The 230,686-nt window shown below is 31.9% G+C and carries 211 protein-coding genes and 1 other annotated feature (2 of these 212 cut by a window edge); of the genes, 27 read left to right on the top strand and 184 right to left on the bottom strand.

From position 1 onward, the window contains the following. The 34 genes from HYG85_RS20060 to spoIIIAA form a co-directional block, all read right to left on the bottom strand. On the bottom strand, positions 1–156 hold the 5' portion of the coding sequence (locus HYG85_RS20060) for an NUDIX hydrolase (protein WP_212691150.1). Its footprint begins 261 nt before the window's first position; only the first 156 of its 417 coding nucleotides appear in the window; it begins with the start codon at positions 154–156; its stop codon lies beyond the left edge, outside the window. Positions 157–188: 32 nt separating this feature from the next. Then, positions 189–707 carry a dCTP deaminase gene (gene dcd, locus HYG85_RS20055; RefSeq protein ID WP_212691149.1) on the bottom strand — a complete coding sequence of 173 codons (519 nt, stop codon included), beginning with the start codon at positions 705–707 and terminating at the stop codon, positions 189–191. Positions 708–777: 70 nt separating this feature from the next. Next, positions 778–1,068, bottom strand: a complete 291-nt coding sequence (locus HYG85_RS20050; RefSeq protein ID WP_212691148.1) for a hypothetical protein — start codon at positions 1,066–1,068, stop codon at positions 778–780. An 88-nt stretch (positions 1,069–1,156) separates the two neighbouring features. Next, the gene (locus HYG85_RS20045; protein WP_212691147.1) at positions 1,157–2,806 is read right to left on the bottom strand and encodes an amidase family protein; all 1,650 of its coding nucleotides are present in this window, start codon (positions 2,804–2,806) and stop codon (positions 1,157–1,159) included. 123 nt (positions 2,807–2,929) lie between these two features. Next, on the bottom strand, positions 2,930–3,550 hold the full coding sequence (locus HYG85_RS20040; protein WP_212691146.1) for a histidine phosphatase family protein: 621 nt from the start codon (positions 3,548–3,550) through the stop codon (positions 2,930–2,932). Positions 3,551–3,628: 78 nt separating this feature from the next. Continuing rightward, complete coding sequence (locus HYG85_RS20035; RefSeq protein WP_212691145.1) at positions 3,629–4,591, bottom strand: hypothetical protein; 963 nt, start codon at positions 4,589–4,591, stop codon at positions 3,629–3,631. 30 nt (positions 4,592–4,621) lie between these two features. Further along, positions 4,622–5,065: a hypothetical protein gene (locus HYG85_RS20030; RefSeq protein ID WP_212691144.1), complete on the bottom strand. Its 444-nt coding sequence runs from the start codon at positions 5,063–5,065 to the stop codon at positions 4,622–4,624. A gap of 206 nt (positions 5,066–5,271) precedes the next feature. Next, a complete protein-coding gene (locus HYG85_RS20025; RefSeq protein WP_113675625.1) occupies positions 5,272–6,363 on the bottom strand; it encodes a GGDEF domain-containing protein in 1,092 nt (363 codons plus the stop codon). Between the two features lie 207 nt (positions 6,364–6,570). After that, complete coding sequence (locus HYG85_RS20020; RefSeq protein WP_212691143.1) at positions 6,571–7,272, bottom strand: TVP38/TMEM64 family protein; 702 nt, start codon at positions 7,270–7,272, stop codon at positions 6,571–6,573. Between the two features lie 47 nt (positions 7,273–7,319). Beyond that, positions 7,320–8,690 (bottom strand): radical SAM protein, encoded by a 1,371-nt coding sequence (locus tag HYG85_RS20015; RefSeq protein ID WP_212691142.1) that lies wholly within the window; start codon positions 8,688–8,690, stop codon positions 7,320–7,322. A gap of 278 nt (positions 8,691–8,968) precedes the next feature. Further along, positions 8,969–9,535, bottom strand: a complete 567-nt coding sequence (locus HYG85_RS20010) for a TetR/AcrR family transcriptional regulator (protein WP_212691141.1) — start codon at positions 9,533–9,535, stop codon at positions 8,969–8,971. Positions 9,536–9,658: 123 nt separating this feature from the next. Next, positions 9,659–9,805: a hypothetical protein gene (locus HYG85_RS20005; protein ID WP_193774759.1), complete on the bottom strand. Its 147-nt coding sequence runs from the start codon at positions 9,803–9,805 to the stop codon at positions 9,659–9,661. 265 nt (positions 9,806–10,070) lie between these two features. After that, positions 10,071–10,826, bottom strand: a complete 756-nt coding sequence (gene spo0A / locus HYG85_RS20000) for a sporulation transcription factor Spo0A (protein WP_242986550.1) — start codon at positions 10,824–10,826, stop codon at positions 10,071–10,073. Positions 10,827–11,063: 237 nt separating this feature from the next. Further along, positions 11,064–12,347, bottom strand: a complete 1,284-nt coding sequence (spoIVB, locus tag HYG85_RS19995) for a SpoIVB peptidase (RefSeq protein ID WP_212691140.1) — start codon at positions 12,345–12,347, stop codon at positions 11,064–11,066. 291 nt (positions 12,348–12,638) lie between these two features. Then, on the bottom strand, positions 12,639–14,336 hold the full coding sequence (recN, locus tag HYG85_RS19990) for a DNA repair protein RecN (protein WP_113675631.1): 1,698 nt from the start codon (positions 14,334–14,336) through the stop codon (positions 12,639–12,641). Between the two features lie 53 nt (positions 14,337–14,389). After that, on the bottom strand, positions 14,390–14,848 hold the full coding sequence (gene argR / locus HYG85_RS19985; protein ID WP_212691139.1) for an arginine repressor: 459 nt from the start codon (positions 14,846–14,848) through the stop codon (positions 14,390–14,392). 79 nt (positions 14,849–14,927) lie between these two features. Next, positions 14,928–15,791, bottom strand: coding sequence for an NAD(+)/NADH kinase (locus HYG85_RS19980; RefSeq protein ID WP_113675633.1), 864 nt, complete (start codon positions 15,789–15,791; stop codon positions 14,928–14,930). Positions 15,792–15,883: 92 nt separating this feature from the next. After that, positions 15,884–16,696 carry a TlyA family RNA methyltransferase gene (locus HYG85_RS19975; RefSeq protein ID WP_212691138.1) on the bottom strand — a complete coding sequence of 271 codons (813 nt, stop codon included), beginning with the start codon at positions 16,694–16,696 and terminating at the stop codon, positions 15,884–15,886. Between the two features lie 47 nt (positions 16,697–16,743). Further along, positions 16,744–18,615, bottom strand: coding sequence for a 1-deoxy-D-xylulose-5-phosphate synthase (gene dxs, locus HYG85_RS19970; protein ID WP_212691137.1), 1,872 nt, complete (start codon positions 18,613–18,615; stop codon positions 16,744–16,746). A gap of 29 nt (positions 18,616–18,644) precedes the next feature. Next, complete coding sequence (locus tag HYG85_RS19965) at positions 18,645–19,226, bottom strand: hypothetical protein (protein WP_113675636.1); 582 nt, start codon at positions 19,224–19,226, stop codon at positions 18,645–18,647. A gap of 763 nt (positions 19,227–19,989) precedes the next feature. After that, entirely contained in the window at positions 19,990–20,433 is a 444-nt protein-coding gene (locus tag HYG85_RS19960) for a divergent PAP2 family protein (RefSeq protein WP_212691136.1), read from the bottom strand. A 10-nt stretch (positions 20,434–20,443) separates the two neighbouring features. Next, complete coding sequence (locus tag HYG85_RS19955) at positions 20,444–21,352, bottom strand: polyprenyl synthetase family protein (RefSeq protein ID WP_244971230.1); 909 nt, start codon at positions 21,350–21,352, stop codon at positions 20,444–20,446. 29 nt (positions 21,353–21,381) lie between these two features. Continuing rightward, positions 21,382–21,573 carry an exodeoxyribonuclease VII small subunit gene (xseB, locus tag HYG85_RS19950; RefSeq protein WP_113675639.1) on the bottom strand — a complete coding sequence of 64 codons (192 nt, stop codon included), beginning with the start codon at positions 21,571–21,573 and terminating at the stop codon, positions 21,382–21,384. Beyond that, positions 21,566–22,786, bottom strand: a complete 1,221-nt coding sequence (gene xseA / locus HYG85_RS19945; protein WP_212691135.1) for an exodeoxyribonuclease VII large subunit — start codon at positions 22,784–22,786, stop codon at positions 21,566–21,568. Before xseA ends, xseB begins: the two co-directional genes overlap by 8 nt. A 14-nt stretch (positions 22,787–22,800) precedes the next feature. Beyond that, entirely contained in the window at positions 22,801–23,196 is a 396-nt protein-coding gene (gene nusB, locus HYG85_RS19940) for a transcription antitermination factor NusB (protein ID WP_113675641.1), read from the bottom strand. Positions 23,197–23,366: 170 nt separating this feature from the next. Beyond that, positions 23,367–23,741: an Asp23/Gls24 family envelope stress response protein gene (locus HYG85_RS19935; protein WP_113675642.1), complete on the bottom strand. Its 375-nt coding sequence runs from the start codon at positions 23,739–23,741 to the stop codon at positions 23,367–23,369. Positions 23,742–23,926: 185 nt separating this feature from the next. Then, the gene (locus HYG85_RS19930) at positions 23,927–24,742 is read right to left on the bottom strand and encodes a SpoIIIAH-like family protein (protein WP_212691134.1); all 816 of its coding nucleotides are present in this window, start codon (positions 24,740–24,742) and stop codon (positions 23,927–23,929) included. A gap of 2 nt (positions 24,743–24,744) precedes the next feature. Continuing rightward, a complete protein-coding gene (locus HYG85_RS19925; RefSeq protein WP_212691133.1) occupies positions 24,745–25,347 on the bottom strand; it encodes a stage III sporulation protein AG in 603 nt (200 codons plus the stop codon). A 46-nt stretch (positions 25,348–25,393) separates the two neighbouring features. Continuing rightward, on the bottom strand, positions 25,394–26,011 hold the full coding sequence (locus tag HYG85_RS19920; protein WP_212691132.1) for a stage III sporulation protein AF: 618 nt from the start codon (positions 26,009–26,011) through the stop codon (positions 25,394–25,396). A 27-nt stretch (positions 26,012–26,038) separates the two neighbouring features. Then, entirely contained in the window at positions 26,039–27,199 is a 1,161-nt protein-coding gene (locus HYG85_RS19915) for a stage III sporulation protein AE (RefSeq protein ID WP_212691131.1), read from the bottom strand. A 48-nt stretch (positions 27,200–27,247) separates the two neighbouring features. After that, positions 27,248–27,634 (bottom strand): stage III sporulation protein AD, encoded by a 387-nt coding sequence (spoIIIAD, locus tag HYG85_RS19910; protein WP_113675647.1) that lies wholly within the window; start codon positions 27,632–27,634, stop codon positions 27,248–27,250. 75 nt (positions 27,635–27,709) lie between these two features. After that, positions 27,710–27,904, bottom strand: coding sequence for a stage III sporulation protein AC (spoIIIAC, locus tag HYG85_RS19905; protein ID WP_113675648.1), 195 nt, complete (start codon positions 27,902–27,904; stop codon positions 27,710–27,712). Between the two features lie 43 nt (positions 27,905–27,947). Further along, entirely contained in the window at positions 27,948–28,469 is a 522-nt protein-coding gene (locus HYG85_RS19900) for a stage III sporulation protein AB (RefSeq protein WP_113675649.1), read from the bottom strand. A 17-nt stretch (positions 28,470–28,486) separates the two neighbouring features. Further along, complete coding sequence (gene spoIIIAA, locus HYG85_RS19895; protein WP_244971229.1) at positions 28,487–29,443, bottom strand: stage III sporulation protein AA; 957 nt, start codon at positions 29,441–29,443, stop codon at positions 28,487–28,489. Between the two features lie 152 nt (positions 29,444–29,595). Here spoIIIAA and HYG85_RS19890 point away from each other — a divergent pair, with 152 nt between their 5' ends. After that, positions 29,596–30,717: a YibE/F family protein gene (locus tag HYG85_RS19890; protein ID WP_212691129.1), complete on the top strand. Its 1,122-nt coding sequence runs from the start codon at positions 29,596–29,598 to the stop codon at positions 30,715–30,717. Positions 30,718–30,805: 88 nt separating this feature from the next. Here HYG85_RS19890 and HYG85_RS19885 read toward each other — a convergent pair whose 3' ends face one another. From HYG85_RS19885 to HYG85_RS19780, 22 genes are all read right to left on the bottom strand, one after another. Beyond that, entirely contained in the window at positions 30,806–31,414 is a 609-nt protein-coding gene (locus tag HYG85_RS19885; protein ID WP_330619154.1) for an HD-GYP domain-containing protein, read from the bottom strand. A gap of 480 nt (positions 31,415–31,894) precedes the next feature. Further along, positions 31,895–32,452 (bottom strand): elongation factor P, encoded by a 558-nt coding sequence (gene efp, locus HYG85_RS19880; RefSeq protein WP_113671231.1) that lies wholly within the window; start codon positions 32,450–32,452, stop codon positions 31,895–31,897. 150 nt (positions 32,453–32,602) lie between these two features. After that, the gene (locus HYG85_RS19875) at positions 32,603–33,670 is read right to left on the bottom strand and encodes a M24 family metallopeptidase (protein ID WP_212691128.1); all 1,068 of its coding nucleotides are present in this window, start codon (positions 33,668–33,670) and stop codon (positions 32,603–32,605) included. Between the two features lie 44 nt (positions 33,671–33,714). Further along, a complete protein-coding gene (aroQ, locus tag HYG85_RS19870; RefSeq protein WP_212691127.1) occupies positions 33,715–34,146 on the bottom strand; it encodes a type II 3-dehydroquinate dehydratase in 432 nt (143 codons plus the stop codon). 17 nt (positions 34,147–34,163) lie between these two features. Beyond that, the gene (locus tag HYG85_RS19865; protein ID WP_193774327.1) at positions 34,164–34,667 is read right to left on the bottom strand and encodes a shikimate kinase; all 504 of its coding nucleotides are present in this window, start codon (positions 34,665–34,667) and stop codon (positions 34,164–34,166) included. Between the two features lie 13 nt (positions 34,668–34,680). After that, positions 34,681–35,544, bottom strand: a complete 864-nt coding sequence (gene aroE / locus HYG85_RS19860) for a shikimate dehydrogenase (RefSeq protein ID WP_212691126.1) — start codon at positions 35,542–35,544, stop codon at positions 34,681–34,683. Next, entirely contained in the window at positions 35,528–36,046 is a 519-nt protein-coding gene (locus HYG85_RS19855; RefSeq protein ID WP_113671236.1) for a YqeG family HAD IIIA-type phosphatase, read from the bottom strand. The genes aroE and HYG85_RS19855 overlap by 17 nt, the downstream gene beginning before the upstream one ends. Positions 36,047–36,223: 177 nt before the next feature. Further along, positions 36,224–36,691 (bottom strand): type II secretion system protein, encoded by a 468-nt coding sequence (locus tag HYG85_RS19850; RefSeq protein ID WP_212691125.1) that lies wholly within the window; start codon positions 36,689–36,691, stop codon positions 36,224–36,226. A gap of 27 nt (positions 36,692–36,718) precedes the next feature. Next, positions 36,719–37,282, bottom strand: coding sequence for a cysteine hydrolase family protein (locus HYG85_RS19845; protein WP_212691124.1), 564 nt, complete (start codon positions 37,280–37,282; stop codon positions 36,719–36,721). An 18-nt stretch (positions 37,283–37,300) separates the two neighbouring features. Further along, positions 37,301–37,753, bottom strand: a complete 453-nt coding sequence (locus tag HYG85_RS19840; protein ID WP_212691123.1) for a hypothetical protein — start codon at positions 37,751–37,753, stop codon at positions 37,301–37,303. A gap of 543 nt (positions 37,754–38,296) precedes the next feature. Next, positions 38,297–38,503, bottom strand: coding sequence for a hypothetical protein (locus HYG85_RS19835; protein WP_212691122.1), 207 nt, complete (start codon positions 38,501–38,503; stop codon positions 38,297–38,299). Between the two features lie 345 nt (positions 38,504–38,848). Next, entirely contained in the window at positions 38,849–43,768 is a 4,920-nt protein-coding gene (locus HYG85_RS19830) for a DNA repair ATPase (protein ID WP_244971228.1), read from the bottom strand. Positions 43,769–43,779: 11 nt separating this feature from the next. Next, positions 43,780–45,798: a flotillin family protein gene (locus HYG85_RS19825; RefSeq protein ID WP_212691120.1), complete on the bottom strand. Its 2,019-nt coding sequence runs from the start codon at positions 45,796–45,798 to the stop codon at positions 43,780–43,782. An 80-nt stretch (positions 45,799–45,878) separates the two neighbouring features. Next, entirely contained in the window at positions 45,879–46,484 is a 606-nt protein-coding gene (locus HYG85_RS19820) for an OB-fold-containig protein (RefSeq protein WP_212691119.1), read from the bottom strand. Positions 46,485–46,868: 384 nt separating this feature from the next. Continuing rightward, complete coding sequence (locus tag HYG85_RS19815) at positions 46,869–47,309, bottom strand: hypothetical protein (protein WP_212691118.1); 441 nt, start codon at positions 47,307–47,309, stop codon at positions 46,869–46,871. 162 nt (positions 47,310–47,471) lie between these two features. Next, positions 47,472–48,263 carry a class I SAM-dependent methyltransferase gene (locus HYG85_RS19810; RefSeq protein ID WP_212691117.1) on the bottom strand — a complete coding sequence of 264 codons (792 nt, stop codon included), beginning with the start codon at positions 48,261–48,263 and terminating at the stop codon, positions 47,472–47,474. Positions 48,264–48,479: 216 nt separating this feature from the next. After that, positions 48,480–48,992: a hypothetical protein gene (locus tag HYG85_RS19805; protein WP_212691116.1), complete on the bottom strand. Its 513-nt coding sequence runs from the start codon at positions 48,990–48,992 to the stop codon at positions 48,480–48,482. Continuing rightward, a complete protein-coding gene (locus HYG85_RS19800; protein ID WP_212691115.1) occupies positions 48,985–49,782 on the bottom strand; it encodes a hypothetical protein in 798 nt (265 codons plus the stop codon). Before HYG85_RS19800 ends, HYG85_RS19805 begins: the two co-directional genes overlap by 8 nt. A gap of 350 nt (positions 49,783–50,132) precedes the next feature. Next, positions 50,133–51,101 carry a GNAT family N-acetyltransferase gene (locus HYG85_RS19795; protein ID WP_212691114.1) on the bottom strand — a complete coding sequence of 323 codons (969 nt, stop codon included), beginning with the start codon at positions 51,099–51,101 and terminating at the stop codon, positions 50,133–50,135. Positions 51,102–51,365: 264 nt separating this feature from the next. Next, the gene (locus HYG85_RS19790) at positions 51,366–54,734 is read right to left on the bottom strand and encodes a leucine-rich repeat protein (protein ID WP_212691113.1); all 3,369 of its coding nucleotides are present in this window, start codon (positions 54,732–54,734) and stop codon (positions 51,366–51,368) included. Positions 54,735–54,987: 253 nt separating this feature from the next. Beyond that, positions 54,988–55,662 carry a class I SAM-dependent methyltransferase gene (locus HYG85_RS19785; RefSeq protein WP_212691112.1) on the bottom strand — a complete coding sequence of 225 codons (675 nt, stop codon included), beginning with the start codon at positions 55,660–55,662 and terminating at the stop codon, positions 54,988–54,990. Positions 55,663–55,728: 66 nt separating this feature from the next. Next, positions 55,729–56,355 carry a DUF6273 domain-containing protein gene (locus tag HYG85_RS19780; protein ID WP_212691111.1) on the bottom strand — a complete coding sequence of 209 codons (627 nt, stop codon included), beginning with the start codon at positions 56,353–56,355 and terminating at the stop codon, positions 55,729–55,731. Positions 56,356–56,671: 316 nt separating this feature from the next. Between HYG85_RS19780 and HYG85_RS19775 the strand changes: the two genes are divergently transcribed. Further along, positions 56,672–57,604 (top strand): hypothetical protein, encoded by a 933-nt coding sequence (locus tag HYG85_RS19775; RefSeq protein ID WP_212691110.1) that lies wholly within the window; start codon positions 56,672–56,674, stop codon positions 57,602–57,604. 182 nt (positions 57,605–57,786) lie between these two features. Here HYG85_RS19775 and HYG85_RS19770 read toward each other — a convergent pair whose 3' ends face one another. Beyond that, entirely contained in the window at positions 57,787–58,188 is a 402-nt protein-coding gene (locus HYG85_RS19770) for a VOC family protein (RefSeq protein WP_212691109.1), read from the bottom strand. Between the two features lie 251 nt (positions 58,189–58,439). On the opposite strand from HYG85_RS19770, the gene HYG85_RS19765 reads away from it, so the two are divergent. Both HYG85_RS19765 and HYG85_RS19760 read left to right on the top strand, forming a co-directional pair. After that, on the top strand, positions 58,440–58,616 hold the full coding sequence (locus HYG85_RS19765) for a hypothetical protein (protein ID WP_113671270.1): 177 nt from the start codon (positions 58,440–58,442) through the stop codon (positions 58,614–58,616). 284 nt (positions 58,617–58,900) lie between these two features. Further along, a complete protein-coding gene (locus HYG85_RS19760) occupies positions 58,901–59,158 on the top strand; it encodes a hypothetical protein (RefSeq protein ID WP_212691108.1) in 258 nt (85 codons plus the stop codon). 128 nt (positions 59,159–59,286) lie between these two features. Here the strand turns inward: HYG85_RS19760 and sigK are convergent, their stop codons facing one another. From sigK to mtaB, 11 genes are all read right to left on the bottom strand, one after another. Further along, a complete protein-coding gene (sigK, locus tag HYG85_RS19755) occupies positions 59,287–59,967 on the bottom strand; it encodes an RNA polymerase sporulation sigma factor SigK (RefSeq protein ID WP_242986367.1) in 681 nt (226 codons plus the stop codon). A gap of 69 nt (positions 59,968–60,036) precedes the next feature. Continuing rightward, on the bottom strand, positions 60,037–61,272 hold the full coding sequence (locus HYG85_RS19750) for a peptidase U32 family protein (RefSeq protein WP_212691107.1): 1,236 nt from the start codon (positions 61,270–61,272) through the stop codon (positions 60,037–60,039). Positions 61,273–61,307: 35 nt separating this feature from the next. Further along, a complete protein-coding gene (locus HYG85_RS19745) occupies positions 61,308–61,958 on the bottom strand; it encodes an O-methyltransferase (RefSeq protein ID WP_212691106.1) in 651 nt (216 codons plus the stop codon). 187 nt (positions 61,959–62,145) lie between these two features. Continuing rightward, entirely contained in the window at positions 62,146–63,216 is a 1,071-nt protein-coding gene (gene mltG / locus HYG85_RS19740) for an endolytic transglycosylase MltG (RefSeq protein ID WP_212691105.1), read from the bottom strand. A gap of 78 nt (positions 63,217–63,294) precedes the next feature. Next, positions 63,295–63,639, bottom strand: coding sequence for a YlbF family regulator (locus HYG85_RS19735; RefSeq protein ID WP_212691104.1), 345 nt, complete (start codon positions 63,637–63,639; stop codon positions 63,295–63,297). Between the two features lie 57 nt (positions 63,640–63,696). Further along, positions 63,697–65,358: a ribonuclease J gene (locus HYG85_RS19730; RefSeq protein WP_273319481.1), complete on the bottom strand. Its 1,662-nt coding sequence runs from the start codon at positions 65,356–65,358 to the stop codon at positions 63,697–63,699. A gap of 272 nt (positions 65,359–65,630) precedes the next feature. Next, the gene (locus HYG85_RS19725) at positions 65,631–66,074 is read right to left on the bottom strand and encodes a Fur family transcriptional regulator (protein WP_330407986.1); all 444 of its coding nucleotides are present in this window, start codon (positions 66,072–66,074) and stop codon (positions 65,631–65,633) included. A gap of 170 nt (positions 66,075–66,244) precedes the next feature. Further along, on the bottom strand, positions 66,245–66,511 hold the full coding sequence (locus tag HYG85_RS19720; RefSeq protein WP_212691103.1) for a DUF1292 domain-containing protein: 267 nt from the start codon (positions 66,509–66,511) through the stop codon (positions 66,245–66,247). Positions 66,512–66,629: 118 nt separating this feature from the next. Then, positions 66,630–67,055 carry a Holliday junction resolvase RuvX gene (gene ruvX, locus HYG85_RS19715; protein WP_113671277.1) on the bottom strand — a complete coding sequence of 142 codons (426 nt, stop codon included), beginning with the start codon at positions 67,053–67,055 and terminating at the stop codon, positions 66,630–66,632. Between the two features lie 127 nt (positions 67,056–67,182). Further along, positions 67,183–67,443 carry an IreB family regulatory phosphoprotein gene (locus HYG85_RS19710; protein WP_113671278.1) on the bottom strand — a complete coding sequence of 87 codons (261 nt, stop codon included), beginning with the start codon at positions 67,441–67,443 and terminating at the stop codon, positions 67,183–67,185. Positions 67,444–67,581: 138 nt separating this feature from the next. Beyond that, entirely contained in the window at positions 67,582–68,883 is a 1,302-nt protein-coding gene (mtaB, locus tag HYG85_RS19705; protein ID WP_212691102.1) for a tRNA (N(6)-L-threonylcarbamoyladenosine(37)-C(2))-methylthiotransferase MtaB, read from the bottom strand. Between the two features lie 176 nt (positions 68,884–69,059). Between mtaB and HYG85_RS19700 the strand changes: the two genes are divergently transcribed. After that, the gene (locus HYG85_RS19700) at positions 69,060–69,293 is read left to right on the top strand and encodes an HPr family phosphocarrier protein (protein WP_113671280.1); all 234 of its coding nucleotides are present in this window, start codon (positions 69,060–69,062) and stop codon (positions 69,291–69,293) included. 107 nt (positions 69,294–69,400) lie between these two features. On the opposite strand, the gene thiI is transcribed toward HYG85_RS19700, so the two are convergent. The 13 genes from thiI to gpr all read right to left on the bottom strand — a co-directional run bounded on the left by thiI (position 69,401) and on the right by gpr (position 85,075). Next, positions 69,401–70,597, bottom strand: a complete 1,197-nt coding sequence (gene thiI, locus HYG85_RS19695) for a tRNA uracil 4-sulfurtransferase ThiI (RefSeq protein ID WP_212693801.1) — start codon at positions 70,595–70,597, stop codon at positions 69,401–69,403. A 47-nt stretch (positions 70,598–70,644) separates the two neighbouring features. Further along, on the bottom strand, positions 70,645–71,802 hold the full coding sequence (locus tag HYG85_RS19690) for a cysteine desulfurase family protein (protein ID WP_212691101.1): 1,158 nt from the start codon (positions 71,800–71,802) through the stop codon (positions 70,645–70,647). 143 nt (positions 71,803–71,945) lie between these two features. Continuing rightward, positions 71,946–72,311, bottom strand: a complete 366-nt coding sequence (locus HYG85_RS19685) for a response regulator (protein ID WP_113671282.1) — start codon at positions 72,309–72,311, stop codon at positions 71,946–71,948. Between the two features lies 1 nt (position 72,312). Further along, positions 72,313–73,050, bottom strand: coding sequence for a 16S rRNA (uracil(1498)-N(3))-methyltransferase (locus tag HYG85_RS19680; RefSeq protein WP_212691100.1), 738 nt, complete (start codon positions 73,048–73,050; stop codon positions 72,313–72,315). A gap of 29 nt (positions 73,051–73,079) precedes the next feature. Beyond that, the gene (gene prmA / locus HYG85_RS19675) at positions 73,080–74,015 is read right to left on the bottom strand and encodes a 50S ribosomal protein L11 methyltransferase (RefSeq protein WP_244971227.1); all 936 of its coding nucleotides are present in this window, start codon (positions 74,013–74,015) and stop codon (positions 73,080–73,082) included. A gap of 55 nt (positions 74,016–74,070) precedes the next feature. Continuing rightward, entirely contained in the window at positions 74,071–75,219 is a 1,149-nt protein-coding gene (dnaJ, locus tag HYG85_RS19670; RefSeq protein ID WP_113671285.1) for a molecular chaperone DnaJ, read from the bottom strand. A gap of 324 nt (positions 75,220–75,543) precedes the next feature. Further along, on the bottom strand, positions 75,544–77,421 hold the full coding sequence (dnaK, locus tag HYG85_RS19665) for a molecular chaperone DnaK (RefSeq protein ID WP_212691098.1): 1,878 nt from the start codon (positions 77,419–77,421) through the stop codon (positions 75,544–75,546). A 155-nt stretch (positions 77,422–77,576) separates the two neighbouring features. After that, positions 77,577–78,182, bottom strand: a complete 606-nt coding sequence (gene grpE, locus HYG85_RS19660; RefSeq protein WP_330407988.1) for a nucleotide exchange factor GrpE — start codon at positions 78,180–78,182, stop codon at positions 77,577–77,579. Between the two features lie 15 nt (positions 78,183–78,197). After that, positions 78,198–79,232, bottom strand: a complete 1,035-nt coding sequence (gene hrcA / locus HYG85_RS19655) for a heat-inducible transcriptional repressor HrcA (RefSeq protein WP_113671288.1) — start codon at positions 79,230–79,232, stop codon at positions 78,198–78,200. A gap of 185 nt (positions 79,233–79,417) precedes the next feature. Further along, positions 79,418–80,557, bottom strand: coding sequence for a radical SAM family heme chaperone HemW (hemW, locus tag HYG85_RS19650; RefSeq protein ID WP_212691097.1), 1,140 nt, complete (start codon positions 80,555–80,557; stop codon positions 79,418–79,420). Between the two features lie 9 nt (positions 80,558–80,566). Further along, the gene (lepA, locus tag HYG85_RS19645) at positions 80,567–82,378 is read right to left on the bottom strand and encodes a translation elongation factor 4 (protein ID WP_113671290.1); all 1,812 of its coding nucleotides are present in this window, start codon (positions 82,376–82,378) and stop codon (positions 80,567–80,569) included. 110 nt (positions 82,379–82,488) lie between these two features. Then, positions 82,489–83,703 (bottom strand): stage II sporulation protein P, encoded by a 1,215-nt coding sequence (gene spoIIP, locus HYG85_RS19640; RefSeq protein WP_212691096.1) that lies wholly within the window; start codon positions 83,701–83,703, stop codon positions 82,489–82,491. Between the two features lie 349 nt (positions 83,704–84,052). Then, complete coding sequence (gene gpr, locus HYG85_RS19635; RefSeq protein WP_212691095.1) at positions 84,053–85,075, bottom strand: GPR endopeptidase; 1,023 nt, start codon at positions 85,073–85,075, stop codon at positions 84,053–84,055. Positions 85,076–85,323: 248 nt separating this feature from the next. Between gpr and rpsT the strand changes: the two genes are divergently transcribed. Then, on the top strand, positions 85,324–85,584 hold the full coding sequence (rpsT, locus tag HYG85_RS19630) for a 30S ribosomal protein S20 (protein ID WP_113671292.1): 261 nt from the start codon (positions 85,324–85,326) through the stop codon (positions 85,582–85,584). Positions 85,585–86,181: 597 nt separating this feature from the next. Here the strand turns inward: rpsT and holA are convergent. From holA to HYG85_RS19595, 7 genes are all read right to left on the bottom strand, one after another. Next, on the bottom strand, positions 86,182–87,168 hold the full coding sequence (gene holA, locus HYG85_RS19625; protein ID WP_212691094.1) for a DNA polymerase III subunit delta: 987 nt from the start codon (positions 87,166–87,168) through the stop codon (positions 86,182–86,184). A gap of 15 nt (positions 87,169–87,183) precedes the next feature. Beyond that, on the bottom strand, positions 87,184–89,574 hold the full coding sequence (locus tag HYG85_RS19620) for a DNA internalization-related competence protein ComEC/Rec2 (RefSeq protein WP_212691093.1): 2,391 nt from the start codon (positions 89,572–89,574) through the stop codon (positions 87,184–87,186). 94 nt (positions 89,575–89,668) lie between these two features. Beyond that, positions 89,669–90,622 carry a GerMN domain-containing protein gene (locus HYG85_RS19615; protein WP_212691092.1) on the bottom strand — a complete coding sequence of 318 codons (954 nt, stop codon included), beginning with the start codon at positions 90,620–90,622 and terminating at the stop codon, positions 89,669–89,671. Positions 90,623–90,656: 34 nt separating this feature from the next. After that, complete coding sequence (locus HYG85_RS19610; protein WP_212691091.1) at positions 90,657–92,093, bottom strand: sensor histidine kinase; 1,437 nt, start codon at positions 92,091–92,093, stop codon at positions 90,657–90,659. Next, positions 92,059–92,757 (bottom strand): response regulator transcription factor, encoded by a 699-nt coding sequence (locus HYG85_RS19605; RefSeq protein WP_113671297.1) that lies wholly within the window; start codon positions 92,755–92,757, stop codon positions 92,059–92,061. Before HYG85_RS19605 ends, HYG85_RS19610 begins: the two co-directional genes overlap by 35 nt. A 10-nt stretch (positions 92,758–92,767) precedes the next feature. Next, positions 92,768–93,400, bottom strand: a complete 633-nt coding sequence (locus HYG85_RS19600; RefSeq protein WP_212691090.1) for a helix-hairpin-helix domain-containing protein — start codon at positions 93,398–93,400, stop codon at positions 92,768–92,770. Between the two features lie 92 nt (positions 93,401–93,492). Continuing rightward, a complete protein-coding gene (locus HYG85_RS19595; RefSeq protein WP_113671299.1) occupies positions 93,493–93,942 on the bottom strand; it encodes a methylglyoxal synthase in 450 nt (149 codons plus the stop codon). 294 nt (positions 93,943–94,236) lie between these two features. On the opposite strand from HYG85_RS19595, the gene HYG85_RS19590 reads away from it, so the two are divergent. Beyond that, entirely contained in the window at positions 94,237–96,177 is a 1,941-nt protein-coding gene (locus HYG85_RS19590) for an NAD(+) synthase (protein WP_334300192.1), read from the top strand. A 44-nt stretch (positions 96,178–96,221) separates the two neighbouring features. Here HYG85_RS19590 and HYG85_RS19585 read toward each other — a convergent pair whose 3' ends face one another. From HYG85_RS19585 to argC, 12 genes are all read right to left on the bottom strand, one after another. Further along, entirely contained in the window at positions 96,222–96,635 is a 414-nt protein-coding gene (locus tag HYG85_RS19585; protein ID WP_212691088.1) for a LiaF domain-containing protein, read from the bottom strand. A gap of 78 nt (positions 96,636–96,713) precedes the next feature. Then, positions 96,714–97,670: a hypothetical protein gene (locus HYG85_RS19580; RefSeq protein WP_212691087.1), complete on the bottom strand. Its 957-nt coding sequence runs from the start codon at positions 97,668–97,670 to the stop codon at positions 96,714–96,716. 181 nt (positions 97,671–97,851) lie between these two features. After that, a complete protein-coding gene (locus HYG85_RS19575; RefSeq protein WP_212691086.1) occupies positions 97,852–98,280 on the bottom strand; it encodes a DMT family transporter in 429 nt (142 codons plus the stop codon). Between the two features lie 205 nt (positions 98,281–98,485). Beyond that, positions 98,486–99,874: an NADPH-dependent glutamate synthase gene (gltA, locus tag HYG85_RS19570; protein ID WP_212691085.1), complete on the bottom strand. Its 1,389-nt coding sequence runs from the start codon at positions 99,872–99,874 to the stop codon at positions 98,486–98,488. A 12-nt stretch (positions 99,875–99,886) separates the two neighbouring features. Then, positions 99,887–100,720: a sulfide/dihydroorotate dehydrogenase-like FAD/NAD-binding protein gene (locus HYG85_RS19565; protein WP_212691084.1), complete on the bottom strand. Its 834-nt coding sequence runs from the start codon at positions 100,718–100,720 to the stop codon at positions 99,887–99,889. Positions 100,721–100,831: 111 nt separating this feature from the next. Then, complete coding sequence (locus tag HYG85_RS19560; protein ID WP_212691083.1) at positions 100,832–102,139, bottom strand: glycoside hydrolase family 3 protein; 1,308 nt, start codon at positions 102,137–102,139, stop codon at positions 100,832–100,834. Positions 102,140–102,345: 206 nt separating this feature from the next. Next, on the bottom strand, positions 102,346–105,543 hold the full coding sequence (gene carB / locus HYG85_RS19555; RefSeq protein WP_212691082.1) for a carbamoyl-phosphate synthase large subunit: 3,198 nt from the start codon (positions 105,541–105,543) through the stop codon (positions 102,346–102,348). A gap of 27 nt (positions 105,544–105,570) precedes the next feature. Continuing rightward, positions 105,571–106,623: a glutamine-hydrolyzing carbamoyl-phosphate synthase small subunit gene (gene carA / locus HYG85_RS19550; protein WP_212691081.1), complete on the bottom strand. Its 1,053-nt coding sequence runs from the start codon at positions 106,621–106,623 to the stop codon at positions 105,571–105,573. Beyond that, positions 106,623–107,810 carry an aspartate aminotransferase family protein gene (locus HYG85_RS19545; RefSeq protein WP_212691080.1) on the bottom strand — a complete coding sequence of 396 codons (1,188 nt, stop codon included), beginning with the start codon at positions 107,808–107,810 and terminating at the stop codon, positions 106,623–106,625. The genes carA and HYG85_RS19545 overlap by 1 nt, the downstream gene beginning before the upstream one ends. A gap of 66 nt (positions 107,811–107,876) precedes the next feature. Further along, on the bottom strand, positions 107,877–108,740 hold the full coding sequence (gene argB / locus HYG85_RS19540; protein ID WP_212691079.1) for an acetylglutamate kinase: 864 nt from the start codon (positions 108,738–108,740) through the stop codon (positions 107,877–107,879). A 17-nt stretch (positions 108,741–108,757) separates the two neighbouring features. After that, on the bottom strand, positions 108,758–109,978 hold the full coding sequence (gene argJ / locus HYG85_RS19535; protein ID WP_212691078.1) for a bifunctional ornithine acetyltransferase/N-acetylglutamate synthase: 1,221 nt from the start codon (positions 109,976–109,978) through the stop codon (positions 108,758–108,760). Positions 109,979–110,016: 38 nt separating this feature from the next. Beyond that, positions 110,017–111,060 (bottom strand): N-acetyl-gamma-glutamyl-phosphate reductase, encoded by a 1,044-nt coding sequence (gene argC / locus HYG85_RS19530; protein WP_212691077.1) that lies wholly within the window; start codon positions 111,058–111,060, stop codon positions 110,017–110,019. Positions 111,061–111,226: 166 nt separating this feature from the next. On the opposite strand from argC, the gene cls reads away from it, so the two are divergent. The 3 genes from cls (at position 111,227) to argH (ending at position 115,629) form a co-directional block, all read left to right on the top strand. After that, a complete protein-coding gene (cls, locus tag HYG85_RS19525; RefSeq protein WP_113671313.1) occupies positions 111,227–112,690 on the top strand; it encodes a cardiolipin synthase in 1,464 nt (487 codons plus the stop codon). Positions 112,691–112,960: 270 nt separating this feature from the next. Next, entirely contained in the window at positions 112,961–114,196 is a 1,236-nt protein-coding gene (locus HYG85_RS19520; protein WP_212691076.1) for an argininosuccinate synthase, read from the top strand. Positions 114,197–114,234: 38 nt separating this feature from the next. Continuing rightward, positions 114,235–115,629 carry an argininosuccinate lyase gene (argH, locus tag HYG85_RS19515; protein WP_334300191.1) on the top strand — a complete coding sequence of 465 codons (1,395 nt, stop codon included), beginning with the start codon at positions 114,235–114,237 and terminating at the stop codon, positions 115,627–115,629. Between the two features lie 97 nt (positions 115,630–115,726). Here argH and HYG85_RS19510 read toward each other — a convergent pair whose 3' ends face one another. The 3 genes from HYG85_RS19510 to HYG85_RS19500 all read right to left on the bottom strand — a co-directional run bounded on the left by HYG85_RS19510 (position 115,727) and on the right by HYG85_RS19500 (position 117,785). Next, a complete protein-coding gene (locus HYG85_RS19510; RefSeq protein ID WP_212691074.1) occupies positions 115,727–116,497 on the bottom strand; it encodes a zinc dependent phospholipase C family protein in 771 nt (256 codons plus the stop codon). Between the two features lie 33 nt (positions 116,498–116,530). After that, complete coding sequence (locus HYG85_RS19505; protein ID WP_212691073.1) at positions 116,531–117,262, bottom strand: ZIP family metal transporter; 732 nt, start codon at positions 117,260–117,262, stop codon at positions 116,531–116,533. Between the two features lie 301 nt (positions 117,263–117,563). After that, a complete protein-coding gene (locus HYG85_RS19500) occupies positions 117,564–117,785 on the bottom strand; it encodes a hypothetical protein (protein WP_113671317.1) in 222 nt (73 codons plus the stop codon). Between the two features lie 368 nt (positions 117,786–118,153). Between HYG85_RS19500 and HYG85_RS19495 the strand changes: the two genes are divergently transcribed. After that, a complete protein-coding gene (locus HYG85_RS19495) occupies positions 118,154–118,513 on the top strand; it encodes a helix-turn-helix domain-containing protein (protein WP_212691072.1) in 360 nt (119 codons plus the stop codon). A 36-nt stretch (positions 118,514–118,549) separates the two neighbouring features. On the opposite strand, the gene HYG85_RS19490 is transcribed toward HYG85_RS19495, so the two are convergent. Together HYG85_RS19490 and HYG85_RS19485 are read right to left on the bottom strand one after the other, a co-directional pair. Beyond that, the gene (locus HYG85_RS19490) at positions 118,550–119,140 is read right to left on the bottom strand and encodes a GNAT family N-acetyltransferase (protein ID WP_212691071.1); all 591 of its coding nucleotides are present in this window, start codon (positions 119,138–119,140) and stop codon (positions 118,550–118,552) included. Positions 119,141–119,350: 210 nt separating this feature from the next. Next, positions 119,351–119,581: a DUF2164 domain-containing protein gene (locus HYG85_RS19485; protein ID WP_113671320.1), complete on the bottom strand. Its 231-nt coding sequence runs from the start codon at positions 119,579–119,581 to the stop codon at positions 119,351–119,353. Positions 119,582–119,801: 220 nt separating this feature from the next. Here HYG85_RS19485 and HYG85_RS19480 point away from each other — a divergent pair, with 220 nt between their 5' ends. Then, complete coding sequence (locus HYG85_RS19480; RefSeq protein ID WP_212691070.1) at positions 119,802–120,077, top strand: hypothetical protein; 276 nt, start codon at positions 119,802–119,804, stop codon at positions 120,075–120,077. A 54-nt stretch (positions 120,078–120,131) separates the two neighbouring features. On the opposite strand, the gene glgB is transcribed toward HYG85_RS19480, so the two are convergent. The 35 genes from glgB to HYG85_RS19305 form a co-directional block, all read right to left on the bottom strand. Further along, complete coding sequence (glgB, locus tag HYG85_RS19475; RefSeq protein ID WP_212691069.1) at positions 120,132–122,321, bottom strand: 1,4-alpha-glucan branching protein GlgB; 2,190 nt, start codon at positions 122,319–122,321, stop codon at positions 120,132–120,134. Between the two features lie 363 nt (positions 122,322–122,684). Further along, on the bottom strand, positions 122,685–123,614 hold the full coding sequence (locus tag HYG85_RS19470) for an SPFH domain-containing protein (RefSeq protein WP_212691068.1): 930 nt from the start codon (positions 123,612–123,614) through the stop codon (positions 122,685–122,687). Between the two features lie 13 nt (positions 123,615–123,627). Continuing rightward, positions 123,628–124,662 carry a protease modulator HflK gene (gene hflK / locus HYG85_RS19465; RefSeq protein ID WP_212691067.1) on the bottom strand — a complete coding sequence of 345 codons (1,035 nt, stop codon included), beginning with the start codon at positions 124,660–124,662 and terminating at the stop codon, positions 123,628–123,630. A gap of 224 nt (positions 124,663–124,886) precedes the next feature. Beyond that, positions 124,887–126,131 carry a DUF1015 domain-containing protein gene (locus HYG85_RS19460; protein WP_212691066.1) on the bottom strand — a complete coding sequence of 415 codons (1,245 nt, stop codon included), beginning with the start codon at positions 126,129–126,131 and terminating at the stop codon, positions 124,887–124,889. A gap of 51 nt (positions 126,132–126,182) precedes the next feature. Beyond that, a complete protein-coding gene (locus tag HYG85_RS19455; protein WP_212691065.1) occupies positions 126,183–127,346 on the bottom strand; it encodes a phosphoglycerate dehydrogenase in 1,164 nt (387 codons plus the stop codon). 42 nt (positions 127,347–127,388) lie between these two features. Further along, positions 127,389–128,471, bottom strand: a complete 1,083-nt coding sequence (serC, locus tag HYG85_RS19450; RefSeq protein ID WP_212691064.1) for a 3-phosphoserine/phosphohydroxythreonine transaminase — start codon at positions 128,469–128,471, stop codon at positions 127,389–127,391. A gap of 441 nt (positions 128,472–128,912) precedes the next feature. After that, positions 128,913–129,461 (bottom strand): GNAT family N-acetyltransferase, encoded by a 549-nt coding sequence (locus HYG85_RS19445; RefSeq protein ID WP_212691063.1) that lies wholly within the window; start codon positions 129,459–129,461, stop codon positions 128,913–128,915. 24 nt (positions 129,462–129,485) lie between these two features. Continuing rightward, positions 129,486–131,147, bottom strand: a complete 1,662-nt coding sequence (gene ilvB, locus HYG85_RS19440; RefSeq protein ID WP_212691062.1) for a biosynthetic-type acetolactate synthase large subunit — start codon at positions 131,145–131,147, stop codon at positions 129,486–129,488. A 46-nt stretch (positions 131,148–131,193) separates the two neighbouring features. Next, complete coding sequence (gene ilvD, locus HYG85_RS19435; RefSeq protein ID WP_212691061.1) at positions 131,194–132,852, bottom strand: dihydroxy-acid dehydratase; 1,659 nt, start codon at positions 132,850–132,852, stop codon at positions 131,194–131,196. 19 nt (positions 132,853–132,871) lie between these two features. Continuing rightward, positions 132,872–133,927, bottom strand: coding sequence for a 3-isopropylmalate dehydrogenase (leuB, locus tag HYG85_RS19430; RefSeq protein ID WP_212691060.1), 1,056 nt, complete (start codon positions 133,925–133,927; stop codon positions 132,872–132,874). Between the two features lie 170 nt (positions 133,928–134,097). Further along, on the bottom strand, positions 134,098–134,586 hold the full coding sequence (gene leuD / locus HYG85_RS19425; protein ID WP_113671332.1) for a 3-isopropylmalate dehydratase small subunit: 489 nt from the start codon (positions 134,584–134,586) through the stop codon (positions 134,098–134,100). A gap of 96 nt (positions 134,587–134,682) precedes the next feature. Beyond that, on the bottom strand, positions 134,683–135,942 hold the full coding sequence (leuC, locus tag HYG85_RS19420; protein WP_212691059.1) for a 3-isopropylmalate dehydratase large subunit: 1,260 nt from the start codon (positions 135,940–135,942) through the stop codon (positions 134,683–134,685). 109 nt (positions 135,943–136,051) lie between these two features. Continuing rightward, positions 136,052–137,644, bottom strand: a complete 1,593-nt coding sequence (gene cimA / locus HYG85_RS19415; RefSeq protein WP_242986370.1) for a citramalate synthase — start codon at positions 137,642–137,644, stop codon at positions 136,052–136,054. 182 nt (positions 137,645–137,826) lie between these two features. Next, the gene (gene ilvC / locus HYG85_RS19410) at positions 137,827–138,813 is read right to left on the bottom strand and encodes a ketol-acid reductoisomerase (RefSeq protein WP_113671335.1); all 987 of its coding nucleotides are present in this window, start codon (positions 138,811–138,813) and stop codon (positions 137,827–137,829) included. A 128-nt stretch (positions 138,814–138,941) separates the two neighbouring features. Next, the gene (gene ilvN / locus HYG85_RS19405) at positions 138,942–139,445 is read right to left on the bottom strand and encodes an acetolactate synthase small subunit (RefSeq protein WP_212691058.1); all 504 of its coding nucleotides are present in this window, start codon (positions 139,443–139,445) and stop codon (positions 138,942–138,944) included. A gap of 184 nt (positions 139,446–139,629) precedes the next feature. Then, positions 139,630–139,864 (bottom strand) — a binding site (T-box leader). A gap of 205 nt (positions 139,865–140,069) precedes the next feature. Continuing rightward, a complete protein-coding gene (locus HYG85_RS19400) occupies positions 140,070–140,750 on the bottom strand; it encodes an ABC transporter ATP-binding protein (protein ID WP_212691057.1) in 681 nt (226 codons plus the stop codon). A 16-nt stretch (positions 140,751–140,766) separates the two neighbouring features. Further along, positions 140,767–143,241: an ABC transporter permease gene (locus tag HYG85_RS19395; protein WP_212691056.1), complete on the bottom strand. Its 2,475-nt coding sequence runs from the start codon at positions 143,239–143,241 to the stop codon at positions 140,767–140,769. Positions 143,242–143,274: 33 nt separating this feature from the next. Then, complete coding sequence (locus HYG85_RS19390) at positions 143,275–144,369, bottom strand: hypothetical protein (protein ID WP_212691055.1); 1,095 nt, start codon at positions 144,367–144,369, stop codon at positions 143,275–143,277. Positions 144,370–144,407: 38 nt separating this feature from the next. Then, the gene (locus tag HYG85_RS19385; RefSeq protein WP_212691054.1) at positions 144,408–145,718 is read right to left on the bottom strand and encodes a radical SAM/SPASM domain-containing protein; all 1,311 of its coding nucleotides are present in this window, start codon (positions 145,716–145,718) and stop codon (positions 144,408–144,410) included. Between the two features lie 271 nt (positions 145,719–145,989). Continuing rightward, a complete protein-coding gene (locus HYG85_RS19380) occupies positions 145,990–146,133 on the bottom strand; it encodes a hypothetical protein (protein ID WP_193774335.1) in 144 nt (47 codons plus the stop codon). Between the two features lie 50 nt (positions 146,134–146,183). Beyond that, positions 146,184–147,308 (bottom strand): hypothetical protein, encoded by a 1,125-nt coding sequence (locus tag HYG85_RS19375; protein WP_212691053.1) that lies wholly within the window; start codon positions 147,306–147,308, stop codon positions 146,184–146,186. A 31-nt stretch (positions 147,309–147,339) separates the two neighbouring features. Then, on the bottom strand, positions 147,340–148,035 hold the full coding sequence (locus HYG85_RS19370) for a flavodoxin family protein (protein ID WP_212691052.1): 696 nt from the start codon (positions 148,033–148,035) through the stop codon (positions 147,340–147,342). Further along, positions 148,004–151,243, bottom strand: a complete 3,240-nt coding sequence (locus HYG85_RS19365) for a non-ribosomal peptide synthetase (RefSeq protein ID WP_212691051.1) — start codon at positions 151,241–151,243, stop codon at positions 148,004–148,006. Before HYG85_RS19365 ends, HYG85_RS19370 begins: the two co-directional genes overlap by 32 nt. Before the next feature lie 35 nt (positions 151,244–151,278). Next, positions 151,279–152,022, bottom strand: a complete 744-nt coding sequence (locus HYG85_RS19360) for a 3-oxoacyl-ACP reductase family protein (protein ID WP_212691050.1) — start codon at positions 152,020–152,022, stop codon at positions 151,279–151,281. 17 nt (positions 152,023–152,039) lie between these two features. After that, positions 152,040–153,203 carry a beta-ketoacyl synthase N-terminal-like domain-containing protein gene (locus HYG85_RS19355; protein WP_212691049.1) on the bottom strand — a complete coding sequence of 388 codons (1,164 nt, stop codon included), beginning with the start codon at positions 153,201–153,203 and terminating at the stop codon, positions 152,040–152,042. Then, entirely contained in the window at positions 153,196–153,636 is a 441-nt protein-coding gene (gene fabZ, locus HYG85_RS19350; RefSeq protein ID WP_212691048.1) for a 3-hydroxyacyl-ACP dehydratase FabZ, read from the bottom strand. Before fabZ ends, HYG85_RS19355 begins: the two co-directional genes overlap by 8 nt. 11 nt (positions 153,637–153,647) lie before the next feature. After that, a complete protein-coding gene (locus tag HYG85_RS19345; RefSeq protein WP_212691047.1) occupies positions 153,648–154,838 on the bottom strand; it encodes a beta-ketoacyl-[acyl-carrier-protein] synthase family protein in 1,191 nt (396 codons plus the stop codon). A gap of 8 nt (positions 154,839–154,846) precedes the next feature. After that, on the bottom strand, positions 154,847–155,134 hold the full coding sequence (locus tag HYG85_RS19340) for an acyl carrier protein (protein ID WP_212691046.1): 288 nt from the start codon (positions 155,132–155,134) through the stop codon (positions 154,847–154,849). A gap of 650 nt (positions 155,135–155,784) precedes the next feature. Beyond that, entirely contained in the window at positions 155,785–158,208 is a 2,424-nt protein-coding gene (locus HYG85_RS19335; RefSeq protein ID WP_212691045.1) for a homocysteine S-methyltransferase family protein, read from the bottom strand. Between the two features lie 84 nt (positions 158,209–158,292). Next, entirely contained in the window at positions 158,293–160,071 is a 1,779-nt protein-coding gene (locus HYG85_RS19330; protein ID WP_212691044.1) for a bifunctional homocysteine S-methyltransferase/methylenetetrahydrofolate reductase, read from the bottom strand. A gap of 9 nt (positions 160,072–160,080) precedes the next feature. Further along, the gene (locus HYG85_RS19325; protein WP_212691043.1) at positions 160,081–162,219 is read right to left on the bottom strand and encodes a DNA topoisomerase III; all 2,139 of its coding nucleotides are present in this window, start codon (positions 162,217–162,219) and stop codon (positions 160,081–160,083) included. A 178-nt stretch (positions 162,220–162,397) separates the two neighbouring features. After that, entirely contained in the window at positions 162,398–162,943 is a 546-nt protein-coding gene (locus tag HYG85_RS19320; RefSeq protein ID WP_212691042.1) for a DUF2812 domain-containing protein, read from the bottom strand. Next, a complete protein-coding gene (locus HYG85_RS19315) occupies positions 162,940–163,272 on the bottom strand; it encodes a PadR family transcriptional regulator (protein WP_212691041.1) in 333 nt (110 codons plus the stop codon). The genes HYG85_RS19320 and HYG85_RS19315 overlap by 4 nt, the downstream gene beginning before the upstream one ends. Before the next feature lie 216 nt (positions 163,273–163,488). Then, positions 163,489–164,991, bottom strand: coding sequence for a SulP family inorganic anion transporter (locus HYG85_RS19310; protein WP_244971225.1), 1,503 nt, complete (start codon positions 164,989–164,991; stop codon positions 163,489–163,491). A 92-nt stretch (positions 164,992–165,083) separates the two neighbouring features. Then, positions 165,084–165,974, bottom strand: a complete 891-nt coding sequence (locus HYG85_RS19305; protein ID WP_212691040.1) for an AraC family transcriptional regulator — start codon at positions 165,972–165,974, stop codon at positions 165,084–165,086. A gap of 159 nt (positions 165,975–166,133) precedes the next feature. Here HYG85_RS19305 and HYG85_RS19300 point away from each other — a divergent pair, with 159 nt between their 5' ends. Next, entirely contained in the window at positions 166,134–167,651 is a 1,518-nt protein-coding gene (locus HYG85_RS19300) for a sulfatase family protein (protein ID WP_212691039.1), read from the top strand. Positions 167,652–167,720: 69 nt separating this feature from the next. On the opposite strand, the gene HYG85_RS19295 is transcribed toward HYG85_RS19300, so the two are convergent. Genes HYG85_RS19295 through HYG85_RS19270 form a run of 6 tightly spaced genes read right to left on the bottom strand, consistent with a single transcriptional unit; the run spans position 167,721 to position 175,602 of the window. Further along, entirely contained in the window at positions 167,721–170,666 is a 2,946-nt protein-coding gene (locus HYG85_RS19295) for a glycoside hydrolase family 2 protein (RefSeq protein WP_212691038.1), read from the bottom strand. Then, positions 170,659–171,537 (bottom strand): AraC family transcriptional regulator, encoded by an 879-nt coding sequence (locus HYG85_RS19290; protein ID WP_212691037.1) that lies wholly within the window; start codon positions 171,535–171,537, stop codon positions 170,659–170,661. The genes HYG85_RS19295 and HYG85_RS19290 overlap by 8 nt, the downstream gene beginning before the upstream one ends. A 50-nt stretch (positions 171,538–171,587) precedes the next feature. Beyond that, positions 171,588–172,283, bottom strand: a complete 696-nt coding sequence (locus HYG85_RS19285; RefSeq protein ID WP_212691036.1) for an RraA family protein — start codon at positions 172,281–172,283, stop codon at positions 171,588–171,590. Positions 172,284–172,292: 9 nt separating this feature from the next. Further along, complete coding sequence (gene ilvD / locus HYG85_RS19280) at positions 172,293–173,957, bottom strand: dihydroxy-acid dehydratase (RefSeq protein ID WP_212691035.1); 1,665 nt, start codon at positions 173,955–173,957, stop codon at positions 172,293–172,295. A 24-nt stretch (positions 173,958–173,981) separates the two neighbouring features. Further along, the gene (locus HYG85_RS19275; protein WP_212691034.1) at positions 173,982–174,740 is read right to left on the bottom strand and encodes an SDR family NAD(P)-dependent oxidoreductase; all 759 of its coding nucleotides are present in this window, start codon (positions 174,738–174,740) and stop codon (positions 173,982–173,984) included. Then, positions 174,730–175,602 carry an SMP-30/gluconolactonase/LRE family protein gene (locus HYG85_RS19270; protein WP_212691033.1) on the bottom strand — a complete coding sequence of 291 codons (873 nt, stop codon included), beginning with the start codon at positions 175,600–175,602 and terminating at the stop codon, positions 174,730–174,732. Before HYG85_RS19270 ends, HYG85_RS19275 begins: the two co-directional genes overlap by 11 nt. A 226-nt stretch (positions 175,603–175,828) precedes the next feature. Between HYG85_RS19270 and HYG85_RS19265 the strand changes: the two genes are divergently transcribed. Next, the gene (locus HYG85_RS19265; protein ID WP_113671360.1) at positions 175,829–176,008 is read left to right on the top strand and encodes a ribbon-helix-helix protein, CopG family; all 180 of its coding nucleotides are present in this window, start codon (positions 175,829–175,831) and stop codon (positions 176,006–176,008) included. A 116-nt stretch (positions 176,009–176,124) separates the two neighbouring features. Then, positions 176,125–176,496, top strand: a complete 372-nt coding sequence (locus HYG85_RS19260; protein ID WP_212691032.1) for a hypothetical protein — start codon at positions 176,125–176,127, stop codon at positions 176,494–176,496. Positions 176,497–177,138: 642 nt separating this feature from the next. Here the strand turns inward: HYG85_RS19260 and HYG85_RS19255 are convergent. Together HYG85_RS19255 and HYG85_RS19250 are read right to left on the bottom strand one after the other, a co-directional pair. Then, the gene (locus HYG85_RS19255) at positions 177,139–177,636 is read right to left on the bottom strand and encodes a hypothetical protein (protein ID WP_212691031.1); all 498 of its coding nucleotides are present in this window, start codon (positions 177,634–177,636) and stop codon (positions 177,139–177,141) included. Between the two features lie 128 nt (positions 177,637–177,764). After that, positions 177,765–178,748: a hypothetical protein gene (locus HYG85_RS19250; protein WP_212691030.1), complete on the bottom strand. Its 984-nt coding sequence runs from the start codon at positions 178,746–178,748 to the stop codon at positions 177,765–177,767. Positions 178,749–179,237: 489 nt separating this feature from the next. Between HYG85_RS19250 and HYG85_RS19245 the strand changes: the two genes are divergently transcribed. Beyond that, positions 179,238–179,417, top strand: a complete 180-nt coding sequence (locus HYG85_RS19245) for a ribbon-helix-helix domain-containing protein (RefSeq protein ID WP_212691029.1) — start codon at positions 179,238–179,240, stop codon at positions 179,415–179,417. A 465-nt stretch (positions 179,418–179,882) separates the two neighbouring features. Here HYG85_RS19245 and HYG85_RS19240 read toward each other — a convergent pair whose 3' ends face one another. Next, complete coding sequence (locus HYG85_RS19240) at positions 179,883–180,653, bottom strand: carbohydrate-binding protein (protein WP_212691028.1); 771 nt, start codon at positions 180,651–180,653, stop codon at positions 179,883–179,885. A 380-nt stretch (positions 180,654–181,033) separates the two neighbouring features. Between HYG85_RS19240 and HYG85_RS19235 the strand changes: the two genes are divergently transcribed. Beyond that, positions 181,034–181,912 (top strand): DegV family protein, encoded by an 879-nt coding sequence (locus tag HYG85_RS19235; protein ID WP_212691027.1) that lies wholly within the window; start codon positions 181,034–181,036, stop codon positions 181,910–181,912. A 265-nt stretch (positions 181,913–182,177) separates the two neighbouring features. Then, complete coding sequence (locus HYG85_RS19230) at positions 182,178–183,131, top strand: calcium/sodium antiporter (protein ID WP_212691026.1); 954 nt, start codon at positions 182,178–182,180, stop codon at positions 183,129–183,131. Between the two features lie 122 nt (positions 183,132–183,253). On the opposite strand, the gene HYG85_RS19225 is transcribed toward HYG85_RS19230, so the two are convergent. Beyond that, positions 183,254–183,709, bottom strand: a complete 456-nt coding sequence (locus HYG85_RS19225; protein WP_212691025.1) for a DMT family transporter — start codon at positions 183,707–183,709, stop codon at positions 183,254–183,256. Positions 183,710–183,729: 20 nt separating this feature from the next. Then, positions 183,730–184,152 carry a DMT family transporter gene (locus tag HYG85_RS19220; RefSeq protein ID WP_212691024.1) on the bottom strand — a complete coding sequence of 141 codons (423 nt, stop codon included), beginning with the start codon at positions 184,150–184,152 and terminating at the stop codon, positions 183,730–183,732. A 139-nt stretch (positions 184,153–184,291) separates the two neighbouring features. Between HYG85_RS19220 and HYG85_RS19215 the strand changes: the two genes are divergently transcribed. Beyond that, a complete protein-coding gene (locus HYG85_RS19215; protein WP_212691023.1) occupies positions 184,292–184,972 on the top strand; it encodes a cyclic nucleotide-binding domain-containing protein in 681 nt (226 codons plus the stop codon). A 365-nt stretch (positions 184,973–185,337) separates the two neighbouring features. On the opposite strand, the gene HYG85_RS19210 is transcribed toward HYG85_RS19215, so the two are convergent. After that, positions 185,338–187,992 carry a calcium-translocating P-type ATPase, PMCA-type gene (locus HYG85_RS19210; RefSeq protein ID WP_244971224.1) on the bottom strand — a complete coding sequence of 885 codons (2,655 nt, stop codon included), beginning with the start codon at positions 187,990–187,992 and terminating at the stop codon, positions 185,338–185,340. Positions 187,993–188,395: 403 nt separating this feature from the next. Here HYG85_RS19210 and HYG85_RS19205 point away from each other — a divergent pair, with 403 nt between their 5' ends. The 7 genes from HYG85_RS19205 to HYG85_RS19175 are packed head-to-tail and all read left to right on the top strand — an operon-like array spanning position 188,396 to position 194,401. Next, positions 188,396–189,154 carry a hypothetical protein gene (locus HYG85_RS19205; RefSeq protein WP_212691022.1) on the top strand — a complete coding sequence of 253 codons (759 nt, stop codon included), beginning with the start codon at positions 188,396–188,398 and terminating at the stop codon, positions 189,152–189,154. Positions 189,155–189,192: 38 nt separating this feature from the next. Further along, complete coding sequence (locus HYG85_RS19200) at positions 189,193–190,446, top strand: aminotransferase class III-fold pyridoxal phosphate-dependent enzyme (RefSeq protein ID WP_212691021.1); 1,254 nt, start codon at positions 189,193–189,195, stop codon at positions 190,444–190,446. A gap of 24 nt (positions 190,447–190,470) precedes the next feature. Next, positions 190,471–191,325 (top strand): transketolase, encoded by an 855-nt coding sequence (locus HYG85_RS19195; protein WP_212691020.1) that lies wholly within the window; start codon positions 190,471–190,473, stop codon positions 191,323–191,325. Between the two features lie 3 nt (positions 191,326–191,328). Next, complete coding sequence (locus HYG85_RS19190; RefSeq protein ID WP_212691019.1) at positions 191,329–192,336, top strand: transketolase family protein; 1,008 nt, start codon at positions 191,329–191,331, stop codon at positions 192,334–192,336. A gap of 3 nt (positions 192,337–192,339) precedes the next feature. Next, positions 192,340–193,131: a hypothetical protein gene (locus tag HYG85_RS19185; protein WP_212691018.1), complete on the top strand. Its 792-nt coding sequence runs from the start codon at positions 192,340–192,342 to the stop codon at positions 193,129–193,131. Between the two features lie 36 nt (positions 193,132–193,167). Beyond that, positions 193,168–193,677: a VOC family protein gene (locus HYG85_RS19180; RefSeq protein ID WP_212691017.1), complete on the top strand. Its 510-nt coding sequence runs from the start codon at positions 193,168–193,170 to the stop codon at positions 193,675–193,677. A 43-nt stretch (positions 193,678–193,720) separates the two neighbouring features. Continuing rightward, positions 193,721–194,401 carry a TetR/AcrR family transcriptional regulator gene (locus tag HYG85_RS19175; RefSeq protein WP_212691016.1) on the top strand — a complete coding sequence of 227 codons (681 nt, stop codon included), beginning with the start codon at positions 193,721–193,723 and terminating at the stop codon, positions 194,399–194,401. Between the two features lie 70 nt (positions 194,402–194,471). Here HYG85_RS19175 and HYG85_RS19170 read toward each other — a convergent pair whose 3' ends face one another. From HYG85_RS19170 to HYG85_RS19095, 16 genes are all read right to left on the bottom strand, one after another. Then, positions 194,472–194,699 (bottom strand): DUF3892 domain-containing protein, encoded by a 228-nt coding sequence (locus tag HYG85_RS19170; RefSeq protein ID WP_113671376.1) that lies wholly within the window; start codon positions 194,697–194,699, stop codon positions 194,472–194,474. 152 nt (positions 194,700–194,851) lie between these two features. After that, a complete protein-coding gene (orr, locus tag HYG85_RS19165) occupies positions 194,852–195,916 on the bottom strand; it encodes an ornithine racemase Orr (protein ID WP_212691015.1) in 1,065 nt (354 codons plus the stop codon). A 47-nt stretch (positions 195,917–195,963) separates the two neighbouring features. Continuing rightward, on the bottom strand, positions 195,964–197,337 hold the full coding sequence (locus tag HYG85_RS19160; RefSeq protein ID WP_212693798.1) for a GlmL-related ornithine degradation protein: 1,374 nt from the start codon (positions 197,335–197,337) through the stop codon (positions 195,964–195,966). A gap of 39 nt (positions 197,338–197,376) precedes the next feature. Further along, positions 197,377–199,593, bottom strand: a complete 2,217-nt coding sequence (gene oraE / locus HYG85_RS19155) for a D-ornithine 4,5-aminomutase subunit OraE (protein WP_212691014.1) — start codon at positions 199,591–199,593, stop codon at positions 197,377–197,379. Between the two features lie 3 nt (positions 199,594–199,596). Beyond that, the gene (locus HYG85_RS19150) at positions 199,597–199,977 is read right to left on the bottom strand and encodes an ornithine aminomutase subunit alpha (RefSeq protein ID WP_212691013.1); all 381 of its coding nucleotides are present in this window, start codon (positions 199,975–199,977) and stop codon (positions 199,597–199,599) included. A gap of 81 nt (positions 199,978–200,058) precedes the next feature. Further along, entirely contained in the window at positions 200,059–201,456 is a 1,398-nt protein-coding gene (gene ortB / locus HYG85_RS19145; RefSeq protein WP_276515013.1) for a 2-amino-4-oxopentanoate thiolase subunit OrtB, read from the bottom strand. Beyond that, a complete protein-coding gene (gene ortA, locus HYG85_RS19140; RefSeq protein ID WP_276515012.1) occupies positions 201,449–201,757 on the bottom strand; it encodes a 2-amino-4-oxopentanoate thiolase subunit OrtA in 309 nt (102 codons plus the stop codon). Before ortA ends, ortB begins: the two co-directional genes overlap by 8 nt. A 26-nt stretch (positions 201,758–201,783) precedes the next feature. After that, on the bottom strand, positions 201,784–202,833 hold the full coding sequence (ord, locus tag HYG85_RS19135; RefSeq protein ID WP_212691012.1) for a 2,4-diaminopentanoate dehydrogenase: 1,050 nt from the start codon (positions 202,831–202,833) through the stop codon (positions 201,784–201,786). Positions 202,834–202,857: 24 nt separating this feature from the next. Then, entirely contained in the window at positions 202,858–203,844 is a 987-nt protein-coding gene (gene argF, locus HYG85_RS19130; RefSeq protein WP_212691011.1) for an ornithine carbamoyltransferase, read from the bottom strand. 99 nt (positions 203,845–203,943) lie between these two features. Beyond that, positions 203,944–205,170: an arginine deiminase gene (gene arcA / locus HYG85_RS19125; RefSeq protein WP_113671384.1), complete on the bottom strand. Its 1,227-nt coding sequence runs from the start codon at positions 205,168–205,170 to the stop codon at positions 203,944–203,946. 602 nt (positions 205,171–205,772) lie between these two features. Then, complete coding sequence (locus HYG85_RS19120) at positions 205,773–206,435, bottom strand: class I SAM-dependent methyltransferase (RefSeq protein WP_212691010.1); 663 nt, start codon at positions 206,433–206,435, stop codon at positions 205,773–205,775. A 151-nt stretch (positions 206,436–206,586) separates the two neighbouring features. Beyond that, a complete protein-coding gene (locus HYG85_RS19115; protein ID WP_212691009.1) occupies positions 206,587–208,572 on the bottom strand; it encodes an alpha-amylase family protein in 1,986 nt (661 codons plus the stop codon). A 100-nt stretch (positions 208,573–208,672) separates the two neighbouring features. Then, positions 208,673–209,128 (bottom strand): GNAT family N-acetyltransferase, encoded by a 456-nt coding sequence (locus tag HYG85_RS19110; protein WP_212691008.1) that lies wholly within the window; start codon positions 209,126–209,128, stop codon positions 208,673–208,675. Between the two features lie 44 nt (positions 209,129–209,172). Next, the gene (locus HYG85_RS19105; RefSeq protein WP_212691007.1) at positions 209,173–209,997 is read right to left on the bottom strand and encodes an AraC family transcriptional regulator; all 825 of its coding nucleotides are present in this window, start codon (positions 209,995–209,997) and stop codon (positions 209,173–209,175) included. 37 nt (positions 209,998–210,034) lie between these two features. Beyond that, the gene (locus tag HYG85_RS19100) at positions 210,035–210,547 is read right to left on the bottom strand and encodes a GNAT family N-acetyltransferase (protein WP_212691006.1); all 513 of its coding nucleotides are present in this window, start codon (positions 210,545–210,547) and stop codon (positions 210,035–210,037) included. A gap of 62 nt (positions 210,548–210,609) precedes the next feature. Next, positions 210,610–211,545, bottom strand: coding sequence for an AEC family transporter (locus HYG85_RS19095; protein WP_212691005.1), 936 nt, complete (start codon positions 211,543–211,545; stop codon positions 210,610–210,612). A 201-nt stretch (positions 211,546–211,746) separates the two neighbouring features. Between HYG85_RS19095 and HYG85_RS19090 the strand changes: the two genes are divergently transcribed. Then, entirely contained in the window at positions 211,747–212,529 is a 783-nt protein-coding gene (locus tag HYG85_RS19090; protein ID WP_212691004.1) for an SDR family NAD(P)-dependent oxidoreductase, read from the top strand. A gap of 61 nt (positions 212,530–212,590) precedes the next feature. Here the strand turns inward: HYG85_RS19090 and iolG are convergent, their stop codons facing one another. The 16 genes from iolG to HYG85_RS19010 form a co-directional block, all read right to left on the bottom strand. Beyond that, on the bottom strand, positions 212,591–213,604 hold the full coding sequence (gene iolG / locus HYG85_RS19085; RefSeq protein ID WP_212691003.1) for an inositol 2-dehydrogenase: 1,014 nt from the start codon (positions 213,602–213,604) through the stop codon (positions 212,591–212,593). A gap of 14 nt (positions 213,605–213,618) precedes the next feature. Next, a complete protein-coding gene (locus HYG85_RS19080) occupies positions 213,619–214,455 on the bottom strand; it encodes a sugar phosphate isomerase/epimerase family protein (RefSeq protein WP_212691002.1) in 837 nt (278 codons plus the stop codon). Positions 214,456–214,493: 38 nt separating this feature from the next. Continuing rightward, positions 214,494–215,486, bottom strand: coding sequence for an ABC transporter permease subunit (locus tag HYG85_RS19075; RefSeq protein ID WP_212691001.1), 993 nt, complete (start codon positions 215,484–215,486; stop codon positions 214,494–214,496). Then, positions 215,479–216,996 (bottom strand): sugar ABC transporter ATP-binding protein, encoded by a 1,518-nt coding sequence (locus HYG85_RS19070; protein WP_212691000.1) that lies wholly within the window; start codon positions 216,994–216,996, stop codon positions 215,479–215,481. The genes HYG85_RS19075 and HYG85_RS19070 overlap by 8 nt, the downstream gene beginning before the upstream one ends. Before the next feature lie 22 nt (positions 216,997–217,018). Next, positions 217,019–217,999, bottom strand: coding sequence for a substrate-binding domain-containing protein (locus tag HYG85_RS19065; protein WP_212690999.1), 981 nt, complete (start codon positions 217,997–217,999; stop codon positions 217,019–217,021). 204 nt (positions 218,000–218,203) lie between these two features. Then, positions 218,204–219,751 (bottom strand): response regulator transcription factor, encoded by a 1,548-nt coding sequence (locus HYG85_RS19060; protein WP_212690998.1) that lies wholly within the window; start codon positions 219,749–219,751, stop codon positions 218,204–218,206. 15 nt (positions 219,752–219,766) lie between these two features. Continuing rightward, positions 219,767–220,687 carry a substrate-binding domain-containing protein gene (locus HYG85_RS19055; protein WP_212690997.1) on the bottom strand — a complete coding sequence of 307 codons (921 nt, stop codon included), beginning with the start codon at positions 220,685–220,687 and terminating at the stop codon, positions 219,767–219,769. Between the two features lie 20 nt (positions 220,688–220,707). Continuing rightward, on the bottom strand, positions 220,708–222,426 hold the full coding sequence (locus HYG85_RS19050; RefSeq protein WP_212690996.1) for a sensor histidine kinase: 1,719 nt from the start codon (positions 222,424–222,426) through the stop codon (positions 220,708–220,710). A gap of 262 nt (positions 222,427–222,688) precedes the next feature. Then, positions 222,689–223,936, bottom strand: a complete 1,248-nt coding sequence (locus HYG85_RS19045) for a uroporphyrinogen decarboxylase family protein (protein ID WP_212690995.1) — start codon at positions 223,934–223,936, stop codon at positions 222,689–222,691. Positions 223,937–223,953: 17 nt separating this feature from the next. Beyond that, positions 223,954–224,277 carry an L-rhamnose mutarotase gene (locus HYG85_RS19040; protein ID WP_212690994.1) on the bottom strand — a complete coding sequence of 108 codons (324 nt, stop codon included), beginning with the start codon at positions 224,275–224,277 and terminating at the stop codon, positions 223,954–223,956. An 18-nt stretch (positions 224,278–224,295) separates the two neighbouring features. Then, complete coding sequence (locus tag HYG85_RS19035) at positions 224,296–225,483, bottom strand: uroporphyrinogen decarboxylase family protein (RefSeq protein WP_212690993.1); 1,188 nt, start codon at positions 225,481–225,483, stop codon at positions 224,296–224,298. Between the two features lie 82 nt (positions 225,484–225,565). After that, positions 225,566–226,795 (bottom strand): sugar ABC transporter substrate-binding protein, encoded by a 1,230-nt coding sequence (locus tag HYG85_RS19030; RefSeq protein WP_212690992.1) that lies wholly within the window; start codon positions 226,793–226,795, stop codon positions 225,566–225,568. A 42-nt stretch (positions 226,796–226,837) separates the two neighbouring features. Continuing rightward, positions 226,838–227,977 carry an ABC transporter permease gene (locus HYG85_RS19025; protein ID WP_212690991.1) on the bottom strand — a complete coding sequence of 380 codons (1,140 nt, stop codon included), beginning with the start codon at positions 227,975–227,977 and terminating at the stop codon, positions 226,838–226,840. Beyond that, a complete protein-coding gene (locus HYG85_RS19020; protein ID WP_193774344.1) occupies positions 227,970–228,995 on the bottom strand; it encodes an ABC transporter permease in 1,026 nt (341 codons plus the stop codon). Before HYG85_RS19020 ends, HYG85_RS19025 begins: the two co-directional genes overlap by 8 nt. Beyond that, entirely contained in the window at positions 228,985–230,499 is a 1,515-nt protein-coding gene (locus HYG85_RS19015) for a sugar ABC transporter ATP-binding protein (RefSeq protein WP_244971223.1), read from the bottom strand. Before HYG85_RS19015 ends, HYG85_RS19020 begins: the two co-directional genes overlap by 11 nt. A gap of 27 nt (positions 230,500–230,526) precedes the next feature. Next, positions 230,527–230,686: the end of a uroporphyrinogen decarboxylase family protein gene (locus HYG85_RS19010; RefSeq protein WP_212690990.1), read on the bottom strand. The gene runs 905 nt beyond the window's last position; 160 of the gene's 1,065 nt are visible here — the last part of the coding sequence; the start codon falls outside the window, past its right edge — the gene reads right to left on this strand; its stop codon occupies positions 230,527–230,529.

Below are 230,686 nucleotides of genomic sequence, written 5' to 3'. Positions count from 1 at the left end.
TGGCATTTCCCCTTTTTCGATATGTCCACCTGGTATCTCCCATGTGTTTCTATCTTTATGTCTTACAAATATCCATTCATCTTTATATCTAGCTTGTATAACAACAAATTTCAAAGAGTTATTAAAATCATCCAAATTATAAAATTCTACTTTCATATAATTCTCCTAAATTCTAGTGTCAGTCATAATCATTCAAAATCCCTATATAATAAACTTGGCTGTATACCCTTGTTATTTTGGTATTTTCCACTTGTATATTTATCATAATCACCATCAATAGTGTGATAATATATCTGACAAACTTCTACTTCTGGATAAACTTTTATAGGTTGAACACAGAATATTTCCAAAGTCCAATATCCACTGAATCCTACATCTCCAAAACCAGCTGTCACATGTATGAATAATCCTAATCTTCCTATAGAAGATCGTCCTTCTAACATTGGAACATAATTGTCGGTCTTGGTATATTCAACAGTTCTTCCCAAGTATAATTTACCTGGCTCCAGTAATAATCCTTCTTCTGGTATAATAAGCTTTTTAGTGTCATTACTCTTTTTCATATCCAATGAATTATTCTCATATACTAATAATTCATTATGTAATCTTAGATTATAACTATTGGGATTCAATTGTTCTTCATTATACGGTTCTATAAAAATATCTTTTCCTAATCTGCTTCTTATTTTCTGTCCAGATAATATCATACTATTCTTCTCCTTTATACTAATATTATTTTACATAGTATATCATAAAAAAACATCTCATATATAGGCATTATTTAATATCATTATTTCGATATAATATAACTTGAAATCCAATAAAAGACAAGAATACACATGGATATTTGACTAACCATATATATAATTGATTATCTGATATATCATTAAGATGATATACCCCACTTAGAATCGTCACTGGTAATAAAATCGCAAAAGCTATACTAATAATTAATTTAAACCCTCTTAAGTCATTACTTATAAAAGAAGTTATATTAGTTGTATCAATAATGAAAAAGATGATACTAATTATTATAAGTATTACTGTACATATATAAATATAATTCATATATAATCCTTTCTTTATTCCCGATTAACTCAAATACAATATCAATCAGTTGTAGGCTGATTGATATTATATAACATTCATCATATTTCTATATCATATTAGGCTGTATTCTATGCTTAGTACCTTGTTCATAAGCATATGCCGCTTTTATTAATAGACCTTCACTAAATTTAGTACTGGTTATTGTTAAACCTACAGGCTCACCAGAATCTCTATATCCTGCTGGTACTGTGATTGCAGGATAACCTGCTATAGGGTAAATCCCTGATAGATAATTATTAAGAGAGATTAAAACGTCAACTTTGTCATTTTCTAGTGCTTCATCTATTGCAGAACCAGTATTTGATCTATTATGGGACAAAATTTTTGTATTTTCTTCCTCTGTAATATTGATATCCCTTGCTTTCTCAATGAAGTATTGTCCATAATATGCTCTGCTGTCTAAATCTCTTTTGTTAAAACCTGTTATTTCTTTTATTGTCTTGACTGGAGCATTGTCACCTATGGCATTCAGATATTCTTCTACTCCTGTTTTATATTCATAAGCCATCATATCTACATGTCCATCTATCCTGAAAGCTTTATCGTCCAATTCAACATTTTTTACATCAGCACCTAGATTAATTAATTCTTCCTTAATTCTATTGATAATATCACTATCATCATTACGATAACTAGAAGTCACTTCTTTGTTAGTTACTATTCCAATACTCATACCTTGTAAACCATTTTTATCTAAGTATGTTGTATAATCTTCTTTTTCAGGTGCATCAGAAGTAGCAATGTCATTCTCATCTTCACCAACTAATTCGCCTAGTAACATAGCAGCATCTTCAACAGTTCTTGCAATAGGTCCTGCAGTATCCAAGTCAATAGCAAGAGGGATAATTCTATCTCTACTCCAAAGACCTACTGTAGGCTTGATTCCTACTACACTGTTTTGACTAGAAGGAGATATAATTGATCCAGCTGTCTCTGTACCAATAGCTAATGGAGCAAAATTAGCAGAAACTCCTGCTCCTGAACCAGAACTAGACCCTCCAACATCATAATTACCATAAGGATTATGGGTTTGTCCTCCAAGTGCAGAATAACCATTAGATGAATCAATACTCATAAAATTAGCCCATTCACTTAGATTAGTCTTTCCTAATATTATAACTCCTGCTTCTCTTAGTTTCTTAACAATATAAGCATCTCTATCACATGAAGAATCTTCTAATACTTTTGCACCAGCAGTATTAGTAAGTTTATCACCTGTTCCAATATTATCTTTTAGAAGGACTGGAATACCATGCAGATCACTAAGTTTTTCACCATTATTTTTCTTTTCATCCATTTCTCTGGCTACTACTACAGCATCTGGATTTAGTTGTATAACTGTATTTAATCTGTTATTATCAATTTCCTTAATTCTTTTTATATAAAATAATACAAGTTCTTCATAAGTTAGATTTCCTGATTCAATATTTTTTTGTATAGATCTAATATCTGATTCAATCAATGATTTTTCAATCTCTTTGTATCTTTGGTCTCCTAATTTATTAAGATCCGATTCAAATGCTGAAAAATCAAGAGGTCTTTTTGCTGTTGTCTTTATATCTTTTTCTTGTTTATCTACTTGTTTTTTTGATTGATTATTTGAGCTAGCTATTTTCTTGATTTGTGTATATAGAATAACAGCTGCAACTACAGCGAAACTAAATACTACTGTCAAAATTGTTCTTAACGATTTCATAGTAACCTCCTTGGTATAAGCTATCAGTTGAATAGCTGAATAATCGCTGTCTCTATGGCAATTATTTATTCAACATATATACTTATTATTATCTCCAAAATGCTTTTTATAATTATAACTTACTTAACCAACTTCAATATCATAATGATCTGTTTGATTATATTTTACTATTTTATAATCACCATCTAATATCTCAACTTCATTAAGACAAGTTGAATACATGAAATGATCTTCAAACAATTTTTCCAATGGTCTATTCTCAAAAAAGCTCATAACAACTTTTAGTACTAGAGCATGAGCAACTATTAAAATATCTTTCCCTTTATTGCTCTCAGCGATATCCAATACTGTTCCTACAACCCTTTTTTCAAACTCACTGAAGCTTTCTCCTGGAAACTCTTTTACTAAGTGAGGCTTGTTCCAAAAAGTATCATACATCTCTTCATTGTCTTCTTTTATCACTTCAAAAGTTTTACCTTCCCAAATACCCAGGTTCATTTCCTTCAAGTCATCCATCTTAATTACTTCTATATTCCTATTACCAGCTATTATTTTTGCAGTATTATAGGCTCTACCACTGGAACTTGAATAAATCACGTCAATATTAGTATTCTCTAGATATTTACCTAGTTTTGTTGCTTGTATAATGCCTTTCTGTGTTAAATTGGAATCTCTACTGCCTTGAACTTTTTTAATTAGATTCCATTCAGTTTCTCCATGTCTTGTTAAGTATAATCTTGTCATTTTTTCCTCCAAATATTATTACATGCTAATTTATAAATAGATACTAAGAACAATTTTTCATAAGATAATATATTTGATTTATTTACATACACTAAATTTGTAGCTTAAGTAACCAATATTATCTTGATATTCAAATAGATTAAAACTGTCTTTTATAATTTGATATATTTTCTTGAGAGTTTCATATGACTTAGTTTTTTGATAAGAATCAACTATATTTCCTATATTCTCATTATTCAACACATCACGTCGAAAATCTCCTAATCTGGGTTTCATTACTTCTTTCCTTGTCAGCATAATTAATTCCTTAATTTTTTTAGCTTTTATATCATTAACATCTTCCTTAATGAATTCTAAGTCCACATAATTACCAGAATAAGGATTAGGAAACATTAAGTACGCATAAGTAATGATTTTCAGATAATCATTTGGATAGTATAAAAGGCTAAAATTTTTATCACTCTTAATAGAATCCTCAGGCTTAATCTTCAATCCTGTATTAACTGCAAACGTTGGTAATCCAACTTCACCTGCCCATCTAAGAGCTATATCTTCGGTATCCGGATAATCAACAGAACCTTTGAAGGGTATTTTATCCTTATAAATACGATAAAGTATTGAAGCTATCACTGTTCTATCTATTTCTATAGTAAGCTCATCTTCCATTATATAACCATCTTTAACTAACCTATCAATTCTAAGCATTCTCTCCTGATGTGGATCCCAAAATGGAATCTGTTCACCTTCACTACTAACAACTTTGCCTTCATTTAAGTATTTATCCGAATCTTCATAAAGAGTTTCATATAAACACAGCATAAATCCCTCATTAGAATAAGCAAATACCTGGTCGAAATGAGCATTCATAAGTCCGTCTACATATTGTCGAGCTTTTAAAAGAATAGGTTCACTTAGTTCAATATATATATCCTCACTCTCTTCAAAATTATTTTGTAGTGTATCAGTATTCCCAGCAAAAACATTTGATGTCATCAGCATGATAGCAAATAATAAACTAACTATAGTAGTTGTCTTTTTCATTTACACTTTCCCTCCATAACAAAAACCAACTTACTCATTACTATTTTCTTGAATTATTGTTTCTATAATTTGTTCCAACTTTTTATCAACGACTATTTCTCCCTCAACCCCTTCAACACTTAGATTATATTTTTCATTCTGCCAATAATCTGCTTTGATACTTTTACCATCCTTATAAAATCTTAATTCATAATTTGCCCCACCCCTGTCTGGAGTAGCTTCTGTATCGATTTTACCGTTATTGATGGTATTGATGATATTAAATAATTTCTGCTTATCTGTAACAAAAATCTCTTCACCATATTCATTTTTTTGTTGTTCAGTATTATAGTTTATATTAATTATACCTATTTTTTCTGCACCTGAAATTCCATTCAGCATATTAATTCTTGACGGAACATTCAATAAGCAAAGTACTGCAATGACTATCATTAAAACAATTGGTATATTCAATAATTTTTTGTTAAACTTCATTTTTATCTCCTATTTTTATCTTATCATTTTAGTATATTATCAATAATCTTACTATCTAAGCAGACAAATAAGACCTATAACATTATACCATTAATTACTAAAGTTAACAATTTATAAAACCACTTTTTATATATAAAAAAACACTAATGAATTACCATAACACCAGTGTTTTACATTATATAATATTCACTTAAGCTTATAGAAGTCTATGCTATTATTATATTTCTTCCATTGTTCTTGGCATCATACATTTTCTCATCCATGCTCCTAATATAATCTTTTATGTTTTCTCCATTATATTCAGCCACACCACCACTTATTGAAATATATGTATCAAGATTTTCTATCTTTAATCTAGATATTGCTTGTCTACATTTTTCAGCTATCATATATGCTTCATTAACTGTAGTGTCAGATAGGATAACCATGAATTCTTCTCCACCGTATCTACCTATTACATCATTTTCCCTTACCATATTCTGCAAACATTTAACTATCGCCTGCAATGCACAATCACCTTCAACATGACCATATGTATCATTGATGCTTTTAAAATGGTCCACATCAAAAAGAACAGCTGCAAATGGAATATTCTCCTTATGAAACAGTTCCTGATTTTTTTCTAATTCACTCATCAAATATCTATAATTATATATTCCTGTCATTGAATCAGTTATTGAAAGAATTTCGAATTCCTTCTTTTTTATAGCATCCTGTAATAGCTCATTGGTTTTCTTAGTCAGTAAATATATTATGACATATGATATCATGACTAGCATCGCATAAGTTATATAGCTTATAATAAAATCTTTGAACAATCCTCCGATACGCTGAGAGATCAAATTGTTTTGTAATCTTTGATAGGATCTATAATAACTTGTAAAACCTAACACAACTACATCAAAAATTACCGTAATGGTATTAAGCCTGTTAGAAAAATACATACAGCTTATCAATAATGGAAATATCCATAAAATCAATACCATATAATCATATTCTAAATAAATCAATGGCAACATCATTATAACTAAAAATAACAGTATATACTTGAACCACTTCTTTTTATGTACATGTACTATTGTTAGTATTCTAGGCATGATTAAGAGAATAAAAGCAGTTACTATTGCCATTATTGCATCAACCATGTAATATATGAACACTCCAAGTAATTGTAGAACTATCACTAATGGAATAACTGTCACAGCAATGTAGAATAGAACTTTTGCTATACGATAGTTTACTTTTACTTCGTTATCAAATAATAGTTTTTCCTCACTATAATAAAAATTATCTTGCATCTATATTCCCCCAATACTCGTTACTTGCCAAAAGATGTTTGGAATATATTATTTTTTTAATACTCATTACTCTTAATATTAACACAATTATTAATTATCATAAAGAGAATTTTTATACTTAATTTAGTTATTTTGTTATAATTAGGTAATACAAAAAGGAGCAAACTTAATTATCTTATCAAGTTAAACTCCTTTTTTGTTAAATTATTATCTAGTCATTACTTCAACATTATTTCTTTCATCTTCTTTTTTCATATATCTCTGATGCAAGAACATTGAGCCTACAGTCAGCACAACTGTAATTAGGCATGACAGTATGAACACTGGTGAAGTAGGATCTGTTATGGTTGAACCTAGACATGTAGCTGCTACCATTCTAGGGAATAATCCCACTATTGAACCCACAATATATTTATTGTAATTAATATTCATAGCTCCTAGGGACATACTAACTATATCTCCTGGCAGAATACCAATCATCCGCAGTATATATGATAAAAACCATTCATTCTTACTCTTAATTGTCCTAAGCTTCTCTATGTTTTTATATTTCACTAATAATCTATCCAATAAACCTTTTCCACAAAATCTACCTAACAGATAAGGTATTGTCAAACTGACAAACAATCCGATCAGATTAACAATAATACCCCACAACGGCGAAAATATCATTCCTGAACTAATATAAAGAGCCATCAAAGGTAATACCACACTAAGTGATTTAATCAAGAATAACCCTATGATAGTAATAGCAGCTAAAAAGTAATTATCAGGAACATAGTTAAAAATATCTTCTGGTGTAATTTTTCCCCAATAGTGGCTTATAATAATAGCTATGACCACAACATTAAAAACAGAAAATAATTTTAAAAATAGTAATAATGCATTGATTCGCCTGTCTCGTTTCAAAGTGCCATCCTCCCAAAATGTATAGAAAAAGCTATAGTTTTATTATATTATTGGTTAGCAGCTTTACAATTAATACATCCATGTGATTCTTCCCAAAGTTCTTCTGCTACAGGTGCCCATTTTTCTGCAGCTTCCTTGGTTTTGGTTGTAAGTTCATCTACATCCTCTCTATCCATTGGCTGTGTTGAAAGAGCTCCTGACTCATGTACCATCTTTTTAAGCATTTCTGGATTATCAAGTAATGGACAAGGTCTAAGCATGTTATCATTGAAGGGTTGATGTTTTCTATACTGTCTGAATAAAGGTTGCCTTAATGCATCTAATAAGCTTACTTCTTTTATATTTGCATTTGAATAATGAATGAATGCGCAAGGTTCAACATCACCATTTGCATTGATATGAAGATAATTTCTTCCTCCAGCAATACATCCATTGACATATTCTCCATCATTCCAGAAATCCATAGTAAATATTGGTTTTGTTTTTCTATATTCACGTACTTTATAGTACATATCTTTCCTTTGTTCAGCTGTTGCTAATAGGTCAAGTACTGCATCTTTTCCTAATGGCATATAAGTGAATATCCATCCAAAATAGCAACCTTTTTCAATCATAAAATCTATGTATTCTTCTGAAGATACTATCTCTTCATTTTTGTTATGATAGCATGATGAAAATCCAAAAGGAATACCATGTTCCCTTAATATATCCATTCCTTTGATTACTTTCTGATATGTACCTTTTCCTCTTCTCATATCTGTTTGTTCTTCATATCCCTCAATACTTATAGCAAATGTGACATTCCCGACTTCCTGAAGTTTTTTTGCGTAATCTTCGTCAAAAAGAGTACCATTAGTAAATGCCAAGAATACACAATCATTATGTTCTCTTGCAAGTTTTATTATATCATCTCGTCTAACCATAGGTTCGCCACCAGAGTAAATATACATATATGTACCTAATTCTTTACCTTGTTTTATTATGTTACTCAAGGTATCATAGTCTAATGAATCATTTTTCTTGTATTCTGCAGCCCAACAGCCAATACATTTTAAGTTACATGCAGAAGTTGGATCCATTAGAATTGCCCAAGGTATGTTACAGTCATATTTTTCTTTGTTGGCATCAATTAGTTTAAGTCCTTCAATTCCAGCATTGATAGTAAAATTCATTAAAAGTGTCTTTCTAATATTGGGATGTATCTTTGTCAATATTCTTTCTATAAAACCGTGCCATATGGAGTCCTTATCCTGCCACATATCAATTATTGCCTCATACTGGTGTCTTTGGCTTGGTAACATAGGAATCTTACCTGCCCAATCAATAAGCTTTGGAAAATTGGTTATAGGATCTTTTTCTAAATATTTTATACCTTCTTTTATAGCTACTTTACTAAAAAATGATTTTGGTGATTTCATAAAAAATGACCTCCTTTAATTTATCTTATATAATTTAAAAAGACTTTTATGACAATTGCAGACTAGTTATCTACATTTTGTCATAAAAGTCTTGCTTTCCATTACAGGACTATAAAGCCAGGTATTATATACCGCGGTTGTTGACTTTATAACTTTGAAGCTACTCCCTTTTACCAACAAGGTTAAATTATTTAAATAGGCTTATATATGTAATATTTTACACTTTACTATAATATATATAAAACTTGTATAAATTATTACTAAACATGTAAATTAATTTAAAAAGATGATATAACAGAGATTATACTTTCACTCAAAAATCCTTTTTCAAGGGAAACCTGATTAAGTATGGACATTATCATTGAGTATTCAATCAACTGCTTTTTATCTCTCTTAGAATTAACCATATATTTTGCTTTTTGTACCACAATTTTATTGATAGATTTATTCATCAAGGTTATTCTTTTTTTGATTCTATCAAATAATTCTCCTTCTTCTCTCTTTATGGCAAACCACATTTCAACAAGTAGTAATAGAATATTGTTATTACTAAATTCATTATCCCATTTATTAGTTAGATATTTTATTTTTTTCATTAGAGTCATATCATCATCATTAGAAATATCTATAATATCATTTTCAAGAGTTTCTATAACGTATAATACAGTTTGTTCAAATATCTCATCCTTATTTTTAAAATAGTGATAAATGGTTGTTCGCTTCATATTACAACTCTTGGTAATATCCGTCATACTTGATTTGTAATAGCCCTTCTTAACAAAAACATCAAATGCTTTTTTAATTATCTCTATTCTTATAGCTTCTGTATCAACTATTTTAGGCATAATCATTTCCTTTCTTTGACCTAAAAATTATGTAAGTAATTATTATGGACACTAATGACTAAAACAATTATATAATATTATAGTCACTAGTGTCAATAAAAATACCAAAAAATATTAAATAATTTAATCTTTATGGCTCAAGTTATCTGAATTACGGCTTGTGGTATCCTTAGAATTTTTTATTTTACCATTCACACTCCTATTATTGTTATAACTTTTAGATAGTCCACCAAGACTTCCACCTTTGTCTTTTACTTTTTCTTTAGCCATTATAGCCCTCCATAATTTAGGTTATTGTCAACTAGTTAGTTAGGTATTAAAAAGCTAGTAATCTGTTACGATTACTAGCTTTATTACTTATAAATGCTGATTACCTCATTACATCTAAAACAGTTACGTTAATAACTTCTATTAAATGTACATTGGCTCTAACACCTCACTTATAAGTCAGCGTAAAGTTAGTGAAATTAATCATTAACTTCACAATATTTATTTTATCCATAAATCAAAATTATATACATCTTATAATTCAAATTTATCCTACTCTAAGCTCTAATCTCAACTTGTCCGCAATTAGAGCTATAAATTCCGAATTAGTTGGTTTACCTTTACCATGATTTATTGTGTATCCAAACAATTTATCTATGGTATCCATCTTACCTCTTCCCCATGCTACTTCTATTGCATGTCTGATAGCCCTCTCAACTCTGCTAGGTGTTGTATTGAATTTCTTTGCTATAGATGGATATAGTAATTTAGTTATGGAATTAAGTATGTCCATATCATTAATAGCCATTATTATAGCATCTCTTAGGTATTGATAACCTTTAATATGTGCTGGAACTCCAATTTCATGAATTATATTGGTTACTTCAGCTTCTAAACTTCTTGCTGAATAACCTTTTTCAGTTTCAGAAACAAAATCATTTCTTCTATCACGTTTAATTAACTGCATTTTACCTTTTAATTGTCTTATTCTCTTAACGATTGTCTCATTATCAAAAGGTTTCATTATATAATATTCCGCTCCAAGATTAAGTGCACTAGATGTTATTTTTTCTTGTCCTACTGCTGTCAACATAATAAACATAGGAACTTTCTTTATGTCCTTATCTTCGTACATTCTCTCTAATACTCCCAGCCCGTCTAGTTGTGGCATAATAATGTCAAGTAAAACAACATCAGGTTCTTTTTCCTTTATTTGTTTACATGCATCTTCACCATTATTAGCAACTCCAACTACAGTGATATCTTCTTTTGAGTTTAAATATTCAGATAAGATAGTGCACATTTTTACGCTATCATCTGAAATTAAGACTTTGATTGTATCGCTCAACCTTTTTCCCCCTTCTCTTCCTTGAAACGATATTACGTTCCATATTATTATCTTATGATATCCTGTTTATTCATTTATATAGAGAATACGTTACCATATGACATGTTATAATTATAATACTAACTATATATTAATTCAATAAATAATATTCGCAAGATTCGACATGCACAAGATACATATTCTCTTTATATATTACTCCTCAATTAACATATTTTCTATAAAAACACCATAACCCTTTTTTGAATCTTGAACAAAAACATGTGTGACTGCACCTATTAATTTATTATCTTGAATAATGGGACTTCCACTCATTCCTTGGATAATTCCATTTGTTGTTTTTATCAAATCTTCATCAACAACTTCAATAATCATACCTTTATTAGACTCATCACCTAAATATATCTTTTTAATCAATATCTCGTAATCCTTTAATTTACCGCTAACATCGCTTCTGATAAAGGCTTGACCTTCATGCACATCATATCTAAAACCTATGGGTATTATATCATTCTCTAGAACTTGGTCTATTCCTTCATTGGATGCTTCTCCAAATATACCGTGAGAGGTATTCTTCTTTATCTCTCCTAAGCGATTTCCTTCACCGCCAACTATGATTCCAGATATCTCTCCAGGCACTCCATCTTCACCTTTTTTAATTGTTGTAATCATTGTATTAACGACTTCACCAGTCTCAATTTCTATTAGTTGCTTTGTGTCAACATCTGTTATACCATGTCCTAATGCCCCGAAAGTTTTTTTATCCAAATCCATATAAGTCATTGTTCCAATTCCTTGAGTATCATCTCGAACCCAAACTCCGATTTTATATTGATTATTTTCTATGGTTTTAACAGGAGTTATGTTAACTTTTTGTTTTTTATCATTTCTTATGACATCTAGTTCTATTTGTTCACCCTGATTTTTCTTTACAATCTCTATTAATTCTTTTTTTCTTGATATTTGTTTTCCTTTTACTGCTTTGATATAATCACCAGTATATAGTTTTCCTTTTGCGGGATTATACTTTTTTCCGTCTTCACCATATACCAAACCAGTTCCAAGTACTAAAATTCCATCTGTATATACTGTAACACCTATGGTTTTACCTACTGGAACAACCCTTTTTTTATCTATTACATCAACTTTTACTGTTTTTATAGGCAATATACCAAATAATTTTAGTTCTACATCAATAACACCTGTTTTTTTAGGTTTAATTGTAAAAGATTTTTGTAGATTGAGTACAAGATTATCTTTGACAGGTTCCTGATTAACCATTACAACGCCTTCAAGATTTCCATTTATCTTAGCGTCTAATGGAACATTAAATAGGAAGTCGCGTTCTTCGTTAACTAAAATTTTGATTTCACCTGGTAAATATCTGCTTATAAGTAGATCTGATCCAACATTAATTACTAAAATGACTAATAGACTAAAAAATAGAAAAATTCTAAATCTGTATCCTTTGCTTCTCATTATTTCACATCCTATTTACTATTCTTTTGGGGATTTTAATACTTCTCATTATTTGTGTACTATTAAAATTCCCTTACGCAAATTTTATTATGCTAGTAAATAGAATCAATATATGAAATTATTGACTATACAAATAAACCAGAATTTCTCTTAATAATAATCATTCTTTATACAAATATGCTGTAATAACGTATAAACATGAAAAAATCAAGAATTAGATTCTTGATTAGGTTATGTATAATAATGAGTTTTTATTTATTATGTAAGTTGAACTAAACCTTTTTAAACTTTTTATTGAATTTTTTTAACTTCTTCTGCGTAGTCCTTCATTTCTTTTGCATTTGCAATAACAGCATCAGTTATTTTTATGCCGCCAAGCAGTCTTGCTAATTCATTGATAGAACTTTCTTTATCTAATTTATTTATTAAAGTATGTGTAACATTATCTTTAACTTTCTTCTGAATAATGAAGTGAGCATCTCCCATAGCAGCTATTTGAGCCAAATGGGTTATACAGATGACTTGATGTTCTTTTGAAATCTGTACAAGTTTTTCTGCAACCAGTCCTGCAGTTTTTCCACTAATACCAGTATCGATTTCATCAAAAATCAATGATTCAATATCGTCACTACCAGCTAGAACTGATTTGATAGCCAGCATAATTCTTGACAACTCTCCTCCTGATGCTACTTTACTAAGTGATTTTAATGGTTCTCCCACATTAGTTGAAATTAAAAACTCAATTTCATCCCATCCATTTGAATTAAATTTGTTAGCTCTGTTGACTTCAATAATAAAATTAGTGTTCAACAGATTAATGTGCCTTAATGCATTTACAATCAGTTTACTGATATGTTTAGCTTTTTCTTTTCTAATTCTTGTTAAGTCACCACAATAAACTTCAATTTCATTTTTTAGTGTGTTTATTTCTTTATTTATCTGATTCAAATGTTCTTCATGATTGATTAATTCTTCTAGATATTTTTCTTTTTCTTCTTTATATTTTAATATCTCTTCTATAGTATCTCCATATTTCATTTTTAAATTATTAATTAAATCTATTCGATCTTCAATCTCAAAATATCTTGATTCATCCAGTTCAAAACTACTTATATAGTCGTTTATATCTCTATTGAAATCACTTAACATAATCTCAATGTTTGAAATCTGTTCTTCCATGTTCATTATATTTTTATCCAGTGTTTTTATTCCAGACAGTAGCCTTACAGCTTGCCCAATCTGGTCTATTGCACCTGTCATATTGGTACTGTCTCCATTAACATAAGTATGTATTTCTGACATGGACTTAATAATCTTTTTACCATTTGAGAGTAAAGTGTATTCTTCCTTGAGTTTCTCATCTTCACCAATTATCAGGTTAGCTGATGTTATCTCATTTATTTCATATTCCAAAAAAGATATTTCTTTTTTTCTAGTGTGTTCATCAAGCATGAAATGATCGATCTTACTACTGAGTTCCATGTAATAAGCATACTTTTCCCTGAGTTTTTCTTTTAACTCTAAAACATCTACACCGCAAAAAGTATCTAATAATGAAAGATGATTCTTCTTATTTAGTAAAGATTGATGTTCATGTTGGCCATGTATATCAATAAGCTTAGTAGAAATATCCTTTACTATGGATGTAGTAACAACTTGTCCATTCATTCTAAAGACACTTCTACCATTAATATTTATTTTCCTGGTTATTAGGAGTTCTTTGTTATTATCCATGTTAATATCGTATTCATGTAATTTGCTTAAAACAACATTATTATCCACATAGAACAAAAGTTCAATTAATGCGCTATCGCAACCAGTCCTTATCATATCCTTACTGACTTTACCACCAAGAACAGCATTAATAGAACCAATAATAATGGATTTCCCTGCTCCTGTCTCACCAGTTAATATATTTAGGTTATCATCAAAATCTACGTTGATTTCATCAATTAACGCATAATTTTTTACATGAAGGTGTATTAACATATTAATTTCCTCCTACTTGATAGAAAGTATAATAGTATCGTATTCAATGGAATCTATAAATTATTATTAACCAATTTGTTCATTTTTTCCATAATCCTAATGGCATCGTTTTCTGTTCTTACTGCACAGAAAATAGTATCATCCCCAGCTATACAACCCACTATGTCATCAAAATTGAGTGCATCAATAGCAGCAGCTACAGCCATAGCCATACCAACTAATGTCTTCAAAACAATAATGTTACCTGCCCGGTCCATAGATGAAAAACCATCTTTGAATACTCTTATGAATTTTTCATTTAATTTGGTCTCTTTATTCTTTAATACAACGTATTTCTGTTTTCCATCTGATGTAGCAATCTTAGTCAATCTTAATTCTCTGATATCTCTTGATATAGTTGCTTGAGTTACTATAAACCCTTCCTCGATAAGTCTACTTGCTAAATCTTCCTGAGTCTCAATATCATAGTGATTAATTAATTGAAGAATCTTAGTTTGGCGTTCAATTTTCATCCATTTTCCTCCTAGTTCATTAATAATTAGGAATACCTTCCCTATAAATATAAGATGAATCTATAATAGCTGTCTAAAGTTAGCAATTACCTAATTTCTTTTTTAGAATCGTATAAAATCCATTTTTATTACATGTAATTAGTTTAGCACTTTTATAAGAGTTAGATATTATAATTTTATCTTTTTGGTCTATGTTAAAACTCTCTTGACCATCAATGGTAATCATAGTATCGTCATTCCAGCTCTTTCTGTTGTTTTCTAGTGATATCTTAACTACATCGTTTTTTGAAAGTACAATACTTCTTGACATCAATGTATGAGGGCATATAGGTGTTATGACCATCATTTCATTCTTAGGGTCCAATATAGGACCTCCAGCAGACAAATTATATGCTGTTGAGCCTGTAGGCGTGGAAACTATTATACCGTCTGCAGAATAATTGTTAACATGTCCATCATTAACATAAATACTGTATTTCATCATTCTAGATATAGACGTTCTAGCTATTACAATGTCATTTAATGCAACTCCTATTAAATCTTCTTTATCATTAATTAATCTTTTTACATCCAACATCATTCTTCTTTGGACATAATAATCACCTTTAATGATCTTTGACAAAGTACTTAATGCATCTTTTTTTTCTACCTCAGCCAAAAAACCTAGATTACCTAGATTAACACCAAGTATAGGCAAATCATATTTGATCAGATTTCTCGCTGCATTAAGAATCGTTCCGTCTCCTCCTAATACAATAGCACAATCAGCATTATTATACATGTCACTTTCTGAACAGCTATATTGCTGCTTATTGATATAATTAGCTATTTGTGCTGGCAAACATATCTTACAGTCATTTTTTTCTAACCAATCAACAATTAACTTTGTTGTTTCTAGTTTTTTATCCTTGGTCAGATTAGGTATTATTACAAATTTATTCATAAAACCATCCTTCTATAATTCAGGAAATACTTATTTTACAGAATTCTATAAGAATCTCATGTTCATTTCCTAAATAATGGCACATTTATATTTTATAATTTTTCGTGAGCTTTATCAACTACTGTTTTCACAATACTAATAATTTCTTCATCATCCATTGTTGATTGTCCTTCAGTAGTCAGGTAAAGTAAATACTCTATATTTCCTTCTGGACCTTTTATTGGAGAAAAACTTAAATCTTTTATGGAGAAATCTATTGACAAAACATATTTCATAATTTTCTCAATAACTTCTTCGTGAACAGCTCTATCCCTTACAACACCTTTTTTACCAACTTTCTCTCTTCCCGCTTCAAATTGTGGTTTTATAAGGCAAACCATCTCACTATTCTCACTCATCAATTTTTTAACAGGTTCCAATACTTTGGTTAAAGATATAAAAGAAACATCTATGGAAACAAAATCTATTTCGTCATCCACCATATCTTTTGTGACATAACGAACATTGGTTTTTTCCATGCATACAACTCGTTCATCCTGTCTTAATTTCCAAGCGAATTGTCCATATCCAACATCAATTGAATATACTTTCTTTGCACCATTTTGAAGCATACAATCAGTGAATCCACCTGTGGAAGCTCCCACATCAGTACATACTTTGTTCTCTAATTTCAAGCCAAATTCTTTTACGGCTTTATCTAACTTTAATCCTCCACGACTTACATATGGATTAGGGTTCTTCTTTACAATTATTTCCGACTTAATATCAAATTTGGTACCTGGTTTATCTTCTCTTTCACCATTTACGAAAACATTTCCAGTCATAATAATTGATTTTGCCTTTTCTCTTGAATCAGCTAGACCCTTATTGAACAGTAATATATCAAGTCTTTCTTTTTGTACCATAATTATATACATTCCTTCCGTTAAAGCAAATTCTTAGTGTATATATTTTACTTGTTTACGTATGTCATAATTCTATTATATATACTTTCTTCATCTAACTTACATAATTTTATTAATTCATCTCTTTTACCATGTTGTATAAAATCATCTTCAATACCTATACAAACAACTTTTGTATTAGCTTGGGTATCAGATACAAATTTTACAACATTATTCCCATATCCACCAGAAACAACATTTTCCTCGATAGTGAATATATAATCATGGTTATTTGCAATCTCTTCAATTAATTCTTTATCAATAGGCTTAACAAATCTAGCATTAATCAGTGTACACATAATATTATTCTCTTCTAGCATAGCAGAAACGTTGTATGCTGTCTGTGTCAAGGTTCCAACACCGATAATTGCTATTTTACTGCCTCTTTTAATGATCTCACTTTTTCCATAAGTAATTTCTTCATTATATTCTTTTAATTCATTTGAAGCTTTACCTTTAGGATATCTTATGGCTATAGGTGCTTCATAGTCTACAGCGAATTTAATCATAGATTGTAATTCACTTTTATTTTTAGGAGCAATCACTGTCATATTGGGCATATGGCTCAAAAATGATATGTCAAATATACCTTGATGGGTTTCACCATCCTCACCTACCAAACCTGCTCTATCAATTGCAAATACTACTGGTAGGCGCTGCATACAGACATCATGTATAATCTGGTCATAAGCTCTCTGTAAGAATGATGAGTATAAAGCTACTACAGGTTTAATGCCACTAGCTGCAAGTCCTGCAGCATAAGTTACAGCATGTTGTTCAGCTATCCCAACATCAATGAATTTATCAGGATATTTTCTTGCGAATTTATCAAGACCTGTACCTTCTGGCATCGCAGCTGATATTGCTACTATACCTTTCTTCTTATTATCTGCTATATCAATAAGAGTATCACCAAGTACTTTTGAATAGGTATCCGAACAAGGCAAATTCTTAGGTCTGCCATTCTTAATATAGAATGGTTTGGTTCCATGATATTTGGTAGGATTCAGTTCTGCCGGCTTATAACCTTTACCTTTTATTGTATTAACATGTATGAGCACTGGCTCATTTAGTCTTTTAGCTTGATTGAGTGTTTTTATTAATGCAGATATGTTATGTCCATCTATTGGACCTAGATAAGTAAATCCTAATTCTTCAAATAGCATTCCAGGTATGACCAACTGTTTGATACCAGATTTGACGTCTCTTATAACCTTAACAACTTCCTTACCTATTCTAGGAATTTTAGTAAGTGCTTTCTCAACTTCTTCTTTCATTTCTTTATATACTGTACCTGTTCTTATTGTATCTAAATAAGATGATAACCCACCTACGTTTCTGGAAATAGACATTTGATTATCATTGAGTATCACAATAAAATTAGAATCTAGCCTTCCAGCATTATTCAATGCTTCAAAAGCCATTCCACCTGTCATTGATCCATCACCTATTATAGGTACCACATAATTATTCTCATTCAATAATTCTCTAGCTTTTGCAAAACCAAGGGCAGCTGAAATGGATGTTGAGCTATGCCCTGTTTCAAATATATCATGTTCGCTTTCTGCTCTTTTTGGGAATCCACTTAATCCTTGAAATTTTCTAACAGTCTTAATCTCTTCTTTTCTACCAGTAATCATCTTATGGATATAAGTCTGATGTCCTACATCCCATATTAATTTATCATATGGTGAATTAAAGCAATAATGAAGTGCTAATGTTAATTCTACTACTCCTAAATTTGAACTTAAATGTCCACCTGTATTACTTACTACTTTTATTAGATATTCTCTAAGTTCTTTTGCTAGTATGTTCAATTGGTCTATTTCTAAAGCTTTAATATCACTAGGGCTACTAATCCCATCTAATATTTCGTTCACTTTTTTCAACACCTTTACTTATCTTTAATTTATTTGTTCTTGTTTTGCTTCCTGAACAGGCTATAAATTACACCTAATTTATAAACTATCAAGTTAGAGTGCCTTAGTGCAATTTCTTTACCTATAGCTTTACCCCCTACTGTAATAGCAGCAATCACTCCAGTAAGAAGTACATTAATGATTGTATCTTGTATAGCAAATTTAGCTACTAGTTTGAGAACAATGACTCCAGTGGCGAGTCCTGATATAATACCAGATATATCTCCAATTACATCATTAAAGAAATTAGCTACAGCTCCAGCATTTCTAATAATAGTTATACTTTCTTTAGACCCTCTTACCTTACTTGCAGCCATTGAATGAAACGGCGTCTCTTCTGCTGCAGTAACCGCAATACCTAGCAAATCAAAAAATATACCTAACAATACTATTACTAATACAATAAAAATAGCACCGTATAGGCTTACATTGTCCATAAGTACTAGTGCAATATATCCAAGTAATATGGCTGTTATTAACGTAATGACTGTTATTATCCCAATCCAAAGAGTATTTATTTTTTTATGTGTATATAAACTCCTAAACTTTACTTTAGTTTTATTTTTACTCAAATTATTATACCTCGATTTTTCTTATGAAATATTTTATTATGTAATTTAGTATTAACATGAATTAATACTAAAGATAGCAAATTTAGTAAATTTTGCGGCTTATAGTCCAGCAGGTTTTCCCGAATTAATACTTTTTTGTCGCCAAAAAAGTGGTTCCCCATTAAATTAATTCCTACTATGTCACCATAAGTAGCGCTAGATCACCTTACAACCACACTGTAATCCTAAATAAGCTTCAAAAAATGAACAGCCTAGGAGTTTTCCTCAGTGATACCATTTAATCCCTAGCCTCTTTAGCGAAAAAAAGTTTCAAGTAACAATATCTGCTTCACTTTTGGCCAAAAGTTTTGCTCTTAAATTACTATTCCCTTTATTTCACGCAAGGCAGGCTACTCTGTCCACAGCTTTCGCCGCATGACAGGTTTACTCCCGCGCCGTAGATAACTGTATCTAACAGTTTCCACATACGCAGGTCTCCACGACAAAAGGGTCCACGCCCACATGCCATTGTGGATCGCCCTTATGTCTTAACTCCCAGCATAAGCCCGCGACTGGGCGTCACCAGCCAACACCAGGAACTTCATCGATATGCCCTTTTACGGATTTTTAGGCCCGTCTTCGAGATTAATGGTACCAACTAGGATACTGCATCTTTAGTATATCCAATAATATATCATATTTAAAAATAAATCAAGTATCATTAATTAACAAATTTACAAATCTATAATTTTATTTTAACATTTATTACCATTTATATTCAAATTTAATTGATTAAAAGAGCTATTACAATACCTAAAGCAGCTCCAACTAATACTTCCATATATGTATGTCCAAGCAATTCTTTTAACTGTCCATCAATCTTTAATCTATAAGACCCTAAGGCTTCAACAATGTTATTGATTGCTCTTGCTTGCTTACCTGCTGCCATTCTGACTCCAGCAGCATCATACATTACTATAAAAGATATTATCATCAATCCTCCGAATACAGGATTATTATATCCTAATAATTCACCAACTGAGAAAGTAGCTGCCATGACTGAGGCTGTATGAGAACTAGGCATACCCCCAGAACCCATAATTCTATCCATTCTAATTTTCCTTGTTTTTATTAGACATGTAAAGAATTTAATACCCTGTGAAACAAACCAAGCAATAACTGCAGCTAATAAAACTCTATTCTCCGTAATAGTATAAAAGTTCTCCACTAAATACACCTCATTTTTTTCTGTTTCTCAGATAAAAAATAAATTCTTCCAAAAATTCTTTTTCACTGCTATCAAAACTATTTAAACTATCTAAGGCTTTTTCAATTAATTCATTAACTATCTGCCTTGATTCTTCAATACCTTTTATAGTTACATAAGTATTTTTACCATTCTTATTATCACTACCAACTTGTTTTCCTAGTTCTTCTGTTGTACTAACAATATCCAGTATATCATCTTGAATCTGGAATGCTAATCCAATACATCTACCAATCTTTCTGAAAGTCTCTACTTTTTGCATACTACCATTAGCAAGTACTGCTCCAGCAGTGAGAGAAGCTTCTATTATAGCAGAAGTTTTATGGATATGAATATAGTTGATAACGTCCATAGTGATATCATTTTGTATGACATCCGCTACTTGTCCACCAATCATTCCTTTTACTCCTGCGGCTTTTCCTATTTCTTTACAAGCTGTTAATTTTTGCTTAGCTTTGACCTTATTATCCTTTAAGCAAGCATCAATCATTATTTCGTAGGCACTATTAAGAAGACCGTCTCCAGCTAGAATCGCTATATCTTCACCATATTTTTTATGACAAGTCAATATACCTCTTCTATAATCATCATTATCCATAGCAGGTAAATCATCATGAATCAAAGAATATGTGTGAATCATTTCCATAGCCGCCATAAATGCTTCTATCTCTCTTATATTGTTACCGCCGCATATTTTATATGACTCCATCATTAATATAGGGCGTATTCTCTTTCCATTTGCCATTAGACTGTACTTCATCGCATTATAGACAACATGGTCATATGGTGAAGCATTTTCTGGCATATATTTCAATAATATCTTTTCTACTACTTGCTGTTTATCTTTTAGCTCATTACTAAAATTCATTACTCTGTTCATTTCCTTCCGTAAATAACATTACACAATACTTAGTTTTCGTTTTGTACAACTTCTATTTCTTTTTCTACTTTATCAATCTTGCTATTACATTCTTTTAAAAACATCATGCCTTGTTTATATAGTTCTAGACTTTCTTCAAGAGTTGTTTCTCCTGACTCCAATCGTTCAACTATTTTTTCCAGGCTGTCCAAATTCTCTTGAAAAGTTAATTTATTACTCATGACTACCCCACTTTCCACTTTCTATATTCTTGACTTCAGCCTCTATTTTTCCATCATGCAATTGTATTAATAGAGTCTCTCCCATATTGACATCCGTTATACTTTTAACCTGTCCATGAGTATTTTCTATATAAGAATAACCTTTTTCCAAATTGGTTATTGGAGATAACACACTTAATTTGTTTTGTAACAGACTTACATAGTTTTTATTATCATTAATCAATTCCTTGATTCTTCTATTTAATCTATCTTCAAATTCTGTTATATATTGTCTTTCCTTTAATACTCTCATTGATGGACTATTAAAGTCAAGCTTTATTTTATTTAGTTGAATAGCTTTTATACAGGATTCAATCTTGTTATTCATGCTATTAGTAAGCTTATAATTGTATTTTTCTAATATACCATCTATTTCATCAAAAGCTGGGATAGCAAGTTCAGCTGCTGCTGAAGGGGTTGGTGCTCTAAGGTCAGAAGTAAAATCTGATATTGTAAAATCTGTTTCGTGTCCTACAGCCGATATTATTGGAGTATTAGCTTCATAAATAGCTTTTGCGACTATCTCTTCATTAAAAGCCCATAAATCCTCTATGGAACCTCCACCTCTACCAATAATGATGACATCAACATCAGTAACCCTATCAAGATATTTTATACCTTTTACAATATTATTTGCCGCTCCCTCTCCTTGAACAAGGGATGGGTATAACACAAGTCCTATATATGGATTTCTTCGTTTTGATACATTGATTATATCACGAACAGCTGCTCCCGTATCTGAAGTTACTATGCCTACTCTTCTTGGATATCTAGGGATCTTCTTTTTATTATCCGAATCAAAATATCCTTTTATCTGGAGATTCTCTTTTAATATCTCAAATTTCTTATACAAATCTCCCATACCATCTGATTTTATCTGTTGTACATAAAGCTGGAATGTCCCTGCTCTTTCATATACTGAAATATAACCTCTGGCAGTAATGTTAATTCCATCTCTTAACTCACATTCTACAAAATCACGATAGTTCTTGAATACAACACAGGATATTGCACTATTATTATCTTTCAAAGTAAAATATACATGTCCTGAACGATGTATTTTGCAGTTGGAGACTTCACCTTTTATCCAAATATCATTGATGACATAATCATTCACAAATATTTTCTTTATATAGGCATTTACCTGTGATACTGAAAAAATACTTTTTTTCATTTATATCACCCCGATTAATTTACAACTTTGGCAAGTATTCCATTGACAAATGATGGTGAATGGTCCCCACCATATTTCTTAGCAATTTCTATTGCTTCGTTTATTGCTACATTAGTAGGGATATCTTCGTCAAATTTTATTTCATAGATAGCAACTCTTAGAATACTTACATCTACTTTGGACATTCTGCTTATGGACCATTTCTCAGCATTCTTATTGATCATTTCATCTATAGATTCTAATTTTTCAAATATAGATATAGCTTTATGTTTTATATATTCTTTAGCAGTATCGCTTGTTTCAAGCTCGTCAAGATATACTCCTACTCTATCAGTAAATCTTTCTTCTTCATCAAATTCAATAGCAAATACTAGTTTAAAAATATGCTCTCTCATGATCCTTCTGTTCATAATGTACCTCCTGGGATTAAATATATATTGAATAAATATTTTTATTACATTTTAATACCCTTAAATATAAATATTTAAGGGTATCTTTATTATACTATATTTAGTTAATTGTACAAGCAAATATTTAAAAAATTACAGTTATAGCCTAATTTAGTGGTTATAATCCATATCTATTTGCTTTTTTCTACGTTAACACCAGCTACTCTTATGTTAATTTCATCAACTTCAAGTCCTGTCATGGTCTCTACTGCATTCTTAACTTTTTCTTGAACGTTGTTAGTTACTTCTGGAATACTACTTCCAAAGTCAACGATCAATGAGAGTTCAAGTGAAACATCTTTTTCTCCTACATCAACTAAAACACCTTTTGCCAAGTTCTTTTTACCAAGCATCTCAACTAAATCGCCAGTAAAATTACCTACCATACCAGCAACTCCCTCTACTTCTGTAGCTGCTAACCCAGCGATTATAGCAATAACTTCATCTGCAATATGGACTTCTCCGACTTTATCTTTTTCGTGTATTTTAACTGTCTGTCTATCCATTAATTAATCCTCCTATCTCAGCTATATTTTATTATATGAATTCATTCATGCTATTTTTAATAAAACCATTTCTAGGTTAATTATAACAAATCTTATAGGTTTTGCAAATTATTTTTTCTAATAATTTTAGGCTTTCATGTAATAGTAATCCTTACATAAAAGCCTAATATCATTTCTATATATGTTTATTGTGCTTTAGTAACATCCAATAATGTTATTACAATGTTTTCTGCGTCAACTCCTGTTTGTCTTCTTACTACATCTTCTACCTTTGCAAGATCTGCTTGTGATAATTCTTTTGCATTGATTACTACATCAACTTTATTATCAATCATTCTTACAAATACATCCTTGAATCCTTTAGCTTCTAATATGGACTCAGCAGCAGCTTCTTTTTCAATTCTATCTTGAAGGTCAATCATTTCTTTTACTGCTTCCACTTTATTTTCATCTTTCAGATTTTGATTGTCAATTATTGATAAATAACCTTCTTTTAATTTTGAATAATCCTGCTCCCTATCTATTTTCTTTTGTAAGAAATATCCTGCTTGTAATGTATTGCCGCTTGTTAGGATAGCTTCTCCTACATTACTATCATTTTTATCACTAGAAGTTTCTTTCGCTTCTTCTTTTTTTTCTTCCTTGTTTTCATTTTCTGGAACTGTTGAAGCAGGCTCAGCCGCTTTGTTCTCTCCTTGTTTCTGTTCTTGTTTTTGTTCCTGTTTTTGCTCAGGTTGTTTTGCAATACTATTAGGTGATTGATTTTCTGATACATCATCTGCTGCATTTTCTTCAGTTTTTGCATCAGTATTGGCATTTTCACCATTTGGTACTAATGCTGTTGGTGTTGTAACGTTATCTTTTTTTTGATCTTCACTTTGATTATTCAGAACTTCTTGTGTAGGAGTACCATCATTTTCTGTAAACTGAAGATATCCAGCTATCGCAATCATAATAACCAAAGCAGTAATTATAATTTGATTCTTTTTGAAAGTTTGCATAATTATTCCCCCTTATTTTGAACCATTTTCATTACTTCTATTTTATGCATAGGAACGTCTAATAATACTTTAGCCGCATTAATTAAGTTTTTTTTAACAAGTATATCATCACCGCCTTCAGCTATTATTACAACGCCACTAATCTCTGGTTCAAGCTCTTTTAATATGATTGGTTTAGTAGAACCATCGGAGTTATTAATAAGTACAGTGGCTTCTCTAGAATCTGTTTGTATATTTTGTCTTGTTCCACCTTCGCTATCTACTTCATCGGATTGTGTTTGTGAATTAGGGGTATCTTTATTTATAATTATTTCACCGCTTGTTTTTAACATGATTATTACTTCAACTTTACCCACTCCATCAATATTAGCAAATTCCTTCTCAAGTCTTTTTTCAAGTTTTTCTTCATACGTTTGGGGATCACTTGCCTTATATGTATTAGGTGCGATGATACTATTATCTACCTTGGTATTATTGCTTGGTTTTATAAGATTTTTTGAAAATAATAAAAGCAATAATCCTGTCAAAAACATAATGAAGAGAAAGCTTATTCTTTTTTTATCTTTTTCGGTCTTATTACCTTTTGTAAAAAAATCCAATTTCATCTTTATCCTCCTGTGCTTCTAGGTTAAAAACAAAGTGTAAAAACAGTTAACATGTCTCTATAGTAATATGTATATTATTAGAGGACAATTTATAGAAGTTTTTAATTATTTTTTTTATTTTTTTTTCTAATAGAATATCTTCAGATGATCTTAATTCCCTATTATCATTAGATTCTCCTATGATAATTTTTTCTATTTCCACTCTATCTATCTGAGAATCTTTTTTTTCGATATATTCACTGTTCACTGTGAGATTTATTTCTTTGATAGTACCGTAGTTTTCATTTTTGATATCTTCTTCAATCTCTACTGAAGCTTTGGTTATAGAGATTTTTTCAGCTTCCAACAGTCCTTTTACATGATTGATTATCTTATCTTTATAAATTTTCAAGGTTATCTCATTTTGGACATTTGCGTATTTATTTTCAGTTTCCTGAGTATCGGTATAATTAATTTTAAATTGATTCTTGATAACATCATAATTGAATTGTTCCAGTATCCCATTATATTTGATTATTGGGTTAATTATTATAATCATCAAGATAATTCCAGAAAACAATCGAAAATATTTTTTCATATTGCCACCAGGTATGAGATATTCCAATATCTTGGCTAATAATAAAAATATAACTATGTTTTTTATAAAACTATAGAATGCTTCCATATCTTCATTCCTTCATTGAATAATATTTTATCTTATGTAGGCTGTAATACTTGTTGCATTCAAGATTATTGTTATTGTGATTATAAATAAAAAAGCGGTAATAATAACTATTCCAAGGAGTATAAAACATATATCCCCAACATTGGATAAACAATTGACTATACGTTTATCGGATATTGGTTGGATTATGGCAGATGCAAATTTATATAATAAAGTCACAACAAGTATTTTTATTATTGGTATCAGGCATATCACAATGATGATTATCAATGCTACTATACCTATTCCATTTTTTATTAAGACTGCACACCCTAGAACTGTATCAGCTACACCGCTTAATGTAGTACCAACAAATGGGATGGCAGATACTGCAACTTTGACAGATTTATTAGCTATACCATCTATGACTGGTGTTGTAAAACTCTGCATGGTAAGAACTGCCGCAAAAACGATAACAAGTACCTTGATTCCCCAATTAACTATGTTTTTGAATAGTTCCACCATCTTGGATAGAATACTTTCTTCTGTAATGCTGTTAATTATCTCAAGAACTATAATTATATATACAAAAGGTACTACATATTTTAGAATAATGTTTTCTACTACGCCTATTATGATTAGCATTATCTGACTGTAGAGAAAAGTTGAAGTATAATTCCCCGACAAAGCAGTAGCAGCAAATAAGCTGGGTATCAAAGTTTTAATAAAGGTCTGTAGATTAGATATTACTTGAAGTGCTATAGTATTCAATATATTGTACGATTTCAATATTATGGTTGACATCAATAGAAAAACAACAAAATAGCCAACTTCGCCTACATATTTATTATTAAAAGCAGTAGTAAAATTAGTGAATACTGCTGCTATCAAGGCAATGGCAATAAGTTCTATTATCAATTTTATATTTCCTTTTACTTCTATGAAGATATTATCTAACACTAATCCAAACATATCATTGAAGTTAAGGTCCAAATCTCCGCTAATAACTTTGTTCAATGTTTCCCTGAAGTCAATCTTAAGCCCCTCTTCATTACTGAGTATTTCATCCACCGCTGATTGAATATCATCATACTCAATAACTTTTTCCTGCTCTGCTAATATACTATCTAGTTCTGATGAAGCAAACACACTTATAGATGATAATTTTAAAGCTATAACTATTATCAATAACCATCTAATTCTTCTCATAGTATTCTCCTAATTCATTTAAAACTGATTGACCGTGTATGCAGCAATCTATATTAAGATATTAGTTATCATATTAATGATTGATAGTATTACGGGCATGGATATAATTAATATCATTATTTTTCCTGCCATCTCAATTTTACTTGCTATCGCTTGCTGCCCAGCGTCTTTACATAATTGGGCACCAAATTCTGTTATGAAGGCAATTCCCAGTATTTGCAGTAGTATCTTTATATATATATCATTTATATTGATTAAACCTGTAATCCTAGATATCAGATCCAGTATTACTCCTAACTTGTCAATAATAATAAAGAAAATAACTATACTAGCTGCAATACCTATATAAATACCAAATTCAGCATTACTTTTTTTTAGTACAACTATTAATATTGTTGATACAATACCGATAATGACAACTTGTACAGCTTCCATCAAAACATTCCTTTCAGATTTTCCCTATATACATTAAATCTCTATAAATCCATTTCAATAAGTTCAATGTATTTTCTATAGTTGAAACAACGTCTGTATTTTTTCAAACAGTTCACTTATATATTCCACAATCCAATAAAGGACAACAACTAATCCTGCTAGTGTAGTTAACATAGCTTGTTCATCTTTTCCTGCTTTCTTTAATAATTGGTTGAGGACTGCAACCACGATTCCAACTGCAGCTATTTTAAAAACAATAGATATATCCATTATTACCCTCCCCTCAGAATAAGGCACGTCAAATTATCTTTTGCTATATGAAAAGTACAATGACCAATATACCTCCAAGAACTCCAAGGCTTCTATACAGTTTATTGTATTTGGCATCATCTTCCATAGTAACTTTTATTTCTTCATTTATTTGCTCTAGAAGCAGATTGATGTTATTATTTTGCATCTCTTTATCTAGATAGCCTATATTTTCACTGAAGATCATAATATTTTTAATATCTGTAGGGTTCAAATAAGTCCTTTTCAATATTTCTTCAGCTTTTTTCTTCCATACTTCTGTCAATGATTTTCCTGAATTGAGTTTTAGTTCTTCTGATATGGATTTAAAAAAATCAGCTATCTCATGGTCAAATCTTTTACTGATATCTTCTAAGGCTTCTGGCATTGGAGATAATGAGTAATTGATTTCACCTCTTAACAGGATCAGCGCTTTTTTCAATATTCTAAGGTCATTGCTTCTTCTTATGTAACTTTTACTATAATAAAAACCTAAAAGTGAAGATGATATAAGTATTAGAGTAGCACCTAATATTTTTACAACCATGAAATAACCCCCTTTACTTAATTATCAACAACAATACTTATCATTTTGCCCTGCTTATCATATATCTTCTTTACATCACCAACTCCATTTTTACTTTCTAAGACAATAAAACGTTCAATTATATTCTTATCTATCAATTTTTCCAGTATAGGTTTATTCTTGACTTCAACCAGTGATGAGCCATGTACAGTACATATCATCTTACAACCTGCATTGATAACAAAATCTATGGCTTCTATATCTTCACTGCTCCCTATTTCATCTACAGCAATGACTTCTGGAGACATTGATCTTATAAGCATGAGCATACCTTCAGTTTTTGGACATCCGTCAAGTATATCTGTTCTGATTCCTACATCATTTTGTGGTATACCTCTATAACAACCTCCTATTTCAGATCTTTCATCAACTACACCTATGGTTATTCCTGTCTTATCACTTACACCATCTGAGAGCTGTCTTACTATATCTCTCAATAATGTCGTCTTGCCACATCTAGGAGGAGATATTATTAGAGTATGATATATTCTATTTTCTTGAAATATGTAGGGCATAACTTTGTTGGCACAGCCTTTTATTTCATGTGAAATCCTGATATTTATGCAAGTTATGTTTTTTATAGTCTTTACCCTATTGTTCTCTACTACTACCTTTCCTGCCAATCCCACACGATGCCCTCCGTCAACGGTTATATATCCATTTCGCAGCTCGTCCTCAAAGGCATATAGGGAATAGTTGCTTATGAATTCCATAGTATCCTTTAAATCTTTTTCAGTTATGATATAAGCTCTTTTGCTGCTTGTTACTAACTTGTCTTGGTTTAAAAAGTATTCTTTATTATCTATTCTTATAATAAGAGGTTTATTAACTCTTAATCTGATTTCCTGCAATAAGTCTAACTGCTCTTTCTTTAATGATCCAAACCATCCTCTAAGATTAGTTGTTAATATTTTTTCAACAGTTTCTTTTTTCATCACTTGTCCACCTTTCTTAAAACAATATATGCCTGTACCAACTTTTTTATGATAAGAATTTTGTTTAATCATAAACAAAATTAATATCTCATATATTGTATAAATCAAAGTAACTATCAACAACTCACTACCAGATAAGGAGCAAATATGTTATGAGAATAATCTATTTATTGATCTTATGTTTTTTTATAATAAAACCTATTGATGTTAATTGTACTGAAGAGATAAGTTATGAGTGGAAGTACATACATGGAAAAGTCATATCCGTCATAGAGGATACTGTTGATGAAGAAAATTGTATGAGATATCAAAAATTACTGGTAAAGTTAACAGAACGAGACCTTACTGGTGAAGCAGAGATTGAAAACGTGATTAATACGGCTTCAATTTATAAAATTGTTGTCAAACCAGGAGATGAAATTATTATTGTATGTAATCAGACAGGGGATACCATAGAAAATGGGAGAGTATATTCTTATGCTCGTGACAAGTATCTAATTTACCTTTTATTAGTTTTTATGGGTGCCTTATTACTCTTTGGAGGTAAAAATGGATTCTACTCTATTATAAGCTTGACCATATGTGTTTCATTGATACTTTTTGGCTTCTTCCCGTTAATAATGAAATCATATAATCCAATTATAGTGGTTAGTGTTATAAGTGTCATATCCACTTTAATTACATTATCTGTTATTGGTGGTCTCAATATTAAAACATATGCAGCTATTATTGGTACTATAGGTGGTGTGATTACCTCAGGTTTGTTAACATTTTATTTTGGAGCTCTAACACATATTCAAGGTATTGGTGATGAAGATGTTGAATTATTATCATATTTCACCGAAGGATATAATCTTAATTTTCGAGATCTGTTATATGCTGGAATCATTATAGGGGCTCTTGGAGCCATTATGGACGTTAGTATGTCAATTGCTTCTTCTATGGGAGAGCTTTATGAGAGTAATCCTAGAATAGGTAAAGATAAACTTTTTACGGCAGGTATGCGAATCGGTAAAGATATAATGGGAACCATGTCCAACACACTTATATTAGCTTATGCCGGTAATTCTATAAGCATGATTTTAGTATTTTTCTTGTATAACAGGTCATTAGTACAATTTATTAATTCTGATCAGATAGCTGGAGAGATATTAAGAGCACTTTGTGGCAGTATTGGCTTGATATTCAGCATTCCAATAACTTCTATAGCCTTTATATCCATCAGCAAAAAACGGAATAATTATGTTAAACCAAAGGCAGTTTATAGAAAATAATTGAATTAATAATTTAAATAGGGGCTGTCGGATAATACATTTTTAACATCAATATCAAAAAATGTATTATCCGATAGCCCCTTTTATTTTATAAGCTTTTTGCCCATTTGTTCCATAAGCTTTCAATGATATTTACTAAACATGGGTCAAATTGTATCCCTTTATTGGATTCAACTTCTTTCTTGCATTCATCCCAAGATAAACTTTTTTTGTATGGTCTTTCAGAAATCATGGCGTCTATTGAGTCACTTATTGCAATTATTCTTGATGCTAATGGTATTTCCTTTTCTTTTAAACCTTCTGGATATCCTTTTCCATCCCATCTTTCATGGTGATACAGCACTATGATAGCTATATCTTTAAGATTTTTTGATTTCATCAATATGTCATATCCCATTCTACTATGATTTTTTACAATATTATATTCATGTGGTTGTAATTTACTTGGTTTATTGAGTATATTATCAGGAATACCTATCTTTCCTATATCGTGTAGATGACCGGCAAGATGCAAGTCTTCCAATTCTTTTTTACTAAGCCCATATTTTTTTCCTATATCATATGCCATATGTGCAACCCTATCAGAATGACCACTTGTATATGTATCTTTTGCTTCTAGTGCTCCTGTTAAACATTCTATAATATCATGATAACGATGGAATCTTTTATGTCTTAATCTATCAAAAATATCAATCACTTCTTTCTAATTGGTCTAATAACATATAAGAGATATAAATACTTGTCCAAATAAACTTATTATATAACGTTTTCTGCATGTAAGGAATATAATTGATAATGATTAACAATTTCAATAATAGTATAGTTTATATTGTTAAATATGTCAATAAATACCATATTTTAAGCTTTATAAGTAAGTCAGAAAAAATGTTTTGTTCGGACTTGGCTTTTGCAAAATAGTATATGTATATGTTACGCCAGCTACTTGCTCGTCCTGAGCAAAAAGCTGGGTTCGGCGTCCTGCCTCACTACTCCACATATACATATACTATTTTGCACGAGTAATGTTCAATATAATCACAAAACACTTTTTCTTCTAACGTGGAATTAACTATTGGCTATATGGTAATTTTTATTTTTTATTAAGAAAAACTAACAAGTGTGTGTAAAGAGCAAAAAAATAAAAGCCTAATGGCTTTTATCTATATTTCAAGTGATATTATGCTCTTGATAAGTATTCACCTGTTCTTGTATCGATTTTTATTTTGTCTCCGATGTTAACAAATAATGGAACGTTAACACTGGCACCAGTTTCAACTTCTGCTGGTTTAGTTGCTCCAGTAGCTGTATCACCTTTTACTCCTGGTTCTGTATGAATTATCTCTAACTCTACAAATAGTGGTGGTTCGATTCCGAAAACTTCTCCTTCATGGCTTAGGATTTTTACCATGTCATTTTCTTTAACGAATTTTAATGTATCACCTATTTGATCGCTATTAATTGCGATTTGGTCATATGTTTCACTATCCATGAAATGGAATAAATCGCCATCACTATATAAGTATTGCATATCCTTCTTTTCAATATGCGCTTTTGGCATTTTTTCAGTAGGTCTAAATGTTTTTTCAATAACTGAACCTGTTTTTAGGTTTTTAAGCTTAGTTCTAACGAATGCTGCTCCTTTTCCAGGTTTTACGTGTTGAAATTCAATAACAGTGTATATTTGATTTTCATATTGAATTGTTAGACCATTTCTAAAATCTCCAGCTGATACCATATATAATTTCCTCCCTAACTTTTATCTTTTATAGTGTAAACTAATACGGAATTTTTTTCAATAGTTTTATAACAAATATTAAGATTAATCCACAAAAACTCTGTTGTGGAATATACCTATATAACTTATTATAGATAGTATAGAGTATAATTATACTACTTCAATTAATTGTTTTGGTGATGATACGAAGTTAATTATTCCATCTTTGGTTACACATACTAAGTCTTCTATTCTTACACCACCAAATCCAGGTACGTATATTCCTGGCTCTACAGTGACTACCATATTTTCTGTAAATACATTTTCATCACTGTATGAGAATCTTGGTTCTTCATGTATGAATAATCCTACACTATGACCTAATCCATGACCGAAGTTATCTCCATAACCTTTATCAGTTATAATATCACGAGCAATTTTATCTATATCTTTACCTACACATCCAGCTTTTACAGCTTCTAGAGCTTTTAACTGAGCTTCAAGTACTATATTGTAGATTTCTTTTTGTTTTTCACTGGCTTTGCCTACAACAAAAGTTCTTGTCATATCAGAGCAATAACCTTTGTAGATACAACCAAAATCAAGTGTTACAAAATCACCTTCTTCAATCTTTTTGTCTGAAGGTTCAGCATGAGGTTTTGATGAATTAAGTCCTGAAGCGACGATAGTATCAAATGATAAGTTTTCAGCTCCATTTTTCTTCATGCAAGTTTCAATTTCTAATGCTACTTCTTTTTCTGTAACTCCTGGTTTAACAAATTTTAGAATATGTTCATAAGCAAGATCACCAATGGAAGCAGCTTTCTGAATACATCTTAATTCTTCTTCGTCTTTGATCATCCTAATTTTTTCTACAGTATCGCCGATAGGTAATAGTTCTACATTTTTTAACCCTTTTTCATATGTAATATATTCCTTATAGGATATAGTTTCATCTTCAAATCCTATTGTTTTTGCCTTATCTTTGTCTATGATGTCATTCAATATCTCTAATAATCCGCTTTTAGTGTAATCTATTATGTCAAAGTCAGGACTCTGTTTATTGGCTTGTTCAGTGTACCTGAAATCTGTTAAAAGTTTTTTAGTGTTTTTTGATATGTATAGGTATGCATTAGAACCTGTAAATCCGCTAAGATATCTTCTGTTGTAACTGTCTCTGATAAGTACTGCATCGATTTGTAAGTCATCTAAGCTGTTTTCTAATTTTTGTAATCTCATTCTTATCTTCCTTTCTATTTTTTTTGCTATGTTATCTCTATAGTCTATAGTGATACTATCTTTTCTAGTGCAATAATATAACCATCAAGACCTTTTCCATATATTTGCTGTACACATACTGGTTCAATTACCGATACATGGCGAAATTCTTCTCTCTCATATATATTGGAAATATGTATCTCTATGGTTTTTATATTAACTGATGCTATGGCATCTCTTATAGCGTAACTATAGTGTGTATAGGCTCCTGGATTAATGACTATACCATCTATTTTATCAAAATAGCATTGTTGAATCTTATCAATAATCTCTCCTTCTGAGTTAGACTGAAATACATCCACTTCAATACTTAATGAATCAGCAGTCTCTTTAATCATCTCTACCAAACCATTGTAGTCTTTACTGCCGTATACACTTTTCTCTCTAATCCCAAGAAAATTAAGATTAGGACCGTTAATAACTGTAATTTTCTTCATAGTATCATCCTTCTTAATTATAATAGTGTAATTATCTCTTCAGCAATACTTTCCACACCTTTACCAGAAGTCTGTATAATAATATCTGCTGAACTGAGATATTTGTCTTCTCTGGATTCTAACATCTCTGATACTTTTGTTGCATAATCTTCTGTCTGTAATAAAGGTCTAGTATCATCATTTTTTACATTATTAAGGATGTGTTCAACATCTGCATGCAAAAAAATTACTTTACCTATTTTTTTTAACAGCTCTCTATTATTTTCTCTTAGTACTATACCTCCACCAGTTGATATAATACAATTATTCTTATTCACCAATGTTTCCAATAATTTTGATTCAAGATTACGGAAATATTCTTCACCATCATTATTAAATATATCTTTAATACTTCTATTTTCTTCTTTTTCAATTTCTGTATCAGTATCTATGAAATCTCTGTTCAGTATTTTAGATAGTTCTTTTCCTACTACAGATTTACCACTGCCCATAAAACCTACTAATAAAATATTTTCTTCCATTGATACACTCCTTTTATCCATATTGATTGATCAAATCAGTCATAACTTCTTTTAATATCTCTTCTGGAATACTGATATCATTCCAAATTTCATATGCTTTGACACCTTGATAGAATAACATTTGAAAACCATTCAATATTTTCATTCCATTTCGTTCTGCTTCTTCTAGAAATTTAGTCTTACTTGGATTATAAATCAAATCTACGGCTATACGAAATTTTTTATAGAAATCATCATTTTTTACTGGATTATCATGCACATTTGGAGACATTCCTATAGGTGTTGTCTGAATAGCAATATCAAAAGGTGATATTTTATGAATTTCATCTAATCCTAGTGCTTCAGTTTCAACATCATAATATTGTCTTATATTATTAGCAAGTATTTCGCCTTTTATAACAGTTCTATTGATAATAGTTATTTTTTTACATTTTTCTCTAGCACAAAGCATTCCTACAGCTTTAGCAGCTCCTCCTGCTCCTATTATAACGATTTTACTATTTTCCAGCTGTATGGAATTATTTATTAGAGATACATTAAGTCCTTCTGCATCTGTGTTATAACCAACATATCCACTCTCAGTGTACTTCAATGTATTGACTGCTCCTATTTGTTTAGCAAGGGGAGTGACCTCTATCAGATTATCCATTACTTGCTCCTTATATGGAACAGTTACGTTGAGTCCTTGTATGTCAAGTGCTCTAGCACCTTCTATTGCCTTATCCAACATACCTTCATCAACTTTAAAAGGCACATATACATAATTCATATTTAATTTTGTCGCCAAAAGATTATGGATACTAGGTGAAATAGTATGTTCTATAGGATTGCCAATCAATCCTAATACTTTGGTGTTTCCATTAATGTTTTGATTCATTCTTTTTTACCCTCTTTAAGTAAGCTTTTATGATTTTCTTTTCAGTGTTTCTTTTTATTTTAGTTATCCATTCTTCTTTTTCTGCAATAGGTACAACTAATATTGTCTTGATCTTTATTCGATTACCACCATAGATGTCAGTAAATATTTGATCTCCTACTAAAACTGTATTTTTTTTGTTGGTCTTAATTGCCTGCATGGCTCTTTTAAGATTTCTAGTCATTGGTTTTAACGCCTTATGAACAGCAAATACCTTTAACTTTTCGTTAAATGTAGTAACTCTGATTTTGTTGTTATTGGAGACCAATGCTATTTTGAAACCAATCTTTTTTATATCCTCAAATAAGTCTATTATCTCTTGATTAGGATGTTCCATATCATATGGAACAAGTGTATTATCTATATCAAATAATATTCCTCTATAACCTTCATCATACAATTTTCTATAATTAATTTGTCTAATTGAATCAGTATACTCTGATGGAAAGAATCTCTCTAACAATTATATCACCCTTAAGTTTAATTGATTTTTAGTGTTATATCATTTTGATTATAACAATATAAATATCACAATACAAGTTTTTTAATAATAATCAGTAGTCCAATGTATATATATATTGACCTTAAGCTACTTATATAGCAAGAAAAGTGTGCAAATAGCACACATAGTCCTTTTTTTCTAATCGTATTTATTTGGATACAATTGTAAATCTTTTGTATCGTCACCATTATCAGCATAGACATATACGTTATTATTATCTATACTGATACTAAAATGAGTATAACCACCTTTTTTCATTTTTATTATAGGTAATTGATTTATCTTAAAATCTTTGAATTCATTTATTAATTCATTAATAAATTTGTCATCTATATCCTCTGAATTTACAACAACTTCTTTATTAATGTTTAACTTCTCTATGGAATAATTTTTGAATTCATCATTGCTTTTAATTATATTTTCAGCTGCATTTCCTAACAGTGTTGCATTAGATATATCTGTATCTCTTTTTAATTTATCTATCTTACGAATCTGTCTAGGAACAAAAATAGCGATAAGTACAGTCAATATAACTATCACGACTGCTACTTCTACATAAAAATAAGTACTTTTATTCTTTAGATAATTAACCATTCGTTTCTTCATGTGTAATGTCCTCCATTAAAAAGAATGTTAACTTTTTAGTAATTCATTACTTGTTACAATCTTAGCTCCTAAAGTATTCTTAAAATGATTAAGTGCAAACCCATGTCCTTCATCTGTTAATCCACAACAACAATCATCAATCACAGTGATTTTATATCCAAGATTATATGCATCAATAGCTGTATGCAGAACACATATGTCTGTACACACTCCCATTAATACTAGTTCTTTGATATCCTGTTGTCTTAAAACCAAGTCTAATCTGGTTCCATTGAATGAAGAATACATCACCTTTGATATATTATATGTCTTTTCAGGTTTTATTTTCATGAATACGTCTTTATCAATAGCTAATTCACTTCCTTTTTTATCACAATGTAATGGAAACAACTTAGCTTCAGGTGAAAACTTGTAACTATTTTCCTCATGGTCATCATTGCAGATATACAATAAATCTTCATCTTTTTTTATTTTATCAATAACTTTTATTATATTATCTTTTATAGCTTGCCCACGCTTACTCAAAGATAAAACTCCTTTATCATCAATAAAATCATATACGTAATCTATTAATAAGTAAGCTGTATTCATTAGCATTTCCTCCTTATACTATTCTTCTACTAGTGATATTTTAAATTCTTCAGATTTTCTTCCTAATTCATTATTATATACCACTACCCATAAATATCCAAGACCATCTGAAAATTCTTCTTGTTTTAATATGAACTCTGCTTTATCATCCTCTATAGACCCTGAATTCACTAGCTGTTGATATTCACTATTGTCACTTCCTGATGGAACAAAATATACTTCTGCATCTGTTGAATTACCATCTACTGATGCTGTTAATTTGGTATTGTTATAAATAGTTATAAAACCCGATTCATCTTCTAATAATCTATTTCCTGACTCATCTTCAAATACTATGTTTTCTATATCTGGGGGTTGCTCTTCCAGTAATTCTTTGTATAGTGTCATATATTTATCGTTATTATTAGATGAACATGCTGTCAACGATAATACCATAGTTCCTAAGATAACTATTTTTTTTAATGTGTTCATGTACTCTCCTCCTAATAATTCTCATACATTCCTTAATAACCTATATAATTCTTTAACCTTATATGTAATTAATTAAACTCCCAGTATGCTTCAGATTATATTATCAAGTACTTAATAAATATAGTTTAGCCAGTTATTACTAATTTTAATAGTAACTTCATAATTATTGTAATGGATAATATAACACATTTTATAATAATATAGCAGTTGTGTCAAATTATGGATTGTAATTTGTATATTCAATTACTGTTTTCGTCAATTAATAGAATGAATTATCTTAATTATTGTTTTATTTAATTTTATTTTGTTAACTGCTTAGACTCCTATATTATAATACATTTTCCAATTTTTGTAAAATAAAATAGTAATACATCATGTTATCCGTAGGGAGTTTAAGTTGTTAGGAAAGTTCTTTAACGTATATGAGATATGGTTTTATTTCATATACTTAATAGAACTTTCATATAAGATAAAAAAAGGTCATTTTATGACCTTTTGAAGGAGTTATTTATTTAGAAATATTGACTAAAAATTACTACAAATCTAATAATTTTTTGATTCTTTAAATTTAAGTAACTTTTTTATATTTGATATAGAGTCTACCATCTTATCTTCTGGAACATTCTCTTTTAGTTTATTGATAATAACTTCGGCATATAGTTCAGTTAATATCTTGTTTATATTTTTTTTGCAATCATTTTCTTTATTGTCAGGGAATTTCATTATGATTTTGATATCTTTTTTGTTCAAAGAAATACTCCTTGTTTTTATGTGTTAATAAATATATATGTGGTAGATAGGGAACTAATTAATAAAAGATAATGGAAAGTGGCTGACAGTCGTGTAGATAGTATATGGGAATATTTCGTCAGCCCATTAAACGTCCATGTTTAAAAGGCTGAGTTCGCCGTCCTAGCTCACTGCTATATATTCCCATATACTATCTACACTCTGTAGTTCACATTATATAATATTTAATTTGCTGTATTATAAAATAAAGTGGGGTTGTCGTATAATACATTTTTAGTAACATCCCCAAAATGTATCTGACAACCCCTTCTTCTGATGAATCTTATTTTAATATACTAACTTAGTTTATTTTATACTTGCAGATAAGATATCTTTAATCATTTCTATGTTGTCTGTAAGATTACTTAAAACGCTTACTGCTTGACCTAATTTGTCATCGCCTTTTATAAGTTTATTCTTGAGGAATATAGATTTTATTTCATCAAGACGTTTTTGTTCTTCGCTATTCAGGCAGCCGACTATTTCTTTCCACTTGAGCATATTAGCTTCGGCATCAGAGGTTAGTGTTTGGGAATCATTTTCGTAGCTTGCTAGTATTTGATGATTTAATTCTTCGTCATTCATTATAGGCACAATCTTTTCTGCTATTTTATTCATGTTTCTATAAGAACCTTGAAGTTTGAAAGGTGGTTCATTTCTATATTCATCAGCCATAGCTGCAGAATAAATGTATTCCATGTTAACTTTTAGAACTACATCTCTGACTCTAAATAGTTTTTCTATGACACTAGTGTACTCATTAAGTTCATCTATTGAATAATTGTTCTCAAGATTCACAGTTTCTCTTTCAGCTCCGTTAGCCATTTCGATAAGACCATATATATCTTTTTGGCTCCTGCTTGTGAGTTTACTAAGTACAGGATTAGAGGTTAAGCTGTTTTCAATATAACTAAGCTTGAAGGCTTCTTCATTCTCCCTAAGCATATCTCCAAGATTATACACGTCCGCTCTATTTGATAGCATATCTGGTATCTTGAATTTCTCGCCGCTTTCAGTATAAGGATTACCAGCCATTACCACAGCTACTTTCTTACCTCTTAGATCATATGTTTGCCCATTACCATTATATACTCCTTCAATCTTTCTTTGTCCATCACACAATGATATGAATTTCTGTAAGAATTCTGGATTACAGTGTTGGATATCATCAACATATATCATTACATTATTTCCCATCTTAAGTGCAAGATTGAGTTTTTTAAGTTCATCTCTGGCGCTAGTATTATTTGCTTTTCCTGGATCTAATGATGTTACATCGTTACCAAGGGAAGGACCATTAACTTTAACGAGTATAATACCAAGTCTACTTGCTATATACTCCATCAAAGTAGTTTTACCATAGCCTGGTGGAGATACTAATAATAGCATACCCATTAGGTCAGTCCTTTTATTTTCTCCTATAACACCAATCTGCTTAGCAAGATTATCTCCAATGAGAGGTAAATATACTTTATCAATAAGCTTATTCCTAACAAAAGATGAAAGAACTTTTGGCTTGAATTCATCAAGATTGAGTTCTGTTTTAAATTCCTTGATAAGTTCCTTCTTGATATCTTGGAATTTGATATAGTCATTTACAGTAACTTCACTATAGTATTTTAATTTGTTCATGAACCTAGTATAGGCTAATTTGTATGTTCCTTCGTTAATTACATAGTGGCTACCAACTAATTCACTTATGGTTATCTTGGAATCCATATTTATAACTCTACCTAAGTTAGCATCGTTCTCAATTAATAGAACAATTACTTCATCAATTAACCCTGCCAATTCATCCTTATCTATATCTTCAAATCCATTAGTCTCTGTTCCATAGGCATTAACCCATTCTTTGATTAGATAAAAAAGCCCTTCTATGTCATCTTTACTGTTTTTGACAGATAGTTCAAAAGTTTCTAGAGCATTTTTATCTCTTAGATAACCAACAAAGCCTTCATACATTTTTTTAGCTTCCCTGCTGACTACGAAATCTTTATTTTTCATAATTTCCTTACAGAGATATTCAGCTGCATCAGGAATATTCTTGCTATCAAACAGCACTACATTGTTATAGGTATTTTCAAGTTTTTCTACTATATAAGGTATATAGCTTTCCAAATTAGGTGATGTATTAAAATATTCACTGACTTTAGCTAACTCTCTTAACCTGGATGTCAATAATTTTTTCGTATCAGCATCTATTAACCTATTCCAAAACAATCTAGCTGAAGCTCTAACCTGGCTACTATATATTAGCAAGTCTATATTCTGATTAAGTTCAAGTAATGCTTTTAATATCTTAGCTGCATCACTATCATGTACCCCTTTGGTATAGCCTTCTTGATATCTTGGTTCCATATATTTTTGAACAATTTCCACCAGTTGAGTTTCAGACTTTGAGTATAGCACATCCAAACTTTCAAACTGTTTAGTACTTGCTGCTCTAAACACCAAATAAGCAAGGTATTCACCTCTATAAACATCTCTGCTTTCTGATACAATACTCTGTGAAAAAACATGTTCATATCTACTTATATCATCATGAACGACTTTATCCCAAAAATCAGTACCTGTTATATGATAATATAATTCATCATCTTTTTGTACAATAGATAAATCAATGGCTTTTGTATTAACTGAAAAATGATGTTGTCCTAATTTTATGACATTATCACCGTTGACATATAGTTCTTCTTTATCCTTAAGTTGACGGATAGCATCTTCTTTCAATTTTTTCAGCCTCGAGCTAATCTCATCTGCCTTGACATTGTCTCCTAATTCTCTTAGCTGAGAAATGATATCTCTAACCTTCTCAGCCATAATGTCAGTAGCAAGATATCCATTAATCTTTTCTACTGAATCATAACTACCTAGTCTATTGGTTATTCCCTTTATTATACGCTCCGAAGAGTTAACCAATCCAAGGATACGTTTATTCAACTTATCTATCAATGCCTGTTTCTTGCTCTCGAAAGCAGTATATAACTCTTCTCGTTTTTCACCAAGTTTATCTATATACTCATCAAATTCAGCGAATTTACCTTCTAATTCTTGTATCTGGACCATAACTTTATTGAGGTATTGGTCACATTTTTCTACTGTGTCAGAAACATCTAGATAATTGACTACAGCTTGACTAAGTAATTTCATTTGTGAATTGAATTGAGTAGTCATTTCACTTTTCGTGAATTGCTCCACTCTGGTTTTTAATCTTGCCTTAGTATTATTGATTAAAGAAAATAGGGATGAAATTTTATCAATGATTTCTGTAGTCATAGTTGGGTCTTCAATCTTAAAATTACTTACAATATCTATCAAAAGTTCTAATTCAGCACAGGTTTCATCTATTTTTTCCCAAAGTTCTTTTCCCTCTTTTGATTTGTTAACCTTATCAACGCTATCTTGTAATTCTTGTACTTTATCAGCATAAGGTTTAAGACCTTTAGGCTTAATTATGAATTCAACACATTTTTTTGAGAATTCCTCATTCTTCTCTTTAACTTTCCCGTCTAATGAATCAACGAATTGTATATCTGTATATCTTAGGTCCCTTAGTGAAACAATCTTGCCACGAAGATTTCGTATGTCAGCTAATACCTTCACATATTCATTTATACTATCAAACGTACCATATTCCAGTTTCTTGAGAAGTTCTTCTGCTTCATCTGAAACACTGCTTATTTGCTTCTTTGTAGCTTTTTTGATTCTTACTACTTTCTCAAATTCACCAATGGCAAATGTTGAGGTCTCTTTTATAGATATAAGTACTTCTTTTAAGTTATATACCTCTTTTTTATCAAGCCAGAAGTAAGAATCTATTAATTGCTCTGATTCTTTTACAATATCAATATATATACTCTGATAGCTCTCGCCTTTTTGAATGAGTTTATATACTATCTTACATTCAGCCATACAGTTTACAATATCCTTATTGCCGATATTAAATAAGATAGAGTCATTTTTACTCTCACTTACATAATTTTTCCCAACATAAGGCGTTTGCCATATCTGTATCATATGATTCTTTCTAGGCTCTTCTTCATTTTTGAATACTATCATCTCACCATTATTAAAATGTGAGTATCCACTACAGACAATAGGTGTATCTATTGTCTGTTCAATTATGTTATATGAATATACTAAATATATACCACTATCAATGTTATAAAAGATATACTGATAATCCTCTCCGTTAGATGAGCTAATCATCTGATCAAAAACTGAATTATCCGCTGGTACATCAAATACTTTATATTCACCATTTTGAAGATAGTAACCCTGAGGGAATATAAGACCATGGTTACCTGGCAGGAGCATACATGTATCTTTTATGGAATCAATTCTTACAACATTCTTCAACTTATTATTGAATATGAAATACCTGTAATCATTCTCCTTGTATGGCTTAATCTTAAGTATTATTATCTGGTCTAAATCTGCATAAAATATCTCAGCATCATCAAGGTTCTGGTCTTTATCCTCAACATCTTCAGAATATATCCCTTTACCTGTTTCTGTATTATCTTCTACTTTTATTGTCAAGTCTCCACCTATAGTTTCTACAAAAACTTTATCAAGAATTGAGACATGTGGATGTATACCTGTTCTTTGATCATCTCTTGATGCTTTGACAAACTTGAATTCGTTTTTACCTATGAATTTAACTTCATGGTCACTTCTACAATCTACATATGTTAATCTTCCATCTTCTATCAGCCATTTGAATACTTTGATGTCTGTAGCATTTTTTCCTGTCTGGAAAACCATATAGAAGTATGGTTCAATTATAGTGAATTTAGCAAAAAACGTATTCTTATAATACTTGTACAGCTCATCAAAATCTCTTAGAAACTGATCATCATTAATTAATTCGAGTGTCTGTTTTTGGAATGTACGATCTTTATATTGATAAATAGAAAATACATCACTAAGTTCCACCTTGGATTTCAATCCGATATGAACATTGTAACCAAAGATAAAGAAGTCATCCACTGGCGCCATATCTCTAGGTATACAATTATTCTCGGTTATAATACGTTCGCTTCCAAGAAGCTTTGTTTCAATAGAACCAAAGACTTCTTTTCTAACGGAATTAAGTTTGTGGACACGTTCCTTTAAGTCATTACCTTGTTTTACAAGTCTGTTCTTAATAACTTCATATGTACCATTTTCCATATCGTTATTATCATTTTTAGTTTTTATATCTTTATTATCTTTAACATCCAATATCATCTACCTCATTTACGTGTAGTTTCCATCAATTTTGCTGGTAAGTCAGCAACTCCTGCCTTATTAACAGTATCTAATAGTTTACCTAACATTGTTTTGTCTTCACCATTAGCATTATTCATCATTTTATTAACAGCTCCAGCTATTGATAGATTCTTTAAATCTTCAGATGTTAAGTTAAATCTACCTACTAATTCTTGTAATTGTTTCTTAAAGTAATCTGGGTCTCCTGTTATAAATGTTTCTTTTATATCACTAAGCACTTCACTATTATCAACTAAACGGTCATATGATTTACCTCTTGTAATGGAACCAACAATTTTATCAAAGAACATAGTTTCTCCACCAACAATATCAATCTTAGCTGATTTGAGTGCTTCTGTAATAACAGCTGCTTGTGAACTTGCTATATCTTTTTGGATATTGATATCTGCAAGTGCAATTTCTTTTTCTTTTTCTAGTTTGAGTTTGAACTCTTCATGCTCTTTTCCTACTTCGTCTAATGCTTTCATGCTAGTAGCTTTTTCTTTGATTCCTTCTGCTTCTGCCAAATATTTTTTCTTCAAGATATCAGCTTCAACATTTCCTTCTTTTTCTTTTACATCAATCTTAGCAGTTTCACCTTTTGCCTGTGCTAAAGCTTTTGCTTCAATAACTTTTGCCTCAGCTATACCACTAGTTGATTCTTCAAGTACCTTAGCATCAACAATTACTTTTATTGATTCTGCTTCTTTTTGTGAAGCTTTTAATTTTGCGTCTGCATCAATGATTGTCTTTTCTGCAATTCTCTCAGCAGCTTGTTTTGACGCTTCTGCTGTCTTAACTTTTATAATGAGATCCTTCTCTGATTGTTCTTCTGCTTTTTTGATAGCTACAGTTTTATAACGATCAGCTTCAGCTATTGCACGTGTATCTTTAATCTTTTCTTCCTCAACTACCGTATCTTTCTCAACAGCTACTCTTTCTCTTATAACTGACTGGATATCTTTCTTCTGAACCTCTACCTCTTTTTCTTTTTCTATAGTAGCAAGTTCAACTAACTTTTCTTTCTCTGTTCTTTCCAGTAATCTTTTTCTATCTACTCTTTCTGTTTCAACAGCTTCTGTGCTTTCTTTTGCTTTCATGGCAACAATAACTTGTCGATCTTTATTTTGTTCAGCAACCTCTATCTCTTCTTCAGTTTTAACTCTAGCCATTTCTGACTTGAATCTCTCTTCTTGGGCTACTTTTTCAGCTTCTGCTGTCTCTCTAGAATTAATAATCGCTATTTCTCTTTTTTGCTTAGCTTCTGCTTCAGCATTTTGCTTCTCAAGCTCTAATATAGCCTCTCTTGCAGATACATCCTGTTGTTTTATAGTTTTTTGTTTATCTCTTTCTATTTGATTAGCTAAAATTCTTTGCTCTGAAGTGAGTTCAGTTATTTTCTTGATACCCTCTGAATCCAATATATTATTACTGTTCAAAAGCCCAACATCTGTTTGTTCTAGATAATCGATTGCCGCATCATCCATAACATAACCATTTAGATCTGTTCCAATAATCTGTAGAATTTCATTTTTGAAAGTCTCTCTTTCAGTATATAGTTGGACAAAATCAAATTTCTTACCAACTGTTTTTAAGGCTTCTGAAAACTTGGCATCAAAGAATTCCATCAAAGTTGTTGGATCAGATGCTTTTTGACAGCCTAATAACTGAGCAACTTTCAATACATCTTCACGCGTTTGATTGACCCTAACAAAAAAAGCAACTCTTATATCAGCTCTTAGATTGTCTTTACAAATCAAACCATCTTTTCCTTCTCTTGCTATTTCTACTCTTTTAACTGAGATATCCATTACTTCATATCTATGAATTATTGGTACTACGAAAATACCACCAAAACATACTATTGGACCACCAACACCATTTCTTACTATTACTTTTCCTTGTTCTACCTTGTGATAGAATCTTGAAAATAGTGCTAGTAATCCACCAACAACTATTACTACTACTCCTATAGTGGCTAATATAATTTGAACTGAATACATTTTAACACTCCTTATTTTTTACTGAGATATTTTCATTGTTGGAACTGAATTCCTTTTAATAGAATTGTAGATTTTATGATTTATAAATCTAACTTGACAATGTAATATATATCTTTATTTGTGTCTTTTCTGCTGACAAATGCAGCTTCATCCTTATTAAATGACTCTTCCTCATACTCGGATTTAACATTAATTATTATTGAAGCACCATCTCTTTTGATTTTAGCTTGACCTAGACGTCCATCTTTCACATCGCACATGAGTATGCATAGTTGTTCAAGTACTTGTTTGTCTTTGTTATCTTGCATATTGCTATACTTGAATATACCTTTTAGGGGAATGGTTTCATACTTTGTCAGGAATATACTGATTATCATGGCAGGTATTAGTAATATTCCATTCAACAGACCTCCTACTGCAACAAAAGGTAAGTAATATATCAACATTGATATAATCCAAAAATTCAGTATAAATATGCTTATAATTAACATAAAAGGCAATTCTCCTACATTTAGAAACGCTAAAATTGCATAGAATGGACCTGAATTATCAGCACCTATGTCGATATCAACATCCAGAAAGTCAAAATCAAATGCACCAATAATAACAATAATCCAGTACAACAATACTACTCCTAATAAAGCTGTAGGTATAATATTTACTCCCGTAACAGCATTTTTTAGCAACTCCGTTATAACAACCCCCTTACCTATAAAACTTGTAATCATTACCAAATTTTTTATTTTTTTACAACACATGCTCAATTTAAAATATTTAATAATATGTACGAGTAGAACTAAACACTAATAATATATATTATACATGTAATTTTATTACCAATTCTGTATATAGTCAAGATATAATAGTGAGTTAAAACTTTGTTTAACATATTATTATTGATATTAAATTATTGGAATTTTTGCATTAAGTTGGTTTTGATATCAATTCTCAAGTTGGTTTATTCATTGGAGACCTTACCTTCTATAAATAAGGATGATGTTTAATGATAAAATTTAAGCCTACCATTAAGGTAGGCTCGTACTAAAGTAAATCTAATTTATCTTTTTTTATTAATCCATATCAAAACATAATTCATATGGTTCTGCTAAATTTCCACCATCATAATCCACACGGACATATACATAATCATTTTCATCTACATTAGTTCTGTAATTGTCACTGCCATCACAATTAGATATTTTTGTTAATATATCCTCTGATGAATCGTAAACATAAAAATCTATGTCAATATCACTACTAGCTTTATCAAAATAAAGATCTATATCCATCTCTCCAGATGTAGTGGCAACAAGTTTAAAATAATCAGTATCATCATAACCATTTACGGTTCCATAAACATATGTATTACTTTCATAAACATTATATTTATCCGCAGTTGCCCTAGTGTCATTATTTTCATCTTCAATATATTCTCTAGTAGCCGCATTTGCAATCATGCCTTGTGATAAAATTAAACTTCCAGCTAATATTAAACCTAATATTTTTTTCATTCTATTATCCCCCTTAATTAAATCAACTTTAGTACAATGTATACAATACACTTATCACAATAAAAAGTCTGTCAAAAATTGTATGTAAAATTCGCAATTTTTGACACTTTTATATTATTGTTAATATTTAGTTTATTTTAATTATGTTTAATGTTTTTTTATCTATATTTTAATATGAACTATTCTATTATTAAAGTTTTTTTTGAAAAAAGGTATTAATATTAACAATCTAAGACCTTTCCATCTATTTTTATGGTAATCATAATAGTTCCATTCATCAACAAATTTTATTTTAGAGTCTATCTTCTCCATTTCTTTTCCTGATTTAATTCCCCACTTGAAGGTTGCACCAGTTTTATTAACTGTATCATGCTTTTTACCATTTTTAGCTATTAAAGGTGTCATCATTTCAAGTAACATATTAGCTCCAGAAAAATGATCCAGTAATTTATACATTAACTCCCTTATTTGCTGTTCTGTGAAATACATTAAAATTCCTTCTGCTATTATTAAGATTGGTCCTGTTTTATGTATATCATCAATCCATGTGAAATCAAAAACTGATTTACCTATCATCTTATGTCTATTAGTTTCTTCAAAAAATTTTCTCCTTAATCTTATTGGTTCAGGTAAATCAATATCATACCAGCATATTTGTCCATTATCAACTCTAAAATATCTGGTATCCAATCCACATCCAATATTAATAATTGTAGCATCCTGATATTTATTTATAAAAGTTCTCACTTCTCGGTCAAGTATTTCTGTTCTAACTGCCACTCCTGTCTGGGTCATCCATGAGCCTTCAAATTTTGTAAACTCATAATCTATCTGCTCCATCATTTCTAGCGCTTTATCATCAACTACTATAGGATTATCAATTTTTGATTCTGCAGCTCTTGCCCAAAGAGGAATAAGTAATGTTTCTGGCACATCTTTTAAATATTGCTTCATATTTTTTATCCTTCTCTCTATGAATTATTATCATCACTATATTATATAATAGATTAACAATGTTGTAAATGATAATAATAGTCATAATCAGATAATGTCATTTAATTAATGTAACCATTCTCTTTTTGCGCAAGTATATAGAATATTTTCATATTATCTTTTAATGCCCACATGAGACAAATAATTACTCAAACATAACTTTAATAATCATTTATTTTAAAATCTATAATTAATAACTTTATCATGAATGTCATAGATTGTTACTACACCTATATTTTCTTCAAGAATAATTGTAAATGGTTTTTCACTGTCTATATCAATTTTTTTAATTTCATGTCCATTATCTATTTCAATACGCTCAGCTTTCACCTTATTCATTGAAAGTAAAGCTTTGCCATATCTATTTAACTTAAATTCATAAATACTTTCTTCTATAGAACTTAAAGATCCACCACTTCTAAAGAAGTATCCAAAAGAAAAGCCTTTTCTATTAATATATATAGAAAAAGTATGATCACTACAATGTTCATTGTAAAAAACCATGGCACATAAAGAATTTGATATGGACTTTGCAACTTCCCAACTATCATCAATTTTTTGTGATTGTCTTGCATCAGATTCAATTCTTGATTTTGGTACACCTATATTTCCATTAGTATATAAACTAATAATACCTAATATAGTTAGTACTATTATCATAGTAATAAACTTACATATTTTCTTACACATATCTCCATCTCACTTCCAAAGATTTAATCCAAGTCCCATTAAAATTTTCATCTACTTCCTTGACGTATGCCGTAAAAAAATAAATAATTTCGTCTTTAAGAATAATGGATGCATCAAATAGATTACTAGTATAATTATCTTCAGCAGGTTTTAACCTTGAATCCAAAACTCCAGAGAATACTAATTCAATTGAATCTGACCATTGACTATCAAATTTCATATGCATTGAACGTATTGTATCCATGCAATACATTGCATTGTCATTATCTACATAAGAACCACTTGTATAGCTTGCATCAACCAACACTGAGTCATGAAATCCATGAAACCTTTTCATTAGATCATCAATGTCATTCTGGCTCCTTAAATAACTCCACCCCTCTATATCAGCAGATTTTAGGTTATTAAAAAAGCTGATATCTCTACTAAATACTTCTTTTCCTAATATAAGGTCGGAAATAATATTAAGATTATCAGAAAAATACTCATAACCTCTAAAAGAAAAAATATATCTATCTCTATCAGCTGTATCCAATAGACGGTTGCAGTCTTCTTTCTTCTTTACTTTCCGTGAAATCCAATTATCCGGCAAAAAATAATCAATAATATTAACATTTGCCCCATAGCTATCTGTCTTCACTTTTTTATCAAGAAAATCAATTAACTTCAATCTATTATCTGCTTTTGAATCCATAACCAAATATTTTTCATAGTATCCAATATTAATTATAGCTAGTACCTCTGAAATAAAATAGTAGTCTTCACAGCTATCATATACTCTTGCTTTCAATACTCCAAATCTCCTTTATCAATTTTATACTCTTACTTAATATTAGTTTTACAGTACTATATAATTATATATTTTATAATTACTTCTACTAGTTACTTATCAAATTTACAAAGAATTTGCTCCATATCTTCTATTAGCTTATCAAACCAAATTATATAATCTAATTTTAAGTTACATTTATATAAATTATACTTAGATTTTAAATTGGCTAATTGTTTCTGATTAGGATTAGTAAATGTAATATTTAGCCTCCAATATACTAGATATATCTCCTGATTGCTCGTAATTATGCAACATTTTTATATAATCAAAAATAAAAATCTCTTCTTTATCAGTTGAATGGATATATTTTATCCAATACTGTTTAAATTACTTCTTTCATCTATTCGTCTCACTAAACTATATGTATATGGTGTAAAATATTTTAACCAAACTTTATTAGCATTTGGATTAATACTTTCAAAATCCACACCACATCGCTTATACTCTTCTTTCTTTAATTTCTCTATCATGTAGGCTATTAAACTACTATAAATTCCTGTTCCTCTATATTTAGGGTATATATATGCTCCACAGATATGCATTGTCTCAGAATCATCATCTATAAGAGTTTCACCTGATGGCTTAATCTCTAAATACCCAATTATCTTCTCTTGAATAGTAGCAGTAAAAAATCTAGATTTTCTACTTACTGATTGTTCTTTGAATTTTTTAATATCTGATATTTGCGCTGGATGAAAAATTGGACTTTTGTTCATATGTAAGGCTAATTCATTCTTAAGATCAATTAGAAGATCAATCTTATTTATACTAATTTCTTCTATCTTTACATTTGGTATGCTCTTATATATTATTTTGTCATTATTAATAGATGTAATAGCATCTACACACCTCATACCAAATCCATTTTGAAAGAAAGTTTTAATGGCTATTTCATTATGGGCATATATTGCTATTGCATGATTAAATATTTCTTGTTCAACCCAGATTTTAGCCACTTCTTGATATAACATTGAATAAATATATGCTCTATTTTCTTCAATTGCTCCATGACCATGTATGGGACAAAATGTACCTTTTACATTACCAAAAAAATCGCTAATCGGTCCATAACCAGTCATGAACCCAACTACCTTATGTTTATCTAATGCTACTATTCCCAGATTATTGTTAACCATATCTGATAACACCCTGCAAAATAAATCTTTATAATCTTTATTTGGTAACTCAAGTACTTTACTACATTCTTCTTCATATTCTCCAAGTGTAATATCTGCCATTTCTTCAATGTGATTACTATTAATTTTCTCAAATATCATTTATTATTTTCCCCTTTACTACCTATTCTTTTTTAACCTCTATACGACTTGTTTTTATAATAAACTAGACTTTTCATTACAATCATACCTTCCCTAGTAATGATATACAGAATCAATCTATGCTCAATTATATACCCTTTATTTACCATTTTCAACCAATTAGTGTATACCAATCTATGACTAATATTGCACCTTTATTTTGAGATAGAATAGAGGGTATACTTATTATGTATACCCTCCCTCAACTCATTAATCCTTATTTATTTAGTTTTTCTTACTGATAATCATATTGTACAGCATTTGAGCTACTTCTGCTCTCTTAGAAGTACCCGTAGGATTAATTATATTATTATCACCACCGTTGATTATATCTCTACTTATTAGATATTTAGCTCCTTTTATGGCATAACTTGATATCTCATTATTATCTATAAAATCTTCTAGTTTATCATCTTCGTCATCAAAATTACCTAGTCTATCTGTAACTTCAAGGGATTTGTAAAGTATATACATCATTTCTTCACGTGTTATTTCTTTACTTGGCTCAAATGTATTACCATATACCTCAGGTAAAATATTATTATCCTTTGCAATAGATATGTTATCTGTATACCACTTATCAGCCTCTATATCACTATAGTTATCTTTACTCTGTGATGTAAAGTTAAAATATCTAACTATAAGAGCTGTAAATTCTGCTCTAGTTATTTCGCCATTAGGATCAAAAGAAGTTTCACTCTTTCCGTTAATCACTTCTCTACTAGCAAGTGTTTCAACAGCTATTTTGCCCCAATGTGTAGCAACATCATCAAAGGTTTTATCAACATACATTAGTGCATAATTACTTAAATGATTTGTAGTAAATCTCATTACTCCATTGACTACAATACCTTCTATTATTTCTGCATTTCCTTTTTTATCAATATATACTGCAACTACTTTATGATTTTCATAATCACCATTGATTGGTATTTCAATTATTATAGGCTCATCAGATTCAAAATTAGTTTTTTTACCATCTACAAATATTGATATATCAAATATAGGTAAAGTTCCGATTTGTTCTTCTAATTCTTTTGAAAGTTTTAAGTCTTTTTTATCTACTTTATCAATCTTAGCTTGAACATTTTTCTTCTCTAAACCTTCAAATGCTGTACCATTAAAACTTACTTCAATATCTTCTTGCTTTATAGCAAAAGTTGTATCTTTGCCTTTTTTACTTGATGATATTGTTTTTGCACCTGATACTGACTTGGATGATGAACTACTACTATCACTAGAATACGATCCAGCACCAGTTGATGGTCTAGCTGTTGTAGATATTGTTATGCTATCACTCTCTACGGATTGATATGTGCTATCTGTTTCTTTAATCCTTTGTGTAAATACATACTCTGTACTTGCATTTAGCCCTGTGAACACATTACTATCTTGCCACGTACCAGTTCCCATTTTGTACTCATAGCCATTTGTAGGTGTAAGAGTAATACGATTATAACTTCTTGACTGCATTGCTAGTGCTATTGGTGTAGTTGTATTGTCATTTTTCATAGTAGTAAATAAAATATGCTCTAGCACATAATTATTATTACTATCAGCTACACGTACACATATTGCATATTCAGTCCCTACTGACAAGTTAGCATTCAATTCTCCCAAAGTTCTATCTACTGTTAGTGTTACTTCATCTCCTGCTGCTATGCTGCCTGTCTGCTTTCCATCTGATATAATCCAATAAGGACCTTCATATGAAGGACGTGGCATAAGTACTGTCACTTCATATGTACAATTTTTATCTACCGAAAATATAACTTTAGCATCCATTTTTGTGATATCAGTTACTGAAAGAGTAGTAAAAGCAGGTGGTTTTATTACATTTATCTCAAATGTATCTGATGTCTCTTCTTCACCTTCATCCGTGACAGTTATAGTTACACTAACAGTTTCCTCGGTAGTTGGTGTATATATAAGAGTTCTTGTATCTTCATTAAAAATTATTACTGAATTTGTTGTAGACATAGAGTATATTAAAGTATCATCATCTGTATCTGTAAAAGTATTCTCAGGTATTATATATGTAAATTCTTTTCCAACTGTTGCTGTTTGATCTGGTATTTCGTTAGCTACTGTTGGAGCTGTATTGTCTGAATTGTTGTTTATCATTATGTTAAAAGTATCCGAGATACTATTATTACCATCACTTACTGTTACAGTTACCATATATAAATCAGAAATTGTTGGAACACCTGTAAATGTTTTAGAACTGCCACTAAACGTTATACCACTTGGCATTCCCTCAGCAGTATATGTATATCCATCTACATTTATAAATGTATCCTGAGGAATTGTATAACTAAAATCAACACCAACTTCTCCTTGTTGGTCTGGTATTTCCTTATCTACTGTAGGAGATGTATTAGTCGGTGTTACAATTATAGCAAACGTATCACTTACACTGTTTCCTGCTTCTGTCATAGTAATTGTTATATCATAGCTCCCTGTAGCCGTTGGTACACCTGAAAAAGTCTTTGAACTTTCATCAAATGTTATACTTGTCGGCATTCCAGTAGCTGTATATTCGTAATTATAACTGTATGTATCGTTAAATGTATCAGTAGGAACCTCATAGTTAAAAGAGATTCCAACTGCAGCTGTTTGATTCGGTATCTCATTTTTCACTTCTGGTATAGGATGCCACGGTCTGTTACTACCATCAGCATCTGTCATTACATATGTTTTAGCAGTAGAATCTTCATAACAATATACTACTACACGAAAACTACCAGTATAAAGGTACATTCCTATATTTGCATTTGGGTTAAGTATTGTTAATTTCGTTAACTTTGGACACTGGGAAAAGGCAGCTCCACCTATATCAGTTACATTTTCTGGAATTACTACATTGGTTAATTTTATACATTGGCAAAATACACTTAATCCTATAGTAGTTACATCATTATGTATTATAATATCTTCTAAACCAGCGCAATTGTAAAATGATTTATCACCTAGAATAGTTGCATGATTTGGTATAGTGTAAGAAGTATCTAATTTTCCTTCAGGGTAACGTATCAATTTACTTCCATCCTTAGTAAATAGAACTCCATCAATAGATTTATACTCATTATTATTTGTATCTACATTGATGCTTTGTAAACTAGTGCAACGTTCAAAAACATTGTCTCCAAGACTAGTTATAGTACTAGGGATAGAGATGCTAGTTATGCCACTACACTGCTGAAAAGCGCTACCTCCAATTATCTCTACACCCTCTGGTATGGATAGACTTGTTAATGAAGAACATCCCCGAAATACACTTGCACCTATTTCTCTTACTGTATTTGGTATTGTTATACTTGTTAAAGCATCTTCCCACTGGAAAGCAGCATACTGAATTTTTCTTACAGGAGTAGGCATACTACCATCATGAGAAAAGCTCACATCTACCATAGCTGGTATATTAACTGTTGTATCACTACCATTATAATTTGTAATAATAACATATTTATTATTGTTACTATCATAAGCAGTTTCATAGTTAAATAGCCCGTCGGTAGTTTCAGCTGCATAACAGACTGCATTTATACTCATGAAACACAAAATCATTAGTATTAATAATATTATCTTTTTCATTGAAAATCCTCCTTTAAATTTTTACCTAGTCTTATCTTATTAAAATCATAGGTTATTTACAATATAGCGTGAGTAACTGGTCATAATCCTAAAGTTACTGATTTGGGCATAAAAAAAATGACCTGAGTTGCTCTAAAGTAACTTAAGTCATTCTGTTTATTTTTAATTTTATTATTAATACTAATTTCAGATTTTATACTATATTTATTCTTTAGTATACTACATTCTCCATTAACTCTTTACATTTTGAAGTCTAATTTTTATGGATAATGAGAAAAACACTTGACTCATCTACCTCATGGATTTTATATTCATATCCTAATGAATCTCCAATCTCTTCTAAATCTTTCTGAGTATACGTAGTAGCTTTAAAACCATCCTTACAAATAATAACTCCATCCTTTGTTTTATCATAATCAAGCTCGCCTAGTAACCCCTTATCAGCTTGTTCTTGAAACCACATTATCCTATATTCCCAAAATTTTTCACTATAAGTACTGAAAAAAACTTTTCCACCACTAACAACCATTTCCAAAATCTTCTCAATCAATTCAGTAGATTTAATTTTCATTGCAGACAAACCATTTTGCAAACAAAGAACTACATCAAATTTTTCATCAAAATGAAGATCCTGTACATTCATAGTCATAATCTTTGCATTTTGACTATCCTTCAAATATTCCTTTCCTAACTCAACACTTTCTTCTGAAACATCAATACCCACAATTGATTTACAATCTCCTGCTAATTCCTTAACAATACGTCCATAACCAGCCCCTAATTCCAGAACCCTTTCACTGCTTGTCAAATTATTTTTCACAAAAGAGATTTCCGCATCCAAATACTGTTTTACTCTGGGTATTTGAGTTTCGTATGCCTTAAATAACATTGTTGAATTTAATTTTTGTGCATAATAATTATTTTTCATAAATAACCTCACTCTCAAAAACATTAGGGTATATTATATATTTATACGCAAAAAATATACCGTGGTTTATAATTCTAGTTTCAACCATAAAGCTGGACGAACTCCGCCGCTGTTATCACCTGTTAAAGGGTGAATTGTGTTGCTACTGTAACGAAAGGTACCATTTCCCTGAATACCTATATTGCCGTCACCGTGTATATATACAGCTCTTCTATTGTCACGTCCAGGGGATCGAAGCCACCACCACCATACATACCCATCAAATGTCGAGCTTCGTTTGTTGTTATTCTTGTCTTTCTTTTGAAACCAGTATCGTTGTTTTGGGCTGCGATTTTCAAGGTTTTTACTACTGTCACCGAAATATTTGCACACTACTTCTTCAATGCTTAGAAGAAATATGTAATCCTGAGTATCTTCTCCGCCTTTTGAACCGTACCACTGATTGTCGAGGTTTTTACTTAATACAGGAATGATTCTTGACTGTTCGGCAGTGGTGAATTTGTTATAAAACTCACCATTAAGATATTTTCTCAGCGAACAGTCGGACCATGTCACATCACCAGCGCAATCATTATAGGGCTGTTGTTTGATCATGTTTTCGGTTATAATCAAGGCTGTATTGCCTTGTATATCAAGAATGCGCCAATGATAACCGCCAAATTGCAGGATTGAACCAATATTAATCTCTTTCATTCTCTTTCTCCTTTTGTATAATATTTTTCTTTAGTTCTGTTATCAATCTCATTCTTTAATCTTACCATAGTCAATATTAAACATCTACCAATTTATTTATCTATATTATTTCCTATAAAGAAGATTCATTACGTACAATTCAGTACCTATCTCCTCAATTCTAGAGGGACAATACCGTATTGGCATAACTCTCTAATTCCTGCTTATGTCCCGATTATATCTGCTTTATTACTGACTGTGTCCAAATACATTGTACTTGTTATAAATCTGCATTATACTCGTTGTATCATACAAAAAAAGGAAAGGATTGATTTTTATGACACCAACCTATTATATGTTAGTGTATTGTAATGATGGACAAGATGCACCCACAAAATTTCTTATGGGTATAAGAAATCAAGAAGGATACTTTTTCCATAAACAACGTGGTGAAGTTACATATATCAAACCTCAAATATTTGCTCAACGACAAACACCTGGTAAAATAGTTTTGCCCGGAGGAACGCCAAATTCCCATACAAGAGGTAGTCACCTTGATCTTGCCAATAGTGAATTCATGGAGGAAACAGGAGTAAATTTACTTGATGGCTATGGTGTTCAGTTAAATAATGATGTAAATGTACAAGTTATCAATAATAATAGAGGACAGCCAGCAGCTTACATAGTACAAGTCAAATTAAGCAATGATAAGTTTAGAGATCTTCAAACCCGAATTAACCAAAATATGACTACTAAGAGTGCTAAAATACTTGCTATCCAAAATAGAACTTATCAAGCGACTAGAACCGAATGCCCCATCCTAGACGATGAACTAAGTGGTGTGAGAGTACTTGAAACTGGTACTACTGAATTTAATGAAGCTCTACAAGATATGGATACATTAGACCAAGGTGCAAGTTATAAATATAGAGGTTGGTTTGCAGAGGGTATTGTTAATTGTATTCAAAGAATTTACAATTTACATGTTGACACTACCTTCAATGACGGAAAAAATATAAATAAATGGGTTGGTGATGTAATCTTACAATTAAATGAGATGCATCGTACTCGTCGACAACTTGATGGTCGCCGTCGTTATGAGCATGATGATTATCGTCGTCATAAGCTTGATGTTCGCCCTCGTCGCGAATATGATGATTACCGTCGTCCTGAGTTTGATTATCGCAGTCATCGCGAGCATGATAACCACCGTCGTCGTGAGCGTGATTACCGTCATCATCGTCGCGAACGAAGTCGTAGTCCTAGATGATAATTTTAAATTAATCCAAATTAAGGCTACAGTTCATAAACACCGTAGCCTTAATAAATAATTCTATTTAATGTGTTGTTTTTATCAAGGAAAGGCTAAAAATTATACATGTATACCTTCAAGAAATTGAGTATGTTCATACCTCAAAAAACCTCTTGGGTATTTATATTATGATTGGATAACTATTCATGCTTTTTAGCAAATGCTATAATATGCCCATCTGGATCCGCTCCATATGAAACATAATCCCCCCATGGTCTAAGTTCACAGCTACTAACTCCCTTACCACCTGCTTCTATTAATTTAGTATAAGCTTTATCTGGATTATCAACAAATAAGTAAATCTCACATCGTGGTATTCCATTTCCTTCACTTGGATTAGGAACCTCATTCCCCATAATTCTTCTAATCCCCTCTTCTGGCATAATACCTAAGCTGACACCTTCAGATAGTTTGAATTCAGTCATTCCAGGAACATGTAATATTGGTTCATATTCTAATATGTCTGTATAAAAATCTTTACTATATTCCTGGTTTTTAACGTATAAAATAAACATAGTATTACCTTTTTTAGCATTACCCATAACTTTACTCCTTTAACGTTATTAATGTTTTCCCACTACCTGTTGTATCATAAATATTATGTAGTATTATCCATTTTATTATATGCCTTTTTATTATAAAAAACAATTGTCTAGTACTCTACTTCTCAGTAATTTTCTTGAAATTTAATCTTTTCTTCTCTACTCATTAACTTTACCTTTCTATTTACTAAACACAAACTTAGTTGCTATTAATATCTGTTAATGTTAAAATATCACTGAGGTGATAATATATGAAACCAAAATTAGCAAGGAATGGATTAATTTTTGCTGCATTGTGCTTTTTAATAGGCAGTTGTATATTCATGTCTAATAATCAAACAGCTGCTCTACTCGATTTAATAAGTGCTTTCCTATGTTTTATATCTGCTTATAGACAACATAAAAAATATAAAGAATCTACTCACTAATTTAATCATTTGTTTTCATATGTATAATATAGTTGCGATTACGGTACTTCATACAAAGGTACCGTTGTTTTATGTGTATTTATACATCTACATTATATCAATCTTTTACGACTCCTTTTGAACTTAAACAAACTTTAGTATTTCCTCATATCTCCTTTTATGATAGAATCATTTTTAGACTAACTATTATTATTTAATTAATATTTATACTAAATAAATGTTGCTTAATAAACTTCTATATATAAAATACCCTTTAAGCTATAATTCTTTGAGAGGTGAGTATATTGACCAAAGTAAAATTTTTAAAAATTACAATAGCTGTAATCATAATTATATTAGGAGTACTGAATAAGCTTAATGTCATTGATAAATTTCTATTAGCTGATTCAGTTGTAATTGGATTTATTTTAATAAGTATCTTACATATAGTAGATGGTTATTTTTCTTTTGCCAAGAATAAAAAAGTTGATGGAGTTATTTGGTTTGTGTTGGGTATATTTTTTATTTACCTTTCTACGTTAGTTTATTCATTCTGGCATTAAAACTATTATTTTTACTTTATTCTATTTTTTGCATTTACATTCATTTATACAAAACTAAGGCTACAGTTCATAACCGTAGCCTTACTTAATAATTCTATAAATATATTATTTTAATTACCTGTGTATCATTACCTACTTCCATTAAACTCCTTATACAACTTACTAAGTGCCTTCTTTTCAATCCTAGAAACATAAGACCTAGAAATCCCTAACATATTTGCAATCTCTCTTTGAGTCTTTTCTGCCCCATTATTCAACCCATATCTTAGCTCTATTACTGTTTTCTCTCTCTGTCCTAGTACATACTTCATTTTATTATATAATAGACGTATTTTCATCTTCAGATCGACTTGGTCTACAATAGAATCTGCTTTTGTCTCAATAACATCAATTAAACTGATTTCATTTCCTTCTTTATCAATTCCAATAGGTTCTTGAAGTGATATTTCTTTTGCATGTTTTTTTTCATTTCTAAGCATCATCAGCAATTCATTTTCTATACATCTAGCAGCATAAGTCGCTAGCCTTGTACCTTTATCTATATTAAAGGTTGTAATTGCTTTTATTAAACCTATTGTTCCGATAGATATTAGATCATCCATATCTCTGTCTGTAGTATTATATTTTTTAACTATATGAGCAACTAAGCGTAAATTCCTCTCAATTAAAATATTCCTCGCTTGCATATCTCCTTCTTTACACTTAATTAAATATTCCCTTTCTTCAACACTTGACAATGGTTTAGGGAATGATTGAGATGTTGTAAAGTAGAACCCTGGTAAAATGAATGTTAAAAAATTGAATAGCAAAACAAAAGCACCTCTAAATATGTATTCATAACAGTTTATGAAAAAAATACTCAGAAAGTGCCTTTCCACTTAAAATTCTTTACTTTTTAATCTAATTATTGTGTTTTTCGGAAATTCTTTATCTATTTTAAACCTTATAACTTGTTTAGGATGAGGAGCGCTTTCAACTAAGTTTCCTTCTTCATCCCACATTTCTTTAATGGTAGTTACATAATTCTCACCATCAGTAGCCATGAATTCCACTTCATCTCCAACACAGAACTTATTTCTCTGTTGTATAGTAACCATCTGTTCAGCAGAATTATATTCTATTACCTTACCAATAAAAGTATAGCTTCTTATATAAGTATTACTATTATATATCTGTTCATTTTCATCTGGTCGTTTAAAATAAAAACCTGTTGTAAACTTTCTATGAGTACACTTCTTAATCTCATCCAAGTAATAAGGAATATTATTTCTATATTTGGATTCATCTTCAAAATAATCATCAATTGCTTTTCTATATGTTCTTGTGACAGTTGCAACATACAATTGTGTTTTCATCCTGCCCTCTATTTTGAAACTACCAACACCAGCATCAATAAGTTCAGGAACATATTCTAACATACATAGATCTTTTGAATTATAGACATAAGTACCTCTTTCATTTTCATAGACAGGCATGTATTCGTTTGGACGAGTTTCCTCCACTAAATGATATTGCCATCTGCAAGGGTGTGTACATTCGCCTTTATTAGCATCTCTGCCAGCCATATAGTTACTTAACAGGCATCTTCCTGAATAAGATATACACATAGCTCCATGTACAAAAGCTTCTATGTCTAGAGTGTCAGGACTATTTTCCTTAATCTGATTTATTTCTTTAAAAGATAGTTCACGAGCAACTACTACCCTCTTAACACCGAGTTTATGCCAAAAATTAACGCTTTTATAATTAGTATTATTAGCTTGTGTACTAAGATGTATCTCCATGTCCGGTAACATTTCCTGGGCAATAGTTAAAATACCAGGATCAGCAATAATCAATGCATCAGGTTTTATTTCTTTTATTTCATCAAAATACTCATAGACTTTATCAATATCATCGTTATGAGCAATTATATTAGCAGTAACGTAAACTTTAACATTATGTTTATGAGCAAAATCAATACCTTCTTTCATTTGTTCTGTAGAAAAGTTTTTTGCTTTTGCTCTCAATCCAAAATGTTGTCCTCCTATATAAACTGCATCAGCACCATATAGAACAGCTACTTCTAGATTTTCTAAGCTTCCTGCAGGTATAAGTAATTCAGGTTTATTCAATGTTAGCCTCTCCTCTCAAAGCTATAATTAATTCATTAATATTTTTTATAACTTAGTGTTACTCCATCAGCAATAGGAAGTATTGATGTTTGAAAGTTTTTATTATGATTCAATTCCCATAAAAATTCTCTCATACGATTGTGTATTGTTCTTTGCCTTCTTGGAACACTAAATCTTGATTTTGCTACTGTACCATTTTGAAGAACATTATCACATATAAGTATACCGCCTTTTTTTAGCAATCTAAGACATTCTGGTAAAAAAGTTAAATATTGACCTTTTGCGGCATCCATAAATATAACATCAAAAGTATCATCAATAGAAGATAGGATATCACTGGCATCCCCTTCTAACAATGTTATAACGTTCTCTTTACCCGCTTTTTTTATATTTTCTTTGGCTTTCTTAATCATGTCTTCTGATCTCTCAATAGTAGTTATACAACCGTCTGTATCAATAAAGTCACTCATGATTATTGAAGAATAAGCCACCGCAGTACCAATTTCCAAAACTTTGCTTGGTTTCTTGGTAGCTAATATCCATTTCAACAAATTCTTGACTTCAGATTTAATTATTGGAACATTATTATTGAGAGCATCTTTCCTAATGGTACGAATGATAATGTCGTCATCGGGTTCTATAGCCATTAGGTAGTCTCTTATATATTTATAAGTGATTTCACTCATTGTTTAACTCCTTATAAACTTAATTTAAAGGACTGTCTCAGAATACATCTACTTTTTATACCTTCTGTTTAAAAGGGTCTGTGTTACGTCTTTTTAAGACCTAACTTACCATCAAACAGAGTCTATCTTACCAGTATATTAAAGTAAAATGTATTATGAGACAGCCCTTTTTTATTGTATAGTAAAATTAAAATTCTTTCTGTAATTTACCTTTAACTTTATTATGAGCATCTAAAGATTTATTAAATTCATGTTCTCCAGTCTCTGCATTCTTAAGAGAGAAATAGAGATAATCACTCTCAGTTGGAAAAAGAGCCGCTTCTATTGAACGCTGACCTGGATTAGAAATAGGTCCAACAGGTAGACCTGGGTTCATATAAGTATTGTATGGTGATTCAATCTCCAAATCTGAATATAACAATCTTTCTCTAGGCTTGTCAAGAGCATACATAACAGTTGAACACATCTGTAGTTTCATAGGTTTCTTTAATCTATTATATATGACACCAGAAACTAGTTCTCTTTCAGTATCAACTCTTACTTCTCTTTCAATAATAGATGCAATAGTTATTATTTCATCTATCTCATAGCCCAACGCTTTTGCTCTATCATAATATTCATCTTTGAAAACTTTATCAAATTGTTTTAACATGATACTAACTATATCTTTAGCAGTTGCATCAGTATATATCTCATAAGTAGATGGGAATAGATAACCTTGTAATTTTAAGTTTCTATCTGGTACTTCCTCAATAAACTTATAATCATAAGATACATTATTCACAGCATCCAAGAATTCAGATTCTTTACATATATTTTCTTTAGCCAACTTTTTGGCTATTTGTGCAACTGTATAACCTTCTGGTATAGTAAACTTTATCGTTTCCTTCTTTGCTCCTTGAGTTGTTAATATATTAGCTATTTCTTCATCTGTCATTCCTGTATTCAGTGTATAGTCACCATACTGGAATTTATTCTCTTTACCAGAAAGCTTAGAATAGAATAGAAAATAATAAGTATTTTTTATTAATCCATTATCATGCAATATCTTTGCAATTTCTTTTGATGAAGTACCTTTTGGTACTTTTATGTCCACTGTTTTTACAACTATATCTTCTGCGGGAGTTTTAGCCATTAATTTATATGAGTAATCATATACTTTTCTACCTGCAAAAAATATAATCAATACGGCCACAATCAATATTACAACTTTTGACAAAGCATGTAACCCTATTAATAATCCTTTTTTCTTTTTCATATTTTGTCACCTTCCTGGTTAACTCAATCCGTATTAAGTCTCAAGTATTTTTATAGTTTAGATGTAGTATCAACGGATTTATTCAATGAATGAAATATTGAAATTAATTTCTTTTGCTATGAGGTCATATACCTCTTCAATAACTTTTGCTAATTTATTTTCAGCTTCAAGAAATTTAATAACTTCTGGCTGTTCAATAATTTCATTATATTCTTTGTTAAGTTTTAACATATTTTCATAACATTCAAAAGAACCATCACCATATTCTATATGGATATTAAAAGACTTCTTCTTGTATTCACTAACTTTTTCTAGTAACTGTGGATTAGATTCTATTACATTCTTGCAATTTTGATAATCAGTATATTCTTTTAAATGTTTAATTTTCTCAACAAATATCTTTGTTTCTTTTATATAATCCACAAATTAGCATCCTCTCAATATCGATAAAAATATTAATTTAATCTATTTTTTGATAATCTAAACTTCCATTATAATAGGTAAAATCATAGGACTTCTTTTCGTTTGTGTCCACAAATAGTCTCTTAGAGCATCCCTTACTACACCTTTTATCTTAGACCAATCAGTTATTTTCTTTTTATTACATTGATCTAATGCTTCTTTAACAACTTTTCTAGCTTCCAGCATCAAATCTTCTGATTCTCTAACATAAACAAATCCTCTTGATATTATATCAGGACCACACAATATTTGTCCAGTTTGTTTTTGTAAAGTAACAACAACTATTAATAATCCATCTTGTGAAAGTTTTTGTCTATCTCTTAAAACTATATTTCCAACATCTCCAACTCCTAGACCATCAACTAGAATTTGTTCTGCAGGTACTTTACCAGTTACCTTTCCGCCCTCTTTATTAATCTCTAGGACGTCTCCACTAGAAAGTATAAATATATTATCTTTTTTCATGCCAATGCTTTCAGCTAATTCAGCATGTTTTACTAAATGTCTATATTCACCATGTACAGGGATAAAATATCTTGGTTTAACCAATGTATGAAGTAATTTCAACTCTTCTTGCAACGCATGTCCTGAAACATGGGTATCTTCGCAGATTACTTCTGCACCTTTTCTATATAAATCATTTATTACTTTTGAAACTGTTTTTTCATTTCCTGGAATTGGCTTAGAACTAAATATAATTTTATCTCCTGGCTTAATCTCTATCTTTCTGTGTACAGATGAAGCCATTCTAGATAATGCTGCCATTGCTTCTCCTTGACTTCCAGTAGTAATAATGACTAATTGTCCATCTTTATACTTATTAATATCCTCTACACCAATCATCATTTTATCTGGAACTTTCAAATAGCCTAATTCAATAGCTGTCTTAACTACATTGATCATACTTCTTCCTTCAACAACAACTTTTCTATTGAATTTTTGAGCTGTCCAAATGATTTGCTGTACTCTATCAACATTAGAAGCAAATGTGGCTACTATTATTCTCTTTTGTTCAGAATCTAAGAATATATCATCTAATGATTCTCCTACAGTTCTTTCAGACATAGTGTACCCTTTTCTTTCAACATTGGTACTATCCGCCATAAACAAAAGTACACCTTTTCTACCTAACTCAGCAAATCTTTGTAGATTGATAGCTTCTCCTCTAATAGGTGTATAGTCAATCTTAAAATCCCCTGAATGTATTACAACACCAACAGGTGTAGTTATAGCTAGTGCTACCGCATCTGCTATACTATGATTAGTTCTGATGAACTCAACCCTAAAAGAACCTAATGTAATAAATTGACCAGGCATAATACATTTTCTTTTAACGCTTTTTAACATATTATGCTCCTTTAATTTATTTTCAACTAACCCAATAGTAAGTCTTGTACCATAAACAGGCACATTAACATCACGAAGAACATAAGGTAATGCTCCAATATGATCTTCATGTCCATGAGTTAGGACAATACCCTTTACCTTCTCTATGTTATCCTTTAGGTATGTTACATCTGGGATTACTAAATCTATCCCTAACATTTCATCTTCTGGAAACGCTATACCGCAATCAACAACAATAATTTCATCGTTATATTCAAAAGCAGTAATATTCATACCTATTTGCTCAAGTCCGCCTAAAGGTATAATTTTAAGTTTTGATTGTTTTTTTGTCAAACTGACACCTCCTAAATTAGTAAGATAATTTCTGTATCACACCCAATCAGTTATTGAAGAAATTATCTTTCATGTTCAACTTAAAATGTTACAATTTTTGCATAGTCTAAAACTTCTTATTTTCTTACTAGATTCTCTAATAATACGAAGATATCACTATGTACTGCCTATTCAAATATTATATCCCTTAAGTTAAACCTTAACGCCCAAAGATATATTTTTGCATTATAAATATATCCTTTAATAATTTTTATTATCCCGTACATTGATAACTATTTACAGTTTTTACAAATACCATAAAATTTCACTTTGTGGTCAGTAACTTTAAAATCATATTTTTCTTCGAAGCCTTCTTCAATAGATTCCATTAAATCGTCCTCTACTTCAATTACTTTACCACAACTTTCACAGATTAAATGATGGTGATGGTGATGGTGATTATCATCATTAAACTTGCCAATTTCATACCTTATAAATCCATCGTCTAAGTTTAATTTATCTATTAATTTTAACTCATGCAAGAGTTGTATAGTCCTATATACCGTAGCTAGTCCGATTTCAGGGCACTTCTCTCTTACTATCTCATAAATCTCCTCAGCTGTTAAATGGTCGCCTTCGTTATTTTGAAGTACATCTAATACAGTTCTTCTCTGAGTAGTAAGTTTAAATCCTTTTTCTTTTAACATTCTTTTAAAATCTTCACTGCTAACAGACACATATATTCCCCCATACTTTTTTAATATACTTTAATTTTATATAACTTTTCATTAAGCATATATATTTCAATAGTATAATTGTAGTTATTTATTAGTTCAAAATCACTATTAATGTAAAATATAGATAACTTAATTATAAATCTCTAATAACATTTTGTCAAATTTGGCACTTACATATCTATATCAATATCTTCCACTAAATCCATTAGTTTCTCACTAACTGGTAGAAGCTCATCGTCATCGTCAACTATTTCATAAATTACATCTTCGCCATCTAGGCTAATTGCTTTTAATACATAGGCTGTCATATCATCAAGTTCCAACTCATCTTTTTCAACAGCCAATAAATATGTTTCTTCTTCATATTCTAAAGAACTTAAAATTGCAAATTCCACATCTTCACCAGTCTCTTCAAACGTAAATACAATTGTTTCCACTAAAAAATCCACCTTTCAAATTATTACCAATTTTTTATTAGTTTATAATATATATATTAACTTATTTTAATTCATTGTTGATTAATACCATTAAATCTAATTCACAAAAAGTATTTTATTAGTTTCTTTGTAAATTGTCAAGATATCCTTGTAAAATAAAAACAGCTGCCATTTTATCTATGACTTTACTTTGTTTTTTTCTACTTAAATCAGCTTCCAAAAGTGATCTTTTAGCTCCTATTGTGCTTAATCTCTCATCCCATGTTTCTACTGGAATTGAGAATTCCCGCATCAATCTATCTTTAAAATATAAGGTCCTATCCACTCTTTCTCCAGATGTATTATTCATATTCTTAGGGAGTCCTAATACTATCTTTTCTATATTATACTCATTTATAATATCACCTAATCTTGCAATCGTTGATTTTAGGTTTTTTTCATCTTTTCTGTTTATAGTTTCTATACCTTGAGCAGTCCAACCGAATGGATCACTAACTGCTACACCTAATGTTTTACTCCCATAGTCTAAACCTAAAATACGCATTTAATCACATCCAACTTTTATTTTCTACCTAATAACTTCTTTGTAGGATAATAAAAGTGTGCATCTGCACACTTTTCATCATTGAATAGTATACCCAACTATTTAATTTAACTTTTATATTATACGACTACTTGCAGTTATTGTCTATATAATTTTTTACCAATTCCTCTAATAATTCATCTCTTTCAACTTTACTTATTAGACTTCTAGCATTTTTATGGCTAGTGATATAAGTAGGATCACCAGATAAAATGTACCCTACAATTTGAGAAATAGGGTTATATCCTTTCTCTGTAAGGGCTTCATATACACTTACTAAAATTTCTTTTGCATCTTCTGGTTCTTTTTCGAATTTCTTAAAAAACTGAGTACTATTAATGTTTTTCACCCATATCACATCCTCACTTAAAACAATTCTCTCGAATCTAGCCTTTTGGTTTTATATTCCTTTTACTATATATTAATATATATGTAAGTAAAATACAATTAAAATTTGCTTTGTAATATTATTTTAATGTTAATTTATTTATATGCTTCCAACTAGATTATCATTTTGGATTTTGATAATCTTTGTTGATAACTGTAAATTTCTAATATTATTGTCACTGAAAACTTTTACTTTTATATAATTATCAGTAAATCCATAGTAACATTTTTTCTCATCTATCATTGATTCTTCTTCAAACAGCACTTCAACCTCTTTATTGATGAAACTATTTAAAAACTCTTCTCTTATTTTACTTTGAACATTAGTCAATGTATGACTTCTCTCAGTTTTTACTCTAGGGTCGATTTGGTCATCTCTAGCAGCAGCTGGAGTACCTTCTCTCATAGAATATTTAAAAACATGTATTCCACTAAATCTTATTTTCCTAACAAAATCTAATGTAGAATCAAATTCCTCGTCTGTCTCCCCTGGAAAACCAACTATGATATCAGTTGTTATTGAAGGGTTCTCATAAGCTTTTCTAATAATCTCTACTTTGTTATTGAAGATCTCAGTAGTATATTTTCTATTCATCCTTTTTAAGGTAGCATCACAGCCACTTTGGAGTGACAAATGAAAATGTGGACATACTTTATTTAATTTTGACAGCTGTGAAATAAATTCCTCTGTAATTAGATTTGGTTCTAATGATCCTAGTCTAATCCTTAATATACCATCAATCTCATTCAACCTCATCAAAAGTTCAATTAATGATGTGTTAGTTAAGTCTTTTCCATATGAAGCAATGTGTATACCTGTTAAGACAATTTCGTGGTATCCATTACTTGCTAAAGTATTAACTTCTTTTATGACACTACTCATCTCTCTGCTTCTTATTCTTCCTCTTGTATATGGAATAATACAATAAGAACAAAATTGATTGCAGCCATCTTGTATCTTAATATAGGCTCTTGTTTTATCATTAACCTTTGTAATGAGAATATCCTCATATTCAGTTGTTTTTCCAATATCTTCGACTACATTTATCTTATTGCCCTCATGGATATATTCTTCTACTAAATCAACTATTTTATTTTTATTATTACTACCGATAACCAAATCTATATTATTATCTTTTATCAACTTGTCTTTTGCTATCTGAGCATAGCATCCTACTGCTACAATGATAGCTCCTTCATTATTATGTTTTGCCTTTGATAACATTTGTCTTGATTTTTTATCAGCAACATTAGTAACGGTACATGTATTAACAACATATATATCAGCAATTTCTCTAAAATCTACTATTTGATATCCTGATTTTTCAAACAATTCTTCCATAGCTTCAGTCTCATACTGATTAACTTTACACCCTAAAGTATGGAAAGCGACTTTTTTCATATTAATACCTCACAATAATTATTTATTTTTTTGTATATTATTTCAGTAGTTTAACAAAAAGCACCTAATATAGTTTACTTTTTTTGGTAATTTTAGTTATTGACTTATTTCCTAGAAAAGGTTAGTATATTCATGTATTCAAATATTAAAAAAACACTTTTAAGGGGGTCAATTACATGAAAACAGTTAAAGTAACATTAAATTCAATCGATAAAGTTAAAAATTTTGTAAATGCAATCAGTAAATTTGATTCTGATTTTGATTTAGTTTCTGGCCGTTACGTTATTGATGCAAAATCAATCATGGGTATCTTTAGTTTAGATTTAAGTAAACCAATTGAATTAACAGTACATGATGATGATGCATTCAATGCAGTTGCTGGCACTTTAGAAGAATTTATCGTTGAATAATTATTAATTTCATGTTTATGAAATACTAATATGGACTAAACCATATTATAAAAATCCACTTGTCAGTGGATTTTTGTTATAATCCTATCTATAATTTCTAACTATCTTTATTCTTCCTCATCTGGCTTAATTTTAACAAGTTCTACGTTGTTAATTGCCTCTTCAATCATTTCATCTATTTTTTCTAATCTTCTTTCAGATCTGATTATGGATTTTAATGAAGGTTTTGTAACTGGATGTTTAGCAACGAATATAGTACAACAATCTTCATATGGTAGAATTGAAGTACCATAAGTATCAATCTTTTCACTTATCTCAACTATCTCTTGTTTATCAAAACCTATAAGAGGTCTGAATACTGGCATATTACAAACAGAATTAGTAGCATTAAGACTTTGAATTGTTTGTGACGCTACTTGTCCTATGCTTTCACCAGTAACCAATGCAATTGCACCATATTTTTCTGCTAATCTTTCAGCTATTATCATCATTATTCTACGCATAATTATTGTTAGTTGTTCATGAGGACATTGCTCATATATATACAGTTGAATATCTGTAAACGGTACAACATTGAGATTAATCCTTCCTGAATATCTTGAAACAATCTTCGCTAGATCAATTACTTTCTGCTTAGCACGTTCACTAGTATATGGATGGCTATGATAATAGACTGCGTCTAACTTAACCCCTCTTTTAGCTACTAGATAACCTGCTACAGGTGAATCAATCCCTCCTGATAACATAAGCATTGCTTTACCATTAGAACCAACTGGCATACCACCCAAACCTTTGATTATCTTGGAATAGATATATGCTCTACTTCTTATTTCAACCCATACTTTCACGTCTGGTTTTTTTACATCAACTTTTAGTTCAGGAATATGGTCAAGTAAATATGCTCCAACTTCACAAGCTATTTCCATTGAATTAAGAGGATATCTCTTATCAGCTCTTCTTGATTCAACTTTAAAAGTAAAATTAAAGTCTTCATATTCATCTTTCATATACATTAGTGTTGCTTCTTTTACTGTCTCAAAATCCATATCCTCAAGAACAACTACTGGACAAATCCCAACAAGACCAAATATCCTTGATAATCTATCGACCACTTCATCATAATCATAATCAGAAAATGGCTCAATAAAAATTCTTCCTTGCTCTTTACTGACTTTGAAATCGCCACATGGTTTAAGTGCTCTACGGATATGGTCTGCAAGTATATTCTCGAATATATACCTGTTTTTACCTTTAATTGCAATTTCACCATACTTAACTAGAAAAGCTTTTTTTAAATTACTCATTATATAATCCAATCCTTCCAATAATACGTTATCTTTAACATCATTCACTAATGTCTAACAAACTTCCTTAATAATGGTACTATGTTCTTTAATTCATCTACACACTTATCCAATTCTTCAATGGTATTGTTAATACAAAAACTGAATCTTACTGTGGATAGTGCTTCTTCATTATTTAATCCTATTCCCTGTAAAGGACCTAATTTAGAAGGTTTATTAGATGAACATGCAGAACCTGTGGATACAAATATATCTTTTTCTTCAAGACTATGAAGTAATACTTCGCCCCTTACTTTATTGAATCTTATACTTAGGATATGTGGCGCACCCTTATCTACATCTATTCCGTTGATAACCGTATCTGTTATTTCGTTCATGATTCTACCTGCTAAATGTCTTTTTAATTCATATAAATGTTCTACATTGGAATCTAAGTTATCATACATCATCTTTGCAGCAAGACCAATAGCTGCAATTCCAGGTACATTCTCTGTTCCAGACCTTATACCATTTTGCTGATATCCACCATATATGATAGGGTTTATCTTAATATTATCATTGATATAAATAACTCCTACTCCCTTTGGAGCATGAAATTTATGTCCACTTATACTTACTAGATCAATATTCCATTTTTTAGGATATATATTCAACTTACCAAAAGATTGTATAGCATCTACATGAAAAATAGTATTTTTATTCTTCTCTTTGATTACCTTCCCAATCTCTTCTATAGGCATTATTGTACTGATTTCATTATTAACATGCATTATTGATACCAAAATAGTATCTTCACGTATACTATCTCTTAATTGTTCCAGATCAATAAGTCCATTACTATCAACTGGTAAAACTGTTATCTCATAATCATTATCCCCCAGATAATTTATTGTATTCTTAACAGAGGAATGTTCTATTGCTGTAGTTATTATATGCTTACCTGATCTTTTATAGGCATTTGCTACACCAAGTATTGCTAGATTATTGGATTCTGTTCCACCAGATGTAAAATAAATTTCCTTTTGATTTACTTTCAATATTTTAGAAAATATCTCTTTTGAATTAATAATATATTTTTCAGCTTCAAATCCTTTTTTGTGTAAAGACGAAGGATTGCCATAATCTTCTCTAAAGACTTTACACATTTCTTCTATGACAACTTCAAAGGGTCTTGTAGTAGCCCCGTTGTCCAAATATATTTCCATTCTAAGGCATCCTTTCAAAATAATAGTCTAATTTGTATAAAATATATTTTGTAATATAAAAATTTAAGAAAGATATACTATATTAAACTTAGTGCTTAATATAATATATCTTGCCCAAAACAACTCCTAAATTATAGTCTTCACTATTTTTTAACAACATTTTCTATAGCTTGTACTACTCTTGATTTCTGGAAAGGCTTCACGATGAAATCTTTCGCTCCATTTTTAATCGCTTCTATTACCATAGGTTGTTGACCCATTGCTGAACACATAATTACTTTTGAATTAGGACTTGCCTTAAGTATTTCAGGAAGTGCAGTTACTCCATCCATTTCAGGCATTGTGATGTCAAGAGTAATTACATCTGGTTGTAATTCTTTTGCCTTAGTTATTGCCTCTTTTCCGTTATTAGCTTCTCCACAAATATCATAATCTTCATCTGATAACATTTTCTTTAGTACAGTTCTCATGAAAATTGCATCATCAACGATTAATACTCTTAATGCCATACTATTCCTCCTCAAGTTGAAACATTAGTAATGATAATATAGCTAAACCTGCTGTTTCTGTCCTTAGTATTCTTTTTCCTAGTGTTATGATATTAGCCTCACTACTTTTAGCCTCTTCTATCTCATTTAGGCTAAATCCTCCCTCAGGACCTATAAATACTCCAATCCTCTTACAGTCTAGATTGTTAATAAATTCTCTGGTTTCTGTTATATTTTTAGCATTTTCATAAGGGACAATAATTGTATCCAGCTGCTTAGAATATTCTATTGCTTCTTCAAAATTCATTATTTCATTTACTACTGGAATAATACCTCTTTTTGACTGCTTGGCTGCAGACTCAGCTACCTTATTCCATCTAGCTAATTTTTTCGTCCCATTTTGTTTATTTATTTTAACAACGCTTCTTTCAGTAATAACAGGAATTATCTCATATACCCCCAGCTCTACTGCTTTCTGCACAATTAATTCCATTTTAGCTTGTTTTGGCAAAGCTTGAAAAAGGTAAATTTTTGTCTTTAGTTCAGTAACTGATTGTTTTTTAGTGACAATTTTTGTATTTATGTAGTCACCTTCAATACTATTAATTATACAATAATAATCATTACTATGTCCATCACAAATTATAATTTCGTCATTTTTATTCATTCTAAGTACATTTTTGATATGTTTTACATCATCACCAACAATACGAATCTCATCTTCAATAATTTGGTTAGGCTCTACAAAAAATCTATGCATATAAAACCTCTATCCTTTCAAAAGTACTTTTATGAAACGGGTCGAGAAACAATGGCAGCCCATTCACCCATCCTCTTAATCTCTACTATCTCAAATCCATTAGCCAGTAATGCATCCTTAACATCTTCTACTCTGTCCAATATAATTCCAGAGGATATGAAAATTCCGTTAGGAATTAAGTATTTAGCTACGCCTTTTGCTAATATCATTATTATATCTGCCATTATGTTAGCTACCACCATATTAGCTTTAATATCAACCATTTTCAGTAAATCACCGTTAAGTACATTGACTTTATCATCTACCTTATTGGTAACAACATTTTCTTTGGCGGCTTTGACTGCATTTTTATCAAGATCGATACAAGTTACTTCTCCAGCACCTAATTTGGCAGCTGTAATTCCTAATATCCCACTTCCACAACCTACATCAATTACTAAATCATCTTTTGATAAATATTTATTTATCATACTGACACACATGGAAGTGGTCTCATGTGTCCCTGAACCAAATGCCATGCCTGGATCAATTTCTATTATAACATCATCATGCGTTTTCTTTGTGTACTTTTCCCAAGTTGGTTTAATAATTATATTATTATCTATCTTAAAAGGCTTATAATATTTTTTCCAATTATTCGCCCAATCCTCATCATCTATGATAGTTAATTCAATATTGGTCTTACCAACTTCCAGATATTTACCAATATCTTTGATTTTAGCTTTTATTTCATCTATTTTTTCAGTAACATCCTCTTGCTCTGACAAATAAAATCTGATAAAAGTATCTCTATTATTATCAATAACTCCATCTTCTATATAATCTACGATAATTTCTTCCTTATCTTCATTTGATAGAGTATTGTCAACTACTTCTATACCCTGTATTCCCTGTTCAGTAAGCATATAGCTTACAGCTTCTATGGCTTCGTCATTGATATAGACTTTACATTGGGTCCATTTCAATATATTACACATCCTTTTAGTGTACTATAATATTTTCACTTATGTAGCCTGTAATTTAATCAAAGGCATCCATGACTTTATCATACCACTTTTTTTTCTTACCGTCTTTGAAATCTTTTACCTGCTCTCCAAAAGTAGCAGAAAATTCTTTTAGCAATTCCTTTTGCTTTTCATTCAATTTTTTAGGAACATCTACAACTACAGTAACATATTGGTCTCCTCTAATTTTGGAATTTCTTATATGAGGTACACCTTTTCCTTTTAACCTGAATCTAGTATGTGTTTGTGTTCCATCTTTTATTTCATATTTTACATTTCCGTCAAGAGTAGGAACTTCAAGTTCTGCACCAAGTGCCGCTTGAGCAAATGATATAGGTAATGTATAGTAAATATCAACACCTTGTCTTTCAAAGAACTCATGAGGTTTTACATATACAGTTACCAGTAAATCTCCTCTTGGTCCACCATTAGTACCTGGTTCACCTTTTCCACTTAACCTTATACTTTGACCATTATCAATACCAGCAGGAATATCTACTGCTATTTTCTTTCTCTTTCTAACATATCCTGTTCCTCTACAAGATGTACATTTATCTTTTATTACTTTTCCTGTTCCACCACAATTATTACAGGTCTTAACACTTGTTATATTACCAAACATAGTCTGTTGATTATATCTCACTTGACCTGAACCTTTACAATGAGGACATGTTTCTGGCGTTGTTCCTTTCTTAGCTCCAGTACCTGAACATTCTTCACAAGTCTCAGAAATAACCATATCTATTTCTTTTTCTACACCAAATACGGCTTCTTTAAAATTAAGTGTAACAGAAGTTTTTAGACTTGCACCCTTTGTAGGAGCATTAGCATTTCTTCTACGACCTCCGCCGCCACCAAAGAAATCACCGAATATATCTCCAAATATATCTCCAACATCTGAGAAATCAAAGCCTCCTGCTCCTCCGCCGCCTCCATTACTAAATGCAGCGTGACCAAATTGATCATATTTTGATCTTTTTGATGAGTCACTTAATACCTCGTAAGCTTCTGTTGCTTCTTTGAATTTGTGTTCAGCAGATTCATCACCTGGGTTCATGTCAGGATGATATTGTTTAGCTAATTTTCTATATGCTTTCTTTATATCAGCGTCAGTAGCACTTTTCCCAACACCTAATACCTCATAATAATCTCTTTTATCTGCCATTATTCCCACCTACCTCTTTTTATGATTAATTTTGAATTATTTGATTCAACTTATATTTAATAGCTCAACTTTCCCACTTTTAATTTAATGCAGGAAAATAAAATGTTATGGGTTTCCTATACATACAATATTGAAGTGGGAAAGTTGAGTTAATAGTATTAAATTCACCACAATATATATTGTGTTATTAATTATAGCCTAACCATTATATATTGTGGTCAAAATATCACATTCATAATTATAATAAAAATTCTCGTCTATAATATATATATTCTTTAAGAAAGCCAAAGACCAATGTCTTTGGCTTTTTTACAATTTTATATTTTACACTTCTTTGAAGTCTGCGTCAACTACATCATCATCATTATTTGGTTGTTCTTGATTTGGTTCAGCTCCTGGGGCACCTTGTGGTCCTGCTCCCGGTGCCGCACCGGCAGCTCCAGCTTGTTGATATAATTTAGTTGAAAGCTCTCCGAAAACAGTCATTAATGCTTCTTTTGCTACTTTTATTTCTTCTACATTAGCATCTGTCATGTTATCAATAGTTGATTTACCAAGTACTTCTTTTAACTTAGTAACTTCAGCTTCTACTTTTTCTTTTTCAGCAACGTCAACTTTATCCCCTAATTCATTTAATGTCTTTTCAGTTTGGAATACAAGTGAATCAGCTTCATTTCTTACATCAATAGCTTCTTTTCTCTTCTTATCTTCTTCTTCGAAGTTTTGAGCTTCATCAACAGCTTTGTTGATTTCATCATCAGATAAGTTTGTACTAGCTGTAATTGTAATATGTTGTGTTTTACCTGTTCCAAGATCTTTAGCTGTAACATTAACAATACCGTTAGCATCTATATCAAAAGTAACTTCTATTTGAGGGATTCCTCTTGGTGCTGGTGGAATTCCATCTAATTGGAATCTTCCGATTGATTTGTTATCTTTAGCGAATTCTCTTTCACCTTGAACTACATGGATATCAACGGCTGGTTGATTATCTGCAGCAGTTGAGAATACTTGACTCTTCTTAGTAGGAATTGTAGTGTTTCTTTCGATTAACTTAGTAGCTACACCACCTAAAGTCTCAATACCAAGTGATAATGGTGTTACGTCTAGAAGTAATATGTCTCCAGCTCCAGCTTCACCTGATAATTTACCACCTTGGATTGATGCTCCTATAGCAACACATTCATCTGGGTTAATACCTTTGAATGGCTCTTTACCTGTTAATTTGTTTACTGCATCTTGTACAGCAGGGATACGTGTTGATCCACCAACCAATAATACTTTATCAAGTTCAGTTGCTGATAATCCTGAATCTCTTAAAGCATTGTTTACAGGACCCATTGTTTGTTGAACAAGGTCAGCTGTCAATTCATCAAATTTAGCTCTAGTAAGTGTGATATCCAAATGTTTTGGTCCTTCTTGAGTAGCTGTAATGAATGGTAAGTTAATATTAGTTGTTGTTGCTGTTGATAATTCTTTTTTAGCTTTCTCAGCTGCTTCTTTCAATCTTTGAACAGCCATCTTATCATTAGTTAAATCTATACCATCTGAAGTTTTGAATTCTTTTATAAGGTAATTCATGACACGTTCATCAAAGTCGTCTCCACCAAGTTTGTTATTACCACTTGTAGCTAATACTTCAATAACACCGTCTCCGATTTCAATGATAGATACATCAAATGTTCCACCACCAAGGTCATAAACCATAATTCTTTGCTCATTTTCATTATCAAGACCATAAGCTAAAGCTGCAGCTGTAGGCTCATTGATGATTCTCTTAACTTCAAGACCAGCTATCTTTCCTGAATCCTTAGTCGCTTGTCTTTGGCTATCAGTAAAGTATGCAGGAACTGTAATAACAGCTTCTGTAACCTTTTCACCTAAATAACTTTCTGCATCAGATTTTAATTTTTGAAGAATCATAGCCGAAACTTCTTGTGGAGAATATTTCTTATCATCAATAGTTACTCTAAAATCAGTACCCATATGTCTCTTAATTGAAGCTACTGTTTTATCAGGATTAGTGATCGCCTGTCTCTTAGCAGGTTCTCCTACTAATCTTTCTCCATTTTTTGTAAAAGCAACAACTGATGGTGTTGTTCTAATACCTTCTGCGTTAGCAATTACTACTGGCTTTCCACCTTCCATAACTGCAACACATGAGTTAGTTGTACCTAAATCAATACCAATTATTTTACCCATTTAATTTCCTCCTTCATATCAATATACTCGTCAATGTTTTTTATAATTTTATTTATTCGACGAAGATTATTTTTTAAGTAATTAATAATATATATATAAGATGCACAATATTATAATCATACATTCTATATTTCTTTAAATTTTATGTTGTTGAACTAGTTTACCACTTTTACCATACTATGTCTTAAAACTGAATCGTTGTACATATATCCTTTTTGGAATACTTCTGCAACTATATTTTCACCTAATGACTCATCATCAGCATGTGTAACTGCATGATGGAAGTTAGGATCAAATTCATTTCCTTCAGCTTTTATTTCTTCTACTCCAAGTTCGTTAAGAGCACTCATCAACTGTTTGAATATCATCTCAACACCTTGTGTAAAAGGTAGTTCTTTTTGTTCTTCTGAAATACTGTCTAGAGCACGTTCAAAATTATCTACAATAGGTAATAATTTTTCTAATGTCTCTTTTGCTCCATTTTCATACATCATAGATTTTTCTTTTATGGTTCTTTTTCTGAAGTTATCAAATTCTGCCATAGTTCTTTGTAATTTATCTACGTATTCGTTAACTTCCTTTTCTTTTTGTTTCAGTTTTTTATTCATATCATTTTCTCCAGTAGAATCTTCTTCTAATTTTACATCTTCAACTTCTTCTAAATTTTCTTCTGAATCTTTTTCTTCAACTTCTTGTTCATTAATTATTTCATCTTTAATTTCTTCTGAAAGATTTTCTTCAGAAACTTTTTCATTAGCCACTATATAACCACCTTCCTATTTTAACTTATTAATAATTTCTTCCATCTTTGACATTAAACATGAAAGAGAACCTATTGTATTTTCGTAATCCATCCGTTTAGGACCAATGATACCAATGAATCCAATATTCTCTCCACCAAGTTTGTAAGTAGTAGTAATCAAACTACAATCTTTCATTTCATCAATAACATTTTCGTCACCAATAGTGACTTTTATATTCACACCATTTTCTTCTAATACAGTATAGACCATATCTTTTAGAACCTGTTTCTCTTCAAGTCTATGCATTAGATTGGTTGCTTTTGATATATCATTGAATTCTGGGAATCTCAATATATTAGTTGCACCAGACGTATAAATCTCTGTATCATCAACAGATTTTATAGTATCAAAAATTGCATCTAACACTTTATTGACTATGTCAGCATTACTTCCCGCAAAATCCTTTAATTGTTGAATAAGTGGTAGATTAATCTGTTCAAGAGTAAGACCATACAACTGCTCATTAAGAACGAAAGTCAATCTATTCAACATTGTTTGATGTACTGGTTCATTAATATTAATCATATAATTCTTAATAATATTACCATCTGTTACTATAACAGCTAATATCCTTTTTTCCTGTACACCTATTAATTGTATATTTTTTATTTTAGCTTTATTAATCTGTGGTGAAGAAACAATCGTAGCATAATTAGTTTCATTTGCCAGCATTTTAGCAATATTTTTCAACAAAGATTCTATCCTATCTACACGTTGAAACAGCTGTTCTATATATAAACCATTATTTATCTCATCTTGATGAAGATTCATAAGCTTATCAACATATAGCCTATACCCCTTGTCAGATGGAATTCTGCCTGCAGACGTATGAGGTTGCAATATAAGACCTAATTCTTCAAGATCAGACATTTCATTTCTTATAGTAGCAGGACTTATACCCAAGTCATAATTCTTTGAAATTGTTCTTGAACCTACTGGTTCTGCTGTATCCAGGTAATTTAAAATTATTGCTCTAAGAATTTTTATCTTTCTATCATTCAGTTCCATATTGCACCACCTTTGTTAGTTATTTTTTTGTTAGCACTCTACTCTAATGAGTGCTAATGCTTGAAATAAAAATATCACTTGCAGATAGATTTGTCAAGTAATTTTACAAAATTTAATTATTTTTTTTGAGCTTAATACATTTGTAACATATTTTACCACCTGTGTTTATGCCCATTATAGCCATATTAATCAAACAAAAACATGGATAATGCAAAATTACTAACATCAATCCCTTTTTTAGTTAATCTTAGTCTACATCCATCTTCTATAATAAGTCCTTTTTCTATAAGCTCCTGTATAACATCTTTATAATAATATTCTATTTCATGGCCCCACCTATTATAAAAATCAATCTTGTCTATACCTTCTAATAATCTCAATCCCAAAAACATATATTCCTCAATAGAAGTCTTTTTACTGATTTTCTCAGTACTCTCCTTAAGCTTACTAATATCTCCATTAATATCTATATAATTTGATAGATTATTGATATTCTTATATCTAAAGCCCTCAAAATATGAGGAAGCCCCTAACCCCATACCTATATATTCTTCTTCTTTCCAATATACCTTATTATGATAGCACTCTCTGTTGTCCAAGGCATAATTGGATATCTCATAGTGTTTATAGCCATTATCTTGTAGCGTATCATGAATCAGCCAATACATATCACGTTCTACATCTTCAGCTGGTAAAACAAGCTTGTTATCATCATATAACCTAGAAAATTTAGTTCCTTCTTCAATTATCAAAGAATAATAAGATATGTGTTCCGGTCTAAGACTGATTATCTTTTTTAAGTCATTCTCTATATCACTGATAGTTTGATTAGGTAGAGCAAACATCAAATCTATATTTATATTATCAAAACCACTATTTCTAATCATATTATAATTATTTAGGAATTCCTCCCAAGTATGGATTCGTCCTAATTTCTTTAATAATCCATTGTTACATGATTGTAATCCCATACTTATACGATTTACGTCAGATGAAAGAAGTACTTTTATTTTCTCTTCATCAAGTGTTCCTGGATTGGCTTCAATTGTTATCTCTGCATCTCTATCAATATTATAATATGATTTCAGGGTATCAAAGATTTTTTCTATATCTGGACATGACAGAATAGACGGTGTACCACCGCCTATAAATATACTTTTCACATTAGAATCTTTTGCAAAATCACTATAATTTTTTATCTCATTGATTAAAGCATTAACATATTCCTTGATGACACTATCTTTATTGTCAAAAGATAGAAAATCGCAATAATTACATTTGCTTTTGCAAAAAGGAATATGAATATATAAACTGATATCTTTCATTTTCAACACCTAATCATCTAGCTTAAGTACACTCATAAAAGCTTGTTGAGGTACTTCTACATTACCTACTTGACGCATTCTCTTCTTACCTTTTTTCTGTTTTTCAAGAAGTTTTCTTTTTCTTGATATATCTCCACCATAACATTTAGCGAGTACATCTTTTCTCATGGCTTTAATAGTTTCTCTAGCAATTATTTTATTACCCACAGCTGCTTGTATTGGTATTTCAAATAGGTGTCTAGGTATTTCTGTTTTCAATTTTTCTGCTATCTTTCTTCCTCTATCATATGCCTTGTCAACATGAACGATAAAGGATAATGCATCAACGACTTCTTTGTTGATTAGTATATCAAGTTTTACTAATTCAGATTCTTTGTATCCAACTAATTCATAATCAAAGGATGCATAACCTCTTGTCCTAGATTTTAGAGCATCAAAGAAATCATATATTATTTCATTAAGTGGAAGTTCATAAGTCAGCATGGCTCTTGTCTCTTCAATGTAATCCATACCGAAATACTCTCCACGTCTTTCTTGACAAAGTTCCATTACCGTTCCAATATAATCTGTTGGAACCATTATCTCAGCTTTCACTATTGGTTCTTCCATAGTTCTTATCTCTGAAACATCAGGCAAATCAGTTGGGTTTGCAAGATCAATAACTTCACCATTAGTCTTATATACTTTATATATAACACTTGGTGCAGTTGTAACCAAATCAAGATTATATTCTCTTTCCAAACGCTCTTGTATTATTTCCAGATGCAACAATCCCAAGAAACCGCATCTGAATCCGAAACCAAGAGCTATTGATGTTTCTGGTTCAAAATTAAGTGCTGCATCATTTAATTTTAATTTATCAAGCGCATCACGTAAGTCCTGATATTTAGACCCATCTGCTGGATACAACCCACAGAAAACCATTGGGTTAACATTCTTATACCCTGGCAACGGATCATCTATTGGGTTATTGGCATCTGTAATGGTATCTCCTACATTAGTATCTCCAACATTCTTGATACTAGCTGTAACATAACCTACTGTACCAGCCTGTAAAGAATCAGCCGGTATGAATTGTCCAGCTCCAAAATACCCAACTTCCACTACTTCAAATTCTTTTTCAGTAGCCATCATACGTATTTTCATGCCCTTTTTGACAGTTCCCTCTTTAACCCTACAAAATACTATAACACCTCTATAAGGGTCATATAGAGAGTCAAATATAAGCGCTTTCAAAGGTGCATTCACATCTCCTACTGGTGCTGGTATATCTGATACTATTTTCTCAAGTACTTCCTCTATGTTAATACCTTCTTTTGCAGATATCAGTGGTGCATCCTCAGCATCTAATCCAATAACATCCTCTACCTCTGCTTTTACCCTATCAGGTTCAGCACTTGGTAAATCAATCTTATTGATTACTGTAACTATCTCCAGGTCATGTTCAAGTGCTAGATATACATTAGCTAATGTCTGAGCTTCTATTCCTTGTGCAGCATCTACTACAAGAACAGCTCCTTCACATGCCGCTAAACTTCTTGATACTTCATAGTTAAAATCCACATGTCCAGGTGTATCAATAAGGTTAAATATATATTCTTCACCATCTTTGGCTTTATATATTAATCTAACTGCCTGAGCTTTTATTGTTATACCTCTCTCACGTTCTAGATCCATATTATCTAAAACTTGAGCCTGCATTTCTCTAGCAGTCAATAATCCTGTTAACTGAATGATCCTATCTGCTAATGTCGACTTACCATGATCGATATGTGCAATTATACAAAAATTTCTTATATTATCCTGTTTAAATTCTGCCACAGACCAACATCCTCCTTAGCCCATTTTCTGTTGGTTATTATAGCATATATATATATAATTTAGCAACAAAATATATTTTTTTAATAATTATCTCAACTTTTACACCTTTATTATTTAATAACCTCATATAAAATTTTCGCCAGAGGCTCCATAGCATTCATTGCTTCACTGACTGTATTTGTCTGAGCACCAACTTCAACCAACAGAGATTTTGGTTTTAGGTGCAGATTATATCTATACCCTCTAAGATATATTTTTCTAGTGAAATTAGGATATAACTCATTAGCTTTCAACTGCATCTGAAGACTGAATGCCATATTATCAACAACATACTTGTTAGGCATTACAGGATATAGTGCCAATCCATTAAAAAACATAATCTTAGCTGTTTGTTTACCATTAATATCATTCACTAACCTTACATTACCTCTAACTCCATCCCTATGAATATCTATCATAACTTCTATGGAAGGATTCTTCTTAATCAAATCTTTCAATGGCGCTTCTATCCTCTGATAAGCCTCATCCCTATCAATCTTACCATTGATGATATCATACTCTTTCCTATGATGAAGAACCTTAATATTATACTTCTCTTCAAGTATACGAGCCAATTCATCTCCTACCCCTACCACAGTATCGTCTTTCTTACCTTTCACACTATCTACAAAACTTTCTTGTGAATGAGTATGATATATCAATACTTTTGGTCCATCCCCACTCATATCTATCGACATATCCTTACTCAAAAATTTATCAATAGGAAATTTATCTTGTGTGGGATTGATACTAGGATCAAAAGTATACAAATTAGACTTCAAAAACGAAAAATTATTAAGCTGTTCCATAGTATAATTAGTAATATTAGCCACTGGAATCTGCTGTTCCAACGTATGAGAAGAAAAGAAACTCTCATCATGCTCATAATGTTCCAAATCATTTTCAAAGGATTTATCCGTCTGATTAATCTTAGGATAATTTTCCGAAGCAGTACAATAAGAATAATCATTATCGTTCATTATAAATGAAATAAGAGGTATATTATAACCATACAATGCCTCAATCTTATTATAATTACTAATATCCAACCTAGTCTTATTATTGCTCTCTAAATAATACTCAACCGAAGGATTGACCGAATGAATTATATTAGTAAAAAAAGACGAATCAATATCCGAAAAAACAAGATTCTTAAAACTTATAATCTCATTAGTAAAATATAGCCCAAATAATTTTACAATAATTATAATAGACAACACTATCAAAACTGCCATATAAACAAGTGAAGCTTTCCTATTTTTCTTAAGTAAATACGCTTTATTCATCTAATCACCCTTATCCTCACAGTAGACAATAAATAATCGCCTACTCATATTCAACATGTCCTCATTAAATTAACATCTTATAAAAATATATTTTTGGACAAGGAGATTTATTACAAAAACTAATATGAATCATTTTTAAAAAAGTATATTACCCTCTTATGATATATTTATCTACTCACTATAATTTCAAATAAAGAAGTGTAAAGTGTTACAATCACGCAGACCGACCGCTTCTCAGGGTAAGGCAAGTGATTGTAACACTTTACACTGACTAATATGCACACATTTATTAATTTTATAAACTTTTTCACACAAAGTTACTTCTTTACAACCGAATATATAAATTACCCTACGATAAAAACTTAGTAATCTCATCAAACTCAAGATTAGGCTGCAACATTATATTCAACGAAGAAGCTATTATATTACTCAATCTTTTAATAACCGCATCAATCTCTTTTGGAGTAACAAACAAATTACCAATATAAGGATAAAGAACCTCTTTTATCAACTGATACTTCTCTTGTTCATTGAAACTATTAATCATATCCGCTACTTCAGCATTTTCCTTTGCCTGCTTCTTCATCTCTATCAACAATTCTTCCATTGTATCATTAACTATAGTCGCCGCATCAACTACCGTAGGAACACCAATAGCTATTACTGGAACTCCTAACGACTCCTCCGTAAGTCCCTGACGTCTATTACCCACACCAGAACCTGGATGAACTCCCGTATCCGCAATCTGAATAGTAGAATTAACCCTAGTAGTTCGTCTCGAAGCCAAAGCATCAATAGCAATAACTAAACTAGGCTTTATCTTATCAACAATCCCCTGAATTATCTCAAAAGTCTCCATACCCGTTTGCCCCATAACACCCGGTATGATTGCACTAACCTTATTAAATCCATCATCACCCTCAGGTTCACCAAACTCTTGAAAAAGATGCCTTGTAACCAAAACATTAGAAACTGCTCTAGGTCCTAACGAGTCCGGTGTCACATCCCTATTCCCAAGTCCTACAACTAGCACTGTCATATCTTTATCAACCTTTGCCAACTCACCTAATTGTTTTGCCAACTCTCTCACTATTTCCTCATGAGCTTCTGGCGCATTCTGCTTCATTAAATCACATTCCATAGTTACATAACTGCCTATAGGTTTATTAAGTGCTTTCGAACCATGTTCATCAAGAATATTTACTTTCGTTATAGATAACTCAATATCTTTTATGTTATCTACTATTACTTCAACCCCCTTTATCTCAATATCTTCTTCCCCAACCATTTCTCTAGCTTCAATGGCTAAGTCAGTTCTAACGTTATATTTCTGTTCAACTTGTTCTAATTTCTCTTGACTATTATTATCCATCCAAATTAATTCCCTTCTAAAAAATTATTGCACCCTGTTTAGGAAATATTTTTTCCAATTATTTTATATATATTCATTGACTTATTATGCATTATATATTAAAATTAGAGCGTATGTTTATGTGCGATATTTATTTGAAGTCCAAAAAAGACTTAAGACCACGAATAATGGTCTAGAAATAAATGTTTAGTTTCCTAATTCCCACTGCGAAACAAAAATATTTATAAAAAATATCGGAGGTTATTTCATTGGCAAATATTAAATCAGCGAAAAAAAGAATTAAGGTAACAGAAACAAAAACTGCTAGAAACAAAGCAATTAAATCAAGAGTAAAAACAGAAACTAAAAAAGTTTTAGCTGCTGTTGAATCCGGAGATAAAACAACTGCTGAAAAACAATTATTAGTAGCAATTTCTTATATTGATAGAGCTAAAGTAAAAGGTATTTATCACAAAAAAACTGCTGCAAGAAAAGTTTCTCGTTTAACAAAAGCCGTAAATAACGCATAATTAAGAGCCGTACAAGCGTACGGCTTTTTTATTGTTATTTTTTATGTTAAGTACTACCGTAAATATTGTATCTTTAATCTTTACTCAAGGCTCGTGGCTTCTGGTAAGGTATTATAGGTGTTACTTTTCCTTTCCGTTAATCGTCCTGATTAAAGGAAAGGCGTTCACCGTCCATGGTTCACTCGACGTAACACCTATAATACCTTACCTTTTTTTGCCGTAAAAAGATTAAAGATACAACATTTACTAGGCTCTTGGTTTCAGCTTTGTTAAAGTACCTGACATCTCAATTAATTTTCTACTACTCCCCCTTTGCCCGGTCACTTAATGTACTAGCCTAGCAGAAGGGATGATGGGTACAATAAAGTTGTGACTTTTAAAGTAGCCTTAGAAAAGCTTGGTGAGTGGAAGAGGTGTTTCCGTTAAGAAGCTTACTTGTCTGACCGTAGGGAGTTTGTAAGCTTTAGGAAACACCTCTGGAACGAACCTTAGCTTTTCTTAGGCTCCTTTAACCCAAACTACTTTATTGTACCCATCAATCCCATCTGCGGACGTCTTGCACTCAACTCATCATTCCCCCATAAAACTAAGAAATAATCAGCTATACTTCATTATAATAACTTCCACACCTATCCTAGCATCAATCTTACCTATCTTAATATTACTATCCGTCTCCAAGCAATCCTTCAAAGCTTCTTTCAAATTATCTACAGTCAAATTTCTCCCCTGTCTCAAACATTCTCTAACAATAAACGGAGCAATCTTAATCCTACTCCCTATATCCCTCTCACTCAATCCTTTCTGCTGCAACAACTTACTTTGCAGAATTAATCTGAATTGACGTATCAGCATAAACAATATTCTCCCTGGAGGCTCTTTTGCAATTATCATATCATGATACAATAAGACAGCTCTTTCCCTTCTATTCTGCCCCATAGCACTTACCAATTCAAAAATCTTATTCTCTATACTCCTCGTACATATTTCATCAATTACTTCCTTTGTGACTACATCTTTATCTTTACAGTACATAACAACTTTTTCTAATTCATTATTGATACTAGCCATATCAGTTCCAACTGTCTTAAGAAAATGTAAAGCTACACTTTTCTCGATTTTTTTACCTGAACCATGTAACTTCTGTCCAACCCATTTTACTAAATCATTTTCAGACATCTTAGTAAAACTCGCCACATAGCCGTTTTTATTTATTAATTTATATAACTTGCTTCTTTTATCTATTTCCTCTTCCAAAAAGATTACAGTTGTTGATTCTGGTATATCTGTAATCCTATCAACAATGGTATTTGAATTATTATTCTTTCCTTTAAATAATTTAGCATAGCTGACAACAATAACTCTGCGCTCCGCAAAAAAAGGCAAAGTCTCAATAGCATCAAATAACTTATCAACACTCATATTACTTTTATCAAAATAATCGTAATTCATAGTAGGGTCAGTATCAACCAATAACCCATCAATCAATTTCTTTAGATACATATCCAACAGATATTTTTCTTCTCCATAAAATAGATATACATTGTTATATTCATTGTTTTGTAGTTGTTTTTTTAAACCTTTCATCTTTTGCTCCTAAACTTATTTTATTCCCAAAAAAATCTGTTTCTTACTGTAATATGTACTGATACCCATATTATGCCCATCTGTTTTAATGGTAATGGCTCCATCTTTTGATGTATTAAAAATGGGTATATCATAGTCCATATATCGCTCTAGTACTTCCTTATGAGGATGTCCAAATCTATTGTTCCTACCAGAACTTATTACAGCTAATCTTGGCATAACATATTCAATGAATTCTTTTGTCGATGAACTGTTAGAGCCATGATGGGGTACTTTAATTATATCACTGTTTAAATAATCTGTATATTTATTGTTGATTTTTTCTTCTTCTTCTTTCTCTATATCACCAGTTAAAATTTCGTCATAAGCTTTATATTTTAGCTTTAATACCAATGAATAAGCGTTATTGTTATGAAACTGGGTTGTGTCTCTAAGAGGATATATGGTTTCAAATGAAATATATTTGTCCCTTATTACGTTTTTCTCATTCAGGTATACCATATTTATATTTTTCTTAGTAGCTCTATCAATCAGCTCTTTTAACAGGATATCTTCTTCCTCTTTGTTTTTATAAGCATAGGGCAATACGATGTTATCTATCTTAAAATAATCTATTAATTCAATTAAGCCTCCAACATGATCTCTATCACTATGAGTCATTATCAAGCAGTCAATCTTGCTGATACCGTTATATTTCAGATAGGGTCTTACGATATAATAACCAGTGTCTCTATCTGTTGTTTTCTTCTTGAGATTTCCTCCTCCATCAATAACATACACTTTCCTAGCAGGTGATATTACAACTGCACTATCTCCTTGCCCTATGTCCAAATGTACTATTTTAAGAGGTTTAGGACTAATATAAAACACGAAATTCAATATCACCAATAGACAAGCAGCTATTGTGATATGCTTTTTCACTGATTGTTTATTTACTTTTTCAGAAGCTAACATTGATATGAGTATAAATATTATAATGAACAAAATAAGATTAATAAGCTGGGGCTTTCCAATTGTGATAGTGCTAAATGGAAGATTTCCTGCAAATTCACAGCATAAATCATAAAAGTTAAGTATATAAAATATGATTCCAGAGATTAATTTACCAAAATAGATGGATAGAGAACCAACAACAAGTCCAATAAATCCAAACAAGACAACTATTGTCATAAGAGGTACTACCAAGATGTTAACCAACACAGAATATATATGCAATTCATAAAATGTTAGAAGCATAACAGGCATAGTACCAAGTGTAGCCGCTAAACTAACATTAAAGGTTGCTATTATCTTATTCCCTTTTTTATTATATAATTCATCAAGTGCTGGCGTTATTGCTATTATACCTATAACTGCTGAGAAGGATAATAAGAACCCTGTATCCCACAAGTTATAAGGATTAATCATAAGTATTATTACTGCAGCAATACAGATAGATGAGTATATATCATATGTCCTACCAAAAAAGTATGCTAATAATATTATTGAAAGCATGATTACAGCTCTAACCGTGGAAACACTGGCTCCAGTTAAAATTAAGTAGAATGCCAAGAAGCATATAGTGAATATTACGCTCTTCTTTTTAGATATCAACAAACATATCAAACTAAAGAAACCATATCCAAGAATTGCTATATGCAAACCTGATATAGCTAAAACATGAGAAATACCAGATTCAGAATACTTATTTTTGGTATCAATAGATAAATAAGATTTTTCTCCTAATATCATGGCTTTCATTAGGTTTGCTTGATTTTCTGGTAGAATACTGTCATACACCTTGACCCATTTATTTCTAATAAAAGATAACTTCTTATTCATAGAATACTTGATTGTAGATAAAATATTCGTTTTTTCATCATCTATTATTTTATGCTCTTTCAAATATAATTTATATTTTATTCCTCTTATCCTATAATATTTTTCTTCGTCAAATTGTCCCTGATTGGTGGGTCTAGTCAGTTTACTTAACTTTCCACTTATATTAATATAAGTGCCTATATCTATTTTATTAATATCTGTACCATAAACCTTGATCTTGAATTTATCTGTATAAATCTTATCTTCTATAATAATTTTATTGGTACTAATAATCAGTTGAGTCTTATCTTCCTTGCTGATGATATTATCTATATATCCTTCAGCGGTACATGACACTGTATCATCAAACAACTTATCCAATGGGTTGTTATTTGATTCTATATGATTACATATATTTATGTACGCAAAAAAGCATATCAACGGAAAAATGAATACACCTTTCCATGAATATGTTTTATATAGAATGATAGATAATATGATTGTAATACCAAATAATAATATAACCAATAATAAATCTTTTACATAGTACCCTGTCAGTACTCCTATAAGATAAAAAATACAAATAAAAACAGCAGGCCTTTTCATATAACTAATATCTCCCCAAAACCCTCTCATAGCACCACTAAAAACGCAAAAATATTTTCCACTCCTCTGTATGATTCAAGAAGTGGAAAATTTATTATTTCTTTTTATTGTCTAATACTAAATCCAAATTTCTTTCAAATAATATATTAAATTGTAAATGTCCCTTGAAGAGTTCCTCTTTTTCACCTTCAATTAAGAATTGAACCTTATTAATATCAGGAAGCTCTGTTAATGTATTTACTATTGAATAGATAGTAAGTAACTCTCCTGTTGATCCGCCTGTATGTTTTGTTTTAAATTCTTTGCTGAAATCAACATAGCATACACCTTCACTTATAGAAGTACTAATTACTTTAGTCTCTGCAGGTATAGTTCTTACTTCTGTATCATTTAATGGACCGTTTATCAAAAGGTTAAGAACTGTTTTCTCTAATGGTTCATTAGGATTAACTTCTACTTGTACCTCTTCTGGAACTAATCCAAGACCTTCTTTATCAGAAAAATATAATAGAACTTTCTTCAAAGTTTTACTTTCATTCTCTGGGTCATCAAAAACCAATTGGTCCTTACCAATAGGTCCTAGAGCTTTACCATCTGGTCCTTTTAGAGGCACTCCTTCAACATATATCTCTACTTTGTCAACAAAATCTAATTCTGTAAGAGATGATATTAAAGAAACACGACATAAGTTTTCTTCTACAGTATCTAATTTATAGTACTCTTCTGAAACATTCAATATTAGATTCGATTCTTCTAATTTTACCTCTAATAATCTTATAAAAGAAGGTACAGTAGTTATTGTATCTGGCTCATCTTCTATACCAGTTTGCAATATTTCAAATATCTCTGTTACAATATCCTCATTATTTACACTTGAGATATTTACATCTTTATTTATCCATGAATTTTTTTCTTTGTTTGATAAAAATATTTTAACACTTTTCTCACTTGGCTGTTCCTCAACATTAGCTTTTTGCTTATTGCCACAGCCTGTTAACGCTAATAGTAGAAAAACATACAACAAACTAATTCGCAATATTTTCCCCACTTCATAACACCTCCAACGAAATAAGCCCTTAGATTTATATATTATCATGTATTGGCCTCTTTAGTGGTAGACTGACTTCAAAAGTCGTTCCACTTCCTAGTTCACTACTACATCTTATAAATCCTTGATGCATAAGTATAGCTTGGTGCGTAATAGATAATCCAAGCCCAGTACCCCCTGTTTCCCTCGAACGTGTTTTATCAACTCTATAAAATCTCTGAAAAACTTTATTTATACTTTCTTTAGGTATACCTATCCCCGTATCAATAACAAATATTTGTGCGTTTTGATAATCAGAATTAAGTGTGACTTTTATAGTTCCATATTCTTTGTTATATTTTATTCCATTCTCAATCAAGTTAGTTAATGCTAATGAAATCTTGGTTTTATCAACTTCTGCAATAACTTCTCTATAGCTTTCAAAAACCATTTCTACACCTTTTATATCTGCTAAAGGCTTTAGTCTTTTTAGTATAGATTCAATCAATAAGTTAATGTTGGTTTCACTAATATTCAACTCATTTTCATTCTTATCCAATGTAACCATAGTTAGCAGGTCGTTAATTATAGTCGTTTCTCTTTCAATTTCCTTACTAATATCCTCGAAAAATTCTTTATACAATTCTTTTGGTGCATCTGGCTGCATCAATAAGGATTCAGCCAATACTTTTACTGAACTTAGGGGTGTCTTTAATTCATGTGATACGTTAGCAACAAACTGCCTTCTGCTCTCATCAACCTGTTGTAACTTTTCAGTCATATGATTAAATGCTGTCCCTATTTCTTCAATCTCATTATTACCTTTGATATCAATCTTTTCATCAACATTTCCGTCGGTAATCTTATTAATGCTTACTAATAGTTTCTTGAAAGGCTTCGTTATGAGCCCTGAGAAATTATAACTAAGAGTTAGAATCAAGATCAACAACGCTAATATTATCAGGTACGAAATACTTTTCAAACTGCTGATAGAATTGTTAATATCATCATAGGAATTGGTAAGTATGATAGCACCATATACTTCATCTTTTTTTTCATCTTTGATAGGAGTTACTACCTTAGCAAGGTTCATGCTTTTTTGGAATACTGAACTGCTTTGACCTCCTAAAGCATCTATTACTTCTTGTTTAGCATATGACTTACCAGTATCAATACCATTGGAATCAAATTTAACGTTACTTTTGACATCCAATATGACTATTCTCTCAAAATCTTGTCCGCCAATAATACTTACGTAATCTTTGATACCTGAACTATCGTTGATAAATCCTCTAACCATGAGATTAGTTGATATTATATTGGCTTGTCTAAACATAGATCTTGATTTTTCTTTTACATAATAACTTTCCAAAGAGTTAAGCAATATGTTTGTTAATAAAATAAGTGGTATGATACTTACAACTACATAAGAAATAAATATCTTAGCCCTTATACTATTAAATATTTTTCTTGTTTTGATAATAATAACCAACACCCCACTTAGTATGAATGAACTTTGGCTCGCTTGGATTTGGCTCTACTTTTTCTCTAAGTCGTCTTACATGTACGTCCACCGTTCTTACATCACCAGGGTAATCATAGCCCCAAACAATATTGAGTAGATTCTCTCTACTATATACTTTATTCGGGTGCTTACTAAATAGTTCTAGTAAATCAAATTCCTTAGCTGTCAAATTAACTTCTTGGTTGTTAATAAATACTCTTCTGCTTTCGCAATCAATCTTTAACTCTCCAGAGTTGATCACAGCTTCAGAATCACCGTTATATTCAGTTTTTATCCTTCTGAGAACTGCTTTCATTCTAGCCTTTAATTCAAGAATATTAAATGGCTTTGTCATGTAATCATCTGCACCATATTCTAGTCCTAGAATCTTGTCCATATCCTCGCCCTTAGCAGTAAGCATAATAATAGGCATATTAGAAAACTCTCTTATCTGCCTGCATACTGATAAACCATCTATCTTAGGCAACATAACGTCTAATATCACTAGGTCATATACATTTGTTTTAGCTAAATCAAAAGCTTCCTGCCCATCATAAGCAACATCAACTATCATGTCATCCTGCTCAAGACTAAATTTTATACCCTTAACTATTAATTTTTCATCGTCCACCACTAATATCCTTTTAGACATAGTAGACACCTCACTTTACAATAATTGAATCTTTTATCTTATTAAAAGCCCCTTCTTTTATTCCACTTACTTTCATTATGTCTTCAATTGTCTCAAAATCTCCGTGTTCTTCTCTATAATCTATGATGAGCTTAGCACGTGATTCACCTATTCCAGAAAGTGTTGTCAACTTTTCAATTGAAGCAGTATTGATATTGACTAGTTTTTCTTCTGCATCATCAATACAGAATTCGCCAGTCTCCATCTGTTCTTTGCTTGGAAAAATTATTTTTTCACCATCTTTTACTTGTCGTGCTAAATTAACATAATCTGTAGCGGCTTCTTCAGTTAAACCACCAGCAAGTTCTAACACTTCGTAAACTCTTGAATCCTCTTTGACAGTATAGACTCCTTCATTCACTACTTCACCACAAATATGTACATAAATGGTCTTTTCTAATTCCTCTGCATTATCCTCTTTGTTATTATCTTCATCATCAGTATTATATTCCTCATTATTATCTTCTGCACCAGCATTATATTCTACATTATCTTTTGTATCTTTGTCAACTTCTATTGATACACTGTTTTCTGAACTAACATAGATTATACCAACTACTATCACCAATAATATAAAAGCACCATAATACCATTTGTTCTTCATAATCATTTCTCTCCATCCATAAACTAGTAAAGTTTTAGTAAATTACAAGTATAGAGTAAATATAATTATGAATCCCCTCTAAAATATTCTATTTAATATTTTCTTTTGATTCTTGTTCCATAATCAATAATGTATCTGTTGTAATGTTTGTCCATAAGAGGTGAACTGAATACAAAATCTGCTGTAGCCACATTGGATGCCACTGGTATATCATATAGTACTGCAATCCTAAGTAATGCTTTTACATCAGGGTCATGTGGTTGAGCTTCTAGTGGATCCCAGAAAAACACAAGAAAATCGATATCATCTTCTATTATTCTAGCTCCTATCTGCTGGTCACCACCTAATGGACCACTTTTATATCTTCTTACAGGCAGATTGGTTTCTTTGGCTATTATACTACCTGTTGTTCCAGTTGCATATAAAAAATGCTTTGATAATATCTCCCTATTCTTGGATACCCATTCAATTAAATCCTTTTTCCTATTATCATGAGCAACTAATGCAATATGTTTTTGTTTCCCCATTTTGACTTGGAACATATATCTTCCTCCTGTTTATGATTTATTTTTCTAAAGTCTAACCTATATACACTGAATTTAACAATAATATTATAATTTATAACTAAATTAAATTCAATATGCAAACCAGAGCAATTATTTCTTAACTCTACTACTCATTGTACATAAAATCTGTCCATTTTACAATGCATTTAACACAAATATAATAATTAAATATGTAATAGCATAGGTTAAGTGTGGTATAATAAATACGATAAATGAGTTTTCAATAAACAACAGATAAATAACTTAATAGTAAATGGAGTGAATAACATGATAAATGACGGATTTGTTAGAGTCGCTTCTGCTTCACCTGTAATCAAGGTTGCTGACGTAGATTTTAACACAGATGAAATAATGAAATTAATAGATGATGCAATTGATAAAGACGTATCAATACTGGTTTTTCCTGAATTATGTATTACAGGTTATACATGTGCTGATCTTTTTTTCCAAGAGCCTTTAATTAGAAGCAGTATGGAAAAATTGGTTATCCTCAAAAAATACTCTCTAGGTAAGGACATACTATTTGTTGTTGGTGTTCCTATTAAATATAAAAACGCATTATACAACTGTGCTGCAGTTATCTGTAATGGAAAAATATTAGGTGTGGTACCTAAGACATATATACCCAACTATAACGAATTCTATGAGCAACGTTGGTTTTCATCTTCTGAAACTATAATCAATGATACCATAGTAATTGACTCAGAAGAAATCCCATTTGGTTCATCTATATTATTTAGACATAGTGAATACGAGGACCTATGTGTTGGTATTGAGATATGCGAAGATCTATGGTCACCTCTACCACCTAGTACAATACATGCTATCAATGGGGCAACCATCATCCTTAATCCATCAGCAAGTAATGACTTAGTAGGCAAAAGTTCATATAGAAAAGCTTTGATATCATCTCAATCAGCAAAAACTATTACTTCCTATATATATTCTTCATCAGGATTTGGTGAATCCACTACTGATGTTGTTTTTGGTGGACACTGCCTTATATATGAAAATGGGACAAAATTAGAAGAAAACAAAAGATTCATGTTAGAGTCAACAATAATATATTCAGATATTGATATTGATAAATTAATGGCTGATAGAATCAAGATGACAAGTTATTCTAATCATCTAACAAGTCGTTTTGATTCAGAATATATGGTTATCCCTTTTGATCTGACACTTAAGGATCACAATACTATAGATAGATTCATTGACCCAAGTCCTTTCGTACCAAACAATCAAGAAAAAAGAAGCAAGAGATGCCAAGAGATATTCTCTATCCAAACATTAGGACTTGCAAAGAGAATCACTCATATAGGCTGTGAGAAAGTCATTGTTGGTATTTCTGGTGGTTTAGATTCCACTCTTGCACTGCTTGTATGTGCCATGACATACGACCTACTTGGTAAAGGCAGAAAAAATATCATTGGCGTAACTATGCCTGGTTTTGGAACTACAGATCGAACATACAATAATGCTATATCCTTAATGAACCATCTCGGCGTAACAATCAAGGAAATCTCCATTAAAAATGCTTGCCTAGTCCACTTTGAAGATATAGGTCACGACCCAAATGACCATAGTACAACTTATGAAAATGTGCAAGCCAGAGAAAGAACACAGATATTGATGGATTTATCCAATAAGTATAATGGTATAGTCATCGGTACTGGCGATTTATCTGAAATGGCTCTTGGTTGGGCTACCTATAACGGAGATCATATGGCTATGTACTCTGTTAACACAACTATCCCTAAAACTCTAGTAAGATATCTAGTGAGATGGATCACTGAATACAAAGTAGGAAAAGATGCCAAGGCTGTACTATTGGATATACTTGATACTCCTGTTAGTCCAGAACTTCTTCCACCTGACAAAGAAACAGGAAAGATAAAACAGAAAACTGAGGAAGTTGTTGGTCCATATGAATTGCACGATTTCTTCCTATATAATATGTTAAGATTTGGTTTTTCACCTAAAAAGATATATAGACTTGCGTTAAAAGCTTTTGATAATCAGTATACACCTGAGACTATCAAGAAATGGATTAATACTTTTTATAGAAGATTCTTCATGCATCAATTCAAGCGTTCATGTATGCCAGATGGTCCAAAAGTAGGTTCAATCTGTCTTTCTCCAAGAGGAGACCTTAGAATGCCAAGCGATGCAGTATCTAAGATTTGGTTAGAAGAGATAAAAGATATTTGATAATATAATGGGTTGTAGAATACATTCTACAACCCTAGTATATTTTACTCGTTACTTATATTAATATTAGAGAAACGTACGTCATACTCAATATTAAGAGTAATATCCTTGTTTTCTTCATCTTCTTCTGAAGTATCAATTTCTATATTACTAGCTTTATTATTTCCCTCAGCAACAATTTTCCATTCTTGTGGAACTTTGATTGTCAAATTACTGAATAACGCTAATACCTTTATTGTTGCTCCATCTTCAATCTCAATATCTGTCAAGTCAATATCAAGATTACCAAAAACAACTGCAGCATCTTCCATCTCTTGGTCTTGTTCGTATTTTATGTCTTCACTATTGAACATAACAACTTTGCTGAAAGTATCAGTCATCTTTTGGATTTTCTTATAAGCATAATAAGCTCCTCCACCAATTGCAGCACCTAGGACAAGTAATCTTTTTTTCTTCATTTGTATCCCCCTTCTATTGTAAGTACTATACTAATTATATCACTAAAAAAATAATAGTAAAGATTTTACATATGAAATTTATGCTTGTTCTATTATTGTTTCAATTTGGTTAATGATAGAATTCTTTCTATCATTAAGCTGATTACTCTCTGTTTCTAATCTTCTTAGAATGCTGTTAACTTCATATTTAGTGCTCTCAACTTTTTCTATAGCATTATTTATCTTTGACTGAACAGCCCAATCCACGAAAAATCCATCAAAGAAATAATCTGCAAAGCCTAAGAAATCACCTATATCCAATTCTGTATTAATGTAATCATCTACATCACTAAGTTCTCTAGCAAAAGACCTTATCCACTTTTGCATGTCAGAGATATAGTCTTGAGCTTCTGACATGTTTTCTCTTTTTGCCATAGTAGATAGTAATCCTCCACCAAACATATCTAAAGTTCCCCAGTTCTTAGCTGACTGAAGGGCTTCTCGTGCATTATCAATACATGACATGGTATTTTCACCAGCATTAATTGCTTCATCAATTTCTTTTAGCTGATTACTTATTTCTCTATCCTCTTCCATCAAGCTTTCAATTTCATTCCATTTATCTGGCATATATGTAAGTATAAAATCCCTTTTCTGATTCAAGAGCATCTTATATTCTTCTTCTGCTTGACTAAGCTTGCTATATTTTATATTAAGTTTTTCTAGTGATGTTTTACAATCTTCTAACTGAGTTAGTACACTATCACATTTTAACTTAGCAGTTATTGCCTCTTGTTTTTCTTTGTCCAGCTTTTCAGCTTTATCATTAATTATAGTATGTAAGAAATTCGTAAAAGTAACTTTTGTAAGTTTTTCAACATCTTGTTCTTCTTTTCTAAGTTCTTCTTTCAACTGATGCCACTTATCGGTTAGCTTATTACAATCTTCCCCGGTTGATTTAATAAGCTTCTTATAGCGATTAGCCTCACTCATATTTTCTACACATTGTCTTAACTTATCATCTAATTCTTTTTTTCTTTCATTATCATAATTCATTTAGTTCAACCCCTTATTCTTTGTTTAATTATATTTTAAATCAATTAAGTATTATTGTACACTCCACAAATTATATATTATCACTAATATAAACTCAATAATTATAGAATAGTGAACTTATGATAGCAAAATATGGGGTTAAATATGGGAGTTAACTATAAGCAAAAAAATCCAAATGAGTTTAATCCCATTTGAATAATATAACACCACCAATCATAATAACTACCGCAATAACTTTTTTCCAAACAAAGGGTACTTGTTCAGTACCAAATAATCCAAACAATTCTATTAAATAGGCAATTATCAACTGGGAAATTAAAATCAGCATCACCGTACATGCAGGACCCAGTGTAGACATCCCTTTAACAACAGTAAATATAATAAACGCACCTAGTATACCACCTGTAAGATACCACTTACTATCTACTTTCAGTAAATTAGCAAAACTATCTCTTCCAGTAAAGAACCATGCCCCTATACAAACTATAAAACCTGTTATCTGAACTAATGAATTAGTTACCCATATAGATGAACTCTCTGTAACCCTTGTATTAAAAACACCTTGTATACTCATTAGTGCCCCAGAAATAATTGCACAAATAGCAGCCATTTTTATCACCTTTCTTACAAAATCCTAATCTATTTATTTTATAATAGATTATTATTCTCCTAAGTTATTCTAAATATGCAGAGTCTTTAGTAGTTATCAAGTGATAATATTTATTATTAACTAAAATAATAAAAAGACATATAAGATTATATTATCATCTTTATATGTCTTTCTATTTCACCGTTATATATTTTATAATAATTAATTACTTGCTTAATTTTTCATCAATAGCTTTAGCTGCTTTCTTTCCTGCTCCCATAGCAAGTATAACTGTTGCAGCTCCTGTAACAGCATCTCCACCAGCATATACATTCTCCAGTGTAGTTTCCATAGTATCTTCATTAACTACGATACAGCCTCTTTTATTAACGTCAAGTCCATCAGTTGTATCTCTAAGAAGCGGATTAGGTGTTTGACCAATAGCTACTACAACTATATCAACATCCATTACTTCTTCGCTGCCTTCTATAGGTTGTGGTCTTCTTCTGCCACTTTCGTCTGGTTCACCAAGTTCCATCTTAATACACTTCATACCAGTAACATGGCCATCTTCACCAATAATTTCAACTGGATTTTTTAGAAGATCAAATATGATTTGTTCTTCTTCTGCATGATGCACTTCTTCCACTCTTGCAGGTAACTCTTCTTTACTTCTTCTATATACAATCTTAACTTCTTTTGCTCCTAATCTCTTAGCTGTTCTTGCTGCATCCATAGCAACATTACCACCGCCGATAACCGCAACTTTTTCACCGATTCTTACAGGTGTTGGGCTATTAGGGAAATCATAAGCTTTCATAAGGTTGACTCTAGTCAAGAACTCATTAGCTGAGTAAACTCCATTAAGATTTTCTCCTTCAATATTCATGAATCTAGGAAGTCCAGCTCCACTACCTACAAATACAGCTTGGAACCCTTCTTCTTCAAATAATTCATCTATAGTTATTGATTTTCCAACTATAACATTCTTTTCAACTTTTACACCTAGGTCAGTAACACTCTTCAATTCTGTCTGTACTAGACCTTTTGGTAAACGGAATTCAGGTATACCATACATTAGAACCCCACCAAGTTGATGAAGAGCTTCGTACATGGTTACTTCATATCCTTTTTTAGCCAAATCAGCTGCACATGTAAGGCTAGCTGGACCACCGCCAACAACTGCAACCTTTTTATTGTTTGACTCAGGTTTTTCAACGTCTTTTTTAATGTTCTCCATATAATAATCTGCAACAAAACGTTCAAGTCTACCAATAGCTACTGGCTCACCTTTACGTCCTCTTACACATTTACCTTCACATTGTGACTCTTGAGGACAGACTCTTCCACAAATAGCTGGTAATCTATTCTCTGTAGCAATAATATTATATGCCTCTTCTATATTACCTTCACTAACTTCTTTTATGAATTCTGGAATCGGAACACTTACTGGACATCCCCCAACACATGGTCTAGTCTTGCACTGTAAACATCTACCAGCTTCTTCCATAGCTTCTTCCAATGTATAACCACAAGTAACTTCATCAAAATTCTTTATTCTCAATAAAGGATCCTGCTCCTTCATTTTCACCTTTTCTTTACTCATGTTAGGCATTCTTTTCCCCTCCTACTTTTTGTTTTTGATACCATCCAACTTACATACATGGTCTTCTTCTTCTTTATAATAGCTTTGTCTTCTCATACATTCGTCAAAATCAACTAAGAATCCATCAAAATCTGGTCCATCAACACATGCAAATTTTGTTTCGCCACCTACAGTAACACGACATCCACCACACATGCCAGTTCCATCTATCATAATAGGGTTAAGAGATACACCAGTTGGTATATTAAGAGGTTTAGTAACTGAAACAACCGCTTTCATCATAATCAATGGTCCTATAGCAATGACCTCATCATATTTATTTCCCTGTTCCAATAAATCATTTAGAACATCAGTTACAAATCCTTTTGTACCTTTAGTTCCATCATTAGTAGCAAAATATATATTATCACATATTTCTTTGAACTCGTCTTCAAGAATTATGTACTCTTCACTACGACCACCAATAATAACGTCAACACTGACGCCCATTGATTTTAATTTCTTTATTTGAGGATAAAGTGGAGCAGCTCCAACACCTCCGCCTATTCCCAATACTCTTTTATGTTTTTTTAATTCTGTAGCTTGACCTAGAGGTCCTACAAAGTCATTAATATAATCTCCTTCTTGCTTTTTACTAAGTAATTTAGTTGAATACCCTACAACTTGGTATATAATTGTTACTGTTCCCGCTTCTCTGTCGTAATCAGCAATAGTTAGTGGAATTCTTTCTCCATCTTCATTCACTCTAAGAATTATGAATTGTCCTGGCTCACATTTTCTAGCAGTAAAAGGTGCTTCAACAACCATTAATTCAACTTGACTATTGATGGTTTTCTTCTTTACAATTTTGTACACTTAAATTACCTCATTTCTTTATTCTTTTATTCAACTTATCTAAGTCTTTTTTAAATTATATCATAATTTATTATATAATAATAAATTAAATTTTACGTGAGTACTAAATAATTACTTTTTTATGCTCTCCAATAAATCCAGATTCTCTTTACTCCCAAGAATTTCTTCAGCATTCTTAGTATTATCCTGATTAAATAGATCTCTTTTGAATTTAACTTCCAATATTCTTCTGACAGATTCATCTATTCTTTCTTCAGAGATAGTCTTTGAAATAACAGACTCCAATACTCCACTATAACCTTCTTCAAAAGGTACAGGCATAAGTAATATATCAATACCAGCTTCTACTGCTTTTATACATGCTTCTTTTGTACCATATTCATTCACTATAGCTCCCATATTAAGAGCATCGGTAATAGCGAGTCCATCATAACCTAACTCATTCCTAAGTATATCAGTTACTATTTTCTTAGATAATGAGGCTTCTGTATTGGTTTCATCTATTTGTGGAGCCTTGATATGTGCTATCATCACCCCATCCACATCAGCTTCAATACCTTTCTTGAATGGTACAAATTCAATCTCTCTAAGCCTTTCAATATTATGATTAGTGACTACAGAACCTAAGTGAGTATCATTAGTAGTATCTCCATGCCCTGGAAAATGCTTAACGACAGCTGAGACATTTTCATCTTGCAATCCCTTTACACAATTATAAACCATATCACCAACTAATTGTTCATCGCTTCCATAAGATCTAACACCTATAACTGTATTGTCAGGGTTGGTATTGATATCTGCTACAGGAGCAAAATCCATGTTGAAGCCTAGAGAAGATATTTCTCTTCCAAGTATTTGTCCTATTTTATATGCATTTTCAGTATTTCCAGTATCTCCGATTACTTTATTATTAGGCAGTACTGTTGCATGCATATTAGGATTCTTAGCTATCCTTGATACTAAGCCTCCCTCTTCATCTACTGAAATGAAAAGAGGTATACTAGATGTTTCTTGAATATCACTAATCAGCTTTTCTGTCTGAGGAATGGTATTAATGTTATTCTTAAAGAAAATCACTCCACCCAAGTTATATTTCTTCATCACTTCTCTACCGAAATCATCAAGAACAGTTACAGGGGCATTATTAAGAGAATCAGCATCAATCATGAACATTTGTCCAATCTTTTCTTCCAATGTCATCCCATCGATCATCTCTTCTATCTTCTCATCAACAGTTTTTTCTTTCTTATCTGGATTATCAGTAGTCCCATTCTCATTTTTGTTATAATTGACTTCATTATCATCTATAATACTTTCTTCTTTTTCCTTTGCTTTATCATTATTTTGATTATTGTCATTTGTTGAACATCCTGCTAATAATAAAACTAAAACAACCACTAAACACATATATCGATACATTGATAAATCCTTTCTTTCCAATCATTTTTAGTATTAATCAACCACACTAGAATAAAAAAATAATTTCACATAATAAGAGTATTGTCTAATACCAAAATTATAGTATATAATACGTCAAAACATATTATATACTATTTTATTCAGTAAAAAAAGGATTTTATTGATTTAATTGTATAAATCGTTAAATTATGCGTATATACCTTTATTTAATTAGTTTGATAATAATCTATTGTTTCATAATCAAATTCTTTTTCTTCCTTAATGAATTCCATTACATTAAGATATTCCCTTAGAGTATCAATACAAGTGAAGCAAGGTATTCCAAGATGCTGTGCAAAAGTACGAAGTTTGAAACCATCCCTGCTTATATCTTTACCTTTTGTTGGAATGTTGAATATCATGATTATTTCATCGTTTTTCATCTTATCCCTAACAACTTCTACATCATCAGGTATTTCAGTACTGTCAATCCCCATACTATTCAGATACTTATTAGTACCAGCAGTAGATTGAATGTTGAAACCAAAATCTACAAGCTTTTTAATATATATGAGCGCTTCTTCTTTGCTCTCATCATTGATGGATACTAATATGTTCCCTCCATCATAGAACTTATATCCAGCTCCTACAAAAGCTTTGTATAGGGCTTTCTCATAATTAGAATCTATACCCAATACTTCACCGGTGGATTTCATTTCAGGAGTTAGTGCTACATCAACATTATTTAATTTTACAAAGGAGAATACTGGTGCTTTTACTGCTACCAGATTAGTTGTCTTTGCTAGATTGATACCATAAGGCAGGTCTTTTAGTTTATCACCTAGTATAGTTTCCATAGCTATCTGAACCATAGGAATCTTGGTTACTTTACTGAGTATAGGCACAGTTCTTGATGCTCTTGGATTAACCTCAATGATATATACTTCTTCATTTCTGACAACAAATTGTATGTTCATAAGCCCAATAACTTCTAATGCCTTAGCGATTTTCTTAGTATAGCTGATAATAGTCTCAATCACGTTCTCTGACAATGTTTGAGGAGGATATACACATATACTATCTCCTGAATGAACTCCTGTTCTCTCGATATGTTCCATGATACCAGGGATAAGTATATCTTCTCCATCAGATATGGCATCAACTTCTACCTCTATACCTTCTATATACTCATCAATAAGTATTTGATAATCTGTTGATAAGGACGCAGCTTCATGTAAATACTGCTTCAAGTCATTATCATTCCTTACAACCATCATTGCTCTACCACCAATAACATATGAAGGTCTTATGAGTACTGGATAATTTATTTCATTAGCTACCTTCAAAGCTTCACTAACAGATGAAACAGAGCCACCTTTTGGTCTATTGATGTTCAATTGATTCAGTAACTTATCAAATCTTTCTCTATCTTCTGCAACATCAATAGAATCTACAGAAGTTCCAAGTATCTGCACACCATTTTTAACTAATTTTGGAGCAAGATTAATAGCTGTTTGTCCTCCGAATTGGACTATAACACCTTTTGGTTTTTCTTTTCTGATTACATTAAGAACATCTTCTATGAAAAGTGGTTCAAAATACAGTTTATCGGATATATCAAAATCTGTACTCACTGTTTCAGGGTTATTGTTTATGATGATTGATTCATACCCCAAGTTTCCAATAGACCATACTGCATGGACTGAACAGTAATCAAATTCGATGCCCTGTCCTATTCTTATTGGTCCTGAACCTATAACAATGATCTTTTCGTTTTTACTTATCTCATTCTCATTTTCCTTCTCATATGTTGAATAATAATAAGGTGTATGGGATTCAAATTCTGCTGCACAAGTATCCACCATTTTATATACTGGATAAATATTGTAGGCTCTTCTTAATGTATCCAACATTTCATAAGACTGATTGGATAAATCCATAATCTCAATATCTGTAAAACCTAGTGTCTCAGCTTTTTCTAATAATTCTCTAGTAAGTAATTCAGATTTCAACTCATTTTCTACTGAAATTATATTTTTTATTTTATATAAAAACCATTTATCTATTGCCGTAATTTCATTGATGGTATCTACTGATATGTTTTTTCTTAGTGCTTCTGCTAAAACAAAAATACGCATATCATCAACAACTTGCAACTTGTCATATATTTCTTCTTTTGTCAGTTTTTGAAGCTCTTCTTTTCTAAGTCCTGTTTCTTTTCCTTCTAAGGATATTACAGCTTTCAACAAAGAACTTTCAAAGGTTCTATCAATAGCCATTACTTCCCCAGTTGCTTTCATGGCTGTACCTAACTCTCTATTGGCGTAATCAAATTTGTCAAAAGGCCACTTAGGAATCTTAGTAACAACATAGTCAAGAGCTGGTTCAAATGAAGCTTTGGTCTTTTTAGTTACTGCATTATCTATTTCATGTAAATTAAGCCCTATAGCTATCTTAGCGGCAATCTTAGCAATTGGATAACCTGCTGCTTTTGATGCTAGAGCAGATGAACGGCTAACTCTTGGATTAACCTCTATTACTATATATTCCTTACTTATGGGGTTAAGGGCAAATTGTACATTACATCCACCCTCAATTTTTAGGGCTTTGATTATCTTGATAGAAGAACTTCTAAGCATGTGATATTCATTGTCAGTCAAAGTCTGAGAAGGTGCTACAACAATACTATCTCCTGTATGAATACCTACAGGATCAATATTTTCCATATTACAGATTATGATACATGTGTCATTACTATCTCTCATAACCTCGTATTCAATCTCTTTCCAGCCTGCCACAGACTGCTCCACTAGGACTTGATTTATTCTGCTGTGCATTAGACCAGTAAGTAAAATGTCTTTTAACTCTGATTCATTATGTGCAATTCCACCACCAAGACCACCTAATGTATAAGCTGGTCTTACAATAATAGGGAATCCTATCTCTTTTGAAAATTCTATCCCATCTTCTATATTACAGATAATTTTACTTTTTGGAATAGGTTCATCAATCTCAATCATCAAGTTTCTAAAGCTCTCTCTGTCTTCAGCTTTCTTTATGGTTTCAAGAGACGTACCAAGTAATGTTACATTATATTTATCTAAAATACCTGCTTCTTTTAATTCAACAGCCATATTAAGTCCTGTTTGACCACCTAATGTAGGCAGAATACCGTCAGGTCGTTCTTTATTTATAATATAGTCTAGTGACTCTACTGTAAGTGGTTGAATGTATACTTTGTCAGCAATATTGTCATCTGTCATTATCGTTGCTGGATTACTATTAACCAGTACTACTTCTATTCCTTCTTCTTTCAGAGCCTTACAAGCTTGAGTTCCTGCATAATCGAATTCTGCTGCTTGACCAATGACAATAGGTCCCGAACCAATAACCAGTACTTTTTTTACATCCATGTTCTTAGGCATTTTCTCACCCTTTCCATTATCTATTCTCTAAATGATTGCTTCAATCCATTCCTTAAAAATATAATGACAATCTTCTGGTCCTGGTCCTTCTTCTGGATGGAATTGTACTGTTTTTATATTGTAATCAGAAGAACTGAATCCCTCAATGGTATTGTCATTAACATTGATAAAAGTCTTTTCCATGTCTTTTGTAAAACTGCTTTCTTCTACTGCATATCCATGATTCTGGGATGATATAAATACCTTTCCTGTATTCATATTCATTACTGGATGATTGCTTCCTCTATGTCCGAATTTTAGTTTATATGTATCTGCTCCAAGTGCAAGTGCAATAACTTGATGACCAAGACATATTCCCCAAATAGGCAACTTACCTATTAACTCTTTTACAGTATTGACAGGTACAGAAGCTTCTTTTGGATCTCCAGGTCCATTTGAAAATATCACTCCATCTAAATCATATTCAATAATCTCTTGAGAACCAATATCTTGTGGAAAAATATATATATCACAATCAAGACTTACCAGCTGATTAATTATTCCTGACTTGATTCCAAGATCTACAACCCCTATTTTCTTGCCTGACCCTTCTATATGTTTAATGTCTTTTCTAGACACTTGTTCAACAATATTACTAGGGAACTCATAATCCTTTAATTTCTCTAATAACCTACCTTCATCCTCAGTGGTTATCATACATTTCATAGTCCCTTTTTCTCTAATTTTCTTAGTTAACATCCTTGTATCAATACCATATATACCAGGAATATTGTTTTCTTTTAAATATGTGTCTATATCTTTTTCACACTGCCAATGATTAGGATTAACTGAGTATTCCTTAACAACAAATCCCGAAACTCTGATACAGCTTGATTCCATATCTTCAGTATTTATACCGTAATTACCAATCAAAGGATATGTCATTGTAACAACCTGACCTGCATAAGATGGGTCTGTCAAAATCTCAGTATATCCTGTCATACCAGTATTGAAAACCAATTCACCGCATACTGTAGTCTTAGCTCCGAAACTTTTTCCTTTTAAGACTGTTCCATCTTCAAGAATTAATTTAGCATACATTAAATCTCTCCTTCCAGAACACTGCCAAGTACCGAAACAGTAGAATCTATATCTTCTTTTTTTACAATAAGTGGTGGAACGAACCTAATTATGCGTTCACCTGACCCAACTAGTAATAATCCTTTTTCCATACATTTTTTTATTATATCCTTTACAGGGATATTCATTTCCATTCCCAGCATTAATCCATGCCCTCTGACATCAGTTATGAAGTCATATTTATCTTTTAATTCATTTAACTTCTTAGTCAGGTAATTCCCTTGAACCTTAACATTATCAAGGATTCCTTCATTGGATATTTCCTCTAATACAACTTTTGCTGCTGTACATACTAGTGGATTACCACCGAATGTACTTGCATGATCTCCTGGGCAGAACCCCTCAGCAACTTTCTCATTAGCTATAACTGCTCCAATAGGCACTCCACCGCCAAGTCCTTTTGCTAGGGCTACTATATCAGGTTTTACATCATATAATCCATATGCGAATATTTCTCCTGTTCTTCCAATACCACATTGGACTTCGTCAAATATCAATACTAGGTTATTCTTATCGCATATCTCCCTAACTTTTTTCAGATATTCCTTGTTGGCAGGTCTTATACCACCTTCACCTTGAATTGGTTCCAATAATACTGCACATGTATTATCATCTATAGCTTCTTCTAGAGATTCTATATTATTGAATTCAACGTATTTCACACCTGGAAGTAGTGGGTCTAAGCCTTTTTGGTATTTTAGTTGACCTGTTGCAGTAACTGCTCCGTAGGTTCTACCATGAAATGAATTTTTCATAGTAATGATTCCATTTTTATCTGCGCCCAAATTTTTCTTAGCGTATTTTCTTGCTAATTTTAGAGAACCTTCTATTGCTTCTGCTCCACTATTACAGAAGAAAACTTTATCAAGTCCGCTATGTTCTACCAATAAGCCTGCTGCTTCTATAGCTGGTTCATTCCAATAGAGATTAGAACAGTGAGTTAATTTATCCAACTGTTCTTTTAGTTCTGTAACCAATCTTTCATTTTTGTATCCTAGTGAATTAACAGCTATCCCAGCAACAAAATCTATATATTCATTACCATCTTTATCATATACTTTTACTCCTTCTCCTTTTTCTATAACAATAGGAAACTGAGCGTATGTACTCATAAAAACTTCTTTACCTTTCTTTATTAATTGTTCCATTTGTTCTCACCACTTTCATTAAATAGTATTAAGCTTTTGTTTTATATGTTAGATCAAATAACTTTTCTAATTAGAGAAAAACATAGTTCCTACACCGCTCTTTGTAAAAATTTCTAACAATAAGCTATGTTCTACTCTTCCATCAAGTATATGTACACTTTTAACACCTTTATAAATTCCTGATGCACAACATTCAGCCTTTGGAATCATCCCACCGCTGATAACACCTTGTTCTATATATTCTGGAACTTCTTTGACATCTATTTGAGATATTAGTGAATTACTATCATTCACATCTCTAAGAATACCTTCCACATCTGTTAGAAATATCAGCTTTTCAGCTTTTAACGCTCCAGCTATTGAACTTGCTGCATAATCAGCATTTATATTATAGGTATCACCATTATCATCTGTCCCGATAGGTGCAATTACTGGTATGTATTCATTTTCAAGGAGAGTTTCAATAAGTCCTGTATTGACTTTTGTAATTTCCCCTACATACCCAACATCATAATCTTCAACTTCCTTTTTTGCTACTTTCAGTGTTTTACCATCTTTACCGCTTATTCCAACTGCACCAATATCATGATTCTCAATAAGCTGTACTATATCCTTATTAACTTTTCCTGATAATACCATCTCTGCAACTTGAACCGTCTCTTCATCTGTTACCCTGAGCCCATTGATGAACTTGCTTTCCTTACCTATTTTGCTTAACATGCCACTTATTTCCTTACCACCACCATGGACTATAACGGGTTTAAGTCCTACCAGTTTCATTAGCACGATATCTTGAATAACTGACATTTTAATGGATTCATCCACCATAGCACTGCCACCATATTTGATTACTACTATATCACCATTGAATTTTTTTATATAAGGTAAAGCTTCGACCAATACCTTAGCTCTTTGAATATATTTTTTCATCTTATTTTCCTCTCTTATCAAGTTCTATATTCTCCGTTGATTTTCACGTATTCATAACTAAGGTCGCATCCCCAAGCCTTAGCTTCACCATTACCTTCATCAAGCTCTATTTCCACGATAATATCTCTTTCACTGATAATTGATGATGCATAATCTTCATCAAAATCTATAGGTAATCCATTTTCTACAAGAGTTATTTTTCCTTTATCACTAACGTAATGCAAACTTACTTTGTTTGGGTCAAATTCTGCACTAGAGTATCCCATAGCACATAGTATTCTTCCCCAGTTGGCATCTTCGCCAAAGAATGCTGTTTTTACCAAATTGGAGGTTATAACTGATTTACTTAATAATCTTGCATCCTCTTTATTTTTAGCTCCTTTTACTGATACCTCAATGAATTTGGTTACACCCTCTCCATCTGCAACAATTAGTTTAGCTAGATAGATATTGATATAATCAAGAGCTTCTTTGAAGATTTTATAATCTTGATCAACTTCGATTATCTCTTCGTTGCCAGCTTCACCATTGGCTAATAGGATAACCATATCGTTAGTACTTGTATCACCATCAACTGATATCATGTTGTAAGAGTCTTTTATACTGTCTGATAATGCTTTTCTAAGCAATGTTTTTGATATGTTGATATCTGTTGTTATGAATGAAAGCATTGTAGCCATATTAGGGTGAATCATTCCTGAACCTTTTGCCATACCGCCAATAGTTACTTTTTTACCATCTATCATGACAGTTACTGCTATTTGTTTACTGTATGTATCAGTAGTCCTGATTGCGTTTGCGGCGTCATCTGCTGATTGTTCAGTATCTCCAAGTTTATCTGATAGATCAACTATACCATTACAGATTATATCTATTGGAAGTTTCACTCCTATGACACCTGTAGAAGCCACCAACACTTCCTCTTCATCTATCCCTAGGACTTCTCCTGTCTTTGCAGCCATTTCATTAGCATGAGTCATGCCTATTTTTCCTGTACAAGCATTAGCATTTCCACTATTAACAACAATTGCTTTAACTGTACTGCCATCATCAAATATCTTTTTATTCCAAAGCACTGGTGCTGCTTTTACTATATTCGTCGTAAATGTTGCCGCCATATTAGCTGGAGTTTTCGTATGAACAATAGCTAAATCCTTATTTTTTCTCTTGGCACCACAGTGTACTCCACCTGCCAAAAATCCTTTAGCCGCTGTTACACCGCCTTTTATTATATCCATGTCGTCATCACCTTTCGTAAATGTTGTCTATTTCTATTTTAAATGGGGAAAGCAGGAATCACTTCAAGTCCTGTACTTTCTTTTAGCCCAAAAATTATATTCATATTTTGAACAGCTTGACCTGCTGCACCTTTTATTAGATTATCGATTGCACCTAGTACGATTATTCTATTGGTTCTTTCATCTATCTGGAAATTTATATCGCAATAATTGGAACCTTTTACCCATTTAGTTTCTGGAAATACTCCTTCTGGTAAAAGTCGGATGAACTGTTCATCTTTGTAACACTCTTCATATACCTCTTTTATATCTTCATATGTATATTTCTTATTAAGACTAGCATATGCTGTTATAAGAATACCTCTATTCATAGGTATTAGATGTGGAGTAAAAGAAATCGAGATGCTGCTATCTGTTACACCACTAAGTTCCTGTTCAATTTCTGGTGTATGTCTGTGAGATGCAATTTTGTATGCTTTGATTGATTCATTGCATTCAGTGTAATGAGTACCTAGATTAAGTGCTCTTCCTGCTCCAGTAACACCAGATTTGGCATCAACTATAATTGAACCCTTATCTATGAGATTATTCTTAACCAACGGCATCAATGATAGTATACTGCAAGTTGTATAACACCCTGGATTAGCTATTAGATTAGATTTTTTCACGTCTTGTCTTTTTAATTCACATAATCCATAAACAGCTTCCTCTATTAGTTCTGGACTGCCATGAGATACTCCGTACCATTTTTCATATACTGATAGATCATTCAACCTGTAATCCGCACCCAAGTCAATTATTTTAGTGTTTTCTAGGATTTTTGATGATATTTTATTAGATGCTATCCCATGTGGTAATGCAATGAATAATACATCAACTTTTTTTGATATCTCATCAATCTCTTCATCAACTAATTTATCAGATGCTATACCCATGAAATTACCATAAACTTGGTCATAATTAGTGTTTTTATATGTTCTAGATGAAATTACCTCAACTTCACACTCTGGGTGTTGCATTAATAATCTCATTAATTCTTGCCCTGCATAACCTGTAGCTCCGATAATACCTGCCTTTATCATATAATCACCTCTCGAACTTTTTTAATAATTATACATTAATATTAATATTTATGCAATAGGTTTTAATAATATTTAGTTAATTATTGTATATTATAGAAAAAGCTTGATTCCAGCTATATTTAATTGTAAAATATGGTATAATATAAAGATGTAAGGGGGAATTCTAATGGAAAATTTTGTGATTACATTAAGTTATAATTATGTCCTTTTCTTCTTATTTAATTTAATATTTACAGCAATAATTATAACCTTAGAAAGAAAATCACCTACAACAACACTCGCCTGGCTGTTATTTATGATTATGCTTCCGGGTATTGGATTTATTTTTTACTTGATCTTCTCTCAAAATATATCCAAGAGAAAAATATTCAAATATACATCTGAAGAGAGTAAGTTATATAAGTCAATACTTAATAAGCAGAGAAAAGAATTTGAAAACCATTCTTTCAAGTTCAATGACAAGTCAATGGCCAATTATTCTGATATGATTCTTTTTCATAATAAATTAAGTGAATCCTTTTATTCCCAGAATAATGATGTGCAGATTGTCACTGATGGAAAACAGAAATTCCATATATTATTTAATGATATAAAAAATGCGAAAAACCATATTCACATAGCTTATTATATTATGAAAAATGATTCCATAAGCTATGAGTTATATGACCTTCTTAAGCAAAAAGCTCGTGAAGGTGTAAAAGTTAGATTATTAGGTGACCATATCGGTTGTAGACATATAAAAAAGCAGACCTATAAAGAATTAAAAGAAGCAGGAGTTGAAGTTGCACTATTCTTCCCCTCAAGATTCAAACTTATCAATTCAAAAGCCAACTATCGTAACCATCGTAAGATTGCTGTCATAGATGGTGAAGTAGGTTTTATCGGTGGGTTTAATGTTGGCGATGAATATCTAGGACGAAATAAGAGATTTGGTTATTGGCGTGATACCCATTTAAGGATTAAGGGTGATGCTGTTGTTGGTTTGCAGATGAGATTTTTATTAGATTGGAGAAATGCCTCCAAAAAATCTCTAGAATCATCATTAGAATATTTTAAGGAAACTCCTAGTCCATCATTCGGTAAGATAGGTATGCAGATAGTTACAAGCGGACCTGATTCCATTAATGAACAGATAAAACATGGTTATATCAAAATGATATCCTCAGCTAAAAAGACAATCATTATTCAAACACCTTATTTTATACCTGATGAAAGTATCATGGAAGCTCTAAAAATAGCTTCTGTATCTGGTGTGGATGTACGTATAATGATTCCTAACAAGCCAGACCATATGTTTGTCTACTGGGCAACCTATTCTTATATTGGTGATTTACTAAAATACGGTATACGTGCTTTCACCTATGAAAATGGTTTCTTACACTCTAAGATGATATCCGTAGACGGAAAATTATCTTCTGTGGGAACCTGTAACTTTGATATCAGAAGTTTCAAATTGAACTTTGAAGCTAATGCTTTTATATATGACAGACAAACTACCAGAACCCTTGAAAGAGAGTTCGAGAAAGATTTACACCTATGTAATGAAATAACAAAAGATGATTATATGAATAGATCTCAACGTATAAAAATGAAGGAAACTATATCTAGGCTCTTTTCACCAATACTATAGATGCTTATGAATTATTCATATTGTATTACCAAAAAGTGTACAACTGTACGCTTTTTTTATTTTCACAATATTTTTTCTTCCTTAATTATATCTCTATACATTTAATTGTATAAAATAGCTAAATTCTGTATCTAAATTATATATTTTTATACTTATATGTATAATATTCATTTTTGATGAATATTTTTACTCCAACCTATTGAATATTTATTAGTTTTAATGTATAATTATAAAAAGTTATTAATTACATAAGTATAGGAGGCAATATATATGAATAACAATAATAATGAAACTAAGAAAAAAGTCGTATTAGCATATTCTGGTGGACTAGATACTACGGTTATTATACATTGGTTAATACAAAATTATAATTATGAGGTAATAGCTGTTTGTGTTGACGTAGGGCAAGGAAAAGAATTAGATGGATTAGAAGAAAGAGCTTTATCCTCTGGAGCTAGTAAGTTATACATAGAAAACGTTGTTGAAGATTTTGTTGATGATTACGTAATACCAACTGTAAAATCTGGTGCTGTATATGAAGGCAAATACTTATTAGGTACATCTATGGCAAGACCAATCATTTCTCAGAAATTAGTTGAGATTGCATTAAAAGAAGGTGCTGAAGCAATATGCCACGGTGCTACTGGTAAAGGTAATGACCAAGTTCGTTTTGAGTTAACTATCAAAGCTCTTGCACCTCATCTTAAAATTATTGCACCTTGGAGAATATGGGATATCCAGTCTCGTGAAGATGCTCTTGACTATTGTGCTGAACATGGAATTGAAGCACCAATGAAAAAGGAAGATAGTTATAGTAGAGACCGTAACTTATGGCATCTTAGCCATGAAGGACTTGATCTTGAATTACCTGAGAATGAACCTGACTATGATAACCTTCTTCAGATGACAGTAACACCTGAAAAGGCTCCTGATGAACCTACATATATTGAAATAGAATTTGACAAAGGGACTCCTGTTAAGTTGAACGGAGAAGAAATGAACTGTACCAACATCCTTACTAAACTTAATGAAATCGGTGGAAAAAATGGTATAGGTTTAATTGATATAGTTGAAAACCGTATTGTTGGTATGAAATCAAGAGGAGTTTATGAGACTCCAGGTGGAGCTATCTTATACTATGCTCATAAAGAACTTGAATATCTATGCTTGGATAAACAAACTTTAGCTTACAAAGATACTCTATCAATCAAATTTGCAGAATTAGTATATAGCGGAGAATGGTTTACACCACTTCGTGAAGCATTATCAGCTTTTGTTGATTCTACTCAAGAAACTGTAACAGGTAAAGTCAAGTTAAAATTATACAAAGGAAATATTATTTCAGCTGGTTCTAGTTCTCCTTACTCATTATATAATGAGAGTATTGCTAGTTTTACAACTGGTGAATTATATAACCACAAAGATGCTGAAGGATTCATCAACCTATTCGGACTTCCACTAAAAGTTAGAGCTATGATGTTTAATAATATTAATTCCAATAAATAATATTTGTATAAATCCTAATAATTTTTAAGGAGGGATGTATAATGAAACTTTGGGGCGGACGTTTTGAAAAAGCTACTAATGTGATGGTTGATGATTTTAACTCATCTATCCGTTTTGATAAAAGATTATACAAACAAGATATAAATGGCAGTATTGCCCATGTAACAATGCTAGGCAAACAAGATATCATTCCACAAGAAGATGCTGATGTGATTAAAAAAGGACTTCAAGAACTTCTACTTGATATAGAAAACAACAAAGTCGCTTTTGACATAGAAGCAGAAGATATCCACATGAATATTGAAAAACTTCTGATAGAGAAAATTGGTATCGTTGGTAAAAAACTCCATACAGGAAGAAGCAGGAATGACCAAGTTACCCTTGATATGCGTATGTACCTGAAAGAAGAGATCATAGACATAAAAAAATTGGTTATTAACCTTTTACAAGTTTTATTGGATATAGCTAAAAATAATACTGAAACTATTATGCCAGGATATACTCATCTTCAAAAGGCCCAACCAATAACTTTTGCTCATCATGTAATGGCATATTTTGAGATGTTAAAACGTGATATAGGAAGACTTGATGATACTTACAAAAGAACCAACTCTCTTCCATTAGGAGCAGGAGCATTAGCTACCACTACATATCCACTTGATAGAGAATACGTAGCTGAGTTACTTGATTTTGATAATGTATGCCTTAATAGTATCGATGCTGTTTCAGATAGGGATTATTGTATAGAACTGATCAACTCCCTATCCATGTTGATGATGCATTTAAGCAGATTTTCTGAGGAAATTATTTTATGGTGTTCTAATGAATTTCAATTCATTGAATTAGATGATGCCTATAGTACTGGCAGCAGTATTATGCCTCAAAAGAAAAATCCTGATATCGCTGAACTAGTTAGAGGTAAAACAGGTAGAGTCTATGGTTCACTAATAGGTCTACTTACTACCATAAAATCCTTACCTCTTGCATATAATAAAGATATGCAGGAAGATAAAGAAGCAACTTTCGATGCTATTGATACTGTAAAGATGTGTCTTCCTATCTTTACCGATATGCTTAAAACAATGAAAATCAACAAAGAAAAGATGTACGACGGTGCTGGTGGAGGATTTACTAACGCTACAGATGCAGCGGATTATCTGGTTAAAAAGAATCTCCCATTCAGAGATGCCCATGCAGTAATCGGTAAATTAGTTCTATATTGTGTAAACAACAATAAAAACCTTGAAGATATGACTTTAGATGAATACAAAAGTGTTTCCCCTATCTTTGAAGATGACATATATGAAGCAATATCTTTAGAGACTTGTGTCAATAAAAGAAATGTAATCGGTGGTCCATCAAAAGAAATGATGTGTAAAGTTATTAATATGAACCAAGAATATTTAGCTGCTGTTTTGGAAACAATTGATTAGTACTATTATGAAAGTTTACTTTTAAGAGTTTCTTTCTGTATAGCTAATAATATATAATTTTTCTCCTTTTGAAAGGGGCTTTTCAAACCATAATATATTATGGATGAATAGCCCCTACCTTTTTCAAATCTTTCAAGAACAATAGATAACAACCTGCTGTAGTTCTTTGTGCTAATGGTAATGTATATAATGTCTTGTTATAATATCTTAATTTGGTACTAGGAATATCTTTTACCTTTTTCTCTATCCTAATAGCTCTCTTAGCATTATACCTAATATAATTTTCTGGTGAATCCAACATTATAGGTGGTTTAGTAGCAATATACTCTTTTACCAAGTCATGAGTATATTTTACATAGTTTTCATATTGTCTATGTTTATTAAGCAATCTAATTTGAACATGCTGACTTATAGTAAGGTCTTGAATTATATGAACACAAGCACCTAGATAAAACATGGACTTGCTCCTATTTCCTTCTTGCCATAGTTTTAGAGCCTTATCATAATAATCTTTTGTCACCGCCAGCGAATGACTATGTCCGAATAATCCTCTTTCTATGTTAGGGTTATAAAAGTGTGCAATACTTCTGAAATCTTGATCTGCCCAGACAGACCCTTCATTAATATCATCTAGATAATCATGAAACAGATCATATTCATCTTCGTAGTTATATCTTTTCAACAATTGTAATCCATGTAAATTATTGAATTTATGAACTTCACAATCTGTAGATATAAATAATTTTTTGATCGGATTAATTATTTTCAAAAATCTTCTAAAAGATTTCCCATAATATTTTTCAAATCTTTTTCCCATTGTCATTCCTTCTTTGTCATCACTTGTGTCTTCTAAAATTATTATACCCAATATCAAGATACCTATTTATTTAATTTAGTAAAATTAATTATGTGATAATAGAACTCCTAATAGCATTCCCAATATAATTGAAATAGTTATTGATCTGCCTTTCCATTGATTCATTGATTTTACTATTATTTCTCCTGTTGTTACATAGAGCATGATACCACCTGCAATACCTAAGGATATGGAAATACATTCAGGAGATACCTGACTAAGTGTTAATCCTATAATTGCTCCAATACCCATGGACAGGCTTATAAAGCTTACGATTAATAGTATATAAACCATTCTGACTTTACTTTTTATAAGTGGCATGGCTATAATCATACCTTCTGGTATATTATGTACTAATATCGCAAAAGCGAACCTTAATCCTTCACTATCAGAAATACCTATCATTGAACCAATAGCAATACCTTCTGGTATATTATGTATCATAAATGCAATAGATAGCAGGATGGCACTTTTGATATATCTATTATCTGTATCTTTTTGGATTTTTTTACTCTTATCAAGATAATCTTCCAGTACTATAACAAATATTATACCTATTCCAATACCTATCAGCCCAATTTTCAAGCCACCTATCTCAAATGCTTTTGGTAATAATTCAAATGAAACGATAGCCAACATTAGTCCTGCTGTAAAAGCAAGCATGACACCTTCAAACCTTTTACCTCTATCAGATATTCTATATGTCATGATTACCCCTAATGAAAGACCAATTAATCCAGTTAAAGAGCTAACCAAAAAAGACAAACTATTACCCATATATAATCACCTCTTTTAATGTATATATGATAGAAGTCATATAAGTATGAGTTAATTAATTAAGGTAAAAGTTTCTTTGTGAGTATTCTCTAATGTATATTTAATTAATCTTTAATTTTTCTTTTACTTGTAATTAATGTACATAGTATAAAATGTCATTATGATGTAAATAAGGAGGAAATATAGTGAAAAAAGGTTTACTGTTATTAGTTACGATGATTGGAGTATATGCAACAATACATCATAAGTTCATAAGCAAAAAAGGTTCATATTGCCAATCTAGGTAATATGAACTCTTTTTTTATTTATTCTTTTTGTAAACAAACCACTCTATTAGGCTTATTAACAAGTATAGTATTATCATACTAATACCAATAGTCAATAACCAGTTATTGTTACTAACTGGACAAACACCTTCTGGAAGTTTACTTCTTTCATAATAAGTTTTCCCTAATGCAAATATAGATGTTCCTACAGCAATATAAAATATAATGTTAGATAATATACGTAGCTTCTTGTTCATAGGATAACCACCTTACGCATAATATTTGATATCTTTATTATACACTAAAAAAGTATTGTTTAATATGCTTTTTGATATTTTTTATTATATCATCTATTATTTTAAAACATGCAAATATATACAGAATACCCTCTATGCCCTCATAGCATCCTGTATATATGTGCAATTATCTATGTATATTTCCTTAACCCACAAACTATACTTGAATTCACATACCGAACAAGATATAATAAACTTAGTTTTCCTACAAACTATTATTTTATTATATCTATTTTTTTTGAATGATTGACTAGCTTTGTGGTTATTCTAATTATAATACTTATTTCAGTATTTGTCAATACTGATACGAATATACTTAGGAGGTTTTTATGGATACCATTGGAATACGTTTAGAAACAGCAATAAAGAAATTGAAAATAACTAAAAAAGAATTTGCTAATTCCATAGATTATTCTCCTGGAAATGTTACTGACTGGATAAAAGGCAGATATAAGCCATCAGCTAAGGCTCTTATCAATATGGAAAATGTATATAATCTTTCTCAAAAATGGTTAATACATGGTCAAGGCGATATATTCGTAATTAAGAATACATCTCCACTAAATAATGATGAATTAACTACAGATGAGTTAGATCTATTAAACGATTATCGTGATTTAGACGATTATCAAAAAGGTAAAGTTAGAGGATATATAGATGGATTAGTGGATAAATCAGTATGTAAGTAGGTCGCCTAAGAGCATATTGAATAATAGGTATCTAGGTCAAGTAATAATATACTTCATATACGTAGTTTTATAATCTTGTAATGATTTACTTACATCTATCCAGTAAACATTAGTCAACGTATTATCACTTGGGTCTATTTCTGTTCTTTCCAACACGCCACCCAAAGATTTGATTGTACGATCTGATCCTAAATTAGTTACTGAACAATCAATCATAACTTTATCTAATCCTATTTTTTCTGCTTCAAGCAATCCTAAGTATAGATTTATTTTATTATATCCATTACGTCTCTCAGTTGGTCTGATACCATAGCCAATATGTCCACCAAACTTCAACATTACAGGGGTTAGATTATGCCTAATACTTATCATTCCAACTAATTTATTATCGTTTTTCCTTATTAGAAAGAATACTTCTCCTGGGACTTTATTTATACTGTACGCATATTCTTTATCTCTCTTTTTTTCTCTTTCAATTAACCATTCTTCGTAAGTGATTTCTTTCAAGCATTTATCCATTCCACCTGTACCGTTAATATTTGAATTAAATTTAATATGCTCATTTAAATAATCCAGTGCTTGTTCTTTTCTATTTATTGAGGGAATCTCTAAAAAAAATTTGTACATATGGTTTTCATTCCTTTCGCTCAATGTAATGAAAGTCCTGAGTTTTATTTTTATCTCTACAATAACTAAATTAGAAAATATATAGGTATACTACTGAACAGAAAGAAGGAAGCAGATTTGTTTCCTCCTCTTTTTAGAATTCAAGTTTGAATATAACATTAGATGTAGCTTTTTTCACAATATTCCTACCTGGAAAACTAGAGTGTCAAACTACTTTTCCAACCCATACAATTCTTCTACCTTATCCCCCATTACTTTCACACAATCATTTATTGCTTCATTATATATTTCAGGACCAATCTTTTCTATGATAAAGTCCATAAAAAGCATTGCTGCTAAATCTCCTAATTCTTCATCTCTTTCCTCGTAAAAATACTCTTTAATAAGTCCTTTTATTATTTCCTGCTTCTCTTTTGACAATTCAATCTTACTATTATTCATATGTCATCTCTCCCTTATCTTAAGTAATCTATTTTATTTATTATACCTTTAAGTAGTAACATTGTGAAGTAGAATTATGTATTATCACCAATACCTTAATTATATCTATTGAAAGATAAGTCCAAAAATTCAAAATATCATTTACTTACAAAACAACTTATGCTATATTAATCATAGTAATACAAATGAATTACTTATAAAATTTGTTGGAGATGAAACTATGGATTTTACAAAGCAATTATTAAAATATAGGATTACTTCAGCGGTATTAATCATGTCCAGCATTATAGTATTGGGTATTTCTATAGAAACAAATATCAATATCATAATAGCCTTAGGGGTAATAATTGTTATTATTATGTGGAGTATTGCTGCATATGCATGGTTAAAACACCGTTGTCCAGTATGTCAAGAATCTCTTGACATAAGAAGTTCTTATACATATTGTCCACATTGCGGATGCGATTTAACAAATGTGGATGAAGATATACTATAATCCTATAATATAATAAGGTATAGCCATAAGACTATACCCTTATATTTCAATCAACTATTTTTTAACACCCTCATACTTCAATATTGACATACCTAATGGAGGAACCTTTATATCAATTGCCTGATTTCTTCCATCCCACTCCAAATCCATTGATCTAATTACTTTTTTATTCATTATACCACTACCACCATACTTCTCAGCATCACTGCTTAAAATCTCTCTGTACTCTCCTTTATATGGTACACCAATCCTATGCATAGTTCGTGGTATAGGAGTAAAATTACAAGTAAAAACCAGTGTATCTTTCAGCTCTATTCCTTTTCTTATGAAAGTGATAATACTTTCCTCGTAATCCCCGCAATTAATCCATTCAAATCCATTTTGTGAAAAATCATCATACCAAAAAGCTATTTCTTTATGATACAATTTATTCATATCTCTAACATAATCCTGTATCTGTCTATGGCTGTCATATAATAGTAGGTGCCAATCAAGACTTTTGCTTTCTGTCCACTCTTCGAATTGAGCGAATTCATTACCCATGAATTGCAGTTTTTTCCCTGGATGCCCATACATGAATCCATAAGCAACTCTAAGATTAGCAAATTTCTGCCAGTAATCACCAGGCATCTTACCTATCATTGAACCTTTTCCATGTACTACTTCATCATGTGATAGAACTAGAATAAAATTCTCAGTGTATGCGTATACCATACTGAATGTCAAATCATTATGATGATATTTTCTGTGAACAGGTTCTTTCTGCATATATCTAAGAAAATCATTCATCCAACCCATATTCCATTTCATGCCAAAACCTAATCCACCTAGATTAGTAGGTCTGGAAACACCAGTCCATGATGTTGACTCTTCAGCAATCATCATGATACCTGGATATTTTTCATATACTATTGAATTAAGATGTTTGAAGAATTCTACAGCTTCATGATTCTCTCTTCCACCATCTCTATTAGGAATCCATTCTCCATAATCTTTCCCATAATCAAGATATAACATTGAGGCTACTGCATCTACTCTAAGTCCATCAATATGGAATTTATCAAACCAATAAACTGCATTAGCAATCAAGAAGTTACTTACTTCACTTCTTCCATAATTAAATATCATTGTACCCCAATGTGGATGTTCTCCTCTTTTTGGGTCATCATGTTCATATAATGCTGTACCGTCAAATCTAATAAGGCCATGCTCATCTTTTGGAAAATGAGCAGGTACCCAGTCAAGTATTACACCGATATTGTTATTATGACAGCAATCAACTAGATACATAAACTCTTCAGGTGTTCCAAACCTACTGGTAACTGCATAATATCCTATGACTTGATATCCCCAAGAAGCATCATACGGATGTTCAGCTATAGGTAACAATTCTATATGTGTATATCCCATATCTTTCACATATTTAATTAATTGATCAGCTAACTCTCTATAACTTAAAAATTCGTTATCGTCTCCTCGTCTCCATGAACCTAGATGTACTTCATATATGGATACCGGTTCATCAATAGGATTCTTGTTCATTCTACTTTCCAACCATTTGGAATCCTTCCATTCATAGGAATTTACATTAGCCACTATAGAGGCTGTGCTTGGACGCAATTCTGAGTAATTACCATATGGATCACTTTTTTCTAATAGACTCCCTTGCTTAGTTTTTATCTCATACTTATATTTTTCACCAGATACTAATGAGGGGATAAATAATTCATATATCCCTGAATTACCCAGCTCCCTCATTTGATGTATTCTTCCATCCCAATGATTGAAGTCACCTATAACACTGACTCTCATAGCATTAGGCGCCCATACAGCAAACATAACACCTAATACTCCATCTATTTCTAGAACATGAGCTCCCAACTTATTGTATATTTCGTAATGAGTTCCCTTACCAAAAAGATAAAGGTCTACATCACTAATTTGACTCTGAAATCTATAGGGGTCTTCTATCTCCCACTTATAGCCTTCTTCATTTATTACATAGAATTTGTAGTCAATTATCTTATTGATGAGTATAGTATAAAACCCTGCTTCATGTACTTTTTCCATTTTTACTTTCTTAGAACTATTCTTGTCTTTTAAATACACTTCTTTTGTATATGGTAAAAATGCATTGACATAATATTTGTTTTTATATTCATGAATTCCTAGAATATGATGTGGATCTCTGTGATTAGAATTTATTAATACGTTTAATTCATCTTGATTAATATAGTCTTTCATATATACCACCCTATCGCTTTCTACAATTTATCATTTATCTATTAGTACAACCCCATTAATAATTATACTAATCAAAATCCATTATATGCTTGTAATTAAGATTTCATTCTATATAAATTGAATTAGGCAATTGCTATAGTGCTAGAAATTAATTAGTTCTATTCAATTTATAATATCAAGGAAAATATATTGAACTTATTGGAATATAGTATAAATATTTAAGTTTAATATATATAACGAACTACTTTTTATAGTATTGACAAAGAATGTGATAATGATTCTATATTATCTTAGATGACAGCTACAAAAGGCGATAAAAAAAACCAACAGTAAAATTCTACTGTCAGCTTTTCATATCAAATCTTATTGATAACCATTTACATACTCTAAAAGGTCATTGTTCTTGTCTAAGAATATGGTTGTATCTTTCAAGTTCTTGTAGATATCCATTCTCTGAATGAATTTATAGAACTCTAAGTCTTTATTTAGAGATTCTTGATAAATCTTAATTGCTTCTGCATCAGCCTCTGCTTTAGTTACTGCTGCTTTTTCAATTGCTGAAGCTATTAATTCTTTTCTTTGACGGTCTGTAGTAGCTTTGGCTTTTTGGTAAGCAGAATCACCTTCAGCTATTAATTTTTCACTTTCCTTTTCAATTTGCTTGGACATCTTACTTTCGATACTGGCAATATTATCTGTTGGGAAAGTTCTTCTATTAACACCTACATCTGTTACATATAGTCCAAAATCTTCCATTAATTTTTTATTCAACTCATCTAATTTTTCTGTTATGTGAGATTCTAAGATTTCACTCTGGAAAAATTCGTTGAATACTAATCTGTTACCAGATTGAATTACAACAGGGTAAAGTCTCTGGTCCATAACGTAATTAGCGCCACTTTCACTAATAACAGATTCATTGAATTTTACAGGGTCAATGATTCTATATTGTGCATACATCTGAATGTCTAAGAATCTACTATCCTTGGTATTGATTTTTTCTGTACGTGATTTATAAGTTAAATATTTAGAGTCATATTTTTCAACATTCTGTATGAAAGGAATCTTAAAATGCAACCCTTTCTCTCTTATGATTTTAACATCTTCTTTATTATTATCTATGAGATTCTGTTTTACTAGATCATAATCTTTTGTATTGATGATTGTAGTTTTAATTAGTCCAAACTGCTTAATTACTGCAACTTGATCTTCATTAATAATGTAAGTACTTGATGATAATAAGATTACACCTACAACTAACAATATTATAATGGCAATGTGTCTTTTCTTCATATCATGGCACCCCCTAATTATCCTTAGAACTTACTTGTTGTTTAATAAAGTTGTCGTCTTCCATATTGTAGAATTTATATATATCCGAGTCATTAGTGTTATCTAAAATTATATTATTATTAGTTATGAATTCTCTCATAGACTCGATATAATATTTTTCTTTTACAATTAGTGGATTGACTTTATATTCTTCATATAGAGCTTCGTATTGTGCCACTCCTGCCTTAGCATTAGCAGTAACTTCAGCCTTGTAACCAAAAGCTTCCTCTTCTAATTGCTGTGCTTCTGCTTGAGCTTGCGGAATAATTGTATTGTTATATTTTTCAGCCTCTTCTAATTTACCTTTCATATACTGATTGGCATTTTCCTTTTGTCTATAAGCTTCTTCAACAGCTGGTAATAACTCAACGTTTTGAGTTTCTACTGTCATTATCTCAATTCCAGCTTCGTAATTTCTTACTTTTTGCTGTAATTCTGGTAAAATTACATCGTCAATAATCTCTTTATTTGTTCTAGCATCATCTAATGAAAATGTTTGATAACTATTCCTGACTACATCTTCAAGAGCTAAACGAAGTGTACCTTCTACATCATCTACCTTGAAAAGGTAATTTCTTGGGTCATCAATCTTATATTGGATAATAAGATTAAGCATAATCAATGATGCGTTATTATTGGATCCATCAACGATTACCCTAGCTTCATCATTGGCTGTAATATATTCAGGGTTAGTATTTTTAGTTCCTGATTGAGCTGTTTTGAAACCATATTCCATCTTGAATACCTTACCTGTTGGAACTTTTCTTACTGTATCAGCAATAGGAACTTTCACATGTAGACCTGCTTTACTGACTACCTGTTGCACTTGTCCAAACCTAAGAACTACTGCTGATTCTCTATTATCTAACATATAAACACTGTTAAAGCCAACAAAAACCAATATTAAAACGATTACAACTAATGTAACTGATCTTTTTGCATTCTTTTTTAATTTGTTAAACTTTACATCGATAACATCTTCTTTATTACTATTAAAGTTATCACTCATATGTTACTCCCTCCTTCATAGAAATTGTATATTATTATAACATACTATTCCCTATATATTTATGAACAAATTGTTAAATTTATAAATAAACCATAAATAATTATTAAAATACGGCATCTTAAAGGTATAGAAAATTCTGGATTAATGAAAAATACTATGGAATAGTAAAAATAAACCAGCATACATTTTGTATACTGGCTATTATAATAATAAAAAACTTTAAATCAACTTAATTTATGAATAAATAAACCACTACGCAGTTTAGGTTCAAACCATGTTGATTTTGGTGGCATCAATTTACTGGCATCCGCTATGTTCATTAGTTCTTCAATCTTTGTTGGATACATTGAAAATGCAATCTTCATATCAGACTGTGCTCTGCGTTCCAGCTCTTTTAATCCTCTGATACCTCCAACAAAGTCTATTCTCTTATCAATTCTAGGATCACCTATATCAAGAATAGGCTGTAACAGATAATCATATAGTATTGAAACATCAAGGCTACTAACAGGATCATCAATTGATTTTAATTGGTCTTTTGCCGTAAGTTTGTACCACTTACCTTCTACAAACATACCAAATTCCAACTTATCAGTAGGTTTGTAAGGCTCACTGCCAATCTCCTCTACAACAAAATTCTTCTCTATTTCATTTATCAGTTCACTTACCTTATAATTATTCAGGTCTTTGACTACTCTATTATAATCCATGATATGTAACTGGTTATCAGGAAAAACAACTGATAAAAAGAAATTGAATTCTTCTGTTCCATTATAATCCGGATTAGCTTTTCGTCTCTTCATAGCTACTTTAACAGCTGATGCAGCTCTATGGTGACCATCAGCTATATAGAGACTATCAATGTTCTTAAAATGCAAGACTAACTGCTCTATAAGCTTATCATCTTCTACTACCCATACTCTATGACTAATTTCATCATCAGCTGTAAAATCATATATAGGTGTATTATCATTGACATACTTATCCATCAAAGTATTAATCTCTTGTTCAGCTCTATAAGTTAAGAAAATAGGTCCTGTATTAGCATCTAGATAATCAACATGATTAATTCTGTCTTGTTCCTTAGCTTCTCTAGTCAATTCATGTTTTTTGATATTATTATTCAAATAATCGTCTACTGAAGTACAAGTAACGATTCCTAGTTGTTTTCTTCCGTTCATTTCAAGTTCATATAGATATAAACAAGGTTTATCGTCTTGAATAAAATAACCTTTTTCAACAAATTCATCAAATTTGTCTCTTGCATGTTGATAAACCTTCTTATCGTATGTATCAATACCCATATCCATCTCAACTTCAGCTCTATCAATCCTCAAAAAGGAATAGGGTTTTCCCTTAACCTCTTCTACTGCTTCTTCTCTATTATAAACATCATAAGGCAAAGCAGCTATATTTTCAGCATACTCAGCAGAAGGTCTTACACCACAAAAGGGTCTAATTATCGCCATTGATTTCACTCCTAATTAGGAACGATTAAGACTAGTTCCTACTCATCTTAATTATTTTAATACTCTAACTTTAACTATACCTTCAATTTCCTTCAATCCATCAACTATTTCATCAGTAATCTTGCTTTCTACATCAATCAAAGTATAAGCCCAATCTTTTTTGCTCTTATTGATCATATCAATAATATTGATATTCTTAGAAGCAAGAGCAGTTGTTATATTACTAACCATATATGGGATGTTTTTATGATTAACTGCTATTCTGCCAGCAGCATTACATGCACCCATATTACATTCTGGATAGTTTACTGAATTAGTTATATTACCATTTTCAATATAATCTTTTACTTCACTTACTGCCATAACAGCACAATTTACTTCTGATTCTGGTGTTGATGCTCCTAGATGAGGAATACATACTACATTCTTCATATTAAGAACCTTATCATATGGGAAATCAGTTATATATCTTGCAACCTTACCAGATTCCAGAGCTTTTTCCAGATCAGTATCATTACATAAACCAGCTCTGGAGAAATTCAATAATCTAACTCCATCTTTCATAAGATTTATCTTTTCTTCATTAATCATGCCTTTTGTAGCATCCATTAATGGAACATGTATAGTTATGTAATCTGATTTCATGAACAATTCATCAAGGCTATCAGATTTTTGGATATTATGATTTAATTCCCATGCAGATTCAACTGATATGAATGGGTCATATCCTAATACTTCCATTCCAAGTCTTTTAGCGGCATTAGCAACTAAAACTCCTATAGCACCTAATCCTATAACTCCTAAAGTTTTTCCTCTAACTTCAGGTCCTACGAAATTGGATTTACCGGCTTCTACAAGTTTAGGTACTTCTTCACCTTTACCTTTTAGAGTCTTAGCCCAGTCTATTGCTCCTACAATATCTCTTGAAGCTAATAAAAGACCAGCCATAACTAATTCTTTAACTGCATTGGCATTGGCACCAGGTGTGTTAAAGACCACAATCCCTTTTTCTGAACATCTATCAATAGGAATATTGTTAACCCCTGCACCTGCACGACCTATAGCTTCTAGACTATTAGGCAATTCCATATCATGCATCTTATAACTTCTTAGTAATATACCATTTGCGTCAGCATCATCAACTATTTTAAACTTATCATTAAATAAGTTAAGACCTTCCTCAGCAATATTATTAAGTGTCTTAATCTTATACATTATTATCCGTCCTTCCTATGTATTATTTCTATAAAAACATGTCTACTTATTGTTTTCTTCAAACTCTTTCATGAAATCAACTAATTTCTTAACACCTTCTAAAGGCATTGCATTGTAGATACTAGCTCTCATACCACCAACAGTTCTATGTCCCTTAAGGTTAACCATACCTCTGTCTGCAGCTTCTTTGATAAATTCAGCATTAAGTTCATCAGTAGGCAATACAAAAGGAATATTCATTAACGAACGGTCTTTTTGGGCTACTGTTCCTTTGAACAATTTGCTAGAATCAAGATAATCATAGATCAATTTTGCTTTTTCTTCGTTTCTTTTTTGAATAGCACCAATTCCACCTAATTCTTTTATCCATTCAAAAACCATACCAGCTACATAAATACTATAAGTAGGAGGTGTATTGAACATTGAACCCTTATCAGAATGTGTTTTATACTTAAGCATTGTAGGTGTTATATCCTGAGGGTCACCTATTAAATCTTCTCTAATGATAACAACTGTTACACCAGCTGGTCCCATGTTTTTTTGTGCACCAGCATAGATTACGCCATATTTGTTAACATCCACTTCTTCAGATAATATATTGGATGACATATCAGCTACGATAGGCACGTCCCCTACATCTGGTAATTCATTGAACTTAGTTCCGTAGATAGTATTATTTGATGTTATGTGGAAATAATCTGCATCTTTTGTAAAAGTTTCTTTATCTAATTCTGGGATATATGTAAAAGTTTTGTCTTCTGATGAAGCAACTACGTTAACTTCACCATATTTCTTAGCTTCTGCTATAGCTTTTTTTGACCATGCTCCTGTATTAACATAATCTGCTTTTTTGGAACCAGTTAATAAGTTAAGAGGAATCATAGCAAATTGAGTGGAAGCTCCACCTTGTAAGAATAATACCTTATAATTATCAGGAATATTCATTATTTCTCTAAGTGTCTTTTCTGCTGTATCAATAATATCTTGGTAAGCTGCTGATCTATGGCTCATCTCCATAACAGACATACCAGTATTATTGTAGTTAGTCATTTCTTTAGAAGCTTTTTCTAGTACTTCTATAGGTAACATAGATGGTCCTGCTGAAAAATTATAAACTCTGTTCATTCTTTATCACTCCAAATCGAAATTTTATATGTAACATATTTAACTATTTACACTTTGTCTTTGCAAGACAAACACCATTGTCTGTCTTCAAACAAAATATTCAAACTATTTAATGTATAATTAAGTAATTATGATTAATAATTATATTATTGTTTGTTAAAAAAATGATAAACTTGCTTGAGCCTAACATCTTATATAGTTTAATATGTTAATGCACTAAATATAATATATTATAAAAACCCTAACTAGTCAAGAACAAAAGTTAGTTCCTTATGTGATACAAAAATGTATATTTACTTTTTACACCTTATAAATATACCACATTTTTCTCTATTTGTTAAATATTTATCAGCTTATAACAAAAACGAAAAACTTTTCTAAGCCAAACAGCAACATACTGTCCATATTAGAAAAGTTTAATCATTTTTGTCCTTCAAAATACTATTCTATAAATAAAATCATATAGTATTCATCGGCATAAGTTCCATCATTATATTTCAATGCATTTTTCTTAGTTCCGTATTTCTCAAAACCTAGATTTTCGTACATTGAAATAGCTCTGGTATTTTGTGTAACAACTTCTAGTTCCAATTGTTCAACACCTTTTTCTTTACACCACTTAATACATTCATTCATTAGTATTTTCCCAATACCCTTGTTCCAATATTTCTTTCTAACAGATATACCCATAGCTGCTCTATGAAGATATCTTTTATTATTTGAAACTATTCCAACTGAGCAATTGGCTACGATTATATCGTCTATTTCACCAACTAACAATTGGTTATTATCAGCATTCATAGTACTTTTAATAAATTCTCTTTCTTGTTCTAATGTAAAATTAAATTCACCAGGCTCACGTGCCAAGAATCTTGTTTCACTATCAACTGTCTGTAATAAATCAATTAAACCTTGTCCGTCATTTTCTTGTGCATTACGTATAACAAGTTTTTGACCATCTTTTAAAATATTCTCATCATATACTTTCATAAAAAATGCTCCCTATTTGAATTATTATTCAACAATTACATCTTCAATTGGTTTTCCTGGAGCTACCATTGGGAATACTTTATCATCTTTGTCAATAACACAATTTATGATTACTGGCTTAGTTTCTTCGATAGCTTTTTTGAAAACATCTTCCACTTGGTCTTTACTAGTTATATTAAAACCGACAGCTCCCATTGACTCAGCTAATTTTACATAGTCAAGATCTTGATTAAGAGTTGTGAAGGAATATCTTTCGTCATAGAATAGCGTTTGCCATTGTCTAACCATACCTAGAACTCCATTATTAATAACTAGTACTATGATCTTGATGTTATGTCTTACAGCTGTTAATAATTCATTAAAGTTCATTCTAAAACTTCCATCACCAGCTATATTGACAACTATTTTATCTGGATTACCTACCTTAGCACCAAGACATGCCCCAAATCCATAACCCATAGTTCCAAGACCACCTGATGTCAAGAATTTTCTAGGCTCTTTGAATTTGTAATACTGTCCAGCCCACATTTGATGTTGACCTACTTCAGTAGTAATTATGGCTTCACCTTCTGTAATCTCATCTAATTTTTCAATAGCGTATTGAGCACTAACGCAATCTGTAGGATATTTTAGAGGATATTTTTCTTTTAAGTATTTTATTTCGCTTAACCACTCTGTATGATTTTGTTCCTCTAACCTATCATTCAACTGTTGTAGTACTTTTTTGATGTCGCCTATCACAGAATGATAAGTCAATATATTCTTATTAACCTCTGCAGGGTCAACATCTATTTGAAGTACTCTTGCTTTATTAGCGAATTTATCTGGTTTTCCAATAACCCTATCACTGAATCTGGCTCCAACTACAATAAGCAAATCACATGCAGTTACACCCAAGTTACTAGCTTTTGAACCATGCATTCCTATCATACCTGTATATAGGTCATCATTTGTTGGGAATCCACCAATACCCATCAAACTACATGTAACTGGTGCTTGAACTTTCTCAGCAAAATCCTTTAATTCTTTAGCAGCTTCTGAGATTATTACTCCTCCGCCTGCATAGATATAAGGCTTTTTAGAATTCTTAATTAATTCTATAGCTTCTTCAATAGATTCTGTTGTAATATTCTTAGAGCATCTGCTGACTTTTTTTGGTACCACAGGCTCATATTCTGCTTGGTTAGCTGTTACATCCTTTGGTATGTCAATAAGAACTGGACCAGGTCGTCCCTCTTTAGCTGTATAGAAAGCTTCTCTAATAATGTCAGCCAGATCATTGACATCCTTTACAATATAATTGTGTTTAGTAATAGGCATAGTCACACCAGTTATATCAACTTCCTGAAAACTATCTCTACCAAGTAGTGATACAGGTACATTACCTGTAATAGCTACCATTGGTACAGAGTCCATATAAGCAGTAGCTATACCTGTAACCAAGTTAGTTGCACCTGGACCAGAAGTGGCTATAACAACGCCGACTTTTCCAGTTGACCTAGCATAACCATCAGCTGCGTGAGATGCTCCTTGTTCATGAGATGTAAGAATATGCTTAATACTATCCATGTTTTTATATATTTCATCATATATGTTCAGAACAGCACCACCTGGATATCCAAATACTGTATCAACACTTTGCTCTTTCAAACATTCAATTACAATCTGTGCTCCTGTTAATTTCACTCTATCATCTCCTTCTTACATCTTCATGTAAATCTATTTTTTATTTCTATTCTAAAATCGCTCCTGTACTTGCAGATTTTACTAATTTAGCATATCTTGCTAAGTAACCTTTTTTAATCTTAGGTTCCTTAGGAACAAAAACTTTTCTTCTTGCTTCTAATTCTTCCTCAGTCACCTTAAGATTTATCGAACCTTTTTCTATATCAATCTCAATAGTATCATTCTCTTTTACAAGTCCTATATTTCCACCGTCAGCCGCCTCAGGAGATACATGTCCAATTGCCGCTCCTCTTGTAGCTCCACTGAATCTACCATCTGTAATAAGGGCTACTTCTTTATCAAGTCCCATACCAGCAAGAGCTGAGGTTGGTGAAAGCATTTCTCTCATACCTGGACCACCTTTTGGTCCTTCATAACGTATTACTACTACATCACCTTTTTTGATCATTCCATCATAGATAGCTTTTATAGCTTCATCTTCTGAATCATATACTCTAGCAGGTCCAGTATGTTGTAACATCTGTTTAGCTACAGCTGATTTCTTGACTACACAACCATCTGGAGCAATATTACCTTTTAACACTGCGATTCCTCCAGTTTTACTGTGCGGATCATCTATTGGTCTGATTACATTTTCGTCTCTATTAACTGCTTTTTCTATGTTTTCACCTACTGTTTTACCAGTAACTGTCATTAGATCTGTATTCAATAAATCCTTTTTGGATAACTCTTTCATAACAGCCTGAACACCACCAGCTTTATATAAATCTTGTATATGATAAGGTCCTGCTGGACTTAATTTACATAGGTTAGGTGTTTTACTGCTTATTTCATTAGCTATATCAAGATTAAGTTCTACTTCAGCTTCATTAGCTATGGCAGGTAGATGCAACATACTATTAGTACTACATCCTAGAGCCATATCAACTGTCAAAGCATTTTGGAATGTTTTTTCATTCATTATATCTCTTGGTCTAATGTCTTTTTCAAGTACCTTCATTACTGCCATACCTGCCATTTTTGCAAGTCTTATTCTCTCAGAATATATAGCAGGGATTGTACCATTGCCAGGAAGTCCTAACCCTAATACTTCTGTTAAGCAATTCATACTGTTTGCTGTGAACATTCCTGAACATGAACCACAACTTGGACAAGCGTTATTCTCACATTCATATACTTCATCTTCACTCATTGAACCAGCCTTAAACGCACCTACAGCTTCAAAAACACTATTAAGGTCAAGGTCTTTACCTTTTTTATTTATTGATATCATAGGACCACCACTTACTACAACTGTTGGTAAGTTAAGTCTTGCAGCAGCCATCAACATACCTGGAACGATTTTATCACAGTTAGGAACCATAACAAGAGCATCAAAACCATGCGCCATAGCCATTGCTTCTATAGAGTCAGCAATCAATTCTCTAGTTACCAATGAATAATGCATTCCTACATGTCCCATTGCAATACCATCACATACTCCTATAGCTGGGAATACTATTGGTGTACCACCTGACATTAGTACTCCTGTTTTAACTGCATCAACTATAGTATCAAGGTGCACATGACCTGGAACTATATCATTTTGTGAATTAACTATACCTATTAAGGGTCTCCTTATCTCTTCATCCGTGTATCCCATTGCTTTAAATAAAGATCGATGAGGGGCTCTTTCTATACCAGTTTTTACACTATCACTTCTCATAAAATATCACCCTATCTTCTTATAATTTACTTGCTATCAAACTACCCATTTCTTTTGTTCCAATTGATTTCATACCTTTACTCATAATATCACCAGTACGATATCCATCTTCCAACACTTCTTCTACAGCTTTTTCTATAGCCTTAGCTTCATCTTCCAAATCAAATGAATATCTTAACATCATAGCTACAGATAATATAGTAGCTATTGGATTAGCTTTGTCCATTCCTGCTATATCTGGTGCTGAACCATGAATAGGCTCATACATACCAAGCTTAGAACTACCTAAACTAGCTGAAGGAAGCATACCGATTGATCCAGTTATCATACTAGCTTCATCTGATAATATATCTCCGAACATATTACCTGTAAGGATAACATCAAATTGTTTTGGATTGATTACCAACTGCATAGCACCATTATCTACATATAGATGATTAACTTCAACCTCTGGATAATCTTTAGCCATCTCTTCTACTACTGATCTCCACAATCTTGAATTCTCCAATATGTTAGCTTTGTCTATACTAGTAACTTTCTTGTTACGCTTCATAGCAATGTCAAATCCAACCTTTGCTATTCTCTTTATCTCATCAACACCATACTCCATAGTGTCAAAAGCTTTCTCACCTTGTCTACCTCTTTCACCAAAGTAGATACCACCAGTCAATTCTCTTACAACTACAAGATCAAGTCCACCATCTCCGATTATCTCATCTTTTAATGGACACGCATCTCTCAATTGATCAAACATTGTTGCTGGTCTAATATTAGCAAATAACTCTAACTCACTTCTAAGTCCTAATAAAGCTTTCTCTGGTCTATCAGCTAGATTATCCCACTTAGGACCTCCAACTGCACCAAGAAGAACTGAATCACTCTTCTTACAAACATCTATAGTTTCCTGCGGAAGAGGCTCCCCCACTTTATCTATCGCAATCCCACCAGCTAAAACCTCTTTATACTCAAAACTATGTCCAAACTTTTCTCCTACCTTATCAAGAACCAACTTACCTTGCTCCACGATATCTGGTCCAATCCCGTCACCAGGAATAACTGCTATATTATAATTCATCCTAAGTCCATCCCTTTCATTTCACATTTATCACACTAAATATATATACCATAATCATGACGGCAGAAGGGTAAAGTGACATAAATCACGCAGACCGACCGCTTCTCAGGGTAAGGCAAGTGATTTATGTCACTTTACCCTGACCCCCTCTACCATAATTCTATATCTCTCTACCTATTATTCTTAATATGATTAATCAACCCATCAGCCTTAATAATCTGCTGCATAAATTCCGGAAAAGCTTCCCCCTGATATGATTTATTCTTAGTCACATTAGTTATCATACCACTATCAAAATCTACTTCAACTTCATCTCCAGCCTCAATACCTTTTACAGCCTCATCACATTCAAGAATTGGAAGCCCGATATTAATGGCATTTCTATAGAATATCCTTGCAAAAGTACTAGCTATAACACAAGATATTCCAGCCGCTTTTATTGATATTGGAGCATGCTCTCTTGAAGAACCACATCCAAAATTCTTATTGGCAACCATGATGTCGCCTTCTTTAACATTTTTTACAAAATCTCCATCTATATCTTCCATACAATGAGCCGCTAACTCTTTTGGCTCAGTTGTGTTTAGATATCTTGCTGGAATTATTACATCTGTATCTACATTATCGCCGTATTTAAAAACTTTACCTCTAGCCTTCATCTAATCACCTCTACGCATATTATTATTTTTTTATTCTTAATATTCTAATTAAATCAATTTCTTCTTATCTGCTTATATTGATCTATATTATTTATTTTATAATTCTTCTGGTCCAGCAATTCTTCCAAGTATAGCAGATGCTGCCGCTACAACTGGACTTGCAAGATATACTTCTGACTCTACATGACCCATTCTACCAACAAAGTTTCTATTAGTAGTAGCTACTGCTCTTTCACCTTTTGCAAGGATACCCATGTGTCCACCAAGACATGGTCCACAAGTAGGAGTACTTACAACAGCTCCAGCTTCTATAAATGTTCTGATTAAACCTTCATCCATAGCTTGAAGATATATTTTTTGAGTAGCAGGGAAAACGATAGTTCTTATACCTTTTGCTACTTTTTTACCTTTTAATAGTTCAGCAGCTGCTCGTAGGTCTTCTATTCTACCATTAGTACATGAACCAATGACAACCTGATCAATCTTAACCTCTCCTACTTCATCAATAGTACGAGTGTTATCAGGAAGATGTGGGAAAGCTACTGTAGGTCTAAGTTCATCTAGTTTTATTTCATATACAGCATCATACTCAGCATCTTCATCAGCTTCATATACTTTATATTCTTTGCTAGAGTGATCTTTGACATATTCTAATGTCTTTTCATCAACAGGGAAGATTCCATTCTTTCCACCAGCTTCTATAGCCATGTTAGCCATACTGAATCTGTCATCCATTGATAGATGTTCAAGTCCATCACCAACGAATTCCATTGATTTATATAGAGCACCGTCTACACCGATAAGACCGATAATGTGTAAAATAACATCTTTACCACTTACCCATTTAGCTGGTTTACCAGTCAATACGAATTTTAATGCTGAAGGAACTTTGAACCAACATTTTCCTGTAGCCATTCCAGCAGCCATATCAGTACTTCCGATACCTGTAGAGAATGCACCAAGAGCACCATAAGTACAAGTATGTGAATCAGCACCTATTACGACATGACCTGGTACAACCAATCCTTTTTCTGGAATCAATGCATGTTCAATTCCCATTTCTCCAACTTCAAAATAATTCTCAACTTCTTTATCAAGAGCGAATTCTCTTACACACTTACATTGTTCAGCTGCTTTTATGTCTTTGTTTGGTGTAAAGTGGTCAGGTACTATTGCAACCTTAGTTTTATCAAAAACCTTATCTACACCTATTTTCTTGAATTCCTTTATCGCAACAGGTGTTGTAATATCATTACCAAGCACCAAATCAAGATTAGCTTCTATTAATTGCCCAGCCTTTACTTCTTCTAGACCAGCATGAGCAGCTAAAATCTTTTGAGTCATTGTCATTCCCATTTATATGTCCTCCTTTTGATATATCTATTTCACTTAATTTTTTTTACTATTTTATCATTTAATTGTTACCACTAGTATTTATAATCTTATAACTCTTTATTAATTATTTTTATATATAAGCTTTAATCTTTTTTGTCAGCTCTCTAAGTAACTTGACCTCGATTGAATCAATTAAAGCTATTAGACTTGCATTAATGATGTCTGTTGAAACACCTACTGTTGACCATTCATGCTTTCCGTCTGTGGATGATATAAGTACTCTAACTTTAGCGGCAGTAGCTTCTTTTGTATCTAGAACCCTTACCTTGTAATCAGTTAAATGTACTTTTTTAAGTTCTGGATAGAATACTTCCAAAGCTTGTCTAAGTGCTTTATCCAATGCATTTACAGGTCCATCACCTTCTGCAGCTGCCATTTTGATCTTATCATCAACCTTTACTTTGACCATAGCAAAAGCAGTCAGTTCTCCATTATCATTAGGTTTTTCACCTATTGTTTTAAAATTCTCCAACTTGAAGAATGGTTTATATTTACCTAAGTTCTTTCTTATAATTAATTCAAATGTACTTTCTGCACCTTCAAATTGATAGCCTTCATGCTCTAACTCTTTTAATCTATCCATTATCTGTATTGTTTCTGGAGAATCTTTCTTAACGTCTGGAGCAACTTTTTGTATTTTCTTAAGGATAGTACTTCTACCCGCTACTTCTGACATCAAGAATCTTCTTTCGTTTCCAACAATCTCAGGATTGATATGTTCAAATGATTTAGAAGCCTTGTTTACACCATCAATATGCATTCCGCCTTTGTGTGTGAAAGCTGCTCTACCAACATAAGGTTCTTTATCATCTAAGGAAACATTAGCTATTTCAGCCACTTTTCTAGCTATATCAGTAATTAGTTCCAAGTTTTCTTCATTAATGCATTCATAGTCATTTTTAACCTGTAGATTACCGATAACTGTTGATAAATTAGCATTACCACATCTTTCTCCAAAACCTATATATGTTCCTTGAACCTGCTTAGCACCAGCAAATACTGCCATAACACTATTTGCAACTGCCATACCGCAGTCATTATGACAATGGATACCTACTTCTGTTTTATATTTGTCTACAACCAATTTGGTAATCTCATAGATTTCATTAGGCATGCAACCACCATTGGTATCACAAAGAACTAAACTATCAGCTCCACCGTCAATTGCAGTTTTTAAGGTCTTCATAGCATACTCAGGATTTGCCTTATATCCATCAAAGAAATGTTCAGCGTCATAGACAACTTCTTTACCCTTTTCTTTGAAAAATGCTAGAGTATCCTTAATCATATTTAGATTTTCTTCTAATGTAGTATTTATAATATCTGTAACATGGAAATCCCAACTCTTACCGAATATTGCCACTACTGGAGAATTAGCTAAAAGCAGTGACTTGACATTAGCATCATCTTGAACTTTAATATTTCTACGCCTTGTGCTTCCAAAGGCAGTTAATTTAGTGTTATTTAATTCAATACTTTTAATACGTTCAAAAAATTCCAAATCCTTAGGGTTTGACCCTGGGTTGCCTGCCTCAATGTAGGAAACACCTAGTTCGTCAAGAGCTTTTACTATCTTAATTTTATCTTCAACCGAAAAGGAAATCCCTTCAGCTTGAGCACCATCCCTAAGGGTGGAATCGTAGATTTTTATGTTTTTTTCCAACTGATATTCCCTCCTATATAATAGACAACTTAATACAATATCCCTATCAATCATCTTAGTGCAACTTCAATAATTTTAGTGAGCATCTTATACTATATTTTGTAAGTTTTGTATAATTTTGCCCTCAATTTTTTTAGTAAAAAGGTCGGTTAATAAACCGACCATATATTAGTGTTTATTAATTACTTCATCCAGCTCATCATTTTTCTAAGTTCTTTTCCAACTTTTTCGATTTGATGATCAGCTTCTATTCTTCTTCTAGATCTAAATGCTGGACGATTAGCTTTGTTCTCTAAGATCCAGTTTCTTGCAAAAGTACCATCTTGGATTTCTGCAAGTACTTTCTTCATTTCTTTCTTGCTGTCTTTATTAATGATTCTCTTACCAACTGAGTAATCTCCGTATTCAGCAGTATCACTAATAGAATATCTCATGTATGATAATCCACCTTCATTGATAAGGTCAACGATAAGTTTCATTTCATGACAACATTCAAAATATGCACTTTCTGGTTGGTATCCAGCTTCAACAAGTGTTTCAAAACCAGCTTTTATAAGTTCTGATACACCACCACAAAGTACTGCTTGCTCTCCGAATAAGTCTGTTTCTGTCTCTTCTTTGAAAGTTGTTTCAAGAATACCGGCTCTTGCTCCACCAATACCAGCTGCATAAGCAAGTGCTAAATCTTTAGCTCCATTAGCATCTTGGTATACTGCGATAAGACAAGGAACTCCTTTTCCTTCAACATATTGACTTCTAACTGTATGTCCTGGTCCTTTTGGAGCTACCATGAAAACATTTACGTCTTCTGGAGGAACGATTTGTCCGTAATGAATATTGAAACCATGAGCAAATACTAATGAGTTTCCAGATTCTAAGTTAGGTTCAATACTTTCTTTATATAAATCAGCTTGCTTTTCATCGTTTATTAAAATCATGATTACATCAGCTTGTTTTGCCGCTTCAGCAGCTACAGCAACTTTTAAACCAGCATCTTCAGCTAATTTCCATGATTTACTTCCTTCATATAAACCAACAACTACTTCTACACCTGATTCATGAAGATTCAGTGCATGAGCGTGACCTTGACTTCCGTATCCGATGACTGCTACAGTTTTTCCTTCTAATAATGATAAGTTACAATCCTTTTCATAAAACATTTTTGCCATTTTTATTTCCTCCTATTTTTTCTTTATTTAAGTTAGGGATGGGTTAAAATAAATTCATCTATATATAATACAATGTACGTATCGGACATTTTTCACTATGATAAATGATATTTTAGCCTTTACCTTAGCTAATCAATATATTGTTTTATTTCTTTGCTGCCTCTTTCAAGTGCTGTAAGTCCTGTTCTAACAATTTCTTTGACTCCATAAGGTTCAACTAAGTCAAGAAAAGCATTTACTTTATTTTGATCTCCTGTAATCTCAACGGTCAGGGTTTCACTTGAAACATCTATTATGTTAGCTCTAAAGATACCAACTATTTCTATGATAGCTGCTCTGTTTCCATCTTTGGCTGATACCTTGATAAGAGCTAACTCTCTGTACACAGATTCTTCTGGTTTGAGTTCTATTATATGTATAACATCAACTAATTTATTTAGTTGTTTTGTTATCTGGTCAATAATTAAATCATTACCTCTAGCTACAATAGTCATTCTAGAAAATTCTGGATTTTCAGTTACCCCAACAGATAGACTGTCAATATTGTACCCTCTTCTACTAAATAGCCCAGCGACTCGACTCAACACCCCAGAATGGTTTGTAACTAAAACTGATAATACGTGTCTATTCATAATTATTCCTCCTTCCAGATTTTATATGTTTACTAAGCAATGAATTTTATCATTTTAATAAATCAATGTACTAAATAATTAAATTAAACTACCACATTTCTAATGAAAGTTTTACTCTTGTACATTTCATTCTCATTAGTAACATAATTAATTTTATATATAAAAACGCCCCTACAGAATAAACTGTAGGGACGAGGAAACCACGCGATACCACCCTAATTGTCTCTATACTAAAAGACCACTCAAAACAGGTTCTAACAAACCCTAGCCTATAACGGGGCTCCCCGGCAACCACCTACTCTAATTTCAATGGTCCTGCTCAAGAGTGATGTATATTCTTGCAGTAGTACTGATTCTCACCAACCATCAGCTCTCTACAACTACATATGCAAATTATACGTCTCTATCACTGCATTTATCAGACAATTCATTTTCGATTGATAGTATTATACCAAGATAAAGTATCCGTGTCAAGCGTTTAATGATGTTTTTTTGTATTTATTTCAAAAAGCTTCATGGTAATTTTATACTTTTTAATGTATATTTATAAATATAGGATAACTCATGAGTTATCCTATTACTTTTTATTCCTAGTACAAATAAATGCACATAATCATTATTCATTTAAATTAATATCCCATTTTTTAATGTTAAAATTTTATCTCCTCGCTTTGCCACTTCATGATCGTGAGTCGCCAATATAACTGTTTTATCATATTTCTTGGATAATTCAACTAGAAGATCAATAACTTTATTGGAATTATCGTAATCCAGATTACCTGTTGGCTCATCTGCAAAGATTACTTCTGTCTCAGCTACCAAGGCTCTGATTATACTAACTCTTTGCTGTTCCCCTCCTGAGAGGGTACTGATCTTCTTATTTCTTTTATCAGTAAGTCCAACTGCTTCAAGAAGTCTATTGATCTTATCTGTATAATCTTTCACATCTTTCTTGGCTAATAAAAGAGGTAAATATATATTCTCTTCAACTGTCAATGCATGCAGTAAATTATAGAATTGAAATATGAAGCTAAAATTATTGCATCTTATCTTACTAAGTTCCTTATCATTTTCTTTCGAAAAATCAGGAAGTCTTGAACCATTAAAATACACTTCACCAGTATCATAAGCATCCAATCCGCTTAGTATATACAGCAAACTGCTTTTTCCAGAACCAGAAGCCCCCATAATACAAGTAAAACTTCCTTTTGGAAAATCAATACTTACGTCTCTTAGGACAACTTGACTATCTTCTCCTATTTTATAACTTTTACATATGTTTTTCGCAGTTATAATATTATCCATATTCTTCACCTCTTCCTTAGTCTTCTTTTAGAATACTTATGTAATCTTTATTTTTGTACTCATGGGCTTTAAAACATATCATGATGGTAAATAAGCAAAAAGCATAGAGTAATATTCCTAACGATGTTTTTATATCAAATGAATACATTGATACTTTACTCATCCCAGATGTGAACATAGCCACATCTACAAAACATGGTGTAATCAAATAGCCTGTCAAAAGACTTAATATCAATCCCGTTGTAATAATGATTAACCCTTCTATTATAATGTTCTTGGAGAGAGTCTTTCTATTGGCTCCTAAACTAAACAACATAGCATATTCTCTCTTTCTTTTTTCCACAAATATATTTATTGAATTAATTACCGTATAGATAGCTATAGTCGTCATGAACAATAGAATATATTCTATATATTGAGTATTCTTGATTGCATTTTTCTTGAATCTATCTCTCAAAACTTCTTTGGACAACATGGATGGCTGGATGACCAATCCTGTCTTCAGTATATTTTCTATTTCATTGTATAAGGCTTCTTTGTCGTAACCATCCTTGAATTTTACTGTCAATAGATTGATTTTTATATCAGGATAAAGATCTTTATTCAGATAAACAACATTACCCATATATTCATTGGAATCACAGATTCCTATTACATTCAAATTCAATACTTTATCCACATCTTCCAGTGGCAGTACATCTCCTGTCTTGATGTCTCCTTTTAACTTGAGACCTTCTCCTATAATAACATTATTCTTACCACTCTCATATGCTTCATAAATCTTCTTACTGTCTCCTCCATCTATGAAATCATAATTGAAGAAAGTCTGAAAATCCTCTGAGTCAATGAAATAAGCTACAATGTTATTTCCTTGTATCTGCAAATACTGCTTAGCGCCTTTTTCCAACCTCTGAACTCCATCAATACTTTCAATCTCCTTGATCTTTTGTTCTATGGTATCTTCATCCGTATATATATCATTTATAAAAATATCACCATTATATTGATTCTCAAATTTATTAGCCGAATCTACTCTCACATTATGGAAAACACTGTACATCCCAATCTGAAAAGCTATGACAGTGATTATCGTCCCCAACAAACCTCTTACCTGCTTCTTATTGATGACTACATTCTTGAATGACAAGAAGAAGTTGACATATCTCTTTCCTCTTAAAAATTTGGATATGAACCCTAATATATGAGGTGAGATATATTGAATTCCATATAGTATGGATGTTACAAACAATATATTTAATATACTAAGTTTCAATCCATCAAAATAATCATCAGCCAAGTATCTTAGGCTGAACAAACAAATAAAACCAATACCTATCAATAGACTTCTTCTAGAATTATACTTTTCTTCATCAAAATTGTTTTTCTTGTATTGATTCAACATTGTAATAGCTGTCAAATCCTTCATCTTATTTATTTGAATAATCATTGTCCAATAAGGAATGACAATGGCTATGATAATACATGTATAGATACTATAATCTGTAGGCAGCTGAAAATGGAAACTATCATATTGTATAAATATGGATAGATTGCCAGCTAGTATACCTATGACAACACCACTTACTAATCCGATCATACCTAAAATCAGACTATAATACTTGAATATCTTTGTAGCTTTTTGCGTACTTAAACCCAATGTTCTATAGAAACCTATTTGAGAAATGAAATCATTCAATATGATACTGCTAAAATTGAATAATATTCCCCAAGTGACAGCTGCTAAAGCAAGCAAGACAAATATAACCGCATATACAAATGATGAAGTCATAGTTTTCCTTGTGAGATTCTTGTGTTCCAACACATTGATAACAGATATATCTGGATTTTCTGTTTTTAGTTTTTCAACGGTTCTAGATACACTTTCTCCTTCAGCGATATCTAGGAAATATAGATTCCTATTATGTATATCCATGTTGGATTCAATCTGTTGTATTGGTATATAAGCCTTAATGCTTTCCTTGTTGCCAAATTCATATATGGATTTTTTATTTATGGTTCCAGTATATTCAAAAGAATACTCGGCATCACCCACTTCAATATCTATTGGATTACCATGATTATAACCAAGTAACTCCTCTGCTGTTTCTGTCAGATAAAGATTATTAGTACCAGCTTCATTGAAATTATCAATTTTCACATCATTTATTAAAGGATAAGTATCAAAATCCAGCCCATAGATATAGACAATGTTACTACCTGCTTTTGCTTCAAATACACATCCTTCAGATATATTATCAACCTTGATGTCTAACAATATATTATCTACATCTATTTCCACATCATCAAAATTGTACAATATGATATCCGTATTTCCATACTTCTCTTCTAAGTTTATCTCCAAATCCTCAAAAGAATAATCAAGATACATGAAAGTAGTCATTGTCAAAACTATCAACATGAATATACAAATAATCATTCCTATACTAATTGATTTTTTTTGTTTCATGATCTTGTACGCAAGTTTAATCATTTTTCTCACCCTTATTATATATTTTGATACAATCTAAATAAATGTTTGAACACCTTTTATGATTTCAATAACTACGTCTTTAATCCATAGGAACATAGAGACAAAACTTCCAATCAGAAAAACAGTACTGATTACCATATAAGTCAATACAAATTTATTTTTTATCTTTGCAACCTTCTGTCTCTTGAAAACATTAATTATAGTTTTCCACAAATTGAGTCTAAGGGAATCTATCCCAAAAGTGTTGGTAAGTATGAAATAGCCATCATTGGATATGAAAGGGCTACAATTCAAAAGTATGAAATATGTATTTACCACACTGAATTTTACCATTATGTCATAAGCCATTTGGTTCATATCTATCACACATATTGATGCCAGTGATAAAAGTAAAAGAAATACATTTGTCTTCAACCCAGCAGATAAAACCCGTATCTTCTTTTTATACTCTAGCTGCATGAGTTTAGAATATTTCGTATAGTACATAGGTATAAATTTCACATATAAAACCATATAGAACTGAATATCTCTCAACCCTACATTTATAGCAGCAAAAACATGGGCAAATTCATGTATTAGTATAATTACAATAGCAACCAACATACTTATTACAAAACCCTTAATTGATGAATTATCGTAAACAAATACACTACCTCTGATATGCATTAATTTGTCTATGTTAAATAATATAATACCAATAAATACTATACTTAATATTTTAAACAATATAGATAACTTTGACAAGACTTTTATTATTCTGACTATAGTTTTTGGTATCTCATCTACTTCAAAGTTTAGAATATCAGTACTTATCATATTGACCTCGTTGTTAGGAGATAGATTGATAGTATTCTCCATCAACCCCTTCTTGCTAAGGTTTTCATAGAGATTGTTCACATCAATTTTCTTATGCATCTTGTTAATAAGGTAATCTTCAATTTCTGAAAAGGTATAATTTTTTTCTTGGGTCAGCTTATATATTTTTTCAAGAATCATATATTGACTCTTATTTACTGATATATAACTTTCTTTTTCCTGACTACCTACTAGATATCTGGTTTTATTAAAGGGCAATTTATCTTCTAGAAAAAAAATATCGTTGGTATATTTGAATACACCTTCACTCATAAAAATCCCCTTTCTTATCTACAGTATTATAATATGTATCACTTGCATACTACACTTTGTTTCCCTCGTTTGAAGTAAGCTGAGCACTTTCTTATGTTCTTATTGAATACTTCCATTTCTGATTCATTCTTTTTCAATAATAATAAACGCTTGATTACATAATCAATTGTAAAATCCACAATAAAACATCTAGATTTTATTACGCTATTGATAACTCCATTACTGATAAGACTTGAACCAGCACACCATAAGAAACATAGTTTGTTATTGACACATTTTTTACACTCTGTAATATGATTACGATTATTTTCTCTTTTGAGATATTCCAATTTATCATTACTAAGGTCTAATCCACCATTCACATTTCCTATAGGATGATGTCTTCTTTGATAGAAAAGATGACATGGATAGAACTCACCTTCTGGATTGGTGAAAACTGTTCCATAACCTGCTCTACAAAATCTATTATATCTTTTTGTAATCAGATTAATGAAAACACCTAAAAAATGTGCAGGCGGCATAGCTTTCATGTCAGGATCTAAAAGTAAATCCATATAGTAATCATAGATACCTTTATAGAACTCTGCCAAATCTCCCAAAACCTCTTGGTCTTCTACTGAATATTCTGGGTCCTTACTATCAACTGGAAAAATATATACAGTATCAAAACCAAGCTCATATAATTGTTCTGTATAATGATATCCCCATTCTCTCAGGTCTTCTTTACCTTGGAGATGTTTTTTATGGATAGTGCACTCTGCATATAGAGGAAATTCTCTTCCATATTTTTTGAGTAGAGTTAGATTCTCTTCAATTTTATCAAAGCTGCCTTGTCCGTTAATAAATACTCTAGCGCTATCATGAAATTCTTTCAGTCCATCAATACTTACTGAAATAGAAATATTATGTAGATTAAAAAAATCTATTATTTCTTCGTTCATGATAGTTCCATTAGTGATGATAGAATATTTTGGGGGAATTATATCCTTTTTTTCACATATTTCATTAACCCTGTTTACTGTGGCTTTTATTGTTTTATAATTCAACATTGGTTCGCCACCAAAGAAACATATTAGTGATACACCTTCTTCATATTTATCCAAAATAGCCATAAATGTTTTAATGCAATCATCCTCTGTCATCTGTATCTTGGAGTTTTCACTATCATAAGTACCTTTTGAAACCATGCAATAACTGCATGCCAAATTACATCTTTCTATTACATTGAATATCAATCCTCCAAGCCTATCACTTTTTTCATATGTATTGACCATCTTGATTTTCTCTAGATCAAGATTTAACATTTTAATTATGTCCTCTTCATTTAGCTTTTCTATATTAGATGCCATTTGTTGTCCAATCTCTATAATACTATTGTAGGATGGCAGATATAACGCACTCTTTTCTTCATTAACCTCAACTAATTTAAAGTTATTGATGATGCTCGCCCCTTTCTAATATATATTGAAGGAATAAGTTTAATCATAAAAAACAAATCAATTTTATTTTTCATCAGTATTTGTAATTATGTATATGTTCAGCAATTAACAACTTCTTCATTTACCAATTAGTTCATGAAGATTGAATACTACTAATTAATATCTAATTTAATAATATTACTTATTTAGCAGCTTCGTCGCAACCACATACTGTGCCACCGATACCTGCACAAATTACCTCTTCAAGATCTCTTAACTCATTAAACTCAACTACTTCAAAACTTTCTTTAAAATCTTCAGTTTTAGTGATATCAAATTTATCCATGTTTATCCTCCTTTTTTATATTTATGTTAAACTTATTCCGTTCAAACAAATTAATTCAGCATACTCTTAGTATTGCTTTTTATTGATGAAAATACCTGTACTTCATTTTTATATAATTCATCTATTATACCAATTAGTTTTGATATAAATTTTACTGGGTGCTTATTGTAAATATTGTTATTAACGTTATACAGATATCTAGAAAATTCTCTCCAGATATTCCCGATTTCCTTAATGGCTTTTCCGTCTTTCTTCAATTTATCTTCATTATATATATCACCTAGATAATCCAAAGCTATAGCTAACTCTTTTCTAAATCCTGTATTAGAACCTTTTAGAAAGAATAGTCTCATTATATCCAATTTCTTGCATAGTCTTTCTTTTACTACCTCTCTGGTCTCGTCATCTTCTAATAACTTTATTGATTGTAACAATTCCTGCTTGAGAGCCAATAATGAACTACATCCTAAGGTTCCACATATTTTCTTTTCATCATTAATCATATAACCTTCATATTGTTTTAGATACTCTTCACTTACCTCATACAGCTTCTTAAGAGCCATATACTCATAATCCATATTTTTATCAGCTTCTTTGGAGAGTTTTAAGAAGTATACCTCTTCATACAATTTATTCTCCAAAAATGTATTATACTTAATAGATATATTCTTTCCACCTTGATCAATGATATTAAGCACAAAACACTCCTTGGCATCGTCATATCCTATAATCAACCCAAGTGAAGAATTATTCACCAGAGATTTATATATGTCTTCAGAGGAAGAATCTATGGGCTTCTTTCTCATGAATAATCTTTTTTCACGATTCACATATATGTTCCCATCATAATAAATGGCTAATATTTCATTATTATCAATGCATTCTCTTATTTTATTGATGTCAATCCTATCCGGTTTGTTTAATTCTATATGAAAAACATCCATTAATTCTTTGTCACAAAAGATATTGTAGGGATTCAGAAACCATAAAAACGTATCATTATATTTCTGTACTCCAAACTGCAGCAAATCACTGACTCCCAGCAGATACAGCAACCGATAATCAATACTGATATTGTTTAACAACAAGTAATGATATATAGTCATTATTTTACAATGCAACATTGATTCAGTCATTTCTTGCGGTAATAGATTTGCGTTTTTAATCGCTTTCATAAGTTCACCATCTTTCTTGTGATTCTATAGATTAATCAATTCCCCAGCTTTCATTAGCTACTCTCATGTATAGCTCAGGGGACACAATCTTGGATAATAACAATTTTGTTTCTTCTGATATAGAACCTTGATTACAATATTCCACTCCAGCTTTTTCTATAGAATCCAAATATCTGTCTATCTTTACTTTGTATGAAGATATATTGAACAGTTCACTTTCTGTACATATGATCTTAGTGACTTTTTCTCCATATAAAATACGGAATTGTTCAATAACCGCTTCACAATTATTGGTCTTAGAATAAAAACCACATGAACATATCATTACATACTTATGGTGCGCCCTCTTATACCTATGTGCATGTACACAACCTCCATCATTACGTTCTAACATAGTAGGTAAATCTATGGGCAACAACCTTTCCAAGTACAATTTCAACTTAGATGGCATTCCAAAGGCATATATAGGGAAACACCATATGACTATGTCAGCATCCAAAAATTTCTCTATTAATGTAGTCATATCATCTTTTATCACACATACACCTGGTTCATTGTTCCAACAATAATAACAGCCTTTACAATAGTTGATATTGCAATCATATATATTTACTATTTCAACTTCATGTTCATTTTTGTAATTAAGTCCCTTTGTAAAACTAGATGCAATCTTTAGGGTTTTGCTTTCACTTGCTCTAGGACTTCCGTTTAAAATTAATATTTTCATATATACCCTCACTTACAAAAAGCTCACTTATCTTTTTGTCCATATTGTTAAACATCCACTCTAGAATCCTAATATAACGCTTCTCTATTCCATCTATGAACTCTCTGGAATACAATCTTTCCTTGTATTTTATCTCAAATCGTACATTCTTATTGTTAGACACACCTGTAAAATAAATAGGATATACCTCAGGTGTATTAGGAGTTTCTATAGTTGTTATCAATCTGTTATCATGTTTTATTTTTGTACTATAATCCGAAATGAAATTAAATACTATGTTGAATAACTCTCCGACTATGAGATCTACAAAATTCATACTTCCATACAGATCATCCAAACACAGATTACCATGCTTGAATACATCTATGAATTCTTTTCTATATTTAATTAAGAATTCTTCAATACTCAATTCTTCATCAATAATATATCTCAATGGAACAAATTTAGTGAACAATCCTATAACAGGTGATTCAGTATAAGTTTCATCATCTCTTCCCATTACATATGTACCAAAAATTATATCCTTTTTATTGATATAAGAACTAAGTAATATGGAAAAAGCACCTGTAAAAAAATTGAACTCTGTAATACCTAGTTGTTCACAAGTATCCCTCAATCTTTTTATACGCTGGCTATCTATGAAAAAATATCTTACCAAAAATCTTTCATTACTCTGTGCCTCCATAGGTCCGTTGGTTTTATCTGATCCTATGCATTGTGAACTTGGTCTACCTGCCAGATATTTCTTCCAGAAAGCTACACTTTTTTGATTCTTATTATTTTTCATCTGGTCAAAATAATGATAGGCATTATTTTTGATAGCAGGTAATTCTAAGTTATTATAATAGGCAAATAAATCTTTAATGAATATTCTTAGTGAATACATATCAAATACTAGATGGTGTACATTAAATACCATAATTTGTTGTCCATCCCTATCTTCCAATAATATCAACTGAAGCAATGGCAGTTTTTCAATATTGAATTCAATAGCATAATCAGTGATATCAATATTTTTAATGGATGTGTTTGCTTCAATATATCTAAAGTATTTAATATTTGTTGGATCATTAAGTTGCATTCTATATTTTTTGCCTTGAGATTTGAAGGTTGTCCTAAACATTTCATGCCTATGAATCACCTTGTTTAATGCATTTTCAATAGATTCATGATTAATATATTTATCAGATTTTATTTTATACACCATATTATACGGTGGTATAGTCTTTATATTTTGTCGTTCATGTCTTATTTTTATTTCTGGTTCACTCTCTATTAATATTTCCTGCATTTTAGTTACTTCTAGATTATCGGTATTAGTTTTTTCAACTTTTTCATATATTGGCGTATCATCCAATTTAGCCTCAATGCCTGCCGCAATCTCCATGATACTATCACTTCTGAAAATATCGTATATATCAAGGACCACTCCCCATTTATCGTACACATACTTGTTCAATTGAAATACAATCAATGAATCGCCGCCAACTCTATGGAAATTATCATTAAGGGATAATTCACTTATTTCCAAAACATCTTTACATATATCTAAGAACTCTTCATAAAAACTGTTCACTTGCAGTTCTTTTTCTCTTGGTTTCAAAGAATATGCCTTATAATCTGGCAAAACATTTTTATCCAACTTGCCATTTACATTCTCCTTAAACCCTTCAACTGGTACGAAGTATGATGGAATCATATAATAGGGCAAGACTTCTCTAAGAGAATCTTCCATTCGTTTAAGAGTCCAATCGGCATTTGACGTATAATAAGCTGCAATGAATCTTTTTTTGCCTTCACTGACAACTATTGTTTTAGCACGTATAATACCTTCAAGTTCCTCCATCTTGGATTCTATTTCTGATAGTTCAATCCTATATCCTCTTAATTTGATCTGTTCATCATTTCTGCCTATGTATTCCACATATCCATCACTTGTCCATCTTGCTATATCACCTGTCTTATATATTAATTGAGATTCATCGTATGAATTAGTAATGAATGCTTCTTTCGTTAGCTTTGGTTGTTTGATATACCCATTGGATAGACCATCCCCTCCAATATACAAGTCACCTTCAACACCTATAGGACACAAATTCAATTGTTCATCCATAATATATAGCTTAGTATTATATATAGGCTTACCAATCAACATTTTATCCATGTTATAAATATTATCATTGTTGATTTCAAACACTGTGGAATAAACACAAGTCTCTGAAGGACCATAATAATTCATAATCTTACTTTGGTAACTTTTTTTATGTTTAAAGAATCTTCTAGCAAGAGATATTGGTAAAGCTTCTCCTGCACATAGAATATAGGGTATAGGATAATATTCATTATCATTCAGCTCATTATAATATTCTACCTGTAAATCTAATCTAGTAGGAGTCATATCCGTACAATATATATTATTTTCACGAAAAAACTTATCCAACAACCTGCAAGACAGTTTTATTTCATCTGGTACAACCTCTAGTGCATTACCTGTCAATAAAGCAAGAAAAACCTGCCCTAGAGATGCATCAAATACAAAGGGAGCTACAACTGCTATTCTTCTCTCAATATCATCAGGTAATAATCTATCTTTCATAGAATTGATCAAGTTTATTATGCTGTAATGCCTTATACCAATACCTTTTGGTTGCCCAGTAGTACCTGACGTGAAAATAATATAGGCTAATTCATTCTTTTCTTCCGATTCTTTCTCCTTTGATTTTTCTTTCTCAATATAACCATTGGACAGCTCAGCATAATTAAAAACCCTATTATTGATCTTATTAGCATTAATATGTTCATTCTCCTTAACAATAAGCGCTTTTGCATCACTTACTTGAAGAATTGTATTGATTCTAGCAATTGGATACAACTTACTTAGAGGTATGAACGTACAATTATGCTTAAGTATACCTACTATGGATATGATATACTCATCTGATCTTTCCATATATATTCCAACTGCACTGCCTTTTTCTATACCTTGAGCATGAAGGCTATAAGCTATATTCTCAGCCAACCTTTTTAGTTCATAGTAAGTGTATTCCCTATGTTTATATCTTAAGGCACATCTATTAGGATACAATTCTACCATTTCATCAAAACGCTCATTTATTCTTTGATTTCTATCATAAGGCACATCAGTCTCATTGAATTCTTCCAATAGCCTATTTAATTGTCTTGATGAATCCAATATAGTATCAGCCATATATACTGCCTCCTTTCAATTATCACTCATATGTTTTAGGCAGTATAACCACCATCAATAACAATTGTTGCTCCATTTACATAAGATGATTCCCCTGAAGCTAGGAACATTGCTACTGACGCAACTTCTTCAGGTTTCCCATAACGTTTCTGGGGTATATTCTTGATGATAATATCTCTGTTAGGTATAGAATCAGTCATGTCCGTCTCAATGTATCCAGGTGCTATAGCATTGACTCGAATATTCTTACCTCCAATTTCTCTAGATAAAGCTTTAGTGAATCCAATGATAGCTGCCTTAGAAGAGCAATAATTGGTTTGTCCAGCTACACCATGCAATCCAGCCACGGAACTTACATTTATTATATTTCCACACCTATTCTTAATCATATTAAGAATCACTTGGCGAGTAATATTATAGGTGCCAAAGAAATTCACATCCATAACACTCTTCCAGTCATCAGAACTTTGCATCAGCATAATTCCATCTTTTGTGATTCCTGCATTATTTATAAGAACATCTATCTTACCTGTTTGTTTGATTATACTTGTGATAGCATGTTCACATTCTTTTTGATTAGTTATATTGCATTTTATCATCTCGCAAAAACAACCTTCGTCTCTAACCTGTTTCACTACCGTTTCTGCTTCATCCACATTTTTTGAATATATGAAAAAGACTTTTCCTCCTTCTTTTGAAAAAGCTTTCACAATGGCTTTTCCTATACCTCTATTACCTCCTGTAACCACTATAACTTGATTATCAAATTTACCACTCACGATTAATCCCTTCATTCTCAATGTTTTTTATGGCATCTTAATATAACACTCATTACACTTCCATATTCCGAGTAGCCATTTACTAAAACGTACTTATAATTATCCTTAGTGTTTTGCCTATTTATATTGATTGAATCAATGTCTTCTCCACAATTAAAAACCTTAGGTATTTCTTGTTTTTGTAGAATACATATTGCAGCAGCTATATTCATGTTGAGATTACATCCTAGTGTATCCCCAAAAATACCTTTTATAGAAATGACAGGGGGATTTTTTTCAAAGCAATTCTTGATGGCTATTGCTTCAGAATGATCTATTGTGGGATGTTCTCCTGCAGCACTAACAATACAATCAATCTCCTTAGCTGATACCTGAGCATTCTTAAGTGCTGAATCCATTGCCTCCTGGAACTCTTTATTTTCAAAAGTGTATAATCCATCATTTTTTTCTGTTGATTTCCTGTGAACTCCTATACCACATATTTCACATAATATGGTTTCATCTGTTACATATTTGGAATCAGCTTTTTCAATAATCAATGTTACCAGAGCTTCTTTTAAGTAAATCCCTCTTGGCTCAACAGAATAAGGTGAACAATCACCTGATCCATTATTATTGGTGAAGGGTAGATTGTTATAGTAATCCAATATATTATCTATATAACAATCATATGACCCACAGAATATCATATCTGTATTACCGTTTTTCAAGGAATTATAGGAATATCCAATGGGATTCGAAGACTGCAAATGCATACTTGTCCCTTTTAGTTTATATTCCATTGTCACCCCTGCTATACAAGAATTTCCCACTGTTGCAGCAAAAATGATTGGACTTACATTATTGATTCCTTTTGTATATACCGTATCCAAGACATTCAATGTACTGTCCAGACTAGCAGAGAATGTAGAATATATAGTTCCAATATCGTATGGATCATACTCAATCTGGTCTAAACCTCTATTACGATATGCTTGTGTAGAAGAAATGAATGCCGCTACCGACGTTCTATTCATTCTACGGGTTTTTCTATAAAAAGGTGTTTCCAACTCACTTAAATCTATTTGTTGTTTATATATATTGTCACTGCATGTATCATATAATTGGTCTTTGAATTCATCAAAATTGTTAGTCATTGGTGTTATAACATCTACACCCGTCACATAGATAGAACTATTCATGGTTATCCTCCTTGACAATATATGATAATTTTCCTTCAGCCACTTTTTCATCCTCCACATGACAATATCCTTGTACAGTTATGTAATTATCTACCTTGCTCAATAATTCTACTCTAATCATTAGCTTGTCACCTGGAAAGACACTTCGTATAAATTTCATTTGTTTTACTGTTACAAGGTATCCTAAGCCATCCTCAATTGTGGGTTTCTCATTATTTTCTTCTTTCATGAACATGAATGAACTGACTTGTCCCATTGCTTCAATAATCAAAACCCCAGGGAAAACTATTTTCTCGGGATAGTGTCCTTGTGTCCAGGGTTCATTATAGGATATGTTTTTAAAACCTACTACATATTCCATGTATTTTGACTCAATAATACCATCTACCATAATAAAAGGGTAACGGTGCTTTACGTTTGATAAAATATCCATAGGTTACCTCCTTATATGTACTTACAAATACCTATTGAAGCACAATTACCAGCAAATGCAAATGAGTTGGAAATACACAGGTCAAATGGTATTGATTGTTCTTTGGCGGTTACCAACTCTATATGATTCATTGGCAAAGGTTTATCTACAGAAATAGATAAGGGCATTTGTCCATGTTTTTGGCATAATACACAGATTGCAAGCTCTATGGCTCCAGCTGCACCTAAACAGTGTCCTAACATTGATTTAGAAGAAGACATCCAAGCTTTTTCTGTTCCCGATTTTCCTTCTATCAACCTCTCTATAGCGCTGATTTCCATAGGATCATTAGCTGATGTTCCTGTTCCATGGGCATTGATATATAATATATCTCCATCTTCAAATGTATATTCTGATATCACATTTTTCATACATTCATATGCTCCCGCTCCATTTGGGTCTGGTGCAGTAATATGATAGGCATCATTTTTGGAATCATACCCAAACACTTCAGCATATATCTTGGCACCTCTAGCCAACGCATGTTCTTCACTTTCCAGTACGAAAAAAGCTGCGGCTTCCCCTATATTCAATCCTTCTCTGTTCTCATCAAAAGGCTTGGTAGGTTTGCTTGACATATTCTGCATTGAATTAAATCCACTAATACTCGTATCACTAAAAACATCTACACCGCCTGCAATGGCAACATCTACACCACCAGACCTTATTGATTCAAAAGCATTACCTACAGCCATTGTCCCTGATGCACAAGCTGTATTTATGACATAGACATCTCCACGGTTCCCTAATTGTTCATTCAACTGATATATGTATCTGCCATCATTATAATCCAGAACACTTTTATCAAGCTCATCTTGGCTTTCTAATTGTTTTTTCATTTGTTTTTCAAGAGGCAAGGAAGCTAATACAGATGTCCCTAATGAAAAAATTGACCGAGATCCCAGAGAACTGATATATTCTTTTGACAGCCCTGAGTCATTGAAGATTTCTTTTATAGCCAAATCGCATATGTATAGATATTTATCTATACCTTTATAATCACAAGTAATCTCACCTGCATATAGTGAGGATATACCAATATCTTTTAATTTATCAGTATTCTTGATACCTGTTTTTCCCTCTATACTGCTTATGTATAATTCATTGGCGTTCCATGCATTGGATGATACGACTCCTACTCCTGTTACAACAACTTTTATCATTACACTACTCACTCCAGTTCAGTTTTATTTTGGATAATATAATCGACTAATGTATTTACTGAATAAAATGCAGTAGAACTATTTTCCGGACTTAATTTGATCTCATACAATTGCTGAATACCTACCATAATCTCCAAGGCATCAACAGAATCCAGTCCGATATCCTCCAACTCGCTCTCCCTATTAGGGTTAGTAAATAGAGGTGCGTCATTATCAATGTCTTCGGGTTTCATTCTTAACATTAATCTCTCCACCAACATTTCTTTGACTTCCTTTTGAGTTTTTTCTTTATTCACTTGTATTCCACCTTTCTCATATACATATGGTTTATCGTCTATACCATATTATATATATATTATAATATATTAATTGTGCTTGATTTACTAATGATGTTTTAGTCACGATGTAAATAAATTGGTATATGATTTTATTTTGGAAAATTAATATTTAAAATAAAGAATATTGTTACTTAAGCAATGGCATTATTCATGCTTTTGTTAACATATAAAAAAAGAGCTTGTACTAATGAATTTGATTCCATTAAGATATATATAATAATATACATCATCTTTGATGTTATTTTCTTATAATTTAACATATTTTTAATAATATGTCAACTTTTTAGACATTAATATTGTAAATACTATTTTAATATAATATAGTTATGATTTATTGATATTTTTTTACTTTATTTTCTTTTTAGCGACTTTACACTAATATTAATTAAACTTTTTTATTTGTTTATTATAATATTATAATTAATTACAATGAAATCAATTTATAATATTTTTAATATTGTACAAATTTTATTTTAGTATAAGATAATTCGACCACAGATAAATAAACTCATACCCTACTAAGAATTTAATATATAAATAAAATCATCTTCTCCCTGCTTATAAAGCACTTGGAAAAAGATGATTTTAAAATTATTAATTATCTTATTTTATTTAGTCAATTGATGTGCTAGCTTTACAGCCATATTAGCATCTTCGCTATAACCGTCTGCCCCAATTTCCTTGGCATAGTCATTAGTTATTACTGCTCCGCCAATAATTACTTTTGACCTTAGTCCTTTTTCTTTCACTAGTCTAATGACATTTTCCATTTCCAACATAGTTGTTGTCATTAGAGCCGATAAAGCTATAATATCAGCATCAACTTCTTTTGCTTTTTCTACGATTACTTCTTTTGCCACGTCTTTACCTAGATCAATAACTTCAAATCCGTGATTTTTCAACATCAAGGCTACCAGATTCTTGCCAATATCATGAATGTCACCTTTTACTGTTGCGATTACAACTTTTTTCTTTTGTTTAATTTCCTTACTCCTACCTTTTTCAAGTAGAGGGTCCAGATAGTCCATAGCAACTTTCATAGTTTCTGCACTCATAATCAATTGAGGCAAGAAATAAGTCTTTTCTTCAAATAATTCTCCGACTTTTGTAATAGCTGGAATAAGATATTCTTTAATGATGACTTTTGGTAAATCACCATTGTCTATAGATTTTTTTATATTATCCAGTATAGTTTCTTTTTCTCCATTTACAACCATGTGAAATATGGCTTGTTTAATATCTATTTCCTCATTAGTATCTACACCCGCTATTTCTTTACTCTTAGTTTTTTTCTCTTGTTTACTGAAGGATTCAATATATGTAAGGCTGTCCTTGTCTCTCATCGCTAGAACATCAGATGCCCTCATAATATTCATCAACAGTTCATCTGAAGGATTGGCTATTGCCATTGTGAGCCCTTTTCCTATACCCATAGCTAAAAAAGCTGTATTGATGAGCTTCCTTTCAGGCAAACCAAAAGAGATGTTTGATAATCCAACAATAGTTCCTGTACCAAATTCTCTGGAACACCATTCAATTGTCTCTAGAGTCAACGCAGCCGCTTTGCTATTAGAAGCTATTGTTGTAACTAATCCATCAACGATAATATCTTCTTTTTGATATCCTAATTCTCTTGCATGAGAATATACTGTATTGATTATTTCGTGTTTTTCATCAATACTTTTAGGTAATCCTTTATCACTAAGAGGTAATAAAATAAACATAGCACCATATTTTTTGGCTATAGGCAATAGTTTATCAATCTTATGCTGTTCTAATGATATGGAATTCACCAAAGCTCTACCTGGGTAAATCCTAAGCCCTGCTTCTATAGCATCAATATTGGAAGAATCAATGCATAGAGGTACTTTTACAAAAGTTGATAATTGTTCTATGGCTTGTTTCATTATATCAACTTCATCAATACCATTCATTCCTACATTTACATCAAGTACCCTAGCTCCTTTTTCAATCTGCTCATGAGCAAGGGAAACCACATAATCCATATTTTTATTTCTTAGGTGTTCTTGTAGTTTCTTCTTCCCTGTTGGATTGATTCTTTCCCCAACAATAATGGTTGGATTATTTCCACCTATAGTTACAGATTTACGCTCAGAGGTTAGAATACTTCCTTGTCTATCCGTCCACATCCTGATATCAATATCTTTCACTTTATCTTTCAATTTGCTGATAAATGTCTTTGTTGTACCACAGCATCCACCAATAATATTAGCTCCTGCTTCTGCTAACAATGTTCCATAATGGGAGAATTCATCTTCATCCATATCAAATACAGTTTCACCGTTTTCGTATTTTGGCAATCCAGCATTAGGCTTAACTATCAACGGTACTTTGGCATATGGTTTCATGGCTTTTACGATATCTATCATATCATTTGGTCCTGTCGAACAATTACAACCTACTGCATCAGCACCAAGATTCTGAAGAGTTATCAATGCTGTCACTGGGTCAGTACCATTAAGCGTATAGCCACTTTTTTCATAAGTCATGCTGACCATAACAGGCAGGTCACAAGTCTCTTTGACAGCTATCAGTGCGGCTCTTGCCTCATTAATGTTCATCATGGTCTCAATGACAAATAAATCAACACCAGCCTCCACCAAAGCCTTAACCTGAGGTTTATAAGCATTGACAATGTCTTCAAAATGATAATTGCTTAGTGGATATATCTGTGCTCCTGTTGGTGATAAATCTCCTATGACCCACACATCATCTCCAACTGCTTCTCTTGAAATCCTAACCAATTCTTTGTTCATCTCCACAAGCTGATCTTCTAGACCAAATTCAGCTAGTTTTATAGAATTACAGCCAAAAGTACAAGCATAAACTGCTTTTGAACCAGACTCTTTATACCCTCTCTGAATATCTATAATGACTTCTTTGTTATCAATAACCCATTTTTCTGGGCACACCCCTCTAGGCATACCTCTTTTCTGTAACTCTGTTCCTGTAGCACCGTCTAGGATTAATATGTTTTTTTCCAGATACTCTTTAAATTCTCTTTTCGTCATAAGAAATCAAACCTTTCAAAACTTATATATAAGTCAATTTTATATAGTCTTACCTATCTAGTATATTCACGTTGATTAATTAATTCATCTTATGGATTTTATTATCTTGCTAACCATTTCCACTCTATTGAACGGCGTCATCATGTATATTCCATCCACAATATCTTTTATTTTCATAGCAATTTCCACTGCAATTTCTATCCCTACATTTTCAGCTTCTTCTCTAGTCATATCTTTTGTAAACATACTACAGATGTTCTCAGGAATATCTATACCTGCTATTTCGTTATTGAGGAACCTTGCATTCTTATAGCTTACTAGAGGCATTATTCCTCCTAATATCTTGATGTCCGTATTTTCTTTGATTATTTTCAGATTATTGATAGCCTGATCATTATATATAGGCTGAGTCAATAGATATTTGGCTCCTGCTTCTTGTTTTTTATTGATTCTCTTAATGATTTTATCTACATAAGTTAGATTAGGATTAAGAGCTCCACCGTATATCATTGCATCTTCAGGGTCAAAATCAACATTCAACTCTTTAACCAATTCCATTAACTTAATAGAGTTGACATTAAAAACACTAGCTGTTTCAATTCTTTCCTCACTTGGAATAGGGTCGCCAGTAACTAATAATATATTTCTGATTTTCTCTATATGAGCTCCCAAGATAATAGATTTCAGAGCTATAACATTCTTATCTCTGCAACAGATATGTGGCATAACATCAATACCCACCTCTTTTGCTATCTTGTTAGCTATTATTATGGAATCTGCTCTAGGTCTTGATAAAGGCGAGTCAGCTATAGTAATGATATCTACACCTTCTGCTTTTAATATATTGGCACCTTCCATTGTCTTTTGAATATTACCATTATAGGGTGGGTCCAATTCTACAGCGAAAACAAATTCTTTATTCATTAGCTTTTTATAAAATCTGTTTGGAGTGTTAGAAATCCCTTTCTTCTTCTGGGTTTTATTTCTATGATATATGGATGAAGGTTCATAGTTGCCTTCTAGATTTTCTATGATTTCTTCTATATGACTAGGAGTAGTACCACAACAACCACCAATCACCTTGACACCAAGCTTTTTGATGTCAACCATTGTTTCACCAAAATACCTTGCATTATCTCTGTACACTGTTCTCGCATATATCTTATCTGGATATCCTGCATTGGGTATGGCTACAATATTCTCATCTTCTATATCCAAGTTCCTTATGATTTTATATAAGTGTCCTACACCAATTCCACAATTGAACCCATAAGCAACCAGTCCTTCTATCCCTCTAGCTTCTTCAATGAGTCTTCTAGCACTTATACCTTCTTTTGAGTAACCAAAAGCATTTACTTTGAACTGGGCTATAATTTCTGCTTTTTCATTTTTGGATAAAATGTATGCAGCCAGTATTTTTATATAATTGGTACTTGCAAAAGTCTCGAATATAAAAATGTCAGCTCCAAGATCTAACAAAGTATTAATTATACAATAATATTCATCTAGTATATCATCTTTTTCTGATTCCAGTTTTTCTGGGATAGGACCAATTGATGCTCCTACAAAAACATCTTTACCTTTTGCACTGTCTACAGCTATATTATAACCTTCAGTAATTATTTTTCTAAGCTCTATCCTGCTGCATTTCAGACTGACTGTATTTGCTGAAAAAGTATTGGTTCTAATTAGTTTTGCTCCTGCTTCAATATATTCCTTATGAATAGTCTCAATAATCTTCTTATCATTGATATTAGCTAATTCCGACACTGTAGTATCTTTTAATGTTTTCTTGGAATAATAAGTACCCATTGCACCATCAGTAACTAGAATACTGTTCTTTAAATAGTCTCTTAACTGCATATCATCATCCTATTCTTTACTTTCTTTTTCAATTCTCTTAATATTTTTAAGTTCTATTCCTGTATTATTATTAACCACTAGAGTAGCTATACATTTTTCGCCGGTTTGGGGAAGAGTGACTTTGTAGTCTTCTATCTTACCCTTTTCTAACAATTGTTGAACAATTTCTTTTTCAATAGTCTTTGTACCGTATCTCTCCAAAGTATTTTTCCATATCTTATATTTACAGTTATTTCTCCAATCGCTACAATAAAAAGCTTTACTATTTTCTAATATTTTACCCTTTTCACATACAGGACAGGTTCCTAGACCTTTTACTTTCTTTTTCTTATCCTCTGGAATAGGCTTTCGCTCAAAAGCTACTTTTCCTTTGCTCTTACTCGCTGAATTGACAAGATATACTACAAACCTTTTGATACTTTCCATAAAGCGGTAGGATTCCATTTTACCTTTATTGATACTGGTTAATCCCTTTTCCCATTTCCCTGTTGTTTCGGGAGATTTTAATTCTTCTGGGATGATCTTAATAAGCTGACATCCTTTTTTAGTAGGAATCAATGTTTTTCCTTTTCTCTTTATGTATTCAACTTGAATCAATCTCTCTATTATTCCTGCTCTCGTTGCAGGTGTTCCGAATCCAGATTCTTTTAATTGATCTTTCAGGGCTTCATCTTCAGTAAATCTTCCTGCATTCTCCATAGCACTTAGTAGGGAACTTTCAGTATATGGTTTTGGTGGTGTAGTTTGCTTATTTAACTTCTCCACATCCACAACCTTTTTGGTATCACCCTTTTTAAGCTTAGGCATAATCTGTTCTTTATCATCTTTGGTAGCTGTATACAGTGCTTTCCAGCCTTTATCAACAATGACTTTACCAGATGATACGAATTTTTCTCCTTCAATATCAAATATTATTTCCGTTGTTTCATATTTATAATAATCATAAAAAACTGATATAAACCTTTTGACAACTAAATTGTAGATATTAAGCTCATCCTTGGTAAGATTATTGATTCTAGGTACAACATCAGTTGGAATGATAGCATGGTGGTCGGTTACCTTACTATTATTAATTATTCTTTTATTGAATTTTAATTCACCTTTTTTTAGTAACGGTTCAATAGCTTTATTATAAGGAGGCACATTGATTTTTCTCATGGTGCTCTTTACTTTTTTCTTCATATCGTCACTTAGATATCTGCTGTCTGTTCTTGGATATGTAATCAGCTTTCTCTTTTCATATAGATTCTGTGCTAGACTGAGTACTTTTTTTGCAGTATATCCGTATTTCTTATTACCATCCCTTTGCAATTCTGTCAGGTCATATAGTAATGGTGGGGGCATCTTCTTAAGCTTTTTAGTTACCTTTTCAACTACACCATCTTTATCAACTATTTTTTCTGCTATTTCATCGGCTTTCTTCTTATCAAATATTTTAGTATCTGATGGTTTTTCATTGAACCATATGGCTCTGAAATCATCAACAAACACTGCATATACTTCTATATAGTCTTTTGGTACAAAATTATCTATCTCATCTTTTCTATTAACAATCAGTGCTAGGGTTGGTGTCTGAACACGTCCAATACTAAGTAACACATCATTGCTTGTAGTATAGGCTCTTGTTGCATTTATTCCTACAAGCCAATCTGCTTCTGAACGGCATTTTGCACTATAATACAAGTTATCGTATTCACTTCCGTCTTTTAACTTGCTAAAGCCTTCATTGATAGCTACATCTGTCATACTGGATATCCACAGTCTTGAAAAAGGCTTGCTGCATCCAACATAATTATATATATACCTGAATATAAGTTCTCCTTCTCGCCCACTATCCGTTGCACATATTATAGACTCTACATCATTTCTATTCAATAATCTTTCAATAATCTTAAGTTGTTTTTCTGTATTAGGATAAGGTTTTAATTGTATTTCTTCTGGAATTATTGGCAGCAGATTATATCTCCACTTCTTATATTTTTCATCGTAATCATCAGGTTCTGCTAAAGTTATCAAATGACCAACAGCCCAAGTTATTACGTATTCGGCGCCTTCTATATATCCATCCTTTCGAGATGTGCATTTTAATACCTTAGCTATATCTCTTGCTACTGATGGTTTTTCTGCGAGTACTAGTTTCTTCCCCATTAATTCCATTCCTTTCAAGTTCCTTTTAATTCTTGTGTGAATTATAGCATAAAAAATGAATTTTTGCCATATTTATTAACGCTCTATTACTCGTAGAACCACCCTAACTTCAATTCATCTTTATTTTCATCAATATATTTCTTGACCTCTCCATAAAATTCAAAAAGCTGTTTCTTTTTTATTCTTTAATATTATTCTTAAGTTTCCTATACTGCAATAGGATTTTTGTTACTGCGAATATATGCATACCTGTCAATATTAGCGCTATTATCCTGAAGAAAAAATAAAAACTGTGAAATTCAAATTTCCATTCATCCAGCAAAGGAAAAAACACAAGTGTTTGATAATACAGTGGAAACCCTGTTATGAATAAAAAGAGTAATAGACGGATATATTTAGCCCTTTTTGATTCATTATTATTGAATAATGATAAATCCACCTCTTGATTATTGCTTTCTTGAGAAAAATAATACCATCCACTATACTTATATACAAGATTCCAACCTGCATCTTCGTGTATTTGAAGATACTCTTCTTCTCCATCTTTGTTAAAAGTTCTAAAATCAAATTGATAAATCACTTTCTTAGGTTTGTCTTCTTCAAAAGTATATTTTCCCACTTGTACCTTGACTAATCTGTAACCTTGTAAAGCCATTTCTTCCAAAAATAATTTTTCTTTTTCTTCATTCCAAGCAAAGAACATCTTTCTAACTACTTTTTTCATAATTGACCTCCAATCTCTTGCAATCCATTATTGACCATTTCCTGTAAACGCTTAATTTCATAATTCATGAGAATTCTTCCATCTTCTGTCATTTGATATAGCTTTCTTCTTTTGTTTTCTTTGTCTTCACCAATCAGTATGATAAGATCATTTTCCAATAGAGTCTTAATGGCTCCATATAATGTCCCAGCAGCAAGTTGTACTCTTCCATTACTCATTTCTTCAACTTTCTTGATTATTCCATATCCATGAAGAGGTTCCACTAATGCTAATAAAATGTAGTATGTAGCTTCAGTCAATGGTGAAAATTTCTTAATATTACTATCCATATCGCTCCTCCAAAACTCTTTATCATATCGTTTATCTTTATATCGCGTTTCTCTGTATCGCCACTCTATATATCGTGTGTCTATATAATATCATATATTATTATTTTTGAAAAGACAATTCTTTAATATATACGAAAAAGAGAGCGAAATTTGAATTTCTGCTCTCTTTTTCGTTATTGTGGTTTTTTATCATTCCACAGGCTCGTCTAATTTTACTTAACAAATAATATTTACTTCCATAATATCTTTCGAACCCTGAATAAATGCGAAACAGTCTGTACTCAGATTTCTCAGATGAATGGTTTTTCCGTTTTTCTTGTATTTAGCTGTTACGGTATTAATAGCCTCAATTGCAGAATGATCAAATATCCTAGCATGGCTAAAGTCTATTACAACATCTTTAGCATCATTAGCTGTATCAAATGCATCTATAAAATTCCTTACAGAACCAAAGAACAACGCTCCTCTTAAAGCATATATTCTAGTATTACCTTCCATATGTTTGTCTATATCAATTCTCTTACCTTTTTCCCAGGCAAAAACTAATGAAGCAACAATCACGCCTGATATTACAGCAATGGCTAGATCAACGAATACTGTAACTACTGAAACTAAGATTATGATACATAAATCACTCTTAGGGATACTTTTTGCAATCCTAAAACTAGACCACTCAAATGTTGAGATTGATACTACAAACATAACTCCTACAAGTACTGCAATTGGAATTATTTCTATAAGTGCGGCTCCAAATAATATGAATCCAAGTAAAAACAACCCTGCCGAAATCCCCGAAAGTCTTCTTCTAGCACCTGATTCTACATTTATCATACTTTGCCCTATCATTGCACAACCACCCATACCACCAAAAAATCCAGTAACTAGATTGGCAAATCCTTGACCTAAACATTCTTTGTTTCCGTCCCCTTTAGTTTCTGTAATTTCATCAACTAAGGTTAAAGTCATCAATGATTCAATAAGTCCAATGATCGCGAAAATCAATGAGTGTGGTAGAATGATTTTTAATGTCTCAAGGGTCAATGGCACCATAGGTATCCCAAACTTTGGCAACCCACCTCCAACTGATGCAATATCTCCAACGGTTTTGGTTTGAATTCCAAATACTCCAACCAAAATAGTTACAATGATAATCGCTATAAGTGGTGCAGGTACACTCTTAATGAATTTTTTAGCAGTATAGATAATAATCATTGTGAGTGCAACTAATCCCAACATTATGTAAAGATTACTGCCAGTCATCCAAACCAGCTTACCACCCGTATCTGCTACTTTGAATTGGGCTAATTGAGCTATAAATATTACTATTGCAAGTCCATTTACAAAACCAAGCATTACCGAATGGGGAATCATCCTTACGAATTTCCCTAATTTCAATAATCCAATGATTATCTGTATAACTCCCATGAGAATTACCGCTGCAAAAAGATACTCTACTCCATGTTCTGATACTAGATGTACCATAACAACTGCAAGTCCACCTGTAGCACCAGAAATCATTCCAGGTCTTCCTCCAAATGTTGATGTTATAAGTCCCACCATAAAAGCAGCATATAAACCTACTAAAGGGTCTACTCCTGCTACAAATGCAAATGCGATTGCTTCTGGAACAAGTGCTAAGGCTACTGTTAGACCTGCAAGTATTTCCGTTCGCATAATCTTTGAAGATAAAGGACTAATTTTTAATTTCTTTAATGTCATGTGTTTCCTCCTATTAATTCATCTTATGTCTTATGTCAGAGGCGTAATCATAACATGTTTTAAGAAATAAATCTATAGTTTTTTTGTAATTGTCATCGTTTTCTCCAACCAGCAGGGGAATACCCTGTCGTCTTTTTCATTGTTTTACAAAAATAATATACATCATTAAAGCCTAACAATTCAGCTATATTTGTTATAAGTAGATCTGTCTTATCAAGCATTTCTTTTGCTTTTTCTATCTTAATGGAATTACTATAGCTTGATATTGAGCATCCATATTTATTTTTGAATATTTTCCCTAAGTAATCTTCATTATAACCTAGATATTTTGATATTTCTTTTCTAGTTATTTTTCTGAAATAATACTCATCTATATAATTCTTTATACGTTTTGGCAGATCCACTGTATTAAATGATTTAAAGTAATTATCATCTTCAATCTGATTAAGCACATCTTTGATTATTAATAAAAGATTGGCTTTTGACATTAACTGCCAAGTAGCATTATGTTTGACAAAGGCATCTAATATGTCCATGTACCTTGCTTCAATATAATCCTTATTCTTTATTTGAATAATCTCAGGTAATATAAAAGTGTTATTTATAGTATACTCTTGCCTAAGATAATTTTTCTGTGGCAACTCCTCCTGAAAATATGAGGACTGGTTATTCTTCACATATGTATCCAGCTCATAAACATCTTTTCTATACTTGAAATCAAAATGTATCCATATATTTTCTGCTTTGGTTCCTCTTTCTACCCAGAATTTATGAGGAACATTAGGTTTTATCAATAGTAGGGTTCCTCTTTTTAATTTGTGTGTTGTTTCTTTTGTTTCATAATAAGCTTCGCCTTTAATACAGTACATCCATTCATAATCGTATATTTTTCTATAATTGTTCTTCCATTCTCCAAACCCTTGTTTTCCTACTTTTCTAACATAAGGGTTCAATTCATCAATCATTATATTATCTGTTTTCATCATATTCCCCTGACTTAAAAATCCTTGAATAACTTATGTATTTGTATATAACTATATCACCAATGTCTGATTTTTACAAATCTACTTCTGATTATTCCATTCATGTTTATAAGTAATTACTTATAATATAGACAAAGGAATTTTTATTGGAGGTTTTTTATGAAAAAGACTAATATTTTATTGATAACAAGTGACCAACAGCATTTTAATACTATCGGTGCCTTCAATCCTGAGATTAAGACACCTAATCTTGATCGTCTGGTCAAAGAAGGTACAACTTTCAAAAGAGCTTATTGTCCTAATCCTACATGTACCCCTACTCGTTCTTCCATAATAACAGGTATGTATCCTAGCCAGCATGGAGCATGGACATTAGGCACGAAGCTATCAGAGGATGTACATACAGTTGGTGAAGATTTCAACTCAGCTGGATATAAGACTGCCCTAGTAGGTAAAGCACATTTTCAACCCTTAGCTTCCACTGAAGAATTTCCATCAGTAGAAGCATATCCTATTTTACAGGATTTAGATTTTTGGAAAGACTTCAACACCAATTATGATACTTGGTATGGTTTTAGTCATTGTGAACTTGCAAGGAATCATACTGACGAAGGACATATTGGACAGCATTATGCTCTATGGTTAGAAGAAAAAGGACTTAATAATTGGAAAGATTATTTTAGGAAACCTACAGGGATATTAGACCGAAGAGCAGAAGGGAAATGGGATATTCCAGAAAAATATCATTATGACTCATGGATTTCAGAGAGAACCAATGCACTCATGGAAGAGTATAATAATGCTGACGAACCATTTTTGCTATGGGCAAGTTTTTTTGACCCTCATCCTGATTATATTGTTCCTGAACCATATTATTCTATGTATGACCCAGAAGAGTTGACCTTACCAACTATTACGTTGGGTGAGCATGACAATAATCCTCCTCATTTTGCTATGACACAGTATGACAATGCTGATTTTTCCATCTATGGAGAATCTGGTTATGGCATTCATGGAATGCATACTCATGAGAAAGATGAAAAAACGTTGAGAAAATATCTCTCTGTCTATTATGGTATGGTAACAATGATGGATAAGTATATTGGTAAAATCCTAGATAAATTAGATGAATTAGGCATAGCTGATAATACTATTGTTCTATTCACTACTGATCACGGACATTTTATTGGACATCATGGGTTAAGTGCTAAAGGACCTTTTTTGTATGAAGACATGATAAAAGTCCCATATATAGTCAGGTATCCTCATAAGATTCCTGCTAACAAGTCTAGTAATGCTTTACAGAGTTTAGTGGATATTGCACCAACTTTATTAAGTTTTGCTGATATAGGGATTCCTAGAATAATGACTGGTAAAGACCAAAAAGATGTATGGCTTGGCAAAAAAGATTCTGCAAGAGACCATATCATTTGCGAACATCATCATGAACCTACTACTATTCATCTTAAGACCTATGTGGATGAACGTTACAAATTGACAGTTTATTATAATCAGACTTACGGTGAATTATTTGACCTTGAAAAAGACCCTGAAGAAATTAATAATCTATGGGATAACCCTGATTATACAGAGTTGAAAATGAATTTGATGTTGAAGTATATATGGGCTGAACTAGGAAAAGAACCTATGTGGATGCCTAGGATAGCTGGGGCATAAATATATAAAAAAATGTATTGTAGGACTGAATATGCCTATAATACATTTTTATTTATACTAATAATACATTTATTCTTTTGTAAGTCTAATTACACTACTACCTACTGAACCAGATGCAAGTGCTATGTCCCTTCCACTATCATTTCCCCAATTACAATTATAATTGAGTTCTGGATATGCCCATAGATTATTTATATTGAGTTTATAGGATTCATCACCATTTATGATGTTAACGGCTAATTGTCCCTTTGATTCTACCTTGATACTACTTTTTCTATCCTCAAATGCAACTTGATAAAAGTAAATATTCTCTCTTAAGGCTTTGAAATCATTAGTAAACATTTCTTTTGAATTCTCGTCATTAGTGAATACCATAAAATTCTTGGAACTTTCTTCCCATTTACAGAAAGGTTTTTCTCCATATCTTTCTTCACATATGGGCTTTTTGGAAGCTGTTCCACTAAGTCTACCAATATGATAGTCAGGATATATTGAATATAATCCTTCTTTCTGCCATGTGACTTTGTCTGCACTATTAGGAATATCATATTGTATACCAATCTCGCCTATCTTATCCAGCTTAAGTTTTTGGTTTAATACTTCATAACAATATGATGTCTCTATTCTATTATCGGAATATATTTTAACGATATAATTAACATCACACTCTTCTCTATAACTCTTGTAAATTAAAACTGTAGCACAATCATCTCCGTAATAAGAATATATCTTAGTAACTTTACCATTCTCTTCAAGTGCATCAAAACCAGATATATTCAGATATGGTCCACCAGTTATTAAGGTTTCTCCATCTATAGCAGCTTTTTCAATACTTCCTTCTGCCTTATTAATACTGACTATCATATTTTCAGTTGATGCATTTATGTATTTGTCACTGTCCTCTATACAAGGAATCAAGACTTTTTTCTCTTTGCAAACTGGAATATCTTTTACCATTGTAGGTATTTTATATACATCTAGAAGTTCATTTTGATGATCATAAAACTCTAGAAGTATTTCTGCTCCCTTAATAATACCATCAATCTCTATATATCCTGTTTCTTTCGGATTGATATCAAGTACATTATCAACCTTTTGATATTCATCATTGTCAACTTTATATTTTATAATTAGTTCATTCAAGTTTGTATGATTGAATCTATTTTTAACTGGTATTATAAGCTTTTTATCCATGTAAAGGCATTTTTCAATATCAATCCGTACAGGTGTGAAGGCTTTCTTAGTAAGATAAGCTTCTGGTTTTATTCTCATGAATACATCATGGATACAACCCCATTCTCCATAACCTGTTGCATGTGCTACCGAATGGTTCTGCCATCTTTTCTTGACATTCTCAGGTAAAAAGAAAACATCATCCCCAGCTACCCATATTGCACATCCTAAGGCACCATCAGTATCATAGATGTTTTCCCAGCCATCCTTGATACTTTTACCCCAGTAATTTCTTACATTAGAATCATATTTCTGCCTATTAAGGTCATAACAATTTACATGAGCAAATTCATCATGGAGAACTGGCATACTTACATGACCCAAAAAGTTCTTTTGATACACTTGTTCATAATGCTTACTTATTATATCAAAAGGAAGGGGACAGCTTTTTAAGGTAAAAGGATAGCTGAAGATTATGGGTCTTGTTTTATCAACTTCTTTTATGTAGTCATATTCTAATTTAAAACCCTTTGTTTTTTCATAACTAGATTCATTACCCAAGGACCATATGATTATAGATGTTCTACTACAATCTCTTTGTATCATTTCAGTACCCTGTGAAAGATATTCTTCAGGTTTACAATATATCTCGCAGTCATTGGCACCTTGGAAGCATATAGCGTTTTCCTGTTCTACATATACACCTAACTCATCACAGGCATCAAGCAAATCTTCTGATGCAGGATAATGACTTGTTCTTATGAAGTTGATATTACACTTTTTGTAATCTTCTATTTCCCTGAATAACTCTTCACGAGTCATACTTCTCCCTAACTTATAAGAGACATCATGTCTACATACACCTCTTAATTTGACTTCATCTCCATTAATGTAGATCTTATTATGATCGGTATTATTCTTACCATTAAAAAAGATCTCTCTGAATCCTATATTCCTACAATTTTGTTGTATTTCTTCTCCGTCAAGGTATAGAGACATAACAAGAGTGTATAAGTATGGGTGCTCACTATCCCATTTATTAGGAGAATCAATCTTTAAGGTGATACTTTCCTTAGTTTCATTCTTATAATTCATTTCACCATTTGCAACACTCTTACCACTTCTATCTCTTAAGTCAATAACTATTTTACAATCTGTTGATACCTTATTAAGGGAAATTTCAAGTTCAAGAATACCCGTATTATAATTATCTTCAAAACTTGTTTGGCAATAACAATCTGTGATATGACATTTTTCATATGCAACTAGAAAGACATTTCTCAAGATACCACATATATTGTGATGTGCGTAAAAACTTGCCCATGAAGAATCCCTTTGATTGGTACTCTTATCAGCATTATATAAACCAGTACTGTTTCCTTCTAAATCAGCAATACCAACAACTATAGTAATTTCCTCGCCTGCTTCTACTGTATCAGTTATATAACAATACCATGTTGTAAAACCACCTACATGACTTCTAATATATGCATTATTAATCCAGACTCTAGCATTGGAATAAACACCATCAAATCTCAAAAATACTTCTTTGCCATTATAATCCTTTGGAATCTTAACTGTTGTTTTATAATAGTATTCATTGTTATTGTCAATATCATAACCTTGCATAGCAAGTTCACCGGGAACTATGACACAATTCCAATCTTTTGAATCCAACTTAGTAAAATCATAATCTCTATTATCAGAAGTTAGACTTGGTATATCATCTATTGTTTCAAAAAGGAACTGCCAACCGGTTTCTGAATTAAGACAGATAACTGGTTCTTTGACACCTGCAATTTTCTGTGGTAATGGATTAATTATGTTTTGTACTCTATTCATTATCTTCTTCCTTCCGATTATTGATCCACATGTTTCTATAGGATACTGGAGAAATTCCTACTTGTTTTTTGAACACCTTACAAAAGTATTGAGAACTATTAAAGCCTGTTATGGCACTAATTTTAGTAATAGAATACCCTGTCTCCCATAAAAGCTCCTTAGCCTTGTTAATTCTAATCATGTTAATGTACTCTGAACATTTTATTCCTAATTTCTCTGAAAAATATTTTCTTACATACCTTGAACTGATACCAAATCTTAATGACAGTTCCTCTATGATGATATCTTCGTCACTATTGTTCTTGATATAATCAAGCATCTTATTAATTTTATTATTACTATTAGTTTTACTATATGTTGATTCTGATTTATTATCTATGCAGTTTGACAATATTATATATAATTGTGCTAGTGTAAGATTCAAAAGAGCCTCCATAGTATGGTCTTCATTTAGGCAACGAAAATCTCTTGAAATCTGCTCTAACAACAAGTTTATCTTTGAACAATTCCTTATTTTGTGATAGTTTTCTCTTGAGCTTAGAAAAGAAAAATTCTTAGCAAGTTCTTGGTTAACATTTATACTTATTTCCAGTTGTGTTATTCTGCATGTTCCTTTTATATCCACCATAAAACAATGGTTAGCCCTTGGATTTATTATTATGCAATCTCCTTCTTTCAACTGTATACACTCATTGTCAATATCCATAATACAGCTGCCCTTTGTTACATAGTTGATTTCATAATCCTTATGATTGTGGCTTGCATAATAATAGCGGGAAGGAAACATATATATTCCAGCGTTGATGACTTTGACTCTATAGGTGTCATCACTTATTAATTCAATGATTTTTGTCTGTATATCGTTAACCATAGTGATCTTCCTTTCTAATAGCATACAAAAGCATTAACATAATACAGCTATTACATTACTCCATATTTATCAAAAGATTCTTTGGCTCCCATACCAGCTTTTATAGCATTAGATACCATCTTTTCTTCTGTTGCCTTTTTATAAGCTAGTTTTATTACTTCCTCTTCAACTTCTTTTGGTATCACTACAACTCCATCCATGTCGCCAAAAATGATATCTCCAGGGTTGACTCTCACTCCTTCTATCTCTATGGGAACACGAATATCAATAACTTTTCCTCTTGGAGCTTGATCTTGAGCATATCTGCCATAAGAGAAACATGGGAAATCAAGTTCCAATATACCTTTTGTATCTCTATGAAATCCATTTACGACAGCACCCACACCACCTAGGATCTTCATTCTAGTACTCATAAGTTCACCAACAAGAGCATAATTAGGTGAAGAACCTGTACATATATAAACTTCATTTTTCTTGATATCATCTAATGCTTCAAGCATTAAACCAAAAGGCTTCTTCATAATAGGGTTCTGTCCGTCAGATAATTCTTCAAAAGCATCTGCTTCAAGGACAGTCATTGCACGTCCTGCTACTATCATATCATCTCTTAGAGGCTGTATTCTCTGAGGTAGAAACTGATGAAAATACTTCATCTTGTCCAGAATATCTCCAATTACTGCTGAATACAACTTATCACGCATTATCTCAAAAAGTTCGTCATCATTTTTCCAAGTCAATTTATCCATAATAATCTCCTATTCCACAACTGCGCCTTGTGCAGCGGATTTACTGATTCTTTTATATGTATTTAGGTATCCATCCTTAATATCTTTTTCTCTTTTCACCCAAGATATACGGCGTTTTTCAAGTTCTTCATCATCAACAAGAAGCTCTATTTTTCTTGAATCTATATCAATCTCAATCAGGTCTCCATCTTTTACAAGTCCAAGAACGCCACCTTCATATGCTTCTGGAGAGATATGTCCAACAAAACATCCCCTATTGGAACCTGAAAACCTTCCATCTGTAATAAGGGCACATGTAGAAGATAGATTCATTCCTTCAAGACACTTCATAGGTCGGTACATCTCAGGCATACCTGGACCTCCCTTAGGTCCTTCGTAGGCTAGAACAACAACTGTACCCTCTTGTACATCACCACTTAGTATGCACTTACAAGCTTCTTCTTCACCAACAAAGACTTTTGCTCTACCTGTAAAACTCATCAAGTTTTCTGGAATTGCCGCAGGCTTAACTACAGCACCTGATGGAGCTATATTACCTGTTAATATTGCGACACCACCTGATGATGCAAAAGGTTCATCTATAGAGCTAACTACCTCTCTTCTATTGGAATGTTCATATCTCTTCAAGTTCTCTTTAATGGTCTTTCCGCTTACTGTCATACAATCGTATAGGTTATCTTCTAATTCCTTTAAAACTGCTGGTACACCGCCAGCTTCATAGAAATCTACCATATCATACGGTGAAGCAGGATATATAGATGCTATCTGTGGGATTTTTCTACTGTATTCATCAAATACTTCTAATGGCAACCAACCCAGTCCTGCTTCCTTATATATTGCCTGCAAGTGCATGATACCATTAGTAGAACCGCCAATAGCAGTTAAAACCATGATAGCATTAGCGATAGATTCTTTGGTTATTATACGCCTCGCTGTTATACCTTTTTTGACAAGCTCCAAGATGGCTTCACCTGTTTTATATGCAAACTGCATTCTTTCTGACATGACCGCTGGAACTGTTGCGCATCCAGGTAAACTCATTCCCATAGCTTCAGCCATACAACCCATTGTATTTGCTGTTCCCAACATTGCACATGAACCTACACAAGGCTCTGCCAGATTCTCTATCATCTTGAATTCTTCTTCTGATATCAACTTCCTCTGCTTCCATCCTATAGCCTCAGTGACTATATTTCCATCATAATGTTTACCTTTATAGGATGCTGGAAACATAGGACCTCCATTACAAAATATTGCAGGAATATCTAATCTTCCAGCTGCCATAAGCAACCCTGGTACGATTTTATCGCATGAACCTAGAAGTACCAATCCGTCAAAACGGTGAGCTCTTACCATACATTCAACTGATGATGAGATTATATCCCTAGAAGGAAGAATATATCTCATTCCTTCATGACCTTCTGCAATTCCATCACATGGAGCTATTGTTCCAAATGTCATTGCTGTACCACCAGCAGCCTCTATTCCTTTTTGCACATGCTCGCACATCTCATTTATGTTATAGTGTCCAGGTGTTGCATTAGTATAGGTGTTAACTATACCAATAAGAGGTTTTTGTAAAGCACTATCAGTAAAACCCATTGCTTTATACAACGCTCTTTTCAAAGCTCCATTATCTCCTTCTAACAAAGGATTATAATAACTGTTGTCCATTTCTACACCGCCTTATTTTGCTTACTAAAAGTCATTTGCCGCAACAACTGGTAAAGTGGCTCCACCATCAATAGTTAAGGTTGTTCCTGTTATGTAATCTGCTTTTTCAGAAGCCAAGTATATTACAGCTTGTGCAATTTCTTCTGTTGAAGCAAATCTTCTCAATGGAAGCTTCTTCATAGCCTCATACCTTATATCTCCTTCATCCCAGCCAACATCAGTATATCCAGGTGCAACTGAAACCATTCTGATACCATGATGTGAAAGTTCCATAGCTGCATTTTTAGTGAATTTAGTTACTGCCGCTTTTGTTGGTCCGTAGATTGTAGCTCTAGGCCAGCAACCGTCAACCTGATTAGAGGAAATATTTATTATTACTCCCTTATGATTGGTTTCTACCATTCTTTTAGCAGCTAACTGACTACAGAAGAATAAGCCTTTCCAATCAATTGATGTCATCTGGTCAAACATTTCTTCAGTAGCGTCCAAAAAGTACATTTCACTACTTATCCCTGCATTGTTTACTAGAATATCAATTACAGGATAGAGCTCATATACCTTGTCAAACATAGCTTTGATATCTGACATCTTAGATAAATCCGCATATACTGAATCAGTTTCAACTCCTAGATTCCTTGCGAATTCACATATTTCATCTGCTGCTTCTTTCTGACTTCTATAGTTGACGATTATATTGTAACCTTCTTCAGCCATGGAAAGGGCTATCTGCTTTCCTATTCCTCTTGTTGCTCCAGTAATCAAAGCTACTTTTTTATTTCCCATATCTATATGATTCAACTCCTTTTGTATTAAGTTTTATGGAATATAGATTTCCGCCGTCGCCTTCTTCGCTTCTTGCTGTAGTAATATATAGCGTATCAAGTTCTTCTCCACCAAATGCACAACAGGTTACATTTTTGTCTGGAACTTGGATGGTATATATTATTTCGCTGGTCTTAGGATCAACGCAGTTTACGGAGTATCCACCCCACATGGCTACCCAGAGTCTTCCTTGGGCATCAATGCACATGCCGTCAGGTGATCCTTTTTCATCTTCAAAGGTGAAGACAGTTCTTTTGTTCCCTAGATTTATTTTATCTACTACATCATAAGCGTCGATTTTTCTAGTAACTGTGTCAATATGATAAAATATTGAGCCATCGTTGTTCCATGCTAATCCGTTAGGAATAGTGAAATCATCGTATTTGGCAACAACTTTGTTTTCATTTATACAGTATAAGGCACCTGCACAGAGAGCATCTTCATCTTGCTCTATTTTCATTGTGCCAATCCATAGATTACCGTATTTATCACATTTACCATCATTGAATCGTAGCCCTTCCATAGAGTCTATTTTTATTAGTTGTGTGAATTTAGTGTTTTTTAGGTCTAGATTATAGATTGTGTCCTTGACAGCGCAGATTGGATTATTATCTGCATCAAGTACAACATCACTAATATAGCTTTCTGTAGGTATTTTTGATATTGTTTTATGTACAGGGTCAAATATGTACAAAAAACGGAACTCGATATCTACGAAATAAACTATTTTATTCTTTTTATCCCATATACAGCCTTCTGCAAGCTTACAATTTAATTTTGCCTCACAGATTAGTCCAGATTTAGCTTTTAACAAATCTTGCACAGCAATCACCTACTATTCTTTTTATTAAGTACTAAACAATTAATCATTATCAATTGATTTAATTTGAGTTTAGCATATTATTTTATGAGATTCTATAAATTTTCGGAAATATTTTGGGGTTTGTTTGTACAGAACGGAACTGGGATAGTTTTTTATTTTTATTACTATTGATTTTTGTATCTCCATAAGTTATAATAGTTTTGGAGATACAAAAGGAGGTGAACATTTGTCTGAGAAAAAAATAGGTCGTCCTACGGATAACCCTAAGAATATTTCAGTACGGATTAGAATGGATAAGACTACAGTTGAAAAACTTGATAAATGTTGTGAGATAGAAAAACTTAACCGTTCAGAAATGATTCGTGAGAGTATTCATAGAGCCTACGATAGCCTAGAGGATAAATAAAAGTGATGGTCGCCTGTAAGCTAACACATCACTTCTATATCCACCACTATCAAAAATAGAGGTAAATCTATTATACCCTGTTTACGATAGTAATTCAAGAATGGAGGTATGATTTTATGTTAGATATCACAGAACATTTTAATGTTTTTGCAGTACATATGTTAGATAAGACTTATAGAGATTTTGTTAATACAGATTTAGAATACCAAGAATTAGATTGCTACTTGGAAAATAACAAAGATAGATTTGAGACAATAATCAATTCCTTAAATGAAGAAAATAGTAAGTTTGTAAAAGAATATATTGTTAAACAATCGGATAAATTAACGTGTGCTAATCAATGCTTATATTTAGCTAGTTATAAAGATTGTATTAAGTTGTTGAAGTTGCTTGGTGAATATAAGAATATCTTTTTCAATGTTAAAAAGTCATCTAATAGAGATTTGATCTATTGGGTGACTTTTTTTAGTTATCTTACATGTAATTAGATCTTCCTAATGAATAATTTTACTGGATTATGTATTACTACAGACCCAAAGGCTAAAATCCACCAATTTCAAGGATTTCGAGATTTTTTCTACTACAACAAGTTTTGTAATATTTAGTTGAATATTGATTTGTCTTGTCTAAAATATCGTCAAAAATCTCTTATGCGTATAGTCTCAAACCCTTGCTATACATAACTTTAAACATGATGACAAATTCTGCACCAATAATTTTATAACAATATAAGATTACTTTTTTTGTTTTCTTCACAAGTATTATAACATATTACAACAAAATTTCTATTCTTATTTATAACTATTTCCTTTCATTATCCCAAGTGAACCTGTGATTATATTAATTTTACTCTTGTAGAAAGAAATAGGATTTAGCTTGATATTAACTGCTATTATTTTTAATCATTTAATATATCACTAATTAAACGACCATCTTCCATGTTTGTCATGGTGTAACAATAATAATTGTTTTTCTATGTTGAATAATAGTTTCTTTTAGGATAAAGCAAAGAAATTAAAATAGATGCGTCTTTAACATCCTTAGGTATAAAGACACATCTATATTGCTTTATTAATTTATTTTGTGATAGACCAATAACATTATTAGTATATTGGGTCTTAGAGCAAAATTTATCTACTACATATATTTTTAAAGCTAGCAAATTTCTTTGACCTAGTAATAAAACTATATAACAGAAAAAGTACGAAAATTCTAAATATATTACTCCTAGTCCAATCTCGCTTTATCGTAAAATTCTTTTCTAATATTTCATCTCTTGTTATGACAATTGATATTAGAACATTTTCTACTTGGATTACCTCATTTATGACATCATCATCAGTCGTAAAATTATGATACTCCTTATATCTACCAGGAATAATTCCTTCTTTAAAGAATGCATATCCTATCTGATCATGATATAGTTCATTAGTGTATACAATTATAACTTTATCATTTCTTTTCCAAATATAATTTACTGATACATCTCCTACATTCTTAATATACAATTCACTGCCAGCCATATCTTCTATTGACTTTAGTGAATAGTTATATAAACTCACTTCCCATATCAATAACCCAAGAATAATAATGACCGGCACTATTTTGAGTAGATACTTAAATTTCATAGAATTCTCCAATCTAACGTTATGTAAATCACATAACTATATTATTTAGTAATTGTGATACTTTCGGCTACTTATCATCAGAAACAACTTAAACCAATATACGCTTTATCATTTAGTTTACAGATATTTTACCAGTCTAAACCAGGATATTGATGAGCATAAAACTCGTTGAATAACCATACCGCGACAGCATTATCTTTTCTAGAAATAAATTGAGGGTAGTATCCATCATAGATATATTCTTGGTAATATGAACTCGATTGTGTTTTTACATAATATTTACCACCTTCAAAATCATCTTTGGTTACAGAGGTATATGGAGAATAAGCCTTTAGCTTATAAAAAGTTGCATCAACCGAAACTGTTTCAGTAAAAGCATCTTTAATCTTACCATTTGCAATTGTTACACCGTAATGACCTAGAATAGCACTAATCAAATTTGTCATCTTTGTGCTCAATTTTGCAAATAATGATAATCCTTGCCCTACAAAAAATGCTATAGTTATTGATACTATTGTAGACAATACATCATATTGTTCACCATTAATTACGTATGACACATCATCAGTATCATAGATTTGATACCAAGTTGATAAATCACTATCAATGGTTCCAACATATGGATCAATATAATCCTTATAGTTTACCTTTCCATTATAATACCATGTAGCGCTTGTGGCCATAGGCATTTGTACATCTGAAGCAGATAGTTCGCCATAAACACTTAGTCTATTATTTGCTTTTGGTATTGAAATTATCTTTTTTAATCTCTTGTTCTTTTTGGCATTATGCTCAGATTTTAAAAATCCTTTATTAACATTCTGTTTTTTTAATATACTGATATTGTCTTCATACACATAATGTTTTATCTCTTCATTTTTAAAGTCAATTACATCTTCTGCGATTAAAACTCCATTAGTTAATTGCTTACCTGTCATAGTTCCATCTTGATTATAAGAGTAAGTGATAACATTTAGCTCATCATTTTCACCTTTTACTATTACTTCAATTTGATCTGTTAAATCCTGTACTTCAGCAGCATTTGAACTAGATATATTTAATGTCAAAATACACACCATAAGTATAAGACTAATTATTTTTTTTACATTCATAAATATTCTCCTTTATATATTATGTTATACACACAAAGAAATAGTATATAAACATATTCTTTTTTATTATTATGTTTGCTCTGATAAGAGCAAATAGGATTAAGCAAATAATAAAGTATTAGATTAGTTTAAATACCAACAATAACTTTCAAAAGTAAACATGTTCTTGTTAGTATAGGTAAATATTTCAGATAATTATCTCAATACATTGTATAATAAAATAAATATTTAGTCAATATGTTAATTAGACAAAATTATATATTTTTTGTTATGTTTAGTCAAATAAAGTTATTAAAAACAAGTATTAAAAACAAAATTAATAATTTTTATTCATTTCTATAACAGCAGTTATCACACCTTGCCTTATATAGTCCTTACATGCTAATTATTTAAGCAATATACATTAATTAGGCAATGTATTAATCTTGACAAATGACCCCACATTAGTTATTATAATAATGTACCCACAAAAGAGAGGTGAAAAATAAGTTGGAGAACAAAAAAATTGGTCGTCCTACTGATGCACCTAAGAATAAAACTATAAAATTTAGGATTGATGATGAAACAGATAAAAAACTAGAATATTGTAGCAAAAAACTTAATGAAAGCAAATCTGAGATTCTAAGAAAAGGTGTTTGTAAAGTATATGATGACCTAAATAACAAATAAGAGTTCTGCCGCCCTGGAAAGCATACAAAACTCTTATTACCCACCTTAAATGAAGAAAATAGTAAGTTTGTAAAAGAATATATTGTTAAACAATCGGATAAATTAACGTGTGCTAATCAATGCTTATATTTAGCCAGTTATAAAGATTGTATTAAGTTGTTGAAGTTACTTGGTGTAATATAAGAATGATGATTATTTATTATAATATTAAATCATGATGGATTTAATATTGATGTTGATATAGATGAAAATATATTAGCAAACAAATAATTTATCTATAAATAGCAAGTTTTCTCTGCCTCAAAAACTTTGACTTATTCAATTTGTTTCCTTCTAAAGAACATGTTATAAGTCACATTATTAAACCATTATTAATAAATAAAATATGCGCCAGTTAAATATTTATTATGTAAAAAAAGCAGATATGAATCAATCTGCTTTTTCTAATACCATCAACTATCCATCCTAAAAACAATAATTCTCTCCAAAATTATTATCCCAATAAGTCTCACCATTAACAGTATAATATATCACATACTGTGAAGCAGCACTTGAAGTTGTATCTATGCCATTTTCCTCTAAGTCAATATACCATGATTCAGTACCGTTTGAATAACTACTGTGATAAGTACAATCATAATCCTGATATGTTGCCCAACCATCATTAGTAACACGTACTCTAACAGTTTTATTGTATCCAAGATTTTTTAGATAAAACCATAGATCCTTGGAGCTACTATAAAACTTACTCTCACCTATATTACATTTTGATAATTCAACTTGATGTTTTGACTGGCTAAGATAATAATTATTACCATTGTTATTATCCCAATATGTATTACCATTAACCTCATACTTGATAGCGAATTTACAATAGTTGTCTCCACAATATTGATACTTTACTCTAGTAGTATAAGGTGTATCATATTTCCATATTTCATAACCATTAGGAAGTGTTTTATAATAATGAGCTGATACATCACTCCAATCAGTATCGTTATACATGAAATGAACTGTTACTTTTTTATCATAAGCCAAGTTTTTAACGTATATGTAACCTGATGATGAATAACCTTTAATGTAACCTTTGTAACCATAATCCATATGTAGTTTCGCAGAGTATAATTGTACGTTTTCAGTTTGTGATTGTGCATAAGAAGTAATGTTTAGTATGTTAATAGTCAGTATACAGCAGATAAGAAAACTTGCGATGTTTAATGTTTTATTTTTTAGCATCATAATTCCTCCTTGTATTATTTTTTACAATATATATATTATTCCTCACTTTTTAATTTGTCAATATATTTTTCTTATTTATATAAATATATTCTATTGTCATACTTTACTTTATTAATATAAATATTGTTTCTACAATTATGGTATGGACAAAATCTATAGATTGTAGAATTAAGTATTTAGGGTGTTTATCAATAATCAACATTCTAAGTTTATATGCATAAAAATACATTTAACATAGTTATATTAACTACATCTCAAAGCATCACAACTGCCTTTAACACTATGGTTTACGGTGTTTAGTGTCAATCAATAATACATTTTAATACTAATTTTTATATGCTATAATAATTCATATAAATACTATTGGAGGTTGCTTTATGCCAAAATTTGAAATTATGTGTGATAGCGCATGTGATTTACCTGATTACCTAATCGAAGAATATGATATTAATATAATACCTTTTTATATATCCTTTGATCAGGAAAATTATTTACGGGAAAGAATTGACATAACTATAGATGAATTCTATGATAAATTATATAATAACTTTCCAAAAACATCATTGCCTTCCGTACAAGATTATATTAATAAATTTACGCCCTATGCAGAAGAAGGGAAAAATCTATTATGTATAACCCTCACATCCAAGTTCAGCGGTTCTTATCAATCTGCTGTAAATGCTCGTGAGATCATATTAGAGAAATATCCTGATTTTAATATAACTATTCTTGACTCTAGGTTATGTACAGCTCTACAAGGTTTATTCGTTGTGGAAGTTGCAAGAATGAAAAATGATGGATTATCTCTTGAAGAAGCACTTTTAAAAACAGAAAAAATAATACCTACAGGTAGGATAATGTTTACCATAGGTACACTTGAATACATGCAAAAAAGTGGAAGAATAGGAAAAGTTAGTGCCATAGCAGGTAATATACTTAATCTAAAACCACTTATCGTTGTTAGAGATGGTGAATTATTTCCTTACGGTACAATCCGTGGAAGGAAAAAAGCACTTAAGAAAATAGTTGCTATGACGAAAGAACACTTCAAGAAAACTGGTGAAGACATAGATGATTATAATTTCTGTATAGCTAGAGGACATCATACTGATGAAGCTGAAAAAGTAGCAGATAAAGTTAGAGACCTAGGTGTAAAAGGAGATATGCCTTTCTATCAAGTAGGTTCTACAATAGGAACTAGTTGTGGTCCTGACCCAGTTGGAGTTATTTTTATTAAAAACTATAAATATGTATAATTTCTTGATTTATTGATACAAATATAGTATAATTTTTATTAGTTTAAGGGAGTAGCTTGAAAACTTGGTCTAATGAATGCCAAGTTGAATAGTCAGTCGTCATTACGGTTTATATACCCGGCTGATTAACCATTTGATAACTATGCTTATTATTATATTATCATATAAGTATTATTATAAAATGAAAGCGAGACTTTTACTGTTTAATACAGTAGAAGTCTTTTTTTGTCACAAGCTATTCAATATGTCTAGGAGGATAACATTAATGAAAGAATTTTCACCCTATTTGCTATTTTTGATTGGTTTCATCATGATTATTAAAGGCAGTGATTGGTTCATAGATGCTACCATATGGATAGCCAAAGTATTAAAAGTACCCAATATCATAATAGGCGCAACCCTAGTTAGTATATGTACTACTTTACCAGAGGCAATGGTATCAGGAAGTTCAGCTATTAATGGAAATGCAAGTATAGCGTTTGGTAATGCTCTAGGTTCAATTGCTTGTAATACTGGTTTTATACTGGGTCTAACAATTCTTTTATCAAGACCTGAGATCAAGCAAAAGAAAAAGCTTCGTAGAACAGGATTATTCCTAGTATTTTTATTAAGCTTATTGACTGTTTTTTCTCTTGTATTCGGAGAAATAGCAAGAGTCACAGGATTTATGTTTTTAGGTATTTTAGTACTCTACTTATATAACAATGTGAAAGATGCTAAGATGAGTAGTAGTGAAATCAAGCAAGATGAAGAAATCGAAGTTACAAGAAGTATTATTATCAAAAACATGATATTATTTGCTATAGGTATCACTTTTACAATCATCGGTGCTAATCTTTTAGTTACTAATGGTGAAAAAATCGCTAAGATGTTAGGTGTACCAGATATAATCATAGGTGTTACCCTTACAGCTTTTGGTACTTCCCTACCAGAGTTGGTTACTGCTATTACAGCTATAGTTAAAAAAGCTCATGATATATCTATTGGTAATGTTCTTGGTGCCAACATACTTAATATCATATTGGTTATTGGTTTATCATCTAGTATATTACCATTCAAGATTCAACCTAGCTGGTTAAGCTATCATATACCATTTGTATTTGCTATAGTACTTTTACTTGTTGCATTTACTTTATTTAATAAAAAAAGATTTCACCGTTGGAATGGAGTACTAATGATTGCTACTTACTTTGCTTACATCTATTTCTTAGTATTCTAATTTAGAAATAATTAGATATATTTTATCAAAAAAATAAATTGTTGTATAATAAAATCCTGGGCTAACATCCAGGATTTTATGTTAAGCAAAATTTCTAATGGAGTAAAAAATTTGCAAAACGACTATTTTATTTTTGCTATCTCTTTGGCTTTCTTATCGCCAAAAATATAGTATACAAGTCCAATTACGATCAATAACCCACCTATCACTTTTCCAGTTGAAAAAATTCCTGATTTTGCATAATCAATTAAGATTCCTGTAATCATCTGTCCTAAAAAAATAAGTATGGTAACATACACTGCTGATATTTTGTTGATTAAGAGGTTATTTAAACATATGATAATTGAACCTATCACTCCACCTAACATATAGTAAAATGGAGTATCACCTAATTTATTAAAAGAAAAGTCAAATACGAATCTATTCAAAATCAGGAAAAATATGATTGAACTTATTAATCCTACTAGATAATTAGTTATACTTGACTGAATTAACCCTACTTTTGTTGCTAGATTTCCATTAATTGATATAGAAACAATAACTAATGCCCCTGCTAATAATGCCAGTATAATGTACATTACAGACCTCCTAAAAAGATTTATAAAACAATCATTACGATAATACCAATACTCATTATTGCTATACCAGTTAATTTTCTTATATTTATTTTGTTTTTCTTGACTCCCAATAGTCCAAAGTGATCGATACACATAGATGCAATCAACTGCCCCATCAATCCTAGACTGATCGTTAATGCTGCACCTAATTTATCAAAACATACATTGTTCATTGTAACATTGAATATACCAATAGCTCCTCCGAGAAATAAATATTTTGGAATACCTTTTATACTCTTTATTTTATTACGACTAATTAAGAATATGATACTTGTACCTATCAAACCTGCTAAATGTATTATAATCAATGATTCATTATTTCCTATCTGTTGAGACAATAGTCCATTAAATGAAATCATAAGAGCGATTAAAACCCCGTTAAATATAGCTACAAATTCAAACATAGATGCTCCTCTCAATTTGGATAAGCTATCTTAAAGATTAATTACAAATCTATAAGATAAGTATTTACAAATTACATGTATTAAGATATCATTTATGATACAATATGTAATAGGACATATGTCATAGGAGTTGATTTTTTTGCAAACATATAAAGATATTGAGTTATTCAACATATATAATAAGAAGTATAAATTATATGATATATTCGGGGATGACCTAGATAATTATTATGAATTTCATCTATTTGAAAAGGGTGAATTGATATGTAAGATGGATGAACCTGTTTATTATTTCTACCTTTTGGTAGATGGTAAGGCGAAGGTATTTACCATGTCAGAGGATGGAAGGATTTTGTTACATGAATTCTATAAATCCATAAGTGATTTTGGTGACATTGAAATTCTTAATAACACTAACTACGGGAGTAATGTTGAAGCTATTAAGCAAAGTTTGTTTATAGCTTTTCCTGTTAATTATATAAGTTCTATATGTATGAACAGGAAAAAGTTTTTACAGTATTTATGTGTTAATTTAAGTAGGAAATTTATGAGTAGTTCTAAGAAAAGTTCTTATAATATTTTGTATCCTCTTAAGAATAGGTTGGCTGCGTTTATATTGGAGCATATAACTGTAGAGGGGCAGCGATTGATAACGCTTACTTCTTCTTATAAAGAAATTGCTGAATCACTTGGAACGAGTTATCGTCATTTGTATAGGTGTTTGAATGAATTGAAGTTATTGGGTCTTATTGAGATTGAGGGTAAGCAGATTAGGATTGTTGATGAGGTGAATCTTAGAAAGCTAAGTAAGGAATTATAGATTTAGTAAAATATTTTTAATAGTTCAAATGAGTCAGAAAAAATGTTTTGTTCTGACGTGGTAATTGCAAAATAGTATATGTATATGTTACGCCAGCTACTTGCTCGTCCTGAGCTCTATAAATAAAACAGGACATCGAGTCCAGTTTTATTTCTGACAGTCCAGTAGGGCTGTCAGGTTAAAAGCTGGGTTCGGCGTCCTGCCTCACTACTCCACATATACATATACTATTTTGCTTGTAGTCCCTTCAATGTTATCTCAAAGCATTTTTTCTTCGATTTAGTATGACTTATGGCTAACACAAAGATATTATTTAATACTTATAGAAAAACATAAATTATAAAAAGATATTAGTAGTAATTATCTTATTTCTTTAATATCTTAGCTAATTCCCCAGTGATAACAGGTATAATTGCTAATCCTACTGCTACGCCCATTTGAGTTATGTCTAATGGGAATGTTCTGAAGACAGGTTGTAGGACTGGTATATATACTACTCCTATTAATAGAAGGATAGCTATTAGTACTGAGTAATTTAAGTATTTATTTCCTAGGAAATTCATTTTGAATATTGATAGTGTTTCTGATCTTGCTGAGTAGGCTCTAAGCATTTCGCCTATGATTAGAGTAACGAAACATAGGGTTCTTGCTATGGTAAGTTTGGTATCACTGTCTACGTCACCTGCTAGAATGAATCCTAATTGGTAAGAGACAAGTACTGCTATGGTTAGACCTATGCTTTGGAAAGCTAATGCTATACCCATTTGTCGGTCGACTATAGGTTCTTTGGGGTTTCTAGGTTTTACATTCATTATTCCTTTTTCGCCTTTTTCAAGTCCTAGTGCAAATGCTGGAAATGAATCGGTAATAAGGTTTATCCATAGGAGTTGAATAGGTACTAGTGGAACTTGCCAACCTGATAACATGGCAATGAATATTATTAGAATCTCGCCAATGTTACAGGATAGTAGAAATCCTACAAATTTTCTGATGTTACTGTAGATGATTCGTCCTTCTTCAACTGCGTCTACGATACTTGCAAAGTTATCGTCTGTCAAAATCATGTCAGCTGCTTCTTTTGAAACGTCTGTTCCTGTGATTCCCATGGCGATTCCGATATCGGCTTTTTTTAGTGCTGGGGCATCATTGACACCATCACCGGTCATAGCTGCAACTTCGCCGTTTGATCTTACAGCTTCTACGATCCTGACTTTATGTTCGGGTGAAACTCTTGCAAATACACTGGTGGTTTTGACTTTTTCTTTTAGTTCTACTTCGGAGTAATCGTTGATCTGTGCACCTTCCATAGCTTGTTCTTCGCTATCGATGATACCTATTTGTTTTGCTATTGCGCTACCTGTAACTATGTGGTCTCCAGTTATCATGACAACTCTGATTCCTGCATCTTTGCATAATTTTACTGCATCTTTGGCTTCTTGTCTTGGTGGGTCTATCATGCCTGTAAGACCAACAAAGATTAGATCGTTTTCTTCATTTTCTAATTGGACATCTTCATTTACTTCTTTGTATGCAAATCCCAAAACCCTTAGAGCATTTTTTGCGAAATTTTCATTGACTTCACTAATTTCATCTTTGTGTTCTTTGGTTAGTGGTTGTGGTTTGCCATCTATTATTATTCCTTTACATCTGGATAATATTACATCAGGTGCGCCTTTTGTAAACATAGTGAATGTTCCTTCAACATTATGAAGTGTGGACATTAGCTTTCTATCAGAATCGAAAGGATATTCTTTTAGTCTTGGATATCTGTTATTAAGCTCATCCCTGTCGTATCCTGCTTTGGCTCCTAGAACTATGAGAGCACCTTCTGTTGGGTCTCCGATTATTTCTTCGTCTTTTAATCTTGAATCATTACATAGAATTCCTGCCATGAACATTTTATCTAGTAATTTATTATCTTTTCCGCCACTAGTTATGTCTCCAGCAGTTTTATATCCTGTACCAGATACTTCCCAATGGTTAGTTCCATCAAATACTTTTACAACGGTCATTTTATTTTGTGTCAATGTACCTGTTTTGTCAGTACATATTACAGTTGTACTTCCAAGTGTCTCTACTGCTCCTAGACGCTTCATGATTGCGTGTCTTTTTATCATCCTCTGCATACCCATTGCAAGAACTACGGTAACAACTGCTGGCAGACCTTCTGGTATTGCAGCGACAGCTAGACTTACTGAGGTCATCAATACTTCGATGAAAGGCTGATTCCTTAGTAAACCAAGTACAAATATGATTGCACATACAATTATACATACTATACCTAATAATTTTCCAAAAGCATCCAGCTTCTTTTGTAGAGGTGTCTCTTCTGAAACAGCTTCATTAAGCATAGAAGCGATTTTTCCAATCTCCGTTTCCATTCCAGTACCAACGACTATTCCTTTACCTCTACCATATGTAACGATAGTACTCATATAGGCACAGTTCAATCTATCAGCAATCTGAGATTGTTCATCCAATAAAATTTTTGCATCTTTCTCCACTGCAACTGACTCTCCAGTAAGAGCAGATTCATCAATCTTGAGATTAATGCTTTCTGTTAATCTTATGTCCGCAGGTATATAGTCTCCTGCTTCTAATTCAACAATATCTCCAGGCACTAATTCTTTTGAATCAATACTGGATATCTTACCATCTCGTATGACTTTTGCTCGTGGAGCAGCCATCTCTTTTAATGCTTTCAAGGCATTACTAGCTTTCCTTTCTTGTATAATTCCAAGGGCAGCATTCAGTATGACGATTCCAATGATAACTATTCCATCAACTACTTCACCTATAGATATTGATAAAATACTTGCAGCTATTAGTATAAGTATTATAAAACTGCTGAACTGTTCAATAATCATCTTAAACAATGTCTTGCCTTGTTTTTCTTTCAAGCTGTTGGGACCGTATTTTGTTTGTCTTTTGCTTACTTCTTTGCTATCTAATCCGCCGCTTATGTTAACGTCTAAATCAGCTGCAACATTATCTACATCCATTGAATAATATTTAGCCACCTTAATCCTCCTATTCTAACAATTACAGTTAGCTCCTAATAAAACCAACAATAATATGATAATACCAAATAATGTTAAAAAAATAAAGCTTTAGTATGATTATTTTATTATTTATCCTCTTTATTATTGTGTTCAAGACTATAAATAATTATTAGAAATAAAAAAAAGACATGCTATATATTATAAAGCTATTATTTTATAAGACTTAACACTATAATGCATCTCAGAAAAAACTATAAAATATATTAGTTATTTCTATTATATCATTGCCAACATATTCCACTTATGTAACAATGTAACCATAATATAGAGTGAGCGCTCGTTCTATAAATGCATGTACAGTAATATAATGTTATATAGGTACATTCAACTGTATATGTGTTATATGAAAGGAGGAGATTATGTGACACAGGAATTAACCAAAGCGAACATTAATCTTTATGCTGTACTTCGAAACCTTGAAGACTTATGTGAATTGGATAAGGATATGAAAACCCTTATAAAAGACATAAGCATGAGGATTAAGTTTGTTGTTAAGAACGGTCCAAAAGGATATTTATCCTTTGAAGACGGCACATGCACGTTTAGTAAGATTCTAGACAAATGTAATATTATCCTTTATTTCAAATCTCCACATCATTTCAACCAAATGATTGATGGAAAAGCTAATCCAATACCTCTTAAAGGACTCACAAAAATCAGCTTCCTCAAAAATGAATTCATAACTCTCACAGACAAACTGTCCTATTACTTGAAACCTACTCCATCTCTATTAGAAAACGAAACTTATCTGAAAAATAATACCATACTAACTGCTTACACTGCTTTTTTTGCTCTTGCACAAGTCGGGAACACAGATCCAATAGGAAAACTCAGCGCCAAAAGAATACCAGATGGAATTATCAATGTATCAATAACGGAAAGTAATACGGGAATACATCTTATCGCAAAGAATGGTCATCTGAAAGCAAAGAAAGGATTATCTTCTAATAACAGGGCTTCCATGACCTTCTCAGATATTATCACCACTAATAAGATATTAACTGGTCAGATAGACACCTATTCTTGTATTGCAACTCAAAAGCTTCAAATGAAAGGTTATATTCCTATGCTGGACAATATGAACAAATTACTTGGTCTGGTATCATCCTATCTACAATAAAAAACTATTATTTCTCTTAGAGTAAGGAGGTCAAACAATTGCAAACCTATACTTATAATGAAAATCAAAAGCTGTTCAAGAAAGCTTTGAATTTAATACCTACAGGAGTATATGGACACTTGGGTCCAGCTGAAGGTTGTTTTATACCAGTACAAAGCTACCCATTTTTCTCATCTAGAGCAAAAGGAGCTTATTTCTGGGATGTGGATGGTAATCGTTTCATTGACTATATGTGTGCATATGGTCCCAATGTTCTAGGCTACAATGACGAAGATGTTGATATGGCAGTTGCAGAGCAAATGAAGCTTGGTAACTGTACAACTGCTCCCTCTTCCATCATGGTGGATTTTGCTGAACTTCTGGTTGATACTGTAGAGATGGCTGACTGGGCATTTTTTGCTAAAAATGGTGGAGATGTCACAAGTTTTGCACTTATGATTGCAAAAGCAGCTACTGGAAGGAAGAAAACCATTCTTGTTAATGGTGGTTATCATGGGGTAGCCCCTTGGACACAGAAATTAGGTTATCCGGGTATCTGTAAAGAAGATGTGGTAAATAACATCTACGTAGACTGGAACAACTATGAACAAGTTGAAAAAATCGTTAAGGAGAATCCTAATGATATAGCCTGTTTCATGGCAACTCCTTATCATCATCCAGTATTTACTGACAACGAATTACCCGAAAAAGATTACTGGCAGAAAATCAGGAAACTATGTACGGACTATGGAATAGTATTAGCTATTGATGATGTTAGATGTGGATTCAGATTAGATATGAAAGGTTCAGATCATTACTTTGGTTTCAAAGCTGATTTGATGTGTTTCTGTAAAGCTCTTGGTAATGGCTATAATTTTTCTGCATTATGTGGAACAGATGCCCTGAAAGATGCAGTTTCATCAGTTATGTATACTGGAAGCTACTGGTTGTCTGCTGTACCATTTGCCGCTGGTATAGCATGTATTAAGAAGTTAAAGAAACTGGATGGACCAAAATTGATGCAGGATAAGGGTAAGAAACTCACTGATGGCTTAGTGGAGATAGGTAAAAGTTATGGTTTTAATCTAAAAGTGACAGGAGTTCCATCTATGTGGTACATGAGAATTACTAACGATGATTCTCTAACCCTTCACCAAGAATGGGTTTCAGAATGTGTTAGAAGAGGTGCTTTCTTCGCTAACCATCATAATCTATTCATTAACTGTGCCCTATCTGATGAAGATATAAAACTAACCCATGAAATAGCAGACGAAAGTTTTAAAGTAGTAAAAAATAATCATAAGGAAATATAGATATTTCTTGGAAAGGAGATAATTATGCCATTAACTGACATAGAAATAAAAAACCTAGAGAAAAAAACACATGAATTACGTAGTCTATGCGTTGACACTGTTGTTTGGGCAGGCAGCGGACATATAGGTGGTTCCCTAAGTGCAATGGACATCTTAACTATACTATATTATAAATACCTGAACATTGACCCATCAAAACCTCTATGGGAGGATAGAGACCGTTTTATTCTAAGTAAAGGTCATATTGGTGTAGGTTTCGCACCAGTCCTTGCTGACAAAGGTTACATTGATAAAGAACAACTGAAAGAATATAATCACACAGGTTCTGAACTTGGTATGCACCTTGATTCCAACAAAGTTCCAGGAGTGGATGCATCTACTGGTTCATTGGGTCATGGTCTGCCAATAGCTGTTGGTATGGCATTAGCTGCACGTATAAACAACAAAGATTACAAAACCTATTGTCTACTTGGTGATGGTGAATGTGATGAAGGTTCTGTATGGGAAGCAGCAATGTCAATTGCTCATTATAAAATAACCAATCTGGTAACTATAGTAGATAGGAATCGTTGTATGATTGATGGTCCAACAGAAAATGTTATGTCTCTTGAACCATTTGCAAAAAAATGGGAAGCATTCGGTTTTATTGTAAAAGAAGTAGATGGTCATAATTTCACTGAACTATCAGAAGCCATTGAATACGCATTAGCAGAAGATAAAGCTCCTGTTGTCATCATTGCAAATACCATAAAAGGCTGTGGCATTGATTTTATGGAAGACAACTATAAATGGCATTATGGTGGACTTAATTCTGAAAAGATAGCACAGAGTAAAGAAAGCTTGGAAAAATATTATAAAAAACGTGTGAAAGGAGCATAGACTATGGGTGGTTTAACATATACAATGCTTGATACAACTAATCTTTCAACAGCTGAGATGTATGGTAATGTTCTATGTGAATTAGGCAAAGAACATCCAGAGATTGTAGGACTTTCAGCAGACCTTGCCAAATCTACCAAAATAGGTTTGTTTGCAGAAAAGTTTCCAAATAGATTCTTTAATACAGGAATAGCTGAACAAAACATGTTTGGTATTGCTTCTGGTATGGCAAAATGCGGTCTTGTTCCTTTTGTATCCACTTTTGCAATCTTTACTTCCATGAGAGCACTGGACCAAGTACATACAGACATATGTTATCAGAATCTAAATGTAAAAATGATAGCTACTCATGCAGGATTGTCTTTTGGTCAGGCTGGAACAACTCATCATTGTACAGAAGACATTGCTATAATGCGTTCAATGGCTAATCTAAAAGTTATTGTACCTGCTGATGGTATGGAAACTGCTAATGCAGTTGTTCAAGCTTATGAAACAGAAGGTCCTGTATATATTAGAATCAACAGAGGTTTTGACCAAAAAGTATATGAGAATACTGATTATGATTTTAGAATCGGCAAAGCTCATCAATTGACGGATGGTAATGACTTGACTATCATCGCCTGTGGTTCTTGTGTATATCAAGCTATAGAAGCCACAAAAATCCTTAGCAGTGTTGATGGTATCAAGGCAAGAGTCCTTAATATGCATACAATAAAACCTATAGACAGAGAAGCTGTGTTAAAAGCAGTATATGAGACAAGAAGAATCATAACCGTTGAAGACCATAATGTAATGGGTGGTCTTGGAAGCGCTGTAGCTGAAGTAATCATTGAAAGTGGAAAAGGATGTGCCTTCAGGAAACTTGGTATTCCAGATACCTTCTCCATCATAGGTCTTCATGAAGATTTGATGGCTTATTATGAAATAGATACTAATGGAATAGTAGAAAACGTTCGAAAACTGATTGGTTTGGAATTTGAAGAAGATGAAGATTGGGAAGACGAGGTGTAGATAATGGCTACTAGAGAAGATATTTACGCTAATAAAATATTTCTTAACGCAGTACTTCCATTAGTTAAAACGATTATCTCATCAAATGAAAAGTATGCAAAGAAATTCAAAAATAAGAACGGAATAGTTGGTGTAAGTGCAAAAGACCCTGATGGAAAAGTTGGCACTCATTATATCATTGAAAATGGGGATTTCACAGTTGTAAAAGGTCCTAATGACAAATGTGATGTTGAGCTTGAATTTCGCAGTATAAAAGACCTTAATGACTTTTTCGCAGGTAAGAGCAAAAAACTCCCTAAGATAAAAGGCTGGTATCATGTTGGTCTGCTTACTGCTACTCTATCAGTTCTTATGTATATGGCTAAATTACTTAGTGTCACCGAACCTCCTCAAAACGATGATGAGAAAGATTTAATTGTAAAATTATATTTTTCACTACTATCAACTGGTATAAGTCAGCTTAATAAGACAGGTCATCCAGATGTATCAAAATGGGTTAAGAAAAGTCCCGACCGTATTTTTGCATGGAAAGTGACTGGAAAACCTGAACTCTCTTCTTATATAAGGATAAAAGCAGGAAAATCCAAAGCTGCACGTGGAGAATATAAACGTTCCAAGCCATTTTTTACTATGCGTTTCGATTGTACTGATAGTGCACTTGGAACACTTTTAGGCATTGATGATATGATTGAAGCTACTATAACAGAAAAACTGATTATGGAGGGTGCACCTGAATTTGGAGCACAACTTGGTGAATATATGTTACTTGTCGGTTCCTATGCAAAAGGAAGTTGATTATATTTCAATAACTTTGGAAAGGAATGTATTAACATGAAAATAAGGTCATTAAGTCACGTAGGAATTACAGTCTCTAATTTTGAAGATGCTGTAGACTTCTATAGCAAAACTTTTGGTTTTAGATTAATCAGTGAACAGTCATTGGGAAAAGAAAAAGTTAACAAATTATACGACTTATATCAATTAAAAAATGCAAAAGTCCGTTTTGGTTTTTTACGAGCTCCAAAAGGTGGTGTGGTCGAGATATTTGAATTCTTCCCTAGTGTACCTAGCGAACATCCAGTATGGAATAAACCAGGACCAACACATTTCACTTTGGATGTAAAAAATGTTAAGAAGTGGTATAATGTATTAAAGGCTAAGGGCATAACATTTTTATGCGAACCTCAAAATACTGATGGCACTGAGTGGGTTTTCATGAAAGACCCTGACGGGAATCTCATAGAACTTATCGATCTGAAATTGAACTATACAATAATAAGAGTCATAGGAGGATTAGTCGGTTACATAATGTCAAAGACAAAATTCAAGAAATATTATTAGTATATATTTATTACATGTTTTTTTGTTTACAAAGGGGGTTAAAATGAATACTACACTAAACACTAAAGAAATTACTGGTAGAACTAAATATCATAAAAGTACTTTTGATAAGATATCTGAAGAACGCAAACAACGGATTATGGATGTTGCAACTGCGGAATTCGCTGCAAATGGATATAATGCATCTAACATCAATACAATAGCAAAAAAAGCAGAAATAAGTATTGGATCAATGTATAGTTATTTTGCCTCCAAAGAAGATTTATTTCTAACAATTGTGGATGAGTGTTTTGGGGTTCTAGAATCAGTGTTATATTCTATAGACATTGAAGAAGGTGATATTTTCTATATCCTTGAGAAACTGCTGAGAGCTTCTAGACATTATGCAATCAAATATCCTGAATTCAATCAGATATATCTTGATGTCACTACTCAAGCATTAAGCAAATTTTCTAATAGACTCTCTCATAAATTAGAAGACATAACAGCTAATTTTTACATGGATATACTGGAATCTGCAAAAGTAAGTAATCTTATTGATAAGAATATGAATTACAACGTAGCTTCTTTTTGCATTGATAATCTGATTATCATGTTTCAATTTTCATATACATCTGATTACTACAGAGAGCGCATGAAAATATTTACAGGATACGATACTATTGATAATGAAGAAATGGTTATCAAAGAAATCCTGCAATTCATGAAAAAAGCTCTATTATAATAACCACAAAACAAACCCCAATGCATTAAAAATTCTATGCATTGGGGTCTATTATTACATACAATTACTTCTAAAATGTTGGAAGATTATCCAGATTATTATCTGTTGTTCCATCTGGATCAGCTCTTAGAAACTCTACACCATTTTTAGCTCTACTTACGTTAACGCCATCAATCTGATTTTCTTGAGCCATCTTAATAGCATCTTCGATAGGATAAGAGTTACCATCATCAAGCATAACATTTGTTATCTTACCATAACCATCTTTTCTTACTTTAGTGATTCTAGCTTTTTCCATTGAAATCCTCCTTTATAGTACAAAGCTCACTCTCTTTGATAAGCAATGTAATTATGTCAGTAGATTACTTTTGATAAATTAATAATTACACTCTTATTTTGTACCATTTAAGGAAAAATATTCATTAATTTGTATTTTATAGAATATATGAACTAAACATAAATCTTTTTAACATATTCTGATGTGAATAAACTTAATACACTGCCGTATTTCAAAGAAAATCTTAGTATACTTCCAACAGAATAATTCTCATTGCTATCAGTTACATCCAATATCAAGTGATCACTGCTGGAACCGATAATTTCAACGTTTTTATCACCTGGCAATATATCTGTAGGATCAACATCCTGCCTTCCAATAGCACATATAGCTCTTTTTCGTATACCTTTATCATTGAAGGAAGGTACATTACCAAAAGCATCCATACCAATAGTACCTATAGGCAATGATGGTTTATCCTGCAACTCTATTATCTCACATTGTAGAGTCATTGCATCTTGATAAGTATCTTCAATGGTATTTCCATAAGCTGTCTCTCTTCCAAGTACAATTGATTCTCCCAGCCTTAATTGATTAATTCCTTTTGGCATATCTCCTTCTTCAATCAGATGTAGACTACTAGAATTTCCTCCCGACACCACTTTCAGATTCAATTTGTATTTCTTTCTAATAGTCTCTTTCAAAGTTAATAGACGCTGAAGATTAGATTTCTCTGGAAGAATACCACCGTAACATGTTAGATTAGTTCCTATTCCAATCAAGTCGATATTGTCTAATGAGATCATTATTTCAACCGTTTCAAATATCTCTTCTTCATCAAAAATACCTTCCCTAAGGTCTCCTAAGTCAACCATTAAAATTATCTTATGCCTGAGATTCCTTTTTTTAGCTTCTTTTGATAATCTTCTAATAGTTGAGATTTCAGAATTAAGAGATATATCAGCATACTGGACTACTTCCTCTGCTTCGCTTATCATAGGTAGTCTAAGTAATAGTTTTGGAAGCTTGAAACGCTTCAATTTCTTGAGATTCTCTATACGTGAATCTCCTATTACTCTTATACCTCCTTTTACCATCTCCCTTACTATCTTAGGTTTACCACAGAAAACTTTGGTAACTCCAACCACATCTATATTGTTTTCATTACACATTTCAACTAATTTCTTCGTATTATTTCTAATTTTTACAAGATTTATTTCGACTCTTGGATAACACATTATAACCTCCTATAGAACAATACAAATATTAATAAATAATTTAAAAGCTATTTTTTATCTTGTTCTAAGCTTTCTAATAGTAATTTTAGTGCTCCTTTTGGATATTTTTCTGATATTACACCTAATGAGGCCATTATATATAATCTGTCAACTAATATTCTCACATCTTTTGAGGGCAATAATTCGTCTCCATTACCCTGTACCATCTTTCTGAGAATATCTATTCCTTCAAGTCTAGTTAATGCACCACCTGTTCCTATTATGTACTTTACATTAGTTAAATCTTTTCCTTCAGCTATAGTCTTTTTACCTGTTGTACCATATAGATACCTTAAGGTTCCTGCATGTCTTTTAATAGCAATGGTACTAGCTTCAAGAGTTAATTGTTTTATCAGATCCTTCTGAAGTTTTGTTTCAGGAATAGGTTTGTAGTTATCTATAATCTCTTGTAGAACAGCCATATCAATATTCATTTTTCTAGAAAGCTCTTCCAAAGTCATATTGTCTATTATATTATTAACATTAATATAAACTCCAAGATCACCTTCAACTGTACGTTTTGCCATTGGTTCTGGACTTACTAATATTTCATTGATCTCATCACTACCCATTGTCACAGAATGGACATCTGTGGTAGCTCCACCTACATCTACAACTACCAAATCTCCTATTTCCTTTTCTAATAATTGAGTTGCTTTCATAACAGCCCCAGGTGTAGGTAATATATTCATATTTACCAGTTCTCGTACCTTCTCCATACCTGGTGCTTTTGTTATGTGTTCCTCAAAGACTTCTTGAATTTTCAATCTTGTGGGTTTCACATTAAGCTTATCAATCTTAGGATATACATTCTCCACAATATAAACTCGCCTTGAAACTTCTTCAAATATTTCTCTGATTTCTTCTTGATTCTGAACATTGCCTGCATATATGACAGGTGTATCCTTCAACTCTTCTATACCAGCAATACACTCTGCATTATATAACGCAGTATCCCTCTCCCCGAAATCAACTCCACCTGCTAATAAAATGATATTGGGTCTGATTTCTTTTAACGTCTTGATATCCGTTCTTCTTAGTTTCCCTGAAGTTATGAATTTGATGTTGGCACCTGCTCCTAATGCAGCTTCTTTTGCAGCTTTTACTGTCATGTCATGAACCAAGCCATGAACAGTCATCCTAAGTCCCCCGGCAGCACTACTGGTAGCAAAGAATTCATCGTATTCAATAAAAGGGGCATCCAAGTTTTTCTTCAAATCATTAAAAGCATGCTTAAGCCCTTTTGTCACATCTCCTTCAAGAACAGTTGTATAGGATTGACCTTGACCAACAAATTTGGGATGATCTGTTTCCATATCCGCAAATGCATTAACAACTGTAGTTGTACTTCCTATCTCAGCTGAAATAAGATCCACTTTCATTTTTATCACTCATTTCTTCTTAGAGACTCCTATTTTTGTCTATCTATCTTTTTCATTCTCTCTTCTTTTCTTAACTAAGAATGTAGCCACATCCACACCTTTTGATCCTCTTCCGAATCCAGCATCCATACCGTTCTTGACTGCTATTTCAGGTGTAACTTGTGTTCCTCCACTTACAATAATTATCTTATCCCTTATACCTTTTTCAATACAGTAATCATTGATTCTTTTCATGTTCTTATAATGAATCTCATCATGACTTATTATAGTTGAAGCCAGTATAGCATCTGCATTAAGTTCTATAGCTGAGTCCACGATCTTTGCTACAGGTACAGATGTTCCAAGATAATGACATTCGATTCCGTACTTTTCGATTCCCCCATGTTTAATATCTAATATTTCTCTAAGACCTACAGAATGTTCATCTTCCCCAATAGTTCCTGCAACAATCTTCATAGGCTTATTCTTTACATCTTCTCTTATTTCATCATCACTCATTACGATTGGCTTTGGAGGTATTACAAGGTCATTGATATCAACCCCAAATGATACCTTACCTTTTATTTCAATTCTAGTCCCCTCTGCCATTTGCATAACTTGTTTGTGAATTACTTCAACCTCTTCAAGATTCATTTTCTTGCCTATCTCAACTGCTGCAAATTCTGCTGTTCTTTCATCAGTGGGTAACATCATAGTTATAAGTACCGTTCCATCACCCATCCATTCCATTTCTGGTTTTAATATAGAAGTTTTTCTTATATCTTTTGTTTCTTCCAATCTCTTATATACATTATCTTCTTCATCTAATTCATCTATGTATACTATCTTGCTTCTATCTTCAAAAGTACATCCGTCTATTAGTGATGAAGGGTCCTTAACAGCTTCTTCCCCATATTGAGCAAGATTATTATATCCGAAGAATGCTGTAACAGGCGCCATATAATCTTCATCTCTAGTGAAAACTGTACCTGCACCAACTCCACCATTAATCTTTCTTACAATACCATCATAATTTCTTTCTGGATAACAACCTGAATCAACAAAGAATCCAGCTTCAACTGCATTGAAATAGCCTCCTATATCAAGTATCTCTTCCATAAATAATACAGCACGTTCTTTTAATTCACGTATCTTCTCTGGGAGGAATCCTTCATCTCTCTTCAAGGCTACCATGTCTTTTAATCCATCCATACCTATCATGGCTTGTTTAGCAGTATTAGTACCTTCTATATTATATATATGCCAAGGTACATTTCTTCCTTCATCAGGAGTTATAGTTGATTGTATATCAGCACTTGTCAGCTTGGAAATAAGCAGGTTAAGAGTATGGGTTACTGTAGCTTCCCTTGTTGATGAACCCATGTATTTCGTATTCTGCTGAGCCCTTATCTTATATTCTCTGAACAATTCCCTTAGTGCTATAGCATAAGGTAGGTCAAGCTTCATACAAGGTGCTGGTGGAGCAGTTGGTGGAACAGATGATAAGCATATATTTTCTTTTTTGATTCCTGATTTTACTGAAAACATTGAATTGAGTCCATGCTGTACCATAAGCTCTGGCATTACTCTCCATGCCTCTCTTGCAGTTGCATTAGCATTATGAGCTCCATCTATCTGTACTATACCTGCATATGCCATTACATGCTTTGCATTGGCTGCATCAACAAAAGAACGAATCATGTTGATATTTCTGTATAAAACATTATATTGTGGGTCTTGATGAGCTCCATTGACTCCTTCTTCTGCAAACATTACAGCTATCTCTGGTCCTGCAACACCACTTACATATGAGTGGTAATTGATTTCTCTGCCCACTTCATCTTCAATGTAATCTAGTGCTTTTCTCTGAGCTCTAAGTTGCTTTCTTGTTATTGGAATTCCACCTATACCTTGTGGAGTTCCTTCTATTAAACCATCAAAATGGCTTTGTCCTGCGGTTCTTATTACCATAAGATGGTCAGCACCATTCCAAGCAGCCATACGCATTCTACGTATATCATCTTCAAACCTTCCTGATGCTATCTCAGTTGTGATAACGCTATCAGGCTGTGGGTCAATGTTATTGAAATAATGAGCAGCTGGAAGTGGTTGACTCTGCGTTAAGTTTTCACTAGTGTCACTGTAGCAAAATGGTCCAATTTCTCTTACTTCTCCTCTACCATCTCTCCAATGCCATCCCATTCTACGAGGTGAATAATGCTCTAAATCTTCCAAGATATTATCTATATCCAGTTTTTCATTAGGTTTTAGATTCATTTGTTACTTTCCTCCCCCAAAGACTTGTTCTAAGTGAGCCCATAGCTCTTCGTCATTATTAGCTAACCTTAGTCCTGCTTCTCTTATTGATAAATCTTTATCCCTTGCGGCTCTATATACTAAATGTCCAGCACCTTTTCCCACAAGATGCTTCTTTTTCTCCATTAAAGATGTTACTATAGCTTTAGATTCAATACTGGAAAATCCCATTCTCAATAATACCGAACGTTCAATTGATGGAGAAGTATTATTCTTAGCCATCTCTATCATAGGGTCAACTATTTTTTCAGCCAACTCCCAGAATCTTTGTTCCAATTGATCTTCTGTCAGATTCTCCAAATGTTTCCTTCTTGATTCGTAGTCATCCAGTCGATTGTTACCCATAAACATCCTCCTTATAATTAAACTATTTCACATTAAGTCCCCATTACTAATGGATTGTTATTTTTCTTATATCCATTACCATTACATTTCTTCTATTATTCTCTTGACTTCTTCCTCACTTAGCCTTATTTCTTCAGCTATGAACTTAATTTCATCATCTGAAAATCCTTTGTCTGTTTTTAGATTCTTAATATAAGATTTCTTCAATTTCATCATATCTAACTCTTTAGCTTTTATTAGGCTAGGATGTTTTGGTAATATAATATTCTTACCTGGAACTTGATTAACTGGATCACCAATCTCTATACTTATACCGTTTTCTCTTGCAAAAGATAATTGAGCAGATACATGCTTACCAGCTCCTGTATATTCTGTTTCCTGTACAACTATTATTTTATCTTCATCCATCTGTGTAGCAAGGTTGAATGCTGCTGTTACTGATGTATTTCCGGCAGGTCCTCTTTCAAGTCCTTCAATCATTGCCATAGCTTCTGTCATATAAAATACTTCCCCTTGGGAAACAGTAACATATCTATCCATATATCTTAATGGTCTTGCAGCTGATCTTGGAACATCTGATCTATCTGGATTAGTTGAAAAAGGTACTCCAAAACCTGTATGACCAGTAGTAAATGATTTCTTGTTGAACTGGTTGTCACTTGCCATATGAAGTCCTGTCAAATCAACACTTGCTCCTATTATAGTGGTATTAGTGGCTCCTGATTTCAATAAACCTCTTGCTGTTCCTGTCAAGTTTCCACCACCTGCATTAGTGACAACTACTACATCAGGGTCTTTATTTTCATTCTCTCTGAACCATGTAGCAAGTTCATATCCAAGAGTTTCAATACCAGCCACACCAAAAGGTGTATAAAGAGAAGCATTGAAATAACCTGTTTCATCAAGTACTTTCAAAAAAGTATAGAATAGCTCTGGTCCTACTGTAAGTTGTATGACTTCAGCACCATAAGCTTCACATTTCCTTGCTTTTTCAATGATCTCTGGCTGTCCTTTTCCTTCACTGTCATAGCATTCTTGGATAATGATACATTTTAGTCCCTGCATGGCTGCTTGACTTGCAACTGCTGCACCGTAATTACCGCTAGTCGCAGCTACCACACCTTTATATCCTAATTTTTTTGCATGATAAACTGATACTGCTGCTCTTCTAGCTTTGAAACTGCCTGATGGATTTGCTGCTTCGTCCTTTAAAAATATTCTGGCACCTTTACCTCTGCCACCTATTTTTCTAGCAAGTTTTGTAAGATTCTTAAGTTCATAAACAGGTGTATCACCAACACTGGTTTTCTTTTCAATCTCTCTTACCTGGTTAAGTTCATAGCCTGTTTTTTTCATCATACCTTCATAGTCAAAAACAACGCCTTCTCTTTCAAACTCAGTGTAGTCAATACCAACTGCTTTTTTCATTATCTCATTTTTTCTGCTCATTATTGAATCATAACTAGTATCTCTACTCACTATCTTCACCTCCTAGAATTGCCCTAAGCTGGTTACCAATATAAGAAAGCTCAGGAATGTAATCTCCAAAAGTATGTTGATAGCTTGGATTGACTTCTATCAAAGTACCTTCTATCTCACGACCAATATATGTTCTTACAGTAACTCTATCATCTATACAAGCTTCTTCATTAACTAAATAACCTTTTACCCACATTTCAAGAGGACATTTTTTTGTATCATCCGGTACATGACTAGCCCTCTTATCAGGCTCTAAAACAATATTATGAATTCTAACCCAGTCACCTTTTCTTGCTATCATAATAAATACCCTCCTTTGGTACTAACTTATTCCTCTATCATATCTCTCATATCACCCATAATAGCTCTTGGAACTGGTAAATCCAACATGGTCTTTAGTCCAGCTCTTGCATTGATTACGTGTGGAATCATATTCACACACATAGCAATAGTTCCGATTCCCCCTGGAATCTCTGGGTTAATAGCCATATTTACATCTGGAACACCTTTGATTCTTATGTAATCACCAGTACTTACCCCTTCAAGCTCAGGCTCTATTTGTTGAGGATGAATCATATTGATCTTTCTTTCCCCATTAACCATTCCATGACCAACCATGTTGACACCTGCTACATTACCTGCTTCTACCTTGGCATAAGGTGTCTCTCTATAAACGTTGGAAATAATAGGTTTACATCCTTGGCTTATTGGTCCATCCAATTTCCAGCCGATTGCATCTGTAATCATCCTTATGGACTCAGCAAAACCTACATGACCAGCCAAAGAACCATCTTCAACTCTTCTATCAAAATCATCTGCTTTAATACCTACACCTTGTTCTTCCATTACTGTTGGTCCGAAAGGTGATAAACTGTTGACTCTTTCACACTCTATACTTTCAACTTCTTCACAAGCTCCTGTTAAAACAACAGCCAATAAGTCCATAATCAATCCTGGATTAATTCCAGTTCCTAAAACTGATACACCATTTTCTTTTGCTACCTTATCTATTTCATCTGACAACTCAGGAGACTGAGCTCTTGAATATGCCATCTCTTCAGCCGTTGATATTACATTGATTTTCTTCTTAAGGATGTATACTATCTTATCAAAAGCACCCTTAACATAAGAATCTGTACATAATAATGCTACATCTGCACATTTCTCTGTAAAAATTTCATTTTCGTCACCACTAATGATGACCTCTCTTCTATCCTTTTTCTCTACTCCCAAAACTTCATACATGCTTTTCCCAATTTTATTAGGGTCTTTATCACATACCGAGACTATTTCGACACCTTGTTTTTTTAACAGCATATTAGCCATTCCGCTGCCCATAGCTCCAAATCCCCATATTATAACTTTTATATCTTCCATACCTTATCCTCCTATATCTAATACTTATAAAGTAGCTACCATCACAGCTTTTATAGTATGCATTCTATTCTCTGCTTCATCGAATACAACTGAGTATTTGCTTTCAAATACCTCATCGGTAACTTCCATTTCGCTTATACCATATTTCTTCTCTATTTCTTTACCAACAGTAGTTTTAAGATCATGAAAAGCTGGAAGACAATGCATGAAGATAACTTCACTATTAGCCATATTCACCATTTCCATATTTACTTGATAAGGCTTCAACAACTTGATTCTCTCTTCAAACTGCTCTTCTTCACCCATGGAAACCCATACATCAGTATAGATGACATCTACACCACTGATACCTTCTTCAACAGAATCTGTAACTGTTATAGAACCACCTGATTCTTTAGCATATACTTCAGCCTTAGTTACTAATTCTTGCTCTGGGAACAATTCTTTTGGAGATACTATTCTAAAGTCCATACCCATCTTTGAAGCACCTATCATCAATGAGTTAGCCATATTGTTTCTGCCATCGCCTACATAAGCGAATTTTATTCCCTTCAAATAACCTTTATGTTCAAATATAGTAAGGAAATCTGCTAATATTTGAGTTGGGTGGAATTTATCTGTTAATCCATTCCATACAGGAACACCAGCATATTTTGCTAGATCAGATACTGTATCATGGGAAAATCCTCTAAATTGGATACCATCAAACATTCTTCCAAGTACCCTAGCTGTATCAGCAACAGATTCTTTTTTACCTAATTGAATATCACCTTTTCCTAGATATTCTGGATGAGCACCTTCGTCAACAGCAGCTGTCACGAATGCACATCTTGTTCTTGTAGAAGGCTTTTCAAATATTAGTGCTATATTTTTGCCATCAAGATTCTTAGGTCTTATACCTGCGTATTTTTGTCTTTTTAATTCACTGGCTAAATCAATCAAATACTCAATTTCCTTCTTAGAATAATCCTCTAATGATAACAAATGTCTTCCTTTCAAATTAAATGCCATAATACCTTCCTCCTTAAAATTTATATTATTTTTATCTTAGATATAAAAGTTGAACTTGTTGAAACAGTTAAATATGTTTAGTTCAATTTATATAGATAATTAAATATCTTCTCTTACGATAGGCATACTCATACATCTTGGACCGCCTCTGCCCCGAGACAACTCGGAACTATGGATAACGTGTGTCTTAACACCGTTCTCATTAAGTATCCTATTTGTTACATAATTCCTTGAATAAACTACAACCTCTCCAGGAGCTATTGCAAGAGTATTAGAACCGTCATTCCATTGTTCTCTTGGTCCATCTATCTTATCTCCACCAGCACATCTTATTAAAGTAATGTCAGTTAATCCAAGATATTTTTTCAATATTTCCTGTAATGTTGCCTTTTCTTCAGTGATTTTTATAGAATCATCTTTCTCTTTGGTTATTGAATAAACTGTCAATGGACCTTCTATCTCATGATGAATAGTGAATTTATTATAATCAATCATTGTAAAGACTGTGTCCAAATGCATGAATGCTCTCTTTTTGGGTATATTGAATGCAAGTATTGTGTGAAAACTCTGACCTGATTTGAAGATATTTTTTGCAAGTGTTTCTACCGAATGTGCTTCTGACCTTTCTGATATACCTATAGCTAAAACATTTTTATTGAGAATTAGTGTGTCGCCACCTTCTAGAGATGTTTTTTCATTACGATTATATAATATTGGAATGTCACTATCCTTGAATCTTGGATTATGCTCTATTATATATTTCATGAAAAGTGTCTCTCTATTTCTAGTACACGTTCTCATCTTATTAATTGTTATACCGTTCCCGATTGCAGCGGCAGGGTCCCTTGTAAAGTATAGATTAGGCATAGGGTCCAGTATAAACGGATAGGTCTCATCTACTAAGTAAGCTAATGATTTTGCTATATTTGGTATTTCATTTTTTCTTATCCCTGACATCATTTTTCTAATTAACATACCGTCATCTTTATTATCAAAATACTCTAACAGCGCATATTTCATTCTTTCATCATATATTCTAGCTTCATCTAAAAAGTCTTTTATTAGAGCTTCTCTAACCTTCTTATCCTCTATTGCTTCAACTACCAAGTCCTGTAAGTAAAGAACTTCAACCCCTTGTTCCTTCAATGTCCTAGCGAAATAGTCGTGTTCCCTTATAGCTTCTTTTAGATACGGAATTTCATCAAATAAAAGTTTTTCCATAAGATTAGGTGTTAAATTTTCTATTTCAGCTGAAGGTCTATGAAGAATTACTGAAACAAGCTTGCCTATTTCAGATGTTACATGGAGTGGATTATCGTAAGACATCAACTTCCCCCTTTTAAATAGTATTTTTATATTTGAGAAAATTGTATGATATAATAATTAAGTGACAAATATCCAACTTCCTCATTAATAATTCAAACATTTGTTATCTCATTAGCAAGAAAAAACTATAAGTCATAGCTTAATTAAATAGAAAAAATCATAAGTATATCGCCCATGAATAAAATGGTTCATATGTCAGAAACATGCACTTTCACATACATATTATCACATAATTAGCCTCCAATAACAACCACATTTTTTAATTAAAATTACCTTTAAAATATTATGAATTTATATTCAATGCTTTTCGGATAAATATTCAACAAAAATCCCCATTATTACTGTATTTTCTTTATTGAAAACGTTTAAATATAAATAAAATTTTTTTATTAAATTTTTTAAAAAAACTATAGTTGTCCCCTCTAGCTTTTTTTTAAAAACTATTTTGACTTGATACCTATGGTTTTTTAAGTTCAGCATTTCATTTTAGGTTTCTTACAAAAAATATGCTCCTACTTTTGGTAAACAGTTTTTATCTTTTATACCGTCTACCATAAGCGGAGCATATCATTATATAAATATTAAAAAATTTATACTTTACCTTACTTTATCGCAATGATTAATTCAATACTAAAGTCCATAGGGATTTTAGTATTATTAGATACTTTTTTGATGTCATCTGTTAATCGACTAATATATGTTTCTTTATTTTCTAGTGTTCTAATATAAGCTGATCCGTAAGAAGTCGATCTGAAGAATCCAACTACTTCTTCTGCACTTAATTCAACAACATTAGGAATTGTAATTATAGTAACCTCTGAAAATAGCTGTGAATTTCTAATTGCATTTATAGTATAATCAGTATTAATCAATCTATCACTTCTATATAAATTCCATCTTTGCACTAGTTCTTCCTGTATAATTGACTGAACCTGAGATTCTATCTGTGGAAAATCATACCTATAGGCAGCAAATATGCCTTTACCTTTTAGCCATCTATATATTTTTTTGATGACATCTTCACCATTCATCCAATAGAATGAATTTCCGGCAGTAATAACATCAACAGAATCAGGCTCTACTTCAAATTGTTCTGATGTACAGTTATATACCTTGCAATTATTAGGAACATTAGACTTATTAAGCATTCTACTATCTGGTTCAACAGCAAATACCTCTTTAAAATACTTACATAAGTATTGAGTTGATATCCCCGTGCCAGCACCTAAATCAACAGCTCTCAAACACCCGTCTACATTCTTCATGATTTTCTCAAATAAATCTTTTGGATATGTTGGTCGAAATTTCCTGTATTCAATATTGGAATCTCCAAAGTTAGTTTTACACTTAATTTAAAGCCTCTCCCTTCTTAACTGGATTGTAAAATATTTTTGTAGTTATTATATTTTATCATATTTATCTATATTCCAATACAACCATCTGATGACAATCTAATTTTCCTACAGTATAAGTTATTTTATTGCCTTTTTGTGAAAACTCAACTTCCATCATTTGAGGTGCTAGATATACTTTTTCTATATTTTGCTCAACTTGCAATTGAACTTGTATATCATATATTGGTACTATATCCTCAATGACTTCTACACCTTCACCACGTTTAACTGGTACTGCATATAGAAGATGGTGTATGAATCTGCCTTGCTCTTTTTGATGTTGAAGTGTCGTTACACCTTGTTCTTTAAGGCTGGTTACTAATGTTTTGGAATCAATCAACAATTCATCTAATGCATACTTGACCATGTCTTTTAATATTAGATGTCCCTTAGTAGCATAATCACTGAAAACTTTCCATGCAATATAGATACCAGAATCACTTCTCACCATTCCAGGTGAACGTTTACCAGGCTCATTAGGTGTATGGAAATGTGAAGAAAAATGTAATAGGTCTCTGTTGAAATATGAATCTTCTCTTACTCCTAATATTTCACCTTTGTCAAGTGAAATCTTGATACCATCACTGTACATGATGAATGAGGTGCTTCCTAGTCCTTGATAACTGAATTGAGGGATAAAATAATCTGGTTTATAGGGATTTTTGCCTTCATATTTTATACCTAGGTCAATTGCAAATCTATCTTCATTTTCATCCAAACCTGATAGTCCTGTAGCCAGTACTTTTCCACCTTGTCTAATATATTCTTTTAACTTTTTCTCTAGACATGAATCCAATAATATTACATCAGGTAGTATTATAACTTTATATTTACTAAAATCTTCTTCCATATCTATAACATTAAATAGATAATTTCCTTCTAGAAGCATACGTACAGCTCCTGAGTCACTTTTACCTACAAAATCATGAGGGTTATCCATATCTTTTCTTTTTATACACTCTTCAGATAATAAACCAATATCAGCTACAGCCTCAACATCATCACACCAAGCTTCTTTTTCTTCAACCTCTTTATATGCTTCACCAATTAATCCATATGTAACTTCATCAAGCATTCCTTGTGGATGCATCTGGTCTCCAACACATATCTTAGCTCCATTAGCCAGGTTAAGGGCTGCTTCATATCGAAGCGCATTAGGATGTTTGAAACCTCCGAATTCTCCCCATGTCGTATGGAATTTTCCTGTCATTCCTAAGAACTCTTTCCCTAAACCTTGTATATATCTAGCAGATAGTGGGAAATGGTCATATCCCCATCCACCAGTAGGTAATGATTCTAATTCAAAATGTGTATAATAACCAAATAGATCTCTTCTTCCTTTTTCCATGTGACCGCTGTTATGGAAGATTTTCATATCTGGTTTAATACTATGTATGGTTTCTTCTATCCTTTGCAGATAATTTTTATATACTCTTTCTCCTAGTTCACTGACAGCCTTATCATCTCTTGGGTCCTTTCCCTCACTTATTAACCGATTCATACAAGTCTGGCAATAGCATTTTCGAGTTCCCACTATATCAAGAAAGATTCCTTCTGTATCATATCGCTTTACCACTTCTTCAACCTGATTCAATAAATAGTCAAGATATGGTGTATTCATACACAACTCATGATAACCAGCAACTGTAAAATCTTTCACCCATGTTGTACTCTGGTCTTTATTTCTAAACAACCACTCTGGATGCTTCTTTGCCATCATCTCATCCAAACCAGCTGATATATATATTTGGTTTCTTACATTTATCTCTTTACATGCTTCTAACATGTTTCCTAATAAATCAATTTCTAGAGATGGATGTGATTCACTAACACCATTTAGATAATATAGCCATCCATGATGACCTTTGGCAAATATATTAATTGAATTGACATGACCTTTTATTAATGCATTCTGAAATTGTTTTTTATCAAATTTGCTACCTACTCCTGGAATATTCTCTCCTGTATGAAAATCTAAATGAATCTGTCTAAATGGCATTTTGCCCATAAAAATTCCTCCTTAATATTCTTAGTTGTTATTAATTCTAACAAATCTTAGGAGGACTTTCTTTACAATTATTAACTTGTTTTTTAATAATATTAACATATTATTTATCATCAATCATATTACAAATCATTTCAACATGTGGGATACCATCTTCTAAGTACACATTTGAATTAATAACAAATCCAAGACTTTTATAAAAATCTGTCAAATATTTCTGTGCAGAAATTTTAATCTCTTTTTCCTTTAAGTTGTTTTTTATGAAATAGATAGCTTTTATCATTATTTCTCTTGCTAATCCTCTTCCACGATAATCTATATCTGTCAAAACTCTTCCAATGGATATTTCATTATAAGAAACTCCTTTTTGTAGAATTCTAAGATAAGCAACAATTTTGCCATCTTCTATACCAAGAAGATGATATGCTATTTTATCTTTATCATCACAATCTTGATAAATACATTTTTGTTCAACAACAAAAACTTGATTTCTTAGTTTTAATATTTCATATATTTCTTCTGTATTTAATTCTGCAAAATGCTTAATCTTAATTTCCAAGTCCTTTGCCCTCCTTAAGATTTCAATAACCAGTTATTACATACTTACCTCTGCTTCCTATAAACAGAAGCCGTTATCCCCGTATAATTCTTGAACTGATTAGAAAAATGACTAACTTCCGTATAACCCACTTTTTGTCCAATCTCAGAAATTGATAGGTCTGAATTTAATAGATACTGTTTAGCCTTCTCCAGTCTTTGTCTTTTCACATAATTCATTGGTGTATTTCCAAAGTGCAAACGAAAAAACTTGATGAAATAATTCACCTGTAGATGAGCAATATCTGCTAACTGTTCAACAGTAATAGGCTCTGCTAGATGTTTTTCAATATATGATATTATCAGTTCCAGTTTTTCTATTGAAGGTGATTTGTACATACGTAATTCTTTTACATTAATCTTATCCAAGAAATATGCAATAATCTCTAACAGCACTCCTTTTGCCTTTAGTACAGATGAAATATCTTTCCTTCTATCAAGGATAACCAATTCCTTGAATAACTTAATAAAGTAATCTTTATCTTCTTCAATATTAATTATATTAGGAAAATCAAAAATATCAAAAAGGTTCTTATCACCTATGGTTGCAGTAAAATGGCACCAATATTTTTTATAATAGTTACTATTGATATATGAAAAAGCATGTGGTTGATTGGCTGGTATTATGACCAGATCCCCTTTTTTGGGGAACAAACTCTTGTTACCGGTCTCCACCCATCCATCACCCTCACATATATAATATAACTTATTGAAATAAGGAATATAACTTTTTTCTTTCCATGTATCATCACAATGAATATAATCTGCAATAATAAGATTAACATTCAAATTAGACAAATAAGCCTTACTAAAATTTTTCTCATCCTCCATACAATTACCCCTTACATCATGCTATATCTAGTACCACTTAGTTACTTCCAAATATCTTCTCATAACAGTAAAAAGCTAATTCTCTCCCTGGGAAATATACTTCTCCAACTTTTTCATATCCTAATCTTTTATAGAATGAAAGAGCGATAGGGTTACCACTGTAAGTATCCAATCTAATGGAATTATAGTTTTTTTGTCTAACCAAATCTTCAGCAAAACTCATGAAACTCTTTCCTATACCTTTCCCTTGTCCCAAAGGACTTACAGCTAATCTATGTACTACAAGAATATCTGATGATTTGCTCTTCCAGTCAACAGTTTTGTATTCCTCATCTTGTTCTTCATTGAGGGTTATTATACCTAAAAACCTATTTTCATCCTTCATTACATAGAGGTTACCATCAGCTATATCTTCTAAAATTACTTCTTCATTAGGATAATCTTCATCCCATTGAAATATATTATTTGCTCTCATATTATTAACACAGTCATTGATTAGTTTCATAATATCAGCTATATCATCTATTTTTGCTTTAATTATCTCTGCCATAATAATTCAATCTCCTATTCATTTTTTATATTAATCTCACTTAAACTCATAAATACAACTGCCTATATGGCAATAAAAACATACACTATATAAGTTATAACGCATACACAAGTAGTGGCTACTGTTATATTATTTACAAGCTTAGCGTTCTTTTCATCACCATATCTAGCCACAAAAATGGAAAGTGAAAATGGTGGTGGTAATATAAGCAATGTAAAATAAGCATATTCAAGGTATTTATCAAAAGTCATGAATCTATCTATTATCAAGAATTTTATTAAATAACCTACAGTCAACATTATTGCATAACGCATGATTACATAGATAATAGTATACTTAGTGAACTCTTTATCAAAAGATAATCCATACCCAATCACTATAAGAATAAGCGGTGTAGCTATCTCACTGAAATACTCTAACGTAACGTATAATCCGTTAAGTACAGGTTGTTCATGTAACAGATTAGATAATCCCAATACATTAACAGTAATACCTAAAACAAGGGCTATGATTAATGGAGAAGTCAGAAAGCCTTTTAACGTTTTTAGGCTGAGTTTTTCATTACTAAATACTAATTTAACAGCTGACATATATATTATCCATAGAAAAAATTCATGACCCACACCCATTATTGCCATAGATGGTAAATTAGTTTCACCAAAAACTGTAATATATAAAGGAATTCCTAATAAACCAAAAGTAAATCCACATAGGACAAAAGGTAGAACAGGGTTGCTTATCTTTGGTATTTTAGTCAACAAAAACCCAATACACAACATTATGCTACATAGAAGAATAATCGAAAAAATTAATCCTACATACTCTTTCTTTAATTCTATATTTACAAATGCAATAAATAATACTGCTGGTAAGGCCATATCAATAACTATTTTTTTAATACCATCAATAGTTTCTTTGCTGAGAAAATTTGTTTTCCTTATAAGAAAACCTATTAAAAATAAAATAAGAATAGGCATTACTTTTGATATTAGTTCCATTATGTTATCCTTTCTTGTTATCTAATTTATAAAGCCTTCGATTAAACATATCATTGAAAATTATACCACAAAACAGTATAGAATATAACTATTATTATCATATATGAAAAACATAATTTACCATATGAGTTGATTATTGTACTTGTATAAATAACAAATAAATACAAAAACTATATCTATATTTTGAAATAAGGTGATAATGTGAAAAAAGGTTACGTATTGATAACTGGTGGTAATAAAGGTATAGGATTAGAGCTGGCTAGAATATTTGCAAAGAATAATTACCCCTTAATATTGGTTGGTACAGATATCCTTGCACTCTATGAAGCTAGAAATGCCATAAAAAAAACTTATAAAGTCCCTGTTTGTCTCATTCAGAGAGATCTGACCAAAAGAAATGCAGTTGATGAAGTGTATAAAATAATAACTGACAGGGAAATCCAAGTAGATATATTAGTTAATAATGCCGGATTCGGAACATATGGTCCATTCATTGAGACTAATCTTGAAAAAGAATTAGACTTAATTGAACTTAACATAAGAGCCGTCACCCATATGACAAAACTATTTTCTAAAGACATGGCTAAGAGAAGACATGGAAGAATATTGAACATTTCCTCAACAAGTGCCTTCCAAGGTGGTCCTTATATGGCTGTATACTTTGCTTCCAAGGCTTATATCTTACACTTTACAGAAGCTATTCATAATGAATTCAAACCATATGGGTTAAGAGTTACCGCTCTATGTCCTGGTCCAACTGATACTAATTTTACTGATTGTGCTAAAGGCTCCGGTAAAGCACGTATATTCCAATCCATGCTGTCATCCAAGAGAGTTGCAACTGCCGGTTATAATGCTCTGATGAAAAATAAATTATTCAAAGTAGTAGGCATAAAGAATAATATTTTGAGACAGCTTAATAGGCTTTTACCAAGAGAGGCAGCAATTAATATTGCTCAATATTGTTTATTAAAAGAAAAATAATAGTTACAAAATATTGGGCTGGGAACATTAGATTTTTAATGTCTCAGCCCTTTTATAATAATTAAAATTTGATTTCAGAAATCTTTACTGGTCTACCTTCTTCTAATGATTTTTTAGCAGCCATACCTATTATTACACTTTTTAGTCCATCATAAACTCCAACTGGTACAGGCTCATCATTTACTATAGCATTTATAAAGCAGCTCATTTCTTCTCTAAAAGAATCCATATATCTTTCTAAAAAGAAATATAACGGCTTTTCACTAAGGACACCCTGTTCATTACTTAGCATGGCGGTGGATTGCTTATCATTTGAGGTAGTTAGCATACCACTTGAACCAAATACCTCTGCTCTTTGGTCATAACCGTATACCGCTTTTCTTGAATTATCTATTACAGCTAAGGTGCCATTCTCCATCTTCATTGAGATTAACGCTGTATCTACATCTCCTGCTTTACCAATCTCTTCATCAATGAGAACATCCCCCTGAACATAGAGTTCCTCAACATCACTATTAACCAAATATCTAGCCATGTCAAAATCATGTATAGTCATATCAAGAAACAATCCCCCTGATACTTTTACATAATCTATTGATGGTGGAGCTGGATCTCTAGATGTTATTTTTAAAATATGCGGGTCTCCTATTTTACCATTACTAACTGCTTCTCTAACAGCTTTGAAATTATGGTCAAACCGTCTGTTGAATCCTACTTGATACTTAAGATTTTTCTCTTCCAAAGCATTTATGACTTCCATTATTTTGTGAACCTCTAAATCTATTGGTTTCTCGCAAAAAACATGTTTAGAAGCCTTTATTGCCTCAAGTGATATAGGAGCATGGGTATTAGTTGATGAACAAATAAGTACAGCATCTATGTCTTTGTCTCCAAGGATTTTTCTATAATCCTTGTAACATCTATTAATACCTAAACCATCAGCCCACTTAATTACTTTATCTGTCATATTGATATCTGCAATGGCTGTCACTTCAGCTTTTGGAATATTGTAGCATATATTCTCCGTATGAATTTTCCCTATTCTACCTATACCTATGATACCTATTTTAACCATATCCAAAACCCTCCCTACTCAACATAAAATAATTTAGATATGATTTTTTCTGTTTTCTCTTTTCCAATTCTAATTGTTTCTTCTATATCCATATCCCAATATTCTGGTCTAAACAATTCAACAGAAACCATTTCATCATAGCCAATGACTTTTAGTGTAGCTAATATTTCATCTAGATTAATGACTCCATCTCCAGGCCATAATCGTTTATCATCACGAATTGCACCTATTGGAAGGTCTTCACTATCATCAATATGAAAAATAAAGATTTTGTTTCCATCGGCTTTTTTTAAATCATTGATATCAGAACCCATAGCATGAAAATGAAAACAATCCAAGACAAGTCCTACGTTATGTAGATTAACCGTTTTAACTATGTCATAGGCTTGTTCAAACCTATTAACTGAACAATTAGGATAGCCTACAAACTCAAAAGCTAATTTTACATTGTAGTTATCAGCTATATTAGCTAATTCAGTTATCTTCTCAACAGTTTCCGTCTTTATCTGTTCCCTAGTATAATCCCCTACATCAAATGTAGGCACTACAACAATCTTTTTACAATCAATTATATTGCCCATTTCACATAAGAACTTGAGATTATCCAATATCTCTTCATATCCTTCTTTATCTCTAAAAGTTATGAATTCCAGTGCATTGAATGCAAAAGGTTTAATCTTATTTTGTTTGAAAAATTCAGCTAAATCTTCAATGGTATTCCTTTCAAGATAATCCTTGAGTTTATCTAATCTTATTTCTATCAGGTCATATCCGTATTTCTCACAGTATGTTAAATCTTTCTCCAAAGTAGAATTTTTCATAGTTGTTGCTTGATTAAAACAGATTTTCATGTCTAATATCCTCCTCTTTACATACTCACTTTTAATAACTAAGCAGCTTTTGCATTTTTTCTCATATCAAATACTACAGCACCCACAATAATCAGACCTTTTACAATCTGTTGTATATATGGTGAAACCCCTAATAATAATAACCCGTTATTAACAACACCAAGTATCAATATACCAGCAATAACACCGCCGATACGACCAACACCACCATTATGACTTACTCCCCCGATGGTTGCAGCAGCTATTGCATCCAGTTCATAATTAAGTCCTAGAGTTGCAATACCTGAACCTGTTCTTGCTGCTAATAAAACTCCTGCTACAGCAGCACAGAAAGATGACCATGTATATACGAGAATAATATTTTTCTTAACCTTTATTCCAGCGACTCTTGCGGCTACATCATTACCTCCGATAGCATAAACATTCTTACCGAATTTGGTATGATTAAGCAAGAACCAAGCAATTAACGCAAAGAGAATAAGAATTATCAGGAGATTAGGAATACCAAGAATGTTACCCTGTCCTACTGTTTTGAATTCATTCTTCAACATTGGAACAGGATATGCATTGGTATACAGCATTGCAAGGCCTCTAACCACAACCATACTACCTAGAGTTGCAATGAAAGGTGGAATCTTAGTATAAGCAATGAGAGCGCCATTAATGACTCCAAAGATTGTACCTGCCAATATTCCCGCAACTATGGCAACTGGTACTCCAATGCCAATAGGCATATCAAGACCCTTGAACATCTGAGCACTATAGGTGGGATTCTGGATCAAACTTGCTGAAACAACTGCTGATAATGCTACAATTGAACCAAGAGAAAGGTCAATGCCTTTTGACAAAATACAAAAAGCAACACCAAGAGCCAATAATCCCTTAATGGATTCTGTTGTAAATAGATTTATTATATTACCCACTGTCAAGAACTTAGGAGAAGCAATAGTGACAACGATAATTAAAAATATCAATACAATATATATGGAATTTTTACTAGCAAATTTTTTTACATCAAAAGACTTATTCATTATTATCCTCCTCATTGGTCTCAAAACCTTCAGTTGCATATTTCATTATTACTTCTTGACTGGCGTCTTTTCTACTGATGATACCTGTCATTTTACCTTCATGCATTGTAAGTATACGGTCACTCATTCCCAGTACTTCAGGCATTTCTGATGAAATCATTATAATTGCCTTACCTTCACCTGCAAGCTTAGTCAATAATGTATGTATCTCTGCTTTTGCACCAACATCTATGCCTCTAGTAGGCTCATCAACCATTAATATATCTGGATTGGTCAACAATGCTCTAGCCACTAGAACTTTTTGTTGATTACCACCACTAAGACTTTCTATTTCTGTATCATAATCCGCAGTCTTCACGTTCAATTTATCAATATATTCTTCAGTATCACACTGGATTTTTCTGTGATCCAGTTTTATCCCTTTTGAATAATTATCAAGACTGGATAAAATAGTATTATCTCTAACACTCAAGACAGGAATTATACCCATCTTTTTACGATCCTCAGTCAACAGACAAAGTCCGTTTTTTAATGCATCATATGGATTATTAATATTAACCTCTTTACCATTTATAGATATATGGCCTTCAGTCTTAGGTCTAATTCCAAATATGGTCTCGACTATTTCTGTCCTTCCAGCACCTACCAAACCTGCAAAGCCAAGAATTTCGCCTTTATGTAGTTCAAAGGAAACATTATGGAATGAATCCTCAGAAGCTAAATTTTCCACCTTAAGTATTGTCTCCCCTATTTCACAGTCTATTTTAGGAAACATCTCAGTAAGTTTTCTACCTACCATAAGAGAAATTAATTTATCAATATCCATGTTAGCTGAATAATCACTACCAACAAATTCCCCATCTCGTAGGACAGTAATCTCATCGCAAATCCTAAAAATCTCATCCATCTTATGAGAAATATAGATTATAGTTACACCCTCAGACTTAAGATTATTTATTATCTTGAATAATTGCTCCGCTTCAGTTGTTGTAAGCGCTGAAGTTGGTTCGTCCATTATTACAATATCAGCATTGAATGATACAGCTTTAGCTATTTCAACCATTTGCATCTTAGCTACAGTCAAGTTGCTCATCAGCTCATCTGGATTGATATCCATATGTAACTTCTCTAATAGTTCTAATGTATCCTGTTTCATCTTTTTATGGTCAATCATTATTTTATTTTTCAATGGTTCTCTGCCCAGCCATATGTTCTCTGATACACTTCTTGCTGTAACCACATTAAGCTCTTGATGTATCATGGATATTCCTTGTTCCTGTGCCGATAATGTATCTTTGATATTTACCTCTTTGTCTTTTAAAACAATCTTTCCAGAAGTCATTTGGGTAATGCCCATCAAGCATTTCATTAACGTAGATTTACCTGCTCCATTTTCCCCCATGAGAGCATGCACAGTTCCAGGTCTAACCCTGAAATCAACACCTTTTAACGCTTTGACCCCTGGAAACACTTTAACCACATCCAACATTTCCAATATATATTCACTCATTGAAGTCTACCCTCCACATCTACTATTTAAAATCTGCTAAGTTATCAAGAGAAACTATTTTGAAAGGTATCCATCCATATTTATCTACTTTTTCACCTTGAGCCATTTTATAAGCAAAATCAAATGCTCCTGAACCTTGTCCTCCAGCATCTTGGAATACGGAACATGCCATTTCTTCAGCTTCTATAGCTGCAAGAGCATTAGCTGTAGCATCTATCCCAACAACTGGAACCTCTAATCTATTAGCTGACTTTAATGCTTCTATAGCACCTAGAGCCATTTCATCATTATTACCGATGACAACATCAAAAGGTTTACCTGTCCCAATGAATTGCTGCATCTTTGCCATAGCTTTCGCACGGTCGAATTCTGCTGTATCTTCAAACTGTTTGACTAAAGTGAATCCATTTTCTTCTAGAGTTTCTTTTACAGCTTTTGTACGTGCATTAGTATGTTGTAAACCCAGTGTACCCATAAATAATACATAATTGATTTCTTTATCATCTTTATCTTTGAAGTACTCAGTTAGATATTTTGCTTGTAACTGACCAGCTTCATATTCATCAGAACCTACAAAGGAAGAATTATCTGATTCTTCTAGAATAGGTTGGTTAGGCAATCTATTAACAAATACAACAGGAACATCTCCAGCTGCCTTCAAAATTTCCTCAGTCGTATCTGTATTGACTAAATTAACAATGATTGCACCACAATCTTGTGATACAAAGCTGCTAATATGTGATAATTGTTTTTGTATATCATTTTCTGCATCAAATGCTATTATCTCTGCATTATCTTGTTTTTTTGCTGCATCTTTCACAGCAGTTTCCAAAGTTGATAGGAATTGGTCACGAGATGACATAGTCAACCCTATCTTAATCTTTTCATTTTCCCCTTTTCCGTCATCTACGCTATTATCTGTAGTAGTTGCTTTCCCACCACAACCAACAAATAACGCACCTGTTAAAATACATGTAAATAATAATGCCAAAAATCTCTTCATTTTAATCTCTCCTTGTTTGATTATTAATTTTATTAGGTTCCTTCATATATAATTGTAAAATAAAATACATGTCCTTAATAGACATGCATTTTCAAGATAATATACTATTTTATTTACGTGTAATATTTTTACTCCAAGGTCGTTTGAGTTTCCAATATCCAAAAAAGTGTAAAAATATGATTTGTGTGTAATATCTTGCTACCATCATTCAATATATTTTCTATAACACAATGGGCTATGACCTACACTTTTTTTGAATATCTTACAAAAATATCTATAATCATAGAAACCGCATAGCTTAGCTATATCTTTGATTTTTTTATTAGTACTGCTTAATAGACATTTCGCATTATCAATACGAATGGAAGATAGATAATCTGTAAAATTCATTTTGGTCTCATGTTTGAAAATCCTGCTCAAATAGGTTGAATTAACATTCAATTGCTCTGCTACACTTGTAAGAGAAATGGTCTTATCGTAATTGTTATTCATATATTCTATAGCTTTTGCTACAGTAATATTGGTAATCTTGGTGGGAATATTAGGATAATAATGGATATGTTTTCGAAAATTATCTATCATATCTTTTACCTGCTCTATAGAAGTTATATGTTCATATATCTCATGTTCCCTATCAATATGAAGTATATTATCCATCTCTTTAATCCATTCTATGACAACTGCTGAATTAATATATTCTCTCTCAAAATATTTTATCTGCTCTTTTGAATGTTGTATAATCTTTTCTATATCAACTGTTATCAATAGCTTTTTTATATCATCATAGAATCTATTGAAATTCTTTTCTTTATGTACTATATTGATTATTTCGTAATACAATATCTTGTCTTTGTTATAAAAACTTCTTTCTAAAGTTCTCTGTGCATGATTATAGGCATTCTTAAGACTTTCTTTCCCAATACAAATATCACTTACACCAATTACTGATGAGAGTTCATATTTTTCTTCTATAAATTCATGAAACTTGCTCGCTATCTCATTTAAGATTGTATTACTTGATATTGATGTGGCATCAACAATTATTGTGTAATTATAGTCTTTCGTAGCTATTATTTCATACTTATAGCTTTTATCTATTATGTTTTGACTCATACCAATCAAATCATTAAATATAATAATCTGTTTTTGCTGGTCATTCTTGTTATTGGGTTCATAAGTTTTTAATATCTTGATTTCTAGAACAGCCGTTTTAAGTAGAGATAAATCAATATCATTATTCATACATTTTTGTTTCAATTGATTATAATCATATTTATTGTTTATGACATTATGCAGGAATTTTTTCTTTAGTTCATTACTTCCCAAATCAGCCAAATGCAATAATTTCTTTTTTTCCTTGGCTTCCGCTCTTCCTTCGTCAACTTTTTTCCTTAGTGTACCAAGTATATCTTCTATATTTTTTTTATTAAAAGCATTTTTTAATATATAATCATCTGCACCTTGTTTCAATGCCTCTTTTACATAATCAAAATCATCGTGACAACTTAACACTATAATCTTGCATTGAATTTCTCTTCTCCTAATCTCCTTAATAAGAGAAATACCATCCATAACAGGCATACTGATATCCGTTATGATTAACTCTGGCTCAAGACTTTCTACCTTTTCCAATGCTTGTTCTCCATCTTGTACATCATCCACAATCATAAAACCCTCTTTTTCCCAATCTGTCACCGCTAATAAGAACATGCGAACCAAATAATCATCATCCACTATTAATGTCCTAATCATACTCTTCACCCTCTTCTAATTGTTTGTTTTCAAATAATTTTCAGCATTGTCTTTCCTAATGAATTCACTGTCTATGTAAATATTTTTTTCAATCTTTTCTCCGTTGAGATATCTTACAACTGTATGTACGGTCTCATTGGCGATTTCATATCCATTTTGTGAAACCATACCTGTTATCTTACCATCGATTATTTTACGAATACTATCGGTTTGAGTATCTACACCAATAATTGATATGGGCTCATCCAGCTTCAAGAACTCCAGCCTATCCATGACACCCAGTGTCATAGTTGCATTAGTACAGAAAACACCATCAATATCAGGAAATTTGTCTAGTATTTCTTTTGTTTTTTGTACCGAATCCAAAAAACTACAATAAGCCTCTTTTTCATAGACAATTTCTATATCTGTATTTAACTCAATATAATCTTTGAAACCCTTAAGTCTTTCTATATGAGGTGATTGTATCAATGTACCTGTCAATATTGCAACTGAACCTTTACCCTCTAACCGATCATTCATATACTCACCCGCTAATTTACCAATTAATAAGTTATTGGAACCAATATATATTTCATCTTCTCCGTAGATATCTGTATCCATTGAGAATACAGGTATATCCTTCTCTTTTGCAATCTCCATATACTCTGAGTAATATGAATCACAAGGAACAACAACTATTGCATCCACATCGCTGTTAAGCATATCATTTATTAGAATTTTTTGCTGTCTCACATCTTTTTCTGTTTGGGGATGAACAATCAAAACCTCTACATCCAATTCATCTGCCGCCTTTTCTATACCAGATTTCAGTGATAAACAATATTCGCTGTCCATAGCTTTCAATACTACACCAATCTTGTATTTGTCTTGATTGTTTTCTGAATAATTCTTATGATTTATATTAGAATTACATCCACATAATAATAGTATCATGATGACAAATATTATTTTCCTTATGATTTTTCATCCTCTCTTATCATATACTTCTCCTTTACCTTAGTTGCCGGTATGATTATCATAACATCTGTTCCTTCACCTATCCTGCTTAAGTAGGAAATACTACCGTATTCTCCATAATATAGCTTAATTCTATCCTTGATATTGCTAATGCCAATACAGTTAAATTTTTCTTTCTTGCCTTTTTTTCTCTTAAATATATTGTTTTTTTCAATTTCAGTCATACCTTTTCCGTTGTCTTTTACACTAAGTATTAATTCGTCATTAGTTCTAGTTGCTCTTATAATAATTCTATTCTTATCCGTCTTGGTATCTAATCCATGATAAATACTGTTTTCCACTAACGGTTGCAATATGAGCCTAGGAACAAACAGCTCCTTTACATTAGGTTCGATTTCGTAGTTAACTGTAAAGCTGTCCTTGTATCTGAAACGTTGTAATAATACATAATTACTAACAAGATTCAATTCGTCTTCAAGTGTAATAAAAGCACCTTTTTTACTAATTGTTGATTGCAATAATTCAATGAAAGCATCTAACAGGTCTACTATCTCATAAGCTTCCTGCAAAAAAGCGGCACATTTAATGGAATTGAGAGTATTATACATGAAATGTGGTGTTATCTGATATTGTAGAGCTTCAAGTTCTGCCTCTCTTTTCAGCAATTTTTCAGTCACTAATTCATCGATTAGTCTTTCCATCTTATTTGCCATATTATTGAATCTACTGCTTAATATTGATATCTCATCATTACCGCTTACTGTTGCTCTTGCTGTTAAATCCCCCTCACTAAGTTTTCTCATAGCTATTTTTAGATTTTTAACTGGAACATATAACCTATTTGACATAATAAGTGCCAAACAAACAGAAATAAGCATAGTTATGACTGCTGCTATAATTATATAATTCCTTACATCTGTGATATCTTTAGTTAGAGCTTCTACATTCAAATCACTAACAAAACTATACCCTGTAAATGGTGCAATAATCCTTTGATAATGTCTACTAGCTTCTGAAGGAAGACAAATCTCTTTACCCAGCTTTGATAATAATTCACTGGATACAACAACATTATCCTTATTAACTATTTCTGTGGTAATATTAAGAGAACTATTGATACTATCAAGACATGAAAAATAAACGATTCGCTCATCCATATTAAAAGCAATTTCACCTATTATTTCATTTGTATCCGGATCTTTGATTGGCTTTGAATATGTAAATAGAAATTTGTTAACAGACCCAACATCATCTTCAATATATATTGGACTAAAATTTTGTTCAAAATCATTGATCTTACTTAACCATTGGTAGTCTTTTGTTTCATCAATATCTATAACAGCTTTATACTCTTGAGATTTGACTACTTTATTGTTTTTTGGTAAATAGACATATATAGAATCAATATTATCACTGGACATTTTATATTTGTTCAATAATATATTCATTGCTAGAAGTCTATCTTTCCCTCCATATTGCTCCCTTATCAATCCTATCAATTCTAGATCACAGCTTGCCTCTACAGACGTATAATACATTTTCCGCATTATATCATCAAATTCCAGAACCTTGGTAGTGATATTCTCAGATATCGTACTTCTATAATTATTTTCTATAGCGACAGCAGTTTTCTTGTAATAGATTATTGAAGTCACGATTGATATTATAACTGTAATAGAAATAATACTAAGGATAATTTTTGCACGAAATTTCATAAGTCACCCCTTATCTTTTTGTGATTTTTAGGACATAGTATATACTTTAGTACATATTCCTTTGTTCAATATCCACTATTTTTTATATTTGTCCAAATAGTTTTTATTAATTACAGATATATATTAAAGTAACTAGAATTTTTTGTCAAGAATTACCCTTTATTTCCAAAATCCTTTATTATTGGACTAATAATATTGTATAAAAAAGCTGTTTCATATTATATTTTTTATAATACGAAACAGCTCTTTATATTTTATTAACTTAAATATCTCCATTGAATTCTTTGACTGCGTTAAACATGGCAATGATATTTTCAGGTGGCACATCTGGCATTATATTATGTTCTTGATTGAATACAAAACCCCCATCTGGTGAAAATATCTCTAGATTGCTAAGTACATGTTTTCTAACTTCTTCTGGTGTTCCTCTATTAAGCACCCATCTTGTATTACAGCCACCACCCCAAAAAGTAATATCTTTTCCGAATTCTTTTTTGAGGATAGCAGGATCCATTCCATTAGCAGTTGTTTGTACTGGATTGATTACATCATATCCAGCTTCAATCAAATCTGGAAGAAGTGAATATATGGACCCACATGAATGCAAGAATGTTTTCATATTACTATGTTTATGCACATATTCACACAACATGGTATGTCTAGGTTTGAACAACTTTCTGTAGACGTCTGGTCCTATCAATGGTCCACTGTCCATTCCCAAGTCATCTCCAAAACGCAATATATCCACTATATCTCCAACAGACTCACATACTTTTTCTAGTGTATTAAGATGTATTTCCATTAATTTATCCAATAGTTTTTCAACATTGACTTGATCTATATAACAATCCATGAGAAAATTATCAATACGTCTAAGGAAAGTACCCCATTCCAGTAGATTACATCCACATACTATCATTATGGCTTTGTCAGTAGAATTTCGTAAATCTATTGCTTTTTTTCTTAGATTCTCCCAAAAATCAGGTTGCCCAGCATGATCCCAAGGACTATGAACCAGATATGACCATAGAACCTTATCCATTGCCTTATCTATATCTTTATAATTATCTGGATATCCATCAATATATGGGAAGATGGTCTGGTCAAAAAAGGTTGCTCCCTGAGGCATCTTTGCAATCAGTGTCCCATCTGAGTGGTAAGCTGTATAACTGCCATCAACCTCTTTCTTAGGTTGAAACCACTTAGGATATTGTGCTGTTGAACCATCAGCTAGTGTATAATCATACCAATCTTCATCTTTCTCATTGTAGACTCTGCCTAAGTCAACAACATCTACAGAGAATCTATCAATAATATCATCTTCTGGGATAATTACTTGTTGAACAACATCATATACTCTTGTATGACCCTTTTTTATATCTAATTTCTTCTTCAGATTATTATATGCTATCGCAGAAATATTAGAGCTAGGTGTAGCTCCTAGATCTACTGGTACTTTATCTGGTTGTTTATGGTTTATTGCCGCTAATATTCTCTCTCTAGAAGTCATTCTGTCACCTCCTTATATTAATCCTGATGGAATACTTCTTCCATATCAGCCCACCATTCTCCTTTTTCTCTCGTCTCCAAAGGCTCTTGGCATGGTTTACATAGTTCCCACCATTTCTGCGTAACAGAATCATCTGCCATCTTAGCCATATCCTCTTCATAATTATCTCCAGTATATTCATAATAGCTGAACAAATATCCGTCTTTAAAGTAAATGGAATAGTTATCTATGTTACATTCTTTTATCTTCTTCAATACATCTAGCCATACATTTCTATGTAGCTTTTTATACTCATCCAATTTTTCTGATCTTACTTTTATTACTGAACCATACCTCTTCATAGAACCAACCTTTCCTAATTAACTGTTAAGCTTTTCATCCAACCTCTTTATTTCTGCTCTTATCTTATCTAAATCAAGTGGGTATTCTCCATATTCTCTAACTACTTTCAGCGCATGATGATAACTCTCTGGTTCCACATCATTACTGATTGAATGGTCTGATTGAAAAATCCATCCACCTGTATTGGCAGCCTGCATCTTATATAGAACTTCACGTTTAATCTCATCAAGGTTATTTCTCTCTAAGACTCTCATGTCAATATTTCCACAAAAACCTAACCTGCCCCTATATTCTTTTTCTAATTCAACAACATCAAGATCAGCCTTAGCTTCAAGAGGATTATAAAAATCCAACCCTAATTCAATCATATCCTCATAGATGATAGAAGCATTACCACATCCATGATAAATAACAGGCAAGTCATTGGCATGACATATATCTATCAATTGTTTAGTTATAGGTTTAAAATATTTTCTCCATGCTTCTGGGCTGAACAACATACCATTACGATAAGCGACATCTCCCCATATTATCATTCCGGAAAGTCTTCCATTACCTTCTTCTATTTGAGCTTTTGTGAATCCTACTAGGAATTCCCCTATTCTTTTCATGAAATCTTCAAATGATTCTGGCTCAGCTAACATCCACATCAATGAGTTTTCTGTTCCAACTATTCTCCAAACATATTCATAACCTTCACAAACAGAACCAAACACTGGCAGTTTATCCACATAGGCATCTACACGTTCAGACCAAGCAGGTATATCCCTTAAAAGAACATCTCCAACACCGTTAATCTGGTCATCAGAAGCATTATTGAATCTTCTTTTGTCAGCAGGGTCATCAAAAGTGAACTTAGCCATTTCTTCTGGTTCTTTTATGGAAAAGCTGTCATAATGGGGCATTACAATGTCTCCTGATCTGTGGATAATAGCTTCAAACCCTGTTCTAATATATATGTCCTCACCATTTTGCTGAATTACCTCAAATGATTTTATATGAGGATCCATATTTGGAGTAATAGGTATATAATCTAAATCAAAAAATAAGTATGGATCAAAGTCTTTTCCCCATTTATCAATACACTTATTTTTGAATCCTGTCCAGAAAAATTCTCCAACTGGTATTTTATCGCACTTATCACTGAACTTTGCTGCATTTTTGATTCTATTCAACTTCTTAAGAACAACATCATTTTTCTCCATAATCTCATATCCTCCTCATTTAACTAAGGTACGAGGCTGTCTTACATGGAATAGTAAGACAGCCCCTCCTATTTCTATTATTTTACCATTGAGCTGGCATATAGTTGTCTACATCATCTGCTGTAATAATATGTCTTGGCAGATAAGCAACTGGGTCCATCTCTTCTCCATTAAAATATCTAACTGCTGTAAATAATGCTATTGCTCCATCTCCCTCAGCTGATTGATATGTAATACCTGAACATACTCCATTTTTAACTGCGTCCATACCAGTTTTACTATTTCCTGCTGCAACGACTACGATATCTTCTCTTCCTGCATTTTTTAGAGCTTCTTCTGTACCTGTCATACTGAATCCGTCACCTGCAAGGATTAATCCTTTTAATTCATCTCCGTATTTAGTAATCCAGTCAGATACAAGCTGCATTGTTGCTTCTGCTTCTAGATTAGCAGTATCCATAGCTAGTAATTTCATGTCTGGTGCATAATCAACCAATTCAGTTATTGGTGCAAATGTTCTAGCGAAATATGGTGATGAACCAGGCATATGTCTTACTATGGCATATCCCCCTTCTTTCCCCATTTCATCAGCAAAATATTTAGCCAACATTCTAAATTGTCCCCAATCGTCTGGTCCAGTCCATGCTGTACAATATTTCATAGCTGCCTCTGCTGGTATTGTATTGGAAGCTATTATTGGTATACCTGCTTGATTGATTTTTCTCATGAGTGGCGCACAAGCTGTAGCGTCAACAGGTGCAAATATAACAGCATCCGGCTTTTCATTAATCGCTTGGTCTACTTGTTGAGATTGTAAATCCATGTTCCAGTTACCATTTAGTATTTTCACTTCAATATCATAAGCTTCTGCTATCTGAGTAAAACCATTAACATACGCTGTCCAGTATGGATGGTCTCCTGCTTTTAGAAGTACAACTTTTTTACCAATAGCACCATCTGCAGGTGACTTTGGTAGATTCTCTTTTTTTGTAGTCCAACCTGCGTATTCAATGTCCCACCAATGTCCTGCATCTTCTTCTGCCAAAGCTTTTGGGTCTTCTGGTCGATCTGGTACTTCTTTTTTCTCTGTAGGAAGAATCAATGGTTGACCGTCACTACCTATAATTGAGAACACATCAATTTCCTTTGATTTTTCCAAGTTAGACTTTTCATTATTAGTATTGTCACTTACGGAAGCCTTATCACTATCTGTCTTCTCTACCTTTTCCTCTTTTTCCTTGGAACCACACCCTACAAACAAAGTAACTAGTAAACTCATAACTAAAATAACACTAAAACACTTTTTAAACATAATGTAACCCTCCTAGTATTTATAATTTTATTTTATTACCTACTACCGTATACTCTGTGCTTCTTTCAATAATTCAGGCCTCTGTCCTTTTAACAGTTCATGTCTATAGTTTGTGTAAGCTTCATAGAAAACCACTACTGCAAGAATTAGCCCATTAATGAATATCTGAATCTCAAAGCCAAGACCAAAACAGCCTATCATGTTAAATAGCACTTGAAACATCAGTACGCCAAAATAACTTTTCAGTATATTTCCTTTACCTCCAGTTAATTGTGTACCTCCGATTATTACTGCTGCAAGAGATGTCATGAGAGCTTTTTGAGCAAATATGAATCTAGCAGTCATTGAGCTTAATCTCATTGCGAATATTGAACCAGCCAAAGAGGCAGTTATACCACATATCACAAAACCTAGTATTATGTACATATCCTTGTTTATTCCAGCCAACCAGGCAGTTTCAGGATTACCACCCACTACATAGAATCCTTTTCCAAATCTAGTATGGTCAACCAAGAATATACCTATTGAAATAATGATGAATGTTATGATTACTATTGGTGAAAACAGTTTTGTAGTCAACCATAATATGATAAATACTGCTGGAACTACTATGGTAGTTATTCCTTTTATTGTTTTCACATCAGGTCTGCTTAAAACAACAAATAGTATTATGGCCCCGATAACTATGATAATGAACCATATGGGGAATTGTCCTGTTTCTAAGAATTCACCTAATGAATAATTGTCAATGCTTTTAGTTCCTCCATCGCTATATAGATGGAGTATTCCTCTAATTATAGTCATAGTCCCTATGGTTGCTATAAAAGAGTGTATCTTGAACTTTACCACTACTATTCCATTGAATAATCCGATTAAGGCGCCAGCGAAAACAGCAATGATTAGACTCAAGGTCCAACCTAATTCAGGTTGTAGTCCGACACACAACATACCGCAGAATTGAGCTGTTGCACCAATTGATAGATCTATTTGTGCCAAAATGAATACTAATGTGAATCCAACTGAGATGATAGCTAACATACATCCAGAAATCAATATAGTGGATAAATTCATTCTATTGGCAAAATTAGGAGCAAATATTGCTGAGAAGCAAGTTAATAATATAAGCAATAATATCGCTCTATTTTGGTCAATAAGTGAAATAATATTCTTACTTTTATGCATAGTCTTTACCCACCTTCCTTAACTTATATGTATGTAGAGCAACAACTGCAATGAATACCAGTCCAACAAATACATTCTGTACTGCTGTAGGGATACCTATAAATGTAAGTATGTTATTCAACAATCCCATTACCAGCACACCACCAAGTACGCCCCATATATTTCCTCTACCACCTGATAATGCCATACCTCCTATTACAATAGCTGTAACACTCTTGAAGTCATACCCTTCTCCTAGATAGAATACTCCAAGCTTATTCATAGAAGTAATGAATATACCTGCTACAGAAGCAGTAAATGAGCTTATTAAGAACGCATACAATACAGTTCTCCTTACATTTATACCAGTACATTTGGCAACATCATATGCAGAACCAACCAGTTTCAGTTGATTACCGAACTTTGTCTTCTTCATAACAAAATTGGCAATTATGTATAAAACAATCATGACAATGATTAGTAGTGGCACAGGTCCTACTTTCATTCTAAAGATATTAACGAAAGCCGCTCCTGATGTACCTGGCTCCAAATCTGGGTATAATTGATTACCAGACCATACATATCTCATAATACCTTCCATACCAAATTGCATCGCCAGAGTCCATAAGATTGCATTAGCTCTAAAATAACCTACAACAATTCCATTAACCAAGCCTATGAGCATTCCAAACATTATTCCAAGAATCAGCGCAGGAACAAGTCCAAAATGCAAAAACTGTACAGTTATTATACCTGAGAATGCCATAGCTGACGGTACACTCATATCTGCCATTTGTGAACTATATATTACAAAAGATAATCCACAAGCTGTAATACCCAACATTCCAACTGCTCTTAGAATATTTAACATATTATCCGGTGTCAAAAACTTGGTAGGTGACACAATGATTCCTAGAATAATCAATAATAGAGCTATTACATATACACCTGCTTTGTCAAATAACTTACTGATACCATTTTTATCATCAACATCATTGAATCGTGATTTTACCAAAACTGTATTATCCTTAGCAGACATCGCATACACTCCCTTCCCCATTGGCTGCAAGCAGTGCTGTTTCTTCAGTCAATTTTTCTTTACCTATTTCTCCGATCATATGTCCGCCCCTAATTACATAAGCCCTATCAGATAATCCAACAAGTTCTGGTAGATCTGAAGTCATTAATAATACTGTTGTTCCATTATCCGCTAACTGAGTAACTACATCATGAATTACTTGTTTAGCACCAACATCTACACCTCGTGTTGGTTCATCCAGTATCAGAACATCAGGTTCAGTGGCAAGCCATTTCCCTAATAATATTTTCTGTTGATTACCACCTGATAAACTTCCAACTCCAACTTTAGGATTTGGAGGGCTAACCTTCAACTTTTCAATCTGCTCCATAACAATATTGCCTGCATTACTTCTTTTATAAATACCACTCCTAGAATATTCAGGAATCAGAGCTGATAATATATTTTCTTCATTGGTCAACCTAAGAAATAGCCCTTGTGATTTTCTATCCTCTGATAGATATGCGAATCCTTTGTTAATACCGTCATCATAATTTTTTGGTGTCACATCTTCTCCATCTTTTATCACTTTCCCTTTATCTATGGGGTCAATACCAACTATACATCTGGCAAGCTCCGTACGTCCTGCTCCAGACAATCCCATAAACCCTAGGATTTCACCTTTTCTTGCCTTAAACGAAATATTATGTACAAACCCATATCTAGTCAAATCCTGTACTTCTAGATAAGTATCACCTATTTTACCTTTTCTCTTACTGTAGAATTTGTCTATTGTTTTTCCTACCATCATCTGAACAAGTTCTTCTGGTTTAACATCATCTATACTTCTTGTATCAATTTTCTTTCCATCCCTCATTACAGTGACTCTATCAGCTATCCTGAATATTTCTGGAATATGATGAGAAATATATATAATCGCCATACCCTTATTCTTCAAGTCAGTGATAATATTAAATAACATCTCTACTTCTTCTCTCGATAATGCAGATGTGGGCTCATCAAATACCAGTATATTAGGGTTATTACCCATTACTTTTGCAATTTCAACTAATTGAGCCTGGTGCTGACTTATCTCTGATATATTCTTCTCTGGATCTAGACTTTCCAATTTTACAGTTGCCAAACATTTCTTGGCTTCCTTTATCATTTTACTTTTGTCAAGAACAACTCCATATTTAACTGGTAATCTTCCTACTAGAATATTTTCAGCAATACTAATAGGTCTTGCTAGACTTAATTCCTGATATATCATACCAATGCCATTTTTCTTGGATATTGATGGAGTATGAAGTAATTTTTCCTCTCCATCTATCAAGATATCACCAGTATAATCATTATAAGAACCTGCAATCATTTTCATCAGAGTTGATTTTCCTGCTCCATTTTCACCCATAAGAGCATGCACTTCACCTTGGTGAAATTCAACGCTGACATTATCTACAGCAAGAGTTCCAGGAAATCTTTTACTGACATTTTTAACTTCTAGTGCTACTTTGCCTGCCAAAACGTATCCCCACTTTCTTATATTTAATTAACTTATCCTGCCGAATTCTCCCAAACCATATTTTTTTGCTTCATCAAACATGGCGATTATATTTTTTGCTGGAACTTCCGGTAATAGATAATCATGAGAAGCTGCAACAATATATTTACCTTTCCTGCCTAATATATCAATTATCCTTTTTGTTTCT

The sequence above is a fragment of the Vallitalea guaymasensis genome (assembly GCF_018141425.1).
Taxonomy (GTDB): domain Bacteria; phylum Bacillota; class Clostridia; order Lachnospirales; family Vallitaleaceae; genus Vallitalea; species Vallitalea guaymasensis.
The sequence above is the reverse complement of the archived record's forward strand: the minus strand, read 5'-3'. Positions and strand labels throughout refer to the sequence as shown.

What these genes read in the sequence shown, in the direction of transcription:
- hrcA (WP_113671288.1), bottom strand. Translation starts at nt 79,232, where the DNA reads ATGGAACTGAATGATAGAAAGATAAAAATTCTTAGAGCAATAATTTTA.
- dnaJ (WP_113671285.1), bottom strand. Translation starts at nt 75,219, where the DNA reads ATGGCAGATAAAAGAGATTATTATGAGGTATTAGGTGTTGGGAAAAGT.
- HYG85_RS19190 (WP_212691019.1), top strand. Translation starts at nt 191,329, where the DNA reads ATGGGTGGTTTAACATATACAATGCTTGATACAACTAATCTTTCAACA.
- HYG85_RS19115 (WP_212691009.1), bottom strand. Translation starts at nt 208,572, where the DNA reads ATGGGCAAAATGCCATTTAGACAGATTCATTTAGATTTTCATACAGGA.
- leuD (WP_113671332.1), bottom strand. Translation starts at nt 134,586, where the DNA reads ATGAAGGCTAGAGGTAAAGTTTTTAAATACGGCGATAATGTAGATACA.
- HYG85_RS20030 (WP_212691144.1), bottom strand. Translation starts at nt 5,065, where the DNA reads ATGAAGTTTAACAAAAAATTATTGAATATACCAATTGTTTTAATGATA.
- HYG85_RS19765 (WP_113671270.1), top strand. Translation starts at nt 58,440, where the DNA reads ATGAAACCAAAATTAGCAAGGAATGGATTAATTTTTGCTGCATTGTGC.
- HYG85_RS19685 (WP_113671282.1), bottom strand. Translation starts at nt 72,311, where the DNA reads ATGGCATTAAGAGTATTAATCGTTGATGATGCAATTTTCATGAGAACT.
- HYG85_RS19355 (WP_212691049.1), bottom strand. Translation starts at nt 153,203, where the DNA reads ATGAATAGTTCTATCTATGTGACGGGTGTAGATGTTATAACACCAATG.
- HYG85_RS19290 (WP_212691037.1), bottom strand. Translation starts at nt 171,537, where the DNA reads ATGGTTAACGATATACAGACAAAAATCATTGAATTAATAAGTGATGAC.
- HYG85_RS20040 (WP_212691146.1), bottom strand. Translation starts at nt 3,550, where the DNA reads ATGACAAGATTATACTTAACAAGACATGGAGAAACTGAATGGAATCTA.
- HYG85_RS19480 (WP_212691070.1), top strand. Translation starts at nt 119,802, where the DNA reads ATGGATTTTACAAAGCAATTATTAAAATATAGGATTACTTCAGCGGTA.
- HYG85_RS19680 (WP_212691100.1), bottom strand. Translation starts at nt 73,050, where the DNA reads ATGCATAGATTTTTTGTAGAGCCTAACCAAATTATTGAAGATGAGATT.
- HYG85_RS19890 (WP_212691129.1), top strand. Translation starts at nt 29,596, where the DNA reads ATGAGAATAATCTATTTATTGATCTTATGTTTTTTTATAATAAAACCT.
- HYG85_RS20010 (WP_212691141.1), bottom strand. Translation starts at nt 9,535, where the DNA reads ATGCCTAAAATAGTTGATACAGAAGCTATAAGAATAGAGATAATTAAA.
- argF (WP_212691011.1), bottom strand. Translation starts at nt 203,844, where the DNA reads ATGGCATTTAATTTGAAAGGAAGACATTTGTTATCATTAGAGGATTAT.
- spoIIIAA (WP_244971229.1), bottom strand. Translation starts at nt 29,443, where the DNA reads ATGAAAAAAGAAACTGTTGAAAAAATATTAACAACTAATCTTAGAGGA.
- leuB (WP_212691060.1), bottom strand. Translation starts at nt 133,927, where the DNA reads ATGAATTATAATATAGCAGTTATTCCTGGTGACGGGATTGGACCAGAT.
- argB (WP_212691079.1), bottom strand. Translation starts at nt 108,740, where the DNA reads ATGAAAAAATATATTCAAAGAGCTAAGGTATTGGTCGAAGCTTTACCT.
- HYG85_RS19030 (WP_212690992.1), bottom strand. Translation starts at nt 226,795, where the DNA reads ATGTTTAAAAAGTGTTTTAGTGTTATTTTAGTTATGAGTTTACTAGTT.
- HYG85_RS19160 (WP_212693798.1), bottom strand. Translation starts at nt 197,337, where the DNA reads ATGAAAGTGGATCTTATTTCAGCTGAGATAGGAAGTACAACTACAGTT.
- HYG85_RS19930 (WP_212691134.1), bottom strand. Translation starts at nt 24,742, where the DNA reads ATGCAAACTTTCAAAAAGAATCAAATTATAATTACTGCTTTGGTTATT.
- HYG85_RS19080 (WP_212691002.1), bottom strand. Translation starts at nt 214,455, where the DNA reads ATGAAAATCTGTTTTAATCAAGCAACAACTATGAAAAATTCTACTTTG.
- ord (WP_212691012.1), bottom strand. Translation starts at nt 202,833, where the DNA reads ATGGAAGATATAAAAGTTATAATATGGGGATTTGGAGCTATGGGCAGC.
- HYG85_RS19935 (WP_113675642.1), bottom strand. Translation starts at nt 23,741, where the DNA reads ATGGATAGACAGACAGTTAAAATACACGAAAAAGATAAAGTCGGAGAA.
- spoIIP (WP_212691096.1), bottom strand. Translation starts at nt 83,703, where the DNA reads ATGAATAAAGCGTATTTACTTAAGAAAAATAGGAAAGCTTCACTTGTT.
- spo0A (WP_242986550.1), bottom strand. Translation starts at nt 10,826, where the DNA reads ATGTGCACTATCTTATCTGAATATTTAAACTCAAAAGAAGATATCACT.
- HYG85_RS19185 (WP_212691018.1), top strand. Translation starts at nt 192,340, where the DNA reads ATGGCTACTAGAGAAGATATTTACGCTAATAAAATATTTCTTAACGCA.
- efp (WP_113671231.1), bottom strand. Translation starts at nt 32,452, where the DNA reads ATGGTATCAGCTGGAGATTTTAGAAATGGTCTAACAATTCAATATGAA.
- mltG (WP_212691105.1), bottom strand. Translation starts at nt 63,216, where the DNA reads ATGAAAAAGAAAAAAGGATTATTAATAGGGTTACATGCTTTGTCAAAA.
- gpr (WP_212691095.1), bottom strand. Translation starts at nt 85,075, where the DNA reads ATGGATAATAATAGTCAAGAGAAATTAGAACAAGTTGAACAGAAATAT.
- HYG85_RS19330 (WP_212691044.1), bottom strand. Translation starts at nt 160,071, where the DNA reads ATGCAGTTAAGAGACTATTTAAAGAACAGTATTCTAGTTACTGATGGT.
- HYG85_RS19825 (WP_212691120.1), bottom strand. Translation starts at nt 45,798, where the DNA reads ATGTATTCAGTTCAAATTATATTAGCCACTATAGGAGTAGTAGTAATA.
- HYG85_RS19690 (WP_212691101.1), bottom strand. Translation starts at nt 71,802, where the DNA reads ATGGAAATATATTTGGACAACGGGGCTACTACAAGACCCTTTGAAGTT.
- HYG85_RS19485 (WP_113671320.1), bottom strand. Translation starts at nt 119,581, where the DNA reads ATGAATAATAGTAAGATTGAATTGTCAAAAGAGAAGCAGGAAATAATA.
- HYG85_RS19505 (WP_212691073.1), bottom strand. Translation starts at nt 117,262, where the DNA reads ATGGGTAATAGTTTGTCTTTTTTGGTTAGCTCTTTAACTGGATTAATT.
- HYG85_RS19955 (WP_244971230.1), bottom strand. Translation starts at nt 21,352, where the DNA reads ATGAACAGAGTAATGAATTTTAGTAATGAGCTAAAAGATAAACAGCAA.
- aroE (WP_212691126.1), bottom strand. Translation starts at nt 35,544, where the DNA reads ATGAATCAAAACATTAATGGAAACACCAAAGTATTAGGATTGATTGGC.
- HYG85_RS19805 (WP_212691116.1), bottom strand. Translation starts at nt 48,992, where the DNA reads ATGTGTAAGAAAATATGTAAGTTTATTACTATGATAATAGTACTAACT.
- HYG85_RS20035 (WP_212691145.1), bottom strand. Translation starts at nt 4,591, where the DNA reads ATGAAAAAGACAACTACTATAGTTAGTTTATTATTTGCTATCATGCTG.
- iolG (WP_212691003.1), bottom strand. Translation starts at nt 213,604, where the DNA reads ATGGTTAAAATAGGTATCATAGGTATAGGTAGAATAGGGAAAATTCAT.
- HYG85_RS19875 (WP_212691128.1), bottom strand. Translation starts at nt 33,670, where the DNA reads ATGAGATTACAAAAATTAGAAAACAGCTTAGATGACTTACAAATCGAT.
- ilvN (WP_212691058.1), bottom strand. Translation starts at nt 139,445, where the DNA reads ATGAATAGACACGTATTATCAGTTTTAGTTACAAACCATTCTGGGGTG.
- HYG85_RS19300 (WP_212691039.1), top strand. Translation starts at nt 166,134, where the DNA reads ATGAAAAAGACTAATATTTTATTGATAACAAGTGACCAACAGCATTTT.
- HYG85_RS19120 (WP_212691010.1), bottom strand. Translation starts at nt 206,435, where the DNA reads ATGAAGAATGTAGACGGGTGTTTGAGAGCTGTTGATTTAGGTGCTGGC.
- HYG85_RS19980 (WP_113675633.1), bottom strand. Translation starts at nt 15,791, where the DNA reads ATGAATAAATTTGTAATAATACCTAATCTGACCAAGGATAAAAAACTA.
- HYG85_RS19605 (WP_113671297.1), bottom strand. Translation starts at nt 92,757, where the DNA reads ATGTCTAAAAGGATATTAGTGGTGGACGATGAAAAATTAATAGTTAAG.
- HYG85_RS19975 (WP_212691138.1), bottom strand. Translation starts at nt 16,696, where the DNA reads ATGGTACAAAAAGAAAGACTTGATATATTACTGTTCAATAAGGGTCTA.
- HYG85_RS19295 (WP_212691038.1), bottom strand. Translation starts at nt 170,666, where the DNA reads ATGAATAGAGTACAAAACATAATTAATCCATTACCACAGAAAATTGCA.
- HYG85_RS20050 (WP_212691148.1), bottom strand. Translation starts at nt 1,068, where the DNA reads ATGAATTATATTTATATATGTACAGTAATACTTATAATAATTAGTATC.
- HYG85_RS19490 (WP_212691071.1), bottom strand. Translation starts at nt 119,140, where the DNA reads ATGTACAAATTTTTTTTAGAGATTCCCTCAATAAATAGAAAAGAACAA.
- HYG85_RS19815 (WP_212691118.1), bottom strand. Translation starts at nt 47,309, where the DNA reads ATGAAAAAAATATTAGGTTTAATATTAGCTGGAAGTTTAATTTTATCA.
- ilvD (WP_212691061.1), bottom strand. Translation starts at nt 132,852, where the DNA reads ATGAGAAGTGATAGTGTAAAAACTGGTATAGAAAGAGCCCCTCATCGA.
- HYG85_RS19775 (WP_212691110.1), top strand. Translation starts at nt 56,672, where the DNA reads ATGACACCAACCTATTATATGTTAGTGTATTGTAATGATGGACAAGAT.
- HYG85_RS19580 (WP_212691087.1), bottom strand. Translation starts at nt 97,670, where the DNA reads ATGAATTATGATAATGAAAGAAAAAAAGAATTAGATGATAAGTTAAGA.
- HYG85_RS19235 (WP_212691027.1), top strand. Translation starts at nt 181,034, where the DNA reads ATGCCAAAATTTGAAATTATGTGTGATAGCGCATGTGATTTACCTGAT.
- HYG85_RS19310 (WP_244971225.1), bottom strand. Translation starts at nt 164,991, where the DNA reads ATGACATTAAAGAAATTAAAAATTAGTCCTTTATCTTCAAAGATTATG.
- HYG85_RS19920 (WP_212691132.1), bottom strand. Translation starts at nt 26,011, where the DNA reads ATGGAAGCATTCTATAGTTTTATAAAAAACATAGTTATATTTTTATTA.
- HYG85_RS19025 (WP_212690991.1), bottom strand. Translation starts at nt 227,977, where the DNA reads ATGCATAAAAGTAAGAATATTATTTCACTTATTGACCAAAATAGAGCG.
- HYG85_RS19785 (WP_212691112.1), bottom strand. Translation starts at nt 55,662, where the DNA reads ATGAAAAATAATTATTATGCACAAAAATTAAATTCAACAATGTTATTT.
- HYG85_RS19770 (WP_212691109.1), bottom strand. Translation starts at nt 58,188, where the DNA reads ATGGGTAATGCTAAAAAAGGTAATACTATGTTTATTTTATACGTTAAA.
- fabZ (WP_212691048.1), bottom strand. Translation starts at nt 153,636, where the DNA reads ATGGATATTTTATCAAACGTAAAGCACCGTTACCCTTTTATTATGGTA.
- HYG85_RS19460 (WP_212691066.1), bottom strand. Translation starts at nt 126,131, where the DNA reads ATGGCGATAATTAGACCCTTTTGTGGTGTAAGACCTTCTGCTGAGTAT.
- HYG85_RS19100 (WP_212691006.1), bottom strand. Translation starts at nt 210,547, where the DNA reads ATGGCAGAGATAATTAAAGCAAAAATAGATGATATAGCTGATATTATG.
- ruvX (WP_113671277.1), bottom strand. Translation starts at nt 67,055, where the DNA reads ATGCGTATTTTAGGTTTAGACTATGGGAGTAAAACATTAGGTGTAGCA.
- HYG85_RS19275 (WP_212691034.1), bottom strand. Translation starts at nt 174,740, where the DNA reads ATGGGAAATAAAAAAGTAGCTTTGATTACTGGAGCAACAAGAGGAATA.
- HYG85_RS19380 (WP_193774335.1), bottom strand. Translation starts at nt 146,133, where the DNA reads ATGGATAAATTTGATATCACTAAAACTGAAGATTTTAAAGAAAGTTTT.
- HYG85_RS19150 (WP_212691013.1), bottom strand. Translation starts at nt 199,977, where the DNA reads ATGGGTAACAATCGACTGGATGACTACGAATCAAGAAGGAAACATTTG.
- HYG85_RS19050 (WP_212690996.1), bottom strand. Translation starts at nt 222,426, where the DNA reads ATGAAATTTCGTGCAAAAATTATCCTTAGTATTATTTCTATTACAGTT.
- HYG85_RS19560 (WP_212691083.1), bottom strand. Translation starts at nt 102,139, where the DNA reads ATGTATCGATATATGTGTTTAGTGGTTGTTTTAGTTTTATTATTAGCA.
- gltA (WP_212691085.1), bottom strand. Translation starts at nt 99,874, where the DNA reads ATGCCTAACATGAGTAAAGAAAAGGTGAAAATGAAGGAGCAGGATCCT.
- leuC (WP_212691059.1), bottom strand. Translation starts at nt 135,942, where the DNA reads ATGGGAATGACAATGACTCAAAAGATTTTAGCTGCTCATGCTGGTCTA.
- HYG85_RS19365 (WP_212691051.1), bottom strand. Translation starts at nt 151,243, where the DNA reads ATGGCTGATACTATATTGGATTCATCAAGACAATTAAATAGGCTATTG.
- HYG85_RS19070 (WP_212691000.1), bottom strand. Translation starts at nt 216,996, where the DNA reads ATGAGTGAATATATATTGGAAATGTTGGATGTGGTTAAAGTGTTTCCA.
- argJ (WP_212691078.1), bottom strand. Translation starts at nt 109,978, where the DNA reads ATGGATATAATAAAAGGCGGTGTAACAGCGGCTAAAGGATTTTTGGCA.
- argR (WP_212691139.1), bottom strand. Translation starts at nt 14,848, where the DNA reads ATGAAAATTGAACGCCAAACTAAGATTCTTCAATTAATTAATCACTAT.
- mtaB (WP_212691102.1), bottom strand. Translation starts at nt 68,883, where the DNA reads ATGAAAAAAGTCGCTTTCCATACTTTAGGGTGTAAAGTTAATCAGTAT.
- spoIIIAC (WP_113675648.1), bottom strand. Translation starts at nt 27,904, where the DNA reads ATGGATATATCTATTGTTTTTAAAATAGCTGCAGTTGGAATCGTGGTT.
- HYG85_RS19470 (WP_212691068.1), bottom strand. Translation starts at nt 123,614, where the DNA reads ATGAAGAAAAGACACATTGCCATTATAATATTGTTAGTTGTAGGTGTA.
- HYG85_RS19845 (WP_212691124.1), bottom strand. Translation starts at nt 37,282, where the DNA reads ATGAATACAGCTTACTTATTAATAGATTACGTATATGATTTTATTGAT.
- ilvC (WP_113671335.1), bottom strand. Translation starts at nt 138,813, where the DNA reads ATGGCAAAAATGTTTTATGAAAAGGATTGTAACTTATCATTATTAGAA.
- HYG85_RS20015 (WP_212691142.1), bottom strand. Translation starts at nt 8,690, where the DNA reads ATGAAATCACCAAAATCATTTTTTAGTAAAGTAGCTATAAAAGAAGGT.
- HYG85_RS19240 (WP_212691028.1), bottom strand. Translation starts at nt 180,653, where the DNA reads ATGCTAAAAAATAAAACATTAAACATCGCAAGTTTTCTTATCTGCTGT.
- HYG85_RS19575 (WP_212691086.1), bottom strand. Translation starts at nt 98,280, where the DNA reads ATGGCTGCTATTTGTGCAATTATTTCTGGGGCACTAATGAGTATACAA.
- recN (WP_113675631.1), bottom strand. Translation starts at nt 14,336, where the DNA reads ATGTTAATACACCTTCATGTAAAAAATTATGCGTTAATTGATGAAATC.
- HYG85_RS19095 (WP_212691005.1), bottom strand. Translation starts at nt 211,545, where the DNA reads ATGGAACTAATATCAAAAGTAATGCCTATTCTTATTTTATTTTTAATA.
- thiI (WP_212693801.1), bottom strand. Translation starts at nt 70,597, where the DNA reads ATGAGTAATTTAAAAAAAGCTTTTCTAGTTAAGTATGGTGAAATTGCA.
- HYG85_RS20025 (WP_113675625.1), bottom strand. Translation starts at nt 6,363, where the DNA reads ATGCAAGATAATTTTTATTATAGTGAGGAAAAACTATTATTTGATAAC.
- HYG85_RS19345 (WP_212691047.1), bottom strand. Translation starts at nt 154,838, where the DNA reads ATGATAAAAGTTGTTGTAACAGGAGTAGGAGTCGTATCATCCAATGCA.
- HYG85_RS19255 (WP_212691031.1), bottom strand. Translation starts at nt 177,636, where the DNA reads ATGAAATTTAAGTATCTACTCAAAATAGTGCCGGTCATTATTATTCTT.
- argC (WP_212691077.1), bottom strand. Translation starts at nt 111,060, where the DNA reads ATGATAAAGGCAGGTATTATCGGAGCTACAGGTTATGCAGGGCAAGAA.
- nusB (WP_113675641.1), bottom strand. Translation starts at nt 23,196, where the DNA reads ATGAACAGAAGGATCATGAGAGAGCATATTTTTAAACTAGTATTTGCT.
- HYG85_RS19175 (WP_212691016.1), top strand. Translation starts at nt 193,721, where the DNA reads ATGAATACTACACTAAACACTAAAGAAATTACTGGTAGAACTAAATAT.
- HYG85_RS19445 (WP_212691063.1), bottom strand. Translation starts at nt 129,461, where the DNA reads ATGAAAGTATATGATGAGAATATTTTAAAAGATGGTCAAAAACTTGTT.
- HYG85_RS19220 (WP_212691024.1), bottom strand. Translation starts at nt 184,152, where the DNA reads ATGTTTGAATTTGTAGCTATATTTAACGGGGTTTTAATCGCTCTTATG.
- hflK (WP_212691067.1), bottom strand. Translation starts at nt 124,662, where the DNA reads ATGAGTGATAACTTTAATAGTAATAAAGAAGATGTTATCGATGTAAAG.
- HYG85_RS19020 (WP_193774344.1), bottom strand. Translation starts at nt 228,995, where the DNA reads ATGTCTGCTAAGGATAATACAGTTTTGGTAAAATCACGATTCAATGAT.
- HYG85_RS19585 (WP_212691088.1), bottom strand. Translation starts at nt 96,635, where the DNA reads ATGAAGAAAAAAAGATTACTTGTCCTAGGTGCTGCAATTGGTGGAGGA.
- HYG85_RS19840 (WP_212691123.1), bottom strand. Translation starts at nt 37,753, where the DNA reads ATGAACACATTAAAAAAAATAGTTATCTTAGGAACTATGGTATTATCG.
- HYG85_RS19500 (WP_113671317.1), bottom strand. Translation starts at nt 117,785, where the DNA reads ATGAACAAGAAGCTACGTATATTATCTAACATTATATTTTATATTGCT.
- spoIVB (WP_212691140.1), bottom strand. Translation starts at nt 12,347, where the DNA reads ATGAGAAGCAAAGGATACAGATTTAGAATTTTTCTATTTTTTAGTCTA.
- glgB (WP_212691069.1), bottom strand. Translation starts at nt 122,321, where the DNA reads ATGAAAGACTATATTAATCAAGATGAATTAAACGTATTAATAAATTCT.
- HYG85_RS19400 (WP_212691057.1), bottom strand. Translation starts at nt 140,750, where the DNA reads ATGGATAATATTATAACTGCGAAAAACATATGTAAAAGTTATAAAATA.
- HYG85_RS19600 (WP_212691090.1), bottom strand. Translation starts at nt 93,400, where the DNA reads ATGAAGAACAAATGGTATTATGGTGCTTTTATATTATTGGTGATAGTA.
- HYG85_RS19915 (WP_212691131.1), bottom strand. Translation starts at nt 27,199, where the DNA reads ATGAGAAGAATTAGATGGTTATTGATAATAGTTATAGCTTTAAAATTA.
- serC (WP_212691064.1), bottom strand. Translation starts at nt 128,471, where the DNA reads ATGAACAGAGTTTATAATTTTTCAGCAGGACCATCTATGTTACCTATA.
- HYG85_RS19315 (WP_212691041.1), bottom strand. Translation starts at nt 163,272, where the DNA reads ATGGATAGTAATATTAAGAAATTTTCACCATTGACTGAAGCTACATAC.
- HYG85_RS20005 (WP_193774759.1), bottom strand. Translation starts at nt 9,805, where the DNA reads ATGGCTAAAGAAAAAGTAAAAGACAAAGGTGGAAGTCTTGGTGGACTA.
- HYG85_RS19045 (WP_212690995.1), bottom strand. Translation starts at nt 223,936, where the DNA reads ATGACTTCTAGAGAGAGAATATTAGCGGCAATAAACCATAAACAACCA.
- holA (WP_212691094.1), bottom strand. Translation starts at nt 87,168, where the DNA reads ATGAAAGGTTTAAAAAAACAACTACAAAACAATGAATATAACAATGTA.
- HYG85_RS19370 (WP_212691052.1), bottom strand. Translation starts at nt 148,035, where the DNA reads ATGAAAATATTAATTTTAAACGGAAGTCCTAGAGCAAGTGAAAGCAAA.
- HYG85_RS19375 (WP_212691053.1), bottom strand. Translation starts at nt 147,308, where the DNA reads ATGAAAGCGATTAAAAACGCAAATCTATTACCGCAAGAAATGACTGAA.
- HYG85_RS19040 (WP_212690994.1), bottom strand. Translation starts at nt 224,277, where the DNA reads ATGAAGAGGTATGGTTCAGTAATAAAAGTAAGATCAGAAAAATTGGAT.
- HYG85_RS19060 (WP_212690998.1), bottom strand. Translation starts at nt 219,751, where the DNA reads ATGATTAGGACATTAATAGTGGATGATGATTATTTGGTTCGCATGTTC.
- HYG85_RS20045 (WP_212691147.1), bottom strand. Translation starts at nt 2,806, where the DNA reads ATGAAATCGTTAAGAACAATTTTGACAGTAGTATTTAGTTTCGCTGTA.
- HYG85_RS19335 (WP_212691045.1), bottom strand. Translation starts at nt 158,208, where the DNA reads ATGACGAAAAGAGAATTTAAAGAGTATCTGGAAAAAAACATATTAATC.
- ilvD (WP_212691035.1), bottom strand. Translation starts at nt 173,957, where the DNA reads ATGGACAACAGTTATTATAATCCTTTGTTAGAAGGAGATAATGGAGCT.
- cls (WP_113671313.1), top strand. Translation starts at nt 111,227, where the DNA reads ATGGAAAATTTTGTGATTACATTAAGTTATAATTATGTCCTTTTCTTC.
- aroQ (WP_212691127.1), bottom strand. Translation starts at nt 34,146, where the DNA reads ATGAAGAAAATTACAGTTATTAACGGTCCTAATCTTAATTTTCTTGGG.
- HYG85_RS19595 (WP_113671299.1), bottom strand. Translation starts at nt 93,942, where the DNA reads ATGTTCCAAGTCAAAATGGGGAAACAAAAACATATTGCATTAGTTGCT.
- spoIIIAD (WP_113675647.1), bottom strand. Translation starts at nt 27,634, where the DNA reads ATGGAAGCTGTACAAGTTGTCATTATCGGTATTGTATCAACAATATTA.
- HYG85_RS19390 (WP_212691055.1), bottom strand. Translation starts at nt 144,369, where the DNA reads ATGAGTGAAGGTGTATTCAAATATACCAACGATATTTTTTTTCTAGAA.
- arcA (WP_113671384.1), bottom strand. Translation starts at nt 205,170, where the DNA reads ATGTCTTACGATAATCCACTCCATGTAACATCTGAAATAGGCAAGCTT.
- HYG85_RS19925 (WP_212691133.1), bottom strand. Translation starts at nt 25,347, where the DNA reads ATGAAATTGGATTTTTTTACAAAAGGTAATAAGACCGAAAAAGATAAA.
- HYG85_RS19900 (WP_113675649.1), bottom strand. Translation starts at nt 28,469, where the DNA reads ATGGTTGTAAAAATATTAGGTGCTACTCTAATACTTATATCATCTTCA.
- HYG85_RS19700 (WP_113671280.1), top strand. Translation starts at nt 69,060, where the DNA reads ATGAAAACAGTTAAAGTAACATTAAATTCAATCGATAAAGTTAAAAAT.
- HYG85_RS19225 (WP_212691025.1), bottom strand. Translation starts at nt 183,709, where the DNA reads ATGTACATTATACTGGCATTATTAGCAGGGGCATTAGTTATTGTTTCT.
- HYG85_RS19075 (WP_212691001.1), bottom strand. Translation starts at nt 215,486, where the DNA reads ATGAATAAGTCTTTTGATGTAAAAAAATTTGCTAGTAAAAATTCCATA.
- HYG85_RS19745 (WP_212691106.1), bottom strand. Translation starts at nt 61,958, where the DNA reads ATGAGTGAAATCACTTATAAATATATAAGAGACTACCTAATGGCTATA.
- HYG85_RS19105 (WP_212691007.1), bottom strand. Translation starts at nt 209,997, where the DNA reads ATGGAGGATGAGAAAAATTTTAGTAAGGCTTATTTGTCTAATTTGAAT.
- HYG85_RS19545 (WP_212691080.1), bottom strand. Translation starts at nt 107,810, where the DNA reads ATGGAACAATTAATAAAGAAAGGTAAAGAAGTTTTTATGAGTACATAC.
- HYG85_RS19305 (WP_212691040.1), bottom strand. Translation starts at nt 165,974, where the DNA reads ATGAAAACAGATAATATAATGATTGATGAATTGAACCCTTATGTTAGA.
- HYG85_RS19320 (WP_212691042.1), bottom strand. Translation starts at nt 162,943, where the DNA reads ATGAAAAAAGTAGTTAGAAAGATGTTCTTTGCTTGGAATGAAGAAAAA.
- oraE (WP_212691014.1), bottom strand. Translation starts at nt 199,593, where the DNA reads ATGAATCTAAAACCTAATGAAAAACTGGATATAGATAATATCTTGGAA.
- HYG85_RS19035 (WP_212690993.1), bottom strand. Translation starts at nt 225,483, where the DNA reads ATGGAGAAAAATGATGTTGTTCTTAAGAAGTTGAATAGAATCAAAAAT.
- HYG85_RS19230 (WP_212691026.1), top strand. Translation starts at nt 182,178, where the DNA reads ATGAAAGAATTTTCACCCTATTTGCTATTTTTGATTGGTTTCATCATG.
- HYG85_RS19195 (WP_212691020.1), top strand. Translation starts at nt 190,471, where the DNA reads ATGCCATTAACTGACATAGAAATAAAAAACCTAGAGAAAAAAACACAT.
- xseA (WP_212691135.1), bottom strand. Translation starts at nt 22,786, where the DNA reads ATGAAAAAAAGTATTTTTTCAGTATCACAGGTAAATGCCTATATAAAG.
- HYG85_RS19780 (WP_212691111.1), bottom strand. Translation starts at nt 56,355, where the DNA reads ATGAAAGAGATTAATATTGGTTCAATCCTGCAATTTGGCGGTTATCAT.
- HYG85_RS19180 (WP_212691017.1), top strand. Translation starts at nt 193,168, where the DNA reads ATGAAAATAAGGTCATTAAGTCACGTAGGAATTACAGTCTCTAATTTT.
- HYG85_RS19285 (WP_212691036.1), bottom strand. Translation starts at nt 172,283, where the DNA reads ATGGATAAATTGACTTGGAAAAATGATGACGAACTTTTTGAGATAATG.
- HYG85_RS19395 (WP_212691056.1), bottom strand. Translation starts at nt 143,241, where the DNA reads ATGATTAAACTTGCGTACAAGATCATGAAACAAAAAAAATCAATTAGT.
- hemW (WP_212691097.1), bottom strand. Translation starts at nt 80,557, where the DNA reads ATGAAAGATATCAGTTTATATATTCATATTCCTTTTTGCAAAAGCAAA.
- HYG85_RS19790 (WP_212691113.1), bottom strand. Translation starts at nt 54,734, where the DNA reads ATGAAAAAGATAATATTATTAATACTAATGATTTTGTGTTTCATGAGT.
- HYG85_RS19865 (WP_193774327.1), bottom strand. Translation starts at nt 34,667, where the DNA reads ATGGAAGAAAATATTTTATTAGTAGGTTTTATGGGCAGTGGTAAATCT.
- ortA (WP_276515012.1), bottom strand. Translation starts at nt 201,757, where the DNA reads ATGATAGCAAGAAAAGGTGACTGGGTTAGAATTCATAATATTGTTTTA.
- dnaK (WP_212691098.1), bottom strand. Translation starts at nt 77,421, where the DNA reads ATGGGTAAAATAATTGGTATTGATTTAGGTACAACTAACTCATGTGTT.
- HYG85_RS19810 (WP_212691117.1), bottom strand. Translation starts at nt 48,263, where the DNA reads ATGAAGCAATATTTAAAAGATGTGCCAGAAACATTACTTATTCCTCTT.
- dcd (WP_212691149.1), bottom strand. Translation starts at nt 707, where the DNA reads ATGATATTATCTGGACAGAAAATAAGAAGCAGATTAGGAAAAGATATT.
- xseB (WP_113675639.1), bottom strand. Translation starts at nt 21,573, where the DNA reads ATGAGTAATAAATTAACTTTTCAAGAGAATTTGGACAGCCTGGAAAAA.
- HYG85_RS19325 (WP_212691043.1), bottom strand. Translation starts at nt 162,219, where the DNA reads ATGGGGAAGAAACTAGTACTCGCAGAAAAACCATCAGTAGCAAGAGAT.
- HYG85_RS19495 (WP_212691072.1), top strand. Translation starts at nt 118,154, where the DNA reads ATGGATACCATTGGAATACGTTTAGAAACAGCAATAAAGAAATTGAAA.
- HYG85_RS19170 (WP_113671376.1), bottom strand. Translation starts at nt 194,699, where the DNA reads ATGGAAAAAGCTAGAATCACTAAAGTAAGAAAAGATGGTTATGGTAAG.
- carB (WP_212691082.1), bottom strand. Translation starts at nt 105,543, where the DNA reads ATGCCTAAGAACATGGATGTAAAAAAAGTACTGGTTATTGGTTCGGGA.
- HYG85_RS19620 (WP_212691093.1), bottom strand. Translation starts at nt 89,574, where the DNA reads ATGAAAAGGCCTGCTGTTTTTATTTGTATTTTTTATCTTATAGGAGTA.
- HYG85_RS19520 (WP_212691076.1), top strand. Translation starts at nt 112,961, where the DNA reads ATGAATAACAATAATAATGAAACTAAGAAAAAAGTCGTATTAGCATAT.
- HYG85_RS19250 (WP_212691030.1), bottom strand. Translation starts at nt 178,748, where the DNA reads ATGAATGTAAAAAAAATAATTAGTCTTATACTTATGGTGTGTATTTTG.
- HYG85_RS19055 (WP_212690997.1), bottom strand. Translation starts at nt 220,687, where the DNA reads ATGATACTATTATTATGTGGATGTAATTCTAATATAAATCATAAGAAT.
- HYG85_RS19385 (WP_212691054.1), bottom strand. Translation starts at nt 145,718, where the DNA reads ATGGCATCTAATATAGAAAAGCTAAATGAAGAGGACATAATTAAAATG.
- HYG85_RS19260 (WP_212691032.1), top strand. Translation starts at nt 176,125, where the DNA reads ATGTTAGATATCACAGAACATTTTAATGTTTTTGCAGTACATATGTTA.
- HYG85_RS19850 (WP_212691125.1), bottom strand. Translation starts at nt 36,691, where the DNA reads ATGAAGAAACGAATGGTTAATTATCTAAAGAATAAAAGTACTTATTTT.
- HYG85_RS19795 (WP_212691114.1), bottom strand. Translation starts at nt 51,101, where the DNA reads ATGATATTTGAGAAAATTAATAGTAATCACATTGAAGAAATGGCAGAT.
- HYG85_RS19455 (WP_212691065.1), bottom strand. Translation starts at nt 127,346, where the DNA reads ATGTATAAGATTAAGACACTTAATAATATTGCTGAGGAAGGTCTTAAC.
- orr (WP_212691015.1), bottom strand. Translation starts at nt 195,916, where the DNA reads ATGTGTTATCCAAGAGTCGAAATAAATCTTGTAAAAATTAGAAATAAT.
- HYG85_RS19065 (WP_212690999.1), bottom strand. Translation starts at nt 217,999, where the DNA reads ATGAAGAGATTTTTGGCATTATTATTTACATGTATTTTAACAGGTGCG.
- carA (WP_212691081.1), bottom strand. Translation starts at nt 106,623, where the DNA reads ATGTATGCTAAATTAATTCTTGAAGATGGAACAGTCTTAAAAGGAAAA.